At 53.2% G+C, this 230,686-nt stretch carries 209 protein-coding genes, 1 tRNA gene, 1 other RNA gene, 1 riboswitch and 1 other annotated feature (2 of these 213 running past the window's edge); of the genes, 109 read left to right on the top strand and 102 right to left on the bottom strand.

The window, feature by feature from the left end:
- The 6 genes from purL to ACO0U8_RS06195 all read left to right on the top strand — a co-directional run.
- Window positions 1–767 carry the 3' end of a phosphoribosylformylglycinamidine synthase gene (gene purL, locus ACO0U8_RS06220; protein WP_421670463.1) on the top strand. Its footprint begins 3,124 nt before the window's first position, so the window shows 767 of its 3,891 coding nt (coding positions 3,125–3,891); its start codon lies beyond the left edge, outside the window; it ends in the stop codon at window positions 765–767.
- A gap of 275 nt (window positions 768–1,042) precedes the next feature.
- Window positions 1,043–1,666, top strand: coding sequence for a lipid IV(A) palmitoyltransferase PagP (gene pagP, locus ACO0U8_RS06215; protein WP_421670462.1), 624 nt, complete (start codon window positions 1,043–1,045; stop codon window positions 1,664–1,666).
- A 259-nt stretch (window positions 1,667–1,925) separates the two neighbouring features.
- Complete coding sequence (gene pagP, locus ACO0U8_RS06210) at window positions 1,926–2,537, top strand: lipid IV(A) palmitoyltransferase PagP (protein WP_056770894.1); 612 nt, start codon at window positions 1,926–1,928, stop codon at window positions 2,535–2,537.
- A 172-nt stretch (window positions 2,538–2,709) separates the two neighbouring features.
- Entirely contained in the window at window positions 2,710–4,011 is a 1,302-nt protein-coding gene (gene agp, locus ACO0U8_RS06205) for a bifunctional glucose-1-phosphatase/inositol phosphatase (RefSeq protein WP_421670461.1), read from the top strand.
- Window positions 4,012–4,111: 100 nt separating this feature from the next.
- Entirely contained in the window at window positions 4,112–5,119 is a 1,008-nt protein-coding gene (locus ACO0U8_RS06200; protein WP_421670460.1) for a fatty acid desaturase, read from the top strand.
- A 15-nt stretch (window positions 5,120–5,134) separates the two neighbouring features.
- Window positions 5,135–5,932 (top strand): phosphate/phosphite/phosphonate ABC transporter substrate-binding protein, encoded by a 798-nt coding sequence (locus ACO0U8_RS06195; RefSeq protein WP_421670459.1) that lies wholly within the window; start codon window positions 5,135–5,137, stop codon window positions 5,930–5,932.
- A 48-nt stretch (window positions 5,933–5,980) separates the two neighbouring features.
- On the opposite strand, the gene sseA is transcribed toward ACO0U8_RS06195, so the two are convergent.
- The 3 genes from sseA to ACO0U8_RS06180 all read right to left on the bottom strand — a co-directional run bounded on the left by sseA (window position 5,981) and on the right by ACO0U8_RS06180 (window position 8,329).
- Window positions 5,981–6,826: a 3-mercaptopyruvate sulfurtransferase gene (gene sseA, locus ACO0U8_RS06190; protein ID WP_056770905.1), complete on the bottom strand. Its 846-nt coding sequence runs from the start codon at window positions 6,824–6,826 to the stop codon at window positions 5,981–5,983.
- A gap of 32 nt (window positions 6,827–6,858) precedes the next feature.
- The gene (locus ACO0U8_RS06185; protein WP_421670458.1) at window positions 6,859–7,407 is read right to left on the bottom strand and encodes a GNAT family N-acetyltransferase; all 549 of its coding nucleotides are present in this window, start codon (window positions 7,405–7,407) and stop codon (window positions 6,859–6,861) included.
- A gap of 124 nt (window positions 7,408–7,531) precedes the next feature.
- Window positions 7,532–8,329, bottom strand: coding sequence for a helix-turn-helix transcriptional regulator (locus ACO0U8_RS06180; RefSeq protein ID WP_421670457.1), 798 nt, complete (start codon window positions 8,327–8,329; stop codon window positions 7,532–7,534).
- A gap of 139 nt (window positions 8,330–8,468) precedes the next feature.
- Here ACO0U8_RS06180 and ACO0U8_RS06175 point away from each other — a divergent pair, with 139 nt between their 5' ends.
- Window positions 8,469–9,239 (top strand): class I SAM-dependent methyltransferase, encoded by a 771-nt coding sequence (locus ACO0U8_RS06175; protein WP_122096027.1) that lies wholly within the window; start codon window positions 8,469–8,471, stop codon window positions 9,237–9,239.
- A gap of 247 nt (window positions 9,240–9,486) precedes the next feature.
- On the top strand, window positions 9,487–10,035 hold the full coding sequence (locus tag ACO0U8_RS06170; RefSeq protein ID WP_421670456.1) for a DUF1190 domain-containing protein: 549 nt from the start codon (window positions 9,487–9,489) through the stop codon (window positions 10,033–10,035).
- 98 nt (window positions 10,036–10,133) lie between these two features.
- Here the strand turns inward: ACO0U8_RS06170 and ACO0U8_RS06165 are convergent, their stop codons facing one another.
- Window positions 10,134–11,051 carry a DUF808 domain-containing protein gene (locus tag ACO0U8_RS06165; protein ID WP_122096025.1) on the bottom strand — a complete coding sequence of 306 codons (918 nt, stop codon included), beginning with the start codon at window positions 11,049–11,051 and terminating at the stop codon, window positions 10,134–10,136.
- Window positions 11,052–11,454: 403 nt separating this feature from the next.
- Between ACO0U8_RS06165 and ACO0U8_RS06160 the strand changes: the two genes are divergently transcribed.
- From ACO0U8_RS06160 to ppnP, 6 genes are all read left to right on the top strand, one after another.
- Complete coding sequence (locus tag ACO0U8_RS06160; protein WP_056770926.1) at window positions 11,455–11,730, top strand: DUF1471 domain-containing protein; 276 nt, start codon at window positions 11,455–11,457, stop codon at window positions 11,728–11,730.
- Window positions 11,731–11,943: 213 nt separating this feature from the next.
- Window positions 11,944–12,522 carry a class I SAM-dependent methyltransferase gene (locus tag ACO0U8_RS06155; protein WP_122096024.1) on the top strand — a complete coding sequence of 193 codons (579 nt, stop codon included), beginning with the start codon at window positions 11,944–11,946 and terminating at the stop codon, window positions 12,520–12,522.
- A gap of 265 nt (window positions 12,523–12,787) precedes the next feature.
- Window positions 12,788–13,312, top strand: coding sequence for a shikimate kinase AroL (aroL, locus tag ACO0U8_RS06150; protein ID WP_056770933.1), 525 nt, complete (start codon window positions 12,788–12,790; stop codon window positions 13,310–13,312).
- 536 nt (window positions 13,313–13,848) lie between these two features.
- Window positions 13,849–14,640, top strand: coding sequence for an IclR family transcriptional regulator (locus tag ACO0U8_RS06145; protein WP_056770936.1), 792 nt, complete (start codon window positions 13,849–13,851; stop codon window positions 14,638–14,640).
- 261 nt (window positions 14,641–14,901) lie between these two features.
- Window positions 14,902–15,579, top strand: a complete 678-nt coding sequence (locus tag ACO0U8_RS06140; protein ID WP_056770939.1) for an AroM family protein — start codon at window positions 14,902–14,904, stop codon at window positions 15,577–15,579.
- Window positions 15,580–15,770: 191 nt separating this feature from the next.
- Window positions 15,771–16,061, top strand: coding sequence for a pyrimidine/purine nucleoside phosphorylase (ppnP, locus tag ACO0U8_RS06135; protein ID WP_056770943.1), 291 nt, complete (start codon window positions 15,771–15,773; stop codon window positions 16,059–16,061).
- A 68-nt stretch (window positions 16,062–16,129) separates the two neighbouring features.
- Here ppnP and rdgC read toward each other — a convergent pair whose 3' ends face one another.
- Window positions 16,130–17,044 (bottom strand): recombination-associated protein RdgC, encoded by a 915-nt coding sequence (gene rdgC, locus ACO0U8_RS06130; protein ID WP_056770946.1) that lies wholly within the window; start codon window positions 17,042–17,044, stop codon window positions 16,130–16,132.
- 209 nt (window positions 17,045–17,253) lie between these two features.
- On the opposite strand from rdgC, the gene mak reads away from it, so the two are divergent.
- The gene (mak, locus tag ACO0U8_RS06125; RefSeq protein ID WP_421670455.1) at window positions 17,254–18,174 is read left to right on the top strand and encodes a fructokinase; all 921 of its coding nucleotides are present in this window, start codon (window positions 17,254–17,256) and stop codon (window positions 18,172–18,174) included.
- 61 nt (window positions 18,175–18,235) lie between these two features.
- Here the strand turns inward: mak and ACO0U8_RS06120 are convergent, their stop codons facing one another.
- The 5 genes from ACO0U8_RS06120 to sbcD all read right to left on the bottom strand — a co-directional run bounded on the left by ACO0U8_RS06120 (window position 18,236) and on the right by sbcD (window position 25,571).
- A complete protein-coding gene (locus ACO0U8_RS06120) occupies window positions 18,236–19,057 on the bottom strand; it encodes an ABC transporter ATP-binding protein (protein WP_056770953.1) in 822 nt (273 codons plus the stop codon).
- Window positions 19,054–19,818, bottom strand: coding sequence for an ABC transporter permease (locus tag ACO0U8_RS06115; protein WP_056770957.1), 765 nt, complete (start codon window positions 19,816–19,818; stop codon window positions 19,054–19,056). Before ACO0U8_RS06115 ends, ACO0U8_RS06120 begins: the two co-directional genes overlap by 4 nt.
- An 11-nt stretch (window positions 19,819–19,829) precedes the next feature.
- Window positions 19,830–20,852, bottom strand: a complete 1,023-nt coding sequence (locus tag ACO0U8_RS06110; RefSeq protein WP_122096022.1) for an ABC transporter substrate-binding protein — start codon at window positions 20,850–20,852, stop codon at window positions 19,830–19,832.
- Between the two features lie 235 nt (window positions 20,853–21,087).
- On the bottom strand, window positions 21,088–24,336 hold the full coding sequence (gene sbcC / locus ACO0U8_RS06105) for an exonuclease subunit SbcC (RefSeq protein ID WP_421670454.1): 3,249 nt from the start codon (window positions 24,334–24,336) through the stop codon (window positions 21,088–21,090).
- Complete coding sequence (sbcD, locus tag ACO0U8_RS06100) at window positions 24,333–25,571, bottom strand: exonuclease subunit SbcD (protein WP_056770967.1); 1,239 nt, start codon at window positions 25,569–25,571, stop codon at window positions 24,333–24,335. The genes sbcC and sbcD overlap by 4 nt, the downstream gene beginning before the upstream one ends.
- A 216-nt stretch (window positions 25,572–25,787) precedes the next feature.
- Between sbcD and phoB the strand changes: the two genes are divergently transcribed.
- From phoB to proY, 5 genes are all read left to right on the top strand, one after another.
- Complete coding sequence (gene phoB, locus ACO0U8_RS06095) at window positions 25,788–26,477, top strand: phosphate response regulator transcription factor PhoB (RefSeq protein WP_056770970.1); 690 nt, start codon at window positions 25,788–25,790, stop codon at window positions 26,475–26,477.
- Window positions 26,478–26,498: 21 nt separating this feature from the next.
- Window positions 26,499–27,818, top strand: a complete 1,320-nt coding sequence (gene phoR, locus ACO0U8_RS06090; protein WP_056770972.1) for a phosphate regulon sensor histidine kinase PhoR — start codon at window positions 26,499–26,501, stop codon at window positions 27,816–27,818.
- 267 nt (window positions 27,819–28,085) lie between these two features.
- On the top strand, window positions 28,086–29,189 hold the full coding sequence (locus tag ACO0U8_RS06085) for a cobalamin-independent methionine synthase II family protein (RefSeq protein ID WP_183848786.1): 1,104 nt from the start codon (window positions 28,086–28,088) through the stop codon (window positions 29,187–29,189).
- Window positions 29,190–29,631: 442 nt separating this feature from the next.
- Window positions 29,632–30,951 carry a branched-chain amino acid transport system II carrier protein gene (brnQ, locus tag ACO0U8_RS06080; RefSeq protein WP_056770977.1) on the top strand — a complete coding sequence of 440 codons (1,320 nt, stop codon included), beginning with the start codon at window positions 29,632–29,634 and terminating at the stop codon, window positions 30,949–30,951.
- Window positions 30,952–31,099: 148 nt separating this feature from the next.
- On the top strand, window positions 31,100–32,518 hold the full coding sequence (gene proY / locus ACO0U8_RS06075; RefSeq protein ID WP_136374656.1) for a proline-specific permease ProY: 1,419 nt from the start codon (window positions 31,100–31,102) through the stop codon (window positions 32,516–32,518).
- Between the two features lie 70 nt (window positions 32,519–32,588).
- On the opposite strand, the gene ggt is transcribed toward proY, so the two are convergent.
- The 3 genes from ggt to ACO0U8_RS06060 all read right to left on the bottom strand — a co-directional run bounded on the left by ggt (window position 32,589) and on the right by ACO0U8_RS06060 (window position 36,014).
- Window positions 32,589–34,340, bottom strand: coding sequence for a gamma-glutamyltransferase (ggt, locus tag ACO0U8_RS06070; RefSeq protein ID WP_421670453.1), 1,752 nt, complete (start codon window positions 34,338–34,340; stop codon window positions 32,589–32,591).
- 266 nt (window positions 34,341–34,606) lie between these two features.
- Complete coding sequence (locus tag ACO0U8_RS06065; RefSeq protein ID WP_013576674.1) at window positions 34,607–35,209, bottom strand: peroxiredoxin C; 603 nt, start codon at window positions 35,207–35,209, stop codon at window positions 34,607–34,609.
- Between the two features lie 223 nt (window positions 35,210–35,432).
- Complete coding sequence (locus ACO0U8_RS06060) at window positions 35,433–36,014, bottom strand: ACP phosphodiesterase (protein WP_056770986.1); 582 nt, start codon at window positions 36,012–36,014, stop codon at window positions 35,433–35,435.
- A 132-nt stretch (window positions 36,015–36,146) separates the two neighbouring features.
- On the opposite strand from ACO0U8_RS06060, the gene queA reads away from it, so the two are divergent.
- The 5 genes from queA to secF all read left to right on the top strand — a co-directional run bounded on the left by queA (window position 36,147) and on the right by secF (window position 41,809).
- On the top strand, window positions 36,147–37,217 hold the full coding sequence (gene queA, locus ACO0U8_RS06055) for a tRNA preQ1(34) S-adenosylmethionine ribosyltransferase-isomerase QueA (protein WP_056770988.1): 1,071 nt from the start codon (window positions 36,147–36,149) through the stop codon (window positions 37,215–37,217).
- A 111-nt stretch (window positions 37,218–37,328) separates the two neighbouring features.
- Window positions 37,329–38,453 carry a tRNA guanosine(34) transglycosylase Tgt gene (gene tgt / locus ACO0U8_RS06050; RefSeq protein WP_056770989.1) on the top strand — a complete coding sequence of 375 codons (1,125 nt, stop codon included), beginning with the start codon at window positions 37,329–37,331 and terminating at the stop codon, window positions 38,451–38,453.
- A 166-nt stretch (window positions 38,454–38,619) separates the two neighbouring features.
- Entirely contained in the window at window positions 38,620–38,952 is a 333-nt protein-coding gene (gene yajC / locus ACO0U8_RS06045) for a preprotein translocase subunit YajC (protein ID WP_056770992.1), read from the top strand.
- Between the two features lie 27 nt (window positions 38,953–38,979).
- Window positions 38,980–40,827 carry a protein translocase subunit SecD gene (gene secD / locus ACO0U8_RS06040; protein WP_072158037.1) on the top strand — a complete coding sequence of 616 codons (1,848 nt, stop codon included), beginning with the start codon at window positions 38,980–38,982 and terminating at the stop codon, window positions 40,825–40,827.
- Window positions 40,828–40,837: 10 nt separating this feature from the next.
- Entirely contained in the window at window positions 40,838–41,809 is a 972-nt protein-coding gene (gene secF / locus ACO0U8_RS06035; RefSeq protein ID WP_056770996.1) for a protein translocase subunit SecF, read from the top strand.
- Window positions 41,810–41,876: 67 nt separating this feature from the next.
- On the opposite strand, the gene ACO0U8_RS06030 is transcribed toward secF, so the two are convergent.
- Entirely contained in the window at window positions 41,877–42,443 is a 567-nt protein-coding gene (locus ACO0U8_RS06030) for a DUF3251 domain-containing protein (protein WP_421670452.1), read from the bottom strand.
- A 158-nt stretch (window positions 42,444–42,601) separates the two neighbouring features.
- Here ACO0U8_RS06030 and nrdR point away from each other — a divergent pair, with 158 nt between their 5' ends.
- The 5 genes from nrdR (at window position 42,602) to thiL (ending at window position 46,376) form a co-directional block, all read left to right on the top strand.
- Entirely contained in the window at window positions 42,602–43,051 is a 450-nt protein-coding gene (gene nrdR, locus ACO0U8_RS06025) for a transcriptional regulator NrdR (RefSeq protein ID WP_056771003.1), read from the top strand.
- A 9-nt stretch (window positions 43,052–43,060) separates the two neighbouring features.
- Window positions 43,061–44,209: a bifunctional diaminohydroxyphosphoribosylaminopyrimidine deaminase/5-amino-6-(5-phosphoribosylamino)uracil reductase RibD gene (gene ribD, locus ACO0U8_RS06020; protein ID WP_421670451.1), complete on the top strand. Its 1,149-nt coding sequence runs from the start codon at window positions 43,061–43,063 to the stop codon at window positions 44,207–44,209.
- 126 nt (window positions 44,210–44,335) lie between these two features.
- On the top strand, window positions 44,336–44,806 hold the full coding sequence (ribE, locus tag ACO0U8_RS06015) for a 6,7-dimethyl-8-ribityllumazine synthase (RefSeq protein ID WP_056771010.1): 471 nt from the start codon (window positions 44,336–44,338) through the stop codon (window positions 44,804–44,806).
- 20 nt (window positions 44,807–44,826) lie between these two features.
- Entirely contained in the window at window positions 44,827–45,240 is a 414-nt protein-coding gene (gene nusB, locus ACO0U8_RS06010) for a transcription antitermination factor NusB (protein ID WP_013576663.1), read from the top strand.
- 164 nt (window positions 45,241–45,404) lie between these two features.
- A complete protein-coding gene (gene thiL, locus ACO0U8_RS06005) occupies window positions 45,405–46,376 on the top strand; it encodes a thiamine-phosphate kinase (protein ID WP_122096015.1) in 972 nt (323 codons plus the stop codon).
- A 96-nt stretch (window positions 46,377–46,472) separates the two neighbouring features.
- On the opposite strand, the gene ACO0U8_RS06000 is transcribed toward thiL, so the two are convergent.
- From ACO0U8_RS06000 to xseB, 4 genes are all read right to left on the bottom strand, one after another.
- A complete protein-coding gene (locus ACO0U8_RS06000) occupies window positions 46,473–47,447 on the bottom strand; it encodes an aldo/keto reductase (protein ID WP_122096014.1) in 975 nt (324 codons plus the stop codon).
- Window positions 47,448–47,596: 149 nt separating this feature from the next.
- Complete coding sequence (gene dxs, locus ACO0U8_RS05995; RefSeq protein ID WP_056771021.1) at window positions 47,597–49,459, bottom strand: 1-deoxy-D-xylulose-5-phosphate synthase; 1,863 nt, start codon at window positions 49,457–49,459, stop codon at window positions 47,597–47,599.
- 19 nt (window positions 49,460–49,478) lie between these two features.
- Complete coding sequence (gene ispA, locus ACO0U8_RS05990) at window positions 49,479–50,408, bottom strand: (2E,6E)-farnesyl diphosphate synthase (protein ID WP_056771026.1); 930 nt, start codon at window positions 50,406–50,408, stop codon at window positions 49,479–49,481.
- Window positions 50,409–50,414: 6 nt separating this feature from the next.
- Complete coding sequence (gene xseB, locus ACO0U8_RS05985; protein WP_056771029.1) at window positions 50,415–50,657, bottom strand: exodeoxyribonuclease VII small subunit; 243 nt, start codon at window positions 50,655–50,657, stop codon at window positions 50,415–50,417.
- A gap of 290 nt (window positions 50,658–50,947) precedes the next feature.
- On the opposite strand from xseB, the gene thiI reads away from it, so the two are divergent.
- Window positions 50,948–52,396, top strand: coding sequence for a tRNA uracil 4-sulfurtransferase ThiI (thiI, locus tag ACO0U8_RS05980; protein ID WP_056771033.1), 1,449 nt, complete (start codon window positions 50,948–50,950; stop codon window positions 52,394–52,396).
- 67 nt (window positions 52,397–52,463) lie between these two features.
- Here the strand turns inward: thiI and yajL are convergent, their stop codons facing one another.
- Both yajL and panE read right to left on the bottom strand, forming a co-directional pair.
- Entirely contained in the window at window positions 52,464–53,072 is a 609-nt protein-coding gene (yajL, locus tag ACO0U8_RS05975) for a protein deglycase YajL (protein ID WP_122096012.1), read from the bottom strand.
- Window positions 53,035–53,946 (bottom strand): 2-dehydropantoate 2-reductase, encoded by a 912-nt coding sequence (gene panE / locus ACO0U8_RS05970; RefSeq protein WP_056771038.1) that lies wholly within the window; start codon window positions 53,944–53,946, stop codon window positions 53,035–53,037. Before panE ends, yajL begins: the two co-directional genes overlap by 38 nt.
- Before the next feature lie 240 nt (window positions 53,947–54,186).
- Between panE and ACO0U8_RS05965 the strand changes: the two genes are divergently transcribed.
- Window positions 54,187–54,678: a YajQ family cyclic di-GMP-binding protein gene (locus tag ACO0U8_RS05965; RefSeq protein ID WP_056771041.1), complete on the top strand. Its 492-nt coding sequence runs from the start codon at window positions 54,187–54,189 to the stop codon at window positions 54,676–54,678.
- A gap of 64 nt (window positions 54,679–54,742) precedes the next feature.
- On the opposite strand, the gene ACO0U8_RS05960 is transcribed toward ACO0U8_RS05965, so the two are convergent.
- The 9 genes from ACO0U8_RS05960 to ACO0U8_RS05920 all read right to left on the bottom strand — a co-directional run bounded on the left by ACO0U8_RS05960 (window position 54,743) and on the right by ACO0U8_RS05920 (window position 65,183).
- Window positions 54,743–56,041: a Gfo/Idh/MocA family protein gene (locus tag ACO0U8_RS05960; RefSeq protein WP_421670450.1), complete on the bottom strand. Its 1,299-nt coding sequence runs from the start codon at window positions 56,039–56,041 to the stop codon at window positions 54,743–54,745.
- Between the two features lie 153 nt (window positions 56,042–56,194).
- Window positions 56,195–57,559 carry an MFS transporter gene (locus ACO0U8_RS05955; RefSeq protein ID WP_162997858.1) on the bottom strand — a complete coding sequence of 455 codons (1,365 nt, stop codon included), beginning with the start codon at window positions 57,557–57,559 and terminating at the stop codon, window positions 56,195–56,197.
- 187 nt (window positions 57,560–57,746) lie between these two features.
- On the bottom strand, window positions 57,747–58,631 hold the full coding sequence (cyoE, locus tag ACO0U8_RS05950) for a heme o synthase (protein ID WP_056771048.1): 885 nt from the start codon (window positions 58,629–58,631) through the stop codon (window positions 57,747–57,749).
- Window positions 58,632–58,649: 18 nt separating this feature from the next.
- Entirely contained in the window at window positions 58,650–58,982 is a 333-nt protein-coding gene (locus ACO0U8_RS05945) for a cytochrome o ubiquinol oxidase subunit IV (protein WP_056771051.1), read from the bottom strand.
- Complete coding sequence (locus ACO0U8_RS05940) at window positions 58,979–59,596, bottom strand: cytochrome o ubiquinol oxidase subunit III (RefSeq protein ID WP_056771054.1); 618 nt, start codon at window positions 59,594–59,596, stop codon at window positions 58,979–58,981. Before ACO0U8_RS05940 ends, ACO0U8_RS05945 begins: the two co-directional genes overlap by 4 nt.
- Window positions 59,586–61,577 (bottom strand): cytochrome o ubiquinol oxidase subunit I, encoded by a 1,992-nt coding sequence (cyoB, locus tag ACO0U8_RS05935; RefSeq protein ID WP_056771058.1) that lies wholly within the window; start codon window positions 61,575–61,577, stop codon window positions 59,586–59,588. Before cyoB ends, ACO0U8_RS05940 begins: the two co-directional genes overlap by 11 nt.
- Before the next feature lie 3 nt (window positions 61,578–61,580).
- Window positions 61,581–62,540, bottom strand: coding sequence for a cytochrome o ubiquinol oxidase subunit II (cyoA, locus tag ACO0U8_RS05930; protein ID WP_421670449.1), 960 nt, complete (start codon window positions 62,538–62,540; stop codon window positions 61,581–61,583).
- Window positions 62,541–62,976: 436 nt separating this feature from the next.
- Window positions 62,977–64,455 (bottom strand): muropeptide MFS transporter AmpG, encoded by a 1,479-nt coding sequence (gene ampG / locus ACO0U8_RS05925; RefSeq protein WP_421670448.1) that lies wholly within the window; start codon window positions 64,453–64,455, stop codon window positions 62,977–62,979.
- Window positions 64,456–64,604: 149 nt separating this feature from the next.
- Entirely contained in the window at window positions 64,605–65,183 is a 579-nt protein-coding gene (locus ACO0U8_RS05920; protein ID WP_056771066.1) for a lipoprotein, read from the bottom strand.
- Between the two features lie 342 nt (window positions 65,184–65,525).
- Here ACO0U8_RS05920 and bolA point away from each other — a divergent pair, with 342 nt between their 5' ends.
- The 9 genes from bolA (at window position 65,526) to ACO0U8_RS05875 (ending at window position 76,267) form a co-directional block, all read left to right on the top strand.
- Window positions 65,526–65,840 carry a transcriptional regulator BolA gene (gene bolA, locus ACO0U8_RS05915; protein ID WP_056771073.1) on the top strand — a complete coding sequence of 105 codons (315 nt, stop codon included), beginning with the start codon at window positions 65,526–65,528 and terminating at the stop codon, window positions 65,838–65,840.
- A 436-nt stretch (window positions 65,841–66,276) separates the two neighbouring features.
- Window positions 66,277–67,581 carry a trigger factor gene (tig, locus tag ACO0U8_RS05910; RefSeq protein WP_421670447.1) on the top strand — a complete coding sequence of 435 codons (1,305 nt, stop codon included), beginning with the start codon at window positions 66,277–66,279 and terminating at the stop codon, window positions 67,579–67,581.
- Window positions 67,582–67,997: 416 nt separating this feature from the next.
- Window positions 67,998–68,621: an ATP-dependent Clp endopeptidase proteolytic subunit ClpP gene (gene clpP / locus ACO0U8_RS05905; RefSeq protein ID WP_056771081.1), complete on the top strand. Its 624-nt coding sequence runs from the start codon at window positions 67,998–68,000 to the stop codon at window positions 68,619–68,621.
- A 231-nt stretch (window positions 68,622–68,852) separates the two neighbouring features.
- Window positions 68,853–70,127: an ATP-dependent protease ATP-binding subunit ClpX gene (clpX, locus tag ACO0U8_RS05900; RefSeq protein ID WP_056771083.1), complete on the top strand. Its 1,275-nt coding sequence runs from the start codon at window positions 68,853–68,855 to the stop codon at window positions 70,125–70,127.
- Window positions 70,128–70,318: 191 nt separating this feature from the next.
- Window positions 70,319–72,673: an endopeptidase La gene (lon, locus tag ACO0U8_RS05895; RefSeq protein ID WP_056771086.1), complete on the top strand. Its 2,355-nt coding sequence runs from the start codon at window positions 70,319–70,321 to the stop codon at window positions 72,671–72,673.
- A gap of 215 nt (window positions 72,674–72,888) precedes the next feature.
- The gene (hupB, locus tag ACO0U8_RS05890; protein ID WP_056771982.1) at window positions 72,889–73,164 is read left to right on the top strand and encodes a nucleoid-associated protein HU-beta; all 276 of its coding nucleotides are present in this window, start codon (window positions 72,889–72,891) and stop codon (window positions 73,162–73,164) included.
- 166 nt (window positions 73,165–73,330) lie between these two features.
- Window positions 73,331–75,211, top strand: a complete 1,881-nt coding sequence (ppiD, locus tag ACO0U8_RS05885) for a peptidylprolyl isomerase (RefSeq protein WP_421670446.1) — start codon at window positions 73,331–73,333, stop codon at window positions 75,209–75,211.
- Window positions 75,212–75,349: 138 nt separating this feature from the next.
- Complete coding sequence (locus ACO0U8_RS05880; protein WP_421670445.1) at window positions 75,350–75,733, top strand: ComEA family DNA-binding protein; 384 nt, start codon at window positions 75,350–75,352, stop codon at window positions 75,731–75,733.
- A 117-nt stretch (window positions 75,734–75,850) separates the two neighbouring features.
- Complete coding sequence (locus ACO0U8_RS05875; protein WP_217204993.1) at window positions 75,851–76,267, top strand: YbgC/FadM family acyl-CoA thioesterase; 417 nt, start codon at window positions 75,851–75,853, stop codon at window positions 76,265–76,267.
- Between the two features lie 53 nt (window positions 76,268–76,320).
- Here ACO0U8_RS05875 and queC read toward each other — a convergent pair whose 3' ends face one another.
- Together queC and ACO0U8_RS05865 are read right to left on the bottom strand one after the other, a co-directional pair.
- Window positions 76,321–77,019 carry a 7-cyano-7-deazaguanine synthase QueC gene (gene queC / locus ACO0U8_RS05870; RefSeq protein ID WP_217204992.1) on the bottom strand — a complete coding sequence of 233 codons (699 nt, stop codon included), beginning with the start codon at window positions 77,017–77,019 and terminating at the stop codon, window positions 76,321–76,323.
- A gap of 96 nt (window positions 77,020–77,115) precedes the next feature.
- Window positions 77,116–78,828 (bottom strand): SgrR family transcriptional regulator, encoded by a 1,713-nt coding sequence (locus ACO0U8_RS05865; RefSeq protein ID WP_217204991.1) that lies wholly within the window; start codon window positions 78,826–78,828, stop codon window positions 77,116–77,118.
- A 192-nt stretch (window positions 78,829–79,020) separates the two neighbouring features.
- On the opposite strand from ACO0U8_RS05865, the gene cof reads away from it, so the two are divergent.
- The gene (gene cof, locus ACO0U8_RS05860; RefSeq protein WP_122096006.1) at window positions 79,021–79,842 is read left to right on the top strand and encodes an HMP-PP phosphatase; all 822 of its coding nucleotides are present in this window, start codon (window positions 79,021–79,023) and stop codon (window positions 79,840–79,842) included.
- A 67-nt stretch (window positions 79,843–79,909) separates the two neighbouring features.
- Here the strand turns inward: cof and ACO0U8_RS05855 are convergent, their stop codons facing one another.
- The gene (locus tag ACO0U8_RS05855; RefSeq protein WP_421670444.1) at window positions 79,910–80,953 is read right to left on the bottom strand and encodes a PLP-dependent cysteine synthase family protein; all 1,044 of its coding nucleotides are present in this window, start codon (window positions 80,951–80,953) and stop codon (window positions 79,910–79,912) included.
- 120 nt (window positions 80,954–81,073) lie between these two features.
- Between ACO0U8_RS05855 and ACO0U8_RS05850 the strand changes: the two genes are divergently transcribed.
- The 5 genes from ACO0U8_RS05850 to amtB all read left to right on the top strand — a co-directional run bounded on the left by ACO0U8_RS05850 (window position 81,074) and on the right by amtB (window position 87,279).
- The gene (locus ACO0U8_RS05850; protein WP_056771107.1) at window positions 81,074–81,529 is read left to right on the top strand and encodes an Lrp/AsnC family transcriptional regulator; all 456 of its coding nucleotides are present in this window, start codon (window positions 81,074–81,076) and stop codon (window positions 81,527–81,529) included.
- A gap of 137 nt (window positions 81,530–81,666) precedes the next feature.
- Window positions 81,667–83,439, top strand: coding sequence for a SmdA family multidrug ABC transporter permease/ATP-binding protein (locus ACO0U8_RS05845; RefSeq protein ID WP_390974565.1), 1,773 nt, complete (start codon window positions 81,667–81,669; stop codon window positions 83,437–83,439).
- A 7-nt stretch (window positions 83,440–83,446) separates the two neighbouring features.
- Window positions 83,447–85,231 carry a SmdB family multidrug efflux ABC transporter permease/ATP-binding protein gene (locus ACO0U8_RS05840; protein ID WP_421670680.1) on the top strand — a complete coding sequence of 595 codons (1,785 nt, stop codon included), beginning with the start codon at window positions 83,447–83,449 and terminating at the stop codon, window positions 85,229–85,231.
- A gap of 339 nt (window positions 85,232–85,570) precedes the next feature.
- Window positions 85,571–85,909 (top strand): P-II family nitrogen regulator, encoded by a 339-nt coding sequence (gene glnK, locus ACO0U8_RS05835; protein WP_009639071.1) that lies wholly within the window; start codon window positions 85,571–85,573, stop codon window positions 85,907–85,909.
- Between the two features lie 80 nt (window positions 85,910–85,989).
- Window positions 85,990–87,279: an ammonium transporter AmtB gene (amtB, locus tag ACO0U8_RS05830; protein ID WP_056771114.1), complete on the top strand. Its 1,290-nt coding sequence runs from the start codon at window positions 85,990–85,992 to the stop codon at window positions 87,277–87,279.
- Between the two features lie 140 nt (window positions 87,280–87,419).
- Here the strand turns inward: amtB and tesB are convergent, their stop codons facing one another.
- On the bottom strand, window positions 87,420–88,286 hold the full coding sequence (tesB, locus tag ACO0U8_RS05825) for an acyl-CoA thioesterase II (RefSeq protein WP_056771119.1): 867 nt from the start codon (window positions 88,284–88,286) through the stop codon (window positions 87,420–87,422).
- A gap of 246 nt (window positions 88,287–88,532) precedes the next feature.
- Between tesB and ACO0U8_RS05820 the strand changes: the two genes are divergently transcribed.
- Window positions 88,533–89,114, top strand: a complete 582-nt coding sequence (locus ACO0U8_RS05820) for a YbaY family lipoprotein (protein WP_122096003.1) — start codon at window positions 88,533–88,535, stop codon at window positions 89,112–89,114.
- 52 nt (window positions 89,115–89,166) lie between these two features.
- Here ACO0U8_RS05820 and ACO0U8_RS05815 read toward each other — a convergent pair whose 3' ends face one another.
- Window positions 89,167–89,475 carry an MGMT family protein gene (locus ACO0U8_RS05815; protein ID WP_421670443.1) on the bottom strand — a complete coding sequence of 103 codons (309 nt, stop codon included), beginning with the start codon at window positions 89,473–89,475 and terminating at the stop codon, window positions 89,167–89,169.
- 193 nt (window positions 89,476–89,668) lie between these two features.
- On the opposite strand from ACO0U8_RS05815, the gene ffs reads away from it, so the two are divergent.
- Window positions 89,669–89,765, top strand: an RNA gene (gene ffs / locus ACO0U8_RS05810) — signal recognition particle sRNA small type.
- A gap of 77 nt (window positions 89,766–89,842) precedes the next feature.
- Here ffs and ACO0U8_RS05805 read toward each other — a convergent pair.
- Window positions 89,843–91,192 carry an NCS2 family permease gene (locus tag ACO0U8_RS05805; RefSeq protein WP_056771129.1) on the bottom strand — a complete coding sequence of 450 codons (1,350 nt, stop codon included), beginning with the start codon at window positions 91,190–91,192 and terminating at the stop codon, window positions 89,843–89,845.
- A 70-nt stretch (window positions 91,193–91,262) separates the two neighbouring features.
- Window positions 91,263–93,050 carry an adenine deaminase gene (locus ACO0U8_RS05800; RefSeq protein WP_421670442.1) on the bottom strand — a complete coding sequence of 596 codons (1,788 nt, stop codon included), beginning with the start codon at window positions 93,048–93,050 and terminating at the stop codon, window positions 91,263–91,265.
- A 140-nt stretch (window positions 93,051–93,190) separates the two neighbouring features.
- Between ACO0U8_RS05800 and ACO0U8_RS05795 the strand changes: the two genes are divergently transcribed.
- Window positions 93,191–94,138 carry a LysR family transcriptional regulator gene (locus ACO0U8_RS05795; RefSeq protein ID WP_421670441.1) on the top strand — a complete coding sequence of 316 codons (948 nt, stop codon included), beginning with the start codon at window positions 93,191–93,193 and terminating at the stop codon, window positions 94,136–94,138.
- An 83-nt stretch (window positions 94,139–94,221) separates the two neighbouring features.
- Here ACO0U8_RS05795 and ACO0U8_RS05790 read toward each other — a convergent pair whose 3' ends face one another.
- The 3 genes from ACO0U8_RS05790 to ACO0U8_RS05780 all read right to left on the bottom strand — a co-directional run bounded on the left by ACO0U8_RS05790 (window position 94,222) and on the right by ACO0U8_RS05780 (window position 95,435).
- A complete protein-coding gene (locus ACO0U8_RS05790) occupies window positions 94,222–94,425 on the bottom strand; it encodes an HHA domain-containing protein (RefSeq protein ID WP_056771138.1) in 204 nt (67 codons plus the stop codon).
- Between the two features lie 45 nt (window positions 94,426–94,470).
- On the bottom strand, window positions 94,471–94,839 hold the full coding sequence (gene tomB / locus ACO0U8_RS05785) for an Hha toxicity modulator TomB (RefSeq protein ID WP_056771141.1): 369 nt from the start codon (window positions 94,837–94,839) through the stop codon (window positions 94,471–94,473).
- A 242-nt stretch (window positions 94,840–95,081) separates the two neighbouring features.
- A complete protein-coding gene (locus tag ACO0U8_RS05780; protein WP_421670440.1) occupies window positions 95,082–95,435 on the bottom strand; it encodes a hypothetical protein in 354 nt (117 codons plus the stop codon).
- 356 nt (window positions 95,436–95,791) lie between these two features.
- Between ACO0U8_RS05780 and ACO0U8_RS05775 the strand changes: the two genes are divergently transcribed.
- From ACO0U8_RS05775 to ACO0U8_RS05765, 3 genes are read left to right on the top strand one after another with little or no spacing between them, the layout of a single operon-like run.
- Window positions 95,792–96,520, top strand: a complete 729-nt coding sequence (locus ACO0U8_RS05775) for a metal ABC transporter ATP-binding protein (protein WP_421670679.1) — start codon at window positions 95,792–95,794, stop codon at window positions 96,518–96,520.
- Window positions 96,517–97,374, top strand: a complete 858-nt coding sequence (locus ACO0U8_RS05770) for a metal ABC transporter permease (protein WP_056771149.1) — start codon at window positions 96,517–96,519, stop codon at window positions 97,372–97,374. Before ACO0U8_RS05775 ends, ACO0U8_RS05770 begins: the two co-directional genes overlap by 4 nt.
- Window positions 97,375–97,417: 43 nt before the next feature.
- Window positions 97,418–98,296: a metal ABC transporter substrate-binding protein gene (locus ACO0U8_RS05765; RefSeq protein ID WP_217204986.1), complete on the top strand. Its 879-nt coding sequence runs from the start codon at window positions 97,418–97,420 to the stop codon at window positions 98,294–98,296.
- Window positions 98,297–98,420: 124 nt separating this feature from the next.
- On the opposite strand, the gene ykgO is transcribed toward ACO0U8_RS05765, so the two are convergent.
- The 4 genes from ykgO to ACO0U8_RS05745 all read right to left on the bottom strand — a co-directional run bounded on the left by ykgO (window position 98,421) and on the right by ACO0U8_RS05745 (window position 103,303).
- A complete protein-coding gene (gene ykgO / locus ACO0U8_RS05760) occupies window positions 98,421–98,561 on the bottom strand; it encodes a type B 50S ribosomal protein L36 (RefSeq protein ID WP_015698299.1) in 141 nt (46 codons plus the stop codon).
- A 21-nt stretch (window positions 98,562–98,582) separates the two neighbouring features.
- Complete coding sequence (locus tag ACO0U8_RS05755; RefSeq protein WP_056771154.1) at window positions 98,583–98,837, bottom strand: type B 50S ribosomal protein L31; 255 nt, start codon at window positions 98,835–98,837, stop codon at window positions 98,583–98,585.
- A gap of 121 nt (window positions 98,838–98,958) precedes the next feature.
- Window positions 98,959–102,111, bottom strand: a complete 3,153-nt coding sequence (gene acrB, locus ACO0U8_RS05750) for a multidrug efflux RND transporter permease subunit AcrB (RefSeq protein ID WP_056771158.1) — start codon at window positions 102,109–102,111, stop codon at window positions 98,959–98,961.
- 16 nt (window positions 102,112–102,127) lie between these two features.
- Window positions 102,128–103,303 carry an efflux RND transporter periplasmic adaptor subunit gene (locus ACO0U8_RS05745; RefSeq protein WP_056771160.1) on the bottom strand — a complete coding sequence of 392 codons (1,176 nt, stop codon included), beginning with the start codon at window positions 103,301–103,303 and terminating at the stop codon, window positions 102,128–102,130.
- A gap of 141 nt (window positions 103,304–103,444) precedes the next feature.
- Between ACO0U8_RS05745 and acrR the strand changes: the two genes are divergently transcribed.
- Both acrR and mscK read left to right on the top strand, forming a co-directional pair.
- Window positions 103,445–104,092 (top strand): multidrug efflux transporter transcriptional repressor AcrR, encoded by a 648-nt coding sequence (acrR, locus tag ACO0U8_RS05740; RefSeq protein ID WP_056771163.1) that lies wholly within the window; start codon window positions 103,445–103,447, stop codon window positions 104,090–104,092.
- 165 nt (window positions 104,093–104,257) lie between these two features.
- The gene (mscK, locus tag ACO0U8_RS05735; protein ID WP_136376040.1) at window positions 104,258–107,653 is read left to right on the top strand and encodes a mechanosensitive channel MscK; all 3,396 of its coding nucleotides are present in this window, start codon (window positions 104,258–104,260) and stop codon (window positions 107,651–107,653) included.
- A gap of 75 nt (window positions 107,654–107,728) precedes the next feature.
- Here mscK and rsmS read toward each other — a convergent pair whose 3' ends face one another.
- Both rsmS and priC read right to left on the bottom strand, forming a co-directional pair.
- Complete coding sequence (rsmS, locus tag ACO0U8_RS05730) at window positions 107,729–107,902, bottom strand: pleiotropic regulatory protein RsmS (protein ID WP_072158052.1); 174 nt, start codon at window positions 107,900–107,902, stop codon at window positions 107,729–107,731.
- A 95-nt stretch (window positions 107,903–107,997) separates the two neighbouring features.
- Complete coding sequence (gene priC / locus ACO0U8_RS05725; RefSeq protein WP_421670439.1) at window positions 107,998–108,534, bottom strand: primosomal replication protein PriC; 537 nt, start codon at window positions 108,532–108,534, stop codon at window positions 107,998–108,000.
- 104 nt (window positions 108,535–108,638) lie between these two features.
- Between priC and ACO0U8_RS05720 the strand changes: the two genes are divergently transcribed.
- Window positions 108,639–109,007, top strand: a complete 369-nt coding sequence (locus ACO0U8_RS05720) for a DUF454 family protein (RefSeq protein WP_122095994.1) — start codon at window positions 108,639–108,641, stop codon at window positions 109,005–109,007.
- Between the two features lie 184 nt (window positions 109,008–109,191).
- Window positions 109,192–109,743 carry an adenine phosphoribosyltransferase gene (gene apt, locus ACO0U8_RS05715; RefSeq protein WP_056771179.1) on the top strand — a complete coding sequence of 184 codons (552 nt, stop codon included), beginning with the start codon at window positions 109,192–109,194 and terminating at the stop codon, window positions 109,741–109,743.
- A gap of 62 nt (window positions 109,744–109,805) precedes the next feature.
- On the opposite strand, the gene ACO0U8_RS05710 is transcribed toward apt, so the two are convergent.
- Window positions 109,806–111,869, bottom strand: a complete 2,064-nt coding sequence (locus ACO0U8_RS05710; protein WP_421670438.1) for an alpha-amylase — start codon at window positions 111,867–111,869, stop codon at window positions 109,806–109,808.
- 321 nt (window positions 111,870–112,190) lie between these two features.
- Between ACO0U8_RS05710 and dnaX the strand changes: the two genes are divergently transcribed.
- The 7 genes from dnaX to ACO0U8_RS05675 all read left to right on the top strand — a co-directional run bounded on the left by dnaX (window position 112,191) and on the right by ACO0U8_RS05675 (window position 120,555).
- Entirely contained in the window at window positions 112,191–114,170 is a 1,980-nt protein-coding gene (gene dnaX, locus ACO0U8_RS05705) for a DNA polymerase III subunit gamma/tau (RefSeq protein ID WP_421670437.1), read from the top strand.
- Window positions 113,503–113,567, top strand: a sequence feature (DnaX frameshifting element). (Overlaps the previous gene by 65 nt.)
- 41 nt (window positions 114,171–114,211) lie before the next feature.
- The gene (locus ACO0U8_RS05700) at window positions 114,212–114,541 is read left to right on the top strand and encodes a YbaB/EbfC family nucleoid-associated protein (protein WP_056771195.1); all 330 of its coding nucleotides are present in this window, start codon (window positions 114,212–114,214) and stop codon (window positions 114,539–114,541) included.
- Window positions 114,541–115,146: a recombination mediator RecR gene (gene recR, locus ACO0U8_RS05695; protein WP_056771197.1), complete on the top strand. Its 606-nt coding sequence runs from the start codon at window positions 114,541–114,543 to the stop codon at window positions 115,144–115,146. The genes ACO0U8_RS05700 and recR overlap by 1 nt, the downstream gene beginning before the upstream one ends.
- 171 nt (window positions 115,147–115,317) lie before the next feature.
- On the top strand, window positions 115,318–117,183 hold the full coding sequence (htpG, locus tag ACO0U8_RS05690) for a molecular chaperone HtpG (protein WP_056771993.1): 1,866 nt from the start codon (window positions 115,318–115,320) through the stop codon (window positions 117,181–117,183).
- A 182-nt stretch (window positions 117,184–117,365) separates the two neighbouring features.
- On the top strand, window positions 117,366–118,010 hold the full coding sequence (gene adk, locus ACO0U8_RS05685; protein ID WP_056771200.1) for an adenylate kinase: 645 nt from the start codon (window positions 117,366–117,368) through the stop codon (window positions 118,008–118,010).
- Between the two features lie 224 nt (window positions 118,011–118,234).
- Entirely contained in the window at window positions 118,235–119,197 is a 963-nt protein-coding gene (gene hemH, locus ACO0U8_RS05680) for a ferrochelatase (RefSeq protein WP_056771203.1), read from the top strand.
- A gap of 38 nt (window positions 119,198–119,235) precedes the next feature.
- Window positions 119,236–120,555, top strand: a complete 1,320-nt coding sequence (locus ACO0U8_RS05675) for an inosine/guanosine kinase (protein ID WP_056771206.1) — start codon at window positions 119,236–119,238, stop codon at window positions 120,553–120,555.
- A gap of 37 nt (window positions 120,556–120,592) precedes the next feature.
- Here the strand turns inward: ACO0U8_RS05675 and ACO0U8_RS05670 are convergent, their stop codons facing one another.
- From ACO0U8_RS05670 to copA, 6 genes are all read right to left on the bottom strand, one after another.
- Window positions 120,593–121,828, bottom strand: coding sequence for a sensor domain-containing diguanylate cyclase (locus tag ACO0U8_RS05670; RefSeq protein ID WP_421670436.1), 1,236 nt, complete (start codon window positions 121,826–121,828; stop codon window positions 120,593–120,595).
- A 158-nt stretch (window positions 121,829–121,986) separates the two neighbouring features.
- Window positions 121,987–123,678: a YbaL family putative K(+) efflux transporter gene (gene ybaL / locus ACO0U8_RS05665; RefSeq protein ID WP_056771213.1), complete on the bottom strand. Its 1,692-nt coding sequence runs from the start codon at window positions 123,676–123,678 to the stop codon at window positions 121,987–121,989.
- A gap of 230 nt (window positions 123,679–123,908) precedes the next feature.
- Complete coding sequence (locus ACO0U8_RS05660; RefSeq protein WP_056771217.1) at window positions 123,909–125,126, bottom strand: MFS transporter; 1,218 nt, start codon at window positions 125,124–125,126, stop codon at window positions 123,909–123,911.
- A 42-nt stretch (window positions 125,127–125,168) separates the two neighbouring features.
- A complete protein-coding gene (gene ybaK, locus ACO0U8_RS05655) occupies window positions 125,169–125,648 on the bottom strand; it encodes a Cys-tRNA(Pro)/Cys-tRNA(Cys) deacylase YbaK (protein ID WP_414071471.1) in 480 nt (159 codons plus the stop codon).
- Between the two features lie 248 nt (window positions 125,649–125,896).
- Complete coding sequence (locus ACO0U8_RS05650) at window positions 125,897–126,697, bottom strand: TraB/GumN family protein (protein ID WP_056771223.1); 801 nt, start codon at window positions 126,695–126,697, stop codon at window positions 125,897–125,899.
- 77 nt (window positions 126,698–126,774) lie between these two features.
- Window positions 126,775–129,282: a copper-exporting P-type ATPase CopA gene (gene copA / locus ACO0U8_RS05645; protein ID WP_421670435.1), complete on the bottom strand. Its 2,508-nt coding sequence runs from the start codon at window positions 129,280–129,282 to the stop codon at window positions 126,775–126,777.
- 184 nt (window positions 129,283–129,466) lie between these two features.
- Here copA and ACO0U8_RS05640 point away from each other — a divergent pair, with 184 nt between their 5' ends.
- From ACO0U8_RS05640 to cueR, 3 genes are all read left to right on the top strand, one after another.
- Window positions 129,467–130,387, top strand: a complete 921-nt coding sequence (locus ACO0U8_RS05640; RefSeq protein WP_421670434.1) for an extracellular solute-binding protein — start codon at window positions 129,467–129,469, stop codon at window positions 130,385–130,387.
- Window positions 130,359–131,144, top strand: a complete 786-nt coding sequence (locus ACO0U8_RS05635) for a molybdate ABC transporter permease subunit (protein ID WP_414071467.1) — start codon at window positions 130,359–130,361, stop codon at window positions 131,142–131,144. Before ACO0U8_RS05640 ends, ACO0U8_RS05635 begins: the two co-directional genes overlap by 29 nt.
- A gap of 72 nt (window positions 131,145–131,216) precedes the next feature.
- Complete coding sequence (gene cueR, locus ACO0U8_RS05630) at window positions 131,217–131,618, top strand: Cu(I)-responsive transcriptional regulator (protein ID WP_414071466.1); 402 nt, start codon at window positions 131,217–131,219, stop codon at window positions 131,616–131,618.
- Here the strand turns inward: cueR and ACO0U8_RS05625 are convergent.
- From ACO0U8_RS05625 to tesA, 6 genes are all read right to left on the bottom strand, one after another.
- Window positions 131,615–132,070, bottom strand: coding sequence for an NfeD family protein (locus tag ACO0U8_RS05625; protein ID WP_217204976.1), 456 nt, complete (start codon window positions 132,068–132,070; stop codon window positions 131,615–131,617). The genes cueR and ACO0U8_RS05625 overlap by 4 nt on opposite strands.
- Window positions 132,070–132,990 carry an SPFH domain-containing protein gene (locus ACO0U8_RS05620; RefSeq protein ID WP_056771239.1) on the bottom strand — a complete coding sequence of 307 codons (921 nt, stop codon included), beginning with the start codon at window positions 132,988–132,990 and terminating at the stop codon, window positions 132,070–132,072. The genes ACO0U8_RS05625 and ACO0U8_RS05620 overlap by 1 nt, the downstream gene beginning before the upstream one ends.
- Before the next feature lie 239 nt (window positions 132,991–133,229).
- Window positions 133,230–139,157, bottom strand: a complete 5,928-nt coding sequence (locus ACO0U8_RS05615) for a S6 family peptidase (RefSeq protein ID WP_421670433.1) — start codon at window positions 139,155–139,157, stop codon at window positions 133,230–133,232.
- Window positions 139,158–139,559: 402 nt separating this feature from the next.
- Window positions 139,560–140,417, bottom strand: coding sequence for a tetratricopeptide repeat protein (locus ACO0U8_RS05610; protein WP_421670432.1), 858 nt, complete (start codon window positions 140,415–140,417; stop codon window positions 139,560–139,562).
- Window positions 140,418–140,504: 87 nt separating this feature from the next.
- The gene (locus tag ACO0U8_RS05605) at window positions 140,505–141,281 is read right to left on the bottom strand and encodes an SDR family oxidoreductase (protein ID WP_056771250.1); all 777 of its coding nucleotides are present in this window, start codon (window positions 141,279–141,281) and stop codon (window positions 140,505–140,507) included.
- Between the two features lie 121 nt (window positions 141,282–141,402).
- Complete coding sequence (gene tesA / locus ACO0U8_RS05600; protein ID WP_122096121.1) at window positions 141,403–142,032, bottom strand: multifunctional acyl-CoA thioesterase I/protease I/lysophospholipase L1; 630 nt, start codon at window positions 142,030–142,032, stop codon at window positions 141,403–141,405.
- On the opposite strand from tesA, the gene ybbA reads away from it, so the two are divergent.
- Together ybbA and ybbP are read left to right on the top strand one after the other, a co-directional pair.
- Window positions 142,003–142,689 carry a putative ABC transporter ATP-binding protein YbbA gene (ybbA, locus tag ACO0U8_RS05595; RefSeq protein ID WP_056771257.1) on the top strand — a complete coding sequence of 229 codons (687 nt, stop codon included), beginning with the start codon at window positions 142,003–142,005 and terminating at the stop codon, window positions 142,687–142,689. The two genes, tesA and ybbA, sit on opposite strands and share 30 nt — an antisense overlap.
- Entirely contained in the window at window positions 142,686–145,118 is a 2,433-nt protein-coding gene (gene ybbP, locus ACO0U8_RS05590; protein WP_056771261.1) for a putative ABC transporter permease subunit YbbP, read from the top strand. Before ybbA ends, ybbP begins: the two co-directional genes overlap by 4 nt.
- A 41-nt stretch (window positions 145,119–145,159) precedes the next feature.
- On the opposite strand, the gene purK is transcribed toward ybbP, so the two are convergent.
- The gene (gene purK / locus ACO0U8_RS05585) at window positions 145,160–146,224 is read right to left on the bottom strand and encodes a 5-(carboxyamino)imidazole ribonucleotide synthase (protein WP_421670431.1); all 1,065 of its coding nucleotides are present in this window, start codon (window positions 146,222–146,224) and stop codon (window positions 145,160–145,162) included.
- A complete protein-coding gene (gene purE, locus ACO0U8_RS05580) occupies window positions 146,221–146,730 on the bottom strand; it encodes a 5-(carboxyamino)imidazole ribonucleotide mutase (protein WP_122095978.1) in 510 nt (169 codons plus the stop codon). Before purE ends, purK begins: the two co-directional genes overlap by 4 nt.
- 180 nt (window positions 146,731–146,910) lie before the next feature.
- Here purE and ACO0U8_RS05575 point away from each other — a divergent pair, with 180 nt between their 5' ends.
- Complete coding sequence (locus tag ACO0U8_RS05575) at window positions 146,911–147,543, top strand: tRNA-(ms[2]io[6]A)-hydroxylase (RefSeq protein ID WP_421670678.1); 633 nt, start codon at window positions 146,911–146,913, stop codon at window positions 147,541–147,543.
- Here the strand turns inward: ACO0U8_RS05575 and lpxH are convergent.
- Window positions 147,527–148,249, bottom strand: coding sequence for a UDP-2,3-diacylglucosamine diphosphatase (gene lpxH / locus ACO0U8_RS05570; protein ID WP_421670430.1), 723 nt, complete (start codon window positions 148,247–148,249; stop codon window positions 147,527–147,529). The genes ACO0U8_RS05575 and lpxH overlap by 17 nt on opposite strands.
- 11 nt (window positions 148,250–148,260) lie before the next feature.
- Window positions 148,261–148,755, bottom strand: coding sequence for a peptidylprolyl isomerase B (gene ppiB / locus ACO0U8_RS05565; protein ID WP_056771274.1), 495 nt, complete (start codon window positions 148,753–148,755; stop codon window positions 148,261–148,263).
- A 227-nt stretch (window positions 148,756–148,982) separates the two neighbouring features.
- Here ppiB and cysS point away from each other — a divergent pair, with 227 nt between their 5' ends.
- Together cysS and alkA are read left to right on the top strand one after the other, a co-directional pair.
- Window positions 148,983–150,374 carry a cysteine--tRNA ligase gene (gene cysS / locus ACO0U8_RS05560; protein ID WP_217204970.1) on the top strand — a complete coding sequence of 464 codons (1,392 nt, stop codon included), beginning with the start codon at window positions 148,983–148,985 and terminating at the stop codon, window positions 150,372–150,374.
- A gap of 75 nt (window positions 150,375–150,449) precedes the next feature.
- Window positions 150,450–151,313, top strand: a complete 864-nt coding sequence (gene alkA / locus ACO0U8_RS05555) for a DNA-3-methyladenine glycosylase 2 (protein WP_390975779.1) — start codon at window positions 150,450–150,452, stop codon at window positions 151,311–151,313.
- On the opposite strand, the gene ACO0U8_RS05550 is transcribed toward alkA, so the two are convergent.
- The 3 genes from ACO0U8_RS05550 to ACO0U8_RS05540 all read right to left on the bottom strand — a co-directional run bounded on the left by ACO0U8_RS05550 (window position 151,310) and on the right by ACO0U8_RS05540 (window position 156,252).
- Window positions 151,310–154,303, bottom strand: coding sequence for a PAS domain S-box protein (locus ACO0U8_RS05550; RefSeq protein ID WP_421670429.1), 2,994 nt, complete (start codon window positions 154,301–154,303; stop codon window positions 151,310–151,312). The two genes, alkA and ACO0U8_RS05550, sit on opposite strands and share 4 nt — an antisense overlap.
- 281 nt (window positions 154,304–154,584) lie before the next feature.
- Window positions 154,585–156,024: a magnesium transporter gene (gene mgtE / locus ACO0U8_RS05545; RefSeq protein WP_056771295.1), complete on the bottom strand. Its 1,440-nt coding sequence runs from the start codon at window positions 156,022–156,024 to the stop codon at window positions 154,585–154,587.
- Between the two features lie 9 nt (window positions 156,025–156,033).
- On the bottom strand, window positions 156,034–156,252 hold the full coding sequence (locus ACO0U8_RS05540) for a YfgG family protein (RefSeq protein WP_056771298.1): 219 nt from the start codon (window positions 156,250–156,252) through the stop codon (window positions 156,034–156,036).
- A 513-nt stretch (window positions 156,253–156,765) separates the two neighbouring features.
- Here ACO0U8_RS05540 and ACO0U8_RS05535 point away from each other — a divergent pair.
- Complete coding sequence (locus ACO0U8_RS05535; RefSeq protein WP_056771301.1) at window positions 156,766–159,006, top strand: sensor domain-containing phosphodiesterase; 2,241 nt, start codon at window positions 156,766–156,768, stop codon at window positions 159,004–159,006.
- Window positions 159,007–159,090: 84 nt separating this feature from the next.
- On the opposite strand, the gene ppx is transcribed toward ACO0U8_RS05535, so the two are convergent.
- The 5 genes from ppx to purM all read right to left on the bottom strand — a co-directional run bounded on the left by ppx (window position 159,091) and on the right by purM (window position 165,552).
- Entirely contained in the window at window positions 159,091–160,638 is a 1,548-nt protein-coding gene (gene ppx, locus ACO0U8_RS05530; RefSeq protein WP_056771304.1) for an exopolyphosphatase, read from the bottom strand.
- A 23-nt stretch (window positions 160,639–160,661) separates the two neighbouring features.
- Complete coding sequence (gene ppk1 / locus ACO0U8_RS05525) at window positions 160,662–162,731, bottom strand: polyphosphate kinase 1 (protein ID WP_056771308.1); 2,070 nt, start codon at window positions 162,729–162,731, stop codon at window positions 160,662–160,664.
- Between the two features lie 310 nt (window positions 162,732–163,041).
- Window positions 163,042–163,617 (bottom strand): spermidine N1-acetyltransferase, encoded by a 576-nt coding sequence (speG, locus tag ACO0U8_RS05520; RefSeq protein ID WP_056771309.1) that lies wholly within the window; start codon window positions 163,615–163,617, stop codon window positions 163,042–163,044.
- Window positions 163,618–163,840: 223 nt separating this feature from the next.
- Window positions 163,841–164,479: a phosphoribosylglycinamide formyltransferase gene (gene purN, locus ACO0U8_RS05515; RefSeq protein ID WP_421670428.1), complete on the bottom strand. Its 639-nt coding sequence runs from the start codon at window positions 164,477–164,479 to the stop codon at window positions 163,841–163,843.
- Between the two features lie 35 nt (window positions 164,480–164,514).
- Complete coding sequence (purM, locus tag ACO0U8_RS05510; RefSeq protein ID WP_056771315.1) at window positions 164,515–165,552, bottom strand: phosphoribosylformylglycinamidine cyclo-ligase; 1,038 nt, start codon at window positions 165,550–165,552, stop codon at window positions 164,515–164,517.
- 232 nt (window positions 165,553–165,784) lie between these two features.
- Here purM and upp point away from each other — a divergent pair, with 232 nt between their 5' ends.
- The 3 genes from upp (at window position 165,785) to hda (ending at window position 168,668) form a co-directional block, all read left to right on the top strand.
- Window positions 165,785–166,411: a uracil phosphoribosyltransferase gene (gene upp / locus ACO0U8_RS05505; protein ID WP_056771320.1), complete on the top strand. Its 627-nt coding sequence runs from the start codon at window positions 165,785–165,787 to the stop codon at window positions 166,409–166,411.
- An 80-nt stretch (window positions 166,412–166,491) separates the two neighbouring features.
- Entirely contained in the window at window positions 166,492–167,784 is a 1,293-nt protein-coding gene (uraA, locus tag ACO0U8_RS05500; RefSeq protein WP_056771322.1) for a uracil permease, read from the top strand.
- Window positions 167,785–167,960: 176 nt separating this feature from the next.
- The gene (gene hda, locus ACO0U8_RS05495) at window positions 167,961–168,668 is read left to right on the top strand and encodes a DnaA inactivator Hda (protein WP_122096119.1); all 708 of its coding nucleotides are present in this window, start codon (window positions 167,961–167,963) and stop codon (window positions 168,666–168,668) included.
- 49 nt (window positions 168,669–168,717) lie between these two features.
- Here hda and arsC read toward each other — a convergent pair whose 3' ends face one another.
- On the bottom strand, window positions 168,718–169,074 hold the full coding sequence (arsC, locus tag ACO0U8_RS05490) for an arsenate reductase (glutaredoxin) (protein ID WP_414071459.1): 357 nt from the start codon (window positions 169,072–169,074) through the stop codon (window positions 168,718–168,720).
- 23 nt (window positions 169,075–169,097) lie between these two features.
- Window positions 169,098–170,633: a M48 family metalloprotease gene (locus ACO0U8_RS05485; RefSeq protein WP_421670427.1), complete on the bottom strand. Its 1,536-nt coding sequence runs from the start codon at window positions 170,631–170,633 to the stop codon at window positions 169,098–169,100.
- Window positions 170,634–170,892: 259 nt separating this feature from the next.
- Here ACO0U8_RS05485 and ACO0U8_RS05480 point away from each other — a divergent pair, with 259 nt between their 5' ends.
- Complete coding sequence (locus tag ACO0U8_RS05480) at window positions 170,893–171,957, top strand: AI-2E family transporter (RefSeq protein ID WP_056771333.1); 1,065 nt, start codon at window positions 170,893–170,895, stop codon at window positions 171,955–171,957.
- Between the two features lie 81 nt (window positions 171,958–172,038).
- Here ACO0U8_RS05480 and bcp read toward each other — a convergent pair whose 3' ends face one another.
- The gene (gene bcp / locus ACO0U8_RS05475) at window positions 172,039–172,512 is read right to left on the bottom strand and encodes a thioredoxin-dependent thiol peroxidase (protein WP_056771336.1); all 474 of its coding nucleotides are present in this window, start codon (window positions 172,510–172,512) and stop codon (window positions 172,039–172,041) included.
- Between the two features lie 25 nt (window positions 172,513–172,537).
- Window positions 172,538–173,104: a glycine cleavage system transcriptional repressor gene (locus tag ACO0U8_RS05470; protein WP_421670426.1), complete on the bottom strand. Its 567-nt coding sequence runs from the start codon at window positions 173,102–173,104 to the stop codon at window positions 172,538–172,540.
- A gap of 145 nt (window positions 173,105–173,249) precedes the next feature.
- Here ACO0U8_RS05470 and dapA point away from each other — a divergent pair, with 145 nt between their 5' ends.
- The 7 genes from dapA (at window position 173,250) to ypfH (ending at window position 180,425) form a co-directional block, all read left to right on the top strand.
- Entirely contained in the window at window positions 173,250–174,131 is an 882-nt protein-coding gene (gene dapA, locus ACO0U8_RS05465) for a 4-hydroxy-tetrahydrodipicolinate synthase (RefSeq protein WP_056771342.1), read from the top strand.
- Between the two features lie 16 nt (window positions 174,132–174,147).
- On the top strand, window positions 174,148–175,227 hold the full coding sequence (bamC, locus tag ACO0U8_RS05460) for an outer membrane protein assembly factor BamC (RefSeq protein ID WP_056771343.1): 1,080 nt from the start codon (window positions 174,148–174,150) through the stop codon (window positions 175,225–175,227).
- A gap of 56 nt (window positions 175,228–175,283) precedes the next feature.
- A complete protein-coding gene (gene purC / locus ACO0U8_RS05455) occupies window positions 175,284–175,997 on the top strand; it encodes a phosphoribosylaminoimidazolesuccinocarboxamide synthase (RefSeq protein WP_056771346.1) in 714 nt (237 codons plus the stop codon).
- Window positions 175,998–176,221: 224 nt separating this feature from the next.
- The gene (locus tag ACO0U8_RS05450; protein ID WP_056771347.1) at window positions 176,222–177,100 is read left to right on the top strand and encodes a neutral zinc metallopeptidase; all 879 of its coding nucleotides are present in this window, start codon (window positions 176,222–176,224) and stop codon (window positions 177,098–177,100) included.
- Between the two features lie 123 nt (window positions 177,101–177,223).
- The gene (locus ACO0U8_RS05445; RefSeq protein WP_056771350.1) at window positions 177,224–177,676 is read left to right on the top strand and encodes a DUF441 domain-containing protein; all 453 of its coding nucleotides are present in this window, start codon (window positions 177,224–177,226) and stop codon (window positions 177,674–177,676) included.
- Window position 177,677: 1 nt separating this feature from the next.
- On the top strand, window positions 177,678–179,672 hold the full coding sequence (locus tag ACO0U8_RS05440; RefSeq protein ID WP_421670425.1) for a tRNA(Met) cytidine acetyltransferase TmcA: 1,995 nt from the start codon (window positions 177,678–177,680) through the stop codon (window positions 179,670–179,672).
- A gap of 108 nt (window positions 179,673–179,780) precedes the next feature.
- Window positions 179,781–180,425, top strand: coding sequence for an esterase (ypfH, locus tag ACO0U8_RS05435; RefSeq protein WP_421670424.1), 645 nt, complete (start codon window positions 179,781–179,783; stop codon window positions 180,423–180,425).
- A 44-nt stretch (window positions 180,426–180,469) separates the two neighbouring features.
- Here ypfH and ACO0U8_RS05430 read toward each other — a convergent pair whose 3' ends face one another.
- Genes ACO0U8_RS05430 through ACO0U8_RS05415 form a run of 4 tightly spaced genes read right to left on the bottom strand, consistent with a single transcriptional unit; the run spans window position 180,470 to window position 182,855 of the window.
- The gene (locus ACO0U8_RS05430) at window positions 180,470–180,655 is read right to left on the bottom strand and encodes a YpfN family protein (RefSeq protein ID WP_056771358.1); all 186 of its coding nucleotides are present in this window, start codon (window positions 180,653–180,655) and stop codon (window positions 180,470–180,472) included.
- Window positions 180,656–180,665: 10 nt separating this feature from the next.
- Window positions 180,666–181,331, bottom strand: a complete 666-nt coding sequence (locus ACO0U8_RS05425; RefSeq protein WP_421670677.1) for a M15 family metallopeptidase — start codon at window positions 181,329–181,331, stop codon at window positions 180,666–180,668.
- Between the two features lie 11 nt (window positions 181,332–181,342).
- The gene (dapE, locus tag ACO0U8_RS05420) at window positions 181,343–182,470 is read right to left on the bottom strand and encodes a succinyl-diaminopimelate desuccinylase (protein WP_421670423.1); all 1,128 of its coding nucleotides are present in this window, start codon (window positions 182,468–182,470) and stop codon (window positions 181,343–181,345) included.
- Window position 182,471: 1 nt separating this feature from the next.
- On the bottom strand, window positions 182,472–182,855 hold the full coding sequence (locus ACO0U8_RS05415; protein ID WP_122095965.1) for an ArsC family reductase: 384 nt from the start codon (window positions 182,853–182,855) through the stop codon (window positions 182,472–182,474).
- Window positions 182,856–183,054: 199 nt separating this feature from the next.
- Between ACO0U8_RS05415 and ypfM the strand changes: the two genes are divergently transcribed.
- The gene (gene ypfM, locus ACO0U8_RS05410) at window positions 183,055–183,114 is read left to right on the top strand and encodes a protein YpfM (protein ID WP_112168684.1); all 60 of its coding nucleotides are present in this window, start codon (window positions 183,055–183,057) and stop codon (window positions 183,112–183,114) included.
- 194 nt (window positions 183,115–183,308) lie between these two features.
- Here ypfM and acrD read toward each other — a convergent pair whose 3' ends face one another.
- Window positions 183,309–186,464: a multidrug efflux RND transporter permease AcrD gene (gene acrD, locus ACO0U8_RS05405; protein ID WP_056771372.1), complete on the bottom strand. Its 3,156-nt coding sequence runs from the start codon at window positions 186,462–186,464 to the stop codon at window positions 183,309–183,311.
- A gap of 303 nt (window positions 186,465–186,767) precedes the next feature.
- Here acrD and ACO0U8_RS05400 point away from each other — a divergent pair, with 303 nt between their 5' ends.
- The gene (locus tag ACO0U8_RS05400) at window positions 186,768–187,052 is read left to right on the top strand and encodes a winged helix-turn-helix domain-containing protein (protein WP_056771375.1); all 285 of its coding nucleotides are present in this window, start codon (window positions 186,768–186,770) and stop codon (window positions 187,050–187,052) included.
- Window positions 187,053–187,122: 70 nt separating this feature from the next.
- Window positions 187,123–187,743 carry a GDP-mannose pyrophosphatase NudK gene (gene nudK / locus ACO0U8_RS05395; RefSeq protein WP_421670422.1) on the top strand — a complete coding sequence of 207 codons (621 nt, stop codon included), beginning with the start codon at window positions 187,123–187,125 and terminating at the stop codon, window positions 187,741–187,743.
- Window positions 187,744–187,836: 93 nt separating this feature from the next.
- Here nudK and ACO0U8_RS05390 read toward each other — a convergent pair whose 3' ends face one another.
- Window positions 187,837–189,012: a hypothetical protein gene (locus tag ACO0U8_RS05390; RefSeq protein ID WP_056771381.1), complete on the bottom strand. Its 1,176-nt coding sequence runs from the start codon at window positions 189,010–189,012 to the stop codon at window positions 187,837–187,839.
- Window positions 189,013–189,292: 280 nt separating this feature from the next.
- On the opposite strand from ACO0U8_RS05390, the gene ACO0U8_RS05385 reads away from it, so the two are divergent.
- Window positions 189,293–190,351, top strand: a complete 1,059-nt coding sequence (locus ACO0U8_RS05385) for a DUF1176 domain-containing protein (RefSeq protein WP_421670421.1) — start codon at window positions 189,293–189,295, stop codon at window positions 190,349–190,351.
- A 95-nt stretch (window positions 190,352–190,446) separates the two neighbouring features.
- Here ACO0U8_RS05385 and ybcJ read toward each other — a convergent pair whose 3' ends face one another.
- Window positions 190,447–190,668: a ribosome-associated protein YbcJ gene (gene ybcJ / locus ACO0U8_RS05380; RefSeq protein ID WP_056771387.1), complete on the bottom strand. Its 222-nt coding sequence runs from the start codon at window positions 190,666–190,668 to the stop codon at window positions 190,447–190,449.
- A 32-nt stretch (window positions 190,669–190,700) separates the two neighbouring features.
- On the bottom strand, window positions 190,701–191,573 hold the full coding sequence (gene folD / locus ACO0U8_RS05375) for a bifunctional methylenetetrahydrofolate dehydrogenase/methenyltetrahydrofolate cyclohydrolase FolD (protein WP_056771390.1): 873 nt from the start codon (window positions 191,571–191,573) through the stop codon (window positions 190,701–190,703).
- 173 nt (window positions 191,574–191,746) lie between these two features.
- Between folD and ACO0U8_RS05370 the strand changes: the two genes are divergently transcribed.
- Together ACO0U8_RS05370 and ACO0U8_RS05365 are read left to right on the top strand one after the other, a co-directional pair.
- Complete coding sequence (locus ACO0U8_RS05370; RefSeq protein ID WP_421670420.1) at window positions 191,747–192,658, top strand: L-lactate dehydrogenase; 912 nt, start codon at window positions 191,747–191,749, stop codon at window positions 192,656–192,658.
- 146 nt (window positions 192,659–192,804) lie between these two features.
- Window positions 192,805–192,881, top strand: a tRNA-Arg gene (locus ACO0U8_RS05365).
- 100 nt (window positions 192,882–192,981) lie between these two features.
- Here the strand turns inward: ACO0U8_RS05365 and ACO0U8_RS05360 are convergent.
- Window positions 192,982–193,695, bottom strand: coding sequence for a DUF2461 domain-containing protein (locus tag ACO0U8_RS05360; protein ID WP_136374815.1), 714 nt, complete (start codon window positions 193,693–193,695; stop codon window positions 192,982–192,984).
- Between the two features lie 231 nt (window positions 193,696–193,926).
- Between ACO0U8_RS05360 and ACO0U8_RS05355 the strand changes: the two genes are divergently transcribed.
- From ACO0U8_RS05355 to ACO0U8_RS05345, 3 genes are all read left to right on the top strand, one after another.
- On the top strand, window positions 193,927–194,232 hold the full coding sequence (locus ACO0U8_RS05355) for a hypothetical protein (protein WP_421670419.1): 306 nt from the start codon (window positions 193,927–193,929) through the stop codon (window positions 194,230–194,232).
- 205 nt (window positions 194,233–194,437) lie between these two features.
- A complete protein-coding gene (locus tag ACO0U8_RS05350) occupies window positions 194,438–195,001 on the top strand; it encodes a YagU family protein (protein WP_056771403.1) in 564 nt (187 codons plus the stop codon).
- Window positions 195,002–195,396: 395 nt separating this feature from the next.
- Window positions 195,397–196,407 carry a LacI family DNA-binding transcriptional regulator gene (locus tag ACO0U8_RS05345; protein ID WP_421670418.1) on the top strand — a complete coding sequence of 337 codons (1,011 nt, stop codon included), beginning with the start codon at window positions 195,397–195,399 and terminating at the stop codon, window positions 196,405–196,407.
- Here the strand turns inward: ACO0U8_RS05345 and ACO0U8_RS05340 are convergent.
- Window positions 196,404–197,843, bottom strand: coding sequence for a glycoside hydrolase family 32 protein (locus tag ACO0U8_RS05340; RefSeq protein WP_421670417.1), 1,440 nt, complete (start codon window positions 197,841–197,843; stop codon window positions 196,404–196,406). The genes ACO0U8_RS05345 and ACO0U8_RS05340 overlap by 4 nt on opposite strands.
- Window positions 197,840–199,090: an MFS transporter gene (locus tag ACO0U8_RS05335; protein ID WP_421670416.1), complete on the bottom strand. Its 1,251-nt coding sequence runs from the start codon at window positions 199,088–199,090 to the stop codon at window positions 197,840–197,842. Before ACO0U8_RS05335 ends, ACO0U8_RS05340 begins: the two co-directional genes overlap by 4 nt.
- A gap of 473 nt (window positions 199,091–199,563) precedes the next feature.
- Between ACO0U8_RS05335 and ACO0U8_RS05330 the strand changes: the two genes are divergently transcribed.
- From ACO0U8_RS05330 to ACO0U8_RS05310, 5 genes are all read left to right on the top strand, one after another.
- Entirely contained in the window at window positions 199,564–199,974 is a 411-nt protein-coding gene (locus ACO0U8_RS05330; RefSeq protein WP_122096115.1) for a (R)-mandelonitrile lyase, read from the top strand.
- Between the two features lie 131 nt (window positions 199,975–200,105).
- Window positions 200,106–201,161, top strand: coding sequence for an NAD(P)-dependent alcohol dehydrogenase (locus tag ACO0U8_RS05325; protein ID WP_056771415.1), 1,056 nt, complete (start codon window positions 200,106–200,108; stop codon window positions 201,159–201,161).
- 260 nt (window positions 201,162–201,421) lie between these two features.
- Window positions 201,422–202,447, top strand: a complete 1,026-nt coding sequence (locus tag ACO0U8_RS05320) for a diguanylate cyclase domain-containing protein (RefSeq protein ID WP_421670415.1) — start codon at window positions 201,422–201,424, stop codon at window positions 202,445–202,447.
- 42 nt (window positions 202,448–202,489) lie between these two features.
- The gene (locus tag ACO0U8_RS05315) at window positions 202,490–202,840 is read left to right on the top strand and encodes a hypothetical protein (protein ID WP_235533382.1); all 351 of its coding nucleotides are present in this window, start codon (window positions 202,490–202,492) and stop codon (window positions 202,838–202,840) included.
- A 22-nt stretch (window positions 202,841–202,862) separates the two neighbouring features.
- On the top strand, window positions 202,863–203,381 hold the full coding sequence (locus ACO0U8_RS05310) for a cupin domain-containing protein (RefSeq protein WP_136374821.1): 519 nt from the start codon (window positions 202,863–202,865) through the stop codon (window positions 203,379–203,381).
- 70 nt (window positions 203,382–203,451) lie between these two features.
- Here ACO0U8_RS05310 and ACO0U8_RS05305 read toward each other — a convergent pair whose 3' ends face one another.
- Complete coding sequence (locus ACO0U8_RS05305) at window positions 203,452–203,697, bottom strand: hypothetical protein (protein WP_056771428.1); 246 nt, start codon at window positions 203,695–203,697, stop codon at window positions 203,452–203,454.
- A gap of 341 nt (window positions 203,698–204,038) precedes the next feature.
- Here ACO0U8_RS05305 and ACO0U8_RS05300 point away from each other — a divergent pair, with 341 nt between their 5' ends.
- The 5 genes from ACO0U8_RS05300 (at window position 204,039) to cspE (ending at window position 209,806) form a co-directional block, all read left to right on the top strand.
- Window positions 204,039–205,052: a Ppx/GppA phosphatase family protein gene (locus ACO0U8_RS05300; RefSeq protein ID WP_421670414.1), complete on the top strand. Its 1,014-nt coding sequence runs from the start codon at window positions 204,039–204,041 to the stop codon at window positions 205,050–205,052.
- A gap of 34 nt (window positions 205,053–205,086) precedes the next feature.
- Window positions 205,087–207,141: a prolyl oligopeptidase family serine peptidase gene (locus tag ACO0U8_RS05295; protein ID WP_421670413.1), complete on the top strand. Its 2,055-nt coding sequence runs from the start codon at window positions 205,087–205,089 to the stop codon at window positions 207,139–207,141.
- A 207-nt stretch (window positions 207,142–207,348) separates the two neighbouring features.
- Entirely contained in the window at window positions 207,349–208,479 is a 1,131-nt protein-coding gene (locus ACO0U8_RS05290) for an ABC transporter substrate-binding protein (protein WP_056771439.1), read from the top strand.
- Between the two features lie 203 nt (window positions 208,480–208,682).
- On the top strand, window positions 208,683–209,420 hold the full coding sequence (locus tag ACO0U8_RS05285) for a DUF2076 domain-containing protein (RefSeq protein WP_183846173.1): 738 nt from the start codon (window positions 208,683–208,685) through the stop codon (window positions 209,418–209,420).
- A gap of 176 nt (window positions 209,421–209,596) precedes the next feature.
- On the top strand, window positions 209,597–209,806 hold the full coding sequence (cspE, locus tag ACO0U8_RS05280) for a transcription antiterminator/RNA stability regulator CspE (RefSeq protein WP_056772010.1): 210 nt from the start codon (window positions 209,597–209,599) through the stop codon (window positions 209,804–209,806).
- A gap of 86 nt (window positions 209,807–209,892) precedes the next feature.
- On the opposite strand, the gene ACO0U8_RS05275 is transcribed toward cspE, so the two are convergent.
- From ACO0U8_RS05275 to ACO0U8_RS05260, 4 genes are all read right to left on the bottom strand, one after another.
- On the bottom strand, window positions 209,893–211,080 hold the full coding sequence (locus tag ACO0U8_RS05275) for a multidrug effflux MFS transporter (RefSeq protein WP_421670412.1): 1,188 nt from the start codon (window positions 211,078–211,080) through the stop codon (window positions 209,893–209,895).
- Between the two features lie 9 nt (window positions 211,081–211,089).
- Window positions 211,090–211,746: a TetR/AcrR family transcriptional regulator gene (locus ACO0U8_RS05270; protein ID WP_122095891.1), complete on the bottom strand. Its 657-nt coding sequence runs from the start codon at window positions 211,744–211,746 to the stop codon at window positions 211,090–211,092.
- 422 nt (window positions 211,747–212,168) lie between these two features.
- Window positions 212,169–212,552 (bottom strand): fluoride efflux transporter CrcB, encoded by a 384-nt coding sequence (gene crcB, locus ACO0U8_RS05265; RefSeq protein ID WP_122095890.1) that lies wholly within the window; start codon window positions 212,550–212,552, stop codon window positions 212,169–212,171.
- Window positions 212,553–212,616: 64 nt separating this feature from the next.
- Window positions 212,617–212,679: riboswitch (Fluoride riboswitch) on the bottom strand.
- 22 nt (window positions 212,680–212,701) lie between these two features.
- The gene (locus ACO0U8_RS05260; protein ID WP_421670411.1) at window positions 212,702–214,045 is read right to left on the bottom strand and encodes an aminotransferase class I/II-fold pyridoxal phosphate-dependent enzyme; all 1,344 of its coding nucleotides are present in this window, start codon (window positions 214,043–214,045) and stop codon (window positions 212,702–212,704) included.
- 231 nt (window positions 214,046–214,276) lie between these two features.
- On the opposite strand from ACO0U8_RS05260, the gene ACO0U8_RS05255 reads away from it, so the two are divergent.
- The 6 genes from ACO0U8_RS05255 (at window position 214,277) to tatA (ending at window position 219,371) form a co-directional block, all read left to right on the top strand.
- Window positions 214,277–215,236: a nitrate ABC transporter substrate-binding protein gene (locus tag ACO0U8_RS05255; RefSeq protein WP_136377084.1), complete on the top strand. Its 960-nt coding sequence runs from the start codon at window positions 214,277–214,279 to the stop codon at window positions 215,234–215,236.
- A 17-nt stretch (window positions 215,237–215,253) separates the two neighbouring features.
- Window positions 215,254–216,048, top strand: coding sequence for a deaminated glutathione amidase (locus tag ACO0U8_RS05250; protein WP_056771460.1), 795 nt, complete (start codon window positions 215,254–215,256; stop codon window positions 216,046–216,048).
- A gap of 193 nt (window positions 216,049–216,241) precedes the next feature.
- Window positions 216,242–217,150 carry an ABC transporter substrate-binding protein gene (locus ACO0U8_RS05245; protein WP_122095887.1) on the top strand — a complete coding sequence of 303 codons (909 nt, stop codon included), beginning with the start codon at window positions 216,242–216,244 and terminating at the stop codon, window positions 217,148–217,150.
- Window positions 217,147–218,130: an amino acid ABC transporter permease gene (locus tag ACO0U8_RS05240; protein WP_421670410.1), complete on the top strand. Its 984-nt coding sequence runs from the start codon at window positions 217,147–217,149 to the stop codon at window positions 218,128–218,130. Before ACO0U8_RS05245 ends, ACO0U8_RS05240 begins: the two co-directional genes overlap by 4 nt.
- The gene (locus ACO0U8_RS05235) at window positions 218,127–218,924 is read left to right on the top strand and encodes an amino acid ABC transporter ATP-binding protein (protein WP_238485285.1); all 798 of its coding nucleotides are present in this window, start codon (window positions 218,127–218,129) and stop codon (window positions 218,922–218,924) included. The genes ACO0U8_RS05240 and ACO0U8_RS05235 overlap by 4 nt, the downstream gene beginning before the upstream one ends.
- A gap of 240 nt (window positions 218,925–219,164) precedes the next feature.
- A complete protein-coding gene (tatA, locus tag ACO0U8_RS05230; protein ID WP_056771468.1) occupies window positions 219,165–219,371 on the top strand; it encodes a Sec-independent protein translocase subunit TatA in 207 nt (68 codons plus the stop codon).
- 131 nt (window positions 219,372–219,502) lie between these two features.
- Here the strand turns inward: tatA and lipA are convergent, their stop codons facing one another.
- The 12 genes from lipA to holA form a co-directional block, all read right to left on the bottom strand.
- Window positions 219,503–220,468 carry a lipoyl synthase gene (gene lipA, locus ACO0U8_RS05225; RefSeq protein ID WP_056771471.1) on the bottom strand — a complete coding sequence of 322 codons (966 nt, stop codon included), beginning with the start codon at window positions 220,466–220,468 and terminating at the stop codon, window positions 219,503–219,505.
- A 360-nt stretch (window positions 220,469–220,828) separates the two neighbouring features.
- Window positions 220,829–221,767 (bottom strand): YbeF family transcriptional regulator, encoded by a 939-nt coding sequence (locus ACO0U8_RS05220; protein ID WP_056771474.1) that lies wholly within the window; start codon window positions 221,765–221,767, stop codon window positions 220,829–220,831.
- 168 nt (window positions 221,768–221,935) lie between these two features.
- A complete protein-coding gene (gene lipB, locus ACO0U8_RS05215) occupies window positions 221,936–222,634 on the bottom strand; it encodes a lipoyl(octanoyl) transferase LipB (protein WP_217204939.1) in 699 nt (232 codons plus the stop codon).
- 57 nt (window positions 222,635–222,691) lie between these two features.
- On the bottom strand, window positions 222,692–222,955 hold the full coding sequence (gene ybeD / locus ACO0U8_RS05210) for a DUF493 family protein YbeD (RefSeq protein ID WP_056771481.1): 264 nt from the start codon (window positions 222,953–222,955) through the stop codon (window positions 222,692–222,694).
- 125 nt (window positions 222,956–223,080) lie between these two features.
- A complete protein-coding gene (gene dacA, locus ACO0U8_RS05205; protein WP_421670409.1) occupies window positions 223,081–224,289 on the bottom strand; it encodes a D-alanyl-D-alanine carboxypeptidase DacA in 1,209 nt (402 codons plus the stop codon).
- A 139-nt stretch (window positions 224,290–224,428) separates the two neighbouring features.
- Window positions 224,429–225,565, bottom strand: coding sequence for an endolytic peptidoglycan transglycosylase RlpA (gene rlpA, locus ACO0U8_RS05200; protein WP_421670408.1), 1,137 nt, complete (start codon window positions 225,563–225,565; stop codon window positions 224,429–224,431).
- Window positions 225,566–225,574: 9 nt separating this feature from the next.
- A complete protein-coding gene (mrdB, locus tag ACO0U8_RS05195) occupies window positions 225,575–226,687 on the bottom strand; it encodes a peptidoglycan glycosyltransferase MrdB (RefSeq protein WP_056771490.1) in 1,113 nt (370 codons plus the stop codon).
- 6 nt (window positions 226,688–226,693) lie between these two features.
- Window positions 226,694–228,598: a peptidoglycan DD-transpeptidase MrdA gene (gene mrdA / locus ACO0U8_RS05190; protein WP_136376400.1), complete on the bottom strand. Its 1,905-nt coding sequence runs from the start codon at window positions 228,596–228,598 to the stop codon at window positions 226,694–226,696.
- A gap of 43 nt (window positions 228,599–228,641) precedes the next feature.
- Window positions 228,642–229,112, bottom strand: coding sequence for a 23S rRNA (pseudouridine(1915)-N(3))-methyltransferase RlmH (gene rlmH, locus ACO0U8_RS05185; RefSeq protein WP_056771495.1), 471 nt, complete (start codon window positions 229,110–229,112; stop codon window positions 228,642–228,644).
- A 3-nt stretch (window positions 229,113–229,115) separates the two neighbouring features.
- Window positions 229,116–229,433 carry a ribosome silencing factor gene (gene rsfS / locus ACO0U8_RS05180; protein WP_056771497.1) on the bottom strand — a complete coding sequence of 106 codons (318 nt, stop codon included), beginning with the start codon at window positions 229,431–229,433 and terminating at the stop codon, window positions 229,116–229,118.
- A gap of 208 nt (window positions 229,434–229,641) precedes the next feature.
- On the bottom strand, window positions 229,642–230,310 hold the full coding sequence (gene nadD, locus ACO0U8_RS05175; RefSeq protein WP_421670676.1) for a nicotinate-nucleotide adenylyltransferase: 669 nt from the start codon (window positions 230,308–230,310) through the stop codon (window positions 229,642–229,644).
- Between the two features lie 29 nt (window positions 230,311–230,339).
- Window positions 230,340–230,686, bottom strand: the 3' end of a protein-coding gene (gene holA / locus ACO0U8_RS05170) for a DNA polymerase III subunit delta (protein WP_056771502.1). The gene runs 679 nt beyond the window's last position; 347 of the gene's 1,026 nt are visible here — the last part of the coding sequence; the start codon falls outside the window, past its right edge; the stop codon is at window positions 230,340–230,342.

Below are 230,686 nucleotides of genomic sequence, written 5' to 3'. Positions count from 1 at the left end.
AAGTGGCGGTACTGCGCGAGCAGGGCGTTAACTCCCACGTTGAGATGGCTGCCGCTTTCCACCGTGCAGGTTTTGATGCGGTAGATGTGCACATGAGTGATTTGCTGGCCGGTCGCCGTGATTTGCAGGACTTCCACACGCTGGTGGCGTGCGGCGGGTTCTCTTACGGTGACGTGCTGGGCGCGGGTGAGGGCTGGGCGAAATCAGTCCTGTTCAACGACCGCGTGCGTGAAGAGTTCGAAGAGTTCTTCCACCGTCCGCAAACGCTGGCGCTGGGCGTATGTAACGGCTGCCAGATGATGTCGAACCTGAAAGAGCTGATCCCAGGAGCTGAACACTGGCCGCGCTTTGTGCGTAACCTGTCTGATCGCTTTGAAGCACGCTTCAGCCTGGTGGAAATGACCGCCAGCTCGTCAATGTTCATGCAGGGCATGGCCGGTTCACGTATGCCAATCGCCGTTTCCCACGGTGAAGGCCACGTGGAAGTGCGTGATGCGGCGCATCTGGCACAAATCGAGCACAGCAACCTGGTGGCGCTGCGTTTTGTGGATAACAACGGTCAGGCGACGGAAGCCTATCCGGCGAACCCGAACGGCTCTCCGAACGGGATTACGGCGGTGACCAACCTGTCTGGCCGCGTCACCGTTATGATGCCGCACCCTGAGCGCGTATTCCGTACTGTCAGCAACTCCTGGCATCCGGAAGAGTGGGGCGAAGACAGCCCGTGGATGCGCATGTTCCGCAATGCGCGTAAACAGCTCGGTTGATGCTTAACCGGCGTCAGTAATAAAAATCCGCAGTGCGAAAGCCTGCGGATTTTTTTATGTCAGGGCATCTCTGAAAGAAAGCGGTCATCAGTCAGCGCCGCCAGACGGAACTCATTTTTCCGCGTTCCGCCGTTCATCATCTTTCTAAGGTGCTGTTTTTTAACGGCATAAAAGATCTATTTATTCGATTTATGTTTTCTTAATATATCATTCAGTATTCATATTTATTTGACGTCATATAATGTCCTGGTCAACTCAACAGGGCAATAACGCCAATGAAAAATAATCATTTCGTGAATATTCGCGCAGTAGTTTCATATTCTTTTTTCACCCTTTCCTTATTAGGTGCCGGTTATGTTCAGGCCGGTGAAAGTCATATTAATCCTCCCGCTCAGGCAGTCTCCGGGCAGGAAAATAACGATGGGTTGTGGTCAACATTTAAAAATAATATTGCTGAAACCTGGAATGCACCCCAGCAGCAAGATCTGTTTCTTCCGGTATTAACCCGCCACAACCGGCACACGCACAGTAAAAAACAAATTGATGGTTATAATGAGCATCCCTGGGGCGGTGGTTACGGGGTGTCACGTTATGACGAAAAAGGAAACTGGCATGCACTTTATGCCATGGCATTTAAAGATTCTTTTAATAAATGGGAGCCCGTAGCCGGTTACGGTTATGAAAAAATATGGCAACCCCTGAGTGATAAAGAGTTTCGTTTAGGTGCCGGGTATGTTGCCGCTGTATCGGCACGGGATAATTATGATTACGTTCCTTTCCCGATGGTGCTGCCTTTGGTGTCAGCAGGCTACTCAAGGCTGACCTTCCAGGCCACTTATGTGCCCGGCGGCAACAGTAAGGGGAACGTATTGTTTGGCTGGTTCCGCTTTCAGTTCTAAAACTTTCTTCAATTAACTATACAGTACATTAAGATTATTCCTGATGTGTTTTATGATTCCGGTTTTGCTGAATCAGCTCACATAAGACGTTTATCTAAACGAGGCCTAAATAAATTACGGATAAATCTGATAATAGAAATCTTAAATGCTGTAAATTCATCGAATTGAAAATGTGCAGATGTTTTTGTTATACCTTCGTTTAATTTATTGAGCCATGATTTGTTTATGATGCACCCCTAAACAGGGAGTTATTGTGAATATGTCTATCAACAAATTAATCTGTTATGTGGGTGTTGTATTATCGCTGGGATTGAGTTCACCGGTGTGGGCAACCAACAGCGGTGTTAATCCGACGAGCACACCCAATTGGGATGGAAAGGAATCTATTTTTCCAGGCATGTGGGATACGTTCAAAGAAAACGTGGCCGAAACCTGGAACGCGCCTGAGGCGCAGGACGTTTATCTGCCGGTGATTACCTGGCATAACCGTCTTACCTACGATAAAGAAAAAACCGACAAATATAATGAGCGCCCGTGGGGCGGCGGTTATGGTATTTCCCGGTACGATGATAAAGGGAACTGGCACGGCATTTATTTCATGGCGTTTAAAGACTCGCATAATAAATGGGAACCGATTGGCGGTTACGGTTGGGAAAAAATATGGACGCCCGCAGAAGACAAAAATTTTCGGGTAGGTCTGGGCTATACCGCGGCGGTGACGGCGCGGGATGATTACGAATATATCCCCATTCCCATCGTGTTGCCGCTGGCCTCCGTCGGCTATAACAAACTGACCTTTCAGGCGACCTATATTCCGGGCACCTACAATAACGGCAATGTTTTCTTTGCCTGGCTGCGCTATCAGTTCTGATCCGGTTTCTTTGTGACTGAACAATACACAGGGCGCAGGTTGTGAACCTGATCCCCCACTTCTGATGAATATTCCACTATGCTAAAAATTCACCGCAGGAATCAATCCGTTGGTTTCTGCGGTGTTTTTGTTTTCAGGGAATCTGTAAAACTATTCATTAAGAGGATCACTCGTGAAAAAAGCATCCCGTTATCTTGCGTTGTCAGCCTTTGCCTGCGTTTTACCGCTCATCTTACCGGCCGCCCAGGCTGCACAGTCTGATAATCTCGAACTGCAACAAGTGCTGGTGCTCAGCCGCCACGGCATTCGCGCGCCGCTGGTGAATTATGGTGATGTGCTTGCCGAATCTACCACGCACACCTGGCCGGTGTGGAAAACCGAAGGCGGATTACTGACGCCAAAAGGCGGCCAGATTTCTGAACACATGGGGCATTATTTCCGCGCCTGGCTGGCAAAGGACAAACTCCTGCCCGCCGCCGGATGCCCGGAAAATGCACAGGTCTTTACCTACGCCAACAGCCTGCCGCGCACCATTGATACCGCGAAGCATTTCACCACCGGGGCTTTCCCGGGCTGTGATGTCACGGTGCTTAACCGCGTTGAAGTCGGTAAAATGGATCCGGTGTTTAACCCGATCATTACCGCAGAAGTGAACGATACCTTTAAAACCGGCGCACTGAATTCCATTAACCAACACGCAGGCGAGGGCGGTCTGACGGGGTTGAATCAGCGCCTCAAGCCAAACTACCAGTTGCTGGAAAATATCCTCGATTACAAAAGCAGCAAGATCTGCAAAGAGAAACAGCAGTGCGATCTGGCTTCTCAGCCATCGGATGTGGTGCTGACGCAGGGCAAAGAGCCGGGAATTACCGGGCCTCTGCGAATGGCGACCGGCGCGACCGATGCGTTCATGTTGCAGTATTACGAAGGTTTCCCGATGAAGGATATCGCCTGGGGAAAAATCAGTACGCCTGAGCAATGGACACAGCTGGAAAATATCAAAAATCTGTATCACGAGACGCTGTTCGGCTCGCCGGCCATTGCCGCGAACGCCGCTAAACCGCTGCTGACCTTTATTGCCGGTGCACTGGATCCACAACACGCTAATACCGCCGATGAGAAAGCGGCTCAGCAGGCAAAACTGGCGGTGCTGGTCGGGCATGATTCCAATATCGCTTCTCTGCTCGCCGCACTGAAAACGCAGGATTACCAGCTGCCGGGCCAGTACGAACGTACGCCGATCAGCGGCACCGTGGTCTTCCAGCGCTGGCATGACAAGCAGGCCAATAAAGATCTGATGAAAATCGAATACGTTTATCCGACGGCGAAGCAGATCCGTAACAATGTGGCACTGAGCCTTAAAAATCCGCCTCAGCGTGTGACGTTGCAAATCGACGGATGTACTGTCGATAAACAAGGTTTCTGCCCGATGGAAGAATTTACTCAGGCATTGCAAAAAGATATACAGGGCTGAGTGCTTTAGCCGCTGGCTGGCAATAGATAGTGTTTTAAGTTAGTTAGCGGCGTCTTCCTGCTGCCCGATAATGTGTCAGGTCTTTTTACTCTGGCACATTATGGCGTCCTCTTCGTTTTACCTCAGCGCCCGTCAGCGGGCCGACATCACCTCCCGCTCCCGCCATGTCTGGTGGCGGCTGGAAATTCCCACCTGGCTGCTGATTGTCTCAGTCTACGGCGGCTGGTTTGCGACGGTGTTTTACTGGCATCAACTCGGGCCATGGTTGGGCACGCCGCTGCTTCTCTGGTTCACCACCTGGTATATGTCGCTGCAACATGAACTCATCCACGGGCATCCGACCCGCAAACCCTGGCTGAACCAGCTGTTTGGCACCTTGCCGCTGGCGGTCTGGTATCCCTACGGCCTGTATCGCGATACGCATTTACAACATCACCGCAATGAACATCTCACGCTGCCCGGCGATGACCCGGAGGGCTATTATTTCAGCCGCGCCAGCTGGGAGAGTCTGTCGCCCGCCATGAAAGCGGTTGTCCGCCTGCGCAATACCTTGCCGGGAAGGATGCTGCTCGGCCCGCTGTCAGATATCGTGAGTACGCTGACCGGGGCGCTGCTGGCCGTACTGCGCGGAGAGTGGCGCCCGGTGACTATGTGGCTGGTGCATGGCGCGATGCTGGCGGTGTTACTTGGCTGGATGGCGCAGCGCGGGCTGTCGCCGCTGTATTTTGTTCTGGCCGTGAGTTATCCGGCATTGAGCCTGACCAAAGTACGCTCCTTCTTTGAGCACCGCGCAGAACATGCACCGCAAGCGAGATCGACACTGAACGAAGCGGGTTTTGTGTGGCGTCTGCTGTTTCTCAATCTGAACTATCACCTGGTGCATCACGATTTACCGGGGGTGCCGTGGTTTGCGCTGCGTCAGGTCTATTTTTCCGACCGCGAAGCCTACAAAGCGCGCAGCGAGGGGTTTGTGGTGAAAGGTTACCGGCAGTGGTTTCGCGACCACACGCGTTCCCCGGTAAAAGTGGAAAGCCATCCTTTTGCGCCGGATGCAATAGCGGCGCAACCGCAGCGCAGCGACTATGATTATCAGCAGGAAACCCTCTGACGGAGTCGCCGGATAATGCTGATGTCCTTACCGATGTACGCCATTTCACCTGCCGACGTGGAGGCCTTCGCCAGCGTTTTGCGCGATAAACTCCGGCGGCTTGGCCTGTCTGATACCCCCGATACCCTGAGCTGGCCGCAGGATTTACTGGCTCACTGGCAAATGCCTGATTTACTGCTCAGCCAGACCTGCGGATTTCCGCTGGTAGAAAGCCTGCCTGAGGTGCAACTGGTCGGCACATTCAGCTATCTCGCACCGGGCTGTGATGGATTTCGCTATCGAAGTTTTTTAGTCGCGCGCGAGGACGATCAGGGGCGACATCTGGCCGATTTCCGCCACCGGCGTCTGGCCTTTAACAGCACCGATTCTCAGTCTGGCTACAACAGCCTGCGTGCACTGGTTGCGCCGCTGGCACACGCCGGGCAATTCTTTTCTGCCGCCAGCGCCACCGGCAGCCACCGGGAGTCGCTGCACGTTGTTCAGCAGAATAAAGCGGACATCGCGGCGGTGGATTGCGTCACCATGGCGCTGTTGCAGCGCGCAGAACCGGACGCGCTTCGCGGCCTGATTGTGGTCGGACAAACGGCGGCCGTTCCCGGCCTGCCGCTTATCACTTCGTCACACACCTCCCCCGGACATCTGCTCCTGTTGCGGCAGGCGCTGCGTGAAATCGCGCAGGAACCGGTCAGCCAGCCGCTGCTGATCGAGGCGTTTACGGAAGTCCCGAGGCGGGCTTACGGCGTGATCACCCTGATGAAAGAGATTGCTCAGTCGTTTGGCGTGAGCGAGCTCACCCTGCAAAAAACGGCGTAAAAAAGCCGGGCTTCTCAGCCCGGCGAGGGTGTACGCGCTTCACCGGTTTCAGTGCGTTTCAATAGGGTAATCTTCGTTTACGTCACCCCATTCCGCCCAGGAACCGTCGTACAGCGACACCTCTTTCACACCCAGCGCATCCAGCCCGAATGCCAGTGCGGCGGCAGTCACGCCCGATCCGCAACTGGTGATCACCGGTTTATGCAGATCCACGCCCAGACGTTCAAAGGTTGCTTTCAGCGCATCCGGCGCTTTCAGGTGCCCGTCCTGCGTCAGCTCAGTAAAAGGCACGCTGATACTGCCGGGGATATGGCCGCCGTGCAGACCCGGACGCGGTTCCGGCGCTTCAGCTTTAAAGCGCGCCAGCGAACGGGCGTCGATGATTTGCACCTTGCCGAGTGACGCTTTGACCTGCTGCGCGTCGACCACCACCGGACGTACCAGTTTTGCGTTAAACGTTGAAGGCACACGGGTGTGTTCGCCGCTTTGTGTCGGTTTGCCTTCGGCAATCCAGGCATTCAGCCCCCCGTCCAGCACGCGTACACTTTTCGCGCCGAAGCTGGTCAGCATCCACCAGACGCGCGGTGCGGAGAACAAATCGCCTTCATCATAAAGCACGATAGTTTGCGTGTCGGCCACGCCCAAACGGCTCATCGACGCGGAGAACGCCTCCGCCGTCGGCATCATATGCGGCAGGCCGGTTGAGCAATCGGAGATGGCGTCCACTTCCACGTAAATGGCGTTGGGAATGTGCGCTTCGAGATATTTTCCATGGAAATCAATCGGCGGCGTAATGCCGGGCTTTGATTTACGACAATCGATAATGACGACGTCCGGTGAATTCAGATTCTTCGCCAGCCAGTCGGTAGATACGGTATGGGTAGAAAAAGTCATGTTCAGTGCCTTATCTTTTTTGTGAAGCCAGCTCAGAGATCGCCTGGGATCAGGGAATAGACCCAGGCGTCGCGCGGCTGACCATGATAATAAAGCCGGTTGCGGTGCAGGCCTTCGGAAGTGGCGCCTGCTTTTTCCGCCACGCGGCGGCTGCGGGCATTGCCTTCCATCGCCACAATTTCCAGTCGCGTCAGTTCGAGTTCGGTAAAGGCGAAACGCGCCGCGGCTCTGACCGCCAGCGTTGCCAGACCGCGCCCGGTGTAACCGGTGCGGATCCAATAGCCGAGATTGGCGAACTTATATTCATGAACGATGCGGTTGAGGCTCACGCTGCCAATCAGATTACCGCTGTCGCGCTCAAACAAACAGAAATTGAACTCAGCGCCGCGATGGCGTTTCAGTTCACTGTCTGCGAGATATTTGCGGCTGTCATCCGCCGTGTAGCTTTCGGTGCACCAGGTTTCCCAGGCGCCAATTTCATTGACCGAATCCTGGATCGCCGCAACGTGCAGCACGGCCTCAAGTTCGGTCGCCACACGAATCTCGATGTCGTCATCCTGATAAATCTGGCGTGTCATCATGATCATTATCCGTCAGTGTAGAAATAATACGGGGAATCAATCGAATCAGCCTCACACATACGGCAATGATATGTCAATTGCCGGGAACGCCGATTTAGTGAGGTAAAACAGGGCTGTCAGCCCGTCAGTAATCCCCTTCAGGCACCAGCATAACCAGCTTACATTCGGCATATCCCGCCGGGAAAAAGGTCTGCTGGCGGTAACTTTTTCCCCCTTCACCTGGATGATTAAAATGCCGCTCGCCGCCTTCGCGCGCCAGCACCTCCTGCTGCGTCCACCACTGATCGAACCCCGCGCTGCGTTCACGCAGGCTGATAACGGTCTGACGCACCGCATCTGAATGCGCGTAATGGCTGGTTTCGGCGCGAAATTCAGCGACCACCCGCTTGGCGCGCTCCGCCCAGTCGGTGACCAGCTGACGCGCTAAGGGATTGAGAAACATGAAGTCCAGCAGATTAGGCTGAGGATCCACATCCAGCCAGCCGCTGAACAGGGCTCCGGCTGGCGGATTCCACGCCAGCACGTTCCAGCTGCTGTCGAGCAGGTAGGCAGGGCAGGTTAGCTGATTGACGCAGTTTTTCAGGCCAACGCCCGGTGCCGTGGGCGAGGGCACCGCCTGCGGGTCTTTCATCGAGGCTAAACTGAACAGATAGTCACGGGCGGCCGGTTCCATCCGTAACGCTTTGGCGAGACTGTCGAGCGTAGTGGCAGAAATTGACACATCGCGCCCCTGTTCAATCCAGGTGTACCAGGTGGCGCTGATACCGCTGATTTGTGCCAGCTCCTCGCGGCGCAGTCCGCTGGTCCGGCGGCGCGAGGACCCCGGCAGGCCGACCATTTCAGGCGTGGTACGTTCGCGGTGCGTGCGCAAAAATAAACCCAGCGCCTTCGGGCCGCTGAGCGACTCTGTATTATTCATCATTGTTTTGTCTCAGACAGGAATCAACTCATACCAGTATAAACGCTCATATTGTACCCGTATAGAACAATGCCTATAGTGATTTTGAGGTCACGCGAAACCCGCATTCCTGTGACAAAAAACAAGACAGACAGGAGCAATGATGAACATGAAAAATACCCACAGTCAGGCGGTTGATAAGCAATTTGGTTCACAGGCGCAGGATTATCTGACCAGCGCGGTTCACTCCCAGGGCAAAGATTTGCAACGTCTGGCGACGCTGCTGGCGCCTTATAAAGAGGCGCAGGTGATCGATTTAGGCTGTGGCGCAGGCCATGCCAGTTTTGTTGCCGCAGGTGCGGTGAAAAATGTGATCGCCTATGATTTATCCGCGCAAATGCTGGATGTGGTCGCGCAGGCTGCCAGCGACAAACAGCTGAATAACATCACGGTGCGGCAGGGCGTGGCGGAATCCCTGCCGTTCGACGACCACAGCGCGGATGTGATAATCAGCCGATATTCTGCACACCACTGGCATGATGTCGGACAGGCGCTGCGTGAAGTGGCGCGTGTGCTGAAACCGGGCGGAAAATTCATCATGATGGACGTCGTGTCGCCGGGTCATCCGCTGCTGGATATTTACCTGCAAACCGTCGAGGTGCTGCGCGACACTTCGCATGTTCGCAATTATTCGCCGGGTGAATGGCTGAAGATGGCGTCTGAGGCTGGTCTGATCGCCGGCGAGGTCACAACCGACCGCCTGCCGCTGGAGTACACCAGCTGGATCGCAAGGATGCGCACCCCGGAACACTTCGCTGTGGCTATCCGTGAGCTGCAAAAAGTGATGTCAGATGACGTGGTAAAACATTACGAGATACAGCCCGACGGCACCTTCACCAGCGATATTATGATGCTGGTGGCATCGAAGAACTGAAATCAGTGACGCGTGCTCATTGTCTTTCCCGACCGGCAGGGGCAATGAGTTTAAGCAGGTTTTGATATTGTTATTGTGAAGTATTCATGAGGAATATATATAACGGCTTATGGGGTAATTACTATATAAATAAATTATGGTTTAATAAATAACGCGGTCAGTGAATAAATTGGCAGTGAACTCTTCCCCGAAAGCTTATAAACTCCATGGGTCTTTTTATACCTCATGTGTTTATAAGGATATTTCCATGGTTTTTAATTACTTTAACGAACTGTATGATCGTATTAGTAACAGGTTTACACGTGAGAGTGCTGTCTGTTTTATTATTGCTTTAGCAATAGTGTCTTATTTTTACATTCCTGTTGGAAATAGGATCCCCATCTATACAAGTGCTAAAGATTGTGAATCATCCAGCAGGCCACTGGCTCTTTGTCAGGTCGCTGAGTCTTCGGCTTACGATGATATTTATAAAAATACACGAACTTTCAAAAGATTAGAGGAGTGTAAAAAAGTCTATCGTTATGGGAGATGTACTGATTATAGTGGGGGCTGGAGTTATCCGAGGTACAAGCCAGTTTTGGCTGGCTTTTCTGTGACCCTGGAAGAACCCGAAGCGAATGATCATTCATGGGGGACAGTTAAAGGCAGTAAATATGAAGCGTACTATATTCGTGCCTATTACCCTGATGGTTCCAGAACGTATCGTTCACCCCATTCAGAAAAAAGTTTCAAACGCATTGGGGAATTGCCTGCCCGTCACTCACATTACCGCAGCAGTTCTCGTCTTTTACACTAACCGTTGTCAATATTTTCACGAAAAAATATGGTTAAGTGAAAATAACCTCTGCAGGTTCATCATCTTCGCTGCAGAGGTATTATCGAAATATGGCGGTTTTATTTCTTACCAAACATTTTCTGCCCAATCATTACCAGCGCCAGTACGGCCGCGCCGACAATCAGACCGACAACTAAATCCGTTGCACCGGTAATCAGCGTATTCACCCAGCTTTCGTGGCCGTGCGTCAGAGGCTCAATCAGGCTGTGCATAAACGGCAGCCCGTGGCTGATAATGCTGCCACCGACCAGGAACATGGCGACAGTCCCCACCACTGACAGCGTTTTCATCAGCCACGGGGCGAGATTCACGATGCCGCGGCCAAATGCGCGTACGCCGTTCATGACGCTACTTTCGCCGGACAGTTTGCTCAGGTATAAACCGGCATCGTCGATTTTCACAATCGCCCCCACCAGGCCGTACACGCCAATGGTCATCGCGACGGCGATCAGCACCATGACAGTGACCTGATTGATGAACGGTGCGGCGGAGACGATACCGAGAGAAATCACAATGATTTCGGCCGACAAAATGAAGTCAGTCCGGACGGCGCCTTTTACTTTCTCTTTTTCGAGCTTTTTAGCGTCGGCTTCATTTTTTACCTGCTCAGCCGCCGGTTTTTCTTCTTCATGATGCTTGCCGGGCATCAGTTTATGCGCGATTTTTTCGAACCCTTCGTAACACAGGTACGCGCCCCCAATCATCAGCAGCGGCGTAATTGCCCAGGGAATAAATGCGCTGATAAGTAAAGCCAGCGGCACCAGAATGGCCTTATTCAGCATGGACCCTTTAGCCACCGCCCAGACGATGGGCAGCTCCCGGTCAGCCTTAACGCCCGTGACCTGCTGCGCATTGAGCGCTAAGTCGTCTCCCAGTACGCTGGCCGTTTTCTTGGCCGCGACTTTACTCATCGCCGCTACGTCATCAAGAATTGATGCAATGTCATCGATCAAAGCCAGAAGGCTACCACCTGCCATAATTTATGCTCTCCATAAAAGCGTTTTACGTTTCTTGTTAAAATGAGTTCCGCCCGCGCGGAAACCCGAATCTGCGTTCCTGACTGTGCAGGTGATCAAGGAAGCAGAAAATTCATAAAAAATAATCATATCAGTGATTGCACTCCGCCGTCGATTCGTGCGAATGTTGTGCCGGTCCTAAATAACTTTGAAAACTCTTCATCATTTCTCCATAAAATATCTTTAATTCTCCTCAGTTTATCATTGTCTACATATTTACTTTCATTCCCTCCTTATTTTTACCACAAAGGTTAAACTTCTTTACGTTGCATTACGCCTGCTTTCATTCGTTAAGCGATAATTATTTCAACGGATTGCTTCCGCTCCATTAATTAACGAAACTAACGAAAGAAAGGTGCGTAATATGAAACTCTTACCTGCAATTACTGCTGTTGCCATTACGGTTGCTTCATTCTCTGCGCTGGCCGCTTCCCCAATCACTGCACAGCAGGCTGAAAGTGGGACTTATCAGTCACTGGGTATGGTTTCTGTCAGCGCCCCAAGTACCGTCCCAGGCAGCATGACGGATGCGCTGAACCAGATCGCCAGCGATAAAGGCGCAACACATTACCGCGTTGTCGGTGCCGGTACGCCGGGTGACTCAAGCCTGAACCGTGCAAATGTTGAGTTGTATAAATAACATCTGACTGACTTCAGAGAGTGTGTGAGAAGGCCAATGTCACCTGACATTGGCCTTTTTATTTGTGCCCGGACCTGCGCATACCTCCTTTTTTGGGAGTTATCTCATGTGATTTGTTTTTAATTGTTCCTCCTGACGTTTATTCCCCTTAATAATCATTTCTTAAGAATTTTTCTGTTATATAAGGGTCTATGTTTTCAGGAGGTGGTTAATATGTTGAATGCCGCGAGAATGACGATTAAGAACACCGGTCTTTCGATCCAGAATCAATTTTTTTATTTGCAGAATTTTATTAGTTCACCACGGACCATGGGAACGCTGATGCCGTCGTCTCCCTGGTTGTGCCATGCCATGCTCAACCAGATCGACTGGACAACATCCTTACATATCGCGGAGTTAGGGGCTGCTGATGGCGTACTGACCCGACGTATTTTGAACCGTATGCGTGCTGATGCCCGGCTTGATGCCTTTGAGATCCAGCCTGCGTTTATCCGTAAACTGAATCTGATCGACGACCCGCGTCTGCAGGTCATGGCGCATTCTGCGGAACATCTCACGGGCGGCTACGACGCCGTGTTTTCCTGCCTGCCTCTGCTCTCAATACCCACGCGGATCAGCATGAGAATTTTGCAAAGAACGCAGCAGCAACTGAAGGAGAAGGACGGGGTGCTGGTGCTGTTCCAGTACAGTCATCTTTCTGAAAAAATGCTCTCACGCTACTTCACCTGGAAAAAAATTCGTGTGGTGAAGAATTTCCCCCCGGCTCTGGTCTATATTTGTAAACCACACTGATACAGCACTTTACCGCCAGACCCTGCTGAGAATATTGCGCTGCAAGGATTTATCAGTATCATGCCAGGGGTGGCGTAAATAAAACGCTACAGAAGCTTCACCGGCAGGTGACAAAAACCTGCCAGTGAGGCTTTTTTGTTGTACTATTTCGCGAGTACACCGCGTCGGCATTTCAACGTACGATTTTTGACATTTATCCTTCAGGTCAGTGATGGATTTTCATCAGATGAGCAACGAGGCTCCCAGGGAATTAAGGACAGCGTTAATGACACAACCCATTTTCATGGTAGGCGCGCGTGGCGCGGGCAAAACGACGGTTGGAAGTGCTCTGGCCAATGCGCTGGGCTATAAATTTTCCGACACCGATCTGCATTTGCTGCGCACCTCTGGCCTCAGTGTGGCTGATATCGTTGACCGTGAAGGCTGGCAGGGTTTTCGCCGCCGTGAAACCGAGACGCTGAAAACGATCAGCTCACCGCTCACCGTGGTGGCGACCGGCGGAGGCGTGGTGCTCTCTGCCGAAAATCGTGAGTTTATGCGTCAGGCCGGCACCGTGATTTATCTGCGTTCACCGGCCTCTACGCTTGCCAACCGTCTGGAAGATGCGCCAATGGAAGACCAGCGTCCGACGCTGACGGGCAAGCCGATTACTGAGGAAATGATGCAGGTGCTGAATGAGCGTGAAGCGTTGTATCAGCAGGCCGCTCATCATGTCGTGGACGGCACGCAGGATCCCGCACAGGTCGTTAATGCCATCATGGATGCCCTGGCATTACAGATGGTGCGCTGAACGCCTGGCGTGGACATAAAAAACGAGCTCTGATGGCTCGTTTTTTTATGTCCGCACAGGCAGGATTTTGGCAGGCGTAAACAAAACGGGCCATCAGATGTGCGTTGCGTCACGACCGGGCGATATTGTCCTGGTGAATGCATAGGCGTAAAGTAATAACTCAGGTGATTACTTTAAACCTCCACAACGGACCCCATGATGAAACCCCTGATGTCATTCTTTCACCAGCATAGCAAAGCGATGCCTGCTATCTGGTCGATCACGATTATCCTCGTTGAAGCCTCTATTGCGCTGTATATTTTGCGTAATCTTTAATCACTACATTCTGCTGGGTTTTACATCCGTCACCTCATAAATACTCGGCATTATTCCCCCTCCTTCTCTTTATTAAATGGTCTTAGGATTATCTTTAAGCATATTCCTTAACCGAAATTTCATTTGCGCAAAAATAAACGCCTTGACGCTGACACGTATCAGCACTATTTTTCAAACAACTTAACAGGAACCTTGTTCCACATATCGGAACTTCTCTCTTTATGAGCACATTAGAGAATGCGACGTCAGTGCTGAAGTTATTTTCCCGGCAGGGTGTCAGTCAGGGGCATCCGGGTTTGTCATTCAGTGATGTGGTGAGCAGTTTACAATTGCCAAAAAGTACGGTTTCCCGGTTATTAATGACGATGGAAACGCAAGGGCTGTTAGAGCGTGATCCGGACAGCCGTTTATATCGCATAGGAAAATTATTACTGGCGGTATCCAGTCATTATCTTTCGACGCCGCTGGTGGATGCGACATCACCTTATATGACGCAGCTGAGCCAGCTGACCCAGTGCACCGGATACGTGTCGATACTGGAAGGGCGCGACATTATGGTCATGCGCATGTTTCCCGGCAGGACGTATCTGCAGGTGATGACACCGGCGGGCAGCCTGCTGCCTGCGCATGAAACGGCCATTGGCCGGGCGATCCTGGCCCGCTACAGCGACGAAGAAGTGCGCGAGCGTTACAAGGGTATTTATCACGTGAACTCGGCGAATTCGCCGAAAAGCATCGATTTATTATTAGTGCGCCTGGCTGAAATCCGGCAGACCGGTTTGTCTTTTGCCAACAACGAAACGTTGCAGGGCATCAGTTCTTTAGCCACTAGCATTTTTAATAAACACCGCAATGAAATTGTAGGATTAGGTTTGTCGTTCTCTTCACCTTCTGAAGGAAAGGGCATACCGGACGGAATAAAAGACGGTTTGATTGCCGTTACCCGAAAAATTGCTGAGAAACTCGGTGATGATGACTGGGGAAATAATCTGAAGTTGTCCGATTTGCAGTAAATACGTCAGGCCTAACTGCTGACGTTAAAAGTAAAGCGAGTACCAGACCGACACCAGGGCTTATTTTTAGCCAGTACGACACAATGACTGTTCCAATGATGAACAGCGTTCGTAACCGTTTTAGCTCGTGCGCGTTTGCGCCGGTTACGTGTTTTAAGAGGATTTTGTGATGAGTTTAGCCAACACATTGACGATATCTGAGTTTCTCCGTTCACTGCGTCTTTCCGGGCTGTATGGCCTGAAAGATGGGAAATCACGCTTATGATGACTTCTTTTGCGACCCTGACCATTGGACAGGCACCGCGCAGCGATATTATGCCGCTGCTGACGGCGCATCTGCCGGACGAACCCGTGACACACTTCGGGTTACTGGACGGCCTAAGCAGGGAGCAAATAGAGCAGCGTTATGCGCCGCAAGAGGGCGATGCAGTGCTGGTCGCCGTTTTGCTGGATGGTTCGCAGATTTTACTGTCTGCGGCCAACGCCGAACGCGGATTGCAGGAAAAAATCGATCAGCTGGAAGCGCAGGGATGTACCACGATTTTGCTGCTGTGCGGTGGCGAGTTTGGTCAGTTACACGCAAGCAGTGCATTGCTGATCGAGCCTGAACGCATGATCCCTCCGTTGATCGGTGCGATGGTGGGGACGCATCGCGCAGGAATCGTGGTGCCGGTGGAGTCGCAGATTGGCTGGCAGGCCAACAAATGGCGAAAACTGGAAAAACCACCGTGCTTTGCGGTAGCCAGCCCGTATTTAACGGACGATCAGGCACTGACGGAAGCGGCCAAACGCTTTGCTGAGCAGGGCGCGGAAGTGGTGGTGCTCGATTGTATCGGCTACAACCATCATCACGTTAAAGTGCTGGAGCAACATCTCGATGTGCCGGTGCTGCTGGCGAATGTGCTGATGGTGCAACTGGCGGCAGAACTGGTGGCGTAACCGGTGACGGGCTGCGGTGATTGCAGAAAGGTGACTCCCCACAATGGCACTGTGCAGGCGTAAAATCAAATCAGTGATGACGCTTTGCGGGCGGTGTCGTCTGGTGCGGATAAACCTGTAATAATCAGTGACAGCAGCGGGTTTTTGCCCCTAATATGGAAGCTCTTAAATTTATCGCAAAGGGCCAATCAATGTTGAAAAATAATGAGTATTTTGACGGGAAAGTAAAATCGATTGGTTTTGACAGCGAAAGTACGGGTGCCGCCAGCGTTGGCGTGATGGCCGTCGGTGAATACACATTTGGCACAGCAAAACCGGAAGAAATGACGGTCATCAGTGGCTCGCTGAAAGTGCTAATCCCTGGCTCTCCGGACTGGCAGGTGTTTAAGCCAGGCGAAACCTTCTACATTCCGGGCAAAAGTGAATTCAACTTGCAGGTCGGTGAAACCACCTCATACCTGTGTAAATACCTGACCAAGTAATTCCTTCAGACACAATAAATGTAAAAAAGGCGCCCAATGAGCGCCTTTTCTGCGTTTGGCAGGTGGTGTTAGCGTTGCGCTTCGCCGCCCAGCGCTTCAATCAGATTCTGAATCAGCGCCGCCAGTTCTCCGGTCATCAGCACGAAATCAGCATCAAAGCGGCCTGCGAAATCTTCGCGGTCGATATCTTCGTTTTGATCACGGATCACGTCACTGAATTTCAGACGCTTGATGCTGCCGTCATCGGCCAGTACCACGGCGATGCGTTCCTGCCAGTCTACCGCCAGCTTGGTCACCAGTTTGCCGTTCTCAATGTGGGTGGCGATTTCATCGCTGACCAGCGCCTGTTTCTTACAGCGGATCACGCCGCCTTCTTCCAGAATCGCTTTCAGCTCGGCTTCGTCCTGCAAAGTAAAACCGGCCGGCGTGTCGCCGGAACGCACCCATTCCGTCAGCGTCAGTTCGATCGGGCTTTCCATCGTTAATGGCACGACTGGCAGTGAACCGAGGCTTTTGCGCAGCAGCGCCAGCATGTCTTCGGCTTTTTTGGCGCTGGCGGCATCGACCATGATCAGGCCGTTCACGGTATCGATCCACATGAACGTCTGGCTGTAGCGGCTGAATGCGCGTGGCATCAGGCTGTGCAGCACTTCATCTTTGAGGGAATCTTTTTCGGTTTTCTTCAGCTTACGGTGTTGTTCACCTTCGAGCTGGTCGATCTTGGCCTGTAACTCCTGTTTGATCACCGGAGAAGGCAGGATTTTTTCTTCTTTACGGGCGCAGATCAGGATCTGGCCGCCGTTGACGTGAGTCAGCGCGTCGCCACCGTGAGAACCCATCGGCGAAACCCAGCCGGTTTTCGCCATGTCCTGGCTGCCGCACGGGGTAAAGGTGAAAGCGCTGAGCTGTTTTTCCATTTCGTCAGCAGATAACGAAACTTCACGGCTCAAACGGTAAACCAACAAATTCTTAAACCATAACATGGCGTTATCCCTGTTCCGGCGCACTCGTGGTACGCTGAATAAATGAATGCAGGGCGGCATGATAACCAATTGAGAGTCCGTCGTCGTTAAGAAATCACCGCGCCCTGTAACATTGCATAACAGCTTATTCTGGTGACAGACGCCTCTGGCTTCTAAACTGAATAAACACAAAAAAACTGACCCTGCAAAGTGTAAAAGGAGAACAACACGTGCGAATTGGCATTGATTTAGGCGGCACAAAAATAGAAGTCATTGCGTTATCTGATGAAGGTAAAGAGCTGTTTCGCAAACGGGTCGATACGCCGAGAAATGACTACGAACGCACGCTGAAAGCGATCGAAGGGCTGGTGCTGGACGCCGAGAAAGCCACCGATCAGCGCGGCAGCGTGGGGCTTGGCATTCCCGGCACGCTTTCTCCGTTTACCGGGAAAGTGAAGAACTCAAACTCCGTGTGGCTGAACGGACAACAGCTGGATGAAGATCTGGCGCTGCTGCTTAACCGTGAGGTGCATATTGCCAACGACGCCAATTGCCTGGCGGTGTCTGAAGCCACCGACGGCGCAGGCGCGGGCCGTCAGACCGTGTTTGCCGTGATCATCGGCACCGGCTGCGGTTCCGGCGTGGCGCTGCACGGCGTGGCGCACGCAGGCGGCAACGGTAATGCAGGCGAATGGGGTCACAATCCGCTGCCGTGGCAGGATGAAGAAGAAATCCAGTTCGCCCGCGAAGTGCCGTGTTACTGCGGGAAATCCGGCTGCGTCGAGACGTTTGTTTCCGGTACCGGTTTTGCCGAGGACTACTTCCGTCTTTCAGGGCAGCGTCTCAAAGGTGCAGAGATTATTGCGCTGGTGGAGCAGGGCGACGAAACCGCTGAACTGGCACTTGGCCGCTACGAACGTCGTCTGGCAAAAGCGCTGGCCAACGTGGTGAATATTCTCGACCCGGATGTGATTGTGTTCGGTGGCGGCATGAGTAACGTCGATCGTTTGTATCAGACCGTTCCTCTGCTGGTGAAGCAGTGGGTATTCGGGGGGGAATGCGAAACCCCTATCCTCAAGGCCGTTCACGGCGATTCCAGCGGCGTGCGCGGTGCCGCCTGGTTGTGGCCGCAGTCGCGTTTTGCGTTGTAATCCATCATCAGCTTTCAGGGGCGCAGAATTTGCGCCCCTGATTTTAATCAACACTCCCCCGTTAAAGCGCCATCTCCCGTTTAAAAACGTCCAGCGTATGCGCCTTCACGCGGATAAACTCTGGGTGGCTCATGATTTCTGAACCGCGCGGGCGGGGAAGATCGAAGGGTACGATTTCCGCAATCTGCGTTGGCCGTCGCGTCAGCAGTAAGATTTCATCCGCCAGAAATACCGCATCTTCCAGATCGTGAGAGACAATCAGCATGGTGACGCCGGTTGCCAGCTGCACTTCCTGCAATTTATCGCGGATAAACAGCGTCATTTCAAAATCCAGCGCCGAAAAAGGCTCGTCGAGGAACATCACTTCCGGGCGTGTCGCCAGCGCGCGCATGATGCACACGGTTTGCTGCTGGCCGCCGGAAAGCTCATACGGATAGCGTTTCAGGTCGAAGCGGATATCAAACATCTGCGTCAGTTCTTCAACCCGCGCGTTCACCTCGGCCTTACTCATGCCGTGGCGCACCAGCGGATAGGCGATGTTGGCACGCGCGCTCATCCACGGAAACAGCGCGTCGCGGTAGTTCTGAAACACATAGCCGATGGTGGTCTGCGCCAGCGTCTTGCCGTCAAACAGAATGTCGCCTTTATCTACCGGAATCAGCCCGGCAATCATGTTCATTAACGTTGATTTACCACAGCCGTTCGGGCCGAAGATCGAGACGATTTTTCCGCGCGGCAAGTCCAGATTGAGATCGGTATACAGCGGCTGTCCGGCAAAGGCTTTGGTCAGGCCGCGAATGGTCACATGGGTATCCGGTCGCGTGGCGTATTGCGGCAGTTGCGGGCCTTTGTAACCGGGGTTCAGCGAGAGAGGTTGCGTCATGCTTTGCTACTCCAGTGGACAGTTTTTTTCTCGATCAGTAAAAAGGCCAGATTCAGTAAATAGCCCAGCGCACCGGTGATCAGGATCGAGGCATACATGTCTTTGATGTTGAAGACCTGCTGGGCATCAATGATCCGATGGCCGAGGCCGGTTTCTGATCCGATAAACATTTCGGCGACAATCACGATCACCAGCGCAATCGACACACCGGTACGCAGACCCACGAACGTCTGGGCCAGGCTTTCCATCAGCAAAATGTCTTTGAAAATGTGCCAGCGGGAAATTCCCATCACCCTGGCCGCCATCAGGCGGGTTTTCTTGGCGTTCATCACGCCGTAGGCGCTGTTAAACAGAATGACCAGCACGGCGGCAAAGGCGGCGATGGCGATTTTGTTGGCATCCGTGATGCCGAAAATCAGCATGAACAGCGGGATCAGCGCGGATGAGGGCGTGGAGCGGAAGAAGTCGATCAGAAATTCCAGGCTGCGATAGACCTTTTCGTTACTGCCCAAAATCACGCCGAGCGGGACGCCAATGACTGCGGCGAAGCCGAACGCCACCAGCGTGCGGTATAGCGTCGCGCCGATGTCGGTGCGCATGGAGACATCCGAAAACGACTGAAACATAAAGCCCAGCGTGTCGACGGGAGAAGGCAGCAGTACCGGATTCAGCCATTTGGCGCTCACTGCCAGTTGCCAGAACAGAAACAGCAGGACAGGGCCGATCAGTGGCAACAATCTTGAAGACCATGGTGATGTCATCATTTTTCCCCTTATCCCTGATAGATCAGCGAAGCGACATCCACCGGTTTGCTGAAGATTTTTCTTTCGGTAAAGACGTCATAAAATTTCTGGAACCATTGCAGATTCTCGCCTTTTAACCCCGGATACATCACGAAGCCCGGCAGCGGCACTTCTTTCACCAGCGCAGGTTCAATGCTGGTGTAACCGGCGACGTTTTCACGGGCTTTATCAGGATGCGCCGCAATGAATTCCACCGCTTTCTGATAAGCGGCAATAAACTTTTTCGTCTCTTCAGGTTTGCTGGCGATAAAGCTGGAGTTCAGCGCCGCCGCGCCGCCAAACCACGGGGCGTCCGCATTGCCGAGCACGTATTTCGAAATCACGCCGGTTTCCAGCGTGCGGGAGAGGTTTTTCATGCGTCCGACGGTGCCGGTCGGTTCGAGTGTATACACTCCGTCGATTTGTCCGGCGGCCAGCGCAGGCGCGTGTTGCCCGACCGGCAGTTCAATCACGGAAGGATTGGTGAATCCATTTTTCTCCAGAATGATCTTCGCCATGGTGACGTTTTGGATCCCCGGACCGCAGGCGATCTTTTTGCCTTTCAGATCGCTGATTGCTTTCGCGGTGCTGTTCAGCGGCACCAGAAATTCATCCAGCACCAGCTGATGATTGGACGGATTCGAGCAGATGATTTTGAACAGATCCGGCGAGGTGATCGCCCCCAACCCGAGTGCGCCGGTGGCCGTACCGTTGGCGCAGCCGTGGATCCTGCCGGTGATCATCCCTTCAACAATTTGCTGCGCGCTGGCAAATTTAACGCCTTTCACGTTCAGACCGGCCTCTTTGAAGAACCCTTGTTCGAGAGCGACATAGAGAGGCAAACCGCCGACGATAGGCCAGTAGCCGATGCGAATTTCATCATCATCGGCTGCGAAAACGGTGGTCGGGATCATCCCGCCGAGTGTCATGACACCGCCGGTAATCGCCAGCCATTTCATCATCTGGCGGCGTTGTGTATTGACCGGAAGGTTTTCAGGTTTGTCGTTTTTCATCGGCGTTCCCCTTGGCTGTTTTGCAGGCAGTGCAGCTTGTACTGCAACTTGTATACATAACAGTAAGCACAGGGCGTGCCAGATCGTCACCTGAAGGAAATAACCGATAATTCAGCAGGTTGACAGACTGTGACGCACCGTGACGGTGCGATTATTGTGCGGATGTGCAGAGAGGGGATCCACCGCAGGGCAACCGGTAGCAAGATTGCTAGCGGGATGGCCTGCGGGTTGACGTTCAGACTTTAAATTCGCTGCTCAGGCGGCTGACACCCAGCCCGTTCACTTTGGTGACTTTGATTTGCACCGGAATGCGATCTTTCATGGCTTCCACATGGCTTATCACACCGATGGTTTTACCTGAGGCATTCAGGCTGTCGAGGGCGTCGAGCGCAGTGTCCAGCGTGTCGGCATCGAGCGTGCCGAAACCTTCGTCGAGGAACAGCGAATCAATACGGGTTTTATCGCTCACCAGATCGGAGAGCGCCAGCGCCAGTGCCAGACTGACCAGGAAACTTTCGCCGCCGGAGAGCGTGCGGGTATCGCGCACCGCATCGGCCTGCCAGGTATCGACCACCTGCAACTCCAGCGCATCGCTGGTTTTGCGCTGCAACAGATAACGGCCATGCAGTTTTTCCAGCTGACGGTTCGCCAGATACACCAGGTGATCGAGCGTCAGACCTTGCGCGAACTTACGGAATTTCGCGCCGTCGCTGGAGCCAATCATCTGATTCAGATAGCCCCAGTCGTCACACGTCAGCTGTGCCTGCGCAATCTGAGCGATCAGCACCTGTTGGTTGCCGCTTCGCGCTTTATCGTCGTTAAGTTTATTGGTTATTTCGCCCAGACGTTGCTGTAAGGCTTTCAGCTGTTGCGCCAGTTCCGTCTGCTGCGCTGTCAGGGCTTCGAGATCGTTTTCTGTTTCACTCAGATGGGCAGGGCGGGCAAGGCGATGTTTTTCCAGCTGTGCTTTGGCATCGCTCAGCAATGCGTTCGCCTGCGCCAGCTGTTGTTGCAGATGTTCTTTGCGCTGCTGAAGTTGCTGACGCAGTGCGTCATCAAGCAGGGCCAGTGTCACCGCGGCTTCATCGGCAAATCCGCTGGCGCTCAGTGCTTGTTGCCACACCTGTTCCGCCCGCTTCAATTGTTCCGTAGCCTGCAATTGTTGCTGCTGCGTACTCGCCAGCTGACCGGCCAGCTGATCGCGCAGTTCCTGCGCTTTTTGCAGCGCGCCCTGTGCGTCACTGACCGCTTTTTCCGCCGCCTGTTGTTGCTGATGTAAGTGCTCGCGAACCTGCGCCACCTGGCGATCACCGAACAGTTCAAGGCGTTTGGCATTGAGTTCAGAAAGAGATTTCTCGCCTTCAGTGAACAGCTTTTGCAGCCGCGCAAAGTCCTGCTGAGTTTTTGCCTGCGTCTCTTCCAGTCGGGTAATGCGTTCGGTCAGCAACACGCTTTGCTGCTGCACTTTCTGCTGCGCGTTCAGCGCGTCATTCAGGGCATCTTTCGCCTGCTGCAACGCCCGCGCCAGCTGTTCGTGCTGGTTAATCAGATCCTGTGACTGCTGTTCTTCTTCGTCGCGTTCCGTCAGCCACTGCTGAATGGCCAGGGTATCCTGCAATCCGAATGTCAGGTTCAGCGGCGCGCTGAGTCGCTGCCAGTTTTCGGTATGCGCATTCAGTTGCTGACTTTCCTGCTCCAGCTGGTTTTGCACGCGTGTTTGCTGTTCTTTCAGACTTTTGATTTTCGCTGCCAGCTCAATGCCGCTGGCCTTTGCCGCATCGAATTCCAGCTGCATTTTCTCGACGCGTTGCGCCGTTTCAGAAGGTTTAACCTCCTGATAGTGTTCAATGGCCGGATGGGATGTGGAACCGCACAGCGGGCAGGCTTTGCCGCTTTGCAGATTGGCTCGTTCAGCTTCGAGGCTGACGATCAGCATTTCCTGTTTATGCAATGCTTTGACGTCGTTCAGGTGCTCCAGCTGTTTCTGACATTGCAGGCGGATCGCGCCCAGACGCTGTTCCTCTTCGGCCAGCTGCGTCTGATATTGCGCCAAATCTTTTTGCTGTTGCTGCACGCGCTGGTTCAGCTGCGGGAAAATCTGCGCGAGTGAATACAGCTGTTGCCGCACCGGGCGCAGCTGCGCCAGCTCTGTTTGCCGTTTCTGCCATGCTGCCAGCGGATGCTGTTTTTCCAGCTCAGCCTGACGCTGTTGTGCGGCGTTCAGCGCCTCGGTCAGCGCGGTCTGGCGGGTCTGATGCTGGCGGCTTTCTTCGTCCAGTTTCTGACGTTCGGCGGTCATTTGCACCCGCGTCGCGTTATGCTCACTGACCAGTTTCTGCACGTCACTGACCGACTGTTGCGTGTCGGCCAGTGATTTACGCCACTGGATAATTTCGCCATCCAGCGGCAGGATTTTTTCTTCGATCAGCGTCTGCGTCTGACGCTGCTCTTCCGCCTGTTTCAGGCGTGCGGTTTGCGCCTGTTCCACCGCCAGAGTCAGCGGCGTCATCTGTGCAATTTGCTGTTCCTGATGCTGCGTGAGCTGCGCCAGTTGCTGCACAAGACGTTGCGATTCATCCTGACAACGCTGTCGATCATTGAGTAACGGACGCAGTTTTTCTGCCGGTTCGCTGCGTGCAAGTTGCTGCAATTGCGGCGCGGCAGCCAAATTTTCCTGCTCTGCGGCACTCAGTTGCTGCTGAGACTGCTGAAGTTTTTGCTGCACCTGCTGCCACTGTTGCAGCCAGTTAAGATCCTGCTGGCGCTGCTGCGCCTGCCGGCTGAGGCTGATTTCCTGCGCATTCAGCTCAGTCAGTTCTGTTTCCAGCGCCTGGCGCTGTTCTTCGCTAAGCAGTTCGATACCGGCCATGCGTTGATGCAAACCGTCCAGGGTGACGCGTGCCTCTTTATGCTGTTCAAACACGCGTTCTGACAGCAGACCGTAGATTTCGGTACCGGTGAGTTCTTCCAGCAGTTCGGCCCGGTCGTTGGCGTCGGCATTCAGAAACGCCGCGAACTGGCCCTGCGACAACATCATCGATTTGGTGAAACGGCCAAAATCCAGTCCGGTCAGTTCGGCGATGGCATCGAGTTTATCGCGCACTTTATCTGCCAGAATTTTGCCGTCGGCCAGCAAGGCCAGCTCGACTTTTGGCGCCTGTAAATTGCCGTCCGGTGAGTTTTTCGCGCGGCGCTGGCTCCAGAATGCGCGATAGCCGATGCCTTTCACTTCAAACTCCACTTCGGCCAGTGACTCGGCGGTATGGCGGGTCATCAGTTCATTCTGACTTGGCGTGACGTTCAGGCGTGGCGTCTGATGATATAGCGCCAGACAAATGGCATCGAGCAGGGTGGTTTTCCCCGCGCCGGTCGGGCCGGTGATGGCGAATAAACCGTTGCTGGCGAACGGCTCGGCGGTGAAATCAATTTTCCATTCGCCTGCCAGCGAGTTCAGGTTTTTTAAACGCAGGCTGAGAATTTTCATTGTGCGCTGCCCTCCGTGCTCTGACCGCTGGTGACCTGTTCGACAACCTGGGCGAACAGCGTGCGCATCCGCGTCTGGCGCGGTTCATCCGTATCCGCTTCCAGCGACAATCTGCGTTCAAAAACGTCGCTGACGCTCAGCTCGCTGAGGGTTTCTTTTTCCTGCTGTTCGATGCTGTGGATCCGTTGTTCTTTACTGCGGCGCAGTAACACGACCTCCACCGGCAGTTCGGCGGTCAGCGCCTGAATGCGGCGCTGAATGTCGCTGAGATAATCCTGCGTCGCCACTTCAATATCCAGCCAGACCGGTTTTGTGGCATCGCCTCCGGTGAAGTGCGCCAGCTGCTGTTCAATCTCCGCCAGCGAGCCTTTGATGATTTGCATCGGCTGGAAAACGGGGATCTCCAGCGTGTCGATGGCGTTGAGCGTGGCACCGTCGAAATCCAGCAGATAGACGCTTTTGGCTTTGCTCAGCTCATCAAAACTGAGCGGAATAGGGGAACCGCTGTAACGGATATGTTCCGTTTTCGCCACGCACTGCGCGCGGTGGATATGTCCGAGCGCCACGTAATCTACCGGCGGGAACGCCTGCGCCGGAAAGGCATCGAGAGTTCCTATATAGATGTCGCGCACGGAATCAGAGGTGCTGACGCCAACGGTGGTCAGATGGCCGGTGGCGATGATTGGCAGCGGCAGACCCAGTTGGTCGCGTTTGGCCTGCGCAGCGTGCCACAGCGCATCATAATGCGCGGCAATGGCTTCCTGTAAGGCCAGCTGTTTGTCGCTGCCGGATTGCCCTGCCTGACTGGCGATTAAATCGCGCGGGCGTAAAAAGGGGATCGCACAGAGTACGGCTCCCGGCGTACCATTGCGCTGATTTAACACCAGCACTTGCTCAGACAGATCTTCGCCGACGGTGGCGATCACCCGGGTATTGAGACAGGAAAGCAGCTCGCGGGACTCATTTAACGTGGCGACGGAGTCATGATTACCCGCCAGCACAATCAGCTGACAGCCGGTGCGTTGTAATTCCACCACGAAGCGGTTATACAGTTCGCGGGCATAGCTCGGCGGTGAGCCGGTATCGAAAATGTCACCGGCCACGATCACGGCATCAACCTGATGATTTTCCACCTGTTCCGTCAGCCAGCGCAGAAAGGCCTGGTGCTCGGCGGCGCGGCTTTTGGTAAAGAAATACTGGCCAAGATGCCAGTCTGAGGTGTGGATCAGGCGCATGAAACTCCCTGTGGTTCGCGGTGCGGTAACAATGGCGCAAAGTATAAACGCCGACGGGGGACGATGTCCTGAGAAAATCGGACGCATTTCAGCAAGATGGCTGTTAAATTGCCGGGTAATGAACCATCCTTTCTATTCATAAATCTGTCACAAAACTGACGCATAATGGCGCCCGCAATCAAATAAAAGATCGCTAACCTATTGGCAGGACCTACGATGGCTAGACGTATATTAGTGGTTGAAGACGAAGCTCCTATTCGTGAAATGGTGTGTTTTGTACTGGAACAAAATGGCTATCAGGCTGTTGAAGCTGAAGATTTTGATTCCGCGGTGGCCCAGCTGGTCGAGCCTTATCCTGAGCTTATCCTGCTCGACTGGATGTTACCGGGCGGTTCCGGTATTCAGTTTATTAAGCACCTTAAACGTGAAGCCCTGACCCGCGAAATCCCGGTGATGATGCTGACCGCACGCGGTGAAGAAGAAGATCGGGTGCGCGGCCTCGAAGTGGGTGCCGATGATTACATCACCAAACCGTTTTCTCCGAAAGAACTGGTTGCCCGCATCAAAGCGGTAATGCGCCGCATTTCTCCGATGGCGGTGGAAGAAGTGATCGACATGCAGGGGCTGAGCCTGGATCCTTCCTCTCACCGGGTGATGGCCAACGAGCAGGCGCTCGACATGGGGCCGACCGAATTCAAATTATTACACTTCTTTATGACCCACTCAGAACGTGTTTACAGCCGCGAACAGTTGCTGAATAACGTCTGGGGCACTAACGTTTATGTGGAAGATCGCACCGTGGACGTGCATATTCGTCGTTTACGTAAAGCGCTGGAAACCAGTGGACATGACAGAATGATTCAGACTGTCCGTGGCACGGGATACCGTTTCTCAACGCGTTATTAATCCCCACAGCGGAGAATCTGTGTGTTAGAACGTTTGTCATGGAAACGGCTGGCCGGCGAATTTTTCCTCTTCTGCCTGCCAGCGATCATTCTCGGCATTTTTGTTGGCCATTTTGGCTGGCTTCTCTTTGCGTCGCTGCTGGCGGCGCTGGGCTGGAACTATTACAACCAGCTTAAACTCTCACATTGGCTGTGGCTTGACCGCAGCATCACCCCGCCAAACGGGCGCTGGAGCTGGGAGCCGCTGTTCTACGGGCTGAACCAGATGCAGATGCGTAACCGTCGTCGTCGTCGCGAATTAGGGCAATTAATTAAACGTTTTCGCAGCGGTGCAGAATCGTTACCTGATGCGGTGGTGCTGACCACCGAAGAGGGCAATATTTTCTGGTGTAACGGTCTGGCGCAGGAACTGCTCGGCTTTCGCTGGCCGGAAGACAACGGGCAGCACATCTTTAATCTTTTGCGCTACCCGGAGTTTCGCGCCTGGATCCAGGCACGTGATTTCAGCCGTGCACTGAATCTTCAGCTGAATAATGAGCATTACGTGGAGTTTCGCGTGATGCCTTATTCTGAAGGGCAATTACTGATGGTGGCGCGGGATGTCACGCAGATGCGTCAGCTCGAGGGCGCGCGACGCAACTTCTTCGCTAACGTCAGCCATGAGCTGCGTACGCCGCTGACCGTTTTGCAGGGCTATCTGGAAATGATGGAAGACGCCAAGCTGGAAGAGCCGTTTCGTTCCAAAGCGCTGGATACCATGCAGGAGCAGACGCGACGCATGGACGGGCTGGTAAAACAGTTGCTGACGCTGTCGAAAATAGAAGCCTCTGCCAATATGGATTTGCACGAGAAAGTCGATATTCCGGTGATGCTCGGCATGCTGGAGCGTGAAGTGCAGACGCTGAGCGGCGGCCAGCATGAGGTCGTATTCCGCATAAACGACAAGCTGAAGGTCTTTGGCAACGAAGATCAACTGCGCAGCGCGGTTTCCAATCTGGTGTACAACGCGGTGAATCACACCCCGGCGGGCACCCGCATTGAAGTCAGCTGGCAGCAAACGCCGCACGGCGCGCAGTTCCAGATAAGCGACAACGGGCCGGGTATTGCGCCTCAGCACCTTCCGCGCCTGACCGAACGTTTCTATCGCGTAGACAAAGCGCGCTCCCGCCAGACCGGCGGCAGCGGGCTGGGCCTGGCGATCGTCAAACATGCCCTGAGCCACCACAACGCCAGGCTGGAAGTCATGAGCGAAGTGGGTGTCGGCACCCGCTTTATGTTTACGCTGGCGCCGCGGTTGATTGTTCCGCAAGACGCCGGTGCGCAAGCTTCCGTTAAGCCTTAACCCTCTCAAGCCTGTTATCTGCGGATTTCAGGCTTTCTTACTCTCTTCCAAATGAACATTTCCTCTAAATGAACATTCTTCCCACTAACGTGAATTTTATTCACGTCCCATGAAGATTCCTCTGTTGCTGATAAGCGTGCTGCATGACACTATCCAATCAAAGACGTTTAGACATCCAGATGTCTATATATAACGCAACGCAATTATTTACTTTGTAAATCATTGGTATTCCGCCATACGCCGCGGGGTGCCTAAAAGGAGTCATGCATGCAACGTACAACCCCTCCATTCCGCGCCGACGTTGTCGGCAGTTTTCTGCGCCCGCTGGCGATTAAAGAAGCGCGTAAACAGTTTCAGGCTGGCGAGATTGATGCCGCTCAGCTGCGCGCTGTGGAAGACACTGAAATTCGTCGCGTGGTGGATTTGCAGCGTGAAGCCGGTCTGCAAGTGGTCACTGACGGCGAATTCCGCCGGGCGTGGTGGCACTTCGATTTCTTCGAAGGGCTGGACGGCGTGGAAGGTTACGACGCGGTGCAGGGGATCCAGTTCAACGGCGTACAAACGAAAGCACGCAGCATTAAAGTGGTGAGTAAACTCGGTTTTGGCGCCCACCCGATGCTGGAAGATTTCCGCTTCCTGAAAAGCATCAGCGGCAACGCGGTGCCAAAAATGACCATTCCAAGTCCGAGTGTGATGCATTTTCGCGGTGGCCGTGACGCCATCAGCAAAGAGGTTTACCCCGACCTGAAAGCGTATTTTGACGATCTGGCACAGGTTTACCGTGACGCCATCAGGGCGTTTTACGATGCCGGTTGCCGTTATCTGCAACTCGACGACACGGTCTGGGCGTACCTGTGTTCAGAGGATCAGAAGAAGCAAATCCGCGAACGTGGGGATTCTCCGGAAGAGTTAGCACGCACTTACGCAGACGTGCTGAATAAAGCCATCGCCGGGAAACCCGACGATCTGGTGATTGGTCTGCATGTTTGTCGTGGCAACTTCCGCTCCACCTGGATTTCAGAAGGCGGCTATGAGCCGGTCGCGGAGATCCTGTTTGGCGGCGTGAACATCGATGCTTTCTTCCTTGAATATGACAACGAGCGTTCCGGTGGTTTCGAGCCGCTGCGCTTCATCAAAAAAGGCCATCAGCAGGCGGTTCTGGGATTGATCACCACAAAATCCGGCGAACTGGAGCTGGCGAAAACGGTGGAAGCGCGTCTTGCAGAAGCGGCTGAGTATCTGGATATCAATCAGATTTGCCTCAGCCCGCAGTGTGGTTTCGCCTCGACAGAAGAGGGCAACAGCCTGACCGAAGCCCAGCAGTGGGAAAAATTAAAACTGGTCGTCGATATCGCTGCGCGCGTCTGGTAAAGGCGTCGCCGGTTATTTATTGACCTCATAAATCTGCTGGATATCGTGCGTGAAATTGCCCGTTCGTGGTGATTTCACGCACTTTTTGCCTTTTCGGGGCATATCTTGTGCTTACTTCGTTCAAAAATCATACATATCATATTGCGTGTTTGCGGCTGTATTTAGTGATAATCGCTGCTCTCAAGCATTAATCTGGTTGAAGACTCTGCTTTTTGGATCTCGGCTTGCCTTTCTGCGCTATAAACGTTTACCTTAGCCCCCGCTGTCGCTCGATACTCCCTGCATAACAACGTAATCATCTGCATATCATCAGGCGTTTTAGGCTCCTTCCGGCTTCATTTTGGTGCTCTCTGGCTTTGTTCGCCATTCATCCTTCTGACCGAGCAGCACGACGACAGCAACGGACACTTTATTCATTTGAACAGGCAACACGACACCAATCATGAGTACTCGTTTAACAAATAAAGATATTCTGGCGTTAGGTTTCATGACCTTCGCTTTATTCGTCGGGGCCGGAAATATTATTTTCCCGCCAATGGTTGGCCTGCAGGCCGGTCCTGAAGTCTGGTGGGCTGCTGCCGGGTTTATGATCACAGCCGTCGGCCTCCCGGTGATGACCGTCATTGCCCTGGCGCGTGTCGGGGGCGGTGTTGACGCCCTGAGCTCACCGATTGGCCGTGGTGCCGGTATTTTGCTGGCCACCGTCTGCTATCTGGCCGTGGGCCCGCTGTTTGCTACGCCACGCACCGCGACCGTCTCCTTTGAAGTGGGGATCGCGCCGATGACCGGTGACGGCCCGCTGCCTCTGCTGATTTATAGCGTGATTTATTTTGCGCTGGTGATCGGCATTTCCCTGTATCCGGGCCGTCTGCTCGATACCGTCGGGCATTTCCTCGCGCCGTTGAAAATGGTTGCACTGGCTGCGCTGGGCGTTGCAGCACTGCTGTGGCCAGCCGGGCAGACAATGCCTGCGGTCGATGCTTATCAAACGGTTCCCTTCTCAAGTGGCTTCGTAAACGGGTATCTGACGATGGATACGCTGGGAGCGCTGGTGTTCGGGATTGTGATCGTTAATGCCGCCCGTTCACGCGGTGTGTCTGATGCTAAGTTGCTGACCCGTTACACTATTCTGGCAGGGTTGATCGCCGGTTTAGGTCTGGTGCTGGTCTATCTCAGCCTGTTCAAACTTGGCGAAAACAGTGCATCACTGGTGCCTGGCGCGACTAACGGCGCGGTGATCCTGCATGCTTATGTGGCGCATACCTTTGGTGGCGTCGGCAGCTTCTTCCTCGGCGCGCTGATTTTCATCGCCTGTATGGTGACGGCGGTTGGCCTGACCTGCGCCTGTGCGGAGTTCTTTGCTCAGTACCTGCCGCTGTCTTATAAAACACTGGTGTTCATTCTGGGTCTGTTCTCCATGCTGGTGTCCAACCTCGGCCTGAGCCATCTGATTCAGATTTCAATTCCGGTGCTGACGGCCATTTACCCGCCATGTATCGCGCTGGTGGTCTTGAGCTTCACCCTGCGCTGGTGGAATAATACGACGCGCATCGTGGCGCCGGTCATGCTGGTCAGTCTGGTGTTCGGTATTGTTGATGGCATCAAAACCTCGGCCTTTGCTGATATCATGCCTGCCTGGACTGCGAACCTGCCACTGGCTGCACAAGGTCTTGCCTGGTTACCGCCGTCAGTATTAATGCTGGTACTGGTGGGGATCTATGACAAAATCAGTGGCCCGCGCAGCGTCACGGCGCATCAATAATTATCGGGTGAAGGTTCCACAGTAGTTGAGTGAATTGTTCGCCAATCAGGCCACGGAAACCATTTCCGTGGCTTTTTCATTGGCAGGGTGCAGGTGTTTTTTTGAATTGGCATTGTGATTTTTAAAATACAGAGACGGGTTAAGGTACATGCAAGAATCAGCTGAACAACCAACCGGGCAGCCAGAAGCGCCGGGCACGAAGCTAAAACGCGGTCTGACAACGCGTCATATTCGCTTTATGGCATTGGGATCAGCCATCGGAACCGGGCTGTTTTATGGATCGGCGGATGCCATCAAACTGGCAGGGCCCAGCGTATTGCTGGCATATCTGGTCGGCGGCATCATCGCCTTTATCATCATGCGCGCACTCGGCGAAATGTCGGTGCATAACCCGCAAAGCGGTTCGTTCTCACGCTATGCCCAGGACTACCTCGGGCCAATGGCGGGCTATATCACTGGCTGGACCTACTGTTTCGAAATCCTCATTGTGGCGATCGCCGACGTTACCGCCTTCGGCATATATATGGGCGTCTGGTTCCCGGATGTGCCGCAGTGGACGTGGGTGCTCAGCGTCGTACTGATCATCGGCGCCATCAATTTAGTCAGTGTGAAGGTGTTCGGCGAGCTGGAGTTCTGGTTCTCCTTCTTCAAAGTGCTGACGATTATCATCATGATCGTGGCGGGTTTTGGCATTATCTTCTGGGGCATCGGCAACGGCGGCCAGGCAACAGGTATCCATAATTTGTGGAGCCACGGCGGATTCTTCAGCCAGGGCATCATGGGGACTATCCTGTCGTTACAGCTGGTGATGTTCGCTTATGGCGGTATTGAAATCATTGGTATTACGGCCGGTGAAGCGGAAGATCCGAAGAAGTCGATTCCGAAAGCCATTAACTCGGTTCCGCTGCGTATTCTGGTGTTTTACGTGGGTACTCTGTTTGTCATCATGTCGATTTTCCCGTGGAATCAGATCGGTACGCAGGGGAGTCCGTTTGTACTGACATTCCAGCATATGGGGATCACTGCCGCGGCGGGTATTCTGAACTTCGTGGTGATCACTGCGTCGTTGTCGGCTATCAACAGCGATGTGTTTGGCGTGGGCCGTATGTTGCACGGAATGGCAAAGCAGGGGCAGGCGCCTAAAATGTTCAGCAAAGTGTCGCGTCTGGGCACACCGTGGGTCACGGTGCTGGTGATGATGGCCGCGTTGCTGATTGCTGTTTACCTCAACTACATCATGCCTTCGAATGTGTTTTTGGTGATCGCGTCTCTGGCGACATTTGCGACCGTCTGGGTGTGGATAATGATCCTGTTCTCGCAGATTGGTTTTCGTCGCAAGCTGAGCAAGCAGCAGGTTAAAGAGCTCGAGTTCCCGCTGCGTGGCGGCGTGTATACCTCGGTGTTCGGTATTATCTTCCTGGTGTTTATCATCGGCCTGATTGGTTACTTCCCGGATACCCGCGTGTCGCTTTACGTCGGTATGGTGTGGGTTGCCGCCCTGCTGATTGGGTATGCCTTCAAGCTGCGTAATGACCGCAAGAAGCAGGCAGTGGCACTGAGTAAGTAAGCAAGCACTTACCTTTCGGTAAAAAAAAGCCCCCGATATCTTCAAGGTATCGGGGGCTTTTTGTTGTCAGTTAATAGCCGATGGCCGCGCCTGCTGGCCGCCGCACATCATTCGCGCCATAGAGATAACCTTCGCGAACCTTGCCTGATACCGCCGAGTCATTACCCGAAGTGGCAGAGGTGACACCTGCCGCCCCCGGTAACCCCACCATAATCAACTCCGTCGCGCCCCACGGCGTCTGTTCCACCATTTTATAGCCCATCTTTTGCAGGATGTTCAGGCTGTCAGGAGAAACACCGCGCTGCTCGTAATACACTTCGTCCGGCAGCCATTGGTGGTGAATACGTGGTGCGTTCACGGCTTCCTGCGGTGCCATGCCGTGGTCGATGACATTGAGCGCGGACTGCAACGTAATGGTGATGATGCGTGAACCGCCCGGCGATCCCAGAACCATAAAGATTTTACCGTCTTTAGTCACCAGACTCGGGCTCATCGACGATAGTGGGCGCTTACCGGGGGCGATAGAATTTTTAACGCCCTGGACCAGACCGAAGAGATTCTTCTCACCGACTTTTACCGTGAAATCATCCATTTCGTCGTTGAGGAAAAAACCGGTGCCGGGCGCGATCACCACAGAACCAAACAGACCGTTGATGGTGTAGGTGGTGGAGACGGCGTTACCCATTTTATCGACGATGGAATAGTGCGTCGTTTCCGGTTTTTCGTGCGGTTCCATGCCCGGCTGAACGGAAGTCGATGGGGTGGCTTTATCCGCTTCTATCTTTTTACGGATTTCTTCGGCGTAACTTTTGCTGATCAGACGATCGACAGGATTTTTTACAAACGCCGGATCGCCGAGGTAAGTATTACGATCCATATAAGCATGACGCATGGCTTCGGTCATGACGTGAATCGACGCCGCTGAATTGAAGCCCATGCTTTTCAGATCATAGCCTTCCACAATGTTGAGGATTTCGCACATCGTGACGCCGCCGGAGCTTGGCGGTGGCGCAGACACGAATTTATAGCCACGATAGCTGCATGAAACCGGCGTGTCTTCGGTGACTTTATAATTTGCGAAATCTGCCGCCGTCAGGATGCCGCCGCCTTTTTTAGAGGCAGCTTCGACCGCCTGCGGGATTTTTCCTTTATAGAAAGCGTCCGGGCCATTTTTCGAAATGGCTTCCAGCGTGTTGGCTAAGTCGGTTTGCACCAGTTTATCGCCGGGCTGCAACGCGCTGCCATCTTTGCGCAGGAAGATGCGCGCTGCTTCAGGATCCTCTTTGAAGCGGTCAACCTTGGTGTCGAGAATATCGGTATCGGCGCGGGTCAGTTCGAAACCCTGACGTGCGAGTTTAATGGCCGGTGCCATGACCTGCTGACGTGTCAGCGTCCCGTATTCCTTCTGGACTGTATCCATGCCCAATACCGTGCCCGGTACGCCAGCGGCCAGATAGCCGTAAAGGCTTGCGCCTTTTTTCACATTCCCGTCGGCATCCAGGTACATATTGGCGCTGGCGGCCGCTGGTGCCATTTCACGGAAGTTAATAAAAGTGTCTTTTCCGTCGGCCAGATGCACCGTCATGAAGCCACCGCCGCCAATGTTGCCACAACATGGGTTGACGACGGCCTGCGCGTAGCCGACAGCCACGGCGGCATCAATGGCGTTACCGCCCATTTTCAAAATATCGACGCCGACCTGAGAGGCCAGATATTGCGAGGTGACGACCATCCCGTTTTTGGCTTCCACCGCAGGACTGGACGCGGCGTACAGCGGCAGGCTGGTCAGCATGGTGAGTGCGATGAGTGATTTCCGTAACATATAGGCTCCTGTTTTAACCCTGTCTTTTAAGTCATAACCTTCAGGTTATTGTGTGATATCACTTTTTTTATGACGACTGTGTTCCGTTCGTCTGAGGAAATGATGCAAAGCGCACGCCATTGTGAACGAAACATGTCGTTTTCAGCGTAGACGTAAAAGAGGAGCGTAAGGAAAGGAAGGGGAAAAAATGTGATCCCGCCGGACGGCAGGCATAAAAAAACGGCCAGCAAAGCTGACCGTTATTGAACGTGAAATCCGTGAAGGGATTACAGGTTTGACGCGTTTTCAGACAGGTATTTAGCCACGCCATCCGGAGATGCGCCCATGCCTTTTTTGCCTTTTTCCCACTGAGCCGGGCACACTTCGCCGTGCTCTTCGTGGAATTGCAGCGCGTCAACCATACGCAGCATTTCGTCGATGTTACGACCCAGTGGCAGATCGTTCACTACCTGGTGACGTACAACGCCTTCTTTGTCGATCAGGAAGGAACCGCGCAGTGCAACGCCAGCGTCCGGATGTTCGATACCGTAAGCTTTCTGAATTTCGCGTTTGATGTCAGCAACCATCGCGTACTTAACAGGACCGATGCCGCCTTTCTCAACAGGGGTGTTACGCCATGCGTTGTGAACGAACTCGGAGTCGAAGGATACGCCTACTACTTCTACGCCACGATTCTGGAATTCTTCGTAACGGTGATCAAACGCGATCAGTTCAGAAGGGCAGACGAAAGTGAAGTCCATTGGCCAGAAGAAGATAACAGTTGGTTTGCCTGCAGTGTGTTTTTTGAAGTTGAAGTTTTCAACTACTTCGCCGCTACCAAGTACTGCTGCTGCGGTGAAGTCAGGGGCTGGGCGAGTTACCAGAACCATAATATTACTCCTTATGAAACCCAAAAGGGCGTCGTAGGTGAGAGGAAAGGGTGAACAAAACGACTGCCAGTATAGGGGCAAGCCCGAAGTGAATAAACCCCATCGCGCCAATCAATCAGATAGCATCCGGCTATCAGTTTTTGAAGTATGTCCCATCGTTCTTTAACAACAGACACTTAATTGCAAAATATTGTGTTCATTCTCACAAATTCAACGCGGTTTGTCAGATTTGCCGGTCTTTCGCCTGTTGCATCATGACCGGATAAAACTGCCAGAAAAGCTGTTCGAGGGCGTCGTAATTCAGTTCGATATCATGGAATGAGCCGGTCAGTGCACTGAGCTTTGGCCGACGGCTGGCCATGCCGCGTAATACGTCGCCTATAAAAGGCAGCGCGGCATAACGTTCCATCCAGCGTTCCGGCCACAGATAAGCATTCAGATTCCGGAAACGCTCTGGCATTTCAGGCAACTGCGGTTCAATTTCCTGCTGACAGTCGTCAAGAAAGTCTTCCAGGGATTGCTGCGGATGAATGCTGGCCCAATGGCGGGAGAGAAAATGGTCCCACACGACGTCCAGAGTGATGGGTGATACGCGGCGAAAATCATCACGAAAATAACTGCGCGCAATTCTGACTTCCGGCAGGGAATCGGTGAGGGTATCGACGCGGCGGTGCATGCGGATCCCGCTGACGATGTCATCGGAATATTGCCCCTCAGGGTTGCCGCGAACGAAGTCCGCCAGCAGATTGCCTAACAGGGAGCTGTCGGCCAGAGAGGCCAGATGGAGGTGAGCTAAAAAATTCATTGGCCGAGTATAACGCAGTAAATGTGATCCCTGACAGGGTGGCCGCCTTTATTCGCGCAGAAGCTTGCAGGGGATGCCTCGTCCCACTAGACTAAGCCGCCTGTTTTTGTCGTTAAAGTGAAGTGAAAAACCATGCGTGTTGCCGATTTTTCTTTTGAACTCCCTGAATCCCTGATTGCCCGCTATCCGCAAACCCAGCGCAGCGGCTGTCGTTTGTTGTCTCTGGACGGGCCGGGCGGTGAGTTAACGCACGGCGTGTTCACCGATATTCTCGATAAAATCCTGCCTGGCGATTTGCTGGTATTTAACAATACCCGTGTGATCCCGGCCCGCGTGTTTGGCCGTAAGGTCAGCGGCGGCAAGATTGAAGTGCTGGTCGAGCGGGTGCTCGATTCGCACCGCGTTCTGGCGCACGTTCGCGCGTCCAAATCCCCTAAACCGGGGGCAGAATTGCTGCTCGGTGATAAAGAAGACATTAAAGCCACTATGGTGGCCCGTCACGATACGCTGTTTGAGCTGGAATTTAATGAAGATCGTGATGTCTTTACTCTGCTCAACGAAATCGGCCATATGCCGCTGCCGCCGTATATCGACCGCCCTGATGAAGATGCCGACCGCGAGCTGTATCAGACCGTCTACAGCGAACGTCCGGGTGCTGTCGCCGCGCCGACCGCCGGTTTGCATTTCGATGAGCCGCTGATGGATGCGCTGAAAGCCAAAGGCGTGGAGTTCGCTTTTGTGACGCTGCACGTAGGCGCGGGCACCTTCCAGCCGGTGCGCGTGGACACTATCGAAGACCACATTATGCACGCCGAGTATGCTGAAGTGCCGCAGGACGTGGTCGATGCCGTGCTGGCGTGTAAAGCGCGCGGTAATAAAGTCGTGGCCGTGGGCACCACCTCTGTGCGTTCGCTGGAAAGTGCCGCGAAAGCCAGCGAAGATGCGCTGATTGCGCCATTCTTCGGCGATACTAAGATCTTCATCTATCCGGGTTATCACTATCAGGTGATTGATTCCCTGATCACTAACTTCCATCTGCCTGAATCGACGTTGATCATGCTGGTGTCGGCGTTTGCCGGTTATAAAAATACGATGAATGCCTACCATCAGGCTGTCGCAGAGCAGTACCGTTTCTTCAGTTATGGTGATGCAATGTTCATCAACCGTAACCCGCTGGCGCCGCAGGAAGTGGTCGGCCAGTAACGTTTTTGTAACTACCCGCCCGGACGCACTCGGTGTATCCGGGCTTTCTTTTCCGGGCGTCATGCCACGGACTTAACCTCATCAGACTGTTTCTCTGATGCTGGAGGCAATGTGAAGTACGAATTAAGCACTACCGATGGCCGCGCACGTCGCGGACGTCTGGTCTTTGAACGTGGCGTGGTCGAAACCCCGGCATTTATGCCAGTGGGCACTTACGGCACCGTAAAAGGCATGACCCCGGAAGAAGTTAAAGATACCGGCGCGCAAATCCTGCTGGGCAACACTTTCCACCTGTGGCTGCGCCCGGGTCAGGAAATCATGAAACTGCATGGCGATCTGCACGATTTCATGAACTGGCACGGCCCGATCCTCACCGATTCCGGCGGCTTTCAGGTGTTCAGCCTGGGGGCGATGCGTAAAATCAAAGAAGAGGGTGTGCATTTCCGCAATCCGATCAACGGCGATCCGGTCTTCCTGAGCCCGGAAAAATCCATGGAGATCCAATACGATCTCGGTTCTGACATCGTGATGATCTTCGACGAATGTACGCCGTATCCTGCTGACTGGGATTACGCAAAACGCTCCATGGAGATGTCTTTGCGCTGGGCAAAACGCAGCCGCGATCGCTTCAACGAATTGAATAATAAGAATGCTTTGTTCGGGATTATTCAGGGCAGCGTTTACGAAGATTTACGAGATGTATCATTAAAAGGGCTGGTAGATATCGGCTTTGATGGTTACGCTGTGGGCGGTTTGGCGGTAGGCGAGCCGAAAGAGGACATGCACCGTATCCTTGAGCACGTTTGCCCGCAAATCCCGGAAGACAAACCTCGTTATCTGATGGGCGTCGGTAAACCGGAAGATTTGGTGGAAGGCGTGCGTCGCGGTGTGGATATGTTTGACTGTGTTATGCCAACGCGTAACGCCCGTAACGGTCACTTATTTGTCACCGATGGCATCGTCAAAATCCGAAATGCCAAGTATAAATCTGATACGACAACGCTGGATGAACACTGTGATTGCTACACATGTCGCAATTATAGCCGCGCCTACTTGCATCATCTCGACCGTTGCAACGAAATTCTGGGTGCCCGTTTGAATACCATCCACAATTTGCGCTATTACCAGCGTTTGATGGCCGGTTTACGCCAGGCTATTGAAGAGGGTAAATTAGAGCTCTTTGTGACAGACTTCTACGAGCGTAAAGGCAAACCGGTTCCGCCTTTAAACTTCTGATTTCTTAGTCGTGTCGGCATCTCCGAAAGGCGGTGCCGATTTTATCATTTGTTGAGCCGTCATAATGGGGTATTGTGCGAGACGTTTCATCGCCAGACTCCATTTTGGAAATACGGTTTTTTTTACAACAACTATTTTGCTTCACAACAACAATGAGGGAATTTAAATGAGTCTTTTCATTTCCGATGCTGTCGCAGCTTCCGGCGCACCGTCACAGGGAAGTCCTTACTCTCTGGTTATTATGCTGGTGGTTTTTGGTCTGATTTTCTATTTCATGATCCTGCGCCCGCAGCAGAAACGTTCTAAAGAACACAAAAAACTGATGGATTCCATCGGTAAAGGTGACGAAGTGATGACCACCGGTGGCCTGATCGGTCGCGTAACGAAAGTGGCTGAAACTGGCTATGTCGTCATCGCACTGAACGACACTAACGAAGTGATGATCAAGCGTGACTTCGTGGCAGCTGTCCTGCCAAAAGGCACGATGAAGTCTATCTAATTTTCGATTTTCCCGAAGGGAACTGCCGTGTTAAACCGTTATCCTGCGTGGAAGTATCTGATGCTGATCGTTGTGGTCATCGTCGGGCTGCTTTATGCACTTCCCAACCTTTATGGTGAGGATCCGGCTGTTCAAATCACTGGTGCTCGGGGTTCCGACGCCAGTGAAGCAACGCTGGACCAAGTCCGTAACGTATTAGATCAAAGCAAAATCCAGATCAAATCAGTTGCTCTGGAGAATGGCGCTATTCTTGCCCGTTTCAAAGACACGGATGTACAGCTTCGTGCACGTGAAGCGCTGACTGAAGCGCTGGGCGACAAGTTTGTTATTGCACTTAACCTGGCACCGGCAACGCCGCGCTGGTTGAGCATGCTGGGCGCCGAGCCGATGAAGCTGGGCCTCGACTTACGTGGTGGTGTGCACTTCCTGATGGAAGTGGATATGGATACTGCGCTGAGTAAGCTGCAAGAGCAGACGATGGACAACATGCGCAGCGATCTGCGCGACAAGAATATTCCTTATGCCACGGTGCGTAAGCTCGACAACTATGGCGTTGAAGTGCGTTTTCGTGATGCTGCCACCCGCGATTCTGCGGTCAGCTACCTGAGCCCACGTCACCGCGATTTAGTGATCACCAACAGCGGCGATAACGCCATTCGCGTGGTGATGACTGATGCTCGCATGAATGAAGCCCGCGAGTATGCCGTTCAGCAAAACATCACCATCCTGCGTAACCGTGTAAACCAACTGGGTGTGGCCGAGCCGCTGGTACAACGTCAGGGTTCTGACCGTATCGTCGTTGAGCTGCCGGGTATTCAGGATACGGCGCGTGCGAAAGAAATTCTGGGCGCCACGGCGACACTGGAATTCCGTCTGGTGAATACCAATGTGGATGCCACTGCTGCAGCGTCTGGCCGCGTGCCGGGTGACAGCGAAGTGAAAAATACCCGTGAAGGCCGCCCGGTTGTCTTGTACAAACGCGTGATCCTGACCGGTGACCATATCACTGACTCCACATCCAGCATGGATGAGTACAATCAGCCGCAGGTTAACATCTCTCTCGACAGCGCTGGCGGTAACGCCATGTCTAACTTCACTAAGGATAACATCGGTAAACCGATGGCTACCCTGTTCGTGGAGTACAAAGACAGCGGTAAGAAAGATGCCAATGGCCGTTCAATTCTGGCGAAACAAGAAGAAGTTATTAACGTGGCGACGATTCAGTCACGTCTGGGTAACAGCTTCCGTATCACCGGTGTAAACGATCCGAATGAAGCCCGTCAGCTGTCTCTGCTGCTGCGCGCCGGTGCGTTGATCGCGCCAATCCAGATTGTTGAAGAACGTACCATCGGCCCGACCTTAGGGATGGAAAATATCAAGCAAGGTCTGGAAGCCTGTCTGGCAGGACTTGTGGTCTCAATTATCTTCATGCTGTTCTTCTATAAGAAGTTCGGTCTGATTGCGACCTCTGCGCTGATTGCTAACCTGGTGCTTATTGTTGGGATCATGTCTCTGATACCTGGGGCAACACTCACGATGCCGGGTATTGCGGGTATCGTATTAACCCTTGCCGTAGCGGTGGATGCCAACGTACTGATCAACGAACGTATTAAGGAAGAACTTAGTAACGGACGTTCAGTGCAGCAGGCCATTGATGAAGGTTACAAAGGCGCGTTCAGCTCCATCTTTGATGCCAACGTCACGACGCTAATCAAGGTCATCATCCTGTATGCCGTCGGCACCGGGGCAATTAAAGGCTTTGCGATTACAACCGGTATTGGTGTAGCGACGTCAATGTTTACCGCAATCGTCGGTACTCGTGCCCTCGTAAATCTGTTGTACGGCGGCAAGCGCATCAAAAAGCTGTCTATCTGAGGAGTGCGTTGTGGCACAGGAATATACTGTTGAACAATTAAACCACGGCCGTAGAGTCTATGACTTTATGCGCTGGGATTACTGGGCTTTCGGTATCTCTGGTTTCCTGTTGATCCTTTCTATCGCCATTATCGGTGTGAAAGGTTTTAACTGGGGTCTGGATTTCACCGGCGGTACGGTTATTGAAATCTCGCTGGAAAAACCTGCGGATTTGGACATGATGCGTGCTTCGCTTGAGAAATCAGGCTTTGCAGAACCGCTGGTACAGAATTTTGGTAGCAGCCGCGACATCATGGTTCGTATGCCACCGACTAAGGGTGAAACAGGCGGCCAGGAACTGGGTGCTAAAGTTCTTAGCGTGATTAACGAAACGACCAGCCAGAATGCCCAGGTGAAACGTATCGAGTTCGTTGGCCCAAGTGTAGGGGCTGATTTGGCGCAAAATGGTGCGATGGCGCTGTTAGTGGCATTGATCGCAATCCTGGTTTACGTCGGTTTCCGCTTCGAGTGGCGTCTGGCAGCAGGTGTTGTTATCGCGCTTGCTCACGACGTTGTGATCACCATGGGCGTGCTCTCGTTGTTCCATATCGAGGTTGACCTGACCATCGTTGCTTCACTGATGTCGGTTATCGGTTACTCGCTTAACGACAGCATCGTCGTATCGGACCGTATTCGTGAGAACTTCCGCAAGATCCGTCGCGGGACATCTTACGAAATCTTTAACGTGTCGTTGACCCAGACGTTGCACAGAACATTGATCACATCCGGTACCACGTTAGTCGTGATCCTGATGCTGTATTTGTTTGGTGGTGCATTGCTGCGTGGTTTCTCACTGACCATGTTGATTGGTGTTTCAATCGGTACGGCTTCATCGATATATGTTGCTTCGGCGCTGGCCCTGAAACTGGGTATGAAGCGTGAACACATGTTGCAGCAAAAAGTGGAAAAAGAAGGTGCAGATCAGCCTTCGATTCTGCCTTAATCTGCTGATGGTTCAGTGATCAAAAAACCCCGCGCTGCGGGGTTTTTTTTGCCTGAAATTCGGGATGTTATGGCTGAACGGGTGCGGCAGAAGGCGGTACGGTGGCGACAATATTGTGCAGATGGACAAAGCCCAGCGTTTCCATCGTGACCTGACTGAATTTCACCTCGAAGGTTTTCAACGGTCCGGGCAGCAAATCCGCTTCCACGTTGATGTTTTGGGTTTGCATATCGACGGTCAGCGGTTTGCCGGTGACCGGATCCAGCTGGCCCCAGCTCAGTGACGCGGTAAATGGCGGCAGCGGATTGCCGGCATCGTTTTTCACTTCTAACACCGCTTGTAAACCGCTGGCATCCGGTGCCACGCGCAGCAATGTCACGGTCAGCTCACCCAGATCACTTTTCAGCAGGGCAGGGCTCTTAGCCGCAGGCAGCAAATAGACGCCATTGCTGGACTGCCGGTTCAGCGTGGTTTGCTGTTCAAGTGCGACCGCCAAATCGGTCAGCCGTTGCAGTTTCTGATTCAGCTGACCCACTTCCGATTTCAATTCCGGCAGCTGTGGATTTTGCTGCGCGCAGCCCTGCAGGCTCAGCAACGTGGCGCCGATAAGCCAAAGGCGGGGGTGTTTCGTCATATCAGAGATTTCCTTTCTTCTGCCCGATGCAACATCCGTCCGGGCACTAATAGAGAGCCTAAGTTTAACCCGATGTCGATGAAAGTAGCGACAGCCTTTGTTGTCTGCACACTTCGGGTTAAACTGATGTCCAATTGAGTTCGCGATCAGGAAGTGCTATGCATTGCCCATTTTGTGCTGCTGTTGATACTAAAGTGATTGATTCCCGCCTGGTGGGTGACGGATCGCAGGTTCGCCGTCGCCGTCAGTGCCTGGTGTGCCATGAACGTTTCACCACTTTTGAAGTGGCGGAACTGGTGATGCCGCGTGTCATTAAAAGCAATGAAGTCCGCGAACCCTTTAACGAAGATAAATTACGCGGCGGCTTACTGAAAGCGCTGGAAAAACGGCCGGTCAGTTCTGACGATGTTGAAACCGCCATCAGCCACATTAAGTCGCAGCTGCGCGCCACCGGCGAGCGTGAAATTCCCGCTAAGATGATCGGCAATCTGGTAATGGATGCCCTGAAAGGGCTGGATAAAGTGGCCTACATTCGTTTCGCATCGGTCTATCGCAGCTTTGAAGATATTCGTGAATTTGGTGAAGAGATCGCCCGTCTTCAGGATTAAGGAAAACTGATGTTCCCCGAACAGCCTGCTGCACCACAATCTGCTGAATTACCCTCCGATGAACGCTTTATGGCGCGCGCTTTCGAGCTGGCGCGTCGCGGGCGTTTCACCACCACACCGAATCCCAACGTCGGTTGTGTCATTGTCTCCGGGGGTGACATCGTCGGTGAAGGCTACCATTTGCGTGCCGGTGAGCCTCATGCCGAAGTCCATGCGCTGCGCATGGCCGGTGAAAAAGCCAGAGGCGCGACGGCCTATGTGACACTCGAACCGTGCAGCCATCATGGCCGCACGCCGCCTTGTGCCGATGCTTTACTGGCGGCAGGCATCACCCGGGTTGTGGCAGCGATGCAGGATCCTAATCCGGAAGTTGCCGGGCGAGGGTTATACCGTCTGAAGCAAAATGGCGTGGATGTCAGCCATGGGCTGATGCATTCGCAGGCGGAAGCCGTCAATCTCGGCTTTCTGAAACGCATGCGCACCGGTTTCCCTTACGTACAACTGAAAATGGGCGCATCGCTGGATGGCCGGACAGCGATGGCCTCAGGCGAAAGTCAGTGGATCACCTCGGCGGCGGCGCGCGCTGACGTGCAGCGTTTTCGCGCAGAAAGCTCAGCGGTTCTGAGCACCAGCGCCACGGTGCTGGCCGATAATCCCTCGCTGAATGTGCGCTGGCGCGAACTGGGCAGTGATGTGCAGGCCGTTTACCCTGAGCAGAGCCTTCGCCAGCCGCTGAGAATTATCCTCGACAGCCAGAACCGCGTGACGCCACAGCATCAGCTGGTGAATTTACCCGGCGACGTTCTGCTGGCCCGTCTTGAAAAAGATCAGCTGGCCTGGCCTGATTCCGTTGAACAATGGTGCGTTCCGGGACGCGAAAATCGCATCGATCTGGTTCTGCTTATGATGCAACTGGCGAAACGTCAGGTAAATTCCATCTGGGTGGAAGCCGGTGCTCAACTTGCCGGGGCCTTATTACAAGCGGGTCTGGTTGATGAATTAATCGTTTATATGGCACCTAAGTTATTGGGTGATAATGGCCGCGCACTGTGCGAACTGCCCGGATTGCAGCATCTGAAAGATGCGCCGGAATTCGTTTTCAGTGATGTCCGGCAGATTGGCCCGGATCTGCGTTTACGTCTGAAGCCGGTGTACTGAGCATTTTACTCCTCCTCTGTTTGCACGGGTTTGAAAAGCCCGTGTCCAGACAGGGTAATTTTATGATAGAATCCGCCCCCCTGCGGCTGGGGTTGAGAAACTCCTGAACCCACTTTAAGGAAAACTATGAACGTTATTGAAGGTGTTGTAGCCACGCCTAACGCGCGCGTAGCGATCGCGATTGCTCGTTTTAACAATTTCATCAACGACAGCCTGCTTTCCGGTGCTATTGATGCGTTGAAACGTATTGGTCAGGTCAGCGATGACAACATCACCGTAGTCTGGGTCCCGGGCGCATACGAATTGCCTCTGGCAACCCGTGCTCTGGCTGAAAGCGGAAAGTACGACGCCGTTGTTGCGCTCGGTACAGTGATCCGCGGGGGCACAGCCCACTTTGAATTCGTCGCGGGCGAATGCAGCTCTGGCCTGTCCAGCGTTGCCATGAACAGCGAAATCCCGGTTGCCTTTGGTGTGCTGACGACAGAAAGCATCGAACAAGCCATTGAACGCGCAGGGACAAAAGCCGGTAACAAGGGTGCAGAAGCTGCACTGACCGCGCTTGAAATGATTAATGTTATCAAGGCTATTAAGGCCTGAATCTAGTTAAGGGGAAATCCGTGAAACCTGCTGCTCGTCGCCGCGCCCGTGAATGTGCCGTTCAGGCGCTTTACTCCTGGCAGTTGTCGAAAAATGACATCGCCGATGTTGAATTAGAATTCCTGACCGAGCAGGATGTCAAAGATGTAGACATTGCCTATTTCCGCGAACTGCTGGCTGGTGTAGCAAACAGTGCAGAGAAACTCGATGCATTGATGGCGCCATACCTGTCACGTCAGCTGGATGAATTAGGCCAGGTGGAAAGAGCGATCTTGCGTCTGGCTCTGTTTGAGCTGAGCAAGCGCCAGGATGTCCCTTATAAAGTGGCCATCAATGAAGCGATCGAACTGGCGAAAACCTTCGGCGCTGAAGACAGTCACAAATTTGTGAACGGTGTGCTGGACAAAGCGGGCCCGCATATTCGCAAGAAATAATGTCAGCAAGGGTCAGCCCGACGGATAAATGATCACACTCATTTTCACCCGATTGCTGTCTTCGTTGATACTCTGGTGATGTCACCTCGCTTATCCTTTGTGTGACACCCTTCTTAAGGCCGGTTTTCCGGCCTTAAGTCATTCTAACGATTTGGAATTGTATTATGGCATCCGGCGAATTTGACGTAATCAATCGCTACTTTAACCGGTTCAGAACCGCCAGACAGGATGTTCAGTTAGGCATTGGTGATGATTGTGCCTTACTGACGGTTGGCGAAAAACAACTCCTCGCCGTCAGCACTGATACGCTGGTCGAAGGCATCCATTTCCTGAAAACCATTTCTCCGGCCGATCTCGGCTACAAAGCGCTGGCGGTGAATCTCAGTGATTTAGCGGCAATGGGCGCGGATCCTGCCTGGGTTTCTCTCGCGCTGACGCTGCCCGAGGTCAATGCTGACTGGCTACAGTCTTTCAGTGACAGCTTGTTCGAACAACTCAATTACTACGGTATGCAACTGATTGGCGGTGATACCACCCGCGGTCCGTTGAGCATGACGTTAACCATTCAGGGGCTGGTGCCGGTCGGTCGCGCATTGACGCGTTCTGGTGCCGGTGTGGGCGACTGGATTTTCGTGACAGGTACGCTGGGCGACAGTGCCGCGGGTCTGGCCGTTGTGCTGGAACAGCTGAACATCACTGATGATAAAACGCGTGAGTTCCTGCTCAAACGCCATCTGCGGCCATCGCCTCGCGTTCTGCAAGGTCAGGCATTGCGTGATCTGGCGACGTCGGCTATCGATCTCTCCGACGGGCTGATTTCCGATTTGAAGCACATTCTGAAAGCCAGTGATTGCGGCGCGCGCCTGGATCTGGATGCCATTCCGTTCTCTGATGCCATGAAGTCACTCGGCGATCCGGAACAGGCACTGAAATGGGCACTGACCGGCGGCGAAGATTACGAACTGTGCTTCACCGTGCCGGAAATCAATCGCGGCGCGGTGGACGCGGCGCTGAGTCATCTTGGCGTTGATTTTACCTGCATCGGCCAGATTGCTCCCCTTTCCGAAGGCCTCAAACTGATGCGGGCCGGTTCACCGGTGCAACTGGAATGGCAGGGTTTCGACCATTTTGCCTGAGCCGATGTTCTGACGGTGTGTAAGAAGTAAAAAAGGCGCTGCATGTTGATTCTGCAGCGCCTTTTCTGTTTTTAACCTGAGAGGGTTTCGCCCGTTTTACTCAAATCCGACAGCCTGATGCGGCACATAAGCCATTTCAAGTTCGGCGATTTCTTCAATCGACAGTTTGATGTTCAGCGCAGCAATCGCATCGTCGAGATGGGCAGGGCGGGAAGCGCCGATGATAGGGGCGGTGATCACATGTTTGCTGAGGATCCACGCCAGCGCGATCTGCGCGCGCGGAACACCGTGATCTTCCGCGATTTTACCCACACGTTCGGCTATTTTACCGTCGGCTTCATCCGTGGCATCGTACAGCGTGTTGGCAAAACTGTCAGACACCGAACGGGCGGTGGTTTCTCCCCATGGGCGCGTAAGCTTACCGCGCGCCAGCGGACTCCACGGCAGAACCGCGATGTTTTCTTCCAGACACAACGGGTACATTTCCTTCTCTTCTTCACGCTGGATCAGGTTGTACTGATCCTGCATCGAGACGAAGCGCGCCCAGCCATTTTGCTGCGAAACATCCAGCGCCTGCTTAAACTGGTGGGCATGCATGGAAGAAGCCCCGATAAAACGCGCCTTTCCGGCTTTCACCACGTCATTGAGTGCTTCAAGCGTTTCCTCAATTGGCGTGTTGTAATCCCAGCGGTGGATTTGTAGCAGATCGACATACTCCATGCCGAGGCGGCGCAGACTGTCGTCGATAGATTGCATAATCGACGCGCGGGACAATCCGCCTTCCAGGCCGGTAATCGGATAAAACACTTTGGTGGCGACGACGATCTGGTCGCGTTTCGCGAAGTCTTTCAGCGCCCGCCCGACGATCTCTTCGCTGCTGCCATCGGAATAGCTGTTGGCGGTGTCAAAAAAGTTAATGCCTGCATCCAGCGCCTGTTTAATGATTGGGCGACTGCTTTCTTCAGGTAAGGTCCAGGCATGTCTGCCGCGATCCGGTTCGCCATACGTCATACAACCCAGACACAGTTGCGATATTTTCAGACCGGTTTTTCCCAACGTGGTGTATTGCATTGCATCTCTCCGTAAAAGCCTGCGTGATAACCGGCAGGCGTTAAAAAATGATTAGCATGCTTAACTGTAGCTCACAGAATGGCGGGATTGGGGAAGACAGGAAGATGTGGGGAAAGAAACCCCTCTTTCAGGCGAAAGAGGGGAAATGATCAGGCCAGCCAGTCGGTGATTTGACGGTCAATACCTTCGGCATCGAGCCCGACATCATGACGGATTTCGTCTTGTGTACCCTGTGGCACAAAGTGGTCCGCCAGACCGATATTCAATACCGGCACTAACATGCGTTTTGCCATCAGCAGCTCATTCACACCGCTGCCTGCGCCACCCATGATGGCGTTTTCTTCCAGCGTCACCAGCACTTCATGGCTTGCCGCCAGTTCGAGAATCAGTGCTTCGTCGAGCGGTTTAACAAAGCGCATATCCACGACGGTGGCATTACGTTTTTCAGCCGCTTCCAGCGCATCCGGCAGTAACGTACCAAAGTTCAGGATCGCCACTTTTTCACCTTCGCGACGCACAACACCTTTGCCTAACGGCAGGGATGCCAGCGGTTCGCAGGTTGCACCGGTGCCGCTGCCGCGCGGGTAACGCACGGCCACCGGGCCGCTGTTGTGATGATAGCCGGTATGCAACATCTGGCGGCATTCGTTTTCATCGCTTGGCGTCATGATGATCATATTCGGAATGCAGCGCAGGAATGACAGGTCAAATGCGCCCTGATGTGTCTGGCCGTCGGCGCCGACGATACCGCCGCGATCGATAGCAAACAGCACCGGAAGATTTTGGATCGCCACATCGTGGATCACCTGATCGTAAGCCCGTTGCAGGAAAGTCGAGTAGATCGCCACGATCGGTTTGTAGCCGCCAATCGCCAGCCCTGCGGCAAACGTCACGGCATGCTGTTCGGCGATGGCAACGTCGAAATACTGCTGCGGATACTCCCGGGAGAAGCGCACCATGCCGGAGCCTTCACGCATTGCAGGCGTCACGGCCATCAGTTTGCTGTCTTTGGCGGCAGTCTCACACAGCCAGTCGCCAAAGATTTTTGAATACGTTGGCAGGCCTTCTTTGCCTTTAGGCAAAATGCCGGAAGCCGGATCGAATTTTGGCACCGCGTGCCAGCCAATTGGATCTTTCTCGGCCGGCGCGTAGCCTTTGCCTTTTTTCGTCATGATGTGCAGCAACTGCGGACCTTTCAGATCGCGCATGTTTTTCAGCGTTTGCACCAGCGCCACCACGTCGTGACCGTCCACCGGCCCGATATAGTTAAAGCCCAACTCTTCAAACAGCGTGCCCGGCACCATCATGCCTTTCAGATGTTCTTCGGTACGGCGCACCAGTTCTTTGATCGGCGGGATGCCGGAAAGGACTTTCTTGCCGCCTTCGCGCAGATGCGAATACAACTTACCCGACAACAATTGCGCGAGATGATTATTCAGCGCGCCGACGTTTTCTGAAATCGACATTTCATTGTCGTTAAGGATCACCAGCATATCGGGCTTAATATCACCGGCGTGGTTCATGGCTTCGAATGCCATACCGGCGGTGATTGCGCCGTCACCAATCACGCAGACGGTGCGACGGTTTTTACCTTCGCGTTCGGCGGCAACGGCCATGCCCAAACCGGCGCTGATGGAGGTCGAGGAATGTCCGACGGAAAGCGTGTCGTATTCGCTTTCACCGCGCCACGGAAACGGATGCAAACCGCCTTTCTGACGGATGGTGGAAATACGGTCACGGCGTCCGGTAAGAATTTTGTGAGGATAGGCCTGATGGCCGACATCCCAGACGACGTGATCAAACGGCGTGTTGTAGACATAATGCATGGCGACGGTCAGTTCAACCGTTCCCAGACCGGACGCGAAGTGCCCGCTGGACTGGCTGACGCTGGCCAGTAAATACTGGCGCAGTTCGTCGCAGAGCCTGGGCAGGCTCTCTTTAGGAAGTGAACGGAGATCTTCAGGATTCTCCGCCAGCGCCAGTGTCGGGTATTTGGCTAATTCAAGACTCATCAGTTGCTCATAGTAAGTATTAATTATCGCGCTCAATAACGAAGCTGGCTAACGCGAGAAGTGGCGCTGTGTTGTAAGAAAGCGCAGCGAGCTGGTCCAGTGCGGAAACGGCTTCCTGATACAGGTCCATGGCCTTGGCCTTTGCGCCGTCGAGCCCCAGCAGGGCAGGGTAAGTGCTTTTACCGAGTTGTTGATCTGCGCCCTGGCGTTTACCCAGCGTGGCGGTATCCCCGATGACATCAAGGATGTCGTCCTGAACCTGAAACGCCAGGCCAATCGCCTGTGCATAGGTATCCAGTATAGGCAATACGGCGCGTCCGGTGTCACCGGCGGCCAGAGCACCCATGCGCACCGCGGCGCGGATCAGCGCACCGGTTTTATGACGGTGTATTTTTTCCAGAGCGTCGAGGCTTATCTGTTGGCCTTCTGCGGCCAGATCCAGTGCTTGTCCGCCACACATGCCGCTGGCACCGCTGGCGCCAGCCAGCTCGGACACCATCGACAAACGATCTTTGACTGCTACGTCCGCCATTTCCCCGTCGGTTAAGACAGAGAACGCCAGCGTTTGCAGGGCATCGCCTGCCAGAATGGCATTGGCTTCGCCAAACTTGATGTGGCAGGTTGGCTGGCCACGACGCAGATCGTCGTCGTCCATTGCGGGCAGGTCGTCATGGATCAGCGAATAGGCGTGGATGCATTCGACCGCAGCAGCGGGCGCATCAAGATTTTTCAAATCCAGCCCGAATAGCTGACCGGTGGCATACACCAGATAAGGTCGCATCCGTTTGCCGCCGAGCAGTGCACCGTAGCGCATGGCTTCAACCAGCGGTAAATCAGCCAGCGGCAGGGCGTCAATGTAAGCGGTCAGTACGCCATCCACGCGTTGTTGCATCGCGCGAAGTTCACGTGAAAACTCGCCAGCCGGAGAAAGAGAAATCGCTTCAGACATAAACCGTTACTCTGCTTCCGGTGTGAAAGGTGTCAGCGGTGCATCTTCATCGCTGTCGAGCAGAATTTGTACACGCTGTTCGGCCTGTTGCAGCTTTTGCTGTCCCTGACGCGCCAGCTGGACGCCTTGCTCGAATTCATTCAGCGCCTCTTCTAAAGGCAATTCGCCTGATTCGAGGCGTGAAACGATCTGTTCCAGGTCGGCCAGAGCAGTTTCGAAATTGGCGGGTGGTGCAGATTTTTTCGGCATAATTCTCTTTCAATATCGTTGATCAGAATCGATGACCAGAGTGCTGAGACGGCAGGGTCGGCTCTCAGCTCCGGGAGACATTCCCGTTAAGCATGGCACTGCTGTTTGGTTTTGCGCGCAGAATATCCATTAAAAGTGATATACTCTGCGCCGCTGAGTTTATTGCTAAGCCCAATGTGGCACAAAACTTATGTTTCACAAACAAACATAAGGCTTAGCAATAATAGGATCCTAGATCCTTATTCAGCGACTTACTACCCCGTTTTTTAACCTGCTAACAAAAGACTGCCATGAAGTTTATCATTAAATTGTTCCCTGAAATCACCATCAAGAGCCAATCTGTGCGTTTGCGCTTCATTAAGATCCTCTCAAGCAGCATTCGCAACATTGTGCGACCGCATGATGAGACACTGGCAGTCGTTCGCCACTGGGATCATATCGAAGTTCGCAGCAAAGACGAAAGTAAACACGATCTTATCCAGGAATTGCTTTGCCGCATTCCGGGTATCCGCTATGTCGAAGAAGTGGAAGACCGCCCTTACACAGACGTTCACAATATTTTTGAACAGGCACTCGAAGCCTATCGTTCTGAAGTCGAAGGCAAAACTTTCTGCGTCCGTGTTAAACGTCGCGGCAAGCATGATTTCAGCTCCGGCGACGTAGAACGTTACGTGGGCGGCGGCCTGAACCAACACATCGAATCGGCGCGTGTGAACCTGACCTCGCCGGAAGTGACGGTGAAACTGGAAATTAACGACGATAAACTGGTGCTGGTGAAAAACCGTCTCGAAGGTCAGGGCGGTTATCCTATCGGTACGCAGGAAGACGTGATGTCACTCATTTCCGGCGGTTTCGACTCCGGCGTATCCAGTTATATGCTGATGCGTCGTGGCTGTCGTGTGCATTATTGCTTCTTTAACCTTGGCGGCGCGGCGCATGAAATCGGCGTGAAACAGGTGGCTCATTACCTGTGGAATCGTTTTGGCAGCTCGCACCGCGTGCGTTTTATCGCTATTGATTTTGAGCCGGTGGTCGGTGAGATCCTCGAAAAAATCGAAGACGGCCAGATGGGCGTCGTGCTGAAACGAATGATGGTGCGCGCAGCGTCTTCTATCGCGGAGCGTTATGGCGTTCAGGCGCTGGTGACCGGTGAAGCGCTGGGACAGGTTTCCAGCCAGACGCTGACCAACCTGCGTTTGATCGACAACGTTTCTGATACCCTGATCCTGCGTCCGCTGATTTCGCACGATAAAGAACACATCATCAAGATTGCCCGCGAAATTGGTACTGAAGATTTCGCCAAAACCATGCCGGAATATTGCGGTGTGATTTCAAAAAGCCCGACGGTTAAGGCGGTCAAAGCCAAAATCGAAGCGGAAGAGGCGATGTTCAATTTTGCTATCCTCGATAAAGTGGTCAGTGAAGCGCGTAACTGTGACATCCGTGAAATTGCTGAGCAGGCTGCTCAGGAAGTGCCGGAAGTGGAAACCGTCGCTGAGTTTGTTTCCACGGATATCGTGCTGGACGTTCGCGCCCCGGATGAAGTGGATGCTGATCCGCTGGCGCTGGAAAATGTCGAAGTGAAGGCGCTGGCGTTCTATAAACTGGCGACGCAGTTTGGCGATTTGGATCAGAGCAAAACCTATTTGCTGTATTGCGATCGCGGCGTGATGAGCCGTTTACAGGCGCTGTATCTGAAAGAACAGGGCTTTAATAATGTGAAAGTGTATCGTCCCTAGTTCAGCATTCCCGATGTAAAAAAGGGGTTCAGCATGGCTGAGCCCCTTTTTGTTTGCCACTATCCGATCAGGATTCCCGGGCGCCTTCGTCGGTGTAATTATACATTCCCGGTGACAGCACCAGCTGCGCGGCGATTTCAGCTGCTTTGGTTTTCCCCAGCAGCAGATCGATAATCTTCAGGGCAAATTCCATCGATGTGCCCGGCCCTTGGCTGGTCAGCAGATTGACACGTGGATCGAAAATTACCCGGCGATCTGACCATTTTATCGGATCAATTTTATCCCGCAGACCGGGGAAACCGGTCATGTTGCCGACAGGGAACAGATCGTGATATTCCAGAACCAGCGCGGGCGCCGCGCAGATCGCTGCCACAATGTTTCCGCTGATGTGCATCTGACGAACTTTCTCCACCAGCAGCGGGCTTTCGCTGAAACAGGTCGCACCGCCGAGGCCACCCGGCAGAACGATCGCGTCAAAATCGTCGTCTGCGACGTCTACCAGCGCAACGTCGGCCAAAATTCTTACCCCGCGTGAGCAGCGGATTTCCAGACTGCCGTCGCCCGCCACGCTGGCGGTTGTTACGTTAATTCCCGCACGAACCAGCAAATCAATGGTGGTTACCGCTTCAATCTCTTCGCTACCAGGTGCCAGGCAGACCAGAACTGATGCGCTCATAGTCGTTTTCCTTTCTTTTAATGTGTTCAAATATCCGGGTGTTTACAGGCAGGCTCAGCCCATGTTTGCGACCACGGCGCAGCACGTAACCGGTAATGTAATCAATTTCGGTGTGACGCTGATGCTGTATATCCTGCAACATCGAGGAGTGATTGGCCGCCGTGGTGTCGATCACCTGATAAACAAAACTCAGTAACGACTCGCTGTGGATCTCATAACCTTCGATCGCCATGACCTGCGCCACTTCCTGACAGATTTGCTCGATCTGTTGAGGATAACCGATCAAATCGCCGTTGGTGCATTCATGCAGCGCCGTCAGCGGATTGATCACGCAGTTGACTGCCAGCTTATTCCACAGTGATGGCCTGATATTATCGTGCCAGGCGACGTCGGGCAGGGCGTCATGTAACGTATCTGCCAGTGAACTCAGCGCTGCACCGCGCGGCGTCACCGGGCCGATGTGCGTCGTTCCCGCTGCAACGTGCATAATCGCATTGCCTTCGTGCCGGGCTGCATGCGTGGTGGCACCCTGTAAAATAGCGAAACGATTGGCGGGCAATTCATCCACCGTCCCCATGCCGTTGTGCAACAACAGCAGGGTACAATTATCATTGAGCATCGGCATCAGTGCACTGACCGCGCCGGAAACCTGCCAGGCTTTCAGCGTTACCAGCAGCAGTTCGCTTTGTGCCAGATGCTGCGGATCGTTGGTGGGCATATTGCGGTTAAACGCCGTGCCATCAGGAGAAATGACGTTTACTGCGCAGAAAGGTTGAGGAATGCGGATCCACCCCTGAACGTCGTGACCTTGCTGATAAAGCGCTGATAGCCAAAGTTGTCCCAGTGCACCGCAACCTAATACTGTTATTTTCATTGTGCCTCCTGGGTGATGCGGCGAAATACGCCGTGGTAATCGGTTGTTGAAAGAATATTCTGCTGTCCGGTTATCTTATTAGTATAGACATTCGTGCTGTAGATCACATTTTCACCTGCACTTTTTGACCATCGGGGCATTTTATGTTCGGTGCTGTGCTGTCGTTTGGCATCGACGGTTGAAGGCGGTATTATGCACGCCATATAACGTGCAATACAAAAACTACAGGGAGAAGCGATTATGCCGTCTTTTGACATTGTTTCCGAAATCGACATGCAGGAAGTGCGCAACGCCGTGGAAAATGCCAGCCGCGAGCTGCAAACCCGCTGGGATTTCCGCAACATTCCTGCCAGCTTTGATCTCAATGAAAAAAACGAGAGCATCAAAGTCGCCAGCGAATCAGATTTTCAGGTAAACCAGCTGGTCGATATTCTGCGTGAGAAGTTAGCCAAACGTGGCATTGAAGGCGGGGCGCTGGAAATTCCTGAGCAAATGGAGCACAGCGGTAAAACGTACAGCGTTGAAGCGAAACTGCATTCCGGAATTGAATCCGCCCTGGCGAAGAAACTCGTCAAACTGATTAAAGACAGCAAGATTAAAGTGCAGGCGCAGGTTCAGGGTGATGAAGTGCGTGTCACCGGTAAGGCGCGTGATGACTTGCAGGCCGTCATGGCGCTGGTGCGCAACGGTGATCTCGGGCAACCGTTCCAGTTTAAAAACTTCAGAGATTAATAGCCTTTTATCCGGGAAAATGAAAAAGGGACGCTTGAGTTAAGCGTCCCTTTTTTATGATCAGTTACTTGCGCTGCCGCAGTCTTTTCACCAGTTCGAAATCTTTGAAGTAAATCGGTTTGTCATATTGCATCGACAAGTTTCCGGCTATTCCGGTCAGGATCGACATCGCGCCAGCACGGTGATCGGCAGCGCGCTTTAACGGATCCTCTCTGCGTTCGCCGAACAGATCTTCCAGCATGGCATTATCGCCGCCGCCATGGCCGCCTTCTCCCAGCTGGAATTGTGCCTTCCACGGTTCAGCAAATAGCGGATAAACGGTGATTTCTGCCTTCTCGATACTGCCTTCGTTCTCGCGTTTACCGCCGGCATTGACGTAGGACATCTCAACGATTTTCATTTCGATGCGCCCCTGAGTGCCGTTAAACACCACGTTCAACCCTTCCCATGGCAGATACGCGTTCAGCGCATACGTGAGCTGGACTTTGTTCTGATATTTCACCAGCACCGACAATGTATCTTCAATGTTGATACCGTCACTGAACACGCTCTGATCGCGGAAATAGTGATCTTCATGTTCAGCATCCAGATACAGCGCTTTGAGCTGGGCGTTGTCTTCCATGTGCAGCGCAAAGGGATCGTTCTGCGCCTGCGGATAGCCGTGAGCGCGGGGATAAAATTCTGTCACGCCGCGCTTCTCGGCGTTCTCTTTGCCGTAAAAACGCAGGTCACCCTGGGCATAGACTTTCTCCGGCGTACTGTTAAGCCAGAAATTCATCAGGTCAAAGTGATGCGTAGATTTGTGCACCAGCAGGCCACCGGAATTGCGTTTGTCACGGTGCCAGCGGCGGAAGTAATCAGCGCCGTGTTCTGTGTTGAGCAGCCATTCGAAATGCACAGACAGCACGTCGCCGATGGTGTCCTGCATCAGCAGTTCGCGGATTTTGCTGTGATGCGGCGCGTAGCGGTAGTTAAACGCCACCCGCACCTGAAAACCGGTGGCATCGACGGCATCGAGAATGCGCAGCGCACGATTTTCATCAATGGTCATCGGCTTTTCGGTGATCACATCACAACCGGCATGCAGGGCGCGGACAATATAATCATCATGGGTGCGATCCATACTGGTGACAATCACGATGTCGGGTTTGGTTTCCGTGAGCATGTCGCCAAAATCCGCGGCTTTCCAGGTCGGAACCGGCGCGATGTCATTTTGCACCAGTTGCTGATTGGCATAGTCCATGCGGGTCTGATTGGTGTCACAGAAGGCCACAAACTTTGCGTTGTGGCGGTATTTACCGGTGATCGCTTCAATGTATAAACCCGAGCGTCCGCCGGTGCCAACTAAAGCATAGGTTTTCATGAGATCCTCAAAAGGCCCGAAAGCCGTCATCACTGACAAAATTTTGTTAAGGAATTCTTGAGGATAATGATTGAAGAAAATTTTTAAGTGAGGAAAGTCACAAGGGGGGATGAAAATGAAACGCTGTGCCATTTTTTAGCACAGCGTTTGATCTCAGGCGGCGCTGACCAGTTGTTCGAGCGCTTTACGGTTGGTCTGTTTGGTATCGACTTTTACGTAGGCACTGAATTCTTCCGGGACCACAACGGCCTCGGCCACGCCAGGCTGGGCCAGAATGCGTGCCTGCAGGGCGGAGTCTTTTACGGCCAGCTCAGAAAGCGTGATACGCAGGCTGCTGACATACGGCGGCTCGGTCATGGTTGCGCTGACCAGCAGCCAGACCACGGCAATAGCCGCACACAGCAGAAAGACCGCGTCGGCACCGGCGTTACCATAAACATATCCGCCTAAACTCCCGCCAATCGCCACGCCGATAAACTGGCTGGTGGAATACAGCCCCATCGCCGTACCTTTATACCCGGCCGGAGATTCTTTACTGATAAGCGAGGGCAGAATGGCTTCCATGACATTAAACGCCAGGAAGAACAGCTGGATACCCGCGATGACGACCCATAAATGCAGGCCCGCCGACCACAGTACCAGCTCAGCCAGTAACAATACGGCCACACAGCCCATAAAGACTTGCTTCATATGGCGCTTTTTCTCGGCATAAATAATCACCGGGATCACTGCAACAAACGACGTCAGCATGGTGACCAGATACACCCGCCAATGTTCAGCCGGCGGGAAACCTGCGTGCTCCATCACTTGCGGTAATACCACGAAGCTCGACATCAGCAGGATGTGCAAACACAGAATGCCGAAATTCAGTTTCAGCAGTTTCGGGTTGTTGAGCACTTTGCTGAAGCTGCCTTTCACCATACTCGATTCCCGGTTCAGAATATGTGTGGCAGGGGAGGGGACTACGGCGACAGTGATGAGGATAGCGACCAGCGTCAGGCCGGCGATCGCCCAGAATAACGCGTGTAAGCCCCAGGCGTGAGTGATGACAGGCCCGAGTACCATGGCAATCGCAAAGGTCACACCGAAACTGATGCCGATAAACGCCATCGCTTTGGTACGGTTCTGCTCGCGGGTCAGATCTGACAATAATGCCATCACGGCGGCGGCGATGGCGCCGGAACCTTGCAGGGCACGACCGATGATCACGCCCCAGATAGAATCGGTGGAAGCAGCCACGATGCTGCCGATACAGAAGATGATCAAACCAAAGACGATCAGTGGCTTACGGCCAACGCGGTCAGACATCAACCCAAACGGGATCTGGAATACGGCTTGTGCCAGACCATAAATACCGATTGCGATGCCGATCAGCGTTTCGCTGGCACCGGATAACGCCATACCGTAGGTGGTCAGGACGGGTAACACCATGAACATGCCAAGCATGCGTAAAGAAAAAACTGTCCCTAGTCCCCATGTTGCCCGACTTTCCTGCGGGGTCATCTGGTTATCGTTCACATTACTACCTCAAAATAACAATCGTGCATTGTAGTGCTTTTGGCGAGTTAGGGTAAAACGATGGATCTTTAGCAGATATTACGGGTTTGCTTTCCGTCAGAATAAAAGAAAAGGCCAGTATCGCTACTGGCCTTTCAGTGTGCTGATTATCGGAATGAATGACAGCGCGTCAGGCTAACAGCTCATGTTACCAAACGTAGGTTAACATTGACGTCGGTGTTGAACTGAAATCCACAGACATCATGAAACTCAGCGACATGATGGTGATGATAGAGAAGCCAAACAGCTTTCTCGCCCAGACCACATCATTCTCCGCTTTGTAACCTTTTAATGCCATGCCCAGCCACCAGACGCTCACTGCACCGGCGACAATCAGGTATTTATACCCTGCGTAGCCGCTCAGGGTCAGCATCAGCGTGGCAATCATAAACGCCAGAATGTAGACGGTAATATGATGCTTGGCGACGGAAATGCCTTTCACAACCGGCAGAACCGGGATGCCTGCAGCCTGATAATCTTTAAAGCGGAAGATGGCAATCGCGTACGAGTGCGGCATCTGCCACAGGCTGAAAATCAGAAGCAGGATCAACGCACCGGTATCGAACTGGCCGGAAACGGCACAGTAACCAATGACCGGTGGCGCCGCGCCAGACAAGCTGCCAATCAACGTGCCGTAGACCGAATTGCGTTTCATGTACAGGCTGTAAACGCCGACATAAATCACAAAGCCCATCACCGCCAGCCACATGGCCAGCGGGTTGGCACCGATATACAACAACGCAAAGCCCACAATACCCAGAATAGTGGCGTAAACCAGGGTTGTTTTCGGCGGAATAAGTCCTTTTACCAGGGCCCTGTTCTTCGTTCTTTCCATGATCCGGTCGATGTCGCGGTCGATGAAGTTGTTAAATACACAACCCGATGCGACGACCAGCGAAACGCCCACCAAAGTGGCGAGAAAGAGTGGGAAGTCGATGTTGCCTTTGGCAGCAAGGAGAAATCCCCCGATGACAGAAATTAAGTTGCCGAAAATAATTCCTGGTTTCGTTACTTGCAGGTATTGCTTAATCATCACGTGCAGCTCGGCTCTTTAACTGACCATCATATTGAGGTTGAGGTTATACATAATCCACAATGAGCCCACAACGACGATAAAGATAATCACAGCGGTGAACAGAAATGCCACCAGATTCCAGCGCGCTTCCGATGCAGTGCTTAAGTGCAGGAAGAACACCAGATGGACAACGATCTGGATGACCGCGGATGCAACCACGGTGCCAATGATCAGTGAATGCGAAGCAGTATCGCTCATGACCATGGCAAACGGGATAACCGTCAGGATCACTGACAGGATGAAGCCAATCAGGTATGACTTCACGCTGCCGTGGCTTGCGCCGCCGTGGGAAGTGGCAGAATGACTCATGCTAATACCCCCATCAGATAAACAACGGTGAATACACAGATCCAGACAACGTCCAGGAAGTGCCAGAACAGGCTCAGACACATCAGACGGGTTTGGTTAACGGCGTTCAGACCACGACGGCTCACCTGTACCATCATCACGATGATCCAGATAAGACCGCAGGTTACGTGAATCCCGTGGGTGGCGACCAGCGCAAAGAAGGCTGACAGGAAACCACTGCGATCCGGGCCATAACCTTCTTTGATCAGGTGATGGAATTCGTAAACTTCCATGCAGATGAAGCCAAGACCGAACAGGAAGGTCAGGAACAACCAACCATTGACCGCTTTGACGCTGCCCTTGTTCATGCCCAACATGGCCATGCCGTAAGTAATACTACTGAACAGCAGGAAGAAGGTTTCTACCAGAACGAACGGCAGTTCAAAAATATCTTTACCAGTCGGTCCACCCGCAGTCCCGTGCACCAGTACCGCGTAAGTTGCGAACAAGCTCGCAAACAGTACGCAGTCACTCATCAGGTAGATCCAGAAGCCAAAGACTTTGGTCTCGCCCGCATCGTGGTGCCCATGCTCTGCATGGGCTGCGTCGTGGTTAGTCAGGGTATCAGTTGCCATGTTTCACACCTGCTTTACGGATTTGTTCATGATGTAGATTCTCAATACGTTCGACTTCTTCAGCTGATACGTAGTAATCAACATCTTCGTCGAAGCTTTTCACAATCCAGGAAACTACCAGAGCCAGGAAGCTTAATGCTGCCAGCCACCAGATATCCCAGATTAATGCGAAACCGCAAACCAGACTCAACATAGCGATGATGAAGCCTGCGCCGCTGTTACGTGGCATATGAATTTGTTCATATTTTGCAGGTTGCTTGTACGCGTTGCCTTTCTCTTTCATGTCCCAGAACTCATCGCGGTCGTGAATTTGCGGCACGATAGCGAAGTTATAGAACGGAGGAGGAGAAGAGGTTGACCATTCCAGAGTACGTGCATCCCACGGGTCACCGGTCAGATCACGGTTCTGGTCGCGGTCGCGAACGGAAACGAAGATCATGATCAGCTGGCACAGGATACCGATAGCAATCAGCGCCGCACCGCATGCCGCAATAACCAGCAGCGTGTGGAACTCAGGATCGATATTCTGGCTGACGCGACGGGTCATACCCATGAAGCCCAGAACGTACAGCGGCATGAATGCAACGAAGAAACCGATGATCCAGAACCAGAATGAACGCACGCCCCATTTCTCATTCAGCGTGAAGCCGAAGGATTTAGGGAACCAGTAAGTCAGACCTGCGAAGCAACCGAATACCACACCACCGATGATAACGTTGTGGAAGTGAGCAATCAGGAACAGGCTGTTGTGCAACACGAAGTCAGCACCCGGAACCGCCAACAGAACGCCGGTCATACCGCCCACAGAGAAGGTGACGATAAAGCCAACGGTCCACAGCATCGCCGCATTCAGCGTGATACGACCCTGGTACATGGTGAACAGCCAGTTGAAGATTTTCACCCCGGTAGGGATGGAAATGATCATCGTCATGATGCCGAAGAAGGCATTGACGTTAGCGCCTGAACCCATGGTGAAGAAGTGGTGCAACCAAACGACGAACGACAACACGGTGATGGCGATGGTTGCCCATACCAGTGAGGTGTAACCGAACAGACGTTTTTTGGAGAATGTTGCCGTGACTTCAGAGAACACACCAAATACTGGCAGAACCAAAATGTACACTTCCGGATGGCCCCAGGCCCAAATCAGGTTGATGTACATCATCATGTTGCCGCCCATATCATTCGTGAAGAAATGGGTGCCCAGATAACGGTCCAGCGTCAGCAGTGCAACAGTCACGGTCAGAATCGGGAAGGACACGATAATCAACACGTTGGTGCACAGTGCGGCCCAGGTAAATACCGGCATTTTCATCAGCGGCATACCCGGTGCGCGCATCTTCAGGATGGTCGCAAAGAAGTTAACACCGGTCAGCAAGGTACCAATACCGGATATCTGTAGACTCCATATCCAATAATCGACCCCCACGCCCGGACTGTATTCCTTACCAGACAACGGCGGATAGGCCAACCAACCGGTCTGTGCGAACTCACCGACACCCAGAGAGATGTTGATCAGTACCACAGCGGCAGCGGTGAACCAGAAGCTGACGTTGTTCAGGAACGGGAACGCCACGTCGCGCGCACCGATCTGTAAAGGAACGACTACGTTCATCAAACCGATAACGAAAGGCATCGCCATGAAGAAAATCATGATCACGCCGTGCGCGGTAAAGATTTGGTCGTAGTGGTGAGGAGGCAGGAAGCCAGGTTCTCCCGCAGACGCGAGCACCTGCTGGCTACGCATCATGATGGCATCGGCAAAGCCACGCAACAGCATGACGAAGGCCAGAATGATGTACATGATACCTAATTTTTTGTGGTCGACGGAGGTGATCCACTCGGTCCACAGGTACTTCCACTTGCCGAAATAGGTCAGCGCGGCAACGACTGCCAGACCGCCCAAAATGATTGCGGCAACGGTGACCATGATAATCGGTTCATGATACGGAACCGAATCAAGCGTTAATTTTCCGAACATCGTTTATTCCTCGGCTCCGGCTGCGTGAGACTGTCCACCCATATCCATGCCTTTCATGTCACTGCCGGCTGGCATTGGCATGGTATGACCTTCTGGCGCTGCCTTCATGTCATGCATGGAGTATTTGCCAATGATTTCTTTGAACAGACCCGATTTTGCTACAGAGAAGTATTCGACCGGGTTGTCGATGCTCTGTGCTGCCAGTTTGTTGAAGTCATCAGTGGTTGCCAGTTGGTTCGGTGCACTTTTCACTTTCGCTACCCAGGTGTCGAAATCGCCACGGGTTGGGGTCGCAATTGTGTTGAACTTCATGCCAGAGAAACCACGGCCACTGAAGTTTGACGAGATGCCTTTGTAGGTACCGGCTTCATTTGCAATCAAATGCAACTGAGTCTGCATACCGGCCATCGCGTAAATCTGTCCGCCTAACTGAGGAATAAAGAACGAGTTCATGACAGAGTCTGAAGTGACTTTGAATTGAACAGGCACGTCTTTCGGGATAACCAGTTCGTTAACAGTGGCGATGCCCTGTTCCGGATAAATGAACAACCATTTCCAGTCCAGAGAAACGACTTCTACCGTCATCGGTTTTTGGTCAGATACGATTGGCTTGAACGGATCAAGCGCATGGGTGGTCTTCCAGGTAATCGTTGCCAGAATGGCAATGATAATAATTGGAACAGTCCAGACGACGGCTTCAATTTTGTTGGAGTGTGACCAGTTAGGACTGTAGGTTGCTTTTGTATTGGAAGCACGGTACTTCCAGGCAAACGCAAACGCCATGATAATAACTGGAATAACAACGATCAGCATTAAACCGATCGCCGTCAAAATCAGCGTTCTCTGTTCAAGTCCAATTGCTCCCTTGGGATCCATCAATGCCGTATTGCAACCGCTTAACATTAACGCGGAGGCAAATAAGGACAACATCCCAATACTTTTATTGTATTTCTTAAGTCTCATCTAACGACCTCAATAACTAGGGCTCTATTGTCGCTTCAGGTGTGCGGGCATTTTACGGGAAGGTTGCAGGACTGTAAACACGCTTAAACAAGTGTCAAAGCGCTGTTGACACTTTATGTTAACGCAGTCACACATGTCACGGATCGTGACAATTCACAGTGGGCAACAATATGTTGCGTATAGATTTTTTTCTATAGTGATGAAAAACAAGGGGTGACGGAATTTGTAAATATTATTCTCACTGATTATCCGGCCGTAAGGTTTAATTAATGTTAAATTAATGTAGATTTCAGGTGAAATAAAAAGCATGAAATGCGTGACGGAAAAAATAGAACTGAGAATATTATTTTTTTGGGCGGTAAATTGTTGAGCAATATTTATAGATGGATTGTTAAATCAAATCCGCCATTTATTTTGAAAATGAATGGCGGGAAAATCATGCCCGGGCAGTGCGGCGCAGGGAGAGGAAATCGAGCAGGCTACCAAGAACAATCCCCACCAGACAGATCAGCACGCCGGTTTCCAGAAGCAGTATCGTCAGCGATGGCCACGATGCCCAGCCGAGGCTGTTGAGTATCAGCGTTATCAGCCACAAACCCAGCAGCGAACTGCCAACAATCATGCAACGCAACGCCCAGCGATAGGGCGTGCCAAAATGGATCCGCGGCAGGAAACTGTCGGTTTTTTGCGTGTATTCCAGCGTGTCGCGGCAGACTGCCAGCAGCAACAAGCCGGGTACGGCAGCCACGATAGAGAACAGGTAAAACCACGGCCAGCCGTAGGCTTCAACAAACCAGCCGGCAATCGGACCGACATAAACACGGCCCACGGCAGAAAGAGCGGAAAGTAGCGCAAACTGCGTGGCGGAGAAGGAGCGGTTGCACAACGTCATCAGCAAGGCGACGAACGCCGCAGTGCCCATGCCGCCGCACAGATTTTCGAAGAAGATCGCCGCGCCCATGGAATACAGATGCTTATCGGTGACGGCGAGGATCCAGTAACCCGCATTCGAGACGGCCTGTAAAATCCCAAAAAGCATCAGCGCGCGGAACAGGCTCAGACGCTGCATCAGCATTCCGCCTAACAGGGCACCGATGATTGTCGCCAGAAGCCCCAGCGATTTGTTAATAAGCCCGACTTCTCCGGCGTTAAATCCCACGCCGCGGATCAAAAACGTGGTACTCAGGCTGCCTGCAAACGCATCGCCCATTTTGTACATCACGATCAGCAGTAAAATAAGCCAGGCATTGTTACGGCCAAAAAAGTCTTTTAACGGCGCCACCACGGCCATTTCCATGGTGCGCGGTGCAGGCTGTGAATTTTCAGGCTCAGGCGCCATCAGCGTAGCCAATACGCCGCACAGCATCAGGGCGGCCATCAACCAGTACATGTGCTGCCAGCCGAGATAACGATCGGCCAGCCATAATGCCAGCCCGCCGGACACCAGCATCGCCAGCCTGTAGCCCAGCACCGACACCGCCGCACCGTTTCCGCGCTCTTGCGCAGGCAATAAATCCGTCTTATAGGCGTCGAAGACGATGTCCTGAGATGCCGAGGCAAAGGCAATCAAAACCGCCAGGGCCGCCAGCCAGAAAAGATCTTTTGAAGGATCCATAAAGCCCATCGCAAAAATGGCGACCACCAGCAGGAGTTGCGTCAGTACCAGCCAGCCGCGCCGACGCCCGAGAAAAGAGGGCGTGTAGCGATCCATCATCGGCGACCACAGGAATTTGAACACATACGCCTGACCGACCAGCGAAAAAACACCGATTGTTTTCAGGTCGACATTCTCGACCGTCATCCACGCCTGCAAGGTGCCAGAGGTCAGCGCCAGCGGCAAACCGGAGGCAAAGCCCAGCAGAAGTAAAATGAGGGTATTTCGCTGTGTGAAAATCTTAAAGTACTGACTGATCATGAAAAGTATGTTCCTGCGAACCGGTGAAAGAGTGGCGCATGGGCATAATAAAGGAAGGGATGATTATCGGGGAGTAAATTCACTGACTTTATAAAGCATTCTGCCCGGACTCGCCGGGCAGAATGTATTGCACAGAGATCAAACGAAGCTTAGCGTGCGTTAGCTTTGATGAAATCGCTGATGCTGGTGTCTGACGCCATGTCGCTGATGACATCGCCCAGCGTGGTATTCACCGCGTTGGTGATCTTCGCGTTGGTGGCTGACAGTGCACCCTGAACATTGTACGTCGAGCGGTAGTTCTTCACCTGCTTGCTGCCGTTTTTCGCGGTAGCAATGATGGAGATGTCTGCTTTCGTGGTGATGTTGTAACGCAGGTTGCCTTCCTGCACGTCTGCATACAGGTTGTTCACCACGATTTGCAGATCGACTGCGCCGTCAGCACCGATCATGTAACCACGGGCAGTCATTTGTTTTTCCAGAGATTCCTGCAACAGGAAACGCAGATCGCGGGAAGGTGTCAGGGAAATCAGCTGGCCGTCACGGTTCACTTTCGCCAGTGCCTGATCCTGACGCTGGTCAGCGCCGTTGATGCTGATGGTGATGCCCTGAAGCGTTGGATCCTGCGAAGGCAGAACAATTTTCGGCGACACGTCCAGCGTGTTGGTGCTGGTGGCGCAACCTGCCAGCATCAGCATCGCCAGAACGGGAAAAATGATTTTCTTTAACATGTGTGTTTTCTCAATATTTATAAGGGAATAGTGCTCAAAAATATGCCGACATCATAACATTGCCATTTGCGGGTGGAAGTCCCAACAATCTGGAAAAGCGATTTTTTAGCGTTTTTTTTCATCAGGAAAGCGGATTACGAACTTCATGCGTGGCGAAGCCGCGATTTCTTTGACAGACTGAGCGCCGTTTTTATCAATCATTCTTATAAATTTTTTAATGTGATTAACGTGGACGTCGGAAAACAGCCTATTCTTTAAGGGTAGGGAATGAAAGTGAAGGAATGTTACTGAAGGGAACCCGACGGGCGCAGTTCTCTGCTGATGCGGTGTAAGGAGATAGCGATGATTCGTGAGCAAATAGAAGCAAAATTGGCTGAGGCATTCGAGCCCTCGTTTCTGGAAGTGACTGACGAAAGCTATCGTCATAATGTACCGGCAGGCTCAGAAAGCCATTTTAAAGTCGTTATGGTGTCCGATAAATTCCTGGGAGAGCGTTTTCTGGCGCGGCACCGGGCTATTTATGGTCACTTAACCGAAGAACTCGCAGGCAGCGTCCATGCGCTGGCATTACACACCTACACCCGTAAAGAATGGGAAGGGTTACAGGACACGGTACCGGCATCGCCGCCGTGTCGTGGTGCCGGAACAATGGCCTGATCGTCGCGATCTGATTCACAAAAGGCATAAATATCGTCGTTTGACGCAGTATCACTGGAACTTTCCTTGTCAGATGCGGTATTAGTAGATGCGAATTTCATGAAACGGCCCGCGGGCCGTTTTTGTTTTTCTTACGACCGGCAGACGATAAGGGCAGTTTTCGCCTCTGCATCGACCGCATTTTTCGAAGGATCGAGTTCCCGTGTGAGTTTCCCTCCCGTGCAACAGACACCGTCCTCGACTCAATGCGTCTGCGTCGCTATAATGTCGCGTCTAATTTTTCCGGAATGGTTTCGGACGCTCTCGAATACAGGGCTACGTTCTGATACAGAACTGTCCCGGTTCTTAGAAGTCGTTTTCAAGGTAAGTTTGCGCTCATCTTGAGAACGACTTCTGGAGTTGACCGAGCACTGTGATTTTTTTTTGAGGTAACAAGATGCAAGTTTCTGTTGAAACCACTCAAGGCCTTGGGCGCCGCGTAACGATTACTGTTCCTGCTGAAAGCATTGAAAAAGCAGTGAGCAGTGAACTGATCAACGTCTCTAAAAAAGTACGTATTGACGGCTTCCGTAAAGGCAAAGTACCAAGCCACATCATCGAACAGCGTTATGGCGCGTCAGTACGTCAGGACGTACTGGGTGATCTGATGCAACGCAACTTTGTTGATGCAATCATCAAAGAAAAAATCAATCCAGCTGGCGCACCTAACTACATCCCGGGTGAGTACAAGCAGGGTGAAGACTTCAACTTCTCCGTAGAATTCGAAGTGTACCCGGATGTTGAGCTGAAAGATCTGGAAAACATCGAAGTTGAAAAACCTGTTGTTGAAGTTAACGACGCTGATGTTGATACCATGCTGGAAACTCTGCGTAAGCAACAAGCTGACTGGAAAGAAACGGATGCAGCAGTCACCGCAGAAGACCGCGTTACTGTAGATTTCTCCGGTTCTATCGACGGCGAAGATTTCGAAGGCGGCAAAGCCTCTGATTTCGTACTGGCTATGGGCCAGGGCCGCATGATCCCAGGCTTCGAAGAAGGTCTGGTCGGTCATAAAGCCGGTGAAGAATTCACGATCGACGTGAACTTCCCGGAAGATTACCACGCTGAAAATCTGAAAGGTAAAGCGGCTAAGTTCGTTATTACCCTGAAGAAAGTTGAAGAGCGTGAGCTGCCAGAACTGACCCCAGAATTCATCAAACGTTTCGGCGTGGCTGATGGTTCTGTTGACGGTCTGCGTGCTGAAGTGCGTAAAAATATGGAACGTGAGCTGAAAGGTGCTGTTCGTAACCGCATCAAAACTCAGGCAATCGACGGTCTGGTCAGCGCTAACGAAATCGACGTGCCAGCGGCACTGATCGACGGCGAAGTTGACGTTCTGCGTCGCCAGGCTGCACAGCGTTTTGGTGGCAACGAAAAACAAGCGCTGGAATTGCCACGCGAGTTGTTCGAAGAGCAAGCCAAACGTCGCGTTGTTGTCGGTCTGCTGCTGGGCGAAGTGATCAGCCAGCACGAACTGAAAGCTGACGAAGATCGCGTTAAAGCGCTGATCGAAGAAATGGCTTCTGCGTACGAAGATCCACAGGAAGTTGTTGAGTTCTACAGCAAAAACAAAGAGCTGATGAACAACATGCGTAACGTCGCGCTGGAAGAACAAGCGGTCGAAACTCTGTTGTCTAAAGCGAAAGTGACTGAAAAAGCCACTACCTTTACCGAGCTGATGAACCAGACTCAACCTGCATAATTTTATTGCACGTTGCTGAATCTGTCCGCAGATTCACCTCCTGAAGCCCGCAGTTTTCACTGCGGGCTTTTTATTTGCCAAAAATCAGGTATTTTTGTTTTGACTGTTGTTTTTGCACTATATTTAGCTCTATAAGGCACAACCTACGTAGAAACGTTCGATAGTCATCAGCAACAGTGATGTGAACGGTGCAAATTGGGGGAGAAAGAAAAGAATTATCACGGCAGGCTTGAAAAAGGGGCCTAAATCCCCCAATTGATAAACACGAACTTAGGTAAATTTGTAGTCAGAATCTGACTGATAACGACCGTCAGGCGTGTAAATGGCGACTTGGCCGCTTGAGCATAGTCATGTGTGTCTATCTCAAGTAGAATCGGTTTTAAATAGCGCCAAACAGAATCTATTAGGAGACGGTTATGTCATACAGTGGTGAAAGAGAGCAATTTGCACCAAACATGGCGTTGGTACCCATGGTGGTTGAGCAAACTTCACGGGGCGAGCGTTCATACGACATCTTCTCCCGTCTGCTTAAGGAACGCATCATCTTCCTGACCGGCCAGGTCGAAGACCATATGGCTAACCTGATTGTTGCCCAGATGCTGTTTCTGGAAGCAGAAAGCCCGGAAAAAGACATCTACCTTTACATCAACTCACCGGGTGGCGTGATCACTGCCGGGATGTCGATTTATGACACCATGCAGTTCATCAAGCCGGACGTCAGCACAATTTGTATGGGTCAGGCTTGTTCAATGGGCGCGTTCCTGTTGACTGCGGGTGCGGAAGGTAAGCGTTTCTGCCTGCCAAACTCACGCGTGATGATCCACCAGCCACTGGGCGGTTTCCAGGGGCAGGCAACGGATATCGAGATCCATGCGAAAGAAATCCTGAAAGTGAAATCCCGTATGAATGAGCTGATGGCGAAACATACCGGCAAGACACTGGAAGAAATTGAGCGCGATACAGAGCGTGACCGTTTCCTGTCTGCTGATGAGGCTGTACAGTACGGTTTAGTGGATTCCGTATTTACCCATCGCGCCTGACGGCTCAATTGTGCCGGGCTGATGGTCTATAGTTATACTCATACGGAGGTTATCCGGGCGGATATTTTCCTGTGAAGGAAAAAGAGTACATCACAAATGACACTTTTCCGCCCGATGTGAGTCATAACATGAATGAACAGACATCAGCCACCATGCGGCTGTTGTGTAATATGGTCGTGTCGCAGTGTTATTGTAACGCTGCGGGACTGATACTAGAGAAGAGGTTTACTGATGACAGATAAGCGCAAAGACGGTTCAGGAAAGCTGCTGTACTGCTCTTTTTGCGGCAAAAGCCAGCATGAAGTGCGTAAGCTGATTGCCGGGCCGTCAGTGTATATCTGCGATGAATGTGTCGATTTGTGTAATGACATTATTCGCGAAGAGATTAAAGAAGTCGCGCCACACCGCGAACGCAGTGCTTTACCGACGCCGCACGAAATCCGTCAGCACCTTGACGATTACGTTATCGGTCAGGAACCTGCGAAGAAAGTGTTGGCCGTGGCGGTGTATAACCACTACAAACGCTTGCGCAATGGTGACACCAGCAATGGTATCGAATTGGGCAAAAGTAACATTCTGCTGATCGGGCCTACCGGTAGCGGTAAAACGCTGCTGGCTGAAACTCTGGCGCGTTTCCTGGATGTGCCATTCACTATGGCCGATGCCACCACGCTGACCGAAGCCGGTTATGTGGGGGAAGATGTTGAAAACATCATTCAGAAACTGCTGCAGAAATGTGATTACGACGTTCAGAAAGCGCAACGCGGTATTGTTTACATTGACGAAATCGACAAGATTTCTCGCAAGTCTGACAACCCATCGATTACACGTGACGTGTCCGGTGAAGGTGTTCAGCAAGCGTTGCTGAAACTGATTGAAGGTACGGTTGCCGCTGTGCCGCCGCAGGGCGGACGCAAGCACCCGCAGCAGGAATTCCTGCAAGTCGATACGTCGAAAATCCTCTTTATCTGTGGTGGTGCGTTTGCCGGCCTGGATAAAGTGATTGGTCAGCGTATCAACACCAGTACCGGTATTGGTTTTGGTGCTGAAGTTAAAGGCAAAGAGCAAAAAGCCACTGAAGGTCAGTTGCTGGCACAGGCTGAACCGGAAGATTTGATCAAGTTTGGTCTGATCCCTGAGTTCATTGGCCGTCTGCCCGTGGTGGCAACCCTGAGTGAACTGAATGAAGAAGCACTGATTCAAATTCTGAAAGAGCCGAAAAATGCCCTGACTAAGCAATATCAGGCGTTATTCAATCTGGAAGGCGTTGAACTGGAATTCCGCGATGAAGCGCTGATTGCGATTGCTAAAAAAGCCATGAACCGTAAAACCGGTGCCCGTGGCCTGCGCTCAATCGTTGAAGCCGCATTGCTGGATACTATGTATGATCTGCCGTCGCTCGACGATGTGGAAAAAGTGGTGATTGATGAATCCGTCATTGCGGGCCAGTCAGAACCTCTGATGATTTATGGCAAACCCGAGGCGCAGCAAGCGTCTGGTGAATAATTAGCCAAACTATCCAGAGAGTTAGCCACAAAATGGGGGATTTAGTCCCCCATTTTTTTTTCGCACATTCTTATCGTTGAATGTCGGACATTCATCCCCATATACTCAGTTAACGACTTGCTGAAACCCGTCTGACTCGTGTTTCACGAGATTTCCTTAACCTGGCGGAAGCTAAACTAAGAGAGAGCTCTATGAACCCTGAGCGTTCTGAACGCATAGAAATCCCCGTATTGCCTCTGCGCGATGTGGTGGTTTATCCGCACATGGTGATCCCGTTGTTTGTTGGCAGGGAAAAATCGATTCGGTGCCTTGAAGCCGCGATGGATCACGACAAAAAAATCATGCTGGTTGCGCAGAAAGAAGCGTCTACCGATGAGCCGGGCGTTAACGATCTCTTCTCCGTAGGTACGGTTGCCTCAATATTACAAATGCTGAAGCTGCCGGATGGCACTGTAAAAGTGCTGGTGGAAGGGTTACAACGCGCACGCATTACCACGCTTTCTGACAGTGGTGAGCATTTTGCTGCCCAGGCAGAATACCTTGAATCTCCTGCCGTGGATGAACGCGAGCAGGAAGTCTTGGTACGCACAGCGATTAATCAGTTTGAAGGCTACATCAAGCTGAACAAAAAAATCCCGCCAGAGGTGCTGACTTCACTCAACAGCATTGAAGATGCTGCACGTCTGGCTGACACCATTGCTGCACATATGCCCCTGAAACTCGCTGACAAACAGTCCGTACTGGAAATGTTTGATATCACCGAGCGTCTTGAGTATTTGATGGCGATGATGGAATCGGAAATCGATCTGTTACAGGTTGAGAAACGCATCCGTAACCGTGTCAAAAAGCAGATGGAAAAGAGCCAGCGCGAGTACTATCTGAATGAGCAAATGAAAGCGATTCAGAAAGAACTTGGCGAAATGGACGACACGCCTGATGAGCATGAGGCGCTGAAACGCAAAATCGAAGCGGCTAAAATGCCGAAAGAAGCGCGTGAAAAAACAGAAGCTGAACTGCAAAAGCTGAAAATGATGTCGCCGATGTCCGCCGAAGCCACCGTTGTTCGTGGTTATATCGACTGGATGCTTCAGGTGCCATGGAATGCCCGCAGTAAAGTGAAAAAAGATCTGCGTAAAGCGCAGGAAGTTCTGGATACCGATCACTTTGGCCTCGAGCGTGTTAAAGATCGCATCCTTGAGTATCTTGCAGTTCAGACGCGCGTCAGCAAAATCAAAGGGCCGATCCTGTGTCTGGTAGGGCCTCCGGGTGTGGGTAAAACGTCACTCGGTCAGTCCATCGCGCGTGCTACAGGGCGTGAATATGTCCGTATGGCGCTGGGTGGGGTGCGTGATGAAGCGGAAATCCGCGGTCATCGCCGTACTTACATTGGTTCCATGCCGGGCAAACTGATCCAGAAAATGGCGAAAGTTGGGGTGAAAAACCCACTGTTCCTGCTCGATGAAATCGACAAAATGTCTTCTGACATGCGTGGCGATCCGGCTTCAGCCCTGCTTGAAGTGCTCGATCCTGAGCAAAACGTCGCGTTCAACGATCACTATCTGGAAGTCGATTATGACCTGTCAGACGTGATGTTTGTCGCAACGTCGAACTCAATGAACATCCCGGCACCGCTGCTTGACCGTATGGAAGTGATCCGTCTTTCCGGTTATACCGAAGATGAAAAACTGAACATCGCTAAACAGCATTTGTTGCCGAAACAGATCGAACGTAATGCACTTAAAAAGAACGAACTGACGGTAGATGACAGTGCGATTATCGGCATCATTCGTTTCTATACCCGTGAAGCGGGCGTGCGTAGTTTAGAACGTGAGTTGTCTAAACTCTGCCGTAAAGCGGTTAAACAATTGCTGATGGATAAAGCCATCAAGCACATTGAAATTAACGGCGATAATCTGAAAGATTTCCTCGGCGTGCAAAAGGTCGATTATGGCCGTGCTGATACCGAAAACCGTGTAGGCCAGGTGACGGGTCTGGCGTGGACCGAAGTGGGCGGCGAGCTGCTGACTATCGAAACGGCCTGCGTACCGGGCAAAGGTAAGCTGACGTATACCGGTTCTCTCGGTGAAGTGATGCAGGAATCCATTCAGGCGGCGCTGACGGTTGTGCGTGCACGCGCTGACAAACTGGGCATCAACCCTGACTTCTACGAAAAACGTGATATTCACGTTCACGTACCTGAAGGGGCAACGCCGAAAGACGGTCCGAGTGCCGGTATTGCAATGTGTACCGCACTGGTGTCTTGTCTGACGGGTAATCCGGTTCGCGCCGACGTGGCGATGACGGGCGAGATCACCTTGCGCGGTCTGGTTCTGCCAATCGGTGGGCTGAAAGAGAAACTGCTGGCTGCACACCGTGGTGGTATCAAAGTGGTGCTGATCCCTGACGATAACAAACGCGATCTGGAAGAAATTCCAGCGAACGTATTGGCAGACCTCGAGATCCATCCGGTTAAGCGCATTGATGATGTTCTGAACTTTGCACTGCAAAATCCAGCTTACGGTGCATTACCGGTAGCGGCAAAATAGTGACGTCGACTTACACAGTTGAATAAAACTCAGGCTGGCAGGTGAAATCTCACTTGCCAGCTTTTTTTTGTGCCGTTAAGTTAGTCAACGGTCAGAAGGTTTCAGGCTGCTTTCAGTCGCTTGCATAGCCCTGACAAGATTGATATAACAGCAGCGCGGTCACGTCCGAAGGGAAATTCGGCGTGATGAGAGAATTTTAAGAGGGGATGAAAAGAGTGAATAAGTCACAATTGATCGACAAAATTGCTGCCGGTGCTGATATTTCTAAAGCCGCAGCGGGACGTGTTTTGGATGCTGTTCTTGCATCTGTGACGGATACCCTGAAAGCTGGGGAAGAAGTCGCTCTGGTAGGTTTTGGTACGTTTTCAGTGCGTGAACGTTCAGCGCGTACCGGCCGTAACCCACAGACCGGTAAAGAAATCAGCATTGCAGCAGCTAAAGTACCTGGCTTCCGTGCAGGTAAAGCGCTGAAAGATGCCGTTAACGGCTAATTACCCGAAGGGCTGACGTCAAATCTGTGTGAAGCGCATCACTGATGCCTGTTTACTCAGGTCTGGTTGTTAAACAATAACCTGACGTCACCGGGCTGGTAAGGTAAGATACAAGGCGCATCGAAAACGGTGCGCTTTTTTTATTACAGCGGAGTGTTGCCTCACTATGATGGACAATTTACGCGCGGCGTCCAATAACGTCGTGCTCAAAATCATTCTGGCCCTGATTATTCTGTCCTTTATTTTGACAGGGGTGGGCAACTACCTGGTCGGCGGTTCAGGCGACTATGCAGCGAAAGTGAATGGTCAGGAAATCGGTCGTGCACAGCTGGAACAAGCAGTGCAAAACCAGCGTAGCCGACTGCAGCAACAGCTTGGAGATCAATTCTCTGCGCTGGCGGGCAGCGATGGTTATATGCAGCAGTTGCGCCAGGAATCCCTGAACAACCTGATTGACGTCACTTTGCTGGATCAGTATTCCAAAAAGCTCGGCTTTGCCGTCAGCGATCAGCAGATCAAAGACGCGATTTTTGCGACCCCACAATTCCAGACTAATGGCCGTTTCGACAACGCCAAATACCTGCAAAGCATCCAGAGCATGGGTTACAGCGCAGATAATTTTGCTCAGTTAATGAAACAGCAATTGATCAGCCAGCAGCTCGAACAAGCCTACGGTCAGACTGACTTTATTCTGCCTGTTGAAAGCACAACGCTCGGCGCGTTGATCCTGCAAACCCGTGACGTGCATACGGCAACGCTGGACACAGACACGCTGGCCGCTAAGCAACAAGTTACTGATGCAGAAGTGCAGGCGTTCTACGACCAAAACAAGAATAACTTCTTGTCCCCTGAGCAGGTGAAAGTCAGCTACATCGAAATGGATGCCGCGGCCATGCAGGGTAAAGCCGACGTGACTGATGCCGACATCAGCGCTTACTACGACCAGCATAAGAACGAGTTTGGCCAGCCTGAACGTCGTCGTTACAGCGTAATCGTCCTGAAAACTCAGGCTGACGCTGATGCGGTCGCTACCCAACTGAAAAGCGGTTCTGATTTCGCAGAACTGGCGAAAACTAAATCTACCGATGCACTGAGTGCGAAGCAGGGGGGGGATTTAGGCTGGATGGAACCTGAAACCACATTGCCAGAATTCAAAAGCGCCAATCTGACCACCAAAGGTCAGGTTTCCGGTGTGATTAAATCGGACAATGGTTTCTTCATCCTGCGTCTTGAAGACATCAAACCTGAACAGGTTAAGCCTCTGACTGAAGTGCGCGCCAGCATCACTGATAAGCTCAAACAAGAGAAATCACTGGATGCTTACTATGCGCTGCAGCAGAAAGTCAGTGAAGCCGCGACAAACGACAACGAGTCTCTGGCTTCGGCTGAAGAAGTTGCCGGTGTGAAAGCGGTACACACTGACTGGTTCACTCAGAATCAAATCCCGGCAGGCATCAATTTCAAACCTGTTGTGCAGGCGATTTTTGAAGGTGGTCTGATTGGTCAGGACGGTGCTCCTGGCAGTAACTCTGACATCATTACTGTTGATGGCGATCGTGCGTTTGTCATTCGTGTCGATGCGCACAAAGCCGAAGGCGTTAAGCCTTTTGCTGAAGTGAAAGATCAGGTGACTACTTTGGTTAAACGCCAGAAAGCACAAGATCAGGCACGCATGGAAGGCGAGAAACTGCTGACAGCCCTGAAAGAGGGTAAAGGCGATGACGCAATGAAAGCCGCAGGTCTGAGCTTTGGTGATGTGCAGAAAGTACAGCGCAGCCAGCAGCCTTCTGCTTTCGAAGAAAATGTCTTCGCACTGCCGCATCCACAGAAAGACCAGGCCGTTTACGGCTTGTCTCAGGATCCAAAAGGGAACAGCGTGTTGATTAAACTCACTGCCGTTACCCCGGGTGCTGTGCCGGAAGCGGATGCCGCACGTTTTGCGCAGGAAATGCAACAAACCTCCTCAAACGTGACCTTTGATGCGCTGCTGACAAACCTGCGTCAGGAAGCAAAAATCAAGTTCGGTTCTGCTGCACAAAACCAGTAAACGCCGCAAAGTTTTGCAACGCGTTGCAACAAACAAAGGCCGCTTTCGCGGCCTTTTCCACATCTGAAAGTTGCCCATTGTCCGGTTTTTATTCCTGATGCACTCTCTTCGTGCTGTCAAACACATGGAGGATACAGCATGAAAAAACTAGGCATTACTTCACTCTCTCTCGCTCTGGCTCTTGGGCTTTCAACGTTGCCTGTGATGTTACAGGCCGCACCCAATGCGTCCGGTACTGTTGCCACGACATCTGTGGCACCGGCAACAACGGCGGGGAAAGTGGCGGGTCCGCAGGTGAAAAAAGAGCAGGCCGCGGTGACTGACGACACCACCGTCAGCATTAATACGGCCACAGCGGAAGAATTTGCCAGGGCGATGAACGGTGTAGGGATGAAGAAGGCGCAGGCCATTATCAGCTACCGTGAAGAGCTCGGGCAATTCACTGATATTGAACAGCTTCGCGAAGTGCCGGGTATTGGCGCTGCACTGTTTGAACGTAACAAGGACCGTCTGAAATTGTGACGGATGTCGCGGCGGCGAACCCTTAACGGTTGCCGCCGTTTTCTTCTGCTAATCTCTTAAGACATCTGACCAGTTTGGTTTGTACCTCAGGCGAGACGCAGGAGTTTTTTAATCACTATGCATACGTTTATTAAAGTTCGTGGTTTTCACATCGATGTTTACCAGCATGTTAACAATGCGCGTTATCTGGAATTTCTGGAAACCGCCCGCTGGGAATGGCTGGACAATCAGTCCGGCTTCCAGTGGATGAGCCAAAACAACATTGCTTTCATTGTGGTAAATATCAACATCAATTACCGCAAGCCTTCGGTGCTCGGGGATGTTTTACGCATCGACAGCAGCCTTCAGCAGTTGAATGGTCGCAGTGGAGTCATTGAGCAGGTGGTAACCCGTGAGGGTGATGTCGTGGCGGATGCTACGCTGACCTTCGTGTGTATTGATTTACGCACACAAAAGGCCTTGCCGCTGGAAGGTGAGTTGCTGGAAAGATTACGTGAACTTGAGCTGGAAAATGACGCGGCCAATCATGAATGACTGACATAACCACGGGCGGCGAAAGGGCTGCCCGCGGTTATCCGTCAGGTACTTTAACGCAGACCGGTTTTCTTTTTCAGACTGGCCATCACGCCCGCCTGATCTTGCTGATACTGTTGAAGACCGTTGGCGCGCAGGTGGCAGGCGGCACACTCCCCACACCCGTCACCGGCGATGCCGTTGTAACAGGTCAGAGTATGATGGCGAACCAGGTTGAGCTGCTGATAATAATCTGCCAGCGCCCAGGTTTCGGCTTTGTTCAGCCACATCAACGGGGTTTCAAAACGCACATCGCGCGCCAGACCCAAAGACACTGCATGATTCAGCGCTTTGACAAATTCATCACGACAATCCGGGTAGCCGGAGAAATCGGTTTCGCACACACCGGTAATGACCGCTTCTGCCTGGATCTGATAAGCGTAAATGGCCGCCAGTGTCAGGAACAGAATATTACGACCCGGTACAAATGTGCTGGGTAAACCGCCTTCAGTTTCCTCACCAAAGCCCGGTACCGGAATGTTATCGCGAGTCAGGCTGCTGACCGCCAGTTCATTGAGCAAACCGACATCCAGCACTTTGTGGGCACGCGCGCCCAACTGCACTGACAGTTTTTGCGCGATCTCAATCTCAGCACGATGTCGCTGACCGTAATCGAAAGTGACGCAATGTACTTCGTCATACTCTTTCAAAGCCTGAATCAGACAGGTTGTTGAATCTTGTCCACCGCTAAAAACCACCACTGCTCTTTTCATTCTGATTTCCTGTTTACTGAACTGACCGCGCATCGGGCAGCAAAACCACGCTCATGGTACTTACCTTTGCCGCCGTAGTGTAGCGAAACAGCTGCTTCAGTCATTTTCAGATTGCAACGGCGGCGGAACCCACGCCTGACAGAAATCGAACCAGCCCCATGCCGTCAGCTGAACTCCGCTGATGCGCGGCGGCGCGCTCACCTGATACTGATAGTTGAACAGCGGTGTAATAATGCTGCGCACCATCCACTGATAAAAATGATCGCGCAGTTCTTCAGACCGCCTGTTTTCCTGCGGGATTTGCTGAATATGGCTCAATCGTCCTTGCTGCAAGATAAGATCTTCTTCGCGCAAAATCCCCGGCCACAACGGATCCTGTTGCAGCCAGTTCTCCAGCGTGGCTTCCGGAGATTCACCGATCAGCCGGTCGCCCAGCAGCAGATCTGCCGATTCCAGTAATTCGCCGTCTTCCCACAACCGGCCCGCGTGATAAACCACTTCCAGCGCACAACCTTCTTCCGCCAGCTTTTCCCGTAACGCCTGAGCCACCAGTTCAAACTCCACGGGCGGATGGTAAAGCAGACGCAGAGTTTCAGGCAGCTGAACATCCGCAAGGTCGTGAACCGGGATCGGCCAGCCGGGCAGCATTTCTTTACTGGCTTTCACCAGATCATGATCGATCGGCAGATTATCCAGCATGCCGCTGCGCTGGATAATTCGGATGACTTTTTGCGCCTGTGCTTCACTGAGCACGCCGCGTCGCAAGTTAGTAGCAATGTAACAAAAACCAAGACTGGTGCTTCGCCGGACGGGTTTTACCTGCGAAAGCTCGTTCTGTTCGCCAAGAATAATTCTGACCGGATGCTGACAACTGACATTGTCCCGCTGAGCAAAAAGTTGTGGAGTGATCCAAAACTCAATAGCGGCCAGATAGGGATGTTGTAAAGGGTAATAGGTGTGTTGCTCGAGGCGGATAAGCTCAGGGGTGAAGGTGGTCAGGCGAAACGGTCCGGCGCCGATATGCGGATCGTCCGGATGAGCCAACAGACAATTGAGGTCGGCAAAACGGTGTGCCAGCCAGTAATCCGGTTTATCCAGATCGAACTGCAAACACAGCGCATGAGGCTGAGATAATGTCACCACTGACGCCAGATTATGTTTACCGCGTGCTGACTCGCGAAGTTGCTGAAAGCGTGCGACCAGTTGCGCGGTTTTTAACGGTTCACCGTTATGCCAGAAAAGCTGACTGCGCAGAAAAAACTGCCAGGTTTTTCCGTCATTACTGACGTGCCAGTGATGCGCCAGATTGGGCTGCGGTGAGGTATCACCGGGGATAAAGCGCGTTAAACCTGCATGTATAGTATGCGCCAGGTGTTGTTCAGCGCGGCCGGTAAGCGTTAGCGGATCTAAAGGCTGGAGAGGGCGATAATAGGGAATGCGCAGCGTCGGCGCATCTTCCTGCCACTGGCCGCCAAGATGCGGCGCGAGCAGGGTATTCAGATGCGAAGGATCCAGCTGGCTCAGTTGCAGCGCGGCAGAATGTTCACCCTTTTTCAGTAATTCCTGTAAATACGTTCCGCGTAACTCTTCCGGTGTTTTGAGGCAGCTTAGCGATGCGCGTTTTCCGCGACCAGCCTGCGACTGCCAGCGGATCCAGCCGGCATTTTGAAAGTGCATCAGTAGCGTTCGGGTGTGGCGTTCGCTGCAACAGAAGATTTCTGCCAGTTCTGCCACGGTAAATTGAGCCGGATGCGATCCGGTTTTCAGGTACAGACGCTGAAACTGATTAAGCCGATTTTGCAGACGCACGGTAAATACGGAACCTCAGGAGTAGGGTAAATTTTTCCTGTTCAGCATATCCCAGCTGACGCGACCAGACTTGAAGTAAAAAACCAAAGTGTGAGCTAAAACCGGAACAGTATTCATAAAGTGTTCACTATTAGTTCCGTAAATCTCAGTCCATACTTTGCGGGTGAAAACAACGCCGCTCAGAGAGGAAATATGTACCGTTTAGCTGCATTTGATATGGATGGCACGCTGCTTTTACCTGACCACACGCTGGGCGACAAAACGTTGTCCACGTTGCGACAGTTAGCTGAAAAGCCGGTAACGCTGACCTTTGCCACCGGGCGTCATTATCTCGAAATGAAAGATATTCTTGCTAACATCGGGCTGGATGGCTATCTCATCACCGGCAACGGTACCCGTATTCATGATCTCAGTGGCCACCGGCTGCACGCCAGCGATTTACCCGAGGATTGTGCGCACGAATTACTGCATACCTCGTGGGACACGCCAGCCAGTGTGCATGTTTTCCGCGATGACGGCTGGTTCACTTCTCTCGACGATCCGGATTTACTCATTCCGCATCAGTTCAGTGGTTTTCGCTATCAGTTACAGGATCTGCGCTTATTACCGGATTCCGGTAACAGCAAAGTGTGTTTCTGCGCCCCGCATGACGTGTTGTTGTCGCTGGTGCCTCAGCTCGAAGCTCACTTTGGCCCGCGCATCGATTTATGTTTCTCTGCGATGGATTGTCTTGATGTGCAGCCCGCAGGCAGCAACAAAGGCAGCGCGCTTGCATTGCTGACGGACGGTCTGGGGATCAACATGTCAGAGTGTATGGCGTTTGGGGATGCCATGAACGACAAGGAAATGCTCGAGGGCGTCGGGATGGGGCTGATTATGGGGAACGCGTTACCCGTTCTGAAAGAGAAGTCACCGCACTTACAAATTATCGGGCATTGCCGTCATCAGGCGGTGTCTCACTTTTTGCAACACTGGCTGCACACACCAAACCTCACCTATTCCCCCGAATATTAAGGTCTTGCAGCAAGCCGGGTCATCTGTCCCGGCTTTTTTCCTTTCTTACGTCTTATTTAACGCGGAGTTAACTTAGTCCTTCCAGCTGCTGTGCGTATCGTGAAATGTCCCCGATGTTCTTCGCTACCCAACTCTCATCGAAGTATGTATTCAGATAACGTTCGCCGCTGTCGCAGAGCAGGGTGACGATAGAGCCGGTTTCCCCTCTCTCACGCATCTGCGTAGCCAGCTGCAGCGCACCCCAGACGTTGGTACCGGTTGAGCCGCCGACCTTACGCCCCAGCACCTTCTCAAGCCAGTGAAGCGTCGCGATGCTGGCCGCATCAGGCACGCGCATCATGTCGTCTATTACACTTGGTATGAACGATGGCTCAGCGCGAGGGCGGCCAATACCCTCAATACGGCTGCTGCATTGCGCAGTGACGCTGGCATCACGCTGTTGATAATAATCGTAAAATACTGAGTTTTCCGGATCAACGACCACCAGTTCCGTATCGTGCCCCTGATAGCGAATATAGCGGCCCAGCGTTGCGGAAGTACCGCCCGTTCCCGCGCTCATCACCAGATAACGCGGTATCGGATGCGGCTCATGCGACATCTGTCGGAAAATACTGTCAGCAATATTATTGTTCCCGCGCCAGTCGGTTGCCCGCTCTGCGTAGGTAAACTGATCCATGTAGTGCCCGTTCAGTTCACGGGCGAGTTGCTCGGATGCGGCATAGATCTGCCCTGAGTTCTGGACGAAGTGACACTGGCCACCGTAAAACTCAATTTGCTGGATTTTTCGTGGAGCAGTGCAAGAAGGCATCACGGCGATAAAAGGCAATCCCAGCAGGCGTGCGAAATAGGCTTCAGAGATGGCGGTGCTGCCTGAAGAAGCTTCCACAATAGGCGTGTTTTCACGTATCCACCCGTTGCACAAACCGTACAAAAACAGAGAGCGGGCAAGGCGATGTTTCAGGCTGCCGGACGGATGGGTACTTTCATCCTTCAGATACAGTGAAATTCCGGGAAAGTTGTTGAGTGACAGGCGAATCAGGTGTGTATCGGCGGAACGCTGAAAATCGGCGTCGATTTCTTTAATAGCGTGACTAACCCAGGAATTGCGCATGATGCAGGCTCATAAAAGTGTCTTGATGCACACAAGAATAACGTAACTCACGGAGAAATAAGTTACCCTTTAACCCAAGAAGATAAGATTTAATAGAAAAATTTCCTCCCGGAGGCCGGTATGGTAGATAAAATTGACCTTAAATTGCTCTCCCTGTTGCAGAAAGATTGCACATTATCTCTGAATGAACTGGCGGATGCGGTCAATCTCACCACCACGCCGTGCTGGAAAAGGATTAAGCGCCTCGAAGATGACGGCATTATTCGCGGGAAAGTGGCCCTGCTGGACGGCGATCGGTTAGGGCTAAGCCTGACGGCGTTTGTGCTCATCAAAACTCAGCATCACAACAGCGAGTGGTACCAGCGCTTTGTTCAGCAGGTTGAGGCATTTCCTGAAGTGCTGGGTTTCTACCGGATGGCCGGTGAATATGACTATTTACTGCAGGTGCAGGTGTCCGATATGAAAAGCTACGATAACTTTTACAAGCGACTTGTGAACGGCATTCCAGGGCTGAATGATGTGACCTCCAGTTTTGCGATGGAACGCATAAAATCCACCACCGCATTGCCGATTTGATGCAAAAGTTACAGTAAAAAGTTTCATCAGAATCGCCAGTTAACTCTGTTATCCTTGTCGCCTGATGAGAAAAAAGTCCTGCTTCGGGCGCTTTTTCTCAATAAAATCATCATTATTATTTGTATGGAAAACACTGCGTGAGATTGTTCGCCCAATTAGGCTGGTACTTCCGACGTGAATGGCGCCGGTATCTGGGTGCCGTTGCCTTGCTGATTATCATTGCCATTCTGCAATTGATACCGCCCAAGCTAGTCGGTGTCATTATTGATGGCGTCACGACCAAAACGATGTCAACCGGCGTACTGTTTGCGTGGCTTGGGCTCATGGTCGCCACGGCAATTGTGGTGTATTTGCTGCGTTACGTCTGGCGCGTGCTGTTGTTCGGTGCGTCCTATCAGCTTGCCGTTGAACTGCGTCAGGATTTCTTCCGGCAGCTCAGCCGTCAGCATCCGGCCTTCTATTTACGCCACCGTACGGGTGATCTTATCGCCCGGGCAACCAATGACGTCGATCGCGTGGTTTTCGCCGCAGGCGAGGGCGTTCTGACGCTGGTTGATTCGCTGGTCATGGGGCTTGCTGTTCTTATCGTGATGGCGACGCAAATCAGTTGGGAGCTGACGCTTCTGTCGCTGGTTCCAATGCCGGTGATGGCCATTATCATTAAACGCTACGGCGACCAACTTCATCATCGCTTTAAAACCGCGCAGGCTGCCTTTTCCTCATTAAACGATCAGGCGCAGGAAAGCCTGACCAGTATTCGCATGATCAAAGCCTTCGGCCTTGAGAACCATCAGTCTTCCCAGTTTGCTGATGTGGCCGCTGATACCGGTGCGAAAAACATGCGTGTAGCGCGTGTTGATGCCCGTTTTGACCCGACTATTTATGTCTCGATTGGCATGGCTAATTTGCTGGCTATCGGCGGTGGTAGCTGGATGGTGGTTAACGGGCATCTGACACTCGGGCAGTTAACCAGTTTTGTCATGTATCTCGGGTTGATGATCTGGCCGATGCTTGCACTGGCCTGGATGTTCAATATCGTTGAACGCGGTAGCGCCGCCTACAGCCGCATCCGCAGCCTGCTTGAGGAAGCGCCAAGTGTCGTGGATGGTACTGCGCCTCTGCCTGCCGGACGTGCTGTACTCGAAGCAAACATTGCGGATTTCCACTATCCCGACACAACGCATCCGGCCTTGTCCTCTGTGAAGTTCTCCCTGCAACCTGGGCAAATGCTCGGTCTGTGCGGCCCGACAGGTTCCGGTAAAAGTACCTTGCTGGCGCTGCTTCAGCGACAGTTTGATGTCACTGAAGGAGATGTGCTTTATCACGGCCTGTCGCTGAAAACGATCCGCCTGGATGACTGGCGCGCACGTCTGGCGATTGTGAGCCAGACCCCTTTCCTGTTCTCTGACACCGTCGCACAAAATATTGCGCTGGGACGTCCGGAGGCCAGCCGGGAAGAGATCGAGGAAGCGGCGCGGCTTGCCAGCGTTCATGACGATATTCTGCGTTTACCCGGCGGCTATGAAACAGAGGTCGGAGAGCGCGGAGTGATGCTTTCTGGCGGGCAGAAGCAACGAATTTCTATTGCCCGTGCTTTATTGCTGAAAGCGGAAATCTTGATCCTCGATGATGCATTGTCTGCGGTTGATGGCAGGACAGAGCATCAGATCCTGCACAACCTGCGTCAGTGGGGCAGCGACCGCACCGTGATCATCAGTGCCCATCGTCTCTCCGCACTGACCGAAGCCAGCGAGATTCTGGTGTTTAACCACGGCTGTATTTCCCAGCGCGGAAGCCATGAGCAACTTGCCGCTGAGTCAGGATGGTATCGCGATATGTTCCGTTATCAGCAGCTGGAAGCCGCACTGGACGATGTACCGCAGGAACAGGAGCCGGAACAACGTGGCTGAGCAAAAAGTGAGTAAAATTCAAAAGATGTGGCCGACGCTGAAGCGCCTGCTGGGCTACGGCAAGCCTTACAGAAAACCTCTTTCTGTCGCGGTGCTGATGTTGTGGATTGCGGCAGCAGCAGAGGTGACCGGGCCGATTCTGATCAGTTTCTTTATCGACCACTATGTCGCCAAAGGCGAAATGCCGTGGGACAAAATCAGTCTGCTGGCATTGTGCTTTATCCTGCTGCAGTTTCTGGCTGCCGGATTGCACTATTTCCAGGCGTTGCTGTTTAACCGGGCCGCAGTGGGCGTGGTTCAGCGTTTGCGTACCGATGTGATGGATGCTGCATTACGCCAGCCGCTGAGTGCGTTTGATACCCAGCCCGTCGGGCAACTGATTTCTCGTGTCACAAATGATACGGAAGTGATCCGCGATCTGTACGTAACCGTCGTCTCGACCGTATTGCGCAGTATTGCGTTGATCGGCGCGATGCTGGTGGCAATGTTCAGCCTCGACTGGCGTCTGGCCTCGGTGGCGATATGCATTTTCCCGGCGGTTTTCGTCGTGATGGGGCTGTACCAGATTTACAGTACCCCGATTGTTCGTAAAGTAAGAAGCTATCTGGCGGACATCAATGACGGTTTCAACGAAGTCATTAACGGCATGAATGTCATCCAGCAGTTCCGCCAGCAAAAGCGTTTTGGCGAACGTTTGACCCGTGCCAGTCAGTCGCATTATCTGGCGCGTATGCAAACGCTCCGGCTGGAAGGCTTTCTTCTGCGACCATTGCTCAGTTTGTTCTCTTCGTTAATTCTGTGCGGATTGTTACTGCTGTTCGGATTCAGCGCAGAAGGTTCAGTCGGCGTCGGTGTTCTCTATGCTTTCATCAATTATCTGGGGCGTCTGAACGAGCCTTTGATCGAACTGACCTCGCAGCAGTCGATTCTTCAGCAGGCCGTCGTCGCGGGTGAGCGAATTTTTGACCTGATGGACCGAACCCAGCAGCAATACGGGGCTGACGACAAAAGACTTACCGGCGGCGAGATAGACATTAAAGACGTCAGTTTTGCCTATCTGCCGGACAAATGGGTGCTGGAAAATATATCCCTGCATGTGCCATCGCGAGGTTTCGTTGCGCTGGTCGGGCATACGGGCAGCGGTAAAAGTACGCTGGCGAATTTGCTGATGGGATATTACCCGCTCAATAAAGGAGAGATCCGGGTTAATGGCCGTCATATTTCCGATCTCTCGCACGCCAGCCTACGTAAAGGGATTGCGATGGTTCAGCAGGATCCGGTGGTGCTGGCTGAGTCGGTTTTCGCCAATGTCACGTTAGGGCGCGATATCGATGAAGCGCAAGTCTGGCACGCGCTGGATATTGTGCAGCTTTCGCCTCTTATTCGCGAAATGCCGGAAGGTTTAAACACTCGCCTCGGCGAACAGGGCAATAATCTCTCGGTGGGTCAGAAACAGTTGCTGGCCATGGCACGCGTTTTGGTGCAGGCCCCGGAGATTTTGATCCTTGACGAGGCAACAGCCAATATCGACTCAGGTACTGAGCAGGCGATCCAGCGTGCACTTCGGGCCATCCGCCAGCAAACGACGCTGGTGGTGATCGCCCATCGTCTTTCGACGATTGTCGATGCGGATAACATTTTGGTATTGCATCGTGGTCAGGCAGTGGAGCAGGGCAATCATCTGCAACTGCTGGCTGAAAAAGGCCGGTATTATCAGATGTATCAGCTACAGCTTGCCGGTCAGGAACTTGCCTCAGCGGAGCAGGCTACGCCAGCGACGCAAAACGCCTGATACCCGCCCCAACGCAGCATAGCGCACCGCGTTGGGGTGGTTTTTTCTCCCGATTTCCCCCCTCCTTTTTTCTGGCCTGCACCTTCATCTGGCATCAAGTCTCTGGGCGTGATGTCACTGCACTAAAAAGCAGCGGTCGGCACCTTATTGGTGCGCGCGTCCTGATAATGATGTGAACGGCCAAGTGTGCGCCTCGTCACGAATATTCTGAAAATGCCGTATTACGCGGTAATCAAACGAATCTCTCTGCAATTTCAACTCTGGCACAGCCTTTGCTTTATCCATTTCGTATCGGGCGCGGTTTTTCCGCGGCAAGCCCTTAATTCGAGGAGTGGCAAAATGAAGCTGGTTACTGTGGTGATCAAACCTTTCAAGCTGGAAGACGTGCGCGAAGCGCTGTCTGCTGTTGGAATTCAGGGCCTGACCGTAACGGAAGTTAAAGGTTTCGGCCGTCAGAAAGGTCACGCTGAACTGTATCGCGGTGCAGAGTACAGCGTGAACTTCCTGCCAAAAGTAAAAATCGATATTGCTATCGCTGACGATCAGCTTGATGAAGTGATCGACGTGATCAGCAAAGCGGCCTACACCGGAAAAATTGGTGACGGCAAAATTTTCGTTGCTGAATTGCAACGCGTTATCCGTATTCGTACCGGTGAAACCGACGAAGCAGCACTGTAATTTCAGGTTCATCTCTTTGAATGAAGAGTTGAGATAAAAGAGCTTAGAAAAACAGTTTTGAGAACAGGGGTGGGCTACTAATGAAAAAACTTTTATCCATGATGGGGCTTGGCGCGGTTGCATTGTTGCCTTCGCTTGCCATGGCAGCAGCGCCGGCAGCCGCTAACGGTGCTGACAATGCCTTTATGATGATTTGTACTGCACTGGTGCTGTTTATGACCGTGCCCGGTGTGGCGCTGTTCTACGGCGGCTTACTGCGTTCTAAAAACGTGTTATCTATGCTGACTCAGGTCATCGTGACGTTCGCGCTGGTCTGCGTTCTGTGGATCCTCTACGGTTACAGCCTGGCCTTCAGCGAAGGCAACGCATTCTTCGGCGGTTTCGGTAATGTGATGATGAAAGGCATCGGCCTTGATTCGGTCACCGGCACCTTCTCGCAGATGATTCACGTGGCGTTCCAGTGTTCATTCGCCTGTATCACCGTGGCGCTGATCGTGGGCGGTATCGCTGAACGTGTACGTTTCTCTGCGGTCTTGATTTTCACTGTGATCTGGCTGACCTTCTCCTACATTCCGATGGCTCACATGGTTTGGGCGGGTGGTTTCCTGGCAGCAGACGGTGCGCTGGACTTTGCCGGCGGTACGGTGGTTCACATTAACGCCGCCATCGCGGGTCTGGTCGGTGCCTACCTGTTAGGTAAACGTGCAGGATTTGGCAAAGAAGCATTCAAGCCACACAACCTGCCAATGGTCTTCACAGGTGCGGCGATCCTTTACGTTGGCTGGTTTGGTTTCAACGCCGGTTCAGCAAGCGCAGCAAGTCCAATTGCGGCTCTGGCTTTCCTCAATACCGTTATCGCAACGGCTGGCGCAATCCTGTCATGGACATTTGTAGAGTGGATGGTTCGCGGTAAACCTTCTCTGCTTGGCGCAAGCTCCGGTGCCATCGCGGGACTGGTTGCCATCACGCCAGCCTGTGGTACGGTCGGCGTGGGTGGTGCGTTGATTATCGGTCTGGTCGGTGGTGCTACCGGTCTGTGGGGTGTGGTTACCCTGAAAAAATGGCTGCGTGTTGATGACACCTGTGACGTATTCGGTGTGCACGGCGTGTGCGGTATCGTAGGCTGCCTGCTGACCGGCGTATTCACTTCCAGCTCACTGGGCGGCGTGGGTTATGCAGAAGGCGTCACCATGGGCCATCAGGTCTGGGTACAGTTCTTCAGCGTCTGCGTTACGCTGGTCTGGTCAGGTGTTGTTGCCTTCATCGCTTATAAAGTAGCTGATATGCTGGTCGGTCTGCGTGTTCCTGAAGAACAGGAACGTGAAGGTCTGGACGTCAACAGCCACGGCGAAAATGCTTACAACCAGTAATCTCAGTCATATACATTCAGAGAAGGCAGTGCGCTAACGCTTTCTGAACGGCAGTACCAAAACTAAAAATAATGATGAATAGCAAAAGGGGCGATATCACTATCGCCCCTTTTTAATGCCTGATTTTCAGACCGAAAAGCTTATTCTGCCGTTCTCTGACGGATCACACCTTCCTGCACCGTAGTGGCAACCAGCACCCCTTCGCGGGTGTAGAACTGACCGCGTACAAAACCACGGGCACCGGAAGCAGATGTGCTTTCAACCGCGTAAAGAAGCCAGTCGTCCATACGGAATGGCCGGTGAAACCACATCGAATGATCGATGGTCGCGACCTGCATTCCTGGCTCCAGAAAACCAATTCCGTGCGGTTGCAATGCGGTCGGCAGGAAATTGAAGTCTGAAGCATAACCCAGCAGATACTGATGGATGCGCAGATCGTCTGGCATTTCGCCGTTGGCGCGGAACCACACCGCGCGATGCGGCTCTTCTTTAGTGCCTTTCAGCGGGTTATGGAATTTCACCGGGCGCATTTCAATCGGCCGGTGACGGAGGAATTTATCACGAATTTTTTCAGGGATCAGATGCGCAAGATTTTTGGCAATATCTGACTCCGAAATCAGTGACTCCGGCGGCGGTACATCAGGCATGGTGTTTTGATGTTCAAAACCCTCTTCATGACTCTGGAAAGAGGCTGTCATGTAGAAAATAGGTTTACCGTTTTGTACCGCTTTCACACGACGGGCGCTGAAACTGTTGCCGTCGCGCAAGTTTTCCACGTCATAGATGATCGGTTTACTGCTGTCACCCGGACGTAAAAAGTAACTGTGGAACGAGTGGATCCCGCGATCAACCGGCACCGTTTGTTTGGCTGCGTAGAGTGCCTGCCCGACAACCTGCCCGCCAAAGACCTGGCGCAAGCCCAGATCCTCACTTTGACCACGAAACAGTCCTTCTTCGATTTTTTCCAGATCCAGAAGATCCAGCAGATTTATTAACGCCTGACTCATAGTGGCCTCATGAAAGTTACCGGTTAATTCATGCCTGATGCAGCCCGTAAGCGCAGCAAAAGCACAGGTCTAACCTGTTAATGATAGAGGATCTTACGGGCGCTCAGAAGACCTGTTTAGCCACCGGGAGGAAAAATTCAGATTATTGTGCCATGATTAACAGGTACGCTGGTTAAAGAAACCATTTTCATGTCGGCGTTTATTACAGCTTGTCGACAAGCGAATAATAAAAAGGGAGTACGATCTATGAAACTTTGGCAGATAGTAGGTGGAACCGCGCTGTCTCTGACTCTTGCCGGATGCGCACAGCATCATGAGGCACCCGCGCAGCAAGCTCCGGTGAATACGGCAGCCAGTCCGGCCACCCAACCCGCGATAACGGGGCCAAACGTATCCGGTAGTGTGTTTATCGCTCAGCGTGTGGCGTTGCCGCCTGATGCGGTACTGACCGTGACATTGTCCGATGCCTCTGTTGCTGATGCACCATCGCGTGTGATCTCGCAGAAAGTGGCGAGAACGCAGGGTAAGCAGGCACCATTCACGTTTATCCTGCCGTATAACCCGCAGGACATTCCACCGAACTCACACGTTATCCTGAGTGCGGCGGTGACCATCAATGGTCAGATGACCTTCGTGACCGACTCCATTAAAGAAGTGATTAATAATGGACAGGGTACACGTGCGGATCTGCAACTTGTCCCGGTTGTCTCCGTTCCTGTTGCCACCAAGCCGGGTGCATTAGGGCCACTGAGCAACCCGTCTGAACCGACAGGATTAGGCACCGCTCCGGCACCGGTCAGCGCAGTCGCTCCGTCGCCTGCTTATTAATGTCCGCTGCTGTCACAATAAACACCGCTCCGGCGGTGTTTTTTTATGCGAATTACCACTTCCAGCCATACTTCTCTAAATCGATTTTGCCTTTACTAAAGACGACGCCTTCGGCCAGAAGCGCCTGACGCTGGCGTTTAAAATCTTCACCCTGCAATGAAATCTCGCCGTGGCGGTTAATCACACGGTGCCAGGGAAGGGTGCTGCCTTCGGGCAATTTCTTCAGCACGCCGCCAACCTGACGGGCAGCGCGTGGCGATCCTGCCAGTTGTGCCACATTACCGTATGTTGTGACCTGGCCTGCGGGGATAGCCGCTATAATTTGAAATACGCGCTGACGAAAGTTATCGGGCTCCGACATTACATCCTCCTCAGTGTCTGCCCGACAGTATGACGTAATTTTGCGTCTCAGACAGGCGAGTTTCGGCGCTGTTGTTTAAGAAAACACCGGTTGTCGGCGGTTAACTTGCTTTTGCGGTGGGCATCACTGATAATGCCCACCGCTTCAGTTCTCCCGTAAAGAGAAGTGAAGCCAACAACGACAATGGGGGCCCTGTTGGTTCTCCCGCAACACTAACTTGTTAACTCGGTCAGGTCCGGAAGGAAGCAGCCATAGCAGGTGTCGTGTGTGCCGGGATGTAGCTGGCAGGGCCTCCACCATTTCAGGCCCCGCAAACTTTACGCCTTCTCTTTTCGATTCCTAACGCCAGTCTCTTTTTTCTTTTGTTTCAGTGATGCACCAGCGTCGTGAAGTAATACACCAGCGGGATCGCCAGGATATACAGCCCTGTCGGCACTTCGCGCATTTTTCCTGCCACCACGTTGATGATGATGTAAAACAGCAATCCGCCCGCGATGCCCGTACCAAAACTGTTGGAAATCAGGGTAATCATCACCATGAGCAGCACCGGTAAAGCATCGGTGAAATTCGCTAAGTCCACTTTGCGCAAATTACTGAACATATTCAGGCCGATGAGGATCAGCGCCGGTGCGGTCGCTTCTTTGGGGATCATCAGTGCCACCGGCGTGAACAGCAGCATCAGCAGGAACATCACCGCCGCCGCCAGCGCCGTCAGACCCGTTTTCCCTCCCGCCTCAGCCGCCGCTGAGGATTCGATTAATGCGGTTGCCGCAGGAATACCGACAACCGGACCCAGCGCCGCAGCAATCGAATCCACCATAAAGGGCCGGTTGATGTGCGGCATGTTGCCGTGTTCATCCAGCAGTCCGGCTTCACCGCCCACCGCCAGCGTGGTGCCCATGGTTGAGAAAAATTCTGAGGCGAAAAAGATAAACAGAAATGGCAGGAAGGCGATATTGATGGCGCCAGTCAGGTCGACTTTCCCCCAAAGCGGGGCGAGAGAATGTGGCAAAGCGATCCACTGTTCAGGTAAATGGGTTACGCCAAACGGGATCCCGGCTACCGTTGCCAGCAGAATCGCCCAGAGAATAGCACCGGGGATTTTACGAGCCTGTAAACCCACTGCCACCAGCAAACCCAGCAAAGCAATCAGCGCACCCGGAGAAGTGAAATCGCCCAGTGCCAGCGCGTGCGTTTTGGCATTGGCCAGCACCAGGCCTGCATTACGAAAACCCAGCAGCGCGACGAAAATACCGATCGACGCCGTCAGACCCAGTTTGATGGATTGCGGAACCGAGCGGGTGACGACTTCACGCAGGCCGAATACCGTCATCACAAAAAATAAGATCCCGGACCAGCAGGCAATGCCCAGCGCAATTGGCCAGGTGATACCGTCTCCGGCCAGCGTAATACCGACCAGTACCGAACCGCCGATGCCAGGGCCAACCATAAACGGCAGATTCGCGTAGAACGCCATCAGCAAAGAACCCAACACAAATACCAAAATGACGCCGGTGGTGGCGGCTCCTTTATCCATGCCACCCGCCGCCAGCAGACCGGGGATCACTATCAGCAAATAAGCCGCTGCCAGAAAACCGGTGATCCCGGCCAGACATTCGGTTTTTGCTTTTGTATCCCGCTGACGAAGCTGAAAGCGGCGCTGCAACCAGCTTTCACCCGATGAGGCTGTCACATTTTTCACAGAGCTGTCGGTCATAAAATTCCCCTGAACATCGTCATTAATGAGTGGTGCGTGCTGTTTTTTTTGTGTTTCTTATTAATAAAGATCAGGCCTCGTCGGGCCAGATTTCCAAAACAGGATCGACAATCTCGCGCAATCCGCCATCCGTCAGCCCTAAATCCGTCAGATGTGGCCCTGCATTACAGGCGAGACAGGTTCCTTCGATCGCTTTAAAGACCCGGTACGGGGGCTCCCAGTCAGCGATCTGCGCGCTAAGCTCGCGAAGATTTTTAAACTGTGCGGCCAGCACGTCTGCGGGTAAATCTGAGAGCATTCCGGCAATTGGCATATCGACACTGGCCAGCAACGTCGCGTTCTGGCTCAGCGCCATACCGCCACCGCTGGCGATCAGCTGATTGGCGGCCAGCATCATGTCGGCGGGATGACGGCCAATAACCACGAGATTATGTGAGTCATGGGAGTAAGAGGTGGCTATCGCTCCGCGTAATTCTCCCCAGCCCTCCAGCAACGCCATTTTCGGCGTGGCTTCATGACGCCCATGCCGGTGCTGTACCCAAATCAGGCTGAAACCTTCCGGAATTTGTACGACTCCGCTTTTGACTTCCACAATCACTTCGCTCCATTGCGTGAAGCGAGCGCCCTTGATGTTACGTAAGCGCGCCTTACCTTTTTTCAGTCCGGGGATTTTTAAATGAAAATCAGCTTCGGCCACTTTTTGCAGGCGCATGGTGTCGCGTGGGGGGATAACGTCACTGGCGACAGCGGGGCTGAATAACATTTTCCCGTGTTCTGCAACGCAGTTTCCGGCGACATACACTTTGCGCGGGTTGAGCGTCTCAAGAGAGTCGAATGCAATAATGTCAGCAGTGCGGCCTGCGGCAATCAGCCCGAGATCTGAGCGGCGCATACGGATGGCGGCGTTAAATGTCGCCATTCTCAACACGTCTTCAGCACGTAAGCCAAAGGAGATCAGCAGTTTGACCAGCGCGATCAGTCCGCCTTTTTCCAGCAGATGATCGGGTGGCACGTCGTCAGTACACAGCGTAATTTGCGAGGAAAGATGCGGTAAGGCCAGCAGAGCGGCAGCAATATCCGGCAGCAGATAAGGATGAGAACCACGAATTTGCAGAGTCAGGCCTGCGCGCAATTTCTCCAGCGCATCTTCCGCTGAGGTCAGTTCATGATCGGAAGTCACACCTGCCGCCAGATAGGCCTGGAGCTGCTCGTCTTTAAGCCCGCGCGCATGGCCTTCGATCAGTTTGCCGCTGCGTAATCCGGCATCAAGGATTTCCATCATGCGTTCGCTGCCGTTCAGCACGCCATACATATCCATGACTTCCGCGACGCCGGCAACTTCCGGCCAGCTCAGCATGGTTTGCATTTCCTGGCCTTTGAAATCCGCTCCCGACATTTCCAGACCCGGCGTTGAAGGCACGCTGGAAGGCGCCGCGCAAATCACACGCAATGGCAAACCCCGGCTGGCTTTGACTGCGTACTCAACGCCGGCCACGCCCAGCACATTTGCCAGCTCATGGGGATCCCAAAAAACGGTCGTCGTCCCCTGAGCGACAACGATCTCCGCATATTTTTCAGGGGGCAGGTGGGAGCTTTCAATGTGAACATGGGTATCGATAAGGCCGGGTGAAAGATAAAGACCTGATAAGTCATCAATATTTTTCGACCGGGTAAATTTTCCACGCGGGTGGACACTGGCAATCATGTGACCGACCAGACCCACGTCTGCATCACGGATCTCACCCGTCACCATGTCGACGATCTTTGCGTTGATCAGCAAATGGTCAAAAGGAATTTTCCCCAATGCGGCATCAATCGCCCGCTGGCGTAAGGGCAGGGAAGCGAGGTTCTCGGTCATAGCAGTTTCCGGATTTGCAGAATGATGTGGCTAATGTAGGGAGAGGAAGGGGCTTTGCACAGATGATTTATTTTATCCGATTATAAGATGCGGTTATGCTGGGCAAACGTTTTCTATTTTGACCGGAACCTCTGCACATTATGTCTGAACCCTGGCGTCGTCTGCCTGCGCTGTCTCTCAAGCAAATTCAATATTTTGTGACGCTGGCGCAATTGCGCAGTTTTACTGAAACGGCGAACCGTCTGGCAATCAGCCAACCTGCGTTAAGCAGTGCGCTGCGACAAATTGAATCCGTGTTGGGTGGGAAGTTATTGCACCGGACGGCGCAGAACGTCAGTCTCACTGAGCAGGGTGAAGCTGTGCTGCCGTATGCAGAACGCTTATTGAATACTGCTCACAGCGTGTTCGATGATATGCAGCAAATTATGCACCAGGGCGGAGATGGAACTTTACGTATCGGATTAGTGCCTTCAGTCAGCACATTATTATTTCCGGCGGTGCCACAATTATTATCTGAATATTTCCCTGATATGCGTGTGGAATTCCATGACCTGACAAATGACGCATTATTATTGGAACTCGAGAACGGTTCTGTTGATTTTGGTATCGGCGCTACCGACAGTATCGTACCGGAATCGATAGCAATATATCCGCTGCTCGAGGATCCGTTTGTCGTGGTGATCAGGCGTGATGACGCGCTGGCAGAAGGGCATAACATCCCGTGGCGGCAACTGGCAAAAAGGGACATTGCGTTGTTTTCAAAAGGAAATGTGAGCAGGCTGGTGACGGCGATGAATGAGAGTCATCGTCTGAATTTACGCGTCAGTTACCGGGTAGATTTTCAGGAAACGTTATATGGACTGGTGCGGTCGCGCATGGCATTAGCGATTTTACCGGAATTATACACGGCAACGCTGAACGATAATGAATTAACGGTCATTCACCTGCAGCAGCCGATGTTAAGTCGAACGGTCGCTATGATGCGTAAACCGGTTCCATTACGATCGGCAAAAACAGAACAGTGTTTTCAATTTCTCTTAAAGACGTTTCATCAACGAATCAAAGAAAAGAATGAAAGAGTGCTGTGAGGGAAATTGTTTAACAACGCTAACGTAGTATTGCTGAAATAATAAACACTGAGCCGGACGATAATTCGGCTCAGTGCAAGCACTTAACGTACAAACTTCCATACGGCAACGGGGATTTTATCGTATAGCTTATTCATCGTCAGTTCAGCCAGACGATGGTCAGCTGCCGAGTAAAACAATTCGAGTTCGTCGTCGGAAAGCTCATACTTATTTTTTTCAATAACACGTTCAAGCGTATCAATAGTGGTGCATTTTCTTAAACGCATCAAATAGTCGATTTTGTTCATCGTAGCCTTTTCATTTTGTTCTGATGACAACATATAAATTATTACTCAAGTCTTCATTAGGGTACAGATGTAGTCCCCTGAGAACATTCTGAATAATCGCTTTTTGGTCTTTTGCCATTGGCGTAAATCAGAATCGTTAATTCCATAATTACTGAAGAGGGTGTAGGTATCATCCAGATACTCTTCAACCAGATCACTTAAATGGTTATCGTCGGGGTACTTAATTTTAAAACTCATCACAAAAGATGCAATGTGTTCTATCAGTTCGTTGAGTTGCAGGTTAACAGCTGATGTAGGGTCATTGACCCAACCATGATGACTGTCACCCAGTGTCGCAATCCCTTCATCATACAACATTTCATTCAGGAATCGTAACTGAGCGATATCGTGCCGCTTAGGCGAGTACTCATCCATATCATCCCCTCCGTAATGGTTTATTCGGTGTTGATAACACTCTGTGAGTAAACAACAAAACTTAATGGCTTACAGGAAACAGCTCTCACTACACTTTTTAAGAACTACACATCATGAGTTAAACATCAGTAACAATCACAATAAAACGGACTCAGACAGGAGGTTTTACATGGGATAATTCTACAGTCAACGGTTTAAATATAATTCATTTTTAGAACGCTGTGCAAACGTATTACTCAAACTTACAATTCGTCTGAAGTTGTTCCTCTGGTCATATCAATAATATCAAACTCAAGCCCTTCAGGGGTGACTGAGAATGTGACATTTTGCGTTGTGAATTCATCAGCATTAATGTCCAAGCATCCATTGAAAATCGTCCATTTGAACCTGTAACTCATTGAATATATGCTTTCGCCTGTTTGAGTTATAGACACGATTTCCATGGAATTCGGCTCATAACGGGCATTTTCAGAAAAATAAGATAAATCGCCAATTAAAGGTTCTTCAATTTCAGATAAAGAACGTTCAATAATCTCTTGTAACGTTTTAAGAGACGGATTTTGCCCATAAATATTACCGGGAATGATTTTCCGCACGCCTTTTATCCTCTGAACCTGTATCTCTTCATTATTACATACTTTGAGTATTCTGTGGATTTAGTGGAAAAAAAAATTTCCAATGCCTTTACGCATAGTCAGTTGATTTTCATCATGTTTAGGATATGTACATTATTTTTTACCCTTTTCTTACAGTTTTGGGGGACTTCACGCCGTTAAGAAACTGAAACAGTTCATGTATTGATAAAAATGCCTTCATGTGATGTTATATTATAACTATTTGGGGGCACCATGACTAAAACACTCTTTACCATTTCTTCGCCACTACGCTGCATGGGGGTTTTGGCCGTGCTCGTTGTTCTCTGGACCGCAATTTATTGGGCGATTTCGCTACCATGATTTTCGTTAACAACCTTGAAGTCGGCTATGACCGCCGCGCTGTTGCGATGCCAATAAGTGGACGATTTTTAACGGGTTCGCTGACGGCGGTGATTGGCGCTAACGGTGCCGGTAAATCGACTTTCTTAAAAACAGTGGCAGGCCTGCAACAGGCGATTACGGGAGATTTTACCTTCAGTCAGGGCCAGCGGCCGCGCCTGGCCTACTTAACTCAGCAGACTGAACTGGATCGCGGATTTCCCATCAGCGTTGTGGATCTTGTCGCCATGGGGTGCTGGCCGCAGAGCGGTTTATTTGGGGGTATTAACCGGCAGTCTGCGACAAATGTTGCGCAGGCGCTGGAAACCGTTGGAATGACCGGAATGGAACATTACCCGGTAGGTTCGCTCTCCGGCGGACAGTTGCAACGCACCTTGTTTGCCCGCTTGCTGGTCCAGCAGGCGCCGCTGATTATGCTTGATGAGCCTTTTACCGGCATTGACAGCCAGACCACCGCGCTGTTGTTAAACGTGATTGCGCAATGGCATCAGGAAGGTAAAACCGTCATCGCGGTTTTGCACGATATTTCTATGGTAGCGCGTCATTTTCCTGACGTGCTTTACCTCAGTGCTCAGCAGAATCTGTGGGGAAGCGCCCGCGAGGTTCTGAGCCATTTCCCCAACCCGTCGCATGCCTGTGTCTCGGTAGAACCTTTTGCTCTGGCGGCGGGAGTCGCAAATTCATGATGCTTTTCCATTTGCTTGCCGACCCGTTTATTGAATTCGGATTCATGCGCCGTGCTTTGATCGCGTGTATTGCGTTATCGATAAGCGCCACGCCTTTGGGTGTTTTCCTTTTGTTACGTCGCATGAGCCTGGTGGGTGATGCGCTTTCTCATGCCGTATTACCGGGTGCTGCGATCGGTTATCTGATTTCGGGTATGTCACTGGTGGCGATGGGCATTGGCGGATTTATTGCCGGGTTGGCGGTCGCGATGTTATCGGGGCTGGTGAGTCGTAAAACGCAATTGAAAGAAGACGCCAGCTTTGCCGGTTTCTATCTTGGCTCGCTTGCCCTGGGCGTCACCTTGGTTTCGTTGCGGGGGTCGAGCGTTGACCTGCTGCATGTGCTTTTTGGCTCCATTTTGGCCATCGATTCTTCTGCAATGATCATGGTTGGGATCATCAGCAGCGCGTCATTACTGATGCTTGCCTGCATTTATCGCGCACTGGTGATTGAGTCTTTTGACTCATTATTCTTGCGGGTCAGCGCCGGAAAATGGCTGGCGGTGATCCACGGCATTTTTCTGGCGCTGGTGGTGATCAATCTGGTGGCCGGTTTTCAAATCCTCGGCACGCTGATGTCCGTCGGGTTGATGATGTTACCCGCGGCCAGCGCGCGATTCTGGGCCCGGGATTTACCTCACACTCTTCTGAGCGCGATGATTATCGGCATCCTCTCCAGCGTTGTCGGGCTGATCTGGTCTTATTACGCCTCATTGCCCGCCGGACCGGCGATCGTCCTCAGCGCAACGGTGATTTTCTTTATTTCAGTATTATTTGGAAGGCGGGGCGGGATGTTAACGGCCTCGCGTTGTTAGCAGTAAAACAATGAAAATGCAGTACCACAATTAAGGGGACATGATGAAAGTATTACCTGTATCACTCGCAGTAGCTGCCCTGCTGTCGAGCCCGCTGGCGATGGCGAAAACCGTGAATGCGGTGACCAGTTTTTCTATTCTGGGTGACATTGTTCAGGAGGTAGGGGGCGAGCACGTGAAGGTCACTTCGCTGGTGGGGCCGGATGGTGATCCGCACAGTTTCGAACCCTCGCCAAAGGACAGCAAAGCCATTAATGCCTCTGATGTCGTTTTCGTCAGTGGCTTAGGGCTGGAAGGTTGGATCGATCGTCTGGTGAAGGCATCGGGCTACAAAGGCCATCTGGTGACCGCATCTGAAGGCGTCAATTCCCGTAAAATGGAAGAAGACGGAAAGCAAATCACGGATCCACATGCCTGGAACAGTATGGCAAATGGCGTGATTTATGCGACCAACGTGATGAATGCGTTGATCAAAGCCGATCCACAAGATGCTGATTATTTCCGTCAGCGTGGTAAGGCCTACATTGAACAACTGCAAAAACTGGATTCGTGGGCGAAAACCGAGTTCGCCGGCATTCCTCAGTCAAAACGTAAAGTGCTGACAAGCCATGATGCTTTCGGTTATTTCGGCCAGGAATATCATGTGAGTTTTATGGCGCCGGTAGGCTTTTCAACTGAATCGGAAGCCAGCGCCAGCGGGGTGGCGTCTTTGATTAAGCAGATCAAAGATGAGAAGGTAAAAACCTATTTCATCGAGAATCAGACCGATCCGCGCCTGGTGAAGCAGATTGCTGCCGCCAGCGGAGCACAACCGGGTGGGGAGTTGTATCCGGAAGCGCTGTCAGGGCCACAAGGCCCGGCAACGACTTACGTCAAAGCGTTCAAACATAACGTTGAGACAATTGTCGCCAGCATGAAATAAGATCTAACCCTCCCCACGGTTTTTACGTGGGGAGATTTACATCATGTCTTAGCACAGAAAAAGCCCCGTCGGGCAAGCGACGGGGCTTTTGTTTTTTCAGGCGTAAGGCCGTATGAGACAGCGCTTAGCGTTTTTTCTTCTTGCCTTGCACGGCTTTAAACCGTGGATTGCTTTTGCAAATCACATAAATCCGCCCTTTACGACGAACAACGCGGCAATCCGGATGACGTTTTTTAGCCGAACGTAGTGAACTCAGAACCTGCATAAAAATTCTCCCTGATGCTGATTACTTCTTACCGAGGAAGCTGCCGAAACGCTGGTTGAAGCGTGCGGTGCTGCCTTCTTTTGAATACTCTTTCTGCTTGCCGGTGTAGTACGGATGCGATGCGGAAGACACTTCAATAGTGATATAGGGGAAAGTGACACCTTCCAGATCAATGGTACGGTCAGTCGAGATGGTCGAACCGACTTTGAAGTATTCGTTAGCGCTGGTGTCGTGAAATACAACCGTGCGGTAAGCAGGATGGATAGCGGGTTTCATAATGCCTCTAAATGTTATGTTATACTATAACAATAAGTATGCGCCCATCTGTTTTCATGTTCAAGCATCAGACGAAAAAAAAGGCCGCATAAGCGGCCTTTCATCAGGGTAGGGGATCCGGTTACAGCGTCGGATGCTCTACTTTATGCGTATGTTCAATGTCTTCGTTCTTCTTACCGAAGCGGCGACGAACCACCACGAAGAAGACCGGAACAAAGAAGATCGCCAACAGCGTTGCCGTGATCATCCCGCCCATAACGCCGGTACCTACGGCGTTCTGAGAACCGGAACCTGCGCCGGAGCTGATAACCAGCGGCATTACACCGAGGATGAAGGCCAGTGACGTCATCAGTATCGGACGCAGACGCATACGGACGGCTTCCAGCGTTGACTCAATCAGTCCTTTACCTTCTTTATCCATGAGGTCTTTGGCGAACTCAACAATCAATATGGCGTTCTTCGCTGACAGCCCTATGGTGGTTAACAGACCCACCTGGAAGTAAACGTCGTTGCTCAGACCGCGCATCGTTGCCGCCAGAAGCGCACCCACAACACCGAGTGGAACGACCAGCATGACCGAGAACGGAATCGACCAGCTCTCATACAACGCCGCCAGACACAGGAAGACGACAATCAGCGAGATAGCGTACAACGCCGGAGCCTGGTTACCGGATAAACGTTCCTGATAAGACAGACCCGTCCAGTCATAGCCGATGCCGCTTGGCAGTTTAGAAGCCAGAGACTCCATCATCGCCATCGCATCACCACTACTCTTACCCGGAGCTGGCTGACCAAGGATTTCCATCGATGGCAAACCGTTATAACGTTCCAGACGCGGTGAACCGTATTCCCATTTCGCGCTGGAGAACGCGGAGAATGGCACCATCTGACCCGCGCTGCCGCGGACGTACAGATTGTTAATGTCCGAAGGCAACATGCGGTACTTGTTTTCAGCCTGCACGTACACTTTCTTCACGCGACCACGGTCGATAAAGTCGTTGACGTAGCTACCACCAATCGAAGCACCTAACGTGGTGTTGATGTCGGAAATAGACACGCCAAGCGCCGTAGCTTTTTCCTGATCAATTTCGATTTTATATTGTGGAGTATCTTCCAGACCGTTCGGACGAACCTGAGTCAGCAAGTCCGGATGCTCAGCAATCATGCCCAGCAACTGATTACGTGCCTGCGTCAGTTTGTCATGCCCAAGGTTAGCCTGGTCAATCAGCTGGAAGTCGAAGCCTGTCGCCGTACCCAACTCAACAATTGCCGGTAAGTTGAACGGGAACACCAGTGCATCTTTAATGGTGCTGAATGCGCCCATTGCACGGCCTGCAATCGCAGGAACTTTGTTTTCAGCGCCGCTACGCTCAGACCAGTCTTTAAGGCTGACGAACGCGATACCGGTGTTCTGACCACGACCCGCGAAACCAAAGCCGTTAACGGTAAACACGGAGTTTACGTTGGCTTTTTCTTTCGTCAGATAGTAATCGCTGACTTCATCGAGCACTTTCTGAGTACGTTCCTGGGTCGCACCTGCAGGCAACTGTGCCATGGTCAGGAATACGCCCTGGTCTTCTTCCGGAAGGAAGGAGGTTGGCAGGCGAATGAACAGGAATGCCATGCCGACAACGATCAGCAGGTAAATCACCAGATAACGGCCCGTGCTGCGCAGAATGTTACCCACGCTGTCGGTGTAGTGGTGCGTACTTTGCTCGAATTTCTTGTTAAACCAGCCGAAGAAACCTTTCTTCTCGTGGTGCTCGCCTTTGGCAATCGGCTTAAGCATGGTCGCACAAAGCGCCGGCGTCAGAATCATTGCCACCAGAACCGACAGCACCATGGCAGATACGATGGTGATGGAGAACTGACGATAGATAACCCCGGTCGAACCGCCGAAGAAGGCCATCGGGATGAATACTGCGGACAGCACCATCGCGATCCCCACCAGTGCCCCCTGGATTTGCTCCATGGATTTCTTGGTAGCTTCTTTCGGTGGCAGCCCATCTTCAACCATGACGCGCTCGACGTTCTCGACCACGACGATGGCGTCATCGACGAGCAAGCCTATCGCGAGCACCATCCCGAACATCGTCAGGGTATTTATCGAATAGCCAAACGCAGAAAGGACGGCAAACGTACCGAGCAATACCACCGGAACGGCAATCGTTGGGATCAGCGTTGCGCGGAAGTTTTGCAGGAACAAGAACATCACCAGGAATACCAGGACGATGGCCTCGAACAGTGTTTTACCCACTTCTTTAATCGAGATTTTTACAAACGGCGTGGTGTCATAAGGATAAACAACTTCCAGGCCTGCCGGGAAGAACGGCTGCAGTTTAGCCAGCGTTGCCTTAACCGATGCTGCTGTATCAAGGGCGTTCGCGCCGGTCGCCAGTTTGATACCCAAACCGGAAGCAGGTTGTCCGTTGAAGCGGGCAATAACGTCGTAGTTTTCACCACCCAGTTCAATCTTCGCCACGTCTTTCAGGCGAACCTGAGAGCCGTCCTGATTCACTTTCAGAATGATTTTACCGAACTCATCGGCGGACTTCAGACGTGTCTGCGCCACGATAGAGGAGTTCAGCTGCTGACCAGGAACCGGCGGTGTACCACCGAGCTGACCTGCTGCAATCTGGTTGTTCTGGATTTTAATGGCATTGATGACATCAACCGGCGTCAGCTGGAAGTTGTTCAGTTTGTTTGGATCCATCCAGATACGCATCGCGTACTGAGCACCAAACAGCTGAACGTCACCTACGCCTGATGTACGGCTGACCGGGTCTTTGATGTTCGAACCCACGTAGTCGGCGATATCATCCTGCGTCATTGTGCCGTTGTTAGAAATAAAGCCTGCGACCATCAGGAAGCTGCTGCTCGATTTCTCTACGGAAATACCCTGTTGCTGAACTTCCTGCGGCAGCAACGGCGTTGCCAGCTGCAGTTTGTTCTGAACCTGAACCTGTGCGATATCCGCATCGGTACCGGAAGCAAACGTAAGCGTGATCTGGACAGTACCTGAAGAGTCACTGGTCGACGACATGTACATCATGTTGTCGATACCGTTCATGTTCTGTTCAATAACCTGGGTGACCGTATCCTGAACCGTTTGCGCATCGGCGCCCGGATAAGTTGCGGTCAGCTGGATAGCCGGTGGCGCAACCGTTGGATACTGTGCGATAGGCAATTTAAGAATTGCCAATGCCCCTGCCAACATGATGATGATGGCGATCACCCATGCAAAGATGGGACGATCTATAAAAAACTTAGCCATGAATTACCGGCTCCTATTAAGACTTCGTCGCTGTATCGGATGCAGCTGCTTTTTGATCAACTTCCTGTGCAGTAACCTGTACGCCCGGCTTAATTTTTTGCAGACCTGTTACGATGACTTTATCGCCACTTTTCAGGCCATCGGTCACAACCCATTTATCGCCGATTGCCTGTGTGGTCGTCACGGTACGAAGCTCAACTTTGTTGTCAGCACCAATCACCATCGCCGTTGCATCACCACGTGGGTTACGGGTAATACCTTGCTGAGGAACCAGCAGAGCGTTGTTGTTTACGCCTTCATCCAGACGCGCGCGCACAAACATACCTGGCAGCAGTGAGTCCTGTGGGTTCGGGAAGATGGCACGCAGCGTAATAGAGCCCGTGGTTTCATCAACAGTCACATCAGAGAATTCTAATGTACCCGCCTGTGAATATTCCTTACCGTTGTCCATCAGCAGTTTGACTTGTGCTTTACCGTTGGCTTGTTTCAGGGATCCGTCAGCCAGTTCCTGTTTCAGACGCAGGAAATCGTTGCTCGACTGAGTCACGTCAACGTAGATAGGATCGAGTTGTTGCACGGTCGCCAGCGCAGTCGCCTGACCGTTTGACACCAGGGCGCCTTCAGTGACAGACGAAATACCGATACGTCCGCTGATAGGGGAGGTGACTTTGGTGTAAGCCAGATTGATACGGGCGGTTTCGACGGCCGCTTTAGCACTGACCACGGCAGCATCAGCTTGCGCAGCGGTTGCGACTGCGGTGTCGTAATCCTGCTTACTGATGTAGTTGGTGCCGAGCAGAGGTTTGTAGCGATTCACGGTCACGCGGGAAATCTGTGCGTTGGCCTGAGCTTTAACCAGATCGCCTTTAGCGCTGTCATACGCGGCCTGATAAGTGGCTGGATCAATTTGATATAAAGAGGTGCCAGCTTTGACTTCGCTGCCTTCAACAAAGTTGCGTTTCAGAATGATACCGCCAACTTGCGGACGTACTTCAGCAATGCGGAAAGCAGCAGTACGACCTGGAAGTTCGGTAGTCACATTCAGCGGTTCAGTTTTCAGGGTAACGACGCCAACCTGCGGAGCATGGGGTGCGCCTTGTTGAGCTTCTTTATCGTTACATCCTGTAAGTGCTATGCTTCCGGATAGCATCAGAACTACCGCCAGAGGCGTTAACCCTCTGTTTTTGTTCATAAATAAACCTCAAGTGTCCGATTTCAAATTGTCCAATGGATCACAACATTCCAAATCCATTGCTGCGCTTTTAGTATGTGCATGCTATGTTACATACATTCAAGAATGTATGTAAATCAAACTCCCCTGAAAGATAAACCTATGGCACGAAAAACCAAATCACAGGCACTGGAAACCAGACAACAGATTCTGGATGCTGCTGTGCGAGAGTTTTCTGCCCGTGGGGTATCGTCGACATCACTGACTGATATTGCGAATGCAGCCGGTGTGACGCGGGGCGCAATTTATTGGCATTTCAGGAACAAAGTAGAACTGTTTAACGCGATTTGGGAAGCCTATGAATCCCGTATAAAAGTGCTCGAAGTAGAGTATCAGACAAAGTTTCCGAATAATCCACTGCGCATTTTGCGCGAAATCTTAATTTACATTCTTGTTTCTACGGTGACCGATACACAACGTAAAGCACTGATGGAGATTATATTCCATAAATGTGAATTTGTTGGGGAGATGACGTCGGTACACGAAGCGCGCAAATCACTTTATATGGAAGGGTACGGTAAAATTGAACGTATTCTGCTGCGCTGCATAGATGAAAAACAGTTGCCCGCCGAACTGGATACCCGCCAGGCGGCCATTATCCTGCGCGCTTACATCACGGGTCTGATGGAAAACTGGTTATTTATACCGGAAAGCTTTGATTTAGAAGCCAATGCCGGCAGATTCATCGATACCTATCTTGATATGCTTCGCCATTCCTCCTATCTCATTGCAACTAAAACGCCGCATTAATCATTTCTGTTAAAAATAATAAGCCTGCAATCTTTATCCTTTATTCTGCGTAAAATATCACCCATCGCATGTTGTATTCTGAAACGCTTTTCCCCTTCCTTTCGGACTGAAGGCTGCTATTGTCGTCACCATCTATTCATTCGGTAAATGAGTTGAAGTTTACGTATGTTGATCCGGTTTCTGACCGCACCTTCTGACCGCACATTAACCCGGAAAAAACACGGGATAATTCGTATTTATTCGCTCATTATGTGCGCAGCACTTTTACTTTTCTCGCTTCCTTCTCTGGCGGCAAGTAACGATGTTCCCTCCCGCAATGAAGTGCAAAACCAGCTCGATGCCCTTAACCGGCAAAAAAATCTCACGCCGGTTGATAAATTGTCACAACAGGATTTGATTCACACCCTCGAGTATCTTGATGCGCTGGATCGCGTGAAGCAGGATGCCACGCAATTGCATCAGCAGGTGACCGAAGCGCCGCAGAAATTGCGCGCAGCAATGGACGGGCTCGATCAACTCAAAAACAGCGCGAAAGACGACGTGAATAAAGCGCAGCTTTCTTCTCTGGCCCTGCGCCAGCTGGAGAACCGTCTTAACGATACCCTCGACGATCTTCAGTCTTCACAGGAAGATCTCTCGACGTTCAACACCCAGTTAATCTCGCTGCAAACCCAGCCGGAAAGGGTGCAGAACGCCATGTATTCCTATTCCATGGCCATTCAAAAAATCCGTAATCAGCTTAACGGGATGTCGCCAGGGCAGCAGGATTTACGTAATACGCAGCAAACCATGCTGGTGACTCAGCAGGCATTGCTGAATGCGCAGATTGATTTGCAACGTAAAAGTCTTGAAGCCAACACCACGTTGCAAGATTTACTGCAAAAACAACGTGATTACACCAATGCGCATATCAATCAGCTAGAACATACCGCTCAGTTATTACAGGAGGTGGTGAACGGTAAACGCCTGATCCTCTCCGAGCGCACCGCGAAAGAAGCCCAGACGCCGGACGACACCTCCAATATCCAGAACGACCCGCTGGTGGCGCAGGAGCTGGACATCAACCGCAAGCTGAGTGAGCGTCTGATTGCCGCGACCGAAGAGGGCAATCAGCTGGTTCAGAACAACATCACGGTGAAAAACTGGCTGGACCGTTCAGCGCAGGCGGAGCACGACCTGAAAGAACAGATTAACGTGCTAAAGGGCAGCCTCCTGTTGTCGCGCATCCTTTATCAGCAGCAGCAAAATACCATCCCGCCTTCAGGGCTGGTGACCGACATGAGTACGCGTATTGCAGATTTACGCCTCGAACAGTTCAAAATTAACCAGCAGCGTGATGCGCTGTTTCAGGGTGACAGCTACATTCAGGGCGTGGTCAGCAACAGTAAAGAAACCATTAATGAAGATATCAGCGACGCGTTGGACCAGATCGTCGATATGCGCCGTGAATTGCTGGATCAGCTGAATAAACAGCTCGGTAATCAGCTTTCGCTGGCGATTAATTTGCAGATTAATCAGCAGCAGTTGCTCAGCATCAACCAGTCTTTGACGGAAACGCTGACGCAGCAGATTTTCTGGGTAAGCAGTAATAAGCCGATGAACTGGGAGTTCATCAAATCGCTGCCCGGTGACGTCAAAAACCAGCTGAGCAGTCTGAGCATCAGCATTCCCCGTGGCGAGCTGATGCTGGGCGCGATTCACTCGTTGCCGGTGACCGTTCCGTTGCTGGTGGCGATCCTTGTGCTGCTTTGGCGAAGAAAATACATCAATCAGCGGATCGAAAGCCTGAGTAACGATGTCGGGCAGCTCAGGCGCGACAGCCAGATGCACACGCCGCAGGCGCTGTTGCTGATGGTGCTCAACGTGTTGCCGGGCGTATTGCTGATGCTCGGAGTTGGCTACTGGTTTTCGCAGTGCGATATCGCACTCAACGACTTCTTATGGACGCTCTCGCAGCGGCTGGCCGTTTTCCAGCTGGTGATGGGATTCTGTTATCGCATACTTAAACCCGGTGGAATCAATGAGCGCCACTTCGCGATGCCCGCGACGACGTGTGCGCATTACCGCCGCTCGGTGATCCGCCTGAGTCTGGTGATGTTGCCACTGATTTTCTGGTCGGTGCGTGGTGAAAAAGCGCCGCTCGGTCTGGTGGATGACATCATCGGGCAGGTGGTGATTTTCCTGACGCTTATTGCGCTGACGGTGCTGGTCTTTCCGATCGCGCGCGACGGCTGGCGGGATAAAGACTCACACAGCATTCGTCTGGTCATGGTGACGGCCATCGCGCTGGCGCCGGCTTTCCTCGTCGGGCTGGTGGTCACGGGGTATTTTTACACCACGCTGCGTCTGGCCGGGCGCTGGCTTGACAGCCTGTATCTGCTTATATTCTGGAACATTATCTACCTTACTGCGCTGCGCGGACTGAGCGTTGCGGCACGGCGTCTGGCGTACCGGCGTGCGCTGGCACGGCGTCAGACCACGGCGGTCAAAGACGGCGTGGAAGGGAATGAACCGGTCGAAGAACCTCCGCTTGGGCTGGATCAGATCAACCAGCAGTCATTGCGACTGACCACCATGGTGCTGTTCTTTATTTTCGCGTCAGTGTTCTATTGGATCTGGTCGGATTTACTGACGGTCATCTCTTATCTCGACAGTATTTCGCTGTGGCATTACTCCGGCACGGTCGCGGGCACGGTGACACAGCAAACCGTGACGCTGGGGAATTTACTGCTCGGCTTCCTGGCGGTGATTGTCGCTTATGTGCTCACGCGCAACTTACCGGGCTTGCTTGAAGTAGTGGTTCTCTCACGGTTGCAACTGCGGCAGGGCACCTCTTACGCGATTACGACGATCCTCACCTATTCGATCACGGTGATCGGTGCCGTGACTGCGCTCGGATCGCTCGGTGTCTCCTGGGACAAATTACAATGGCTGGTGGCCGCGCTGTCGGTCGGTCTTGGTTTCGGCTTACAGGAAATTTTCGCCAACTTCGTCTCCGGCCTGATCATCCTGTTTGAGCGCCCGGTACGTATCGGCGATACCGTGACTATCGGCAGCTTCTCCGGCACGGTGAGCCGGATCCGGATCCGCGCCACCACCATCACTGACTTTGATCGCAAAGAAGTGATTATTCCCAACAAAGCCTTCGTGACCGAAAGGCTGATCAACTGGTCGCTGACGGATACCGTGACCCGCGTGCTGATAAAAATCGGTGTGGCGTACGGGTCAGACCTCGACAAAGTGAAGGAGATTTTATTGCAGGCGGCGCATGAAAACCCGCGGGTAATGAACGATCCTTCGCCGCTGGTATTTTTCCTTAACTTCGGCGCAAGCACGCTGGATCATGAATTGCGCGTGTATGTCCGTGAATTGGGTGACCGCAGTTACACCGTCGATGAGCTGAACCGCAGCATTGATAAACTTTGCCGTGAAAACGGCATCAATATCGCCTTCAATCAGCTCGAAGTGTATTTGCATAATCAGGACGGTAATGAAATTCAGGAAGTGAAGCGGATGATGAGGCAGCCGGGAGATGAACCGGACGCGGTCACGCAAGGCTAGGGAGGGAGTGCAAATCAGGGGAAAGTATCAGATCCCCTGACCAGCAACAGGTCGGCGCTCAGCGAGGCTGACGGTTTACAGGTAACTCACGGAAAGCGAACTTTTGCTGTTTTTCAGCTTTTCCTGATAATCGCGCTGCACAATTTCCAGTGCGGCAAGGGCGGTTTCAGGGGCGATTTCATTGCACTCGAGCAGGTAAATCAGATCGACAGCAAGCTGAAGTTCGGGAGGCGCATTTTCTACTGACATATTGGCCAACATTATAATTAGCAGGTTTTGGACTTATCATTATAGATAACAAAAGGCCGGGTTAGCAGGCCGGATTAAAAAAATGTGATAAAGATTCAAAAACCTTTTTCCTGTCTTTCAATCTGACGCTCGATTTTTGCCAGCGCCTGGCGGCAACGCATAAGGCGTCCCTCTAATGCCGCCAGCTCCTTTTGTACGCGCTGCTGATCGCTGAACGTTGACAGTTGTCCCAGCGTCGTTTCCCGGTCCTCAATCATCGCAATCAGCCGACGCTCAAACTGCTGTGTTTCCGCCAGTTTGGTGTAGTTATCATGATTTTTACGTTCCGGGGTCTGATGCGTTTTCCGCAGGGTCTGGGTGGCGAGTTCGCGTTGCATGGCGGTGATTTGTGCCACCAGCCGCTCTGCGATAAAAGCCACCTGAGCGGAACGCTTTTCTGCCACTTCCTGATTCAGCTGACGCAAATTATTTTTGATTTCTGCCAGATAATCCCGCAGGCGTGTGCCTTTGGTGGAAAAAAGGGCGATATCGAAGCGCGCCTGCGTGGCGGAGACATGGCCGATAGGTTCAATTTCCCGCGACAGTGTTTCGATCTGCTGATCAAGGACATGTAAAATTCGTTCTGTGCTCACGGGAAATCTCCATTGATAGTTCGCAAATATGACAGCTTTGCCGCGTCAGTTTACACTGGCCGGAGCAATACTTGCCGTGGTTTATCCGAATTAAAAGGAATTGAATGAAACGCGTACTACTGATTATCGCTGGCTGGATCTGCGTGGTGCTGGCGACGCTGGGTGTGGTGCTGCCATTACTGCCCACCACACCGTTTCTTTTGCTGGCCGCCTGGTGTTTTGCCCGCTCGTCGCCGCGTTTTCATCACTGGCTGCTGCACCGTTCCTGGTTCGGTAGCTATCTGCGCCACTGGCAACAACATCGCGCATTGCCGAAAGGGGCAAAACCCAAAGCGGTTGCCCTGATTCTGGTCACTTTCGCCGTCTCGATATATTTCGTGCCGTTATTATGGGTGCGTATTTTATTGCTCTGCATGATGTTTATGCTGCTGTTTATGATGTGGCGATTACCAGTGGTTGACCTTGAGCAATAAAAAAGGCGATCATGTCCGGCTGCGGGTTGCTTTTTAAAGCGGCTTTGCATAGATTTGGGCATCTCGTACGTCGGTGCGCTCCCAATTTCCTTCCTTAGACGACATGCTTTTTACAGAGCATGACGGGGGACATTTGACCGCCCGCGTTTAAGTATGAACAGCAGCTATATCAGGCAATGACATTATGACCGCTACCGCACAGCAGCTTCAGTTTATTAAAGACAGTATTAAAACCATCCCTGACTACCCTAAGCCAGGCATACTGTTCCGCGACGTCACCAGCTTGCTGGAAGACCCGAAAGCGTACGCTGAAAGCATTAAATTACTGGCCGATCGTTACCGCGATGCCGGTGTCACCAAAGTGGTGGGCACCGAAGCACGTGGTTTCCTGTTTGGCGCCCCGGTGGCATTGGTTCTGGGCGTAGGCTTCGTGCCCGTGCGCAAACCGGGTAAATTACCGCGTGAAACCATCAGCGAAACCTACGATCTGGAATACGGCACTGACAGTCTGGAAATCCACGTGGATGCCATTCAGCCGGGCGAAAAAATTCTGGTGATCGACGATCTGCTGGCAACGGGTGGCACCATTGAAGCCACCGCGAAACTGATCCGCCGTCTGGGTGGGGAAGTGACCGATGCTGCTTTCATCATCAATCTGCCGGAACTGGGCGGTGAAAAACGCCTGAACTCCCTGAACATTCACTGTTACAGCCTGGTTTCTTTCGACGGGCATTGATTGATATAAACAGTTGATGTGAACTGGCCTCGCCGTTAACGCGAGGCCTTTTGCTTTCTGTGTTACTCTTTTCCGCTTTCTCCCGCCCAGACCACCATCACTTTATCGTCATTATGCTGACGGCTGAAGGCGTAATATTGCGCCGTCTGCTGCGATTTCTGTACCCCTGCGCCGACCGCCGGATGCCGCTCCCTGAATATGCCCAGCTTTTGCCAGTGCGTGAGCAGTGCCTGTTTCGCGCCGGTCAGCTCTTGCCAGTTCATGTCAGATCGCGTTCCCTGCAAAGGGTCCGAGCCCGTCGGGCCAGACTGTCGTCCGCTTTCGTCGCCGTAAAAGATCTGTACCGCGCCGGGTGCCAGCAGGAGCACATCGGCTGCGCGTTGCTGCAAAGACAGAGATCCTTTGGCATCAGCCGCAAAAAACAGCCGGGTATCATGGGATGAGAGATAACTCAGCACATTAACATCCTGCATTTTCTCTGCCATCTGCTGATAAGTTGCATCGATATTGGTAAAACAGCTCAGCGCCGCCGCGGCCTGATCCTGAAAATCAAAGTTAATCATTGCGTCAAAGCCATTGTCGTAATAATCACTTTTCATTACGCCGTGACCCCAGGCTTCACCGGTCATCCAGAATGGCGTGTCATCCAGCGCCTGGGACGGATTGGCGGCTTTCCACTGTTTCAGCGCTTCGGCTGAGCGGGCTTTGAGTAAGGCCAGCGTCGGTTTTTCCACGTGTTTAGCGGTATCGACACGGAATCCGTCAATGCCGTAATCCCGCACCCACTGGCTGAGCCAGGTCACCAGATAATCACGCGGCGTTGCCCCCGGAATTTCACGGGCGGCGGTATCAGGTTTGTGACGATAGAAAACGGGCAGGCCGCTGGCTTGTGTGGATTCGGTTTTGATATCCGGCAGGAACGCCAGCGACATGGTCAGATCGTCATAACCGGGTGAGTCATAATCGCCAATGTCGGTGCGGATCCATTTTTTGCCCCACCACGTGCTCCAGCCGTCTTTGTCACTGAAATTGATGTCATCATTAAAACTGTGCCAGTTCTGGCCGGGGCCGGGTTTCCAGTCGATCCAGTTTTTGCCGAGCGTTTTTTCGATGTCGTTGCCTTTCAGATATAACGAGCCGAAATGATAGGTTTGCATATCCGCCAGCGTGGCGTAGCCGGTGTGATTGACCACCACGTCAAACAGAATGCGGATCCCGCGCTTATGGGCCTCGCTGACCAGTTTTTGCAAGTCTTCGCCGGTGCCCATATTGGCGTCCAGTTTTGTCCAGTCGAGGGTGTAATAGCCGTGATAGGCATAATGCGGGAAATCGCCTTTAGTGCCACCGCCGACCCAGCCGTGGATCTGCTCCAGCGGAGAACTTATCCACAGCGCGTTCACGCCCAGTTGTTGCAGATAATCCAGCTTGCCGGTCAGCCCGGCCAGATCGCCGCCGTGGAAGGTGCCGATTTCCTGCATTCCGTCACTGTGACGGCCATAGCTGTGATCGTTATCCGGATTGCCGTTTACGAATCTGTCGGTCAGCACGAAATAGACAGTGGCGTTTTTCCAGCTAAAGGCAGCGGGTTTTTTGTGCTCCGCAGATTCGAGCAACAGCAGGCCGCCGCTGGCCGGATCGGGTGTCATCGTGATGTGACCGCCGGTGACCTGTGCGGTCTGGCCGGAATAAAAGTCGCGCACCGTTTCGCCGTCGGCAAATGTGCCGGAGACATCGACGTTCAGCGGTTTGCCATCCCATCGCGGACAGGTTTTTGTCACGGCGGCGACACTTTCCTGCACCGTTTTCAGGCTCAGCTGAAGCGTGGGGGTGCCGCTGCGGGTATCAATCCGCACCTGATAATCCCCTGCGCGGAACTGTTTCCAGCTAACCGGCGCATTGTTTTCACAGGGTTGCAGCGACAGCATCTCGTTAAGCTTTACCGCGCCGGTGGGTTGCCAGCACTGATTATCCTGATGTAATTCCAGTGCGCGCTGACCTTTGGGTAGCGCGGCGTGGCTGATGAATATTCCGCTCACCGGTTCGGCAAACGTGGGGAACCCTTGCAGCGTCCAGCTGTGGGCAGCAGGGGAAACGAGCAGTAATAACGGCAGTGTCAGGCGTTTCATGGCTCTCCTTACGCGGGGCAGGAAGCATTATCGGAACAGAGGTGAATTGAGTGTAATCAGTGCACAAAATTTGCCCTCATCCCCTGACGCGAATTATCAGGAGGAGGACGAAGGCGGAGAAACTGCGGCGCGCTGCGCAAAAAGTAAAGTAATAGGAATGATGGCGACCCTGCTGGTACACTAAGGAGTGGCAGTCTGGCTCCGGCATCATTATGCTGAGTCCTCAGTCTCCGTTTCGCAGACCAGCGCAGAAAGACGGGTTAAACGATGTTTTTTCGTGTATCGTCAAATTATTCATTATAAATCAACGATGAAGTGTTAATGAGCTATCAGGTTCTTGCCCGTAAGTGGCGCCCCCAAACTTTTGCCGACGTCGTCGGACAGGAACATGTGCTGACCGCACTGGCTAATGGCCTGTCGCTCGGGCGCATCCATCACGCCTACCTGTTTTCCGGTACCCGTGGCGTGGGGAAAACCACCATTGCCCGTCTGCTGGCGAAAGGACTGAACTGCGAAACCGGCATCACCTCCACGCCATGCGGCGTGTGTGACAACTGCCGCGAGATCGAACAGGGCCGTTTTGTTGATCTGATCGAAATCGACGCCGCCTCCCGGACGAAAGTCGAAGATACCCGCGAATTACTGGATAACGTTCAGTACGCGCCGGCCCGTGGCCGCTTCAAAGTCTATCTGATTGACGAAGTTCACATGCTCTCGCGTCACAGCTTTAATGCGCTGTTGAAAACGCTGGAAGAGCCGCCCGCGCACGTCAAATTCCTGCTGGCGACGACCGATCCGCAGAAATTACCGGTCACGATTTTATCGCGTTGTTTGCAGTTCCATCTGAAAGCGCTGGATCCGGAACAGATCCGCAAACAGCTCGAAAACGTATTAACTCAGGAAACCATTGCCACTGAACCGCGCGCGCTTCAGCTGCTTTCCCGTGCTGCCGACGGCAGTATGCGTGATGCACTGAGCCTGACCGATCAGGCCATCGCTATGGGGCAGGGCGCGGTGACCACCGAAACCGTGGCACAAATGCTCGGTACCCTCGACGACGAACAGCCGCTGGCGATGCTGGAAGCGCTGGTCAGCGCTGATGGCGGCCAGATGATGGCGCAGGTCGAGCAAGCTGCGTCCCGTGGTGTGGACTGGGAAAATCTGCTGGTAGAAACGCTGGCGCTGCTGCACCGCATTGCCATGGTTCAGCTGTTGCCGTCAGTGCTCGATAATCATTACGCGGCGATTGAACAACGCCTGCGTGAACTGGCGCGTGTCATTCCGCCGGCTGACGTCCAGCTTTATTACCAGACCTTACTGATTGGCCGTAAAGAGCTGGCGTACGCGCCGGACAAACGCATGGGCGTTGAAATGACGCTGCTGCGCGCGCTGGCCTTCCATCCGAAAGTGATCATTGCTGAACCGGCTCCGCAACCGGCCGCGGCACCTGCTTACGTTGCGCCGCAACCTCACGCACCCGCACAGCATGCCGCGCCGCGCGCCGCCACACCGCAGCAGCCGTCGCCGCAGCAGGGCCACAATGATTCGCCACCGCCGCACGGCGGCGCAGAACCGGCTTCGATGCCGGATTCCACCGCACAGCTGTTGCAGGCGCGAACACAATTACTCAGGCAGCAGGGGAGTACCACCCCAAAAAAAGCTGAGCCGGCAGCGCCAGGAAAAGCGCGGCCGGCAAACTCAGCACTGGAGCGCCTCGCTTCGGTGACTGAACGTGCGCAGACACAGGCCAGCGCGAAGAAAGAGCCCGCTGCGCCGGTCAAAGAAGAAGCGTACCGCTGGAAAGCGCTGACTGAGCCGGAAGAGTCCTCCGAACCAGTGGCCACGCCGAAAGCCTTGCGAACGGCTCTTGAGCATGAAAAATCGCCGGAACTGGCTTCCCGTCTGGCAGAAGAAGCGATTGAACGTGATGAATGGGCGGCCGAAATCAGCCGTCTGACCATTCCGAAACTGGTTCAGCAACTGGCGCTGAATTCGTACCGGAAACAGCCGGAACCGGGCAAAATCTGCCTGCACCTGCGTTCTTCGCAAAAGCATCTGAATTCGCCGTCCGCGCAGAAAGTGCTGGCGGAGGCCTTATCGGCGCTGCATCAGACACCGGTTGAACTCACCGTGCTGGAAGATGATAATCTGGCGGTGAAAACGCCGCTTGAGTGGCGACAGGCCATTTATGAAGAAAAACTGGCGCAGGCGCGTCAGTCAATTATTGCGGATAACAACATTCAGACACTGCGCCGGTTCTTCGACGCGGAGCTGGATGAAGAAAGTATCCGCCCAATTTAAACGCCGCGATTGTGACGCGGCCATTGCTGAGAGAGAAGACTATGTTTGGAAAAGGCGGCATTGGTAACCTGATGAAACAGGCCCAGCAAATGCAGGAAAAAATGCAACAGGCTCAGGCGGAAATCGCTCTGCTGGAAGTCACCGGTGAATCAGGCGCTGGCCTGGTAAAAATCACCATCAACGGTGCGCATAATGTGCGTCGCGTTGAAATCGATCCAAGCCTGCTGGAAGACGATAAAGACATGCTGGAAGATTTGATCGCTGCGGCGTTCAACGATGCTGCACGTCGTATCGAAGAAACTCAGAAAGAAAAAATGGCCGCCGTGTCTGGCGGCATGCAGTTGCCACCAGGCTTTAAGATGCCGTTCTGATGCAAACCAGCCCTCTCCTTGAATCTTTAATGGAGGCGTTGCGTTGCCTGCCGGGCGTTGGCCCGAAGTCTGCGCAACGTATGGCATTCCAGCTGCTGCAACGCGATCGCAGCGGCGGAATGCGGCTGGCGCAGTCTTTAACGCGTGCGATGTCTGAAATCGGCCACTGTGCCGATTGCCGTACGTTCACCGAGCAGGAAATCTGTACGATTTGCGCCAATCCACGGCGTAAAGAAAACGGCCAGATTTGCGTGGTGGAAAGCCCGGCAGACATTCACGCGATAGAACAAACCGGTCAGTTCTCTGGTCGCTATTTTGTGTTGATGGGTCACCTGTCACCGCTTGATGGCATCGGGCCGGACGACATTGGTCTGGGCCGTATGGAAGAGCGTCTTGAAAGTGAAAACATTCAGGAAGTGATCCTTGCGACTAACCCGACGGTCGAAGGTGAAGCGACGGCCAACTACATCGCTGAAATGTGCGGCCAGTACGGCGTGCTGGCGAGCCGTATCGCGCACGGTGTGCCGGTCGGTGGCGAACTGGATATGGTGGACGGCACCACGCTGTCACATTCCCTCGCCGGACGTAATCCCTTCAAGTTCTGACTGTTATGGATCGGGCGCAGCGCAGCGCGCCCGGTTTATTTTCTCCTGTCCTGCTGAATTTCTTCTAAATTATTTTGCCGCATGCTTGAAAACCCCCGTCCCTAACCCCACTTATTCCTCAACGTCTGATTTGGTCAATAACAGTATCTGGATTGAGGTAATTTGATGAGTATGAAAGGACAAGAGACACGCGGATTCCAGTCTGAAGTAAAACAACTTCTTCATCTGATGATCCATTCTCTGTATTCAAACAAAGAAATTTTCCTGCGTGAGTTAATCTCCAACGCTTCCGATGCGGCTGACAAACTGCGCTTTCGCGCGCTGTCCACGCCTGAGTTATATGAAGGCGATGGCGAACTGCACGTGCGTCTGGCGTTTGATAAAGAAAAACGCACCCTGACGCTGAGCGACAACGGTATCGGTATGAGCCGCGATGAAGTCATCGACAACCTCGGTACTATCGCCAAATCCGGCACCAAAGCTTTCCTGCAATCTGTCGGTTCTGAGCAGGCGAAAGACAGCCAGCTGATCGGCCAGTTTGGCGTCGGTTTCTACTCTGCCTTTATCGTGGCCGACAAAGTGACCGTGCGCACCCGTGCGGCCGGTGCCAGCGCCGACGAAGGCGTGTTCTGGGAATCTGCCGGTGAAGGTGAATATACCCTGGCGGATATCGAGAAAGCCGATCGGGGGACTGAAATCACCCTGCATCTGCGCGAAGATCAGGACGAATTCCTTGATGACTGGCGCGTGCGCTCCATCATCAGCAAATACTCTGACCATATTGCGTTGCCGGTTGAAGTTGAAACCCGTAACGAAGAAGACGGCACTGTCACCTGGGAACAAATCAACAAGGCACAGGCCCTGTGGACCCGTGGCAAGTCTGAAGTCACCGACGAAGAATACGTTGAGTTCTACAAACATATTTCCCATGACTTCAGTGATCCGCTGAGCTGGAGCCACAACCGCGTTGAAGGTAAGCAGGAATACACCAGCCTGCTGTACATCCCTTCACAGGCGCCGTGGGATATGTGGAACCGCGATCACAAGCACGGCCTGAAACTGTATGTTCAGCGTGTGTTTATCATGGACGAAGCCGAGCAGTTCATGCCGAACTACCTGCGTTTCGTGCGTGGTCTGATAGATTCCAACGATCTGCCGCTGAACGTGTCCCGTGAAATTCTTCAGGACAGCCGCATTACTCAGAACCTGCGCAGTGCGCTGACCAAACGTGTTCTGCAAATGCTGGAAAAACTGGCGAAAGACGACAACGAAAAATACCTGCAATTCTGGAAGCAGTTTGGTCTGGTATTGAAAGAAGGCCCGGCAGAAGACGGCGCGAACAAAGAAACCATCGCCAAACTGCTGCGTTTCGCCAGCACCCGCAACGACAGCAGCGAGCAGACTCTGTCGCTGGAAGAGTATGTGGCGGGCATGGTGGAAGGTCAGGACAAGATTTATTACATCACAGCCGACAGCTACGCCGCGGCGAAGAGCAGTCCGCATCTGGAACTGTTCCGTAAGAAAGGCATCGAAGTTCTGTTGCTGTCTGACCGCATCGACGAATGGATGATGAGCTATCTGACTGAGTTCGATGGCAAAGTCTTCCAGTCCGTCAGCAAGGCAGACGACACACTGGACAAACTGGCTGACGAAAGCGAAGAGCAGAAAGAAGCGGAAAAAGCGCTGGAGCCGTTCGTTGAGCGCGTGAAAACGCTGCTGGGTGAGCGTGTGAAAGAAGTGCGTCTGACGCACCGTCTGACCGATACGCCAGCCATCGTGACCACCGGTGCTGACGAGATGACCACGCAAATGGCCAAACTGTTTGCCGCTGCCGGTCAGGAAGCGCCTGAAGTGAAATACATCTTCGAGCTGAACCCTGAACATGCGCTGGTGAAACGTGCATCTGATGTGGCTGACGAAGACCAGTTCAGTGAGTGGATCGAACTGTTGCTGGATCAGGCGCTGTTCGCAGAACGCGGCACGCTGGAAGATCCAAACCTGTTTATTCGCCGTATGAATACGCTGTTGCAGGCGTAATTAGCTGAAATAAAACTGAAAAGGGCGTCGTGAAAACGAGGCCCTTTTTTTATGGTCGCCCCCAAATCAGCCGCGTTAACCCCAGTGCCCGTAGGGGTTGTTCCTTGAGCAAAAGCGCTCAGAATGGTATGGTTGACCGTTTTTCGAGATTCATAAAAATTACATGCAAGGGGATTTACGCAATGCGTATCATTCTGCTGGGCGCTCCGGGCGCAGGTAAGGGTACTCAGGCCCAATTCATCATGGAGAAATTTGGTATTCCTCAGATTTCTACCGGTGATATGTTGCGCGCCGCTGTGAAGGCCGGAAGTGAGCTCGGCAAGAAAGCAAAAGAGATTATGGACGCCGGTAAACTGGTGACGGACGAACTGGTTATCGCTCTGGTGAAAGAACGTATTCAGCAGGAAGATTGCCGTAACGGTTTCCTGTTAGACGGTTTCCCTCGCACCATTCCGCAGGCTGATGCCATGAAAGAAGCGGGCATCAAGGTCGATTACGTGCTGGAATTCGACGTACCTGACGAACTGATTGTGGATCGCATCGTCGGTCGTCGTGTACATCCGGGCTCTGGCCGTGTGTATCACATCCAGTACAATCCGCCAAAAGTGGAAGGTAAAGACGATGTGACCGGCGAAGACCTGATCACCCGTAAAGACGATCAGGAAGAAACCGTGCGTAAACGCCTGGTGGAATACCATGAGCTGACTGAGCCACTGGTGTCCTACTACGGTAAAGAAGCTGAAGCAGGCAACACCCGCTACGTCAAAATTGACGGCACCCAGCAGGTTTCTGCCGTGCGTGACGAACTCGCGGCTATCTTAAGCTGATTCCCGCTGCACCGGTTCTGTTAACGGGGTGACTTAGGTCGCCCCGTTTGTTTTTACGCCATCCCCGCCAGAAATAGTCACAATTCGCATTGATAGCCATTGCCGTTGTTCCGATCGCCTTTGTTTTCGTTACAATGACGTGCGCTTCTTCCTGAGCTACCGTAAACGGGAGCGCCCATGATTTTTCACTCTGGCTTCAACGCCATCAATTTAGGAAATTCAGCATGACGCAGACCAAATTCGGGGTCCTCCTGGTTAATCTCGGAACACCTGAAGCACCGACGCCTAAGGCCGTAAAAAAATACCTGGGTGAGTTTTTGAGTGATATCCGCGTCGTAGATACACCCCGCCTGCTCTGGTGGCCAATCCTGAATCTGGTGATTTTGCCTTTGCGTTCTCCGCGCGTATCCAAGCTGTACAAATCCGTGTGGATGGAAGAAGGCTCGCCGCTGATGGTTTTCAGCCGTCGACAGCAAAAAGCCCTGGCCGAGCGCCTGCCGGGTACGCCGGTTGAACTGGCGATGAGCTACGGCAAGCCGGGCATGAAAGATCCGATCGAAAAACTGCTGGCGCAGGGCGTGACCAAAATGGTGGTGCTGCCGCTGTATCCGCAATATTCCTGTTCCACCAGTGCCGCCGTTTTCGACGGCGTAGCGCGGGTGCTGAAATCACAGCGCCGTCTGCCTTCCCTGAGCTTTATTCGTGATTACGCCACCCATCCGGCCTACATCTCCGCGCTGAAAGCCAGTATCGAACGTTCTTTCGCGCAACATGGCGAACCGGACCGTCTGGTGTTGTCCTTCCACGGTATTCCAAAGCGTTTTGTGGCGGAAGGTGATGATTACGAACAGCGCTGCCGCGACACCGCGCAGGCGCTGACCGATGCGCTGCAACTGCCGACCGGCAAAATTATGCTGACTTTCCAGTCGCGCTTTGGCCGTGAACCGTGGCTGACGCCGTACACGGACGAAACCCTCAAAGGCCTTCCGGCTCAGGGCGTTAAGTCTATCCAGATTATCTGTCCCGGCTTCGCCTCGGATTGTCTGGAGACGCTGGAAGAGATCAAAGAAGAGAATCGTGAGATTTTTATGCATGCAGGCGGCGAGCGCTTCGAATATATTGACGCCTTAAACGACCAGCCGGAGCATATCGATCTGCTGCAACAACTGGTCACTCAGCACTTCTGATGGAAGGCTGAGCTTTTTGAATTTCCTGAGAACAAGCAATGAAATTTCCTGGTAAGCGTAAGTCAAAACACTATTTTCCGGTCAGCGCACGTGACCCTTTACTGCGCGATTCTATGCTGCAGGCGATGCAGCCGGAATCCGAGGGCGGGGCATCCTATATTGTTGGTATCGATCAGACGATGGTGGATATCGAAGCGCGCGTGGATGAAAGTTTTGTCGCCCGTTACGGTCTGACGCCCGGCGAGTCCAATATTCTTGATGATGACATGTCGGAAGCGCTTTACCAGGAACTGATGGCAAACGCGCTGATTACGCACCAGTTTGCAGGCGGCACCGTGGGCAATACGCTGCACAACTATTCCGTGCTGGCCGATGACCGCTCGGTTCTGCTGGGGGTGATGTGTAACAACGTCAGAATCGGTGATTACGCCTACCGCTACCTGTGCAACACCTCAAGCCGTGTAGATCTAAACTTCCTGCAGGGCGTCGATGGCGCGATCGGCCGATGCTTTACGCTTATCAGCGACACCGGCGAACGTACGTTTGCCATCAGTCCGGGCAAGATGAACGGACTGAAAGCCGAAAGCGTACCGGAAGACGTCATCGCCGGCGCCTCCGCGCTGCTGTTGACCTCATACCTGTTACGCAGCAAACCCGGCGAGCCTATTCCGCAAGCCACCATGCAGGCGATTGAGTACGCGAAAAAATATCATGTGCCGGTGGTACTAACGCTCGGGACGCAATATGTGATTGCAGATGATCCGCAGGCATGGCGCGATTTCCTGCGCGATCATGTCTCGATTCTGGCGATGAACGAAGATGAAGGATTTGCACTCACCGGCATGAAAGATCCGCTGATGGCCGCCGATAAGGCGCTGGACTGGGTCGATCTGGTGTTGTGTACCGCCGGGCCGAACGGCCTGTTTATGGCGAGTTATACCGAAGAAGCGTTCAAGCGTACCACGCAGCATCCCCTGCTGCCGGGGGCGATTGCCGAATTTAACCAATACGAATTCAGCCGTGCGATGCGCCGTGAATGTTGTGAGCAACCGCTGAAGATTTATTCCCACATCGCGCCTTACATGGGCGGCCCGGAAAAAATCATGAATACCAACGGGGCAGGCGATGGCGCGTTATCGGCGCTGTTGCATGACATTGCGGCGAACGGTTTTCACCGCACGTCCGTTCCCAATTCCAGCAAGCATTCGCGCGAGTATCTGACCTATTCCTCGCTGGCACAGGTGTGTAAATACGCCAACCGTGTGAGTTATCAGGTGCTTAACCAGCATTCACCGCGTCTGACGCGTGGCCTGCCGGAACGTGAAGACAGTCTGGAAGAGAGTTACTGGGAACGCTGAGTGAAGCGGGCGGGGTGACCCCCGTCCGGCTTTCTGATTATCCTGCCTGCACCTGATTACGGCCTGACGTTTTGGCGCGATACAGCGCGTCATCCACACGTTTAAACAGGCTGGTAAAGTCTTCCCCCGCTTCGTACTGCACCACGCCCACGCTGACAGTCAGCGCAGGCATTTCCGGCTGCGATAACTGCTGCACTCTTTCACGCAGGGCTTCGGCAACGATCATCGCGCCTTCGAGAGGCGTCAGCGGCAGCAAAATCAGGAACTCCTCACCGCCCCAGCGGAAGACCGTATCGCTTTCGCGGATCCCGGTTTCCAGCGTTCTGGCCAGCATCACCAGCGCATCATCGCCTTTGTTATGCCCGTACTGATCGTTGATCATTTTGAAATGATCGGCGTCCACCAGCATCAGGCTGAAATTGTGTGTCCGCTGCGGATTTTGCGTGCGCGCATTCTCCACCAGCTGCATGAACTGACGACGGTTGCCCAGCCCGGTGAGCGGATCACGAAGCGCTGCATGTTCCAGTTCCTGCTCAAGACGTTTTTGCTCAGTGATGTCGTGAATGATGCACAACATCAGCCGTACTGCGTTCAGTTCCACCGGCCCGGCATAGGTCTGGACGTGGCGCAAATTGCCGTCCGCCAGTTTATGCACGAACGTCAGCGGCTTATGCCCGCCGGGCAGTCGGGCAATTTCATGCATCACCGGCAGTACGTCCAGCCCCATCGCATTGATTTCCCAGGTGTGTTTCATGCAGATTTCGTCACGCGTATAGCCATAAAAACGGGTGGCGGCCTGATTGGCATCGACAATCTGCCCATTATTGGCGGGATCGATTAACAACATCGGGGCGCTGTTGGTCTGAAAGAAGCGCTCATAGAAACCACTTTCATCGCGGCGATAGCGTGTGTTGCTGGGAACGGGGACCGGAACATTGGCGGCGGACGTGTGGGCACCTTCGAACACAATGGCATATTCACTGCCATCAAGCGGTATCGAGGATAAGCGGCAGGTCAGCGGAAATGCGCGGCCTTCTTTGTGGATCGTCCAGATTTCGACAATCTGATCGCCTTTCGCCAGATTCGGCAAATAGGCATCGAGAGACTGGTGAGAATGAACGGAAAACTGGCCGTTACGCAGCGGCCCCAGCAGGCTGTTGCCTGCCAGCTTTCTGGCAGCGATATTGGCAAAAAGGATGTGCTGACTTTGCGCCGAAACAACCCAGATCGGCGTACTCAATATGTTTAACGTTTCCAGATGGGGTAACGACATTGCGACGACCGATCAATATTTGGCGTAACCACAGAATACCGCGAAATGATCTGATTTGGCGTTTTTTATGTTACAGAGATAAAAGGGAAAAAAACGGGCAATAAAAAGGGCGCAGCCGCAGGACTGCACCCCTGATTCATTACGTTGTTAAGGCGTCATCACACCGGACAAAATGGCCGTTTCTCGTCTTCGGTCATGATGTCGATTTGCAGCATACCCAGCATGCTGTTGGCGATCTCACGTTCGCCCATCACCACGCGATCGGCACCGCGTTCCAGAATGTAGGTCACTTCGTCATCGTAATGTGCACGGGCAATAATTTCGATATTTGGCCGTTTGGTACGGGCTGAAGCGACAATTTCTCCGGCTTCGTAACCGTTAGGAATGGTCACCAGCAGCCAGCGCGCGCAGTCGAGACGTGCCAGATCCATGATTTCCTGATTGGCGGCGTTGCCCAGCACCGTACTGATACCTTGTTCACGCAGCGCTTCAACGCGCGGGCGGGAGTTTTCAATCACCACCAGCGGAATACCGGCGGCCTGAAGTTTCTCACCGAGCAGGCTGCCGACGCGGCCATAGCCGACCAGCAGCGCGTGATTGCACAAATCGAACGGGATTTGTTTCTCGTCTTCTACCGCTTCTTCAACACTCTGATCTTCGATGGTTTCTGTTTTCGCCAGATATTTTTCCAGCAGCGTAAACAACAGCGGGTTAAACATTATCGACAATATGGCCCCCGCCAGCACCAGATTGCGGCCATGCTCGGAGAGCAGCCCCAGCGAAATCCCAAGGCCGGCAAGAATAAAGGCGAACTCACCAATCTGCGCCAGGCTGACGGAGATGGTCAGCGCAGTGCGTCTGGAGTGCCCGAACATCATCACCAGCAGGAAGGCAGCGATGGATTTACCGAATACGATAATCGCCAGGGTTGCGATCACCGTCAGCGGCTCGCGCACCAGAATCATCGGGTCGAACAACATGCCCACTGACACGAAGAACAGCACCGCAAAAGCGTCGCGCAGCGGCAGGGTGTCGTGCGCGGCACGCTGGCTCAGTTCGGATTCGTTCAGCACCATCCCGGCGAAGAAGGCACCGAGCGCGAACGAGACATCAAAGATTTCAACCGCGCCGTAAGCGATACCCAGCGCCAGCGCCAGAACCGACAGCGTGAACAGTTCGCGTGAACCGGTGCTGGCGGTTTTGGCCAGGATCCACGGTACCACGCGGCGTCCGACCACCATCATCAGCACCATAAACGCGATCACTTTACCGATAGTCACCGCCAGGCCGGTCAGCAGTTCCACCGGGCTGGAGTGATGACTTTCCAGCATACCGCTGAATGCTGGCAGCAGCACCAGCGTCAGCACCATCACTAAATCTTCAACAATCAGCCAGCCGATGGCGATTTGCCCGCGCTGACTTTCAATAAGTTGCCGTTCTTCCAGAGCGCGCAACAGCACCACGGTACTGGCGGTAGACAGGCAGAGCCCGAACACCAGCCCGGTGGCGAGATCCCAGCCCATAAGGTGTGATAACCCCATCCCAAGCAGCGTCGCTACCGCGATTTGCGCTACAGCGCCGGGAATGGCTATCGCCTTTACGGCCAGTAAATCTTTCAGAGAGAAATGCAGCCCGACGCCAAACATCAGCAAAATGACGCCAATTTCAGCCAGTTCGGGGGCAAGAGAGGTATCAGCAACGAAGCCAGGTGTGAAAGGTCCGGCCAGCACGCCCGCGGCGAGATAGCCAACCAGAGGAGAAATACGTAAACGATTGGCGATCATGCCAAAAAGAAAGGCCAGTACCAGGCCACCGACAATCGTGGTAATCAAGGGCGTAGAATGATGCATTCAGACTCCTTCTGGTGATGCACAAAGCAATGTGTTGCAGATTGTTTCTAAGTTTATGGTAAAAATCGTTCCGGCGTTGAGGAATTTTGGCCTTTTTTGCAGTAAATCCCCCGCAGACAACAAAAAAAATCCCAACGGATGATTTAAATGGGTTTTATCCGACAAAGCTCAAGGGGAGAAGGGATAAGAAGCCGCCGGCATTTGGGTTGCCGGCAGCGAAAGGCAGGCTATCAGGCGCGGTGATTTTCCAGATTCGGCAGGAATGCAGTGAATATCCCGAGCAACGGCAGGAAGGCACAAATCTGATACACCAGTTCAATGCTGGTGATGTCTGCCACATAGCCCAGTACCGCAGCGCCCAGACCGCCCATACCAAAGGCCAGCCCGAAGAACAGCCCGGAAACCATACCGACTTTTCCTGGCATTAACTCTTGTGCAAACACCAGAATCGCCGAAAACGCCGAGGCGAGGATCACGCCAATAATCACGCTCAGTACGCTGGTCCACATCAGGTTGGCGTGGGGCAAAAGTAGGGTAAATGGCGCGACGCCGAGAATTGACGCCCATATGACGTATTTGCGCCCAATCTTATCTCCCACCGGCCCGCCAATGATGGTGCCTGCTGCGACGGCAAACAGGAAAACAAACAGGTGAATCTGAGCACTTTGCACCGATACACCAAATTTATGGATCAGGTAGAAGGTGTAATAACTGCTGATACTGGTCAGGTAGAAATATTTTGAAAATACCAGTATCAGCAGAATGCCCAGCGACATTGCCACCGTTTTGCGGGGCAGGACGGTGATGTTCATTTTCACCGGCCCGCGCTTTTTGGCGATCTGATTCTGCTGGCGGTACCACTTGCTGATTTGCAGTAACACCACAATGCCCAGTAATGCCGCCAGTGAGAACCAGGCAACGTTGCCTTTACCGTAAGGCGCAATGATCAGCGCCGCCAGCAACGGCCCCAGGGAAGCCCCGAAATTTCCACCGACCTGGAACAGCGATTGCGCCAGGCCATGACGTCCGCCGGAAGCCATGCGCGCCACGCGGGAAGACTCAGGGTGGAAAACCGAGGAGCCGGTGCCGACCAGCGCGGCGGCCAGCAGAACCACCGGGAAACTCTGCGCGACAGCCAGCAACAGCAGGCCGGAGAGGGTGAACCCCATGCCGACGGGCAGGGAGTAGGGCTGCGGGTGTTTGTCGGTGTAATAACCGATCAGCGGTTGCAGCAAAGAAGCCGTAATCTGATAGGTCAGCGTGATCATGCCTATCTGGGTGAAGCTGAGCGAAAACTCATTTTGCAGCAACGGATAAATCGCGAGGATCAGCGACTGGATCATGTCATTAAGCAGATGAGAAACGCTGATCGCCGCCAGAATAGAAAACGCAGTCTTTTTGACTGCGTCTTTCTGCGGGCTGTCCGGCGTTGCCGTATTGTCGGTCATGGCGCGTAAACCTTAATGTTCTGTGCAGAGGGGGCTGGGAGATCAGTCGACTTTGGCGATCTCAGCAAACTGGCCTTTCAGTAACCGGCAAAGATCGCCTGCCGCCAGCTCAATATCAAGCCCGCGTTTACCGCCTGAAACATAAATGGTGGAAAATGTCTGCGCCGGACTGTCGATCACCGTCGGCAACAGTTTTTTCTGCCCGAGCGGGCTGATGCCGCCGACCAGATAACCGGTCACGCGCTGGGCGATGGCCGGATCCGCCATGTCGGCTTTTTTCGCCCCGAGGGCTTTCGCCACCTTTTTCAGATCCAGCATGGACGCCACCGGCGTTACCGCCACGGCCAGGTTTTTAGGGTCACCGTTCAGGGAAACCAGCAGGGTTTTGTAGACCTGACGCGCATCCAGCCCCAGCTTTTTCACCGCTTCATCGCCGAAGTGGGTTTCGTCGCTGCTGTGCTCATACGAATGAAGAGTGAAGCTGACTTTATTTTTTTCCAGAAGAAGTACCGCTGGGGTCATGATCTTTCATCTCTGATTACTTTTTTGTTCGAAAAATCGTCGGCAGTTCAATTCGATGAAATTTAACAATAAAGTATGATTATTAAGCGAGGGAGAAATAGTAGTGCAATGAATGGTTATTGCCAAGACCCAACACAGGTTGTTACCCTGTGCCCGCCGGTGTCGCGTCCGCGAGGGCAGGCACTGTAGCTATAAAAATAAAATGAAATTCCTCTTTGACTGGCCGGCCTTAAAACCCGGCCATTTTTTTATCCTTTCAGCAGCTCCGGCAGGTTCCCCTCGCCATACAAATGCAGCGCGCCGACGGCCACCACGTAATGCCCCGGCGGCAGTTCCAGCAGCAGTTGCTTCCAGCGAATATTTCGCTGATTCATCAGCACGTCGTAAAGATCGCCGCTGAAAGTGTTCGGCAGCTGATCTAACGCCATCACCGGTTTGGTATCCAGCCACCAGCTGATCATGGTTTGCAGCAGCCGGGCGTTGGTATGCCAGTGGGTCAGCGTATCTTCCAAAAGCCCCAGACCGTCGTCGGGAAGTTGCTGCAACAACGCGAACTGTTCCTGCGGCCCCTCCAGCTCAATGACCGGGGTGTTTTGCAGTTTGGCTTTTTGCAAAAGCTGGTAATCAATGCCGTAATTTCCGCGTAACCCGAGGCGCTGAGCCTGAGTGGCCTGCAACATCAGCGCGACCTGCCATGAGGGCAGCGGATTCAACGTCCACATCGAGACGCCCAGCTCTTCGCATAAGCGTTCGACGTGCAGATAGTGTGATTCAGGAAGGCGTTCGGCCAGCGGCGGAAACTCACCTGACATCGCAAAAGGAGACTCGGTGCCACTGATATCGGCCTCGACGATCAGCGCATCGGCTTTTTGCAGGCGGCGTAATAACTGCGCGGGCAAAGGCTGCATGTCCTGAGTGCCCATATGAATGCTGCCGACCAGATGTAAAAAACGGTTGCCGGGAAGCTGAATATCAAGGGCGGGATAGGAATACTCGACGGGGAACAGCCTGCGGAGCCAGCTGAATGCCTGATTGAAAAACTTCGCCATATCGCATGGTCTCCCGAAAAATGAAAGACCATGCTAACGCGTCAGCGGTTGAGCGAACAGAGGAAACGTCTTGTTTTTTAGGCCGGTTTTTTCGGTGTGAACCTCAACAGTCGGTTCGCGTTCGCCACCACAGTGATGGACGACAGAGCCATCGCCGCGCCCGCAATCACCGGGCTGAGCAACGTACCGGTCAGCGGATACAGCACGCCGGCGGCCACGGGTATCCCAATCACGTTGTAGATAAAGGCGCCGAGCAGGTTCTGTTTCATATTGCGCAGGGTGGCCTGAGACATCGCCAGTGCATCGGCAACGCCGTGCAGGCTGGGGCGCATCAGGGTAATTGCGGCGGTTTCAATAGCCACATCGCTGCCACCGCCCATTGCGATGCCGACGTCCGCCTGTGCCAGCGCGGGAGCATCGTTAATGCCATCGCCAATCATTGCCACCTGCTGGCCTTTGGCCTGCAAGGCTTTGATGGCATCAGCTTTGCCTTCCGGCCGCACACCGGCAATCACCGTATCGATACCGGCCTGTGCAGCGATGGCCTGCGCGGTGCGCGGGTTGTCGCCGGTCAGCATCACCAGCTGATAACCGAACTGATGCAGACGCTGCAAGGCGCTGACGCTGTCCTCGCGCAGCGGATCTCGCAGGGCGAACAGCGCAGCAAGGTGCCCGTCAACCGCCAGCAGAACCGGCGTTGCGCCTTGCGCGGTCATTGCATTGAGCAACGCGTCGGTAACCTGAACGTCAATGCCGTTTTCCTGCATCAGCGCCTGATTGCCAAGCAGCAGCATTTTGCCTTCCGTTTCACCCCGCAGACCCAGACCGCCGAGCGTGCGGAAGTTCTGCACGTCGGGAATGGCCTGATCTTGCGCTTTTTCGACAATGGCCTGCGCCAGCGGGTGATGCGATCCCTGTTCCAGCGCGGCAGCAAAGCGCAGCGCCTGAGGCTCGCTGATATCACCAAACGTATGAATATCTGTCACTTTCGGCTGGCCTTCGGTCAGCGTGCCGGTTTTGTCGAAAACCAGCGTGGAGAGGGTACTGGCTTTTTGCAGCGCATCGGCATCGCGTACCAGCACGCCAAATTCCGCCGCGCGGCCCACACCCGCAGTAATCGACATCGGCGTTGCCAGTCCCAGTGCGCAAGGGCAGGCGATGATAAGCACCGTGGTCACAATCACCAGCGTATACATCAGCTGTGGCTGAGGGCCAAAGAAATACCAGACAGCACCGCTGAACAGCGCAATCAGCACCACCGCAGGCACGAAAACCGCAGAGATTTTGTCGGCCAGTTTGCCGATTTCCGGTTTACTGCTTTGCGCCTCGCGCACCAGCTTGATGATGCGCGACAGGGTGGTTTGGCTGCCAATGGCGTCTGCACGAAACAGCACGCTGCCATCTTTTACCAGCGTACCCGCATGCACTTTTTCACCCTGCGATTTCTGCCGCGGAACCGGTTCACCGGTCAGCATGGCCTCATCCATCCAGGCTTCGCCGCTTTGAATTTCACCGTCAACCGGCACACGATCGCCGGTGGTCAGGCGCAGCGTCATGCCCTGCTGAACCTCGGCCAGCGGCAGGTTTTTTTCACCCTGCGCGGTGACCACGCGGGCCGTGGGCGGCGTGAGATCCAGCAAACGCTCAAGCGCCTGAGACGAACGCTGGCGTCCGCGTTGCTCCAGCGCATGGCCGAGATTGATCAGGCCGATAATCATGACGCTGGCTTCAAAGTAAAGGTGGCGGGCCTGCATCGGGAACGCCTCCGGCCACAGGCAGACGGCGAAGGAGAATATCCACGCCGCGCCGGTGCCGAGCGACACCAGCGTGTCCATATTGGCGCTGCCGTGCATCAGGCTTCTCCACGCGCTGCGGTAAAAATGCCCGCCCGCGACAACCATGATCACCAGCGTCAGAATGCCGACGATTAACCAGCCAGTCTGGCTGGCGTCGGTGACCATCATTTCACCGCCAAGCAGCCCCCACAGCATCAGTGGAATACCGGCGGCCAGACCGAGAGCGGCCTGCCAGCTGAAACGGATCATACTGCTGCGCGCGGTCTGTTGCTGGCGCTCGCGGCGTTTGGTTTCATCAATAATAATTTCAGCGCCGTAACCTGCGTGTTCAACGGCGGCAATCAGCGCTGCCTGATCAACGTCACCGCTGACCAGCGCACTGCGTTCCGCCAGATTGACCCGCGCCCGTTCGACGCCGCTGACGCCTTCCAGCGCCTTCTGCACTTTACTGACGCAGCTGGCGCAGCTCATGCCGCTGAGTAACAGCTGCACGCTCTCATCGGATGCCGGAACAGATGACGCCGCCGCTGACAGGGGTTCCGGCAAAATGTTCGCCTTATCGGTCAGCGGCTCAGATTTTGGGGAGGCGTCCTCCACAACCTGCGCTTCATAACCGGCGTTAACAACGGCATCGACCAGGCTCTGGCTGCTGGCATCGCCTTTGACGATGGCTTTATCCAGAGAGACTTCAACGGCAGTAGTGCCTTCCACAGCTTCCAGCGCTTTACGCGTTGAAGCCACGCAGTGCCCGCAGGACAAGCCTTGCAGCGATAATACGGTCGTCGTCATGATGAATTTCCTCAGGGTTAACTTCACTAAGGACAGAGGATAAACCTTCCAGCAAGGGGAAGGTCAAGCCTGCATTTTTCGCTTTCGCGTTCTTGTTCATTAACAGTTTATTTAGGAATCTCCCTCTCTGATGGATTATCGTTATCTACCTAACTATATAACGGTGGGTAATAAGGGAAAGATAATGGCAAAGATGCAAACAACGTTTCTGCTGATGGCCGGTTTGCTGGTGGCACAGTCCACACAGGCGGCGGAGGATTTTCGTGTGACGTACGCCGGTTCGATGGGCGTGGTAATGGATAAATTTCTGGGTCCAGATTTTGCAAAGCAAAAAAATGTGAATTATCAGGGACAGGGGCAGGGCGCTTACGGCATGGCAAATCTGCTGGCGTCTAAAAAAGTGGTGGCAGATGTTTTCGTTTCTATCACGCTGGGGCCGGTTGAAATCCTGCAAAAAGCCGGGCTTGCCGGGCAGGCTGTTCCGGTTGCCAGCACCAGCATGGTGATCGCCTACAACCCGAAAGGCAAATACGCCGAAAAATTTACCGCGATTAAAGACGGTAAAGCGGGCGCAGAGCCGTGGTGGAAAGTGTTACAGACGCCGGGGCTGCAATTCGGTCGTACCGATCCGGTCAGTGATCCGCAGGGGCAGAACATCATTTTCACCCTGATGCTGGCGGAAAATTATTACAAACAACCGGGGCTGGAAAAAGCGGTGCTGGGGGATGTGCAAAATCCTAAACAGATTTCCGGTGAAGGCGGATTACTGACCCGCCTGGAAGCGGGGCAGGTTGATGCGGCCTCAGGTTACGAAAGTGCCACTATTTCTGCTCACTTGCCGTACATCAAATTGCCGGATGAAATTAACCTCAGTAATCCGCAGATGTCGAAAGACTGGTACAGCAAGGTCACTTTCAACGTGAAAGACGCGACCGGAAAAGAGAAAACCCTGAGCACGCAACCGCTGGTCTTCTACGCCGTGGTGCTGAACAACGCCCCGCACCCTGAACTGGCCAAAGAGTTCATCCGCTACCTGCAAAGCGCGGAGGCGCAGCAGCTGTTTAAACAAAATGGCTATGACAAACCGAAAGGCGGAAACCTCTAAGTTGCGCGCGTCAGGTCTGGCGGTTCCCGCGCTGGCGTTGCTGCTGGTGCCGTTTATTACGCTGTTGTTCCTGACGCCGTGGTCGGATTTTCATCTGGCTTACGGCGACAGCCACGCGGTGGCGGTGTCTCTCGGGCTCAGTCTGGTGTCGGTAGGGCTGATTATTCTGCTCGGACTTCCGGTGGCTTACTGGCTGGCAAAAACTGCATCGCGCTGGCGTGTTCTGGTGGAAATGCTGGTGTTGATCCCGCTGCTGACGCCACCGCTGGCGATGGGGATTTTGCTGGTGTCGGTGTACGGACCTTACGGCTCGGTGGGTGAAATACTGTCTGCCATCGGCTTGACCCTCAATAATAATGCGCCAGCCTTTGTGTTGGCGCAGATTTATGGCGCGTTACCCTATTTCATTTTATCCGCCAGAGGTGCGCTGGAAGCCGTGCCGAAAGATGTCGAAGAAGCCGGGAATACGCTCGGTGCCTCACCGTTTCAGGTTTTGGTTCGCCTGACATTGCCGCTGGCCTCACGTGGAATTGCCGCTGGCGTGGCGATAGCCTGGGTGCGTGCCATCGGGGAGTTTGGCATCGTGATGGTGTTCTGCTATTTCCCGCAGGGCATTCCGGTCAAAATGTTTATCAACCTGCAAAACGACGGCGTGACGTCGGTCTATTCCCTGTTGTGGATCCTGCTGATTGTCACCTTGCCGCTGCCAATGTGGCTGCTTCTGCGCACTAAAAAACAGGCCATTCATTACCGCTGATTTCTGCGAATGGGCATACCAGGCGTATGATGGTGACCTGTTGCGCAAAAACCAGCACGTCGTGGAGGCGAAATGAATATCAGTGATGTGGCAAAAAAAACCGGGCTGACCAGCAAAGCGATTCGTTTTTACGAAGAGAAGGGGCTGGTGACCGCGCCGATGCGTGGTAATAACGGCTATCGCCGCTATGCGCAAAAACACATTGAAGAGCTGACGCTGCTGCGACAGGCGCGGCAGGTCGGGTTCACGCTGGATGAGTGTCAGGAGTTGATCGCGTTATTTCATAACCCGGAGCGGCACAGTGCGGATGTGAAAGCGAGGACGCTGGAAAAGGCCGCAGATATTGCGCGGCACATTGAAGAACTGAACGTGATGCGCCAGCGTCTGCTGACGCTGGCGGAATCCTGTCCGGGTGACGACGGCGCCAGTTGCCCGATTATCGACAACCTCAGCGGCTGCTGCCACACCCGTTAGCGGCGGTGAGGCTCCACGCGCAGCGTCGCGCCTTCCACGCCGGTGATCATCACTTCGTCACCGACGTTGAGCGGCGAAGTACACACCGCGCGCCAGCTGCTGTCACCGACTTTTACACGGGTGAAGTGATTCTCCGCAGGCTCAATGACGGTGGCATAGGTACCGACCATCTGCTGCCCGCGCTGGTTTAATGAAGCATTGGCGCTGTTTTTATCCATGCGCTGGTTGAGCCATTTCCACCACAGCCAGGCTGCGATAACGGTGAGCAGTGCAAAAGCCACACCTTGCCATTCCCACGGCAGGGGCAGGATCCAGGTGATTAACCCTACCAGCGCGGCTGCCACGCCGCTCCACAGTAAATAACCGCTCGCCCCGACCAGCTCAGCCGCCAGTAACAGACCGCCGAGCGACAGCCAGAACAGATGCGGCGTAGCCATCAGGTTTTGCAGCATTATTTTTCGCCTTTTGATTCTTTCAGTAATTCAGCGATACCACCAATCGAGCCCATCAGGCTGCTGGCATCCAGCGGCATCATGATCACTTTGCTGTTGTTGGCAGAACCGATTTTTGTCAGTGCGTCGGTGTATTTCTGTGCCACAAAGTAATTGATGGCATGGACGCTGCCGGCAGCGATGGCTTCTGACACCATTTTGGTCGCCTGGGCTTCGGCTTCTGCCGCACGTTCACGGGCTTCGGCCTGCAGGAACGCTGACTGCCGCTCACCTTCCGCTTTAAGGATCTGCGACTGTTTTTCACCTTCAGCCCGCAGGATCGCCGACTGGCGCACACCTTCGGCTTCAAGAATATCGGCGCGTTTCGTACGTTCGGCTTTCATCTGCGCGTTCATGGCAGAAATAAGCTCTGCCGGTGGACGCACGTCGCGAATTTCGATACGGGTAATTTTCACGCCCCACGGATTAGTCGCTTCATCGACGATATGCAGCAAACGTGCGTTGATGTTGTCGCGTTGTGACAGCATCTCATCGAGCTCCATTGAGCCGAGTACGGTACGGAAGTTTGTCATTGTGAGGTTCACAATGGCCTGCTCCAGGTTGCTGACTTCATAGGCTGCGCGCGCCGGGTCGATCACCTGAATAAAGCAGACGGCGTCGATGGCGACATTGGCGTTATCGCGGGAAATCACTTCCTGAGACGGAATATCCAGTACCTGTTCCATCATGTTGATCCGGCGACCAACGCGATCAACGAAAGGCACCACCAGGTTCAGCCCCGGCATCAACGTTTTGGTGTAACGCCCGAAACGTTCGACGGTCCACTGGTAGCCCTGCGGCACGATTTTGATGCCGGCAAAAACCACCAGCACGGCAAGGACGATCAGGATAAGGATTGGAATGGGAATGAGATCAAACATAGATGAAACTCCTGTAAATTGAGTCCTGAATATTCCGGCTGGAACATCCCGATAAAATATCTCCCTGGCGCACTCACCAAACGGTCAGGCGCATGGCGAATTGTCGCACAATTCAATAAGGCTTCGTATTAATAAAGAAGATCGCTGTGAATGAACATAATGAAAAGGCCGCGAAAAATCGGCGGCCTTTGAAGAGTGCTGATGTCATAAAGCAGGGTGAATTTCTGCTTCCTCTGTCATCAGAAACTGTATTTCACCTGAGCCATGCCTTCCTGATACTGATATCCCTGCTGATGGCTGCCGGTGTAACTGAGTGTTGCCCGCAGATTCGGTGTAAGTTTCACGTCAACGCCAGCGGAATACTCCGCAATATCACGGCCTAACGTATTGCCGGAAACAGTGAATGGCGTGCCGTCATTGCTGTAGACCTGACTGTCGTTGTCATTCATCAATTCCCTGCGGTAGGTCAGGTTCAGATTCGGAGTGACTTCTTTGCCCGCAACAACATAGGTGTTGGAAACGCTGACGCCGATGTTCGGCTGCACGCTGGTGTAGCGATCGGCGTCACCGCGAACTTTCATCTTGCCGATGACTGAATCGAACATTTCATTATTCGCTGACATGCTTTCATCAAAGCCAGAATAATAAACGTTCAGGCCTTCTATGCCGATTTGAGGAACGATGCTCATGTCACCCAACGTCAGCGGTAAGCTGGCGCTGAGGGCCGTGGTTATCGCCTCGGCGGACACTGAGCTTTTTCCTTCGCCCAGAGAGATGCCGCTGCGGGTGACCTGACGTGTGGTATCGGTAGGGGAGTGCGTATATCCCAGCGAGCCGGACAGCACGATGTCACTTAATTTTTCGGATGCAAACACATTCACGGCGTAGCGACTGGCAGAAGAAGAGGCGCCGTCGGATGAGAGGTCATAATCCGAGTAATCGACAGAGACGCCCACGCGGGTGGCCTGACTCTCAATATATCCGCCGATAGAAATGCCATTGATATCCGCACTCAGGCCGGAACTGCCGGAACCCTTGCTGGTGTGCGGCATAATCCACATCGCATCGTCACTGAAGCATTGCCCGGACATATCGCAGCCCGATTTAACGAACGGATTTAATGCCCAGTCCACCTGGTGCAGGCTCCATTGCGTAGATTTCTGCAAGCCGATAGCCATCAGTTGCGGGTCATAGGCGTGAATATTCGACGGACGCACGACAAACCTTGGCTGCGGCTTAACATCATCAGTTGGATCGGCAGGGATAACCGGATCAGCAGGGTCAATAGGGTCAATCGGGTCGACAGGGATAACCGGATCAGCGGGGTCAATCGGGTCGACCGGATTAACAGGGTCTACAGGATCAACCGGGTTAACAGGGGTAACCGGATCAACCGGGTTAACAGGATTAACAGGGTTAACCGGGTTTACAGGATTGACCGGGTTAACAGGATTGACCGGGTTCGCCACTGTCGTCAGGGTCACGCCGTTGGCCGCATAAGTCAGCGACTGACTCATCACGTCGTTGCCCACCTGAAGGTTATCGGCAAACACACCGGTGACGCCGCCCGCGGCGGTCAGAATTTCATACGCCTGTTCAGTGTATGTGCCTGGTGCGAAGAGCGTTTGCAGGTGTCCGGCAAGTTCTGCCATCCCCGTAACGGCAAGTTTTGAAGCACCCAGCAGGGGATCGATATCGATGAACAACGTCGCATCCGCCGTCTGGGTGTATTTGCCTTTAACGTTGAAGGTTTTCCCTGCACCCGCCGGGCGTACAAGGCCGCTGTTAGAGACATTTCCACCGACCGTGCCGTAACCATGCAGTGTGCCGAAAGGATTAACCTCTATATTTCCGGCTAACTGCGCGCTGGCATGCAGGGCATCACCCACCACCAGCGTGCCGTCTTCAACCACTGTTTTTTGGTTGAACGTATTCACCGCATTGAGAACGACGCTGCCCGTGCCTTGTTTAACCAGGCTGCCGGATGTGCCGCTGATGGCGTTATTGAGGATCAGGTTTTCATCGCTGGCGAACCCCAGGTTCCCGCCGGTCATTTTAATTTTGCCACCGGTTAAGGAGTCGGCATTCGTGAATACCAAATCGCCGGCTTTAATCTCCAGTTCATTCATATAGAGATGATTGTTACCGCTTAATGTGAGTTTGCGGGTTCCTTCTTTAATAATCTTCCCAGCCCCCTGACTCTCCATGCTGGCTGACAATGAGGTGTCCATTTCCGGCAACAGACGTAAAGTACTTTTGTTTTGTATATAAATTTTGCCGGTAAAGGCCGATGTATCGCCAAGTAACCCTACGGAATGACTGCCCGCAATAGTGAGTATCCCTTTGCCCGTCAATGAGCCAAAAATGCGGAACATAATGTTAAATGCGGTGTTGTTTCCCACTAACGTTCCGCTACTGGCGACATTAATGTCACTACGAAGTTTTGCCCCGCCTCCGCCACCATTGCCGTTCGTGCCTGAAGCGATGATACCGCCATCGAGTACCAGTGTTTTTGAAGGTCCGGATGTTTGATCCACATCTCGCAACTCGAGGGTGGTTCCGTTTCCGACCGTGAAGGAGCCGGTGCTATGACTTAGCAGACTGTTGTTAGCGTTCCATTCCAGTTTACTTTTATTGAACGTGATATCGCCGTCATCAAAAGCGGATGCGTCTAACCTCGTCAGCGTATTATTGACAGTAAGGTGATGGCCGTTTAGCCGGTAAGAGCCAATAGTTGCTCTGTCCGATGTCCCGTAGAGGGTCATCGCACTGTCATTTTGAAGGTTAATCCCCCCAATGCTGACAGCTCCGGAGTGCGTATTAAGCAAACTGCCAGAATCCAGGGTGAGGGTGTTTTCAATACTGTGGCCATACAGATCGAGCACCGCATCTTTCGCGATGGTCACGGCATTCGTCTTCAGACCAAAGGCATGGCTGCCATTGAGCCGCGTTTTCCCGGCGGTTAACAACGTCTCTCCGCTGAAGGTATTTTCCCCGGCCACAATGAGCGTACCCAGCCCCATTTTGTTCAGGTGAATATGGGAACCGGAAATAGAACTGTTCAGTGTGGTATCTGAATTAACCAGAAGATTCAGCGTGGAATCGCTTTGAGTTTGCGAGGAAGTTATTTTTGACAGTGTGCTGCTTTTCTCAATATTCAGGGAAGCAGTATGGCCGTTCAGATCCAGAACGCCGCCATCTTCTAACATTACGTGTGCTTTGCCGCCAATCGCCTCATCAACGCCCATTTTCAGGGTCATGTCACTTTTTGCTGAAGCTATATTGCTGGCGTTAAAACCACGCACGTTGACCATGCCTTCCAGATCAGAGGCATGGTTGAGGGTGATAATACCGCCCTGGTTATCTTGCGCATCAATGCTGAGATCGCTGTTTTTATCCAGAGCGCTGTTTACCAGCACATTACCGGTACCTGAGAAGTAATAGCCGTTTTGGGCGGCAATCAGCGGCTGGTCGATCGTCAGCGTCTCGCCTGCCAGCGCACCCAGCGCTAACTGCTGGAAATTGCTGAGGTCGTAACCAAAACGTTGCGCCTGATCGATGTTGATCATCCCGGCAGAATCGTGGGAGATATTTGAGATGAATTTCGAACCTGCGATCGCGCCGTAACCCACGCTCAGGGTGCCATTGCCAAGGGAATCATCAAAATCACCGATAAGGGTAATTCCGCGCCGCAAATCAATGTCGCCCACCCAGTTGGCGTTGTGACTTTCTATACGAACAATGCCGCTGCTTTCCCCGTTCCCCAGGAACAGCGAGTCTCCCGTTGTGAGGTTGCCTTTGATGCCGACTTCGCCATCACCGCCGCCCAGATAGAATGTGTCAGCGCCCGCAGTCAGGTTTTGCCCGAAAGTACCCAGCGACAAATAGCCGCTGCTGCCGATATACAACTCATCCTTCAGGCTCTTCATATCAGCGGCAGAGGTGATTGAACCGCTCAGCGCCAGCACGCCACGGGATGCGGCAGAAATGGTGTTTAAAATGGAAGCAATGCTGCCGGCGTTGTTGCCTGCATCGAGCACGCCGGTTTTTTCGATGATCCAGCCGTCACGCTGCGTACCCAGGCTGGCGAGAGTGTTGACGATCACGCGGCCTTCTGAAATCAGGCTGCTTCCGGTGAGCGCATTGATGCCGGTGAGAAAAAGGGTGCCTGCACCTTCTTTGATAATCCGGCCTTGCCCGCTTAAATCGGCATTGATTTGTACCCTGAATTTGTCATCAGGCGTCACGCGCAGGGTTGAGTTTTTGGTGGTTAAATTCACGCTGCCGTCTAAATAAGCGCCTTCAAGCACGCCCTGAGCATCGCTGCTCGTCTCACCACGGGAATCGACGATCAGAGTCGATTTATCATCAAGCACAAAACGTCCGCGTGCCGTGGCGTTGCGGGCTACGGTGAAACTGGCATCAGTAAGATTGACCAGGCTGTCGCCCAGATCAAAGCTGGCTTTCTCATACTGGGTCGGATCGATATATCCACCGGCATGCAGCGTCAGCGCGCCCTGAACCGCCAGATTACCGGAGGTGATATCCATCCCGCCGCGTGTATCGATATAGCCTTTCAGTGTCCAGGAAGAATCTTTCGTCGCTGGCGCATACACCAGATGCAGCAGCCCGTCGCTCAGTGAGCCGCCGTCGACGAAGTTCCCGAGGAACGTTTTTGGTCCGCTACCGGTGAAGGTGAAGGTGGACTGCGCGCCGGATTTGGTGGCGGCAATGGTTGCGCCGTTGTCCATGTGGATAATGTCATTCCAGCTCAGCGACTGACCGTAGAGATCAAGGATCCCGCCGCGCGTGCCGAAGCCAACCTGCGTCCCCACCAGCTGATCGGCGGCACCCAGCCGGACGATAGCCCGTCCGCTGCCGATATGCAGGGTTTTCAGCGCGGAACCGCCCACGCGTTGCAGAATAGTCAGGCCGTCGCCAACATTTAATCCGGCCTGATTATTCCCGTTACCGGCAATGATCAGCGTGCCATCGCCAATTTTACGCCAGATATCGCCGACGCCGCCGGTAAGTAAACTGGTGACGACCGCACCCGCGTTGATAATATAGCCCGCGCTGTTTAACCGGCGGTTATTATCGCCGCCGTCGGAAAGAATGTAATCTGAATTAAAGGTTATCGATCCCGCACCTAAATTCAGATTTTTTTCCGTGAGCTGGATAGTGCCGCCCGCGCCACCAAATATAAGGTTCTTGTTACTTTTGAAGTCATTATTGACCAATGCGGAAGCGGCGATATCTGTGCGTATTCCGTGGTAAAGAATATCGTTACCATTGAGCGTCAGATAACCTTCGCCACTTTTACTGTCTTGTGCGCCTGCGTAAATAATATCCGAGCTATTTAACGTGCTAATCGCCGCATCGTTAAAGCTTTCCATGGTGTCCAGCGTCCACTGCGGGGCTGTCCTGAAAAAACTCGTCTTTCCGTAGCCTTTCGTGCCGCCGCCAGCCGAGTTGATCGCCACCAATTTCCAGCTCTGAGATTTTGTATCCCATCCCCATACGCCACTGCCACTGTCACCGCCCAGAGTGCCGACATCAAGAGCGGTCTTCTGCGCTTCTGTCAGCGTTATTCTTAGGTTGTATACCTGGCCGTTAAGGCTCACGGTTTCGATGATGTTTGTGCCGCCTGCCATTGGCCCATAACCCAGATCTTGAATCGTATTTTTGTCCAGCGCAACGGCAAAAGTCCCGCCACCCACACGGGCAATAACAAGTCCTTTTTTTATTTGCGACGTATCGGTAAATAATTCTGAAGGGGCCGCATCGGTCACGAGGGTGCGCAAACGTGTAATTTTATAATCGTCAGTTGTCTCCACATCATAAGCGCGTTTGGTCACCTCGTTCATTAAGGTGTAGCTTTCGGCTTTCTCGGCACCGCTGAAAAGGGTGGCATCTAATTGCTGGAATCGTTTGCCGAAAGTGAGATTGTCCGTATAACCAACATGGACAGCAGAGGGGGCGACCTGTGCAGAGATGAGCGTTGAAAAACCGCCATCAGCATTCGAACTGAAATCAGGGATAACGTTAAGCGTACCACTCATGGAACCGTCAATATGATAGACCGGAACGTTAACTGCGCCGGGGAAAAATACGCCACGGTTCTCCGCGTAATCCCGGTAAACCTGAACATTGATATCATCACGCATTAAGGCAGCTGACGCATCACTAATTTGCCCCATGAATAATATTGAAGAAATCAATCCTTTTTTAAACTTCATATAACAAACTCCATGTAAATAATATTACTCATGCTCGATGGATAATAACGGTTTTATTGAATTGTTTTTGTTGACGATTATTTTCAGGTTATGCGTTGATCGTTTAATTATTTTGCGAATAACATCTGTCTTCGATGTTTTTAGGGCGGCGAGAATATCACGTGATTGTAAGGATGTATTCTTCTTTAAGAGAAAATAAATACATTCACATATCAAATTAAAAACGCTGAATATATTTTATATTGTGATGGGATATGTAACTTCTTCTTAATACGTGGAAATAAAAAAGCCGGCGCAAGGCCGGCATTTTTAAATTAAAATTCTGATGAATCAGTAAAGCAAGGAATATAACTGACGTCGATATTTCGCAGCCAGGGCATCACCGGTGCCAAGTGCGGCCAGGATATCCATCAGCGTTTTACGCGCCGCGCCGTTAGCCGCGGCTAAATCTTTCTTCAGCGGCGCCATCAGCAGTTCCAGCGCTTCTTCGTTACGGCCAACCTGATGCAGTTGCAGGCTGAGTTTAACAATGAGCTCTGCATTATCAGGATCCTGCGACAGCTCCTGCTGAAGTTGCTGAATCTCAGGGGTATCCGCTGCCTGTTTGAGCAGCTCAATCTGCGCGACCAGCCCCTGATAGCGGGAATCTTTGTCCTGCAACGGAATGGTGGCCAGTACGGCCTCAGCGTCATCACTACGGTTGAGATGAATGTGCGTTTCTGCCAGCAACAGGCCGATATCACTGCGCTGATTGCTCAGCTGCCAGGCTTCTTTGAGCAGGGGCAGGGCTTCAGCCGCATTGCCTGCCTGCAACAGTTCCTGTGCCTGAGCCAGCTTCAGCTCTTCTTCTTTCGGCAAAACTTTTTGCAGCAGTTCGCGGATCACGTCTTCCGGCTGCGGGCCCTGGAAACCATCAACCGGCTGACCGTCTTTAAACAGGTAAACCGCCGGAATCGAACGCAGACCAAACTGCTGAGCGACCATTTGCTGCACATCGCAATCGACCTTCGCCAGAATCAGCTGACCGGCATATTCCACCGCCAGTTTGTCGAGAATCGGCCCGAGTTGCAGGCAATGCTGACTGCGTTCTGACCAGAAATAGAACATCACCGGCACAGACATGGATTGCTCCAGTGCCTGTTGCAGGTTTGTTTCGTCAATATCAATAATCGTAGGTTGTGCAAGCATGAATTCGTTCTCTCTGACTAAGGCGTTTAAAGCGTTAAAAATGAGATGGGGGCGACTCTTACTGCTTCAACCCCCCGGCGCTTTTACTTAGCTGTTTCCGCGCAATATTTTATCCAGCAACCGGCCGGGCAACAGGCGTTTGAGCACCGTCAGCGCATGGGCGACCAGGGTCACCGGATAACGCAGGCGCGCTCGCGGGTTCTCCAAAGCATGGTGCAGTTTGGGTAAAACCGCCTCCGGCTTGAGTGTAAAACGACGGGCGATGCCCGGATTTTCTACCGGCTGGTCAGCTTGTGACTGACTGACGTTGGCGGTGAAATTGCTGCTGAGCGGGCCGGGTTCAATCAGGCTGACCTGAATGCCCGTGCCGTGCAGCTCCATGCGCAGCGTGTCGGACCAGGCTTCCAGCGCGAATTTACTGGCGGCATAAACGCCACGGCGGGGCGTGGTAATCAGCCCCATCACCGAACTGGTCTGAATAATGCGGCCTTCGCCGTGCGGCAGCATGGCGGGCAGCAAAAGTTGGGTCAGCTGATGTGTGCCGAACAGGTTGGTGGAAAATTGTTTCTCGAACTGCGCGCGGCTGATGCTGTTAAGCGGGCCGTAAACGCCATATCCGGCATTGTTGAACAGGCCATACAGGCGGTTGCCGGTCAACGCGATCACCTGCGCGGCGGCGTGTATGACGCTCTCTTCATCATCAAGATCCAGCGGTATGGTTTCAAAACCCATCTGCTGAAGTGTGTCGATATCCTGCGGTTTCCGGCATGCAGCCAGCACCCGGTAACCACGGCTGCGCAAATCTTGTGCAGCCACCAGCCCGATACCGCTGGAACAACCGGTGATTAATACTGCTTTTTGCATAACTTTACCTGTGAGGTGTCCCTATTTTTTATGGCTGTGATTTACTAGGGAGTCGGGTGAAAAAGGTAACGTCCTGGTTTTACTCACGTCCCGGTATTATTTTATTTTTCGTATTTTAAACCTAATGCGTCAGCAGCGGCGTGAGTTTTTCAGACATCCAGTCGGCAATAAACGACTGGGCTGCCAGTGCCGGGTGCAAGCCGTCATCCTGCATCCATTCCGGTTTCACGGCGACCTGTTCCATAAAGAATGGCACCAGCGGGATATTCTCCTGCTTCGCCAGCGCCGGATAGATGGCATAGAACGCATCACCGTAGCGGCGGCCATAGTTTGGCGGCAGGCGGATTTGCATCAGCAACGGCTGGGCATCGGCGTGTTTAACCTGAGCGATAATTTGGGTCAGGGTTTGCGAAATGGTTTGTGGCGGAAATCCGCGTAAACCGTCGTTGGCACCCAACTCAATCAGCACCCAACGTGGATGATGTTGTTGCAGCAGCGCAGACAATCGCGCCAGCCCTTGTTCGGCGGTATCTCCGCTGATGCTGGCGTTAATAATGGTGGGTTTCCCCCCTTCTTTTTGCCATTTTTTATTCAGCAGTGACGGCCATGATTCGGCTACAGGCAGGCGATAGACAGCACTTAAACTGTCGCCAATAATCAGCAAGTTATCAGCAGCAACGGCGCGAAAACTCAGTAATCCTAACAACATAAGGAAGGGGAGATGCCAGCGGAAAACGTTCTTGAAGTTCATCATCTTAATAAGCACGTCGGTCAGGGTGAAGGACAGCTCACCATCCTGTCCGGTGTGGAGCTGGTTGTCAAACCGGCGCAGACAATTGCGCTGATTGGGGAATCCGGTTCCGGTAAATCCACCCTGCTGGGCATTCTTGCCGGGCTGGATGACGGCACCAGCGGCGATGTGGTTTTGCTCGGCAAATCTCTCAGTAAACTTAACGAAGAAGGTCGCGCCGCGCTGCGGGCAAAAAATGTGGGCTTCGTGTTTCAGTCCTTCATGCTGGTTCCGACGCTCAACGCGCTGGAAAACGTCCAGCTTCCGGCATTGCTGCGCGGCGAAAGCGACAGCAACAGCCGTCAGCAGGCGGTGCAGTTACTGGAAAGTCTCGGGCTCGGCGGGCGTCTGCACCATCTGCCTGCGCAGCTTTCGGGTGGCGAGCAGCAACGTGTGGCGCTGGCGCGGGCATTTATCGGAAAACCTAAACTGCTGTTCGCCGATGAGCCGACCGGCAATCTGGATCGTGCGACCGGCGAACGCATTGTCGATCTGCTGTTCTCCCTGAACCGCGATGCGGCCACCACCCTTATTCTGGTCACCCACGACGAGCAACTGGCGGCGCGTTGCCAGCGGCGCCTGCGTCTGCGTGACGGGAAGTTGTGGGAGGAAGCATGATCTGGCGCTGGTTCTGGCGCGAATGGCGTTCGCCTTCGCTGCTGATTGTCTGGCTGGCACTGACGCTGGCGGTGGCCTGCGTGCTGGCGCTCGGCAGCATCAGTGACCGTATGGACAAAGGGCTGAGTCAGCAAAGCCGCGAGTTTATCGCCGGTGACCGTGTGCTGCGCTCCGCCCGGCCGATCACCGAAGCCTGGTTGCAGGACGCGGAAAAGCAGGGGCTGAAGGTCAGCCGTCAGCTCTCTTTCATGACCATGACGTTTGCCGGTGAAACGCCACAACTGGCGGCGGTAAAAGCCACCGATCTGGCTTACCCGCTGTATGGCACGCTACAAACCGAACCCGCCGGGCTGAAACCTGAGCCGGGCACCGTGCTGGTTGCGCCGCGTCTGCTGGCGTTGCTCAACGTGAAAGTGGGCGACAATCTGGACGTGGGTGACTCCACGCTGAAAATTGCCGGTGTGGTGGTGCAGGAACCGGATTCGGGCTTCAACCCGTTCCAGACCGCGCCACGGGTGATCATGAATCTGGCGGATGTGCCGAAAACCGGCGCGGTTCAGCCGGGCAGCCGCCTGACCTACCGTTATATGTTTGCCGGTTCGCCGCAGGCGATTCAGATCTATGGCGATGCGATAAAAGGGCTGCTGAAACCCGATCAGCGCTGGACCGGAATGGAAGATTCCGACGGTGCGCTGGGGAAATCGTTGCAGCGCTCGCAGCAGTTCCTGACGTTATCAGCATTGCTGACGCTGATGCTGTCGATTGCCGCCATTGCCGTGTCGATGGGGCATTACTGCCGCAGCCGTTACGATCTGGTGGCGGTACTCAAAACCCTCGGTGCGGGGAAAAAAGCCCTGCGCAGGCTGATCATCGGCCAGTGGGTTGCGGTAATGGTGCTGGCGGGAATTTGCGGCAGTCTGGTCGGTCTGGCATTTGAAGCGGTGCTGATGAAAGTTCTGGCCCCGGTACTGCCTGCGGCGCTTCCTCCCGCCGGTGTCTGGCCGTGGGTCTGGTCGATGGGCGCGATGGTGGTGATCTCGTTCCTGATTGGTATTCGTCCTTATCGCCAGTTACTGGCTACCCAGCCATTGCGCGTGCTGCGTAATGATGTGGTCGCCAACGTCTGGCCGCTGCGCTACTTCCTGCCGGTCATGATTCTGGTGGTGGTCGGTCTGCTGGCGGCGCTGATGGGCGGAAGTTCGCTGCTGTGGTCTTTGCTGGCTGGCGTGCTGGTGCTGTCGTTGCTGCTGGGCGTGATTGGCTGGGGGGCGCTGTTGTTACTGCGCCGTCTGACTTTCCGTCAGTTGCCGCTGCGTTTAGCCGTCAACCGTCTGCTGCGACAGCCGTGGGTGACGCTCAGCCAGCTGGCGGCGTTCTCCATGTCGTTTATGTTGCTGGCTTTGCTGCTGGTGATGCGCGGGGATTTGCTGGATCGCTGGGAGCAACAGCTTCCGCCGGACAGCCCGAATTACTTCCTGCTCAATATCACGAAAGAGCAAATTCCGCAGGTGACGGATTTCCTGCATCAGCATAAAGCACAGCCGGAAACCTTCTATCCGATTGTGCGGGTTCGCCTGACCGGGATTAACGACAAGGTCGCCACCGAGATCATCAAACCGGACGACGCGGGCGGTGAAGCCGTAAACCGTGAACTGAATCTGACCTGGATGGAAGGGCTGCCGGATCATAATCCGCTGGTGGCAGGCAACGGGCCGCCGAAAGCCGGTGAAGTGTCGATCGACGAAGGGCTGGCGGGGCGTCTGGGGCTGAAGCTCGGCGATACCGTCACGTTCAGCGGCGATACCCAGGAGTTCAGCGCCAAAATCACCAGCCTGCGAAAAGTGGACTGGGACAGCCTGAAGCCGAATTTCTACTTCATCTTCCCGCCGGGCGCGCTCGACGGCCAGCCGCAAAGCTGGCTGACCAGCTTCCGTTATCACGGCGATGACCGCACCATCACGCAGCTCAACCGCCAGTTCCCGACGGTGAGCCTGATGGATATCGGCTCGATCCTGCGTCAGGTAGGGCAGGTATTGCAGCAGGTGAGCAGGGCGCTGGAAGTGATGGTGATTCTGGTGATGCTGTGCGGCGGTTTACTGCTGCTGGCGCAGATTCAGGTCGGCATGCGTCAGCGCCGTCAGGAGCTGATTGTTTACCGCACGCTGGGCGCCAGCAAAAAGATGCTGCATCGCACGCTGTGGTGTGAATTTGCCGTGCTCGGGCTGGTGGCCGGTGTCGCTGCCGCCATCGGTGCGGAAGCCGCATTGTGGCTGCTGCAACGCAAAGTGTTCGATTTCCCATGGGAACCGAATTACCTGATGTGGATCGCCGTACCGGTGGTGAGCGCGTTACTGCTGTCGGTCTGCGGTGGCTGGCTGGGTGTGCGGTTACTGCGGGGAAGGGCGTTGTTCAGGCAGTATGATTCGTAGTGTGTAAACTCCTCCCCTTTGCAGGGGAGGAAGCCTGAAAATCACAGCTTTTCAATCGCCCATTCAATACCGCTGGCGTATTCTGCCGGCAGCATCGGGATCAGTGCGTTAAGATTATCTTTCAGCAGGCTGGCGCTGGCGTCGTTGAGATTCAGGTGTCCGACTTTACGCCCAGGACGCACTTCCTTCTCATACCAGTGCAGATTGACCAGCGGCAGGCTCAGCCATGCTTCTGACACCTCTGTTCCAATCAGATTCACCATCACCGACGGCGTACTGACCATCGGTTGCGGCAACGGCAGACCGAGGATCGCGCGCAGGTGCATTTCAAACTGGCTGTAGGATGCACCGTTTTGCGTCCAGTGACCGCTGTTGTGCACGCGCGGGGCCAGCTCGTTAATCAGCAAACCTTCACTGACCACGAAACATTCCATCGCCATCACGCCGACGTAATTCAGTTCGTTGAGGATGGCTGACAACATGCGTTCCGCCTGCTGTTGCAGGGCGGCGTCCGGCTGCGGCAGCGCGACGCTGGTGCGCAGAATGCCATCCTGATGCAGGTTATGGGTCAGCGGGTAAAACACGGTTTTGCCGTCGTGACCCCGTGCACCGACCAGCGACACTTCGCCGGAAAAATTGATGCCCTGTTCAACGATGCATTCACCGTAGCAATCCTGCGGCAGCGTATTTTCTTCGCCGGAGCGCAAACGCCACTGACCACGGCCGTCGTAACCGCCGACGCGACGTTTCACAATCGCCAGTTCGCCAATTTCGGAGAATACCTGCGGCCATTCGGCGGCATCGGCCAGTAACTGCCACGGTGCGGTTGCCAGACCGAGCTGATCGAGCAATTGTTTTTGCGTCAGGCGGTCGGCCAGACGCGGGAAGATTTCGCGGTTAACAAACGCATTGTGTGTCGCCAGTTCGCGGGTCAGCGCGGTTTCCGGCCAGCGTTCGATTTCAGCGGTAATAACGCTTTGCTGATACGGCACGGCTTCCGGTTCAGCATCAAGGCCGACGGGAAAAACGGCGATCCCCAGCGGTTCACCGGCCTGACGCAGCATCCTGCCTAACTGGCCGTTTCCGAGCACGCAAACCGGCTTCATGCTTGCTCCCGTGGATCGGGATTATTCAGCACTTCATCAGTTTGAGCGGTGCGCCATGCGGCCAGACTTTTCGCAATCTCAGCATCGTGCAGCGCGAGAATCTGTGCGGCCAGCAGCGCAGCATTTGCCGCACCGGCTTTACCAATCGCCAGTGTCCCAACCGGAATGCCGCGCGGCATTTGTACGATGGAATACAGGCTGTCGATGCCACTCAGCGCAGCACTTTGCACCGGCACACCAAGCACCGGCACCAGCGTTTTCGCAGCCAGCATACCGGGTAAATGTGCCGCGCCGCCTGCACCCGCGATGATCACATCAAAGCCATTCGCCGAAGCCTGTTCAGCGAAAGTGAATAATTTGTCCGGCGTGCGGTGTGCGGAGACGATATCGACATGGAAAGGAATATTCAGCGTTGTGAGGACTTCGGCGGCGAACTGCATGGTCGCCCAGTCACTTTTAGACCCCATAACGATGGCGATTTTTGCCGGGGTAACGTTGGATGACATGTCTGTAAAGCTCCTGTGATTCGGAAATAGAAACTGCGAGGGCGCAAATGATATCATGCTCACGAAGCAAGGAAAACGGTTGCGTCGCCGGAATACGGTGCATTTTTGATGAGAAGTGGCGGGCAGATTTGTATAATCCGGACCACACTATGATGAGCAATCAACACTGGAAACTGAATGATGACGCAGGCTTTACTGGCACCGATTTATGATTTTTTGCACTGTGAAACACCGGCTTTGTGGGTGGATGTGGCGCTGGAAAATCAGGCGGTGATGCTGATTGATCACGCCAACTGTGAAAAAAAAGCGGCGGCCACGGCGATGAGCCTGATGACGAAATATCTGGATCGCACTGAACTGCTGTTTTGCGCGGCGCGTCTGGCGCGGGAAGAACTTCATCATTTCGAGCAGGTGGTGGAAATCATGCAAAAACGCAATGTCACTTACACCCAGCTTTCACCGTCGCGCTACGCCAGCGGGATGATTAAACATACCCGTCATCATGATGATTTAAATATTCTGGTCGACCGCCTGATTATCGGGGCGTATATCGAAGCGCGTTCCTGCGAGCGTTTTGCCAAAATCGCGCCGCATCTCGATGAAACGTTATCGCGTTTTTACACTTCGCTGCTGCGCTCAGAATCACGTCATTTTGCCGATTATCTGGCGCTGGCGGAGCAATATGCCGGAGGAGACATCAGCGATCGGGTAGAGTTTTTTGGCAGAATAGAAGCGGAACTGATTTTGGCGCCGGATGAGCAATTCCGTTTCCACAGTGGTACGCCAGTGTGCAGCCTTAAAACGGGAAACTGATCAGCTCTACGTTATCGGCGGTGACTTTGACCACCGACCCTTCTTCGTGCCACGCCCCTAACACCACGCGGTGGCCGGTTTTGGCCCCAAGCTGTACATCATGGATCGCCGGGCGATGGGTGTGGCCGTGGATCATCCACTCTACGCCTGCCGCCTGCATGTCATTCACCACCGCCTGCGGGTTCACATCCATAATTTCCTGTGATTTTCCCTGATTAGACGCTTTGCTGTTGGCGCGCATTTTGGCGGCAATACCTAAACGCCATTTCAGCGGCAGCATCAGGAACAACTTTTGAATCAGCGGATTATGCACTTTCTTGCGGAAGTTCTGATAGGCAACGTCGTCGGTACACAACGTATCGCCGTGCAGGATCAGGACGCGGCGGCCATAAAGTTCGAGGACTTTTTTCTCTGGCAGCAGGGTCATCAGGCTGTCGCGCGCAAAGCGGCGGCCAAGCAGAAAATCGCGGTTGCCGTGAATGAAGAAGCAGGGAACGCCTTGCTGGTGTAAGTGGTTTAACGCCGCAGCGATGTCTGCGTGTAACGGCTGTGGATCATCGTCGCCAATCCAGGCTTCGAATAAATCCCCGAGAATGTACAGCACGTCGGCCTGCGGCGCATCTTCGCGTAAAAAACGCAGAAAACCGGCAGTGATTGCCGGTTCCTGTGCGCAAAGATGAATATCTGCGATAAAAAACGTGGTCATCCCGACGTTGATTATTCGCTGACTGTGACGCTTTTGATCACAACATCTTCTTTTGGAACATCCTGGTGCATGCCGCTGCGGCCGGTCTTCACTGCGCGGATCGCATCAACCACATCCTGACCTTCAACCACTTCTGCGAATACGCAGTAACCCCAACCCTGTGCGTTTTTGCCGCTGTGGTTCAGGAAATCGTTGTCAGTTACGTTGATGAAGAACTGTGCAGTGGCAGAATGCGGATCGTTGGTACGCGCCATCGCCAGCGTGCCTTTGGTGTTTTTCAGGCCGTTGTCTGCTTCGTTTTTGATCTGTGCGTCGGTGTTTTTCTGGTTCATGCCTGGCTCAAAACCGCCGCCCTGGATCATGAAACCGTCGATAACACGGTGGAAAATTGTGTTGTCGTAGAAGCCTTTACGGCAATAGTTCAGGAAGTTTTCAACCGTAACGGGTGCTTTGTCAGCAAAAGTTTTTACTACGATGTCGCCGTGGTTGGTGTGGAAAGTGACCATATTAATCATCCTGCTTATGTTGATGTGTGCTCTCAGTAAGAGCCGCTACTATAGCCTTTTCTTATACCATAACTCAAAAGTTGCCGTCAGCAGGCGGTTTGTGAGGACTAAAGCCCGTCCGGCGGCCTTATGCCGTTTCGGTGAAGGCGTTTTCGTTATATTATGAGCCCGAGCGTCGCGAAAGCGCGCAACCATCATTTTCTACGCCCAACACACGGAATAGCCTGATGCTGAAGATTTTTAATACCCTGAGTCGCCAAAAAGAGGAATTCAAGCCAATTCATGCCGGTAAAGTCGGGATGTACGTGTGTGGGATCACTGTTTACGACCTGTGTCACATTGGTCATGGTCGGACTTTTGTGTCTTTCGACGTGGTGTCGCGTTACCTGCGTTACCTCGGTTATGACCTGAAATACGTGCGTAATATCACTGATATCGACGACAAGATCATCAAACGTGCCGCAGAGAATGGCGAGAATTTCTCCGCACTGACCGACCGTATGATCGCTGAAATGCACAATGATTTTGCTGCGCTGAATATTCTGCCGCCGGACGCCGAACCGCGCGCGACGCAGCATATTCAGGAAATTATCGAAATCGTGCAGAAGCTTATCGACCGCGATCACGCCTATGTGGCCTCAAACGGCGACGTCATGTTCTGGGTGGAAAGCGATCCTGATTACGGCCTGTTGTCCCGTCAGGATCTCGACCAGCTGCAGGCGGGCGCCCGCGTGGAAGTGGAAGCCAATGTAAAACGCAATCCGATGGATTTCGTGCTGTGGAAAATGTCCAAGCCGGGCGAGCCGAGCTGGACGTCACCATGGGGCGAAGGCCGTCCGGGCTGGCATATCGAATGTTCTGCGATGAACTGCAAACAGTTGGGCGATCATTTTGATATCCACGGCGGCGGGTCTGATCTGATGTTCCCGCACCACGAAAACGAAATTGCGCAGTCCAGCTGCGCGCACGACGGCCCGTATGTGAACACCTGGATGCACTCCGGCATGGTAATGATCGATCGCGAAAAGATGTCCAAATCGCTGGATAACTTCTTCACCGTGCGCGATGTGCTGAAATATTATGATGCCGAAAGTGTGCGTTACTTCCTGATGTCTGGTCATTACCGCAGCCAGCTGAACTACAGCGAAGAGAACCTGAAACTGGCGCGTACCTCGATGGAACGTCTGTACACCGCACTGCGCGGGACGGATGCTGCCGCAACGCCAGCCGGTGGTGACGCTTTCGTTGCCCGTTTCCGCTCCGCCATGGACGACGATTTCAATACCCCGGAAGCCTACTCCGTGCTGTTCGATATGGCGCGCGACATTAACCGCCTGAAAGCGGAAGACCTGTCTGCGGCCAACGGTCTGGCGGCAGAACTGCGTCAGCTGGCGGGTGTGCTCGGTCTGCTGGAGCAGGATCCGGAGCAGTTCCTGAAATCCGGTGCGCAGGCGGATAACGACGATGAAGTCGCTGAAATCGAAGCGTTGATCAAACAGCGCAACGATGCCCGCGCCAGCAAAGACTGGGGTATGGCGGACAAAGCGCGTGACCGTCTCAATGAAATGGGCATCGTGTTAGAAGATGGTGCGGCGGGCACCACCTGGCGTCGCAAGTAATCTCATTGCTACCTGAAATGACACCAATGGCTCCCAACCGGGGGCCATTTTTATAAGGATTGTCCTGTGAGCAACATGCTTCTGACGTATCAGCCTCCGTATGACTGGCAGTGGATGACGGCGTTTCTCGGCGCGCGGGCGTTGCAGGGCGTTGAGCAGCAGGACGGAGATGATTATCAGCGTACCCTGGCGGTGTTACACAACGGCGAGCGGCTGACCGGCTGGCTGCGGTTGCGGCCTGTACCGGCGGAAAATCGCGTTGAACTGGAACTCTCACCGTCGCTGGAGCCGGCTGCCGAAAAGGTTGTGCAGCAGGTGCGGCGTTTGCTGGATCTGGATGCCCGACCCGACGTGATTGCCGCCGGTCTGGGGGCACTTGCGGACAATGCGGCGGGACTCAGATTACCGGGATGCGTTAACCGTTTTGAGCTGACGGTCAGGGCGATCCTCGGGCAACTGGTCAGCGTAAAAATGGCGGCGACGCTTGCCACCCGGCTGACGGAAAAATGGGGCGAACCCGTGAACACGCCGTTTGCGGCCCTGACGCATTTGTTTCCGTCTCCGGCCGCTATCGGGCAATTAACGGTGGATGATTTGCGCGGTATCGGCGTGCAGGCCAAACGCGCAGCCTGTCTGATCGGGCTGGCGCAGGCGGTCGAAGCAGGGGAGTTACCGCTGGATACCATAACCGATGCGCAGGAAGGGATCCGATTGCTGCTGGCAATGCCCGGCATCGGCAGCTGGACCGCCAGTTATGTCGCGATGCGCGCCTGGTCGGCGCCCGACGTTTTTCTCGGTGGTGATTATCTGATTAAGCAGCGTTTTCCGGGGATGACACCGGGTAAAATTGCCCGTTACGCCGAAGTCTGGCGGCCATGGCGCACTTATGCCACGCTGCATTTATGGTTCAATAATGACTGGCAGCCCGATACGCCTTAGTGAATGCCGAAGTAACCGGTATTGAGCAGTTTTTCCAGTGAGGTTTCCGGGGCAATGGTATCGCCGCCGACCAGATCGATGCCGATGCCGGTGAGTTTATCCAGCGTTTCATTGATATCCGCCGGGCCCGCCAGCGTCTGGGCGTTTAAGCGATGAGTGTTGCCATGCAGGATCGTCACCAGCACTTCATGCATCTGGTTGTAGTGGATCTGTGCCATAAAGCTCGGATCAATCTGCACGTAATCCACCATGTTGGCCTTTAACTGGTTAAATTCGAGCATATTTTTGCCGATATTCTGCACCACGATCTTACATCCCTGCTGACGGATACCGGCGATAAATGTCCGCAAATCGGGATGCTTGAGCAAGACGGCATCATCAATCATCAGGGTGATCGACGACAGCGGCAGCGGCGTGGTCTCCAGCAGATGCAGCAGATCATCTCGCAGCGCCGGTTGCAACAGACCTTCGGTTGAGAGCGGGATAGCCACACAAATGCCTTTATTGGCGATGCCTTGTCCGTAATCCAAAAGCACGCGCCGTAACATCCAGCGGTCAACGTCCGGCATCATGTCGTAAAAATGGGCGGCCTGCAGGAACAGCGCTGCCGTTTGCACTATCTGATTGGGGATCGCCAGCTGTACCGATATCTGATAGAAACACACCGACAACGGCGTTTTCGGCGGGGATGCGGCGCGGCAATGCAGCGTCAGCTGATTTTCGGTGAGAATGCGGGTGATATCTTCCGGGCGGAACAGCGCCGTGTGTGAAGACAGTTGCAGTTTTTGCCGCGATTCATAGGTAAAGACCCGGCCGCGCCCGTTGTGTTTGGCGGTGTAACAGGCGACGTCGGCCTGCGCCATATATTCGCTGCCGCTGATCCTGGCATCATTAATTTGCGTCAACCCGGCGCTGGCGCCGATGCGGTAAATCTGTTCTTCCCAGATAAACTGAAACGCGTTGATTTTGTTCACCAGTTGCTGAAGGGTTAACAACCCCTGTTCCAGCGGACAATCAAACAGGATCAGTGCAAACTCATCGCCGCCCAGGCGTGCCAGACGGTCGCTGTTACGGATGTGATCCTGCATCAGCGTGCTCAGCTGGCGCAGCAGTTCATCCCCCGCCGCGTGGCCCGCCGTGTCATTGATCGCCTTAAACCGGTCGAGATCGATAAACGCCAGACTGTGCGGCTGCTGATGTATGGCGGTCAGACTCAGTGCTTTCTTCAGGCTCTTTTCAAAGCTGCCACGGTTGGCTAAACCGGTGAGTAAATCATGTGATGCGCTGTAGCTGAGTTTGCGCATCAGTTCGCGGGATTTACTGACGTCCTGCAACACCAGCACAATGCCAATGGGTTCATCTTTCAGGGTGCGCAACGGCGAGACGGCCAGCTGGACGTCAAACATGCCGGTATTGTGGCCGTGCAGAACCAGAGACTGTTCGACGGAGGAGTGCAAATTCTCGTTGATATCGAACTGCTGCAAATTACCCAGCAGCGGCCCCTCCGGCCCTTTGGTGATGTGTACAATGCGCCCGACCGGCTGACCCTGTGCCTGAGACTCTTTCCAGCCGGTCATGTTCTCGGCGACCGGATTCATGAAGGTGACGTTCAAATCCCGGTCGGTGGAGATCACGGCTTCGTTGATGGAATTGAGCGTGATGTGCAGCAGTTCTTTTTCTTCATGCAGCGCTTCGGACAGCCGTTTGTTAGTCACTTCGGTGTGTTTCAACTCGGTAATATCTTCGATTTGCGAGATGAAATAGAGCGGTTTCTGATCTTCATCACGCACCAGGGAGACGGCCAGCAACACCCAGACCATTTCACCATTGCGGCACAGGTAGCGCTTCTCCATGGTGTAGCTCTGAATTTCGTCATCCAGCAATTGCTGGAGCAAGGCGAGGTCTTTACCTAAGTCTTCCGGATGAGTGATGTCCTGAAAAGACAGGGTTTTCAGGTAGTCAGCTTCATACCCCAGCAGCTTACACAGCGATTTATTCACCTGCAGCCATTTACCCTGCGGGGAAACCAGCGCCATGCCGATTGCCGAGTATTCCATGGCATTGCGAAAGCGGTTTTCGCTCTGCGTGATATGTGACTTTTCAGTACGCAGGGTGTGCATCGCCATCGCCATCGCATTGGCGGGCAGCAGGATCAGTAACAGCGGCAGGAAGATCAGCCCTTGCGGGATCTGTATGGCATGGGGCTGGACGGTGATAATACCGCTGGTTTGCAGCAGGGCGATCATCAGCGTCATCGACAGGAAAATAATAAAGGCTTCAAGGCGCGGCAGGCGGATAGCTGACCACAGCAACGGAATAGTGATAAAGGCAAAGGTATAAGGCAGCCATTTAAGCGCCATAAAACCGAGCGCCAGCGTGATGACCAGAGTGGCAAGCAGTTCAACAAGACGACGTGAAGTCAGAATTTGTTTGAGGTAGCCGCGCTGATAAATCAGCCCCAGCGGCGTCAGCGCGAGGATAGCCACCGCTTCTGACATATACCAGGTGGCAAAACGATCCTGCAATTCCGCCGCGGTGTGGATGTGCAGAATGAACAGCATCATAAACACCGAGCTTACCAGCGGGCAGAAGATCACCGCGATCACCAGAAATTTGACCCAGTGGCTCAGGCCGGAAAGCGGATCTTGCGCCGGTAACGCGCGGCGCAGCAGCAAGGCGCAGAGCGTGGCTTCAATCAGATTATTCACCGTGTAGGGCAGGTAAAGCAGCACCGGCGTACCCGCGATAAAATGCGCGGCAACAATCCCCAGCGCCGCAGCGCAGAGCAGCGGGATCCAGTCGAGATAGCGGTGATGAAACAGCACCGGGATCAGCAACGCCGTCGGCAACCACAATCCGGCCAGACTCGAGGTTTTTTGAATGATTCCCAGGCAGGCAAGGGCCAGCAGACAAATGGCAATGCCCGTCAGCAGAGGCACCTTCCAGTTGACCTTTTCCGAAAAGAAAGTGGTCTGTTTTATTTTTTCCACGGTGCAAACCTTTTTCTGACTGGCCGTGAGTGGCAGGCAGTTACGGTGAAACTTGTTTTTTCTGTTATTAACCCCCGCATCACCTGAGACAACGTCTGTTAAGACGACATTCTTCGCGTCGGAGGGATATCTATTTTTTTAAGATTATTAGTATGAATTCTACATCACTCTTACAGCGATAACGAATAATCAGTAGCAGAAATCAAACGCGTTTCTCAGCGGGTATTATCGGGAAAATTCTGCGGGAAAGCGTTTACCGGCCCGCAGGCCGGAAAAGAGGTTTAGATCAGGAATATAGTGGCGAGGCCGAGGAAGATAAAGAAGCCGCCGGTGTCGGTCAGTGCGGTAATCATCACGCTGGAACCGATGGCGGGGTCGCGGCCCATGCGGACCATCGTGAGCGGGATAATGACGCCCATCAGCGCCGCCAGCAGCAGATTGAGGATCATGGCCAGGGTCATTACGCCGCCCATCTGCCAGTCGCCGTACAGCAGCCAGGTGACGATACCCATCAGTCCGCCCCAGACCAGACCGTTAATCAACGCCACGCCAAGCTCCCTGAACATCAGAAATTTCAGGTTCCCTACCTGAACATGGTGCAGCGCCAGACCGCGCACGATCATCGTGATGGTCTGATTCCCGGTGTTACCGCCGATGCCCGCCACAATCGGCATCAGGGCGGCGAGCGCCACCAGCTGCGAAATCGTGTGTTCAAACAGACCAATCACGCGCGAAGCCACAAAGGCGGTACACAAATTGATAGCCAGCCACGCCCAGCGGTTGCGTACCGCTTTGCTGACCGGAGAAAAGACATCTTCTTCCGGGCTTAACCCGCCCATCCGGCGCAGATTGCTGTCGGTGTCGTTGTTGACGAAATCAACGATCTCTTCCACCGTCAGCCGTCCCATCAGCTTGCCTTTTTTATCCACTACCGGCGCGGTGATCAGGTCATAACGTTCGAACGCGCTGGCGGCGTCTTCGGCTTTATCTTCCGGCTCGAAGCTGGTGAGATCGGTAATCATCACGTCAGCGACTTTCGTCTCCGGCGGATTGAGTAAAATGGTGGTCAGCGGCAGTTCGCCAAGCAGGGTGTTTTTGCGGTCAGTGACAAAGAGCTTGTCGCTGGCCTGCGGAATGATTTTGCGGGAGCGCAGAAAACGCTGAACGGCGCCGAGCGTGACGTCCGGACGGACGGTCAGCAGCTCGAAATCCATGATTCGGCCAACGCATTCTTTGTTGAACTTCATCACTTCGCGGACTTTTTCCCGCTGCTTTGGCTCCAGCGAAGTCAGTACACGGCCAGTCAGGTCACGGGGAAGATATTCTGCCAGATACACCTGATCGTCTACATCAAGCAGCGACATGGTTTTCAGCAGGTCTTTGTCGCTCATCTCTTCAATGAGGCTGTCCCAGACGGTTTCGGAGACTTCGACCAGTGCTTTACCGCGCGCTGCCGGTTCGACCAGACGCCACAGCGCCAGACGTTCGCGGATCGGCAACGCTTCCAGGACGTCGGCGACGTCGGCTGCGTGGAGTTTTTGCACCCGCGAGCTGAGCTCTGCGGTGTAATCCATCAGTTGCGCGCGCGTGGCGTCATCAACGTCAGGTTCCTCGCCCAGAATACTGTCGGCGAGGTCATCGGTGTTCAGAAGGAGATCGAGGATCCTGCTGCGGCTTTCGGCCAGTTTCTGGCCGTAGTTTTTCGGTTTTTCACCCGACATTTGAGATCCTTAGTCCTTTGAGTAACGGCAGGTTTTCAGCGTACCGGTACAGGTTTTTTCCGGCGTCTGTTGCTGTGGCCCCACTGTCTGCGTATCGGTCTGCGTTTGCTTTTGATTCTGGTGATGCGAATACGCGCCGAAAGCGGAGTAAACCAGTCGCCCGAACAAAATAATGAAGCTTACCGAAAGAACAATTTTCGTCATCTTGATGTTGGATTTTCGAGACATAGTCGTGTCGGCTCAGTGGATCTTTGCTCCGGTAGAAGTGATGAAAGAGTGTAAATGATAACGTTTACAATATAACGCACAACTAAACGACGCTCCAGATAAAGGAAAAATGCAAAAAGTGCGGTTTATTTTCGCCGGTAAGTAAAGTCGCACGATAACTTTACCATTCAGACAATCTATACGTTTAAAGTTAATCTCATGGATTTGAATGTATTTATTATTTGGTTAATCACGTGCGAAATTGTTTGAGCTTCATTTAGCGGATATTTGGAAGAATGTGTTTATTGATCAGCATCAAGAGCATTAATATAAAGCCGATTAGAATTCAGCCATAATTTGTGATTCATGACACCAACCTCCGCTGTTTCTATTCTTTCTGCGTTTTTCAGTGAAAAGATGTTTATGCCGATAACTGCGCGCGGAACCCGTTGTCACTGTCACCCGGCGTTTTACACACGCCCGTTTCATCCTGACACCTATACTGCGTCATGACTTTCATACGCGAAACTTACGATGGATCCGATGCAAAAACTCTTCTCGTGGAATGAACTGCGCCATAAATGGTGGGGGCTTCCGATCTTCTGTGCGCTGGTGCTGATCCCGCTCAGCTCGTCGCTTTCTCCGATCATTTTCTTGCCGGAAGGTCGCACCTATCTGATTTACATGCCGCTGGCGACCTGTGTGGCCTTGCTGATGGTGTTTGACTGGGCGGCATTCCCCGGCATTGTGCTGACGCTTTTCCTGCGCTACTACCTGCGCGTGGGCGCGGAAATGGGAACGCTGATGACGGTGATTTATTTCACGTCACTGTTTCTTGCCTGGCTGGGCTACCGCTGGCAGGCGGGAAGCCGCTGGTCTGCACCGCTCGGGCTGATGAATCAGGCCTGGGTGCGGGTCGGCTGGCTGCTGATTTTCCTGACGTTCTTCTTCATTATTGTGTTGCAAATTGTCGTGGAAAGCGGCCTGCTGCCAGAATATCTGGGGATGGCGACACGCGATTTTATGACGCTGCGTACGCTTATCAATCTTCAGGCGATGATTCTGGGTATTCTGCTCAACTCGCATCTGATCTATCTGATTATCCGCATTATCCGCCGCCCGCGTTACTGGCGCGTGTTGCGCATGATGTTGCGAAAACAATGTGCGCCCGGTGTGAAACCGGCTGAAATGGTGCTGTGGTTTATTGTGCTGGGCACAATGGTAGCGCTGCTGTGCATTCAGGGGCTCAGCGAGCCTTTCATGAAAATCCTGCTGAGTGATTACACGCTGACGTTGCTGTTCCCGGTGTTACTGTTCGGTGCACTGCGCTATGGCTATTACTTCATCAGTATTGTCTGGACCATCACGCTCACCATTTTATTCCATTATTATCAGGGTTTTATCTCTGACACTAACTTTGTCCATAATCTGGTTTTCGTCTCCGCCCTGATGCTGGTTTATACCATCACGCTGTTGCTGATGGCGGTGATCTCTTCCCGCCAGCGGCTGCTGATGAAAAAATTCAAAGCTGCCGCATTACAGGATCCGGTTTTCGCCTTGCCGAACCTGCGCGCTTTTAACCGTGATTTGGCGATTTATCCGCGCTCCTTGCTGTGCTTTGTTCGTGTTTCCGATATGGATGTGCTGAGCCGTAACTACGGTATGCAGCTGCGTATTCAGTTTAAGCAGCAACTGGCGATGGGGCTGAAGCCGTATCTGCAGCCGGGCGAAAAAGTGTATCACTTACCGGGTTACGATCTGGTGCTGCGGCTTAACAGTGAAGACGTGGAAGGCAAACTCCAGCAACTGTATGAGTATGTTGAAGATTTTCGTCTGATCTGGAACGGATTACCGCTCCATCCTAATATCGGTCTGTCTTATTGCACGGTCTACTCACCGGTCGAGCATCTGCCGATCTTGCTGGGCGAACTGAGCGGGATTGCCGAAGTGTCGCTGACCACCGGTAAACCGGAATCGAACAAAAGCGATCACAGCCAGGTGCAACTGGAAATCAGAGAAAAGGTCGATATGCTGCATAAAATCCAGCGCGCGCTGGATGACGATCGCTTCGTTCTGATGGCGCAACCTATCTCAGGCGTGCGGGGTGACAATTATTATGAAATCCTGCTGCGCATGTTCGATGGCGCGCAGGAAAATCTGGTCATGCCGGATAAGTTCCTGCCGGTTGTGCATGAGTTTGGGCTTTCCTATCAGTTAGATATGTGGGTGCTCAGGCACACGCTGATGTTTATCAACGCGAACCGCTCGCGTCTGCCGAGCCTGCGTTTTGCCGTCAACTTTACGCCATCAACGCTGTGCCGCCCGACGTTCACCCGTGATTTCAAAACCCTGATGGCTGAGTTTGAGGTGGAGCCTTTCCAGATCGTTCTGGAAGTGACGGAATCACACTTATTGCAGGACGTGAAATACGCTGACTCTGCCATGCGCGAGCTGCGTAATTACGGCTGCCGGATTGCCATCGACGATTTCGGTACCGGTTATGCCAGTTATGGCCGTCTGAAAGCCATTCAGGCCGATATCATCAAAATTGACGGCAGCTTCGTGCGCAATATGCTGACCAATTCGCTGGATGGCTATATCGTACAGTCGATCTGTCAGGTCGCCAGAATGAAACATCTGAGCATTGTGGCGGAGTACGTCGAAACCGAAGAGCAGAAGGCAGCACTGCACGCGCTGGGGGTTGATTACATGCAGGGTTATCTGGTGGGCAAACCTGAACCTTTGGCGTCCCTGCTGGCGTTTCGCAAAGACTGACCTTCAGTTTTCATCCTAAAAATAAAAAACCTCTGACGCCTTCGCGTGCAGAGGTTTTTTTTGCTGGTTTATCGCCGGGAAGGCTTAGCTTTCTGAAGACCCCACGTCTTCTTCTTCCAGCATCAGTTTCCAGCCGGTGACGTCATCCCAGTAACTTTGTTCACGTTCGAAATCCAGCTGAACCAGGTTGTTCTGCGCCAGATAACCGGCAGGGAAGCGCAGTGTCCAGTGATTATCATCCGTCGATAACCGCAGAGATTCCGGCGTCGTGGTGGACTGACGCTGGTTATTGAGCAGTGCCCCGAGGCGCAATAGCTGGATCAGCGGAATATAGTGCTTCTTCTTGAACAAATTCAGGCGCGGCAACTCTTCCAGCTTGATCGCTTTACGATGGAAACGCACCAGCGTTGCCAGCAGCGTTTGCTGTTCCTGATTGAACCCCGGCAAATTGGTGTTTTGCAGAATATAGGAAGAGTGACGGTGCATACCGGTGTGGTTGATGCTCAAACCTACCTCATGCAGCATGGCGCTGAATTTCAGCAGTGATTCGAGCTGCGGCTGAACCAGTTTGGTGTTCTGCGCCAGCCACTGGCTGTAAAGCTGCTCTGTGGTTTCCAGTACGCGGCGCGCCTGTTCCCGGTCGATGTTGTAATGCTCGGCCAGGCTTTTCGCGGTACGCGTGCGGATATCCTGATGACGGAAGCGGCCTTCCATTTCATACAGCACACCTTCACGCAGCGCGCCGTCAGAAAGACGCAGTTCTTTGACCGCCAGCGCATCAAATACGCCACGCAGAATGGCCAGCCCCGGCACGAAAACTGACTGACGATCTTCTGACAGCCCCGGAAGATCCAGCGCGTCGAAGTTCTTAAAGTTCAGCACCGCTTCGGTAAGCATTTCCAGACGTTCAGGCGTAATCAAACCGTCCTTTTCGCCCATTTCCACCAGGACTTCATGCGCGGCTTTAATACTGCCGGATGCGCCAAGTGCATACTGCCAGCCTTGCAGACGGTATTGCCATGCCAGCGTTTCCAGTTTTTGTGCGGCGGCGAGCTGGGCGCGTTTAAAATTGCTGCGGCTGATTTCACCGTTGGGGAAAAACATCTGCGCAAAGCTGACGCAACCCATGCGGCGGCTCTCGGCCAGCAATGGCTCGAAATCCTCCCCGATGACCAGTTCCGTGGATCCGCCACCAATATCGACCACCAGTTTGCGGCCTTTTTCCGGCTGCGTATGCTCCACACCCATGAAAATCAGGCGAGCTTCTTCCTGACCGGAAATGATTTCGATCGGGTAGGGGATGACTTCTGCGGCGCGCTTGAGGAATTCCTCAGCATTCACCGCCTGACGCAGAGTGTGCGTCCCGACGATGGTGACGTTGTTATCCGGAAAACCTTGCAGGCGTTCGGCAAACAAAGCCAGGCAATCCAGCCCACGTTGAATGGCTTCTTCACTGAGCACATTTTTACTGTCGAGGCCGTCAGCCAGATGAACGCGTTGTTTCAGGCGACCTAAAACCTGTAATGCGCCGTTAACGACGCGCGCGATCACCATGTGGAAACTGTTCGACCCGAGATCGATCGCCGCGATTTCCTGTGGCTTGGCACTCAATGAGCTGTTTTTAAGGGGCATAGTTATGTAACGCTCCAGGGGGTTCAGGCTTGCTGACTCTGTTGTTCCAGATCTTTCAGATAGTCGTAAATCGCCAGCTGCGCACGGACTTTGCGGCGATTTCCGCGTGGAACATACCGGTTGCTCAGTTCTTTATCAATCACTCTGGCTTTGACTGTGTCATTAAACAGTAACTCCAGAATGTCCAGCACGCGCTGTTTAAGCCGCGGATCGAGCAACGCGACGGCCACCTCGATACGGTAATCGATATTACGCGTCATCCAGTCAGCGGAAGACAGGAACACTTTGGCATCGCCGCCGTTTTCAAACACGTAAACGCGATCATGTTCAAGATAACGGTCGATGATACTGGTGACCTGAATGTTTTCGCTAAAACCGGGCAGATTAGGCACCAGTGAACACATCCCGCGGATCAGCAGACGGATTTTTACCCCGACGTTGGATGCCACGTAAAGACGGTCGATCAGCCCTTTGTCCACAAGGTTGTTGATTTTCAGCGTAATACCGCCGGTACCGCCGGCCTGAACATTGGCAATTTCCCGGTCGATCAACCGGTACAGCATGTCCCGCGAGTTCTGTGGCGAAACCATCAGATGCTCAAAGGACACCGGACGGTAAGGGTTTTCGATAAAGTTGAATACCCGACGGACTTCGTTAGTGATTCGCGCATCCGCGGTGAGCAGCGAATAGTCGGTATAAAGGCGTGCCGTTTTCTCGTTAAAATTCCCGGTTCCAATATGAGCATAGCGGACAATTTCGTCGCCTTCGCGGCGGGAAATAAGAAAGAGTTTTGCGTGAATTTTCAGGCCCGGCGCAGAGAAAATAACGTGTACACCGGCTTCCGTCAGACGTTTCGCCCAGTGAATGTTTGCCTCTTCGTCGAAGCGCGCCTGTAACTCAACCACCACGGTGACTTTCTTGCCGTTGTGCGCCGCGTGGATCATCGATTCAATAATGCGCGAGTCTTTGGCGACGCGGTAAATATTGATTTTGATCGACAGCACGTTCGGGTCGAATGACGCCTGACGCAGCAACTCAAGCACGTGTTCAAACGTGTGGTACGGATAGTACAGCAGCACATCCTGCTCGCGGATCGCTGCAAAACCATTGCGGAATTTATCGAACCAGAGATGCCGCAATCTTGGCAGCGGGCGGTTCACCAGATTGGCTTTACCGACATTAGGGAAACCGATGAAATCTTTGAAATTATGGTATCGGCCACCGGCGATCACGGAATCGTAGTTAGAAATGCCGAGCTTACCGCGCAGCAATTCGACCATCTCATTGGGCATATCGCGCTGATAAACAAACCGCACCGGTTCGGCGGTCAGACGCTGTTTCAGGCTCGATGACATCAGTTCCAGCAGGCTCGATTCCATTTCCGTGACCAGATCGTATTCGGCGTCACGGGTCATTTTCATCGAATAGGCGTTCAGCGCGTCGTAATCGAAGAAGCCTTTGAAAATGTCGTCCAGACAATAACGCAAAATGTTGTCCAGCAGGATCATTGGCTTACGGCGGCGTGGCGCTTCCGGCGGCAGATTGACGAAACGCGGCACTTTATCGGACGGGATTTCCAGCAGCGCGTAATGGATCTCTTCGCCACGGATAATTTCGACCGCCAGATAGGTGTAATCGTCTTTCAGGAACTGCACCAGATTGGTGTCGTGATTGATAAGGATTGGCGTGATAAATTGGCGCAGATGATGTTTGAAGTACTGTCGCAGCCAGAGCTGTTGATTCTCAGACACCTGACGCTCGTTAATCAGGAAAATCTGATTACGCGCCATTTCCAGCAGCAAATCGTTATAAAGGCTGTCGAATTCCTGATCGATGCGCAGCACCTTCGCCTGAATTTTTTTCAGCAAATGCCGGGAAGCGCCAAGAAATCCCTGCTCCTCACTGATGAGGATGCGTCGTTTTAAATCGGCAAACCGGACTTTGTAAAATTCATCGAGGTTGTTGGAATAAATGCCTAAAAACCGCATCCGTTCGATCAGGGGATTACTTTTGTCTGCTGCTTCCTGCAAGACGCGTTCATTGAAGGACAGCCAGCTTAGTTCTTTCTCGATATAAAGCTTTTCCTGACCCATTTTCACTCCGTTCGTTTAGCTTGCAACCTGGCCCATACAGGCAAAATTTTGCCTGAAAACACCGCAATTTAGCTCAACATCATCTTCGTGCCGTTCGCTTTTCGAAACCGTCAGCGTAACAGCAAGCCTTTTGTGTGAGGGGCCTAGTGTCTACTAACAATATTGCGAAAGATTGACAGGAAAGTCCAACATAACAGGGAGAGTTTTAGAAGAAGGAATAAAAGAGGGGGAAATAGGGGAAAAGTCTTACGGGTGAAGGACATTCACGCCCTTCACCCGCAGAAAATGAGGCAGGATCCGCTGAATTAAATCAGACTGCGCCTGCGCCAATCACCGCTTCCGGTTTGATCTGCACCGGTTTGGTTTTATATTTCGCCAGGAATTGCGGCTGGAAAATACACATGCGGATGGCGCTGCGATATTCTCCGTTCACGAAGAATTCCTGTTTCAATTCGCCTTCCAGTTCAAACCCTAATTTGCTGTAGATATGGATCGCCTTTTGGTTTTCTTTATCGACGATTAAATACAGTTTATAGAGGTTGAGCACAGAGAAGGCGTAATCCATTGCCAGACGCACCGCGTCTCCGGCGAAACCTTTGCCCTGATGCTGCGGGTCAATGATGATCTGAAATTCCGCGCGGCGGTGGATGTGATTAATTTCCACCAGCTCCACAAGGCCGACAGGTCCGCCCTGGAATTCAATGATAAAGCGGCGTTCGCTTTGGTCATGAATATGCTTGTTATAAAGATCGGTCAGCTCGACAAAGGCCTCATAAGGCTCTTCAAACCAATAACGCATAATGCTGGCGTTATTATCAAGACGATGAACAAACGACAGATCGTCCTTTTCCAGTGGACGTAATCTGACGCTGTTATTGCTAAACATGGGGTGTTCCTCAAAAAATCAAAAGCCGTTTTACCTGAGGTAACCTTCCTGAAGATGAAATCTGAAACGACTGAGTTTCAGACGAAGGTCGGCGCACAAACGACGTTTAAACGTGCGCCGGGAAGGGGATTATATCGGCTAAACTGTAAACAAGTGTCAAATGACAGGAAATAAAAAACCGGCACTGGGCCGGTTTCTGGTGAAATCATCGCGATAAGGCAGATTAATCCGCCGCGTAACCCTGTTCGGGGAGTGGATTATCATCCAGTAAAACTTGATCGTTTTTCAGGGATAAACGTCCTTCAACGAACCAGCTGACCACCAGCGGATAGATATTGTGTTCCTGCGTTTGCACGCGGGCCACCAGATCGTCTTCGCTGTCGTCACTGAATACCGGCACTTTGGCTTGCAAAATAACCGGGCCACCGTCGAGCTGCTCTGTCACGAAATGCACGGACGTACCGTGCTCATCATCCTGATTGTCAATCGCCTGACGGTGAGTGTGTAAACCGGGATATTTCGGCAGCAGGGAAGGGTGGATGTTGATCATGCGCCCGGCGAAACGCTGGACGAAATCCGCGGTAAGAATACGCATATACCCCGCCAGCACCACCAGATCGGGCTGATAAGCCTCGATGGCATCGGCAAGCGCGATATCAAATGCCGCGCGGTCTTCGTAGGCTTTAACATCCAGAGCCTGTGCCGGAATGTCTGCCAGTCGCGCGCGCTCCAGACCGTAAGCGGCGGATTTATTACTGAAGACAGCGCTGATCTGCGCGTTAATTCGTCCCTGCTGGCAGGCATCTATCAGAGCCTGGAGATTGCTCCCTTCGCCCGATACCAGAACCACAATCCTTTTCATATCAGTACCTGTCTTCAGTCAGTTGATTTACCTGATTATTCAATGATCACGCGTTCAGCGGAATCAGAGGCCTTAACATAGCCAATTTTCCACGCTTTTTCACCATTGTCATTCAGTAAAGCAATCGCCTGGTCGGCAAGCTCTGCCGGAAGTGCCACGACCATGCCCACGCCACAGTTAAAGGTGCGGTACATTTCATGACGGCTGACGTTACCGGTGGTTTGCAACCAGGTGAAGACGTCCGGCCATTCCCAGCTGGATTCGTTGATAATGACCTGCGTATTGTCCGGCAAAACGCGGGGAATATTTTCCCAGAAGCCGCCACCGGTCAGGTGAACGATGCCGTGAACATCCACGTTTTCGATCAGATTAAGGATCGATTTCACGTAGATTTTGGTCGGTGCCAGCAGGTGATCGGCCAGCGGTTTGCCTGCCAGATCGGTGGTTTCCGGATTGGTGTTGCTGACTTCCAGAATTTTGCGCACCAGAGAATAGCCGTTGGAGTGCGGGCCACTGGCGGCAAGACCGATAAGCACGTCGCCGTCAGCCACTTTGCTGCCGTCGATAATTTCTGATTTTTCCACCACGCCGACACAGAAACCTGCGACGTCATAATCTTCGCCGTGATACATGCCCGGCATTTCAGCGGTTTCACCACCGACTAACGCACAGCCCGATTGCTTACAGCCTTCGGCGATCCCGGTGATCACACTGGCGGCGATATCGACGTCCAGTTTGCCGGTGGCATAATAGTCGAGGAAGAACAGCGGTTCAGCACCCTGAACGATTAAATCGTTGACGCACATCGCGACCAGATCGATACCGATAGTATCGTGGCGTTTCAAATCCATCGCCAGACGCAGCTTGGTGCCAACGCCGTCGGTGCCCGAAACCAGAACGGGTTCACGGTATTTTTGCGGCAGCGCGCAGAGAGCACCAAAACCGCCCAGTCCACCCATCACTTCCGGGCGGCGAGTCTGTTTTACTACACCTTTAATGCGATCTACCAATGCGTTACCGGCATCGATATCTACGCCTGCGTCTTTATAGCTGAGAGAGGTTTTGTCGGTCACTGCGAAGTCCCCACGGCGGTTTGGGTTGGTGGTTGAAGAATAAAGCGGGGCAATTCTAACAGCGCAGGCAAACGTTTGCGAGCGCCTTATTCGATGATGATTTTTAGGCTGTCTATACTCTATCGGGGCTCCTGATGATCCAGATCAGGCTATAAGCTATGGCGTTGAAAAAAAATGGCGTTATAATCTCGCGATTTTTTTTTGCAGCTCAACCACCTTAGGAGAATAAAAAATGAAGATCGTCGAGGTGAAACACCCGCTGGTGAAACACAAGCTGGGCCTGATGCGTGAGAACGACATCAGCACGAAACGTTTTCGCGAACTGGCTTCTGAGGTGGGAAGTCTGCTGACGTATGAAGCGACTGCCGATTTAGAAACTGAAAAAGTGACGATTGAAGGCTGGAATGGCCCGGTCGAAATCGATCAGATCAAAGGTAAGAAAATCACCGTTGTGCCTATCCTGCGTGCCGGTCTGGGCATGATGGAAGGCGTACTGGAGCACGTACCGAGCGCACGCATCAGCGTGGTTGGCGTGTACCGTGATGAAGAAACCCTCAAGCCTGTGCCGTATTTCCAGAAACTGGTTTCTAATATCGAAGAACGTCTGGCGCTGGTTGTTGACCCGATGCTGGCGACCGGTGGTTCTATGATTGCCACCATCGACCTGCTGAAAAAAGCCGGCTGCCAGAGCATTAAAGTGCTGGTACTGGTGGCTGCACCGGAAGGGATTGCCGCGCTGGAAGCTGCGCACCCTGACGTTGAGTTGTACACCGCCTCGATTGATCAGGGGCTGAATGAAAAAGGCTACATCATCCCGGGACTCGGTGATGCGGGCGATAAGATATTTGGTACGAAATAAGCAGCAAGCAATAAGCCGACTAAGCAGTCGGCTTTTTTTTGAGATTTTTTTACCCGCCATTTTTTACAGAGGATCAATCCATGACCCGTCGTGTCATCGGGGTAAGTGAACGTCCGCCGTTATTGCAGACGATTCCCCTGAGTTTCCAGCATCTTTTTGCCATGTTTGGTGCCACCGTTCTGGTGCCGATTCTGTTCAAAATCAATCCGGCGACGGTGCTGCTGTTCAATGGCATAGGGACTTTGCTGTATCTGTTTGTCTGTAAAGGGAAAATACCGGCTTATCTCGGTTCGAGTTTTGCCTTTATCTCACCGGTGCTGTTACTGCTGCCGATGGGTTATGAAGTGGCGCTCGGCGGGTTCATCGCCTGCGGGCTGTTGTTCTGCCTGGTGGCGCTGATTGTGAAGAAAGCGGGCATTGGCTGGATCAACGTGATGTTCCCTCCGGCGGCGATGGGCGCAATCGTTGCCGTCATCGGTCTGGAGCTGGCCGGTGTGGCGGCGAACATGGCCGGGCTGCTGCCTGCTGATGGCGCGCCGGTGGATTCCACCGCCGTGACCATTTCAGTGGTGACGCTGTCGGTGACCATTTTGGGTTCGGTGTTATTCCGTGGTTTTCTGGCGATTATCCCGATCCTGATCGGTGTGCTGGTCGGTTACGCGCTCTCCTTCTTTATGGGCGTGGTAGATGTTTCTGCGATTGCCAGTGCGCACTGGTTTGCACTGCCGACCTTCTACACTCCACGTTTTGAATGGGTGGCCATCCTGACCATCCTGCCGGCGGCGCTGGTGGTGATTGCAGAGCACGTCGGGCATCTGGTCGTGACGGCAAACATCGTCAAAAAAGATTTGCTGCGTGACCCCGGCCTGCACCGTTCAATGCTGGCGAACGGCCTGTCGACGGTGCTGTCTGGTTTCTTCGGTTCCACGCCCAATACCACCTACGGCGAAAATATCGGCGTCATGGCGATCACCAAGGTCTACAGCACCTGGGTCATCGGCGGCGCGGCAATACTGGCGATCCTGCTGTCGTGCATCGGTAAATTAGCGGCGGCCATTCAGGCGGTGCCGGTTCCGGTGATGGGCGGCGTGTCGTTGTTGTTGTACGGCGTGATCGGTGCATCGGGTATCCGCGTACTGATCGAATCAAAGGTCGATTACAACAAAGCGCAGAACCTGATCCTGACGGCGGTGATCCTGATCATCGGCGTCAGCGGGGCTAAGATCCACATCGGCGCGGCGGAGCTGAAAGGCATGGCGCTGGCGACCATCGTTGGCATCTTCCTCAGCCTGCTGTTTAAGGTGATTGAGATCTTCCGTGGCGAAGAAAAGATCATTGATATTGAAGACGAGCGGGAAAATCCGCCTGTCTGATGGCGGTATTTTCACGAAACACCTGACCGGCGGGCGCAGCGCTTCCCGGTCAGGTGCTCGGATCACAAGCGGTTGCACTCGGCAGAGTTCATTTCGTTGCGGATCCTTGCTAGAATTCGGTCGTTCCTTTTTATTGACGAGACAACATCTGCGGTCTTCATACCGCTTTGGTTGAGGTGCTTCTGAATACGCCGGCACAGCTTTCCCTGCCACTTTATCTTCCCGATGATGAAACCTTTGCCAGTTTTTATCCGGGTGAGAATCCCTCTCTGCTATCTGCTATTCAGACCGCATTGCATCAGGAACACGGCACCTATATTTATTTCTGGTCACGCGAAGGCGGCGGCCGCAGCCATCTTCTTCACGCGGCCTGCGCGGAATTATCCCAGCGTGGCGAAGCCGTGGGGTATGTGCCCTTAGATAAACGCGCCTATTTTGTGCCAGAAGTGTTGGACGGCATGGAGCATCTTGCGCTGGTCTGCATTGATAACATCGAGGGCATTGCCGGAGATGACGAATGGGAAGCAGCAGTTTTCCATCTCTATAACCGCATTCTTGAAACCGGCCGCACGCGTCTGTTTATTACCGGCGACCGTCCTCCGCGCCAGCTGAACCTCAGCCTGCCGGATCTGGCTTCGCGCCTCGACTGGGGGCAAATCTATAAACTGCAGCCGCTCTCCGATGAAGAAAAACTTCAGGCATTACAGTTGCGCGCAAAACTGCGCGGATTTGAATTGCCGGAAGATGTTGGCCGTTTCCTGCTCAAACGTCTGGATCGTGAAATGCGCACGCTGTTCACAACGCTCGATCAGCTCGATCGCGCATCGATTACCGCTCAGCGGAAACTGACGATCCCGTTCGTGAAGGATATTCTGGGGCTGTAAGCGGAAAGGAGTCCGGGTTCGCATCACGAACCCGAACCGGCGTGCGGGGTTACAAAATCTCTTTGACTTGTTCCGGTGGCCGCCCTAAACGCGCTTTGCCGTTTGCCAGTACAATCGGACGTTCAATCAGCTTTGGATTTTCAGCCATCGCCTGCAACAACTGTGTTTCGCTCAGGCTTTTCTCACTCAGGTTCAGTGTCTTATAAATCTCTTCGCCTTTGCGCATCAGTTCGCGTGCCGAACTGAACCCCAGCTTGTTCAGCAGATCCTGCAAGGTCGCAACGGTCGGTGGCGTCTCCAGATATAAAATCACTTCCGGCTCGATCCCGGCATCTTCCAGCAATTTCAGCGTTTCGCGGCTCTTTGAGCAGCGCGGGTTGTGGTAGATAGCGACATCTTTTGGCATACACTCTTCCTTAATCATCAAATTCAGCCTTTCTGATACTGGCGGAAACGTCCCTGCAGCTGACGCAACTGGTCGATACGTGCGTCGTAGCGGGCTTGTTCCAGACTACCTAATTTTTGCAATGCGCTGGCGTTACTCAGCATTTCTATCGCCTGATCTAACCTGCCGATCAGCGCCATGCTTTCAGCGCGGGCGGCCAGTTCCTGCGCGCGCATCCCCTGCGCGGCAGACGCCTGAGACAGTAAATCCCATCCGTTAGGGTCACCCGGATAATTGAACGTATAACGGTTGAGGATCCTGCTGGCATTGGCCGGTTTCGCTCCTTCTAAATAAGCATTCGCCAGATTGAGCTGAAGCACCGGATTGGTGCTGCTGGCGGCCCCTGCGGCTTCGAGACGGGCGATGGCCTGAGGTGCGCGTTTGCTTTCGAGATCGTTATCAGTTGATAAATCCAGCAACCAGTCATTGCCCGGATTTTGCGCCATCAGCGGATCCAGTATTGCCCGTGCCTGATCGTATTTTTTGGCTTTATAAAACTGCAGCGCCTGACCGTATTTCGCGGCGAGTTGTTCGCGCACGTTGCCGTTGCTCAGTTTTTGCAGATAGTCATCGGTCAGCGGGAAGCTTTCAGAACCGTACATACCGAGCATTCGCACTTTCGCCATCAGGTAATTTTGCGAAGACTGCACCACCGTATGCGGCATCTGATTGGCACGGTTACGCACGTCCGCCAGACGGCTGTCGGGCAGGGGGTGCGTCAGCAGCATTTCCGGCGGACGGGTGGAATAACTTGCCTGATCGGCGAGTTTCTGTAAAAACGCCGGCATTGCCTGCGGATCAAACCCGGAGCGCTGTAAAACCTGCAAACCGATACGGTCCGCTTCCTGCTCGTTGCCCTGGGTGAAACTGATCATCCCCTGTTGCGTGCCTGCCAGGGTGCCGGTCAGCGCCGCCATCCCCATTTGCGGGCTGGCCATCGCCAGAAGAATAGAGCCCAGTGCGCCGACCCAGGTCAGTGGCGCATTGCGCTGCTGATCTTCCATCGCACGGGCCAGATGGCGCTGGGTGACGTGGGAGATTTCATGCGCCATCACCGATGCCAGCTGGCTTTCGTTGTCGGTATAACGAAACAGCGCGGAGTGAAGCACCACGTTGCCACCGAAGAAAGCGAAGGCGTTAAGCTCGTCGTTATTCACAATAAAGAAATGGAACGGCGTGCGGACTGAATAGGCATGAGAAACCAGACGCTGTCCGAGTTCATTGATGTACTGATTGAGCAAAGGGTCGTTAATCAGCGGGGTACTGGCGCGCATCTGACGGACGTAGAAATCGCCCATCTGCAATTCCTGATTAATGCTTAACGTTCCGCCTGCCGTGGTGCCAATATCCGGTAACTGATCGCTCACCGAAGGCGCTAAGGGGGATGTCGTCGTTTTGGCGGAAGACGTTGCCGGTGTCGACCAGAATGAACTGTCATCAGCGCCTGCCGGAAAAATTGCGCTACTGAACAGGCTGCCCAGACACAGGGCGATCACGGTTTTTTTCAATCGCATTACCATATACATTTGCTTCCCAATAATTTATCCGCACACCGATGAGCTTTAAGAGCTTTTCTTCCGTGAACTGAAGGGATGAACATTATTTCTGGCGCTATTGTTTGCGCTGAACTTTATAGTAGCTATCCTCGTGAGAGTTTAAAACACTCTGCGGCTACAGTTGTGTGACAACAAATATAAAAGATAGTTACTTGTGTCAGAGTGCGCAGGGAACGAAGAGCGCAACCCTACCAGATACCGGAATTTACAGGAGCATTCTCTGATGTTGGACATGTTATTACAGTGGTATCGCCGCCGGTTTACCGACCCGCAAGCCATTGCGTTGCTGGCAATTTTGGTTGCAGGTTTTTGTATTCTCTACTTTCTTAACGGTATTCTGGCACCGCTGCTGGTGGCGATAGTGCTGGCGTATTTGCTGGAATGGCCAACTGTGCGCCTGCAACATGTCGGGCTTTCGCGCACGCTGGCGGTCAGCGTGGTGCTGATTCTGTTCGCCGGTATTCTGATGCTGGGTATTTTTGTTGTTGCGCCGGTGACCTGGCAACAGGGCGTTAATTTGCTGGCGGATTTACCCAGCATGCTTAACCGTTTCTATGATTTTGCCGCTACGCTGCCCCGGCGTTATCCGGCGCTGGTTGATGCCGGTATCATCGACATGATGGCCGAAAATATGCGCAGCAAACTATCCGGGCTGGGCGAATCGGTCGTGAAGTATTCAGTGGCCTCGCTGGTCGGTTTGCTGACGCTGGCGATTTACCTGATTCTGGTGCCGATGATGGTCTTCTTCCTGCTCAAGGATAAAGAGCAAATGCTGAATGCCGTGCGTCGCGTTTTGCCACGCGATCGCGGGCTGGCGGGGCAGGTCTGGGCAGAAATGAATCAGCAGGTCACCAATTACATTCGCGGCAAAGTGCTTGAGATGATTATCGTGGGTGTCGCCACCTATCTGGTGTTCTGGGTGATGGACTTGCGTTATTCGCTGCTGCTGGCGGTGCTGGTGGGGATCTCGGTGTTAATCCCTTATATCGGCGCCATGCTGGTGACCATCCCGGTGGTGATTGTGGCGATGTTCCAGTGGGGACTGGGTGCCGATTTCTGGACGCTGCTCGTTGCCTATCTGGTGGTACAAGGCGTGGACGGAAACGTGATTGTGCCGCTGCTATTCTCGGAAGCCGTGAATCTGCACCCGCTGGTGATTATCCTCTCGGTTGTCGTGTTCGGCGGTTTGTGGGGGTTCTGGGGCGTATTCTTTGCGATCCCGCTGGCGACCCTGGTCAAAGCTGTGGTGCACGTCTGGCCGGATGAACTGCTCAACGAAAGCGTCTGAACCGGCAGGGCGAAATGAATGAAGGAAATAAAAAAAGCGCGTCTGCGCTTTTTTTTATGAACGTGGGTCACCCGTGAGTTATCAGGCGGACTTCTCGTTCAGATAGGCCATCACGATGTCATGATGGTTGGTGGTTTTAAAGTCGTCGAACACTTTTTCGACCTTGCCAGTGCCGTCAAGCAGGAAGCTGATGCGATGAATACCGTCGTAGGTTTTCCCCATAAAGGATTTTTCACCCCAGACGCCAAACTGCTCGCAAACCTGATGATCTTCATCGGACAACAGCGTGAAGTTCAGCAGCTCTTTCTCAGCAAAACGCGACAGTTTTTCAGGTTTATCCGTGCTGATGCCCAGCACTTCCACACCCTCACTTTTCAACTGATCCATGTTATCGCGCAGTCCACAGGCCTGTACGGTACAGCCAGGGGTCATTGCTTTTGGATAAAAATAAACCAGGACTCTCTGTCCCTGGAAGTCGGCCAGATTAATTTGTTCACCGTCTTGGTCGGGTAAACTAAATTGCGGCGCAGGATCACCGGCTTTCAGTGGGCTCATTGTCTTTCTCCGTATCTCTTAGCGATTACTGCAGTTTATTTTCATTCTCAGAATAACTGACGACGTTAATACTGCCTTGCGCATTCAGTTCTGTACATAGCTGATGAAAGGCTTGTTCAATAATTACCGGATCGGTATTAGCAGCACTGTGCGCCGTCATCTGAATGGAAAGCTGGGCGGCCGTTGTGCCCTCAGCAGGACGGGTTTTTGACGCCAGTTCTGCAATGTTCATCTGGTGCGTATCGAATAAATCCGTGAAACGCTCGATCAGGTGCGGGGAGTCTTTCACTTCCACTTTCACCCATACGGTCGCTGGCATCGGCGGGCGTTCCGGCGCGTTGGTGCGCTTCATCACGATCAGCAATTCCAGCTCGGCGCCTTTTTGCGGCAGTGTCGATTCAATCAACGTAATCGCGTTCCAGCTGCCGGAAAGCAGCATGATGAAGGTAAATTCATCACCGAGCATCGCCAGCCGGCTGTCCTCAATATTACAGCCGCAGCTGCTGACCTGGCGGGTGATGGTATTGACGATACCTGAGCGATCGGCACCTAACGCGGTGATAACCAGATAATGTTGTTGTGGCTGCGGCAAAATGGGTCTTCCTGTCGTGCTTGGGAGTATTCCCAAGGTAAACATAAAAAAAACCGCCGGACAAGCGCTTACAACACGTTGTTTGCTTGCTTTTGCAGTGGTGTCAAAAGTACCATGAGTGACCTGTTTGTGGAGGGGAAGGTCAATGTTTACGGGAAGTATTGTTGCACTGGTTACGCCGATGGACGCCAAAGGTGCTGTCGATCGCGCGAGTCTGAAAAAACTGATTGATTATCATGTGTCCAGTGGTACTGCGGCGATCGTTTCCGTTGGCACAACAGGCGAGTCGGCGACGTTAAGTCATGACGAACACGGTGACGTGGTCATGCAAACGCTGGAACTGGCCGATGGACGCATTCCTATTATCGCAGGCACCGGGGCAAACGCCACCGCCGAAGCGATTTCACTGACGCAACGTTTTGAAAAGAGTGGCGTTGTGGGCTGTCTGACAGTCACCCCATATTACAATCGTCCGACTCAGGAAGGTCTGTTTCAGCACTTTAAAGCCATCGCTGAAAACACCTCTCTGCCACAAATTCTCTACAACGTGCCTTCACGTACCGGCTGCGATATGTTGCCGCCGACCATCGCGCGTTTAGCCAAATTAAAGAATATTGTTGCTGTTAAAGAAGCAACAGGGAACTTAAGTCGTGTTAGTCAGATCCAAGTGCTGGTTGATGATGAAGATTTCATTCTGCTGAGCGGCGATGACGCCAGCGGTCTGGACTTTATGCAACTCGGTGGCAAAGGGGTGATTTCTGTGACGGCCAACGTGGCTGCGCGTGAAATGGCTCAACTTTGTGAACTGGCGGCATGTGGCAACTTTGCCGAAGCGCGTCGCCTGAATCAGCGCCTGATGCCGTTGCATCAGAATTTGTTTGTAGAAGCAAACCCAATCCCGGTGAAATGGGCCTGTAAGGCACTGGGGTTGATGGCAACAGATACTCTGCGTCTGCCTATGACGCCGTTAACAGATGCTGCCCGTCCGGTCGTGGAACACGCATTAAAAAGCGCCGGTTTGCTGTAACTCTTAGGAAGATTTGATGGCCTCTTTATTTGACAAGAATAGTTTCCAGATGACCCGATTGCAGAAATCAGCCGTAGCGAAAGTGGTTGGGGTTTCCCTGATCATGCTGCTGGCGGCCTGTTCAAGCGACCAGCGCTACAAGCGCCAGGTGAGCGGCGATGAATCCTATCTGGATGCACCCGCCCTGCATGAGCTGAAAGCCCCTGCCGGGATGATTCTGCCTGTACAGAACGGAACGTACGATGTTCAGGCCGGTGCAATGCAAGGTGCGGTGGGCAAACAGCTCGACATCCGTCCACCGATGCAGCCTCTGGCCTTGCTGAACGGTTCACAAACGCAATTCTCCGGCGACAGCAGTACCGTGCTGCTGGAAAACACTGCTCAGAACCGTGATTTGTGGAACAACGTGGTTAAAGCCGTTCAGCAAAACAATTACACCATCGCTAACCGTGATGATGCTAACCAGACGCTGACCACAGATTTCGTTAACTGGAATCGTGCAGATGAAGACTTCCAGTATCAGGGCCGTTATCAGATCAGCGTGAAACAGCAGAGCTACCAGTTAGCCCTGACCGTGAAAACGCTTGAACTGAAACAGCAGGATAAAGCGGTCACCACATCGGCTGAAATCCAGCGTTATAACAGCCAGATGATGAACTCCATCACCGCAAATCTGGATAAAGTGCAGCAGGATACGCAAGCCCGTCTCGATAATCGTCGCGTTGGCGAGATCGACGTGCAAAGCGGCGCAGACGATACCGGCCTGCCGGTGCTGATCGTGCGTACCAGTTATGGCGTGGTGTGGGATCGCTTGCCGAATGCCCTGGCGAAAGCCGGCATGAAAGTGACCGACAGCAGCCGTCCGCAGGGCACAATATCCGTCACCTACAAACCGTTGAATGACGATGCGTGGCAGACATTGGGTGCGAAAGATCCGGGTCTGTCCTCCGGTGATTACAAACTTCAGGTTGGCGACCTCGACAACCGCAGTAGCTTGCAGTTCCTTGATCCAAAAGGACATGCTCTCAGCCAGTCGCAGAACGACGCGATGGTGGCGGTCATGCAGGCCGCATTTAGCCAGAGCAGTGCAAAATAATACCAAGGGGCTTCGGCCCCTTTTTACATCTGTTTTTTCCACTGGAGTAAGTAAAGATGCAAAAGTTAGCTGAGTTGTATCGCGGCAAGGCGAAAACCGTCTACACCACAGAAAACCCGGACCTGCTGGTGCTGGAATTCCGCAACGATACGTCAGCACTGGATGGTCAGCGTATTGAGCAGTTCGACCGTAAAGGCATGGTTAACAACAAATTTAACCATTTCATCATGGCTAAGCTGGAAGAAGCCGGTATTCCGACACAAATGGAACGCCTGCTGTCTGACAACGAAGTGCTGGTGAAAAAACTGGATATGGTCCCGGTTGAATGCGTTATCCGTAACCGTGCTGCAGGATCGCTGGTAAAACGTCTGGGCATTGAAGAAGGTCTGGTACTCAATCCACCGTTGTTCGATTTGTTCCTGAAAAACGATGCGATGCATGATCCGATGATCAATGAGTCTTACTGCAAAACCTTCGGTTGGGTGAACGAAGAGCATCTGGCACGCATGAAAGAGCTGAGCTACAAAGCCAACGACGTGCTGACCAAACTGTTTGATGATGCCGGTCTGATTCTGGTCGATTTCAAACTCGAGTTCGGTTTGTTCAACGGTGAAGTCGTACTGGGTGATGAATTCTCGCCAGATGGCAGCCGCCTGTGGGATAAAGAAACCCTGAACAAGATGGATAAAGATCGCTACCGCCAGAGTCTGGGTGGCCTGATCGAAGCCTACGAAGAAGTTGCTCGCCGCATCGGTGTGAAACTGGACTGATCGTCAGTCAGTTTTCAGCCCTGACGCGCAATCGTTTACGTAGCGGGGCTGTATCAAACCGGGTGGTATTTGTGCCACCCGATTTCTTCTTACGCATTTAATTTCCCCTTTTCCCCACTGTTTTATTTCATTTAATGCCTTCTGACCTAAAATTACGTCCTTGCGCGGATGGTATTAACCGCGCGCGCTGGCTAGTCTTTATAAAAACAGTCTGGAGGTGGAGTATGCGTTGGCAAGGGCGTCGCGAAAGCGACAATGTGGAAGACAGACGCGGACAGGGATCCAACTCCGGTGGTGGTCCGGGCGGTGGCGGAATGCGTCTGCCGATCCGTGGGAAAAGTGGCATCGTGATTATTATCGTGGTGCTGGTCGCCGGTTATTACGGCATTGATCTGACACCGCTTATCGATGGCGGGCAGTCCGGTGGTGTGCAAAAGCAGACACAATCGCAATCCATCAGCCCGAAAGATGATGAGCAGGCGAAATTCACCTCGGTGATCCTCGCTTCTACGGAAGACACCTGGAAAGAAATCTTCCAGAAACAGGGGATGACTTACCGCGAACCGAAACTGGTGATGTACCGTGGCGCAACCCGCACCGGCTGCGGTACCGGCCAGTCGGTGATGGGGCCGTTCTACTGCCCGGCGGACAGCACGGTGTATATCGATCTCTCCTTCTATCAGGAATTGCAGAACAAACTGGGCGCGGGCGGTGATTTTGCACAGGGTTACGTCGTGGCGCACGAAGTCGGCCATCACGTACAAAATCTGTTGGGCATTGAACGCAAGGTGCGCGAGATGCAGCAGGGCGCATCGCAGGCGGCGGTGAATCAGCTGTCGGTGAAAATGGAACTCCAGGCTGACTGCTACGCCGGCGTCTGGGGCCATGCCATGCAGCAACAAAATGTGCTCGAAGAGGGCGATCTGAAAGAGGCGCTGGACGCCGCGCAGGCGATCGGCGATGACCGTCTGCAACAGCAAAGCCAGGGGCGCGTGGTGCCGGACAGCTTTACGCACGGCACCTCTCAGCAGCGGTATACCTGGTTCAAGCGCGGTTTCGATACCGGTAATCCCGATCAGTGCAACACCTTTGCCAGCCGCTGATTCGGTGAAATGCAGGCTATTCAGTTCTGGTCTGGCTGCAAAAACTGTTCAATAATCAATGACCGATTCAAAAGGCTCCCCGGAGCCTTTTTTACTTCCTGACAGGAAAACGCAGGGAACGCTATGGCTTTTCTCGATCCAACCCTTTTGATCTTACTGGTGTTTGCCGGGCTCGGCATTATCAGTCACAACAGCGCGGTGACTATCGCGATGTTTTTCCTGCTGACGGTACGTATCACGCCGCTGAACAACTTCTTCCCCTGGATAGAAAAATACGGCCTGACCATCGGCATTATCATCCTGACTGTCGGAGTGATGGCGCCTATTGCCAGCGGAAAAATCAGTGCCAGCACCATTGTGCATTCCTTCCTGCACTGGAAATCTATCGCCGCTATTTTGGTCGGCGTGCTGGTGTCGTGGCTGGGTGGGCGCGGTCTGACGCTGATGGGAACGCAGCCCCATCTGGTTGCCGGTTTGCTGGTCGGTACCGTACTCGGCGTCGCGCTGTTTAAAGGCGTGCCGGTCGGGCCGCTGATCGCCGCCGGTTTACTGTCGATGCTGGTAGGGAAAAGCTGACATGCCCGCCGCGTCCCTGACCTCATTACAGCATCAGATGCAGCACCAGGGGGTGCGGCGTTTACTGGTGTTTAGCGGGGAAGCGGGCTGGTGTGAAGATCAGGCCAGACATGTGTCGGCAGGCTGCGAAGGCGACTGGCTGTGGCTCAGTGATTCGCCGCCCGCCGGAGTGAACGCCTGCTCACCCTCTGCGGCCCGGACGCTGCTGGGTCAGGACGTTTTACACGGCATTTTTGATGCGCGCAGCGGGCTGGATGTCGAGGCACTGGCTGCCTTTTCCGGCACGCTGAAAGCCGGAAGCTGGCTGATTTTGCTGGTGCCGCCATGGCAGCTTTGGGTGCAACAGCCGGACAGCGACAGCCTGCGCTGGAGTGAACAGCCGCAACCGATCGCTACGCCCCGTTTTATCCATCGTTTTCAGCGTTTGCTGCAAAACGCGCCGCACGTTGCACTGTGCAGACAAGACACCGATTTTGAACTTTCCCCGTTGCCCGTTGCTGCGCGCTGGCTGCCGCCAGATGGTCAGCCAACGCCGCAGCAGCAGACGATTCTGCAACGGCTGATGCAGGCTAAATCCGGTGTGTGGGTGCTGACTGCGCCTCGTGGCCGTGGCAAATCCACGCTGGCAGGTATGCTGGCAGCACAATGGCCGGGCACCTGCTGGGTGACGGCGCCGGGCAAACGTTCGGTTGATCACATTCTCTGTCATGCACCGGAGTCGGTACGGTTTATAGCGCCTGATGCTCTGCTGACCTTATGTCGCGAAGGGGCGGTCAACGGCGCTGACTGGCTGATTATCGACGAAGCCGCTGCCATCCCTGCGCCGATGCTTTCGGTAATGGTCAAAGCCTTCCCGCGTGTGTTGCTTACCACCACGGTGGAGGGCTACGAAGGCACCGGGCGCGGTTTTTTGCTGAAGTTTTGTGCATCACTGCCGCAATGGCACGATCTGCGGCTGAGTGCACCGATACGCTGGTCGGAACAGGATCCGCTCGAGCCATTGATAAGCGAACTGCTGCTGTTTGAAGAACATCTGCCAGACGTGCATAACAGCGGTGAAACGCCGGAAATTTTCCCTGTTAGCGCCGCATGCTGGTGTCAGGAGCCCGCGCTGCTAAAGGATTTTTACGGCCTGCTGACCAGCGCGCATTACCGTACTTCGCCGCTGGATTTGCGTCGTTTACTGGATGCGCCGGGGATGACCTTCAGCGCCGCCAGACAAGGTCCGACGTTAACCGGTGCGCTGTGGCTGGTGGATGAGGGCGGACTTAGCGAGGCGCTGGCGCAGGATGTCTGGGCGGGGCGGCGGCGTCCGCGCGGCAATCTGGTGGCGCAGTCGCTCGCGGCTCACGCAGGTTTCCCCGAAGCCGCCGTATTACGTTCACGGCGCGTCAGTCGCATTGCAGTACACCCGGCGCTGAGGCGGCGGGGGATCGCCCGCCATTTACTGGCGGAACAGCAAAAGCGTGCGCTGCAGGCGGGGCTGGATTTTCTGTCGGTGAGTTTCGGTTATACCGAAGAACTTGCCGCGCTGTGGCATCAGGCCGGTTTTCAGCTTGCGCGTATCAGCACGCAGAAAGAAGCCAGCAGCGGATGTTATGCCGCGATGGCGATATTACCGCTCAGTCCTGCGGGGCATGAACTGGCTCAGGCAGCATTAAATCAACTTCACCGTGACTGGCGCTGGCTGGCGACATTGACCGATATCCGGCTGCCGTTCCCGCCTGAAGGTGATACCCAGATGAATGACGCCGACTGGCGCGAACTGGCAGGATTTGCCTTCGCGCACCGGCCTGCACAAAGCAGTCTTCCCGCCCTCAGCCGCCTGCTGATGTCCAGCCCGTTGCCGTTGCAGGCGCTGCGTGCCTGGTTACAACAGGGAAAAAGCACCGCGGAAATCGTGCAAATGTTGCAACTAACCGGCCGCAGGGCGCTGCTGGCCCGCTGGCGAGAGGAAACGCAGCAGGCGCTCAAAGCCTGTGGCCGGGGACAATAACGGGCAGATTTCATTGCAAAAAATGGAAAGACTCATTCAATAAAACCCGATTTCACTCACCGGCAGGCGGCGTATAGTGACGGCATTAACCTAAAACGGGAGAAACCCATGAGCTCAGAACAGATTATCGTCCAGCAGCCGGAAGCGCGTGCTAACCAGCTGATTTTATTATTTCACGGCGTGGGCGATAACCCGATTTCGATGGGTGAAATTGGCAAGTTTTTCGCCGTCTCTTTCCCGCAGGCTCAGGTCGTCAGCGTCGGCAGCCCGGATATTTGTGACTTTGGCCGTGGGTTTCAGTGGTTCTCAGTACAGGGCGTGACGGAGAAAAACCGCCAGCCGCGCATTGATGCCGCGATGCCGCTGTTTATTGAGATTGTCCGCGACTGGCAGCAAAAAACCGGCGTCACTCCTGAAAATACCACGTTAGTCGGTTTTTCACAGGGCACCATCATGGCGCTGGAATCCACCAAAGTGGAAGAACATCTCGCTTCGCGCATTATCGCTTTCAGTGGCCGTTTCGCTAATCTGCCGGAAAAACCCATTTCGGCAGGCACTGTGGTGCATTTTATTCACGGCGAGCAGGATCCGGTGATCAATCCGTTCCAGTCCAGAAGTGCGGCCGAACGGCTCAACGCTTTAGGCTGCGCCTGTACCCTGAATATTCAGGCGGGCATGGCGCACGGGCTGGATTCGCACATGATCAACACCGCCATTTCGCATTTGCAGAATGACGAACCACCGGTGCATTGATCAAAAAAGGCAGCCAGTTTGGCTGCCTTCGTTTTTAACTGCTTTTACTTCTTCTTCGGCCATTCATCATCTTTGTCCCACTCGGCATTATTATCGCGATGCGGTGGAATTTCGGGTTTGTCGTTGAGGTATTTTTTCACATCAACGCGTCGCAGTTCCTTCACACCGCTGATCAACATACCAATCAGAATGATCAAAATGATCCACCAGTAATCTTTAATCCACTCCATGGCGTGCTCCTTAAATGTTGTTTGTTGGTAGGGCGATGAATCTCGGGAAGAGGGTGGCCATCTCACTGATAACCCAGTCAGAACCGGCCACATCTTGCCCTTGCCATGCACTGATAAGCACCTCCGGCGTCAGTTGTGATGCACACAACTGCGCCAGCGGGCGATAACTCAGGTGCCAGGGTTCAACAGCTACCCCGCCACGGTCTTCAGCATACGGACGATAAAAACCAAACTCCGCCATATGGTCTGACATCCAGTTGTTCAGCGAATAAAAATACCCGCCTTGCTCATATTCCCACGGCTCCAGCTGTAACGTCTGGCCGGCAGGCACCCGACGCGGATCGTACACATCCAGATCGCTGCCCCAGTGGTGGCGGCTGGCGCCCGGCAATGCCGACCAGCGCATGATCAGTTCGCACCGCTGTGCGGCAGACAATCCGCTGACGTCTGCTGGCTGGCTGTCCTTATCTAATACTGGTCGCTCACCGCGAAATTTTCCATTCCAGATAGCCAGTTGGCGATCAAAATCACGAAAGGTACTGGCTGGCTGGAGATCAAACCCCGCTTCACGCGCTGCCTGCTGCATCCGGGCAAACGCCTGTGCCGCCTCTGGCTGCAAACGGTGTGGCCCGTCGCCCAATGTGACCAGGTGAGCGGTTGAGCGTCCGGTCAGCATCTCTTGGGTTATCATGCGACTAACTGCTCCATGATGCGCTGATACATACGGCTGAGAACCTGAAGATCGGCGGCATGAACGCATTCGTTGATTTTGTGAATGGTGGCGTTTACCGGCCCCAGTTCGACCACCTGCGCGCCCATCAGTGCGATAAAGCGCCCGTCGGAGGTTCCGCCGGTGGTTTGCAGCTCGGGAGTCATCTCAGTGTAGTGACGAACCGCGTTAATCACGGCTTCGACCAGTGCCCCGCGTGAGGTCAGGAACGGCTGGCCGGACACCACCCAGTTCAGGGTATATTGCAGATTATGGCTGTCCAGCAGCGCGGCGACGCGCTGTTTGATGATTTCATCGGTCAGTTCGGTACTGAAGCGGAAGTTAAACTGCACATACAGTTCGCCGGGAATGACATTGTTGCTGCCGGTACCGGCATTGATATTGGCGATCTGCATGCTGGTTGGCGGGAAGAATTCATTGCCATTATCCCACAGGGTAGCCACCAGCTCGTTCAGTGCAGGCATGGCGCGATGCACCGGATTATCAGCCAGATGCGGATAGGCTACGTGGCCCTGAACGCCGTGAACGTGAAGGTTGGCGGTCATGGAACCGCGACGGCCATTTTTCACAATGTCACCTACGCGGGTCGTGCTGGAAGGCTCGCCGACCAGACAATAATCCAGGCGTTCATTACGTTCCATCAGCGCATTGACCACTTTTACCGTGCCGTTGACCGCGCTGGCCTCTTCGTCAGAGGTAATCAGAAAGGCAAGACGCCCTTTGTGATGCGGGTTAGCGGCCACAAAGCGTTCTGCTGCAACCACCATTGCCGCCAGCGAACCTTTCATGTCCGCCGCGCCGCGGCCATAAAGCATGCCGTCGCGCAGGGTGGGTTCAAACGGGCCGGTGACCCAGAGTTTGTGATCGCCGGTCGGCACCACGTCGGTGTGTCCGGCGAAGGCCAGCGTTTTGCCTTCACCGCGCGTCGCCCAGAAATTCAGGGTATCGCCAAAATGCATCGGCTCAACGTGGAAACCAATGGCCTCGAGGCGGGCGATCATGATCTCCTGGCAGCCTGCATCGTCCGGGCTGAGTGACGGACGACGGATCAACTGTTGGGCAAGATCGACAACGGGACAGCTCATGTTATTTTACCTCCGCAAGGAATTGCTGATAGCTCTCTGGTTTGAATCCCAGCAGAGACTGGCCATTGGGTGCCAGTAAAAAAGGGCGTTTGATGACAGCCGGATGCGCCAGCATCACCGCTTTAGCGCGGGCTTCATTGTCACAGCCAGCGCGGGTTGCTTCATCGAGTTTGCGCCAGGTGGTGCCACGGGTGTTTAGCATCGCTTCCCAGCCCTGTTTGTCGATCAGGTTCTGCAACAGGCTGTCATCCAGCCCCTCAACCCGGTAATCATGAAACTGGCAACTGACACCGTTTTCTTCCAGCCAGCGACGGGCTTTTTTCACGGTATCGCAATTTTTAATGCCATAAAGAATAAATGGGGCTGAAGCCGAAGTCGTTGCCATAGAAAAACGTAACCTGTCAGTAATTATGAACTTTTCACCAGCACAGAATGCGGGCGCGAGGATAGGGCACATAATGAGGCAAAACGCGGGCAGGATCCAGACGGGGCGGGATTGTGATCCAGGTTATATAAGCGATCGGTATAATTTGTTTGTTTAAAATATAACCGTATAATCCCATCGTCCAATCAAGGGGAGCAAAATGTTAGAGCAAGAATTAGGAAACTGGAAAGACTTTATCGACCGTATGTTGAACGCGTAACAGCCACACCGTGACAGTAAAAACATAGCCGGTAAAGCACACAGATTTATTCTCAGTGTCAGCACGTCATTATAAAAAACGTTTGTTCAGGAAGACCATTACGTCCAGTTAGCGACGGTTCTCACAGCCAGTAAATCAATAATAAAAAAGGCGTTAATTCTCATTAACGCCTTTTTTGTCGACTTTTTTTACCGTTATTTGAGTTCCGCCGGTGCTGTCTCAACGATATCGGCTATTACCGGTTCCGTGGTTTTCCCCGGAAAACGGCGGCGGATCAGCACGAAGAACAACGGCACGAAGAAGACTGCCAGCACGGTCGCGGAAATCATCCCGCCGATGACGCCGGTACCCACCGCGTGCTGGCTGCCAGAACCTGCGCCGGTGCTGGTCGCCATCGGCAGTACGCCGAAAATAAAGGCCAGCGAGGTCATCAGGATAGGGCGCAGGCGCATTCTCGAGGCTTCCAGCGTAGCTTCTAACAGTTCCCGGCCCCTGACGTTCAGATCATTGGCAAATTCGACAATCAGAATGGCGTTTTTCGCCGACAGCCCGATGATGGTCAGCATCCCGACCTGGAAATACACGTCGTTTTCCAGCCCGCGCATCCAGGTGGCAATCACCGCACCGAGCACGCCGAGCGGTACCACCAGCATGACTGAGAACGGAATCGACCAGCTTTCATAAAGTGCCGCCAGACACAGGAACACCACCAGCAGGGAAAGGGCATACAGCGCAGGCGCCTGTGAACCGGATAAACGCTCCTGATAGGACAGCCCGGTCCATTCGAGGCCAATCCCGGTCGGCAATTTCGCCACCAGTTTTTCCATGGTATCCATCGCCGTACCGCTGCTGACGCCTTCTGCCGGTTCCCCGACAATCTCCAGCGCGGAATATCCGTTGTAGCGCTCAAGGCGCGGCGAGCCGGTCAGCCAGTATGATGTGGCAAACGCGGAGAACGGCACCATGGTTCCTGTGGCGTTTCTGACATACCAGCGGTTAATATCGTCCGGCAGCATACGGAATTTTGCACCGGCCTGAACGTAGACTTTTTTGACGCGGGCGCGATCAACAAAGTCGTTGACGTAAGTCGACCCCCAGGCGGTGCTCAGCGTGCTGTTGATATCTGTGATCGACACGCCCAGCGCCTGCGCTTTGACCTGATCGATGTCGATTTGCAACTGCGGGCTGTCATCCAGACCGTTATGACGCACGCGGATCAGATTGCTGTCTTTGGCGGTCATATCCAGCAACTGATCACGCGCTGACATCAGTGCCGCGTGGCCCAGCCCGGCGTGATCCTGCAATTCCATGTCGAAACCGGTGGCGCTGCCGAGACCGTTAATGGCCGGCGGACTGCTGGCGATCACTCTGGCTTCGGTAATCTTACTGAATTCTTTGGTGGCCTTTTCAATCAGCGCAAAGGAGGAGTCATCCGCACCTGTACGCTCATCCCACGGGGTCAGGCGCACGAACATACGAGCGACATTCTGCCCGTTACCGCCCGGCCCTGCGCCGATGGTGGAAAACACCGAAAGCACATCTTTTTTATCGGTTTTAAGGAAGTAGTTTTCGACTTTCTCAACCACTTTTTGCGTTTGCTGCAGCGTCGAACCCGGCGGTAACTGCACCTGAACCGTGAAGACACCACGGTCTTCCAGCGGCAGGAACGAGGTCGGTAACTTAATAAACATAAATGCCAGCAACGCGACCAGCGCGGCATAACACAGCATCCAGCGCAGGCTGTTGCGTAAAATCCCCGCCACGCCGTTTTCATAGCGGCGCGCGTTGCGGTCAAACATGCGGTTAAACCAGCCAAAGAAGCCGCGTTTGCCGTGATGATGCCCCTTCGCAATAGGTTTCAGAAGGGTTGAGCACAGCGCCGGTGTCAGTGTCAGTGCGACAAATACCGACAGCACCATCGCTGACACAATCGTGATGGAGAACTGACGGTAAATCGCGCCGGTGGTGCCGCCAAAGAACGCCATCGGCACGAACACGGCGGAGAGCACCAGGGTGATACCGACCAGCGCACTTTGTATCTGACCCATCGATTTACGCGTAGCGTCTCTGGGGCTGAGGCCTTCCTCGCTCATCACGCGCTCGACGTTCTCCACCACCACAATGGCATCATCCACCAGCAGGCCGATCGCCAGTACCATCGCAAACATGGTTAACGTATTGATGCTGTAGCCGAACTGATGCAGCACGGCAAAAGTGCCGAGAAGCACCACCGGCACGGCAATGGTTGGGATCAGCGTTGCGCGGAAGTTTTGCAGGAACAGGTACATCACCAGAAAAACCAGCACGATGGCTTCAAACAGCGTTTTCACCACATCAGTGATCGCCGCTTTAACGAACGGCGTGGTTTCATACGCCACTTCCGCTTTCAGACCGTGAGGGAAGTAATGCGAAAGTTCTTCAAGGCGCGCGCGTACCGCTTTATCGGTTTGCAGTTCATTCGCGCCGGACGCCAGTTTTACCCCCATACCGGACGCGGCCTGGCCGTTGTAGCGGCTGAGCAGGCTGTAGTTTTCAGCCCCCAGACCAATTTCTGCCACATCACCCAGTTTGACCTGCGAACCATCCTTATTCACTTTCAGCGTGATCTGGCGAAATTGCTCCGGCGTCTGTAATTGCGATTGCGCATTGATCGTGGCATTCAGCGCCTGGAAATCGACAGAAGGTGCGCCGCCGAGTTGCCCGACCGCCACCTGGCTGTTTTGCGCTTTGATCGCGGTGACCACATCGGCAGTGGTCAGCTGGTAATTAGTGAGTTTGTCCGGGTCAAGCCAGATACGCATGGCGTACTGTGAACCGTAAGCATCGATGCTGCCAACGCCGTCCACGCGGCTCAGCGGATCCTGAATGTTCGAGGCCACATAATCGGCGATATCCTGCTTATCCATACTGCCGTCGGTGGAGACAAACGCCACCATCATCAGGTTGGTATCACCGGTTTTCGAGACGGTCACCCCCTGCGTTTGCACATCCTGCGGCAAACGTTTCAGCGCCTGTTGCAGCTGGTTCTGCACCTGTTGCAGCGCTTCATTCGGGTCAGTGCCGGCGGTAAAACTCAGTGTAATCTGCGATTTACCGTCATTACTGCTTTGCGAAGACATGTACATCAGATTGTCGAGGCCGGTCATGTTCTGCTCGATAATCTGGGTAACCGTATTTTCTAATGTTTGTGCTGATGCGCCGGGATATGTTGCCGAGATGCGAACATTAGGAGGGGCGAGATCGGGATATTGTTCGACCGGCAAAAAGTAAATCGCCAGTGCGCCGGACAAAGACAGAATGATCGCTAATACCCAGGCAAAAATCGGGCGATCGATGAAAAAATTGGCCATGCGTCAAAAACCTCGTTATCACTCTGGCGGGAGTGACTCACATCAGCAAACAAACAGAATGTCAGTAATCTGACAAAAAAATCCACTGAGAAGATTTTCCCAGCGGCAGTACTGTCCAAACAGGACGGAGTGAATGTTAGAGTGTCGTTCTACGTCTAAGCACTTTACCTTCTCAGGGCGAATAAAACGTGGAGAAATAAAGGAGATAATGTAAAAAAGCCCACCTGAACACGGGGTTATATTTCACCAGACAGTCTACGCTTTTGATGGATCCTTTTAATGACAACGCCCGGAGCGTTCAACATGATGTTAAATTCGGTGTTTGCCCGCCGCCTCTACCTTTGCTGGTTGCTGGACAACGAACAAAAACCCAACGTGCCGAAGCTGATGGAAATCACCGGCTGGCCACGCCGCACCTTGCAGGACGTACTGAAAGCGCTGCCGGGAATGGGCGTTGAACTGGATTTTATCCAACAGGGAATACGCAATAATGACGGCTACTATCAGCTTTCCAGCTGGGGGCCGCTGGACAGGCAATGGATTGAACGCCATCGCGAACAGCTTATCGCGGCAATAGCGCAGGGTTGAGTATGGCGGGAGAAGTAGAATACGGCTATGATGCCTGGCTTCTCTCACCACTTCTGAGCGGGGGCATTGAATGTCATCTCACGACACTTTTTCTCAAGAAACAGCATCTGACCCAACATCTTCCAGAATCGAAAATGTCCAGAGCGAGTTGCTCTCTGACAACTGGTATGTTCTGCGTAAATTCTCCTACGACTTAATCAAACGCAATGGCGAACGCCAGTCGCAAACCCGTGAAGTGTATGACCGTGGGAATGGCGCGACGATCCTTCTTTACAGCAAAATCAAAAAAACCGTCCTGCTGATCAAACAGTTTCGTATGCCGACCTACGTCAACGGCAACAGCACCGGAATGCTGCTGGAAACCTGCGCGGGCCTGCTGGACAACGATTCCCCTGAAGATTGCATCCGTAAAGAGGCGATCGAAGAAACCGGTTTTGCGGTCGGTAAAGTCGATAAACTGTTCGAGGCTTACATGTCGCCGGGCAGCGTGACGGAAATCGTGCACTTTTTTGCGGCGGAATATGATGAGTCGCAGCGTCAGAACGCCGGCGGTGGGGTCGAGGACGAAGACATCGATGTGCTTGAGGTGCCGTTCAGCCAGGCGCTGGACATGATCAAAGACGGGCGTATCAAAGACGGTAAAACCATCATGCTGTTGCAATACGCTCAGATTCAGGGATGGATGGCCTGAACCGCGCTGGTACGTTCAGCACTGATTTCAGCACTTAAGAATGAAGAAGGCACCCGAAGGTGCCTTTGTTGTTTTTGCATGACGCTACAAGCGTTACTGCACCGTGGCGACCGCGGCAGTGCCAGCCTGCTTCTTGATCGCTGACCACGGAAGAACTGACCATTCAGGCCCTTCGCATGAGCGCTGAACACGGGCAAAACTCGGATCAAAATAGAGCCCGGCAGGGGTGAAATACCACGCCGGGAACTGCCAGATTTCAGGTTGCGAGTAATCGCAATCGTCATCACTTTCTTCGGTCGGTTTTTTCATCTCTGCCGGATGCGCCAGCGTCAGCTCTTTAACCAGCCAGGGCGCCCATTTCTTGTCGCGATATTGCGCAAAGGTGTCGAAATCGACATCATTTTTACCGGTAGAGACGCCATCTTCCGCATTGAGATAATGGAAAGGGGCGCCTTCGCCGACCCAGACCACATCTTCCAGCGTCAGCGATTCTGCCGTTTTGGCATTCATATTCACCGGCGCTTCACCGAAATCAGGGTGCGCACCGCCGCAATCGTAAGAGGTGAAAATACTGATACTGACGATGTCTTTACTCAGGTATTTCGGCGTCACGGTTTGCATATACTCACCCTGACCGAAGCGGCTTGCGCCGAGCATACAGGCATGCCAGCCGCTGACTTCCTGCCACAGGCGGGTGCGCAGCTTCTGATTGATCGCGTGCAGCTCGGCGTCAGGGTAGCCGGAGGCAATTTCGAACAACGTAATTTTGGATTGCGGCTCTGTCCACCATTGCAGCTGATACCCCATGAAATTTTCGCTTTTACCGGCGGTCAGCTGCAGGCCTGAAAGGCGTAAAAACTCATAAGGTTCGATGTGAGCAAGTGCGGTCAGCCAGGCATCATCGGTGGTGACAGCAGGTAACTGCGCAGGTTGCAGTTTCACCGGCAAGGTTTTGCCTTGCGGATTGGTCCAGCTCCCTTGCCAGTTGCCTTTCTCATCTTTGGTCAGGGAAAATTCAGGGCGCGGGGTGTCATCAAAATCATCCAGACCTTCCTGAAGTTTCAGCTCCTGCCCGTCCAGCGAGCCATTAAGCGGCAGGTCGAGACGGTATTTTTGATAGAAGTAACGGCCCGTCACTTCATCGGGTTTATTTAAATCCAGCTCGACCACAATACTGGTTTTACCCAGCGTACCGGAATACACCACAGGCGGCTCTTCAGCCAGAGCAGGCAATGCAAGCAGGGCTATCAACCAAATCCACAACTTCATCAGTATCTCCCAGAGAAATAAATCATCCTTTGCGCCATTATTTTTTCGTTATAGGCAATGACGTGCGAAAGCCAGTGTACTGAAAGTTTCGTTACGTCACCATTACGTGATCTGATAAGTAGAAAAAAATTATCGTTTGCCCAAAAAAGCCATCGGGAAAGGTATCTCTTTCTAATTTCGAATAAAAAAATGCTGGTTTGTTAGCAGTCTCCCGGCGGAGGTTACGCTATTATCAGGGAGATAACTTAGAGAAGAGCTGAGACTCATAATGTGCAGATGGATGACCGCCCCTTTATGCCTGCTGGCCGGAATGCTGGCTTTTAGCGTGCAGGCCGAGCCGATACAGGCAATGTATAACGACTGGCAGGTGAGCTGCGATAACCTGAACCACTGCGCTGCGCGCAACAGTCAGGATGGTCAGGAACTGGTGATGAAAATCACCCGCGAAGCCGGGCCGGAGGGCAAATCAACCCTCAGTATTGATTACCAGCGTAACAGCGACGAGCAAAGCAGCGATGCGCCGATTGCCGGGCGGTTGCAGATGAACGGAAAAACGCTGAGTTTTAATCACCGCGAATGGGATATCAGTAAAAAGCACCTTTCGGGCAGTAACCGTCTGGTGGTCAATGATTTCATCGCCGCCATTCGTGAAGGCAGCAGCATTCAGCTGGCAGGTAAATCGGATCCCGCACAACCGGTGAAACCGATGATTTCGCTCAAAGGGTTGAAAGCGGTGCTGCTGGCCATCGATGCCCAGCAGGGGCGGGTCGGCACCAAAACGGCCTGGGCCAGCCGGGGCACGAAACCGGCGAATACCGTGCCACCTGCGCCGGTCGCGCCGGTATTGCCACGTTTTAGTGAACCGCACGCCTTGTCCGAGAGTGAGATCTCAGCCATCACGCAGAACGCTGCGACCACCATTGAGAACAATGATTGCAGCCTCGATCCCTCAGAACGTGAAGTGCATATTTTCGCCCTGAGTAACGAGAAGGCGCTGATGACCGTCAACTGCGACATGGGGGCTTACAATCTGTTTGCTCTGGGATTTGTGGTCTCGCGTCAGGCACCTTACAAAATGGAAAATCTGGCGCTGAACATGCCGTTCAAACTGGGTGAGGATGAACAGGCGCCCGAGCTGATTAACGCAGATTTCGACCCGAAAACCGGCATGCTTTCGACCTATGATAAAGGCCGTGGGATCGGGGATTGCGGCGTCTCCTCGCGCTGGGTGTTTGATGGCAAAGCGTTCAGGCTGGCGGCATTTTCGTCTGAACCCGCCTGTGACGGCTACAGCAGCGGCGGAGAATGGCCGGTTCTGTGGGTGACTCAGGCGCCTTAATTCCCGCTGCGGCGTTATGTTGCGGATAAAAAAATGCCCTGTGAGCTTAGGCTTTCAGGGCATTTTCTTTTATCGCGGTCTGCGTCGTTGAAACGTTATTCAACAGACGCTTTGACGACAACCATATTGCTGGCGAATTCGACTTGCTGATCGGCAACGATTTTGCAGCGCTTACGGGTTTCTACTTTACCGTTGACCTTCACCTGGCCTTCAGCGATGACCGACTTAGCGGAACCGCCACTGTCACACCAGCCCATAAATTTGAGCAGGTCGCACAGTTCAACGTGCGGGTGCTTTTCGAGAAAAAAAGTTTCCATGTATTCCTGACTTTGTGTTTGGTACGAATGAATTAAGACTTAATGGCGCTGATGTCATGATATTCCTCACACGCCTGCAAGGTATTTTGAATCAGCGTCGCGACCGTCATCGGGCCTACGCCGCCCGGCACCGGTGTGATAAAGGAAGCACGCTCAGCGGCGGCATCATATTCCACATCGCCGACAACTTTACCACTTTCCAGACGGTTAATACCGACATCAATGACAATCGCACCCGGTTTAATCCATTCACCCGGAATAAAGCCTGGTTTACCGACCGCCACTACCACCAGATCGGCATTCTCAACGTGATGACGAAGATTTTTGGTGAAGCGGTGCGTGACGGTAGTGGTGCAACCTGCCAGCAGCAGTTCCATGCTCATCGGACGGCCCACAATGTTGGATGCGCCGATCACCACGGCGTTCAGCCCGAAGGTATCAATACCATAACGCTCAAGCAGGGTGACGATGCCGCGCGGCGTACATGGGCGCAGCGTGGGAGCGCGCTGACACAGGCGTCCGACGTTATACGGATGGAAGCCATCGACGTCTTTGTCCGGATGAATGCGTTCCAGAACCTTGATGTTATCGATGCCCGCTGGCAGCGGAAGCTGCACCAAAATACCGTCGATTTCACCGTCATTATTCAGATCGTCGATCAGTTTCAGCAGTTCGCCTTCAGAGGTGGTGGCGGGCAAATCGTAAGAGCGGGAGATGAAGCCGACTTCTTCGCATGAGCGACGTTTGCTGGCGACATAAATCTGTGATGCCGGGTTTTCACCGACCAGCACCACGGCCAGGCCGGGAGCGCGTTTACCTTGCGCCAGTCGTTGTTGCACACGCGCCGCCACTTCGCTTCTGACTTGCTGCGCAATCGTTTTACCGTCAATAATCTTTGCTGCCATCGGGGAATAAATCCATCAATTAAAAAATGCAGGGGATGCGCCTATTTTGTCAGAAGCGGCGGGCGCTGTCAGGCGTTGAATGCGAATTACTTGTTCGAAAATTCACTGAGACAGTGCTTAAAAAAGTGTCTATTTTAGAAACAGGTCTTTTTAAATCATCAGGAAAGGAACCCATGACACGTAAAGTCGGGATTATAGGCGCAGGCCACGTAGGGGCTGACGTTGCATTTTCATTGGTCACACAGGGATTGTGCGACACGATTGTTTTGCTGGATGAAGACGAAAAAAAGGCGGGCAGTCAGGCACTCGAACTGCGCGACATGGCATCTCTCACCGCGTCACGCGTTAAGATAATCTCTAACGATTACAGCGAATTGCACAATGCAGATGTGCTGGTCATCGCCGTCGGCCCGAAAACGCTGCTGCGTGAAGATCGCCTCGAAGAACTGGCAGAGACGCGCGCCGCCGTGCGTGAAGTGATCCCGCGCGTGATTGCCAGCGGTTTTGGCGGTGTTATCGTCAACATCACCAACCCGTGCGATGTCATTACCCAGATTATTCAACAAACCAGCGGCTTCCTGCACTCTCAGGTCTTCGGCACCGGCACGTCGCTCGATACCGCACGCATGAAGCGCGTCGTGGGCGAATTCTTCGATATCGACCCCCAAAGCGTCACCGGCTACGTGATGGGTGAGCACGGCGAATCACAGTTTGTCGCCTGGAGCACCGTGACTCTGGGCGGATGTCCGGTGGCGCAACTGGCGGGCGACCGTGACGTTGACTGGGCCAACATGCAGGACGCCGTGCGCGGCGGTGGCTGGGAAATCCTGCAAGGCAAGGGCTGGACCAGTTTCGGCATTGCCACGGCAACGGCGCGTCTGGTGGACGCGATATTATCTGACGCGCACAGCGTATATCCGGTGTCGGCGTGGGATGAAGAGCTGAACGTGTACATCGGCCAGCCTGCGGTGATCGGCAAAAACGGCGTGGTTCAGACATTGCGGCCAGAGCTGACCGTTTACGAAGGCGTGGCATACCATGCTTCTGCACGCGTGATTGCCGCGGCGCTGAAGTCTGAAAAATAATCCAGACGCATCACATTCTGCTGCGGGGCAGGCCGGGAATAACCTGAAATTGTTCAGGCATTAAGCAGAGAGTTCGAAAGCCATTGACTCATCACGGTCTGCCCGTATAATCCGAACCCGCAACGCTCCCGAATGGGACAAGCAATGCGCCCTTAGCTCAGTTGGATAGAGCAACGGCCTTCTAAGCCGTAGGTCACAGGTTCGAGCCCTGTAGGGCGTACCATCTTCGCGGTGTAAAACCGGAAAAACAGACGCCCGCTGGCGTCTTTTTTTATGCCTGGAATTCAGTGCGCAAGATGTCCTGTACTGCTCTTCCTGCCGCCTCAGAAATCCAACTCAAGTGCAAAACACAGGTAAGCCATCAGTGGCGCACAATGCCTAAACTGCGCCGCACAAAAATCGACCACATCAGGTTTGCACAAATCTTCGAAGGCGATATTTTTAATCGCGATAAAATCTTTGCGCTTTAATTCCTCTAACAACGGGTGGTTTTTGTCGTAGCCTTTTGGCGGACGAATCAGGCTGTCGCCATCCATCACGAAACCGTTGTCGTGCAATGTCTTAAGCGCTTTCTTGTAGGCGTTCGGATTCTCATCAATGCACGTACGGATCGCATTTAACGCTTTAGATTCCGGATGCCAGATCCCCGCCGCGAGAAAACAATTATCTTCGGCAATGTGCAGATAGAGTCCGGGGGCGTGGACATCTTTGCCCTGAAAATGGCGAAACTGGATGCCGACATTGGTTTTGTAAGGCGTTTTATCTTTGCTGAAACGGCTGTCCCGCTGCGGACGCATAAGGCTGCCGCCCACTTTTCTGGCGACGGCAGTCAGCCTCGGGGAAATGGCAATAATCTCTGGCTGCATGTGTTCGATAAACCGCAGTGCGGGGGTTCTCAGCGTATTTTCGTATTCATCCTGATTCGCTTTGAACCAGTCGCGGGAGTTGTTTTGTGCGAGTTTATTCAGAAATTGCAAACCGGCTGCGCTAAAAATTGTCCCTGCCGGAACCGGCGTTTCAGGTGTCTGGGTCGTCATTATCGATAAGCCTTAATCACTGCCATGAAAAGAATCAGAGGAGATCCTGACGCCAGAGACGGCTCAGTGCAAACTGAAAAGCAAAAATTTTTCTGACAACCGAGGAAAACGCAGTGGCCGCCTGAAAGCCTGCCAGAATCAGGTGGGAGCTGGCGGCCATGGAGCAGACATATTCTGTTAAATATAATTCAGAGCAATATAATAGGGTAAACATCAGCCGCAGGGGTTTCTATGGATAATATTAATAATGCTAAGCGCGTCCTAGAGGATAATACTAAAGTGCTTTACGGCATATTTGGTATCATCAGCGGTTCTGGCTATTTTCCACCGTTGCCTTTCCTGAATGAATTCTTCGTGGCGGGCAGTGATCCCTGCGATCAAGATGGTCGGATGGGACGTTGGCGGCGCTTCGCACTGACCCTCTCTGAATATGAAGTGGTGAAAGCGTGGTGGATTGAAAACAACCCTAATACCATCGAGTCGCAACTTGGGTGCGATTGCTGGAATGATTGGGTGCAGGAGATTTTGGAGCAGTAAGTAAAGTCATCATGGGATGAAAAAATCCTACGCGAATAACGCATGAGCTTTGCCATTCGCATATTCCCTTTCTGTCCTGCGCCAAAGGGCTTAATCCTGCAAATCTTCTGTTTATGAGTAAAATCCATAGAACCCTGATCAAGATCAACGGTAACAATCTGTAAAGTTTTACTCTTTACGGAAATTTACTGACTACTGGGGATCTATGAAAATTAAAGACTTTTTTGTGATGACTGCACCGAACCGTCGCCGTTATGGCGTGGCTTTTTTTGTCGGTATTATTGCCGGGGTGATGTCAGCTTTCGTGAAGTGGGGCGCGGAAGTGCCTTTGCCCCCGCGTACTTTCTCAGGCGGTCGCGATGAATTTAACCCGCCGTATTTGTTCCTGAGAGATTATCTGGGCATTGATCCGACGCATGCCGTTTACCAGTTCTCTGAACATATTATTAATCCTGTCCATATTACCCATATTATTTTCTCCCTGGTCTTCGCGATAGGCTATTGCCTGGTCGCGGAAGTCTTCCCGAAAGTAAAATTATGGCAGGGTGCGCTGGCCGGTATTATTGCGACTGTTGCCGTCCACTGGATAAGTTTCCCGCTGCTGGGTCTGACACCGCCATTGTCCGGGCTTCCGCTGGATGAATATGTGTCTGAATTACTGGGCCACATCTTCTGGTTCTGGGCGATTGAAATGATCCGCCGTGATTTGAGAAACCGAATCACGCACGAACCCGATGCTGAAGTGCCGATGGATTCGCCTTTCCGTTAATGCGCCATCCTGAGTGTTAAGCCCGCCTGACTCTGTCGGCGGGTTTTTTTATGTCTGCTTATTATCATTACAATAAAGAACGGAATAATTTTTTATAGGGAAGGTTTGATTTAGTTTCTAAAAAACATCTATAACCAACTCATGATGTATTGATATAAAACCCCGCGTCATATTACGTTGTATTAATTTCATTGTTATGTGTATATCAATTAAATAATCACCTTTATCAATATTAAGTGCGGATAGAGAAAAGACACCGGCGAAAGGTGTCTTTTCTTCTTGCGCCTGCCTGAGAAGTTCAGGTGAGAGTTAACCCGCCGTCACAGATTTAGGCTTACGCTACCGGCGTTTTTGTGTGTAGGATCAGGGCTGTAAAATTGCCAATCGGGAGAGTTATGGCTTCGCTGAAAGAAGTAGCACAACGGGCATCCGTCTCGCTGATGACGGTGTCCCGCGCCATTAATGAGCCGCAAAGGCTGAAGCCGGAAACGCTGGCGCGCGTGCAGCAGGCCATTGACGCACTTCACTATGTGCCCGATTTCTCGGCGCGCAAGATGCGCGGCAAAAGCAGCAAAGTCTCCACGCTCGGCGTGCTGGCGCTCGATACCGCCACGACGCCATTCTCCGTTGAACTGCTTCTCTCGATTGAACTCACGGCCCGCGAATTTGGCTGGAGCAGTTTTCTGGTCAGCATTACCTCGCAGGAAGACAGCGAGCGCGCGGTCAGCCAGCTGCTTTCCCAGCGTCCGGACGGCATTATTTTTACCACCATGGGGCTGCGTGAAGTCGATATTCCCTCGCGTCTGGTGGATAAAAATCTGGTGCTGGCGAATTGCCTGAGCCGTGAACACGCGCTGCCGGGCTACATTCCTGATGATTTTGACGGCCAGTATCAGGCCACCAAGCTGCTGATCCGCAAAGGCTACCGCCATCCGCTGTGCATTTATTTACCGGAGTCCATCCCCGCCGGAACCCGCCGTCGCGCCGGTGCGGAACAGGCATGGCGCGAAGCGGGGCTGGCGGCAGAAGATCTTCGTCAGCTGCATATGGCGCTGGGCGATGAGCATTATCGTGATGTTGTGACAATGCTTGAGGGCTTTATCCCCGGCGGAAAACCGGATTTCGACGTGCTGGTGTGCGGCAATGATCGTATTGCCTTTCTGGCGTATCAGGTGCTGCTGGCGAAGGGGATTGCAATACCGCAACAGGTCGCGGTGCTCGGGTATGACAACATGGTCGGTATCGGCGATCTGTTCCTTCCGCCGCTGACCACGGTGCAATTGCCGCACAGCGAAATAGGCCGTGAAGCGGTGCTGCATCTTATTGAGCAACGCCCCAATCACGGCCTGATAAAGATCGCCTCGCCCGTGCTGGAGCGTGCGTCTTTATCGTGCATTCAGCGTTAACCCGCGCTCAGCCTCCAGACGTCTCCCTCAATCAACGCCGCCTGACCGTGAGCGGCGAAGCAGGAGAGGGCGCGCTGACCGGGCTGCGGGTAAATCCGGCTGCTTAACGTGGCTTCTCCCTGATTAACGAAAATCTCCACAGACGAGCTGTCGATAAAGATCCGCAGTTCCAGCACCTTTCCTTGCGTTAACGCCACGCTGCGCTGGTCTTTGATCCCGTGCATCGGGAAGTCCCTTTCCAGACAGAGTCTCTGCGCCCGTGTGTCCACAAAGAGGGTCACGCCGTCACCGAGTTTGATACCGAAACGTTCTGCGTCGCAGGCAGGGCGATCCCACCGGGTGATGATCTCCAGCGCCTGCGCGTCATCTGCGATGTGCTGAACGCTGTCTCTGAGCAGGCATGGCGAAAGAGGAGAATGCTCACGGCGCAGCGTCTGCACTTCTTGCACCGGAACCATCCGCACGCTGCCATCGTGCAGTGTCAGTTCGCGCGGCAGCGTCATGCAACCCGCCCAGCCTTCGGCCTTTGACGGCATCACGGATTCCCACATGTCCATCCAGGCGATGATCACCCGACGACCATCGGCTGCGGTAAATGACTGGGGCGCATAAAAATCATGGCCGTGATCCAGCTCGCGGAAACCTTCGCGAACCTCAAACTCCTGCCCCGGCCGCCAGGTTCCTCGCAGGCAGCCACTCTGGAATAAGTTCAGATAATCATCGCCTTGTGCTTTGATGCCCTGCGGGGAACACATCAGAATATGTTCATCGCCAAGCGGGAAAAAATCCGGGCATTCCCACATGTAACCCGTGTTGCGGTCGGCTTTGGCGAGCACGCGGTCGAACGTCCAGTCGCGCAGGCTGTTGCCCTTGTACAACAACACCTGGCCGATATCGCTGTCATCCCGCGCCCCGATCACCATCCACCAGTGGCCGTCTTCGTACCAGACTTTCGGATCACGAAAATGCATGATGTTATCCGGTGGTGTGAGCACCACGCCCTGTTTGGTGAAATGAATGCCGTCCTCGCTGGTGGCAAGGCATTGCACCTCACGGATGGCGCTGTCGTTGCCTTCGCCGCTCAGCCAGACGTGGCCGGTGTAAATCAGGCTCAGCACGCCGTTATCGTCCACGGCGCTGCCGGAGAAACAGCCGTCCCGGTCGTACTCTTCGCCCGGCGCCAGTGCGACAGGCTGATGTTGCCAGTTCACCATGTCCTGACTGGTGGCGTGCCCCCAGTGCATCGGTCCCCAGTTCTCGCTAAACGGGTGATGCTGATAAAACGCGTGATATCGCCCCTGGTGATAAATCAGCCCGTTCGGATCATTCATCCATCCCGCCGGTGGCGCGAGGTGAAAATGCGGGTAAAAGGATTTGCCGCGCGTTGCTGCTCCGTCGCGCAACGCCTGTTCTGCGCGTTCCAGTCGCTGTTTCATAAAATCTCACTCTTTTTGAATAATACGGAAGGGGTTGTCCGGCTCTTTTCGCCGATGAGCAGGAATCCCGAGATCGTGGTGAGGATGAGCACCAGCATCCCCATAATCATGTAGGTGTCGGCAAAGCCGATCCGGTCGTAGCCGTAACCGGCCAGCGGGGAAAACACACTGGCACACACCTGCGTGATGAACTGGAACCCGACCAGATACAGCGTGGCTGAAAGGCGCGGGTCGAAGCGGGTGGTGATGTACTTAAACATGGCGATCAGCAGGATCGGCAGCTCCACGGCGTGCAGCAGTTTCATGCAGGAAATGGTCACCGCATCCGCTGCCAGACCTGAACCAAAAACGCGCAGCGCCATAATCAGCCCGCTGAGCAGCAAGCCGTTTTTTGCCCCGATTTTATTGACGACGAACGGCGCGAGGAACATGCCGCCCGCTTCTAAAAACACCTGGAAGGAGTTAAGGAAACCGTACATCTCATTGCCGTTTTTAACGTCCGGGAACAGTGAAGCGAAGTACACCGGAAACTGCTGATCGTAGACGTTGTAAACGCTGACGCCGGTTACAAACACAATCAGCGCCCAAAAACGCGGCAGGCGGAACAGGGCAATCGCATCAGAAAGCTGAAGGTTACCGGGCTTGCCGTACTCGAGCTGATTCAGCGCATCGGTCTTCACCTCACGCAGCCGCCACAGCAGCAGCAGGAAAATGATCGCAGAAGACGAAGCCATCCAGAAGTTAAGGTTCGGGTTGATGTTAAACAGGATCCCGGCGAGAAAGGTGGCGGCCGCCCAGCCGAGCGATCCCCACATTCTGGCTTTACCAAACTCAAACCCTAAGATACGGCTGACCCGCTCGGTATAAGATTCGAGCGCACCAATCCCGGCAAAAAACGTCGCGCCCACGTACAAGCCGCCGGCGGCGGCGCCCAGCAGAATATTGATTTGCAGCAACGGGGCAAAGATGAAGATAAAGAAAGGTCCGCTGGCCAGTAACAGTATGCCGATGGCCCACAGCAGGTTTTTACGTAACCCCAGCTTGTCCTGAATAAAACCGTACAGCGGCTGCGCGCACAGCGCCGTCAGGGCAATGGCGGAAAAGAATAACCCCGTTTCCGCGCCTTTAAGCCCGACCTTCTGGCTGAGCCAAAGTGAGATCAGCGAAAAAGCAGATGACCAGGTGTAAAAGAAGCAGAAAAGTAATCCGCTTAACAGCATGTAGTGACTTCGGTGACTTGTTTTCATGGCATATCCGTGCGCATTCGAAGAGGTAGTTCACATTGTTAACGTTAACTTATTGCTTTTCCCAGACAGGCGATAACGGATTTATGATGTTAATCACAAATGTTAACGTTAACATATTTAAAGTGTGATCTTCACTGCACATTTTTGCCGATCAGTTCACCGGCTGCGGGGGAACACCGGGCAGCCCGCACAACCCGGCACCTTCGGCGGCTTGCGGGCGAAAGATAACTGTCTATTTATGGTGCTGAGTGTTGTGCCTGTCCGCCGCCTGATTGATGAATTCTCCTCATAGCGCCTTTCACATTTTGCTGCCTAGTCCTGTTCGCCGTATGGCGGTAACGTAGTGCCACTACACTCACGCAGCCCATCATGAAGGAAAAAGTGACATGAACGGCATCAGAGCAACTACGCTTTCACTGTCTATCATGATGTCCTGTATGGCCCCGGCAGCTTATGCCGAAGCGGAGAATTCAATGAGCGAAAAAATCAAAATCACCCGGAACGGCTCCACCCCATCGCAGCAAGGACCGGAAAGTTACTTCACCGGCAACGTGCGTATTGACGCGCCATTCAGCGGCACCGAATCTGCCCGCGTTGGCGGCGCGACCGTGACCTTCGAACCTGGCGCACGCACTGCATGGCACACCCATCCGCTGGGACAGACGCTGATTGTGACCCACGGTCGCGGCTGGTTACAGGAAGAGGGAGGCGAGATCCGCGACATGAGCGTGGGGGATATTGTGTGGATCCCGGAAGGGGTTAAACACTGGCACGGCGCGACGCCGGAAAATGCCATGACGCATATTGCGATCGCCGAATCCCTGAACGGCAGCCCGGTCGAATGGCTGGAAAAAGTGACCGACGCCCAGTATCAGAAACGTTAATTCCGGCATCATTAACGCGCAGGCCGGGTTTCCGTCATCGGCAGAAACGCGGTCCTGCTTCAGATTTCCAGCCCTGACATGGTTATGTCAGGGCCTTTGTCCGTGCTCACCCCTCATTTCGGAGAAATAACATGACCCTGAAAGTTCTCGGATACGCTGCTCAGTCAGCCAAAGTGCCTTTAGCTCCCTTTGAATTCGAACAACGCGAAGCGCGTGAAGATGACGTTGTCATCGACGTGATGTACTGCGGCGTCTGCCACTCTGATTTGCATCAGGCGCGCAACGACTGGGGATTCAGCACTTATCCGCTGGTTCCCGGCCACGAAGTGGTAGGCCGCGTGGCGAAAGTCGGTAAAAACGTCACTCAGTTCAAAGTCGGTGATTACGCCGGTATCGGGTGTATGGTCGATTCCTGCCGTGTCTGCACCCCGTGCGAAAAAGGTCTGGAGCAATACTGTCTGGAAGGCAATACGCAAACCTACAACAGCGTTGACCGTCACGACCATATGCCGACTTACGGCGGTTACGCCAAAACCATCGTGGCGAGTGAAAGCTTCGTGCTGAAAATGCCGGAAGGTATCGATCTTAAAGCCGCTGCGCCGCTGTTGTGTGCGGGCATCACTACCTGGTCGCCGCTGCGTCACTGGAACATCACCAAAGGCAGCAAAGTCGGCGTGGTCGGTCTGGGCGGTCTGGGCCACATGGCGCTGAAACTGGCCAACGCGCTGGGCGCAGAAGTGACGCTGTTCACCCGTTCCGCCGGTAAAGCGGAAGATGCCCGCCGTCTTGGGGCGCATCACATCGTGGTGTCGACAGACGACGCGCAGATGGCGGCCACCCAAGGCGAGTTCGATCTCATCATCGATACCGTTCCTTATGTCCACGATATCAACCCGTACATGCCAACGCTGAATATCGACGGTACGCTGGTCTTCGTCGGTTTCCTCGGGGATATCAGCCCGATGCTCAGCACGTTGTCGATGATTCTGGGCCGTCGTTCTGTCGCCGGTTCATGCATCGGCGGTATTGCGGAAACGCAGGAAATGCTCGATTTCTGCGCTAAACACGGTATCGGTTCTGACATCGAAATGATCAGCATGCCGGACATCAATGACGCCTACGAACGTATGCTGAAAAGTGATGTGAAATACCGCTTTGTAATCGATATGGCGACGCTGACGGCGTAAGAACAGAGTCAGCTGAACCCTCCCGGCCATACTGGAATGCCCATTCTGATATGGCCGTTTTTTATTCATTTGCCAGTGTTATCTCAAATTTCCCCGTTAAATCCCTAAGACGCTCTAAATAAGTCAAAAAGACCCTCTGTTCCTGCCATTGAATACCGTGCTTTTTGTAGATGAGTTATCACTAACTCGTCTACTATAAAAAGAATTACATTCAGCGAGCTTTGTCAGGTATGCCATATTATTTCCCGGATGATCACCATGTGCGTGAACGTTCGGATCGTTTTCTGCGACGAATGTATCTCATGCGCATGCTGGGCACTTTCCTGTGCTTTTTCCCGATCGCGTCGGTACTAGTGGAGCGCGGTGCATCCTGGCTGCCTCTCGGGTTGCTGGTACTCAATGTGTTTGTCTGGCCACACGTCGCCATGCGGATTTCCCGCCGCGCTAAAAAATCGAATCAGGCTGAGTTCAGAAATCTGGCTTTTGATGCCGTTGCCGGAGGCGCCTGGGTGGCGATGATGGGGCTCTGTCCGCTGCCGTCGGCCATTATTACGTCTATCCTTATTGCTGACCGCTTCTCAGCGGGCGGCTGGCGGTTATTACGCCGTGCGATGGTGTTCTTCTGCGCCGGTTTTATTGTGTGCTGGCCGTTGTCCGGCATGACGTTGTATCCCGTGGTCACCGACAGAACGCTGTGGCTGACGCTGCCGCTGTCGACGATTTACATTATCGCGTTCAGCGCCGCCAACTATTCCATCTCCAGAAAACTGCGTGATAAACAGCATGAGCTGGAGAAAACCGCGCTGATGGATCCTTTTCTGGGGTTGCCGAACCGCCGGTTGCTGGACCGGCGGCTGATGCTGGAGTTCGAGCGTTCAAAACACGATCTTTCGTGCCTGATGGTGCTGGATGTCGATGATTTGAAAATGGTGAACGACCTGTTCGGCACTGAGGCGGGCGACTATGTCCTGCGGGCCGTTGCGACGATATTGCGTCAGGAAACCGGCGAACACGATTTTCCGGCGCTGTTGGGCGACGATGAGTTTGTGGTGATCTTGCCGGGAATTTCCGAAGAAGAAGCCTACGCGGTGGGGTACCGGTTATTACTCAAGGTGTCGGAGATCCGCCTGTCGCAGGACGCGGGTTTCCAGTGTTCGCTGAGTGTGGGAATTGCCACGTCACGCGGGCGGGAAGATTACCATCAATGGCTGGCCGCCGCCGAGCGTGCGGTCGCCAGCGTGAAGCAAAATGGCAAAAACAGTATTGGCAGTGCAGGCAGGGCATAACCTTTTTTTTCTGATTGGGATAAACATTTTTCGGGATGAATAATGATGAAAAATAGTCAAAAAGTGATGATAGCAACAGTAGTGTTGATGAGTTTACTGGCAGGATGCTCAAGTATTGATGAACCGGTGGGCGATGAAACCTATCGTCCTGCCAATTTCGATGCGTCTTTCGCACAGGGGCAGGCGAGTTATTTCTCGTCCGTATTTTCCATTCTGGAACGTCACCGCCGCGCGGATACCTATAAAAAGATTTTTGATTTCTGTAGCGGAAAATTCCAGACGCTGGGCGAAAGTAATGACGGCGAAAAGGTGCACATAAAATTTGCCTGTCTGCCTAAAGAGCAGGTGCAAAGCATTTATGCCACGCCGGTGAAATCGCCAACGCAGTATTAAATCCAGTTTCCTCAGAGGCACTATGAGCAAGCAAAGACCCGATTTTATCCGTCACTGGACGGAGCTTGAAGGCCCGGACGACGGCAGTTATCCCGGCGATGATGAGCTGATGTCAATTGGCGCGCCGCTCGGTAAAGCACTGGGGCTGACGCGTATCGGTATTCACCACGAACGTTTGTTACCGGGGCGTCGTACCTGCTACCCGCACGCAGAAAGTGCGGAAGATGAGTTCGTGTATGTGTTGCAGGGGCATCCGGATGCCTGGATCAACGGGGATTTGCACCCGCTGAAACCGGGTGATGCTGTCGCCTTTCCCCAGGGAACCGGTATCTGTCATACCTTCATTAATAACACCGATGATGAGGTGCATTTACTGACGATTGGCGAAGCCAATAAAGCGGAAAATCGGATCTACTATCCGAAGAATCAGCAATACGAAGCCACACGTAAAGACCGCTGGGTGGATGTGCCGCAGCAGGTATTCGGCGAGCATGACGGGTTATCTGACCAAAAAAGAGATAAAAAAAAGCCGGTGTCATAACCGGCTTTTTTATTCGAGTAATGCATTTAACACTTTCATCAAAGCGGGGATCATCATGTCAAAGACGTCTTCATTGGATGGAAAGCGACTGCCAGCGTTGCTGACAATACGGCATCATGCGGTGGATCTTCAGCGTTTGTGGTTCATGGCGGTTCAGTGAATAACCTTCCGGTGTGATTTCTAACGTGTCACCGGTCTTCAGGGAGAAATTGTCATCGACTGACAAAATCAGCTTCAGGTTTTTAAAAGCCTGAATGCAGATATATTTCAAGCCTGTGTGCGGGATGTTCAGGATATCTATAATTTTCCATTCCATATTTCTACTCCTTTATCGTACTGCCTGATTTAGTGCCTCATTCTTACCTCACAATTCCGTCATTTTTTGTCATCACAAGGTAATGATTTCTTTATAGGCGTTCCTGTTATTTCAATGCTTGAACTGACTCACAAAAAGCCATAGCCAGATCATCGCTGGATCGCATAACTCATTATTTAGGACAAAATGCAGTGTCTTTTCGCTTTTTTTATGCCGCCGGATTGCGCTTTTTGGCAAAGCCAGCAGGTAAACAGAAAGCAAAAAAGCTTGAAATCACAGCGATAAAACAGGTATTCCTGAGTGCTTTATGATTTTTGTTATATTTTTCAGGGCAGGATGAAATGAATTTCACACGTAATAGTCTTCTGGGGCTGGTACTGGCATTAAGCACTTTTTCGGCGCTGGCCAGCCAGTGTATAGAAACCCGCGCCGGTATTGATATGGGCTCGGGCACCACTAAAATTCAGGTCGCACAGGTCGATATCTGCCGTCATCAGCTGGGCAAAGTGCTGTATGAAGATCAGCGTCCGCTGGGGTTTAACGAAGATTTAGGCAAATCCGGCAACAATCAAATCAGCAGCGCGATGCAGCAGCAGGGCGTCACTGCGCTGAAAGAGATGGTGGACAAGGCCCGCACTTTCCATCCGCAGCGCATCACCGGTGTGGCGACGGCCGTGTTCCGCTCGGCATCAAACGGGCAGCAGGTGATCGACCTGTTTAACCAGCAGGCACAGGTCCAGCTGCGTATCATCACGCAGGAACAGGAAGCCGCGCTGGGGTTCCTCTCGGCGAAAGCCGCACTGCATGACAACAGCGTGAAAAATGAAGATTTGCTGGTGTGGGACATCGGCGGCGGATCGATGCAGATGACGGCATTGCGTGAGCAAAACGGCAAAACGGTCACGGACATTTATCAGGGCAAACTGGCGTCGGTGACGCTGAAAGAATTTATTATCAGCGTACTGAAGAATCAGGCGCTGGATAAAGCCGCGTCTCCGAACCCGATCGGTTCGCTGCGCAATACCGTGCTGCGTTACGTGAATTTCTATGCGAGAACGCACGTCAGCCCGCAAATCAAACAGGATGCGCAGACCCGCCGGGTGATTGGTATCGGTGGTGTTCACGGCTTTTCAGTAAAAGATCAGCTGCGTCTGGCGAACAATACTTACACGTTGGAAGATGTGCAGCGCGTGTCAAAAAATCAGGTATGGAAAGGCGACAGCGAACTTACCGGTGAATATCGCGCCACCGACGTCAGTAATTTACTGCTGGTGGAAGGCTTTATGCAGGCGCTTAACATTTCGCAGGTGACCGTGGTCAAGGCCAGCCTGATTCAGGGCATCCTGGTGCAATAACTTCGCAAACTCATGACTGAAGGAGCAGAACCGCATGACGACTGACTCAACGACCCCGCAGCAGGATGACTTTATCTGGCTGGAAGGCATACGCAACGAACAGGCGCTGGCCTGGGCGCATGAACAAAATCCGGTCACGCTGGCGGCGTTTACCCAAGGCCGCGATTTCGAGCCTCTTCGCCAGAAAGTGCTTGAGGCGCTGAATTCTCCGGATCAGATCCCCGGCATCAGCAAATTCGGCCAAACCTGGTGCAACTTCTGGCAGGATGCGCAGAATCCGCGCGGCCTGCTGCGCATCACGTCGCTGGAGGAGTACCGCAAAGCCGAACCGCACTGGGAAACGCTGCTGGACATCGACGCGCTGGGCAAAGCGGAAGGGAAAGACTGGGTGTACCACGGCGTGTACCCGCTCAAACCCGATTTTAAGCGCGCGCTGATTTTTCTTTCACCCGACGGCGGTGATGCGTCGGAAGTGCGTGAGTTTGATCTGCAAACGCGCGAATTTGTCTCTGACGGCTTTTTCCTGCCGGTGGCAAAAAGTCGCACGGGCTGGATTGATCATGACCACCTGTTTGTCGCCACCGACTTCGGGGAAGATTCACTCACCGACTCCGGTTACCCGCGCATCGTGAAAATCTGGTCACGCGGTACACCGCTCAGCGAAGCTACAACGATTTACAGCGCCGGTAAAAAAGACATGATGGCGGTCGGCTATCACGACAGTTTTAAAGGCTTCGAACACGATTATGTGGTGCGGGTGATCGACTTTTATCATCGCGAAGTGTTCCTGCTGGATGAGAAAAAGCATCTGGTCAAAATTGATGTGCCGACCGATGCTAAATTCAGCTCGTGGCGCGAGTGGATCCTGATCCAACCCACCAGCGAATGGCAGGTCAGCGGCGAAAGCTGGCCCTCGGGTTCTCTGCTGACCATGAATTTTGACGCCTTTATGGCCGGTGAACGCACGCTTAAACCGCTGTTTGTGCCGACCGCACAGGATCAGCTCAGCGGGTATTCCTGCACCCGCGATCACATCATTCTCAGTATCACGCGCGACGTGGTAAACCGCCTCGAAGTCCTGACGCCGGAACAGGGTGACTGGCGGCGTGAGCCGTTCGGACACGTGCCTGAACTGAGCAAAATCAATGCCTGGGGCGTGGCAGACGATTCGAACCAATATTTCATGAGTGTCAGCGGATTCCTGCAACCGGCCAGCCTGTCGCTGGGGGATCTGGACAACGGCACACACCAGCCAGCGGAATTACTGAAACAGGATCCGTCGCATTTCGATGCGTCCCGGTATCAGGTCAGCCAGCATTTTGCGCAGTCCGACGACGGCACCCGCGTGCCTTATTTTGTTATCTGCCGCAAAGACGTGGTGTATGACGGTAAAAATCCGACGCTGTTGTACGGTTATGGCGGGTTTGAAGTGTCGCTGGACCCGTATTATCTCGGCGTCAGCGGCGTGGCGTGGCTGGATCGCGGCGGTGTATTTGTTCTGGCCAATATTCGCGGTGGGGGCGAATACGGACCGGAATGGCACAAAGCGGCGCTGAAAGAAAAACGTCTGCGGGCATATGAAGATTTCGCGTCAGTCGCCAAAGCGTTGATCGCCAGTAACATCACCTCTGCGGCGCATCTTGCCGCGCAGGGCGGCAGCAACGGCGGTCTGCTGGTCGGCAATATGCTGACGCGTTACCCGGAATTATTCGGGGCGATTGTCTGCGAAGTGCCGTTGCTGGATATGGAACGTTACACGCAGATTTCTGCCGGTGCTTCGTGGATTGCCGAGTATGGCGACCCGCAGGATCCTGAAGAGTGGGCTTTTATCCGCGAGTTCTCGCCGTATCACAACCTCTCTCCGGCAAAAAAATACCCGCCGGTGCTGTTCTCAACGGCGACCAGCGATGACCGCGTCGGGCCAGACCATGCGCGTAAAATGGCAGCGAAAATGCAGGCGATGGGTATTCCTGATGTCTATTTTTATGAGAATACCGAAGGCGGGCACAGCGCGGCGGCGGACAAGGCGCAGTCTGCCTTTAAACGGGCGATGGTGAGCGAATTCCTGCTGCGGTTTATTGGCCGGTAACCGGTTAACCGGTGCGGTAAATTTATCCTATGACTTAAGCCAAACGGGATGCCTTTCAGGTATCCCGTTCATATTTCGACATGTTTTATCCTCGTTCATCCCCGCAAAACCATTGCCTCATCAATCATTCCTTGTTTATTATTTCCTCCTTTTTTGATAACAATTATCAAAATCACTTTTCATTCATTCTCATTTTCGGGGCTTTGCATGTATAAGAACACCGCTCGCGTGCTGTCTGTTGCCGGTCTGATGGCCGCATCGTTCTCCACTTTTGCCACCACGTACCCGCTTACCGTGACGGACTTGGCCGGGCAGAAAGTCACTATCGATAAAGCGCCGCAGCGCGTGATTTTGCAGGATGGCCGTGATTTGCTGGCGCTGGCGGTTCTGGATAAGGCCAATCCTTTCCAGCACGTGGTGGCATGGAACAACCTGCTGAAGAAAACCGACAGCGGCACCTGGGACATGCTGAAAAGCAAATGGCCGGAATCTGCGAAGATCCTCGATATGGGTTTCAGTGATAAAGGGCAGATTGATCTGGAAACCGTGATCGCGAAGAAACCCGATCTGATGATCGCCCAGTTGCGTGCAAAAGATTCCCTGGCGCAGGCCGGTGTACTGGATAAACTCGCCGGACTGCACATTCCGGTGGTGTTCCTGGACTATGAACTGGACCCGGCAAAAAATACCGCAGCGAGCATCGATCTGCTGGGTAAAGTGATGAATCAGGAAGACAATGCCCGTGCATACACCCAGTTCTATAACGAGCATCTGCAGAGCATTCAGAAAGCCGTCGCGGGCATTAAAAACAAACCTAACGTCTTCATCGAACCCATTGCCGGTCGCGATGATTCCTGCTGTTTCACCCACGGCAACGCAGGCTGGGGCAAACTGATCCAGGCGGTAGAGGCCAATAACATTGGCAGTAAACTGTTGCCGGGCGCGTCGGGCACCGTGTCGCTTGAGCAGGTGATCAGCATGAAGCCGGACGTGTACATCATGACCGGTTCCGCGCGTCCGAAGGGCGGTTCTGTCACCCACATTCTGCCTTTCGGTTACGGCGCCGATCAGGCCAGCCTGGATAAAGAAGCGAAAGTGCTGACCTCACGTACCGGCGTGGCGCAAATTCCTGCGGTAATGAACGGCAATGTTTACGCGATTTATCACCAGTTCTATAACCATCCGTACAACATCGTCGGGATGGAATATCTGGCGAAATTTATCTATCCGCAGGAATTCAAAACCCTGGATCCTGCGAAGACGTATCACGACATCGTGCGTCAATACACCCAGCTGCCGGATCAGGACTTCATCCTCGGCTGGTCAGCTAAAAAATAAGTACGGCCTTCTCCCGCCTGCTTTCCGGCAGGCGGGTTTCCTTCTGCGCAACACTCCCCGAACGCCATTTACATTCGTCACATTCGTTGACACTCGGTTAATTCATACTTTAATTCAATTGTATTAGTGTGATTCGTAAGTTCTGGCTGTGTGTTGCAGCGGGCGACGCACGGCGAATTACGCCATATCAACAAGGTGAATGTATGCAATCTGAAGAACAGCGTTTAATTGACGGGCTTTTTAGTCGCTTGCAACAAGCTGAGTCCAGCACTGCGCCGCGTGATGCGGAAGCGGAACGTGTGATTCAGGATCATATCCGCCAGCAGCCGTCGGCTCCTTACTACATGGCGCAGGCGATGATTATTCAGGAAGCGGCGCTGACCAAACTCAACGGCCAGGTGCAGGCGTTGCAACAGCAGATCGGGCAGTTGCAGCAGGCGCAGCAGACCAAACCCCAGAGCAGCGGTTTTCTGGCCGGACTGTTTGGCGGGGGTTCTTCCCAACCTGAACCGCAGCGCACGGCGCAGCAGGGCAGTCAGCCGATTCCCGGCACGCAGGGGTGGGGCGCGCAGCCTCAACAGCCACCGCAATATGCCGGACAACAGCCGGCACCGGCTCAGGCTGCGCAGGCGCCGGGTTTTCTGGGCAGCGCGCTGCGCACGGCGGCGGGTGTGGCCGGTGGCGTGGTGCTGGCCGATATGCTGACCGGTATGTTCCATCACAGTCAGCCACAGGAAATCGTCAATATCATTGAGGAACCGCCGGTGCAGGATCTCAATCCTGCTGACAGCAGTTTTCTGGATAACAATAATCAGGGTTTCGACAGCAATCAGCCGTCCTGGGAAGATGCTTCCCTGGGCGACAACAATCTCGATTCCGGCTTCGGTTCCGATGATATGGGTTCTGATGATTTCAACGATGACGATGATTCGTTTTTCTGACGTCTCGCGACAGCACGCCGTGGATGGCTGATTTTGCAGAAGAAAGCGGCAATGAAAAGTCAGGAATGAGAGGTTTATCGCTTATTGCCATCAGAATTCTGGACAAAATGGAGATCTGTTGCTGTACTGTATTTGACACACATTTTGTGTCCAACATTCACGTAAAGGTAAGTTTGATGTCTAAGATTAAAGGTAGCGTTAAGTGGTTCAATGAATCTAAAGGTTTTGGTTTCATTACCCCTGAAGATGGCAGCAAAGATGTTTTCGTTCATTTCTCTGCTATTTCCAGCCAGGGCTTCAAGACCCTTGCTGAAGGCCAACGCGTAGAGTTCGAAATCACCAATGGTGCCAAAGGCCCGTCGGCTGCTAACGTTATCGCTATCTGACTTTAGCCGATTACTTAAAAACCCGCCGAAGCGGGTTTTTTTTTGCCTGTAATACGCAGAAGATTTTGCCTGTAATACGCAGAGTATTACGCCGGTTTTTTCACCAGCGTAATAAACAGCACGATGGCAATCGCGTAGCATCCGAGCATAGTCAGCGCCATCGAGAGCGCTGGCATACTGCCAAAGCCGGTGACGGGCACGGCAATCGCACCCAGTGCAAACATGCACACCCCCAGCAGTGCTGACGCGCTGCCCGCATTTTTCCCCTGACTTTGCATCGCCAGCGATCCCGCATTCGGGCTGACAATCCCGATCACCATCACCGAGAAGAACAGCGGTATCAGCAGCATAATCAGCGGTGCGCCAAGGCTTGCGGCAATCACCAGCGCGACAGAGGCTACGGCAGCAATACACAATCCGGTTTTAACCAGCGCCATTTCGCCATAGCGACGGCTAAAGCGCGTTGATACTTGCGCGGAAATCACTAACCCGATGCCGTTAACGGCAAAACACAGGCTGAACATCTGCGGGCTGAGGTGGTAAATCTGCTGTAACACGAAGGGCGATGCGCCGATGTAGGCAAACATTCCGGCCATCACGAACCCCTGCGTCAGGCACAACCCCATAAACGGACGGTGCCTGAGCAGCGAAAAGACCGAGCCGAGCATACTGAAAATTCCGCCTTGAGAACGGCGTTCCTGCGGCAGGGTTTCGTGCAGTTTCAGCGCGGCGGAAGCAAACAGCATGATGGAGATCACCGCCAGTACGCCGAAAATCCCCCGCCAGTTCATCCAGCTCAGCATCGCACCACCCAGCACCGGCGCAATGATCGGTGCCAGCCCGTTAACCAGCATCAGTAACGCAAAGAACCGTGTGAGTTCATGGCCGTTGTATAAATCTCTGGCGACGGCGCGGGACAATACCGCGCCACCGGCACCGGCGATCCCCTGCAATAAGCGGGCGACGATCAGCTGATGGATATCCTGCGCCATGGCGCACCACACCGACGCCGCCAGCAGCAGAGCCAGCGACCATAACAGCGGGCGAATACGGCCATAACGATCGCTGAGCGGACCAAAGATCAGCTGGCCGAAACCGAGGCCGAGTAAACCGGCTGTGAGGCTTAGCTGGGCGCTGGCGGTCGAGGTATTCAGTTCTCCGGCCAGCTCCGGCAGAGCCGGTAAATACAGATCGGTACACAACGGACCGAGAGCCGCGATTGATCCGAGAACCAGGGCGTAGCCGAGGCGTTTTTCATGCAAGTGAGCGCTCATGGTGAAGAGTTATTCCGGTTTGGGGGAGAGAAAATCCGTGTTGAACAGATCCTGAAAGTAGCGATGGTATAAGGCTTCCAGGCGTTCTGCATCAGCGTGAGCGGTAGTCAGGCGGCGGAATGCGGTGCCTTCGCAGATGACCGCCAGGCTTTCCACTTTCGCGGTCATTTCAGCATCTGAAAACTGCGGGAAACTTTTACTTAAGAAGGATTTTGCTTCATTGAACAGTTGTTTTTCTGAGTCACGCCAGATCTTCTCCACCACCGGATTGCGGGTCGCTTCGGCAGCGACTTCGAGCATCAGGGCGTGATCTATTTCGGCCTGTTCTTTTTGTTCCATGCAGATGTCTTCTTTAAACGGCGAGCTCAGATTGCCGATGCGCCGGTGCGCCAGATTGTGCGCTACCTGCTGTAAATTATGGGCATTACCGGTGATCAGCTGAATTTTATTCGTCACCATCCGGCGAACAATTTCTTCGATGATGGCGTCTTTATTGTCGAAGTAGCGGTAAATCTGTCCGACGCTGAGCTGTGACGTTTTGGCGATTTCAGCCATACCGGCACCGTGAAAACCATGTTTGCGAAAACACAGGCGGGCGGCGGCGATGATCTGGTCACGTCGGGCGTTGATGCGCGCGTCTTTAGTGCAGGTTTGTGGGGCAAGCATGGATGTCCTGGCGGGTCGCCGTTAATGAGTGTGAACGATCATTCTCAATTATAGGCAATAAGGTCCGGCAGGTAAATATTTGTATGATGAAGACGGCAAAACGGCGCATTCCAGAGAAATGCGCCGTCAGCGAAAAGAGGGGTATCACAACCTGCAGGCGGTGTGATTAAGCGAAGTACGCCTGGAAAAAAGCGGCGACGGTCAGGACGCAAAGGGCCACAACCAGATATTCGGATGACGTTTTTGGAGCAGAGAACATGGCATACCTCATGTGTACATGAATGAACCGGAATTGATGCTGGCCATTATCGCGGCAGAACATGAAGGAAACATTAAGACAAAGGAGAGGAAGCGGAACGCAGGTCACAAAATGAAGCCACGGCGGCGTCTCAGAGCAGAAAAGAGATCGCCGCCGGGGTGAATCAGTGCGCGCTGTACCAACTGACCAGTGCAAACGCCAGCAGGGTCATGGCGAGTGAACCGGCGAGATTGAGCGCCATATTGAGTAAGGCTGCGCCAAAACGACCGTCCTGCAACATGTACACCACTTCGAGCGAGAAGGTGGAAAACGTGGTTAACCCGCCGCAAAAGCCGGTGGTGATCAGCATTTTCCATACCGGATCAAGATGCGTCATCCGGCTGAAAATGGCGATACACAGCCCGATGATAAATGCGCCGACCAGATTGACCGTCAGTGTGCCGGCCGGCAGCACCGGGCTCATTCCGTTCATTTTCAGGCTGACATACCAACGGACAACGCTGCCAATACCGCCGCCAATAAAAACTGCAAGTAAGGTGCTGAACATAGAAAACCTTATAAACAGAGAAAAAACAGAAAGGTCCGGGCACGATGCTACGAACCTCTCGCGAGATTGCGTAGACATCATCAGCCGGTAAAGGCGGTTTGGGAGGAATGTCATCTCCATACAGCAGGGGCTGATTTTAGCGTAAAACGTCAGCCCATCGCCAGCACAATGGCATCGGCAATCAGATCGACTTTATCTGCGTGGATCTGGCTGGTGCTGATGCGGATAAACTGCCCCGGTCCGATGCGGCAGCGCTCGCCCGGCAACACGGCGATACCGCGTGCGGCCAGCGTCACCAGCGCGAACTGCTCTGACGGCACCGGGATCCACATCGCCAGCCCGTCGCGCTCAGGGATGTTCACACCGCGGATGCGCAGGGCATCTGACATTGCCTTGCGCCGTGCGGCATAAATCGCTTTGGCATGCGTAATCCCTTCCTGAGTGTTCTGATCCTTAATCAGCCATGCCAGCGCTTGTTGCAAAATGCGGCTCGACCAGCCTGCGCCAAAGTTGCGGAAAGATTTGATTTGTTTGACGAGATCTTCAGAACCGGAAAGCACGGCCAGCCGTAAATCCGGGCCATAGGCTTTTGAATAGGAGCGCACGTGTACGGTGCGCTCCGGCAGGACGCTGCCCATGCTGACCGGCGGATAAGCGGAGAGCTGTCCGATACCATCGTCTTCGATAATCAGCGCATTGCTCCCGGCGAGAATGGCCGCCAGCGCCGCAAAACGTTCTGCATCAGGTGCATGGCCGCAATGGGAATGAGTGCGGGGCTGGAAAATAAATGCCGACGGGTTTTTGGCCAGCGCGTGGCTCAGTGATTCCGGCGTCGGGCCGAATTCATCACATTTCACCGGCACCACCTGCGCGCCAAGATTATCCAGCATATCCAGCAATCGCGTGGCCGTCGGGTCTTCAATCGCGACCACTGAGCCCTGCATCAGTAAGGTTTGCAGTGCCAGATTCATCGCATCGAACCCGCCGTCAGCCGCCATAAACGCCGGTGCGTCATACGGCCAGTCAGGTTTCACCGCCTCCAGTAAAGCCGGGGCAATGGCTTCGCGCTGATAACTGTTGAGGTTATCGGCGCTGACCCCTTGCTGCATGGCTTCATGCAGATCTGGCAACAGCGCGGGATCGGGCGAAGACAGCGCCAGATCGGCGATGATGTGCTCGCCAAAATTACCGATTTTTTCAAAACGGGCAGGGCGCGGTGAAAGCATGTCGCCGCAAACCCAGACGCCATTTCTGCCGCGTCCGGCAATGACTTTTTGCCGACGCAGCTGGCCCCAGGCGGCGGAAACCGTGGCCGGGCTGACGCCTAACGCCTGCGCCAGCTCACGCACGGCAGGCAGATGGGTACCAATTTCGATCACGCCCGAGCGGATCAGCGCCGCCGTTTCAATCGCAATACCCCGCATTGAACGGTCCTGCAATTGTATTGCTAACCATTCTGCGTCCAGCGTTTTTTCCGGGGAGTTTTCAGCCATTTTTTTGCCTTTTGTTCAGTAACAAAGATTCTATTGTACATATTAATTTATGCCATTAGTATCAAACTTAGCCAACGGAGGCGATAAAATAATCATGCTGTCGTGAACATCATCTCCTTCGTAAAAGAATCTAATGCGTTTGTGGACGAGTTTGTGAACGAATGATGAACAAACTGCGCAGCGCAGCATTGTCTTTCTGCATATCAAATGCTGACACTTAAGGGGATAGATGTGACGATTACCATCAGGCTGGCCGTTCGTGACTGGGATTATTTTACGCCACTGGCGTTGGGCGATCTTAAACCTGAAGGGTTTACCCTCGAGATTGATCGTGTGGGTACGCTGGTCGATAACCTGGCGACCAGCGAGAAGTACGACGCCGGTGAAGTCTCTTTCAGCCGCTATGCCCAGGGCCGCGCCCGTGGTGAAACCGATCTGCTGGCCATACCGCACTTCCTGATGCGCGGTTTTCGTCAGCGCTGCATTATCACCCGCGAAGACAGTCCGCTGACCGAACTGTCGCAACTGGCGGGTAAACGCATCGGCCTTACCGGCTGGCAGGATTCAGGCAATACCTGGACCCGTACGCTGCTGGCGCTGGAAGGCGTGGGTATCGAAGACGCTAACTGGTACGTGGGCCGTCTGACGCAGGCGCACCCGATTGTTGATCGTCTGGCGGGTTTTGGCCGCGAAGGGCGTATCGAAGCGGTTCCGGGCGAACGTCCTATGATGGAACTGTTGCAGGAAGGCTGGCTGGACGCGATCTTCACGCCATTTATGCCTGACGGCTTCTTTAAACCGGATTCCGGTTTCCGTCAGTTCCAGCCGGATTTCCGCGCGGCTGAACTGGCCTATTTTAACCGCGTGGGTTACATCCCCGGTATTCACTTACTGGCGATCAAACCGGCGCTGGCTGACGCTCACCCCTGGCTGCCGCAGGCGTTAAGCGACATTATCGATCAGTCTTATGAACTCTGGATGGATAAGCGCGCGAAATACGCCGATACCACGCCGTGGTTGCTGGATGATTTACGCCGCACAGTGGTCGATTTGCCTGCGAACTGGAATGCAAACGGTTTCGCCGCCAACGAAAAAATGATCGACGATTTTGCTTATGAATTACATGCCCAGGGGCTGACCGCTCAGCGCCTGACGCCGGCAGATTTGTTCCCGCAATTTGCCACCCGTTAATGGCCGGAGAAATCACGATGAAAGTTGCATTAGGTCAGTTTGCCGTTTCCCGCGAGTGGGAAGCTAACGTAGAAACCTGCCTTTCGCTGATGGCGAAATCCCTGGAAGCAGGCGCGGATTTGCTGGTGCTGCCGGAAGGTATTCTGGCGCGCGATATCACTGATCCGGATTTAGTTCTCAAAGCCGCACAACCGCTGGACGGCCCGTTTGTCAGTCAGTTGCTGGCCGCCAGTCGTGGCAATCAGATGACCACCATGATGAGCGTGCATACGCCTGCGCCAGACAATCGTGCCTATAACGTGCTGATTTCTATCCGCAATGGCGAAATTATTTCGCAATACCGCAAGCTGCATTTGTATGACGCTTTCTCGTCACAGGAATCCAAGAACGTCACCGCGGGCGATGATGTGCCGCCGCTGGTTGAGGTGGCCGGGTTTAACATCGGCCTGATGACCTGTTACGACGTGCGTTTCCCGGAGCTGGCGCGCCGTCTGGTGCTGGATGGCGCAGACGTGCTGGTGCTGCCTGCTGCCTGGGTAAAAGGTCCGCTGAAAGAAATGCATTGGGACATGCTGGTCTCGGTTCGCGCGCTGGAAAATACCAGTTACATGGTGGCAGTGGGTGAATGTGGCGAGCGTAATATCGGCAACAGTATGGTGGTGGATCCGCTGGGCGTGGCGATTGCCCGCGCCGCCGAAGCCCCCGCCCTGATATTTGCCGAGCTGGACAAAGCACGTCTGGCACATGCCCGAAAAGTGTTGCCGGTGCTGGCAAACCGTCGTTTTGGTTTGCCGCAGCTGCACAACGACTGAGCCTGATCCGGCCGGTCCTCAACGGCTGATATTCAGTGCTCAAGGCAGTAACGCGAGCGCCTCACCAGGGAACTCGTTGTAAAGAAAGACCCCAAAAATATCACTCAAAAGAAGTTCGCCACGGAAGGCTCCAATTATAAATACACAACATTCATAAACTCACAGACTGATTTTTTACACAGAGGAATAAGAGATGATGGCAAAACAATTACGTCAGGCCGCGGTGCTGACTGCTGCTTTACTTTCCGTGTCTTCCTTAAATGCTTTTGCTGCTGAAAGTGTTGCGATCCCGACTCAGACGATGGACCCGGCGATCCACGCCAAATTACCTGCGGACATTCAGAAGTCGGGTGTGATGACCTCTGTGAATAATGGCTCTTTTCCTCCTTATGAAATCGTGACCGGCAGCAACGGCCTCGACGGCGCGAGTGCCGATTTGTCCCATGCGCTGGGAGAAGTGCTGGGTGTAAAAATTGAACATGCCTCGGTGACCGGTTTGTCCGGGATCCTCAGCGGTATGGCCGCTGGCCGCTACCAGATGGGCATCGGCCCGATTGGCGATTATCCTGATCGTCAGGCTAAGAATGATTTCGTCGATTTCGTCAAAGAGTTCGTTGTGTTTGGTGTGCGTAAAGGCAACCCGGAAAAGATCAATGCTCTCGGCGATACCTGCGGCAAACGCATTGCCGTGATGGCGGGGGGGTCAGCGGAACAGGTTATCCGCAAGCAGTCTGAAGTGTGCGTGAAAGACGGCAAACCTGCCGTGACCGTGCAATCTTTCAGCGATCAGCCAACGTCCATTCTGGCGGTGCGTTCCAACCGCTCTGACGCATTCTTCTCTTCTCAGGCGCCGCTGACCTATTTTGTTGAGAAAGCCAATGGCCAACTGGAACTGACCGGTACCGGCCAGCCGAATGGTTTCGGTGATATTTTCCAGGGGACGGTGGTGCCGAAAGACTCAGCGGTGCGGGATGCGATTCTCGCCGGTTATCAGAAGCTGTTTGATAACGGTACCTATGCCATCATCATGAAAAAATGGGGTCTGGAAGGCAACATGATCCAGGCACCGGGCATCAATCTGGCAAAGGCACAACCTAAATGACCGATAAAACGTATAGTTTAAAGCCGGCAGTCAAGGACGACTATACGCAGGATCCACGTCGTAACGTTGAGTTCTCCCATGCGCCACGCAGCGTTGGCCGCTGGGTGGCATGGATTGTGGTGCTGCTGATCGCCGCGGATGTTCTCTGGGGCATCTCGCAGAATAAAAACTTTGAATGGCACGTTGTTGCCCAATGGTTCACGGAAGGTACGGTGATTAAAGGTCTGGGCGTCACGCTCGGCCTGACCGTCGTTTCAATGGTGCTCGGTGTGTTCATTGGTCTGATGCTGGCGATAGCGCGTTTGTCGAACAGCTTATTGCTGCGGCAGCTGGCGGGGCTTTATATCTGGTTCTTCCGGGGTACGCCGCTGCTGGTTCAGCTGTTGTTCTGGTACAACATGTCGACGTTGTTCCCGCGCGTGGTGTTGGGCATTCCGTTTGGCCCTGAATACATGAGCTGGAATACCAATGATTTGATCACACCGCTGACGGCCGCCTTTGCGGGGCTGGCGCTGAATGAGGCCGCGTACATGGCAGAAATCATTCGCGCCGGTTTGCTGTCAGTCGATAACGGTCAGGCTGAAACGGCCCAGGCATTTGGCATGAGTCGTGGTCGTGCGCTGCGCCGGATCATTATTCCTCAGGCCATGCGCTCGATCATTCCGCCTACCGGTAACCAGCTGATCAGTATGATCAAAGCGACGTCGCTGGTCAGCGTCATTGCCATGGGTGACCTGTTATATTCGGTGCAAACCGTTTACAACCGGACCTTCGAAGTGGTGCCGATGCTGATGGTTGCGGTGATCTGGTATCTGTTCATCACGTCGTTGCTTAATCTCGGACAGTCCGCCATCGAGCGTTACTACTCCCGTGGCACGCGCCGCACGTTGCCCAGCGTGAAGCGCCGTCAACATGCTGCGGAAGATAAAGCCGCGCCGATTATGAATTCACCGGGCATGGCCCGAAAGGAGGACTTATGAGTCATTTACCCTCCGACATCGGGTCATCCGAACCGGCGTCACTGGTGGTTGCCCGTAACGTGCATAAAAGTTACGGCGACAATGAAGTGCTGAAAGGCATAGATCTGGATGTGAAACCCAGCGAAGTTGTGGTCATCCTCGGGCCTTCGGGCTCGGGTAAATCGACATTTCTGCGCTGTATCAATCATCTGGAAGATATCGATCGCGGTTCAATCATGGTGGGCGGCGAGCAAATCGGGTATGAGCTGCGTGGCGAGCGGCTGCATAAATTGTCTGAACGGGCGATTGCACGCCAGCGCCGGGATATCGGTATGGTGTTCCAGCAATTCAATCTTTATCCGCACATGACCGTGCTGCAAAATATTATCGAAGCCCCGGTTGGCGTGCATAAAGAGTCGCGGCAGGAGGCGGAAAAATATGCCCGCGAGCTGCTGGAAAAGGTCGGTCTGAGCGATAAAGCCGATGCTTATCCGCGCCATCTCTCTGGCGGACAGCAACAGCGTGTGGCGATTGCCCGCGCGCTGGCGGTGAAACCTAAACTGATGCTGTTCGATGAGCCGACCTCGGCGCTCGACCCGGAACTGGTGGGCGAAGTGCTGTCAACCATGCGGGATCTGGCGAAGCAGGGCTTAACGATGATTGTTGTGACGCATGAAATTGGTTTTGCGAAAGAGGCGGCGGACCGCGTGGTGTTTATGGATCGCGGTGTTGTGGTCGAACAGGGAACGGCGGGCGAGGTGCTGGTTAATCCACAGCATCCTCGCACGCAGGCCTTCTTAAGCCGCTTTATCTGACGGGCAGCGGTGCAACAAAATCCGGGTCAACATCAAGTTTGCAGCGTATTTCCTCCGCCCGATGGCAGAAGTGCTTTATGAGCAGGCAGTTCTCGCTCATAATCGCCGTCGCTGGTCATAATGCGCACAATACTGGATCCGTTCTGTTACATTTTCGGTTTGTATTAGCGTCGTGAATGGCCGTTAATAATGACAGGTTGTTACCGCTGTTTTCTGGCACTCAGTGTAAAGAAGGTATGTATGGAAGGTCTAAGTATTACTAAATTGTTAGTGGTCGGCGTGCTGATCGTTCTGTTGTTCGGTACCAGCAAGTTGCGCTCTCTGGGCGGTGACCTGGGTGCTGCACTGCGTGGCTTTAAGAAAGCGATGAATGATGATGCTACCCCGGCACCTGCGACAGCTGAAAAAACGGCTGAAGAAGAAAAGCGCGTAGAGCATAAAGACTGAGTATTCCGTACTGAAGTCTCTGGTGTGGCGGCCAAAATAAAAAAGGTTGTTCTCGCGAACAACCTTTTTTGCATTCAGGCATAAAGAAGTAACAAAATATTAAGCGCTGAAGGTGACTTCAGCGCCTCAGATTATTTAACTTCCATCCCTTTCGCTTGCAGATCGGCGTGATAAGACGAACGCACGAACGGACCGCAGGCCGCGTGAGTGAAGCCCATTTCCATCGCGGCTTCTTTCATCTGATCGAACTCTTCCGGGCTCACGTAACGTTGCACTGGCAGGTGGTGACGGCTTGGCTGAAGGTACTGGCCGAGCGTCAGCATGGTCACCCCGTGACGGCGCAGATCGCGCATCACTTCGATAATTTCTTCGTTAGTTTCACCCAGACCCACCATCAGGCCTGACTTTGTAGGCACTTCCGGATGCGCTTCTTTGAAACGTTGCAGCAGGGTCAGCGACCACTCGTAGTTTGCCCCCGGACGCACCTGGCGGTAAACGCGCGGAACGTTTTCCAGGTTGTGGTTGAAGACGTCTGGCGGTGTCTCATTGAGAATGTCCAGCGCGCGATCCATACGGCCACGGAAATCAGGCACCAGCGTTTCGATTTTAATCGTCGGGTTTTTGAGACGAATGGCGGCAATACAATCGGCAAAGTGCTGAGCACCGCCGTCGCGCAGATCGTCACGATCAACCGAGGTGATCACCACATAACGCAGGCCCATATCCGCAATGGTCTGTGCCAGTTTTTCAGGCTCGTTAGTGTCTGGCGCGGTCGGGCGTCCATGGGCCACGTCGCAGAACGGGCAGCGGCGCGTACAAATGGCGCCGAGGATCATAAAGGTCGCGGTACCGTGGTTGAAGCATTCTGACAGATTCGGGCAGGCCGCTTCCTCACAAACGGAGTGCAGGCCGTTCTTGCGCAGTGCCGCTTTGATGCCCTGAATTTTGGATGAGTCGGCAGGCAATTTGATTTTCATCCATGCCGGCTTACGTAACATTTCCTGCCGGTCGCTGACCACGGTTTTCACCGGGATTAACGCCATCTTATCTGCATCGCGGTATTTAACGCCGCGTTCCATCTGAATCGGTTTACTCATAGTCTTGCAGCTTCCAGGTTTGTCTCTCGTAACTCGAGATTTTTCAGGACATTCAATGAACTGGCTGATTCATCAAAAAAAGTAGAAATAATGCGGAAATTATATCATTGAAGCATCACTTCGTTCAGCCCTTCGTCATGACATGAAGTGCTAAATGCTGCAAATATTTAACCTGAGTCACACCCTGAGGAGATAATCGCGGGTTATGCATTATCATAATCAACTGAAAATAAAAGGTATTTATCAGGTGTGGCGGGCGAGGCAGGAGGGTGTTAATGGTGTGTAAATTTTTAACTGCCCGTGAAAATTTACAAGAGGAAAACCGGTATTTCCCCGGGCGTCGGCTTTATCTTTCAGACGTTACGAACGAGAACGCTTTTCCTGCCCGGCGAACGCAACATCAATAGCATCGATAATCATGCTCAAGGTTTTGTCGCTCTTGGCGGTTTTGTTGTAATACATGATCACGCTGTATGACAGTGTGGGAATTTCGCAGCTCAGTTTTTGCACTTTGAACGTGGGGGCGAACATATCCACCATCTTTTCCGGCAAAATGCCCAGCAGATCAGTATTGGCAACCATTGAGAGAATATTGATCGCGTTATAGCTGGTGAACACAATCGGGCGATCGGGCAAGGATTCACTGAGCTCAAACTGCATTCTTCTCAGGTCGCTGGCATTGGTCATGATCGTCGTTTGCGGCATGGTCAGCGCCTGTTCAGTCGTCAGCGTTTTGCTCACGGTCGGATGGTTCTCGCGGCACACAAATACGGTGTGATCCGACATCAGCGTGCAGCCCCTGAGCGATTTGTTGAACAACGGGCTGGTGTCGATCACTAAATCGGCACGATGCTGAATCAGCGTATCTTCAGGATCACTGAGCGGAAGGTGCTTCAGTGTGTAGTTACAGTTTATTTTCTCAAGTTCTTTGAGGATCAGCGGGAAAGTAATCAGCGCAATGTAGGGGAAACAACTTACCGTCAGTACGCGAGATTTATCATTATCGTGCGTGAAGTCCAGCCCGGTGAGAATGGCGCTGAGTCCCTGACTGATGTGTTTATGCAAATTAGTGGCATAGGCTGTCGGGCTGATGCCCTGGCCGTTGCGAATAAACAAAGGATCAGGGAAGGTATTGCGTAGCTTTTGAATAGACTGGCTGACCGACGACGGAGTCAGGTTCAGCGCTTTTGCTGCATGAACAATGCCTTTGTGCAGATACACCGCTTCAAAAACTGTCAGCAGGTTGAGATCCAAATTGCGGAGCTTATTCAGGCTGGCACTAATATCTTTATCATCCATAAAACATTCCTGACAGTGTTGAAGACTGTCCCGGCGTGCGGGTGGCCGGGGGTGCGCTTATCCGTAAGCGATCAGATGCTTTGCGATACTTAACCCGGTGATACTAAACCAAATCTCGCCGTAAAACTCGTTATTAGTCGTTTTGCCTGCCTGATACACAATCCGGCATCACAGGGTGGGGGAGGAATATGACTCCGGCCGCCATGGAAGATCATCAACCTGCAGATAATTAAGTTGATGATTAAAGGACTTTACCAGTACAGGCATGACGTCATCAACCGTCAGCCCCGGCTTCTCAAGACTGGCCTGCGTCATTTCCAGCCCGGCGTAACCGCAAGGGTTGATACGATGGAAAGGTTCCAGATCCATATCAATGTTCAGCGCCAGACCATGCAGTGAGCATCCTTTGCGAATGCGCAGCCCGAGAGAGCAGATTTTTTTGCCATCGACGTAGACACCCGGCGCATCGGCACGCGGATAGGCATCAATGGAAAAATGCGCCAGCGTATCGACAACGGTCTGTTCGATGGCGGTAACTAGCTGGCGTACGCCGAGCTTTTTCCGCTTCAAATCTACCATGACGTACATCACCTGCTGGCCGGGGCCGTGGTAGGTCACCTGGCCGCCGCGATCGCTCTGGACAACAGGAATATCACCCGGCATCAGCACGTGTTCTGCTTTGCCCGCCTGACCCTGAGTAAAGACGCGGTGATGCTGAACCAGCCAGATCTCATCAAAAGAGTCGGCTGTACGGTGTTCAGTGAAATGATGCATAGCCAGTGAAACCGGTTCATAAGGCTGCAGGCCAAGCTGGCGCAGTACGATACGTTCTTGCGGATTTTGTGATTGCACGGCGGTTATCGTCATCAGAAGGGAGAAAACCGCGCGAGAGAGTCGCTCAGGCGCGGATCATTCAGAAAGGGCTTACAGCACCATGCGGACAATTTCGATATTACCCAGCTCATCGTACAGGGTTTCGACCTGATCGATGTGCGTGGCAGTGATCGTAATAGAAACGGAGTGGAAATTCCCTTTGCTGCTCGGTTTTACCTGAGGATTGTAATCGCCAGGCGCATGGCGTTGCACGACTTCCACAACCTGGTCCACCAGCTCGGGTTGTGCCAGGCCCATTACTTTGTAGGTAAAGGTGCAAGGGAATTCGAGCAGTTCGTTCAGTTTGGTTTTCATGTGCACTCCAGCGTGTTGTACCGCGTATTAAGTATTGTCTCTGAAAGTATAACTCCCGCCGGAGCGGGAGCTAATATCTATACCCACTATATGGGTACTGTTGCAAACTATTTCAAGCAGGCAAATTAACCAAACCAGTGATGGAACATCAGTTTGATGTAATCCACGATACGCCCGAAGAAACCGCCTTCTTTCACTTCGTTCATGACAACCAGAGGGCGCTCATCAATGGTTTTGCCATCAAGCTGGAAGTTGATCGAGCCGACCACCTGATTTTTCTGCAATGGTGCGTGCAGTTCTGGCGTATTGATGACGTAACTGGCTTTCAAATCTTTCATACGACCGCGAGGGATGGTCAGGTAAGCATCTTTTTCCACGCCCAGCGCCACACGATCGGTATCACCAAACCAGACGGGTTCAGATGCGAACTCTTTGCCTGCTTTGAGCGGAGAAACGGTTTCGAAGAAACGGAAGCCCCAGGTCAGCAGCTTTTTGCTTTCAACTTCACGCCCTTTGTAGGTGTGACCACCCATCACTGCTGAGATCAGACGCATCTGGCCTTCAGTCGCCGAAGCCACCAGGTTGTAACCTGCAGATTCGGTATGACCGGTTTTGATGCCATCCACGTTCAGGCTGTTATCCCACAGTAAACCGTTACGGTTCATCTGGCGGATATTGTTGAAGGTGAATTCTTTCTCTTTGTAGGTAGCGTACTCTTCCGGTACATCGCGGATCAGTGCCTGGCCGATTAACGCCATATCACGCGCCGAGCTGTACTGGCCTTCCGCATCCAGACCATGAACTGTACCGAAGTGGGTATTTTTCAGGCCGAGCGCGTTGACGTAGTTATTCATCATGGCAACAAAGGCGTCCTGACTGCCGGCGACATGGTCAGCCATCGCCACGCAGGCATCATTACCTGATTGTAAAATAATGCCACGGTTCAGTTCAGAAACCGGCACGCGATCGCCCGGTTTGAGGAACATCAGGGAAGAGCCCTTGAAGACCGGGTTGCCGGTTGCCCAGGCATCCTGGCCGACGGTGACGATATCGGTCGGGCTGATTTTACCTGCTTTGATAGACTGACCGATCACGTAGCTGGTCATCATTTTAGTCAGGCTGGCCGGGTCACGACGGGCATCGGCATTCATTTCTGCCAACACTTTGCCGGAGTTGTAGTCGATCAGGACATAGGCTTCTGCATCAATTTGCGGAACGCCAGGGATCATTGTTTTTAAATTAACATCGTCGGCATAAGCGGACGCTGCACTGAAGGAGATAAAGGTGCCAAATGCGAGGCTTTTGACGAGACGTGAAGTGTTTACAAGTTTCATGATCGGGACAACAACATCCGTAGGAGTAGGTGATAAACGTGCGTCACTATAGCAGAAGAGTCAGACGTCAGACATCTGCGATTACCGGCGCTTACTGATTTTTACTTATGAAACAGGGCTTACGCCCTGTTCCAATCGGTTACATACCGGCTGTGACGAAGGATTGCTGCTGTGCTTCGCTGGCCAGTCGTTGTTTCAACTGTTCGGCCTGCTGGCGGGTGCTGAACGGGCCGAGCTGCACGCGATAGGTGCTGCCATTAGCCTGAACTTTTCCTGGCACCGAGAAACGCTGGCTGAGGCTTTTCTGCCAAAGCTGTGCATTTTGCGGATTACTCAGCGCGCCAACCTGAACCATATAGCCTGAGGTCGGGATGGCAGACGTGTGCGCAGGTGCGGCCACGGCAGCCGTCGCGGCGACAGGCGCTGCACTGGCCATTACCGGTGCGGCGACAGGTTCCCTGCTTTCAAGAACGCCATTACGCAGCGGCGTCGGTGCACTGAGGAAACCTCCACTGCCGCTGTTACCGGATTGCGTCGCGGCCGTGACGTTGGCACTTCCACTCTCATCATTTGTGAGCGGGGCAGCGCCTGGATTGCTCAGCGTACTGTTGCTGATCGGACGGACATCCGCAGCATTTACCGGTTCAGCAGACAGCGTTGGCGTGCCCATTTCACTGGCCCCTAAACTCGGGCGCGCGGGCAGCGCGTAAGACTGTTTGGCGACGGTCGTGCCGATGGTGCCCGGCCCTGTCATCGTGCCGTCCTGCGCCACATTAATGAAATCGATACGTACTTTCGTGCTGTTGGTCAGATTCAGGCGATCGGCGGCGGCTTGTGACAGGTCAATAATTTTACCCGGCACATAAGGACCACGGTCATTGACACGCACGACCAGCATGCGGCCGGTTGCCATGTTCGTCACGCGCACATAGCTTGGGATCGGCAGTGTAGGGTGGGCGGCGGTCATGGCGGTCGGATCAAATTCTTCGCCAATCGCGGTCGTGTTCCCGCCGTTTTCTTGCCCGTACCAGGCTGCCTGACCTACCTGCGAGAAGTTGGACGGATCTTTGACGATTTTATAGGTTTTACCGTTAACGGTATAATCCTGCATCGTGCCCTGGTTATAAGGTTCGTAACGCGGATCAGCCCCGCCGATTTCTACCACAGGGCCATTGTAGGCTTGCTGCGGTGCCGGTTGTTGTTGCTGTGTCTCTTCAGTGGCACAACCACTTAACAGCAAACCGATAATGACAGCTCCAAGCCACTCCTTACGCATTGCTCACCTCTATAAATTTTTTGACATCATTTTTCGATGAGTATGTATCGACATGACGATACCAAACCCTGCCATTAGCACGATGAGTGCTGACCCGCCATAGCTGACCAGAGGCAAAGGTACCCCAACCACCGGGACAATACCACTGACCATGCCGATGTTAACAAACACATAGACAAACAGTATAAGCATGAGGCCGCCGGACATCACCCGCCCAAAGGTTGTCTGGGCATGGGCGGCGATCATCAGTCCGCGCATAATCAGGCATAGGTACAGGCCGAGTAACACCAGAACGCCAATCAGCCCCAGTTCCTCGGCAAGCACGGCAAAGATAAAGTCGGTATGGCGTTCCGGCAGGAATTCCAGCTGGGACTGGGTGCCGTGCAGCCAGCCTTTACCGGAGAAACCGCCTGAGCCGATGGCAATTTTCGACTGAATAATGTGATAGCCCGCCCCGAGCGGATCGCTTTCCGGATCCAGCAACATCATCACGCGGTCGCGCTGATAATCGTGCATCAGGAAGAACCACAGAATCGGGATAAAGGCCGCGACCAGAATGGCGGCGACGGCAATCAGTTTCCAGCTCATGCCTGACAGGAAGAGTACAAACAAGCCGGAAGCGGCGATGAGAATGGAGGTGCCGAGGTCGGGCTGTGCCGCCACCAGCAGGGTAGGGATGAAAATCAGCGCCAGCGCAATGGCGGTATTTTTCAGCGAAGGCGGGCAGACATCGCGGTTGATAAAACGCGCCACCATCAGCGGTACGGCGATTTTTGCCAGTTCTGACGGCTGGAATTTAATGATGCCCAGATCCAGCCAGCGCTGCGCGCCTTTACTGATACTGCCGAACGCATCCACCAGCACCAGCAGGAATACGCAGAAAATATAGAGATACGGCGCCCAGCTTTCATAGACGCGTGGCGGGATTTGCGCCATGACCAGCATGATCACCAGACCCATCAGGATCTGGCCGACTTTACGTTCCATCATGCCCATATCCTGACCGCTGGCGCTCCACATCACGAACGCACTGTAGGTCAGTAGCGCAAGAATGATCAGCAGCATCGTCAGGTCGATATGCATTTTCGACCACAATGATCTTTTTTGTTGGTTCTCAGTCATTGCCGGTTAATCACCTTCGGTTCCGGGTGCCACGGGGGCCTCAGCCGGTAATTGTGTCTTGTTGTCGCCCAATAAAATATGGTCGAGGATCTGTCGGGAAATTGTCCCCACCGCCGGACCCGCACCGCCGTTCTCCAGCACCACAGCCACAGCCACGGTGGGCTTGTCGTACGGGGCAAAAGAGGTCATCAGTTTGTGGTCACGCAGATGCTCGGCAATCTTATGCGCATTATAGATTTCATTGGCTTTCAAACCGTAAACTTGTGCTGTACCGGATTTCGCCGCGGCTTTGTAAGGCGCATCAGCAAAATATTTCCTTGCGGTACCGTTCGGCCGGTTGGCTACGCCGTACATGCCGTCTTTGGCAATTTCCCAGTAGCCGGAATGGATATCACCAATTTGCGTGGTTTCTTCCTGGCGATAAGGCACTTGTTTGCCGTCATTTGTGGTACTCAGCAACAGATGCGGTGTTTTGACATCCCCGTCATTGATCAACGTCGTCATCGCCTTCATGATCTGTATCGGTGTGGCGGTCCAGTAGCCTTGCCCGATGCCGACCGGAATGGTGTCACCCTGATACCAGGGTTTCTTAAAGCGTTTAAACTTCCAGTCACGGTTTGGCATATTCCCGCTGCGCTCTTCCGATAAATCGATCCCGGTATAATGCCCGTAACCAAATTTACCCATCCATTCTGAAAGCCGGTCGATACCCATATCGTACGCAACCTGGTAGAAGAAGGTATCGGCGGATTCCTCAAGCGCTTTGGTGACGTTCAGACGCCCGTGCCCCCAGTGTTTCCAGTCGCGATAACGCTTATCCGAGCCTGGTAACTGCCACCAGCCCGGATCAAATAATGAGGTGTTTTTGGTGATCACGCCGGAGGTCAGCGCAGACACAGAAATGTAAGGTTTTACCGTTGAGGCCGGTGGATACACGCCCTGCGTGGTGCGGTTGATCAGCGGTTTATCGGCATCATTTAGCAGCCGGCTGTAATCTTTGCTGGAGATCCCCTCGACGAACAGATTCGGATCGTAGCTTGGGTTGGAAACCAGCGCGCGTATCGCACCATCACGCGGATCGCTCACCACAACCGCCGCGCGGCTGGTGGTCAGAAGTTCTTCGATATACTGCTGCAAAGGCAGATCGATGGTCAGATAAATGTCTTTACCTGCCTGCGGTGGCTCTTCATGCAACTGGCGGATCACCCGTCCACGGTTATTAACTTCGACTTCTTCGTAACCGGTTTTGCCGTGCAGGGTGTCTTCGTAATAGCGTTCGATGCCGAGTTTGCCGATATCATGCGTGGCTGCGTAGTTCGCCAAAATCCCGTCTTTATCCAGACGTTCCACATCACGATCGTTAATTTTCGACACATAGCCAATGACGTGCGTCAGCGCAGATCCATAAGGATAGTAGCGGCGCTGATAGCCTTTTACTTCCACGCCGGGGAAGTGAAACTGGTTTACAGAAAAACGGGCGACCTGAACTTCTGTCAATGCGGTTTTGACCGCAATGGACGTGAAGCGGCGGGAACGCTGACGTTCTTTCTTAAAATTATCGATATCGTCAGAGGTTAAATCGACGATAGGCTTGAGGGCTTCCAGCGTGGCCTGTAAGTCATCCACCTTTTCCGGTACCAGTTCGAGCTGGTAAATGGTGCGGTTTAGCGCCAGGGGGGTGCCGTTGCGGTCATAGATAATCCCGCGGCTGGGCGCAATGGGCACCAGCTTAATCCGGTTATCATTGGAACGGGTCTGGTAGTCCTGAAAACGAACAATTTGCAGGTTATACAGATTGAAGGCCAGGACACCGCTAAGTAGCAGAATGCCTATAAACGCCACCAGTGCACGGCGCACGAAGAGGGCTGATTCAGCCGTATAGTCGCGAAAAGGGTTACGATCTATTTTCATCCCACTACTTAATTCATGTTGCTGACATTCAATTCACCACCCGTTATTCGCGGTGGTATGGATGATTGGTGGTGATACTCCAGGCGCGGTAAAGGCTTTCCGCGACCAGAACCCGAACCAGCGGGTGCGGAAGCGTCAACGGAGAGAGCGACCAGCTCTGTTCCGCCGCGGCCTTACAGGCCGGTGCCAGCCCTTCCGGACCGCCTATCAACAGGCTGACGTTGCGCCCGTCCTGTTTCCAGCGTTCCAGTTGTTGCGCCAGTTGCGGGGTTTCCCACGGTGTCCCTGGAATATCCAGCGTGACAATGCGGTTTCCCTTTCCGACTGCAGCCAGCATCTGTTCGCCTTCTTTTTCAAGAATGCGTTTGATGTCTGCATTTTTCCCACGTTTCCCGGCCGGAACTTCAGTCAGTTCAAACGGCATATCTTTGGGAAAACGGTGCAGATAATCGGTAAAACCGGTTTGTACCCAGTCTGGCATTTTGGTGCCGACGGCGACAAGTTGCAGTTTCACGTATCAGCCCCAGAGTTTCTCGAGCTCGTAAAGCTGACGGCTTTCTTCCTGCATGACGTGAACAATCACTTCACCCAGATCGACAACAACCCAGTCGGCTTCGTTAATGCCTTTTACACCCATTGCATCAATGCCCACGGCTTTGACTTCTTCCACCAGGTGACCGGCGATAGAGACAACGTGACGGCTGGATGTACCGGTACAGATAATCATGCAATCAGTAATACTGGATTTACCTACAACATCAATGGCAATGATGTCTTGTGCTTTCAGGTCATCGACTTTATCGATAACAAAATCTTGGAGCGCTTTACCTTGCAAAGGTTCCCCCTGGGGATGTTTTGAAACACGTTGACTCCATAAGACGTCCGCCGGTGAAGCACCTGAGCGATGATCGTTCTCATGAAGGAGTGGCATAGCGGCAATCTGTAAAACGTCTTAAAGCGTTTAATAATCAATAAATTAAATTGATGAAAGACGCGACGTTATCGGGAGCCGAAATTTAGCGGCGCAGTATACCACGCGATGGCTACGCGCGGTACAAGCCCTGTGATTCTATATAGCGCTCAACGGCGAAAGGCAGCAGATCTGAACAATCAAGACCGGCCTGGCGGCGCTCGCGAATTTGTGTCGCTGAAATATTCAGCAAAGGTGTATGCGCCTGATAAATGAAACCAGCAGGGCGTTGTTTGAGTTTTTGAGGCTCAGTCACCCGGTGGGCATCATACCAGTGCTGGAGCGCCGGTGTATCGAGTTGTTCCTGATAACCCGGTCGTGCCATGACAATCAGGTGGCAAAAATCCAGCAAAGACTCCCAGCGATGCCATTTATGTAAGGTCAACAGCGAGTCCTGGCCAATGATAAACGCCAGAGGACAGCTCTCGCCATGTTCTTTACGTAACGTTGCAAGTGTTTCAATGGTGTACGACGGGGTGTCGACGGACAGTTCCCGGGGATCCACTGAAAATAACGGATTCCCCTCCACGGCCAGTTCTGCCATGCGCAAACGTTGTTGCGGGCTGGCACCGGGTTGCGGGCGATGCGGGGGCACATTGTTGGGAAGTAACGTCACACGTTCCAGACCGATGTCCTGCGCCAGACGCGTGACTGGTTTGAGATGGCCGAAATGAACAGGATCGAAAGTCCCGCCAAAAAAAGCCTGTAACGGCGCAGCATCTTCAGAGGAGAGCGTAGGGATAACCGGCATGGAAATGTCCAAGTCCTGCGTCAGTACGAACTGGCGGGTAAAGGTTTGCCACAAAGTAGCATGGAAAGACTTTCAAGCTCCGGCCAAATGGACTGACCGTAATCCTGCTTGAGCGTAATTTCCATTTGCGTCAGCAAACGTACCGCCCGATAAAGTTCTTCCAGAGATAAACGCTGAAGCGCCTGCGTCACCAGTGTGCGGCGATTTTGCCAGACTTTTTGCTGATCGAACAACGTACGCAGCGGCGTGCTGTCCATTTTACGTTTCAGATTCAGCAACATCAGCAGTTCGCGTTGCACAGTACGCAACAATATCACCGGTTCGCTGTCTTCCTGTTGCAGCTGACGCAAAATATGCCAGGCGCGTT

The sequence above is a fragment of the Rahnella sp. EDr1-12 genome (assembly GCF_049206505.1).
In the GTDB taxonomy this organism is placed as follows: domain Bacteria; phylum Pseudomonadota; class Gammaproteobacteria; order Enterobacterales; family Enterobacteriaceae; genus Rahnella; species Rahnella rivi.
This window is presented reverse-complemented; position numbering and strand designations above follow the sequence as displayed.

What these genes read in the sequence shown, in the direction of transcription:
- pagP (WP_421670462.1), top strand. Translation starts at nt 1,043, where the DNA reads ATGAAAAATAATCATTTCGTGAATATTCGCGCAGTAGTTTCATATTCT.
- pagP (WP_056770894.1), top strand. Translation starts at nt 1,926, where the DNA reads ATGTCTATCAACAAATTAATCTGTTATGTGGGTGTTGTATTATCGCTG.
- ACO0U8_RS06200 (WP_421670460.1), top strand. Translation starts at nt 4,112, where the DNA reads ATGGCGTCCTCTTCGTTTTACCTCAGCGCCCGTCAGCGGGCCGACATC.
- ACO0U8_RS06195 (WP_421670459.1), top strand. Translation starts at nt 5,135, where the DNA reads ATGCTGATGTCCTTACCGATGTACGCCATTTCACCTGCCGACGTGGAG.
- sseA (WP_056770905.1), bottom strand. Translation starts at nt 6,826, where the DNA reads ATGACTTTTTCTACCCATACCGTATCTACCGACTGGCTGGCGAAGAAT.
- ACO0U8_RS06185 (WP_421670458.1), bottom strand. Translation starts at nt 7,407, where the DNA reads ATGATGACACGCCAGATTTATCAGGATGACGACATCGAGATTCGTGTG.
- ACO0U8_RS06180 (WP_421670457.1), bottom strand. Translation starts at nt 8,329, where the DNA reads ATGATGAATAATACAGAGTCGCTCAGCGGCCCGAAGGCGCTGGGTTTA.
- ACO0U8_RS06175 (WP_122096027.1), top strand. Translation starts at nt 8,469, where the DNA reads ATGAACATGAAAAATACCCACAGTCAGGCGGTTGATAAGCAATTTGGT.
- ACO0U8_RS06170 (WP_421670456.1), top strand. Translation starts at nt 9,487, where the DNA reads ATGGTTTTTAATTACTTTAACGAACTGTATGATCGTATTAGTAACAGG.
- ACO0U8_RS06165 (WP_122096025.1), bottom strand. Translation starts at nt 11,051, where the DNA reads ATGGCAGGTGGTAGCCTTCTGGCTTTGATCGATGACATTGCATCAATT.
- ACO0U8_RS06160 (WP_056770926.1), top strand. Translation starts at nt 11,455, where the DNA reads ATGAAACTCTTACCTGCAATTACTGCTGTTGCCATTACGGTTGCTTCA.
- ACO0U8_RS06155 (WP_122096024.1), top strand. Translation starts at nt 11,944, where the DNA reads ATGTTGAATGCCGCGAGAATGACGATTAAGAACACCGGTCTTTCGATC.
- aroL (WP_056770933.1), top strand. Translation starts at nt 12,788, where the DNA reads ATGACACAACCCATTTTCATGGTAGGCGCGCGTGGCGCGGGCAAAACG.
- ACO0U8_RS06145 (WP_056770936.1), top strand. Translation starts at nt 13,849, where the DNA reads ATGAGCACATTAGAGAATGCGACGTCAGTGCTGAAGTTATTTTCCCGG.
- ACO0U8_RS06140 (WP_056770939.1), top strand. Translation starts at nt 14,902, where the DNA reads ATGATGACTTCTTTTGCGACCCTGACCATTGGACAGGCACCGCGCAGC.
- ppnP (WP_056770943.1), top strand. Translation starts at nt 15,771, where the DNA reads ATGTTGAAAAATAATGAGTATTTTGACGGGAAAGTAAAATCGATTGGT.
- rdgC (WP_056770946.1), bottom strand. Translation starts at nt 17,044, where the DNA reads ATGTTATGGTTTAAGAATTTGTTGGTTTACCGTTTGAGCCGTGAAGTT.
- ACO0U8_RS06120 (WP_056770953.1), bottom strand. Translation starts at nt 19,057, where the DNA reads ATGACGCAACCTCTCTCGCTGAACCCCGGTTACAAAGGCCCGCAACTG.
- ACO0U8_RS06115 (WP_056770957.1), bottom strand. Translation starts at nt 19,818, where the DNA reads ATGACATCACCATGGTCTTCAAGATTGTTGCCACTGATCGGCCCTGTC.
- ACO0U8_RS06110 (WP_122096022.1), bottom strand. Translation starts at nt 20,852, where the DNA reads ATGAAAAACGACAAACCTGAAAACCTTCCGGTCAATACACAACGCCGC.
- sbcC (WP_421670454.1), bottom strand. Translation starts at nt 24,336, where the DNA reads ATGAAAATTCTCAGCCTGCGTTTAAAAAACCTGAACTCGCTGGCAGGC.
- sbcD (WP_056770967.1), bottom strand. Translation starts at nt 25,571, where the DNA reads ATGCGCCTGATCCACACCTCAGACTGGCATCTTGGCCAGTATTTCTTT.
- phoB (WP_056770970.1), top strand. Translation starts at nt 25,788, where the DNA reads ATGGCTAGACGTATATTAGTGGTTGAAGACGAAGCTCCTATTCGTGAA.
- ACO0U8_RS06085 (WP_183848786.1), top strand. Translation starts at nt 28,086, where the DNA reads ATGCAACGTACAACCCCTCCATTCCGCGCCGACGTTGTCGGCAGTTTT.
- brnQ (WP_056770977.1), top strand. Translation starts at nt 29,632, where the DNA reads ATGAGTACTCGTTTAACAAATAAAGATATTCTGGCGTTAGGTTTCATG.
- proY (WP_136374656.1), top strand. Translation starts at nt 31,100, where the DNA reads ATGCAAGAATCAGCTGAACAACCAACCGGGCAGCCAGAAGCGCCGGGC.
- ggt (WP_421670453.1), bottom strand. Translation starts at nt 34,340, where the DNA reads ATGTTACGGAAATCACTCATCGCACTCACCATGCTGACCAGCCTGCCG.
- ACO0U8_RS06065 (WP_013576674.1), bottom strand. Translation starts at nt 35,209, where the DNA reads ATGGTTCTGGTAACTCGCCCAGCCCCTGACTTCACCGCAGCAGCAGTA.
- ACO0U8_RS06060 (WP_056770986.1), bottom strand. Translation starts at nt 36,014, where the DNA reads ATGAATTTTTTAGCTCACCTCCATCTGGCCTCTCTGGCCGACAGCTCC.
- queA (WP_056770988.1), top strand. Translation starts at nt 36,147, where the DNA reads ATGCGTGTTGCCGATTTTTCTTTTGAACTCCCTGAATCCCTGATTGCC.
- yajC (WP_056770992.1), top strand. Translation starts at nt 38,620, where the DNA reads ATGAGTCTTTTCATTTCCGATGCTGTCGCAGCTTCCGGCGCACCGTCA.
- ACO0U8_RS06030 (WP_421670452.1), bottom strand. Translation starts at nt 42,443, where the DNA reads ATGACGAAACACCCCCGCCTTTGGCTTATCGGCGCCACGTTGCTGAGC.
- nrdR (WP_056771003.1), top strand. Translation starts at nt 42,602, where the DNA reads ATGCATTGCCCATTTTGTGCTGCTGTTGATACTAAAGTGATTGATTCC.
- ribD (WP_421670451.1), top strand. Translation starts at nt 43,061, where the DNA reads ATGTTCCCCGAACAGCCTGCTGCACCACAATCTGCTGAATTACCCTCC.
- ribE (WP_056771010.1), top strand. Translation starts at nt 44,336, where the DNA reads ATGAACGTTATTGAAGGTGTTGTAGCCACGCCTAACGCGCGCGTAGCG.
- thiL (WP_122096015.1), top strand. Translation starts at nt 45,405, where the DNA reads ATGGCATCCGGCGAATTTGACGTAATCAATCGCTACTTTAACCGGTTC.
- ACO0U8_RS06000 (WP_122096014.1), bottom strand. Translation starts at nt 47,447, where the DNA reads ATGCAATACACCACGTTGGGAAAAACCGGTCTGAAAATATCGCAACTG.
- dxs (WP_056771021.1), bottom strand. Translation starts at nt 49,459, where the DNA reads ATGAGTCTTGAATTAGCCAAATACCCGACACTGGCGCTGGCGGAGAAT.
- ispA (WP_056771026.1), bottom strand. Translation starts at nt 50,408, where the DNA reads ATGTCTGAAGCGATTTCTCTTTCTCCGGCTGGCGAGTTTTCACGTGAA.
- xseB (WP_056771029.1), bottom strand. Translation starts at nt 50,657, where the DNA reads ATGCCGAAAAAATCTGCACCACCCGCCAATTTCGAAACTGCTCTGGCC.
- thiI (WP_056771033.1), top strand. Translation starts at nt 50,948, where the DNA reads ATGAAGTTTATCATTAAATTGTTCCCTGAAATCACCATCAAGAGCCAA.
- yajL (WP_122096012.1), bottom strand. Translation starts at nt 53,072, where the DNA reads ATGAGCGCATCAGTTCTGGTCTGCCTGGCACCTGGTAGCGAAGAGATT.
- panE (WP_056771038.1), bottom strand. Translation starts at nt 53,946, where the DNA reads ATGAAAATAACAGTATTAGGTTGCGGTGCACTGGGACAACTTTGGCTA.
- ACO0U8_RS05965 (WP_056771041.1), top strand. Translation starts at nt 54,187, where the DNA reads ATGCCGTCTTTTGACATTGTTTCCGAAATCGACATGCAGGAAGTGCGC.
- ACO0U8_RS05960 (WP_421670450.1), bottom strand. Translation starts at nt 56,041, where the DNA reads ATGAAAACCTATGCTTTAGTTGGCACCGGCGGACGCTCGGGTTTATAC.
- cyoE (WP_056771048.1), bottom strand. Translation starts at nt 58,631, where the DNA reads ATGATTAAGCAATACCTGCAAGTAACGAAACCAGGAATTATTTTCGGC.
- ACO0U8_RS05945 (WP_056771051.1), bottom strand. Translation starts at nt 58,982, where the DNA reads ATGAGTCATTCTGCCACTTCCCACGGCGGCGCAAGCCACGGCAGCGTG.
- ACO0U8_RS05940 (WP_056771054.1), bottom strand. Translation starts at nt 59,596, where the DNA reads ATGGCAACTGATACCCTGACTAACCACGACGCAGCCCATGCAGAGCAT.
- cyoB (WP_056771058.1), bottom strand. Translation starts at nt 61,577, where the DNA reads ATGTTCGGAAAATTAACGCTTGATTCGGTTCCGTATCATGAACCGATT.
- cyoA (WP_421670449.1), bottom strand. Translation starts at nt 62,540, where the DNA reads ATGAGACTTAAGAAATACAATAAAAGTATTGGGATGTTGTCCTTATTT.
- ampG (WP_421670448.1), bottom strand. Translation starts at nt 64,455, where the DNA reads ATGATCAGTCAGTACTTTAAGATTTTCACACAGCGAAATACCCTCATT.
- ACO0U8_RS05920 (WP_056771066.1), bottom strand. Translation starts at nt 65,183, where the DNA reads ATGTTAAAGAAAATCATTTTTCCCGTTCTGGCGATGCTGATGCTGGCA.
- bolA (WP_056771073.1), top strand. Translation starts at nt 65,526, where the DNA reads ATGATTCGTGAGCAAATAGAAGCAAAATTGGCTGAGGCATTCGAGCCC.
- tig (WP_421670447.1), top strand. Translation starts at nt 66,277, where the DNA reads ATGCAAGTTTCTGTTGAAACCACTCAAGGCCTTGGGCGCCGCGTAACG.
- clpP (WP_056771081.1), top strand. Translation starts at nt 67,998, where the DNA reads ATGTCATACAGTGGTGAAAGAGAGCAATTTGCACCAAACATGGCGTTG.
- clpX (WP_056771083.1), top strand. Translation starts at nt 68,853, where the DNA reads ATGACAGATAAGCGCAAAGACGGTTCAGGAAAGCTGCTGTACTGCTCT.
- lon (WP_056771086.1), top strand. Translation starts at nt 70,319, where the DNA reads ATGAACCCTGAGCGTTCTGAACGCATAGAAATCCCCGTATTGCCTCTG.
- ppiD (WP_421670446.1), top strand. Translation starts at nt 73,331, where the DNA reads ATGATGGACAATTTACGCGCGGCGTCCAATAACGTCGTGCTCAAAATC.
- ACO0U8_RS05880 (WP_421670445.1), top strand. Translation starts at nt 75,350, where the DNA reads ATGAAAAAACTAGGCATTACTTCACTCTCTCTCGCTCTGGCTCTTGGG.
- ACO0U8_RS05875 (WP_217204993.1), top strand. Translation starts at nt 75,851, where the DNA reads ATGCATACGTTTATTAAAGTTCGTGGTTTTCACATCGATGTTTACCAG.
- queC (WP_217204992.1), bottom strand. Translation starts at nt 77,019, where the DNA reads ATGAAAAGAGCAGTGGTGGTTTTTAGCGGTGGACAAGATTCAACAACC.
- cof (WP_122096006.1), top strand. Translation starts at nt 79,021, where the DNA reads ATGTACCGTTTAGCTGCATTTGATATGGATGGCACGCTGCTTTTACCT.
- ACO0U8_RS05855 (WP_421670444.1), bottom strand. Translation starts at nt 80,953, where the DNA reads ATGCGCAATTCCTGGGTTAGTCACGCTATTAAAGAAATCGACGCCGAT.
- ACO0U8_RS05850 (WP_056771107.1), top strand. Translation starts at nt 81,074, where the DNA reads ATGGTAGATAAAATTGACCTTAAATTGCTCTCCCTGTTGCAGAAAGAT.
- glnK (WP_009639071.1), top strand. Translation starts at nt 85,571, where the DNA reads ATGAAGCTGGTTACTGTGGTGATCAAACCTTTCAAGCTGGAAGACGTG.
- amtB (WP_056771114.1), top strand. Translation starts at nt 85,990, where the DNA reads ATGAAAAAACTTTTATCCATGATGGGGCTTGGCGCGGTTGCATTGTTG.
- tesB (WP_056771119.1), bottom strand. Translation starts at nt 88,286, where the DNA reads ATGAGTCAGGCGTTAATAAATCTGCTGGATCTTCTGGATCTGGAAAAA.
- ACO0U8_RS05820 (WP_122096003.1), top strand. Translation starts at nt 88,533, where the DNA reads ATGAAACTTTGGCAGATAGTAGGTGGAACCGCGCTGTCTCTGACTCTT.
- ACO0U8_RS05815 (WP_421670443.1), bottom strand. Translation starts at nt 89,475, where the DNA reads ATGTCGGAGCCCGATAACTTTCGTCAGCGCGTATTTCAAATTATAGCG.
- ACO0U8_RS05805 (WP_056771129.1), bottom strand. Translation starts at nt 91,192, where the DNA reads ATGACCGACAGCTCTGTGAAAAATGTGACAGCCTCATCGGGTGAAAGC.
- ACO0U8_RS05800 (WP_421670442.1), bottom strand. Translation starts at nt 93,050, where the DNA reads ATGACCGAGAACCTCGCTTCCCTGCCCTTACGCCAGCGGGCGATTGAT.
- ACO0U8_RS05795 (WP_421670441.1), top strand. Translation starts at nt 93,191, where the DNA reads ATGTCTGAACCCTGGCGTCGTCTGCCTGCGCTGTCTCTCAAGCAAATT.
- ACO0U8_RS05790 (WP_056771138.1), bottom strand. Translation starts at nt 94,425, where the DNA reads ATGAACAAAATCGACTATTTGATGCGTTTAAGAAAATGCACCACTATT.
- tomB (WP_056771141.1), bottom strand. Translation starts at nt 94,839, where the DNA reads ATGGATGAGTACTCGCCTAAGCGGCACGATATCGCTCAGTTACGATTC.
- ACO0U8_RS05775 (WP_421670679.1), top strand. Translation starts at nt 95,792, where the DNA reads ATGATTTTCGTTAACAACCTTGAAGTCGGCTATGACCGCCGCGCTGTT.
- ACO0U8_RS05770 (WP_056771149.1), top strand. Translation starts at nt 96,517, where the DNA reads ATGATGCTTTTCCATTTGCTTGCCGACCCGTTTATTGAATTCGGATTC.
- ACO0U8_RS05765 (WP_217204986.1), top strand. Translation starts at nt 97,418, where the DNA reads ATGAAAGTATTACCTGTATCACTCGCAGTAGCTGCCCTGCTGTCGAGC.
- ykgO (WP_015698299.1), bottom strand. Translation starts at nt 98,561, where the DNA reads ATGCAGGTTCTGAGTTCACTACGTTCGGCTAAAAAACGTCATCCGGAT.
- ACO0U8_RS05755 (WP_056771154.1), bottom strand. Translation starts at nt 98,837, where the DNA reads ATGAAACCCGCTATCCATCCTGCTTACCGCACGGTTGTATTTCACGAC.
- acrB (WP_056771158.1), bottom strand. Translation starts at nt 102,111, where the DNA reads ATGGCTAAGTTTTTTATAGATCGTCCCATCTTTGCATGGGTGATCGCC.
- ACO0U8_RS05745 (WP_056771160.1), bottom strand. Translation starts at nt 103,303, where the DNA reads ATGAACAAAAACAGAGGGTTAACGCCTCTGGCGGTAGTTCTGATGCTA.
- acrR (WP_056771163.1), top strand. Translation starts at nt 103,445, where the DNA reads ATGGCACGAAAAACCAAATCACAGGCACTGGAAACCAGACAACAGATT.
- mscK (WP_136376040.1), top strand. Translation starts at nt 104,258, where the DNA reads ATGTTGATCCGGTTTCTGACCGCACCTTCTGACCGCACATTAACCCGG.
- rsmS (WP_072158052.1), bottom strand. Translation starts at nt 107,902, where the DNA reads ATGTCAGTAGAAAATGCGCCTCCCGAACTTCAGCTTGCTGTCGATCTG.
- ACO0U8_RS05720 (WP_122095994.1), top strand. Translation starts at nt 108,639, where the DNA reads ATGAAACGCGTACTACTGATTATCGCTGGCTGGATCTGCGTGGTGCTG.
- apt (WP_056771179.1), top strand. Translation starts at nt 109,192, where the DNA reads ATGACCGCTACCGCACAGCAGCTTCAGTTTATTAAAGACAGTATTAAA.
- ACO0U8_RS05710 (WP_421670438.1), bottom strand. Translation starts at nt 111,869, where the DNA reads ATGAAACGCCTGACACTGCCGTTATTACTGCTCGTTTCCCCTGCTGCC.
- dnaX (WP_421670437.1), top strand. Translation starts at nt 112,191, where the DNA reads ATGAGCTATCAGGTTCTTGCCCGTAAGTGGCGCCCCCAAACTTTTGCC.
- ACO0U8_RS05700 (WP_056771195.1), top strand. Translation starts at nt 114,212, where the DNA reads ATGTTTGGAAAAGGCGGCATTGGTAACCTGATGAAACAGGCCCAGCAA.
- recR (WP_056771197.1), top strand. Translation starts at nt 114,541, where the DNA reads ATGCAAACCAGCCCTCTCCTTGAATCTTTAATGGAGGCGTTGCGTTGC.
- htpG (WP_056771993.1), top strand. Translation starts at nt 115,318, where the DNA reads ATGAAAGGACAAGAGACACGCGGATTCCAGTCTGAAGTAAAACAACTT.
- adk (WP_056771200.1), top strand. Translation starts at nt 117,366, where the DNA reads ATGCGTATCATTCTGCTGGGCGCTCCGGGCGCAGGTAAGGGTACTCAG.
- hemH (WP_056771203.1), top strand. Translation starts at nt 118,235, where the DNA reads ATGACGCAGACCAAATTCGGGGTCCTCCTGGTTAATCTCGGAACACCT.
- ACO0U8_RS05675 (WP_056771206.1), top strand. Translation starts at nt 119,236, where the DNA reads ATGAAATTTCCTGGTAAGCGTAAGTCAAAACACTATTTTCCGGTCAGC.
- ACO0U8_RS05670 (WP_421670436.1), bottom strand. Translation starts at nt 121,828, where the DNA reads ATGTCGTTACCCCATCTGGAAACGTTAAACATATTGAGTACGCCGATC.
- ybaL (WP_056771213.1), bottom strand. Translation starts at nt 123,678, where the DNA reads ATGCATCATTCTACGCCCTTGATTACCACGATTGTCGGTGGCCTGGTA.
- ACO0U8_RS05660 (WP_056771217.1), bottom strand. Translation starts at nt 125,126, where the DNA reads ATGACCGACAATACGGCAACGCCGGACAGCCCGCAGAAAGACGCAGTC.
- ybaK (WP_414071471.1), bottom strand. Translation starts at nt 125,648, where the DNA reads ATGACCCCAGCGGTACTTCTTCTGGAAAAAAATAAAGTCAGCTTCACT.
- ACO0U8_RS05650 (WP_056771223.1), bottom strand. Translation starts at nt 126,697, where the DNA reads ATGGCGAAGTTTTTCAATCAGGCATTCAGCTGGCTCCGCAGGCTGTTC.
- copA (WP_421670435.1), bottom strand. Translation starts at nt 129,282, where the DNA reads ATGACGACGACCGTATTATCGCTGCAAGGCTTGTCCTGCGGGCACTGC.
- ACO0U8_RS05640 (WP_421670434.1), top strand. Translation starts at nt 129,467, where the DNA reads ATGGCAAAGATGCAAACAACGTTTCTGCTGATGGCCGGTTTGCTGGTG.
- ACO0U8_RS05635 (WP_414071467.1), top strand. Translation starts at nt 130,359, where the DNA reads ATGACAAACCGAAAGGCGGAAACCTCTAAGTTGCGCGCGTCAGGTCTG.
- cueR (WP_414071466.1), top strand. Translation starts at nt 131,217, where the DNA reads ATGAATATCAGTGATGTGGCAAAAAAAACCGGGCTGACCAGCAAAGCG.
- ACO0U8_RS05625 (WP_217204976.1), bottom strand. Translation starts at nt 132,070, where the DNA reads ATGCTGCAAAACCTGATGGCTACGCCGCATCTGTTCTGGCTGTCGCTC.
- ACO0U8_RS05620 (WP_056771239.1), bottom strand. Translation starts at nt 132,990, where the DNA reads ATGTTTGATCTCATTCCCATTCCAATCCTTATCCTGATCGTCCTTGCC.
- ACO0U8_RS05615 (WP_421670433.1), bottom strand. Translation starts at nt 139,157, where the DNA reads ATGCGTGATGATATCAATGTTCAGGTTTACCGGGATTACGCGGAGAAC.
- ACO0U8_RS05610 (WP_421670432.1), bottom strand. Translation starts at nt 140,417, where the DNA reads ATGCTTGCACAACCTACGATTATTGATATTGACGAAACAAACCTGCAA.
- ACO0U8_RS05605 (WP_056771250.1), bottom strand. Translation starts at nt 141,281, where the DNA reads ATGCAAAAAGCAGTATTAATCACCGGTTGTTCCAGCGGTATCGGGCTG.
- ybbA (WP_056771257.1), top strand. Translation starts at nt 142,003, where the DNA reads ATGCCAGCGGAAAACGTTCTTGAAGTTCATCATCTTAATAAGCACGTC.
- tesA (WP_122096121.1), bottom strand. Translation starts at nt 142,032, where the DNA reads ATGAACTTCAAGAACGTTTTCCGCTGGCATCTCCCCTTCCTTATGTTG.
- ybbP (WP_056771261.1), top strand. Translation starts at nt 142,686, where the DNA reads ATGATCTGGCGCTGGTTCTGGCGCGAATGGCGTTCGCCTTCGCTGCTG.
- purK (WP_421670431.1), bottom strand. Translation starts at nt 146,224, where the DNA reads ATGAAGCCGGTTTGCGTGCTCGGAAACGGCCAGTTAGGCAGGATGCTG.
- purE (WP_122095978.1), bottom strand. Translation starts at nt 146,730, where the DNA reads ATGTCATCCAACGTTACCCCGGCAAAAATCGCCATCGTTATGGGGTCT.
- ACO0U8_RS05575 (WP_421670678.1), top strand. Translation starts at nt 146,911, where the DNA reads ATGACGCAGGCTTTACTGGCACCGATTTATGATTTTTTGCACTGTGAA.
- lpxH (WP_421670430.1), bottom strand. Translation starts at nt 148,249, where the DNA reads ATGACCACGTTTTTTATCGCAGATATTCATCTTTGCGCACAGGAACCG.
- ppiB (WP_056771274.1), bottom strand. Translation starts at nt 148,755, where the DNA reads ATGGTCACTTTCCACACCAACCACGGCGACATCGTAGTAAAAACTTTT.
- cysS (WP_217204970.1), top strand. Translation starts at nt 148,983, where the DNA reads ATGCTGAAGATTTTTAATACCCTGAGTCGCCAAAAAGAGGAATTCAAG.
- alkA (WP_390975779.1), top strand. Translation starts at nt 150,450, where the DNA reads ATGCTTCTGACGTATCAGCCTCCGTATGACTGGCAGTGGATGACGGCG.
- mgtE (WP_056771295.1), bottom strand. Translation starts at nt 156,024, where the DNA reads ATGTCGGGTGAAAAACCGAAAAACTACGGCCAGAAACTGGCCGAAAGC.
- ACO0U8_RS05540 (WP_056771298.1), bottom strand. Translation starts at nt 156,252, where the DNA reads ATGTCTCGAAAATCCAACATCAAGATGACGAAAATTGTTCTTTCGGTA.
- ACO0U8_RS05535 (WP_056771301.1), top strand. Translation starts at nt 156,766, where the DNA reads ATGGATCCGATGCAAAAACTCTTCTCGTGGAATGAACTGCGCCATAAA.
- ppx (WP_056771304.1), bottom strand. Translation starts at nt 160,638, where the DNA reads ATGCCCCTTAAAAACAGCTCATTGAGTGCCAAGCCACAGGAAATCGCG.
- ppk1 (WP_056771308.1), bottom strand. Translation starts at nt 162,731, where the DNA reads ATGGGTCAGGAAAAGCTTTATATCGAGAAAGAACTAAGCTGGCTGTCC.
- speG (WP_056771309.1), bottom strand. Translation starts at nt 163,617, where the DNA reads ATGTTTAGCAATAACAGCGTCAGATTACGTCCACTGGAAAAGGACGAT.
- purN (WP_421670428.1), bottom strand. Translation starts at nt 164,479, where the DNA reads ATGAAAAGGATTGTGGTTCTGGTATCGGGCGAAGGGAGCAATCTCCAG.
- upp (WP_056771320.1), top strand. Translation starts at nt 165,785, where the DNA reads ATGAAGATCGTCGAGGTGAAACACCCGCTGGTGAAACACAAGCTGGGC.
- uraA (WP_056771322.1), top strand. Translation starts at nt 166,492, where the DNA reads ATGACCCGTCGTGTCATCGGGGTAAGTGAACGTCCGCCGTTATTGCAG.
- arsC (WP_414071459.1), bottom strand. Translation starts at nt 169,074, where the DNA reads ATGCCAAAAGATGTCGCTATCTACCACAACCCGCGCTGCTCAAAGAGC.
- ACO0U8_RS05485 (WP_421670427.1), bottom strand. Translation starts at nt 170,633, where the DNA reads ATGGTAATGCGATTGAAAAAAACCGTGATCGCCCTGTGTCTGGGCAGC.
- ACO0U8_RS05480 (WP_056771333.1), top strand. Translation starts at nt 170,893, where the DNA reads ATGTTGGACATGTTATTACAGTGGTATCGCCGCCGGTTTACCGACCCG.
- bcp (WP_056771336.1), bottom strand. Translation starts at nt 172,512, where the DNA reads ATGAGCCCACTGAAAGCCGGTGATCCTGCGCCGCAATTTAGTTTACCC.
- dapA (WP_056771342.1), top strand. Translation starts at nt 173,250, where the DNA reads ATGTTTACGGGAAGTATTGTTGCACTGGTTACGCCGATGGACGCCAAA.
- bamC (WP_056771343.1), top strand. Translation starts at nt 174,148, where the DNA reads ATGGCCTCTTTATTTGACAAGAATAGTTTCCAGATGACCCGATTGCAG.
- purC (WP_056771346.1), top strand. Translation starts at nt 175,284, where the DNA reads ATGCAAAAGTTAGCTGAGTTGTATCGCGGCAAGGCGAAAACCGTCTAC.
- ACO0U8_RS05450 (WP_056771347.1), top strand. Translation starts at nt 176,222, where the DNA reads ATGCGTTGGCAAGGGCGTCGCGAAAGCGACAATGTGGAAGACAGACGC.
- ACO0U8_RS05445 (WP_056771350.1), top strand. Translation starts at nt 177,224, where the DNA reads ATGGCTTTTCTCGATCCAACCCTTTTGATCTTACTGGTGTTTGCCGGG.
- ACO0U8_RS05440 (WP_421670425.1), top strand. Translation starts at nt 177,678, where the DNA reads ATGCCCGCCGCGTCCCTGACCTCATTACAGCATCAGATGCAGCACCAG.
- ypfH (WP_421670424.1), top strand. Translation starts at nt 179,781, where the DNA reads ATGAGCTCAGAACAGATTATCGTCCAGCAGCCGGAAGCGCGTGCTAAC.
- ACO0U8_RS05430 (WP_056771358.1), bottom strand. Translation starts at nt 180,655, where the DNA reads ATGGAGTGGATTAAAGATTACTGGTGGATCATTTTGATCATTCTGATT.
- ACO0U8_RS05425 (WP_421670677.1), bottom strand. Translation starts at nt 181,331, where the DNA reads ATGCTGACCGGACGCTCAACCGCTCACCTGGTCACATTGGGCGACGGG.
- dapE (WP_421670423.1), bottom strand. Translation starts at nt 182,470, where the DNA reads ATGAGCTGTCCCGTTGTCGATCTTGCCCAACAGTTGATCCGTCGTCCG.
- ACO0U8_RS05415 (WP_122095965.1), bottom strand. Translation starts at nt 182,855, where the DNA reads ATGGCAACGACTTCGGCTTCAGCCCCATTTATTCTTTATGGCATTAAA.
- acrD (WP_056771372.1), bottom strand. Translation starts at nt 186,464, where the DNA reads ATGGCCAATTTTTTCATCGATCGCCCGATTTTTGCCTGGGTATTAGCG.
- ACO0U8_RS05400 (WP_056771375.1), top strand. Translation starts at nt 186,768, where the DNA reads ATGATGTTAAATTCGGTGTTTGCCCGCCGCCTCTACCTTTGCTGGTTG.
- nudK (WP_421670422.1), top strand. Translation starts at nt 187,123, where the DNA reads ATGTCATCTCACGACACTTTTTCTCAAGAAACAGCATCTGACCCAACA.
- ACO0U8_RS05390 (WP_056771381.1), bottom strand. Translation starts at nt 189,012, where the DNA reads ATGAAGTTGTGGATTTGGTTGATAGCCCTGCTTGCATTGCCTGCTCTG.
- ACO0U8_RS05385 (WP_421670421.1), top strand. Translation starts at nt 189,293, where the DNA reads ATGACCGCCCCTTTATGCCTGCTGGCCGGAATGCTGGCTTTTAGCGTG.
- ybcJ (WP_056771387.1), bottom strand. Translation starts at nt 190,668, where the DNA reads ATGGAAACTTTTTTTCTCGAAAAGCACCCGCACGTTGAACTGTGCGAC.
- folD (WP_056771390.1), bottom strand. Translation starts at nt 191,573, where the DNA reads ATGGCAGCAAAGATTATTGACGGTAAAACGATTGCGCAGCAAGTCAGA.
- ACO0U8_RS05370 (WP_421670420.1), top strand. Translation starts at nt 191,747, where the DNA reads ATGACACGTAAAGTCGGGATTATAGGCGCAGGCCACGTAGGGGCTGAC.
- ACO0U8_RS05360 (WP_136374815.1), bottom strand. Translation starts at nt 193,695, where the DNA reads ATGACGACCCAGACACCTGAAACGCCGGTTCCGGCAGGGACAATTTTT.
- ACO0U8_RS05355 (WP_421670419.1), top strand. Translation starts at nt 193,927, where the DNA reads ATGGATAATATTAATAATGCTAAGCGCGTCCTAGAGGATAATACTAAA.
- ACO0U8_RS05350 (WP_056771403.1), top strand. Translation starts at nt 194,438, where the DNA reads ATGAAAATTAAAGACTTTTTTGTGATGACTGCACCGAACCGTCGCCGT.
- ACO0U8_RS05345 (WP_421670418.1), top strand. Translation starts at nt 195,397, where the DNA reads ATGGCTTCGCTGAAAGAAGTAGCACAACGGGCATCCGTCTCGCTGATG.
- ACO0U8_RS05340 (WP_421670417.1), bottom strand. Translation starts at nt 197,843, where the DNA reads ATGAAACAGCGACTGGAACGCGCAGAACAGGCGTTGCGCGACGGAGCA.
- ACO0U8_RS05335 (WP_421670416.1), bottom strand. Translation starts at nt 199,090, where the DNA reads ATGAAAACAAGTCACCGAAGTCACTACATGCTGTTAAGCGGATTACTT.
- ACO0U8_RS05330 (WP_122096115.1), top strand. Translation starts at nt 199,564, where the DNA reads ATGAGCGAAAAAATCAAAATCACCCGGAACGGCTCCACCCCATCGCAG.
- ACO0U8_RS05325 (WP_056771415.1), top strand. Translation starts at nt 200,106, where the DNA reads ATGACCCTGAAAGTTCTCGGATACGCTGCTCAGTCAGCCAAAGTGCCT.
- ACO0U8_RS05315 (WP_235533382.1), top strand. Translation starts at nt 202,490, where the DNA reads ATGATGAAAAATAGTCAAAAAGTGATGATAGCAACAGTAGTGTTGATG.
- ACO0U8_RS05310 (WP_136374821.1), top strand. Translation starts at nt 202,863, where the DNA reads ATGAGCAAGCAAAGACCCGATTTTATCCGTCACTGGACGGAGCTTGAA.
- ACO0U8_RS05305 (WP_056771428.1), bottom strand. Translation starts at nt 203,697, where the DNA reads ATGGAATGGAAAATTATAGATATCCTGAACATCCCGCACACAGGCTTG.
- ACO0U8_RS05300 (WP_421670414.1), top strand. Translation starts at nt 204,039, where the DNA reads ATGAATTTCACACGTAATAGTCTTCTGGGGCTGGTACTGGCATTAAGC.
- ACO0U8_RS05295 (WP_421670413.1), top strand. Translation starts at nt 205,087, where the DNA reads ATGACGACTGACTCAACGACCCCGCAGCAGGATGACTTTATCTGGCTG.
- ACO0U8_RS05290 (WP_056771439.1), top strand. Translation starts at nt 207,349, where the DNA reads ATGTATAAGAACACCGCTCGCGTGCTGTCTGTTGCCGGTCTGATGGCC.
- ACO0U8_RS05285 (WP_183846173.1), top strand. Translation starts at nt 208,683, where the DNA reads ATGCAATCTGAAGAACAGCGTTTAATTGACGGGCTTTTTAGTCGCTTG.
- cspE (WP_056772010.1), top strand. Translation starts at nt 209,597, where the DNA reads ATGTCTAAGATTAAAGGTAGCGTTAAGTGGTTCAATGAATCTAAAGGT.
- ACO0U8_RS05275 (WP_421670412.1), bottom strand. Translation starts at nt 211,080, where the DNA reads ATGAGCGCTCACTTGCATGAAAAACGCCTCGGCTACGCCCTGGTTCTC.
- ACO0U8_RS05270 (WP_122095891.1), bottom strand. Translation starts at nt 211,746, where the DNA reads ATGCTTGCCCCACAAACCTGCACTAAAGACGCGCGCATCAACGCCCGA.
- crcB (WP_122095890.1), bottom strand. Translation starts at nt 212,552, where the DNA reads ATGTTCAGCACCTTACTTGCAGTTTTTATTGGCGGCGGTATTGGCAGC.
- ACO0U8_RS05260 (WP_421670411.1), bottom strand. Translation starts at nt 214,045, where the DNA reads ATGGCTGAAAACTCCCCGGAAAAAACGCTGGACGCAGAATGGTTAGCA.
- ACO0U8_RS05250 (WP_056771460.1), top strand. Translation starts at nt 215,254, where the DNA reads ATGAAAGTTGCATTAGGTCAGTTTGCCGTTTCCCGCGAGTGGGAAGCT.
- ACO0U8_RS05245 (WP_122095887.1), top strand. Translation starts at nt 216,242, where the DNA reads ATGATGGCAAAACAATTACGTCAGGCCGCGGTGCTGACTGCTGCTTTA.
- ACO0U8_RS05240 (WP_421670410.1), top strand. Translation starts at nt 217,147, where the DNA reads ATGACCGATAAAACGTATAGTTTAAAGCCGGCAGTCAAGGACGACTAT.
- ACO0U8_RS05235 (WP_238485285.1), top strand. Translation starts at nt 218,127, where the DNA reads ATGAGTCATTTACCCTCCGACATCGGGTCATCCGAACCGGCGTCACTG.
- tatA (WP_056771468.1), top strand. Translation starts at nt 219,165, where the DNA reads ATGGAAGGTCTAAGTATTACTAAATTGTTAGTGGTCGGCGTGCTGATC.
- lipA (WP_056771471.1), bottom strand. Translation starts at nt 220,468, where the DNA reads ATGAGTAAACCGATTCAGATGGAACGCGGCGTTAAATACCGCGATGCA.
- ACO0U8_RS05220 (WP_056771474.1), bottom strand. Translation starts at nt 221,767, where the DNA reads ATGGATGATAAAGATATTAGTGCCAGCCTGAATAAGCTCCGCAATTTG.
- lipB (WP_217204939.1), bottom strand. Translation starts at nt 222,634, where the DNA reads ATGACGATAACCGCCGTGCAATCACAAAATCCGCAAGAACGTATCGTA.
- ybeD (WP_056771481.1), bottom strand. Translation starts at nt 222,955, where the DNA reads ATGAAAACCAAACTGAACGAACTGCTCGAATTCCCTTGCACCTTTACC.
- dacA (WP_421670409.1), bottom strand. Translation starts at nt 224,289, where the DNA reads ATGAAACTTGTAAACACTTCACGTCTCGTCAAAAGCCTCGCATTTGGC.
- rlpA (WP_421670408.1), bottom strand. Translation starts at nt 225,565, where the DNA reads ATGCGTAAGGAGTGGCTTGGAGCTGTCATTATCGGTTTGCTGTTAAGT.
- mrdB (WP_056771490.1), bottom strand. Translation starts at nt 226,687, where the DNA reads ATGACTGAGAACCAACAAAAAAGATCATTGTGGTCGAAAATGCATATC.
- mrdA (WP_136376400.1), bottom strand. Translation starts at nt 228,598, where the DNA reads ATGAAAATAGATCGTAACCCTTTTCGCGACTATACGGCTGAATCAGCC.